This is a genomic window from Chlorogloeopsis sp. ULAP01 (genome assembly GCF_030381805.1).
Taxonomy (GTDB): Bacteria; Cyanobacteriota; Cyanobacteriia; order Cyanobacteriales; family Nostocaceae; genus Chlorogloeopsis.
In genome coordinates this window covers 288,356-519,041 of record NZ_JAUDRH010000003.1, presented here as the reverse complement: position 1 = coordinate 519,041, position 230,686 = coordinate 288,356, and the positions used below count along the sequence as shown (strand labels likewise).

The window sequence follows — 230,686 nt, the reverse complement described above, 5'->3', positions numbered from 1 at the left end:
TCTATGAAGCAGCAGCAATTGACGGTTCTGATGGTGTCCGTAAACACTGGGACATCACCGTACCTTTAATGAAACCATATCTCGCTCTGGTAGCAGTTATTTCTGCGATATCAGCGACTAAAGTTTTTGAAGAAGTGTATATTATGACACAAGGTGGGCCACGCAACAGCTCAAAAACAATAGTCTACTATTTGTACGAACAAGCATTCAATAACTTGGAAATTAGCTATGCCTGTACTATTGGGCTGGTGTTATTTTTGATAATTTTAGGGTTATCAGTTCTGCGATTATCGGTTAGTGGTGTGAATACTTAGCTTTTTTAAACGCAGAGGTACGCGGAGTCAGCGCGGAGGGGCGCAGAGCCTTTATGAATTTAATTCGTTATGAACTTGTGAAATACTGTAGTTAGTCAGACATCTATATGATTTAATCACACAAGGAATCACCTAGCTTCAGCGTCTCTAACCCCCTATTCACAGGTGAGTTTTATTTGACTAATCTAATTTTGTAAGAAAGCAGGCGATCGCTTCTTACACTATACACTGTTAAGATAAAAGTGCTTTTTATCATACGTGTTTAAAGTTTTTTACTACTATAGTTAGAAAACTTCAGTATTATTTCCGTATAGTTATTCCAAAATTTAAATAACAAGTCTATTTCTTTACCAATTTAAGTAAATATCACAGGCTAGGAACTGTTAAATTAAATTCATGCTGATATTTTCAGAGATGCATATATATTAGCAGCATTTCCAGCATCTACCTTTACAAGTGAAATTTCAAGGAAGTATTAAACTCAAAAATTTTAGTTTTATTGTCAAAACAGATGTTAACTAATCTTGATTTAATTCGAGAATTTATTAAGCTATCTATTCAGCGCAAAGAAGTATTATTGGCCAATCAAATTTTAAAAGCTGAAACAGTTTACAGCAGTAACAATTTGGCGGCAAAAGCAGAAGGAACGATTGTTACCACAAAGTTTGATGATGCATCTACGTCATTCTTAATTAAAGCTAATTCAACTCACTGGGAATTAATAAATCAGGTATTAGCCGAATATAACTTTATTCTCACAGGCAATATAGATCATCGTGGTTTTTATCAGTATCAATACTGCCAAGCACCAGAAGGCTATCAAATGCATTGCAGCAAGGCGGTTGTTTTATGGCGATCTTGGTGGAAACATCGCAAGTATGTTTTGGGTAGAGGAATTCCCTTAGAACTTCTCATCCGCATACGCCATGCCAAACGACATACGTGGTATCCTATCAAAGATTTAATTATTAGTGATGGAGTTCTTTACATCAAAACCTTAGGAAGTGAGATTGCAGTTCACTCAGACGATCTAATCACCTGGTTGAGCAAAGTTGAAGATCCTTCTCAAACTCAAGCCTAATTTTCCATATCAGATCTCCTGGAAGCGGAAAAAACTCAACCCTTTAACTAAGTAGCCCTGGCTGATCTGCGTACACCAATAACGAATGAAAAAACTTTCTTCCCTTCTGCCTTCCGCCGTCTGCCCTCTGCCTTCTACTTAAAACCTATCTTCATACTCTAGTACTGCTCGATTGTCACCAGATAAATCAGTAGAAGTACGTAGGCGTAATTCAGGATTGAGGCGGTAGTTAATGCCAAATTGAGGAGGTTTATCACTTGTCAAAATTTTAAGCGCAGAAACAGAAAAACTACGGGAAACATCAACCCCAGCTTCCATCGCCAAATCCACCGAAGAAGTATTTTTCTTGGTTGTGTTTGTGTCATCAAAAGTGATAGTGGGAAACAGACGTAGTTCGCTCAAACCAAAAGCATTGCCAATTTGGTTAAATGTTCGCTGAAGATTCAAAGCCGAACCAGCTAAGTTGACAAGTCCTAGTGTAGTATCACCGCGTCCAAATGTTTCCACAAAACTACCTCCAAGCAAGGCTACTATTTCTGTTTGACTGCGAGAAGGATTGCTTGTTAATTCTAAATGTTGGTTGAGTTGACTAGCTGGCCCATCAATTATAGCTTCTACACGAACCGTATTTACAGGATCAAAAGTTGTAATAATCCCATCGTTAATTTCTGAAGATACAGATGAACTAGTAACTTGTAAAGGATTTGCGTCTAAAACACTGGCAATTAAGCGAATATCCAAGTCAGGATTTTGATTGCCTCTAAAAGTAGCTGTATGCTCATAACCACGAGCAAGATTAAATTGGGTAGTAAATAAATTTACATCTCCATTGCGCAATCTAATCGTTCCTTCAGGTTCTGGTTTATTTAGGGAGCCATTAACGCTGAGAGAGCCAGTAGCTTGAAAACTGAGAATCGGTGGCAGGGCTATTTCTACATTCTTGCCCAGTAAGATTTGTAAATCGTCTAAACGTGTCGCTGCATTTCCACCATTAGATTTCTCTTGCTTGATTGCTTTTAAAAGCGCACTTTCTTCATTATTATTGGCATTAGCAACAGCGTTTGCAGATTCTGTCAGTAAAACTTGACCGTCAGATAACTTGAGATTACCACCAATAGCCGGATTTAGAGCAGAACCAGTAATCAGCAAGTCTCCGCTCACGCCTCCTTCATACCTGCCCTTCAGATTCACTGCTAACTGATTCAGGGAAACATTGAGAGGATTGTCTATTGACTGTTGTGAGTTACTGAAAACGGGTATCTCCCCTTGAGCAATGATGTTACCTTTGCTAAATTTGCCTTGAAGACTTTCTACTTTGATCCGGTCAAAATTAAACTCTAATTTTCCTGTTACATCTGTGAGCTTTTCTGGCAGAGCCTGAGCCGCAAAAGTAGCTCCCTTAACAGTAGCAATACCCTTTAGCACTGGCTGTTCTGTTGTTCCGCTTACTGTCAAGTTTACATCTCCCTCGCCTTTCTCAAACGCGACTTGGTCAGTTAATAAGTTTAATACTGCCAATCCTTCATTTTGAACTTTGACATCCAAACTGACTTGATTGTGATCTGGCATGACAGAAGCAAAAGGCAATTTGTAGGGAAGGCTACCAGTGATAGTAACTGGTTCCGAGCCAGAAACCATCACATTACTACCAAAATTTAAGCGCCCATTGTTATAGCTAAAGCTAGCATTTGCTGACTCTATTCCCTTCTGGTTCAGGGTTCCATCTGTGATGTACAATTCTCCTCTGGCTTGGGGATTGGCTGTACTACCTGCTAATGTTGCTGTGGCGTTGATATTACCTGTTAAACCAACAGGCAGTTTGACATAATTATTCAGTAGTTGGAGAGGAAGATTTGTGACTCGCAGTTGTCCAGATTGTTCTGTACCGCCAATATTACCAGTAAAGGCTATTAGCCTGTTATTTGATTCGAGACGCAAAGGTAGTAATGTCAGTACACCATTTTCAAAACTGCCTTGGGCGATCACCTGATCTGCTGTGTAAAGTCGCTCTGGTTCGTCTTCTCGTCCCCAAACAAAATTTTGACCTTTGAAGTTAAACTTTACTGTCATTTTGTTAGCAGTGGCTGTATCAACGGCAACTTCACCATTGAAACTTCCTTTTAAATCTGCTAAATCTGGTACGAAAGAAGCATCGCGACGTTGTTGTTGCTGCTGTGCTAACAATGCCTCAATTTCTGAAAAACGCTGGATTTGAGTTAGTAAGGGTTGATTTGCTAAACCAACTGACACTGTTTTCAAGTCACTGGCGCTGCCATAGCTTGGTGTAGTGACACCACGTTGAAAGTCTTTGATATCGAATAACTGCAATACTGTTAAAACGTCTTGGATTTGACCTTGGCTAACTGTTAATTTACCTTGAATTTGGGGTTTTGCAGCTGTTGGTGCAAAAGTACCAACCATAGCGTAACGGCTATTTCCTCTAATAAAGGCACTATCGCGCAGAGTTACCTTGCCATCTTCATAACGAAATTGAGCTGACAAGCGATCGCCACTGATGCGAGCTAGTTGTGGTTGAGCGATCGCAATATCTCCTGCCGTTGCCCAAGTTTTTTGATTAATTTGTAGATTTCCCGATAACAACCCTGCAACCTTACCAGCACCCAAAAAAGTGGTAGCAGGCACATCTACATTCAAAACTGTCAAGGGAAAATTTTCTAGTTTAGCCACCAAATTATCGCCCTGTACTGTTCCAGTTGCAGAAGCTTCCTGCCATTTCACAGCAAAAGCAGTGGGACGATTATTTGCATCTAAGTTGAAGGCAAGTTTATCACGCGTACCTGAGACATTCAAATTTAAACCTTGTCCCTGCACAGACTGAATATTTCCAGTTAATACTGGCTCAAAAGCAAATTTATTTACTGCTAAATTCCTCAGTGCAAGTGTTCCTAATAAATTGGGTGTAGACAGTTTTCCAGTAATTTGCCCGCTAAAATCAGCTTTACCTGCTAAATCAACTGCATTAGGTAACTTGATAGGTAATTTATTTAAATTGTAATTTTTTGCTTGGATATTAAGAGCTAAACCAGTAATTTCCGGTGCAATGCTCGAATTGGCTTTGGTTAATATATAGCCATTAGCGTTTAAATCACGAGCTGTTGCTCGTTGAATCAGCAGCTTTTCTCCATCCCAGCCAATTTCTGCTGTTAGTTGTTCTTCAATACCAGCGATACCCTGAGAAAACTGTAACTGACCGATCGCCCGCAAATTCTGTAGAGAGGCAAATATTTGTGTCTCTAAATTTCCGGCAACTTGGATTTTGCCGCCCAATTTACCTTGCAACTGCTCGGAGAACTGATTTAATTTTACACCATTAGCATTAACTACAGCTTGATAGCGACCGTTTGCCAATTGGATGTTTGTAGCAGTAATTGTGCCATCAGCTACATTCAACTGAGCTTGTCCTTTCGCTTGAATAGCTTGTGGCTGGAATGATTCCAAAGAACCTGCGATATTTAACTGACCTTTTAGTTTTCCTTGAAATTGCTGAGGCAATTGTGCTAATTGTTGCATATGTACGTTATTTGCTTGCAACTGGGCTTGATAAATACCATCAGCCAATTGAATATTTGAAGCGGTAATCGTGCCACCACTTACCGCTAAACTTGCTGAACCACTGCCTTGTAAAGTTTTAAGGTTGAAAGCATCTGTATTACCTGAGATTTGAAGCTTACCCGCCAATGTCCCCTGTAATGCTGGGGGAGACTTTTTCAACAGACGCCCCAGCCGCACGCCGTTTGCTACAAGTTGAGCAGAAAAGCTTTTTTCTCCCAGTTGAATTTTAGAAACTGCTACCGTACCATCTGCAACTTGAACTTTAGCGTTTTGAGTGTCAATGCTGGCAATTTTGAAGGGAGCGGAGGTGCCTGAGAGGATGAGACGACCGTTCAAGTTAGCATGATTGAGAGATACATTTTGCAGTTGGCTAGGGTTGATGAAGCGTTCTAGTTGTATCTTGGAAGCATCAGCTACAGCTTGCCAGCGCTCTTGATTCCAGTTGCCAGCAGCCACCAACTTGCCACCACCTACGCTCACAGCCACATTGCGGAAAGATAAACTACGATCATCCTTCACAACCACTTCACCAGTTGTGGGATACTGGGCTTGATTAGCTCGAAATTGCACCACTGTTTGGACGTTATCAGTAGTACCAGTCAGTTTAGCTGTAGCGGAGACAGTGCCTATTTGGAACGGAGTTTTGGAGTTGTAAAGGGAGGCGATCACATCTCCCGGAATATTCTTTGCCGTTAAATTAAAATTTAATTGAGGAGTTGTGCCAAGCTCAACTGTACCAGTACCCCCAATCTCACCACCGAGTTTTGTCTGTCCTTGAATATCTTTAAATGTAATTACAGCTGCTGTCGGCGAATATTCAAACTTACCCTTGACGCTATTAAAGTCAACTTTGTCGATGCGAGCAGGCTTGCTCGTGGTCACTGTACCTGAAAGAATAGGATTGGTGGGTTCTCCAACCAACTGCAAATCTGCTTTTACCTCCCCAGCTACAGGTACGGGCAGTTTCAGCTTGAGAGTTTCTTGAGCAGCCTCTGTACTGACTGCATTGACACGCCCTGCCAGCTTGTAACCAGTTCTAGTGTCGATCATGCCATTAGTTACCAGTGGTACTTTACCGTAACTTGTGACAATATTATCTAGCTTGACTTCCGTCTCTTGAAAGCGAAGTGTTCCTTGTGAATTTATAAATGGTTGTGGTACACGAGGAACTTGAGCCTGAACATTTTGCAAACCAACACTACCAAATAATAAAGGCGGTTGATTTTGCCTCAATTCGGCTTGCATATGCAAGTCGCCATTTACCTTGCCAGCCTGAAATGCCAGTGGTAATTTAATCAGGCGAGTAACATCAGAGGCTAGCAAGTCTTGCCCCCGCACTTTTAAATTAGTTGCCAGTGTCTTCGGGCGGATATTTCCTTGCAAAGAAAGGTTACCACCAGTATTTGCCTTCCCTACTAAATCAAACTTGATCAATTCATTACTTTCTAATAATTGAGCAGTTCCATTTATTTGCGAAAATGCCACTGCCGAGAAAAAACCAGGAGGAAATACAGATTGGATTGTAGGGGAAGGTGTTTCTGGTTTGTTTTCTTGTGCTTTTCCAACTTTAAAATTTTTCTCTTGTTCTCTTCTCCATTGCTCATTTGGTACTAATGTCAACTGAGCATCGCGAAATCGGAGTTTATCTAACTCTGTTTGAATCAGTCCGCCTTTAGCTGGCTTTGCTAAAGTAGTAGTAGTCCAGCGTCCTTCTTCATCCTGCTCAATATAAACGTTCGGATTAACCAAAGTAACATCTAGCTTCAGATTGTGGGTAAAAAGTAACCGCAATGGATTAAAACCCACTTCTACAGTACCGACTGCAACATAGTCTGGATCTGTAGGTGTTGCCGGAATAGCTGAAGCCCCAAACTTTACTCCAGAGAGCGAAAATTCTTTCACTTCCCCCAGTTTGACAGGACGATTAAGTGTATTCGTCAGGCTTTTTTCTGCTAATGGTGTTAAATCTTTGTGAACAAAACTCCATAATCGCCAAGCACCCCCTACAAGTCCAAGTAGTAAAATTCCACCTAAACCAATGCCGCCACGGTTTAACATCAATAACCATAGACGCTTATTGGTGAGGGTTTGGGCTTGACACTTGGGATTTAGAGATTTACTCATTTGGTTTTACCGTTTACTAGTTGAGTTTGGCAAGCACACTAGTAGAATTCACTGACGCTATTAGCTGGCTACAGCTACGCCATTACCAGCATACAAACCTAATTTGGATTTGGACTTGGAGATTAATGACGAGCTAAAGTAGATTTTGTCTATGGTAGCTATAGCCTTGATTACCAATATCCAAAAAAATACGGCTGGGTTGTAAGTATCTTACTGATAAATCTAGAATTCTTTGCTCATTGTTTGATATTTTTATTTGTAAGCGATCGCTTCATATTACTTTAAAATCTGAGATTGTTAAAAACTGCTGACGAGCCTAAAAATCAGAAGATTCTGACTCCTGACTTCTGTTATGTGCTCAACAAGCATAAAAGGAATATAAACTTATCAACCTAATCTAATCTCTAAAATCCAAAATCGGTATACCGAGTAATACTGGAGAGGGTAAAAAAATTAAGACATCACCCAATGTATAAAGTTTACAAGGGCCAATGACAATAACCTCAAAAGCAAAAGGGTACTGAGGAAGGAACAGATGAGGGAGATAGGGAAGATGGGGAGGATGGGGAAGAGTTTACTCTTATCACTTCCTCCACTCCTTTTCCCTTGTCTCCACCTTTATCCTTCTCCTTGTCCAAGTCTTACCTTATGCCACGGTGCTCCTTGTTCGCCCGCAGGTGGCGAACTCACGCCTCCTCTGCCTCCAGCATAGCTGCCTTATTTTCACCCACCGCGATCGCGCTGTAGATCGTAAATAACCTTCTCGGCATACCAATCTATCGATTTGCCTGGATATTTTTGTTTTGCCTGGGTTAAAAGACGTGTTGCAGCATCTCTATCGTCATGCAGCAGGTTGATAAGTTTCTTTTGCAGTTTGCGGCTAGCCTGCTCAAGCCTAATGGTAGAAGTTTGTTGCTCTGCCAATGAAAAATTCTGTTGGCGGCGATTCCCTTTTTTACTCAACACAATGCCAGTGGCAACACCAGTTGCCACAACTGTTACTAACATGAGTGTGGAATTACTGCCTCGTCTTTCAGGTTCGTTAATCTGATTATTTACGGAACTAGCAACAGCAAGTTGTGAGATTGGTTGCTGAATTTGTGGTGCAATGTCGGTTGCAACCCCAGCTGCAAGAAGACTAGCTGCAACACTAGTAGTCAACATTTTGACAGTATCTCTAGATTTAGGAATAGAAAAAGCGTGAGACATCTTAAGTAACAAATAAACGAAAGACTAGTATCAGTTCTATACTTCTAGTTTGGTTAATAACTATGACAAAAGTGTGTCAATCTAGCTGGATGCAATGAATGCGATCGCTTTATACCAGAGAACTAGATACTAGGGCATTCTAAGTGCGACATGACAACGCTCCGTAAGAAATTAATCTAGTTGATAGTAATACTCACAAGCTGAGTTTTGAAAATATATCAATAATGACTTTTATTATCTTTTTCTTATTTTATTAGTTGCAACTCATAATCATTATGGCTATGATATAGCTAAGAGGATAATTTATTGTTCAGATCAAAGCCTGTTAACCTTCAGCACTTATAAAGCTGATCTAAATAGTTTTTGCTCACTCACATACATAGGAGAGACACATGGCTCATACATTAGCGCCATTGCCTTATGACTATGCTGCATTGGAGCCGTATATAGATGCTCAAACTATGCAGTTGCACCACGACAAACATCATGCTGCCTATGTCAATAACTTGAATGCAGCTTTAGAAAAGTATCCAGACTTGATGAGTAAATCCGTTGAGGAGTTAATCATCAATTTAGAGCAAATACCATCAGAAATTCGCACAGTTGTGCGGAACAATGCAGGGGGACATTTTAACCACACCCTGTTTTGGAAAAGTATGAGTCCAAATGGTAGCAAAACACCAACTGGAGCCATTACTGAGGCAATTGAAGTAACTTTCAGCAGTTTTGACAACTTCAAGCAGCAGTTTAACGAAGCTGGAATGAAGCAATTTGGTAGTGGCTGGGTATGGTTGACTTTTAACTCTTCTGGCAGACTCGAAATTGTCACTACTCCTAATCAAGATAGTCCCCTCACCAGTCGGCTTTACCCATTGTTAGGTAATGATGTGTGGGAACACGCTTATTACCTCAAGTATCAAAACCGTAGAAAAGACTATCTAGATGCTTGGTGGAACGTAGTAGACTGGGATGAGGTCAATCGTAGGTTTGAAACAGCAAGGCAGTAAGGGACTTTCAATTGAAAAATCTCCAATTTGTAGCGTGCGTTAGGAAGATAATCCGTAACGCACTATCAAACCTCGAATCATTGTGGGTTACGCTATCGCTAACCCACCCTACATTTATTAGGTAATTTATTTTTTGATAATTTCTAAAACCAAGTTATCTAAGAAAATAGTATAACTATGAAATCAGAGATTTATTCCCTGACTTTAGTTAAATCACTCACTTTTGGCGGCGAGAATATTTCTTTTTAATGCGTTGTACTTGCTGCTGAAACTCCACGCCTTTTTCAGGATTTACCATTGCCACAAAATTAGCGAAGCCGCTAATGGCAGCAATCAAATTAGTAGAATTTCCCCAATGTTTGCCTTCTATACCGTCTTTTTCAATTTGATATAAAGTAGCACGGAACTGCTTTAATATCTTTTTGGAAATATTGAGTTTATTGTTCACCACTACTCCCGTAACTTCCTGCTGACGGGATTTGCGGAGAATTCTAGTTTTGTCCTGATTAATGGTAAAACCTTCATAAGTAACTATTGACTCTGTGCGTTTTAGAAGATTGCAGATATGACGTAAGCTATCGTCAGAGGCAGAAAAGGTGATGTCGTCGGCGTAGCGGGTGTAAGTAAAACCCAAACTTTCCGCCATTGTTGTTAATTTTCTGTCTAAGCGGCGACAAAGAAGATTGGTAATTACTGGGCTGGCTGGCGAACCTTGGGGAAGATGTCTTTCTGCCAGTGCTACATAATATGTCTTGCCATCTAACTCCAATTCCTCAACTTCGGCAGCTGTACAGAGCAAACCAAATATTGTTGCTGCGGCTTCCGAGTAACCAAAGGATAGAAAAAGCCCTTTGACACGCTTGTAAGAAATTGTAGGGAAAAAATCCTTGAGATCAAAGTTGATAATGACATCAGCGCCAACATGGGGAGTAGCATTGGTAACAATAGAACGTTGGATACGAAAGCCATGTGCAGCGTCGTGAACTTCCAATTTTTGGAGAAGATTCTCTAAAATCCAGTGCTGTGACTGTTTTAAATGAGGCATCGGTGCTGAGATCAACCGCTCTCCACCAGTTTTTTTCGGGATTTTAAAACGGATGTAATGGGATACAGTAGATGTTTTGCGATCAAAAGCCAAAAATCTGAGTTTACCAACACTAATTTCCATTGCTGCCGCAATTTCTTCTGCGGTGTTGCACAGTGGTAAACCTAGCGATCGCAACTTTTCCTCATTGCCTTGGCTGTAATTTAATCCAGCAGATACACCCTCACCAAGATAAATAATCTCTTGTTGTTTTTTCTGTTTCCAAGCCTGGCTATTTTCTTGGCGTTCTCTTTCTCGGCGTTCTTTTGTTTGTTGCTGCTTGCGTCGCGATTCTTCCAAACGCTGTTTCAACATCTGCTTACGCAGTGCTTTTTCATTCTGGAGGCGGCTACTTTCCTGGCGTAGCTTTTCTAGTTCCCTTCTAATTTCTCCAGCGCGGCGAATTTCATCTGCTGGATCTTGCGGTATGCTACCTTGAGCAGGCCAAAAACCATAGCGGATCATCTCTTCGAGGATGAATTCCTCTCTGCCCATCTTGCGGATGCGATCGTATAGTTCCTCACGGGTGCGGGGTTGATCAGTCATAGTTTTTGGAGTGAGGGAGTGAGTAGGGATATTACCTAATTGAATGATAAATTTTTCATTGGCAACAGATTTGTCCAGTTTATTCGTGATTTTTGAAGTTGGGTAGATTAGTCATTGGTCATTGGTTAGTGGTTAGTGGTTAATAGGTTGCTTGTCTCCCCATCTCCCCTTGTCCCCGCGTCTCCGTGTCCCCTTATCCCCGCGTCTCCCCCCTCCTCCCTAACGATTTTGTTGCAACTCTTAATGTTTTATCCCTCTGTTCGTACCCTGCACCTTGGTAGACTGATTTTTAATACACAAATATATTATTCTGGTCTGTTGCGCCACTTGAAAGCAAAAACCTTGGCTTTCTAGGGCATTCAACAATAAAAAGTCATTCATGGCAATTGCGACATGGTAGATTCCCTAAAAAAACCAGGTTTTGAAGAATTGCGTCCGGGAATTAAAGTTCCGGCAAAAGATACCCTGTTAACACCCCGTTTTTACACTACTGATTTTGATGCGATGGCGCGGATGGATATCTCCGTCAATGAAGACGAGTTAAGAGCTATCCTGGAAGAATTTCGTGCTGATTACAACCGCCATCACTTTGTTCGGGATGCCGAGTTTGAACAATCCTGGGATCATATTGACGGGGAAACTCGCCAATTATTTGTTGAATTTCTAGAGCGTTCGTGTACGGCTGAGTTTTCTGGCTTTTTGCTTTACAAAGAACTTAGCCGCCGTCTCAAAGACAAAAGCCCAGTTTTGGCAGAATGTTTTAGCCTGATGTCACGGGATGAAGCGCGTCATGCCGGCTTTTTAAACAAAGCAATGGCAGATTTTAATCTGTCTTTGGATTTGGGCTTTTTAACCAAGAGCAAAAATTACACCTACTTTGAGCCGAAATTCATTTTCTACGCTACCTACCTTTCGGAAAAGATAGGTTATTGGCGCTATATCACGATTTTCCGTCACCTGGAAGCACATCCAGAAGACAGAATTTATCCTATCTTCCGTTGGTTTGAAAACTGGTGTCAGGATGAAAACCGTCACGGAGATTTCTTTGATGCTGTAATGAAATCTCAGCCGCAAATGCTCAATGACTGGAAGGCGCGGCTATGGTGTCGCTTCTTCTTGCTGTCAGTGTTTGCGACGATGTATCTCAATGACATCCAGCGCTACGACTTCTATGCCTCGATTGGATTGGATGCAAGAGAATACGACAAACACGTGATTGAAAAGACAAATGAAACTGCTGGGCGGGTGTTCCCGGTAATGCTGGATGTAGAAAACCCAGAGTTTTATGAGCGGTTGGAGATTTGTGTCAAGAATAACGAAAAGTTGACAGCGATCGCTTGCTCTAATACTCCTAAATTCTTCCAATTCTTCCAGAAACTGCCTTATTACATTTCCAATGGTTGGCAGATGCTGCGGCTGTACTTGATGAAACCTATTAATGCTGCTGCCGTCGAAGGAACTGTACGCTAAGTTCTCCAGGTTTTGCTAAAAATTAAGTGGTTCTGCTGAGGGTAGAACCACTTTTTTTTACGAACCGCCGAGACATAAGGACACCCAGGAATGAAAGGCAAGTTGTCAATTTTATGCTTTGGATTAGGTATTAATTTACTTTTGATGACTGCCCCTAGTCGATGCGAAACTCCAAAATCCCAAGCTCAAGATTTAGATTTAAGTCCAGAAGTAATCAAAAATAGTCCTGTTTTACAAAGATGGCGGCGTCAAATACCAAATGTATTGGAAGATATACGTAATGAACCTAGTTTTCGGACTAGAGTTAGGCTAGGTTATTCTTACTTTCCTTCTAGTGGGAATGCAAGTGGAATAAATTTTGGTGTAGAGGATATATTTATCGGTCGTAGTGGCTTAACAATCAGTGGTGAATATCAGGCAGCATTCAATGATAAACGTGAAACATATGGTACAGATTTATATTATTATTTGCGTCCACTAGGCAGCTATGTTAACTTTGCACCACTGGTAGGATATCGGTATTTACAAACTGACGATTATTCAACAGACGGGGTAAATGTGGGTGTGAAATTAATGTTGATACTGTCTCGTGGTGGTGCAGCCGATATTTCTCTCACTCAAAGTTGGGTTTCTCCCGGTAGTAGCCAAGAAGTCGGTTTCACAACTTTGTCGTTGGGTTATGCCCTCACTTCCCATCTGCGTTTATCTACAGATATTCAGCAACAAAACTCTCGTGGCGATAAAGATAGTCGGGTGGGTGTAGTTTTGGAATGGATGCCGTAGATTAGGGACTAGGGATTAGGGGCTATGAAGAGGACAAGGCGCAGGAAAGACAAGGAGACAAGAGAGCCAGTGCGCCCTTGCGGAGCCAGTGCGTTGCGGAGCCAGTGCGGTGAAGCAGCCCCCGTCTTGGCGGTTCCCGGCGATGGGGGACTGCTGAACCCGGAGGGTGGACGGGTTCCCCGGCATAAAGGAGCCAGCGCGCCCTTGCGGGTTAAGCGCGTTGTAGCGACTGGCGTCACCTGGCGTCGGGTTAAGCGCGTTGTAGCACCTGGCGTCGGGTTAAGAGCGTTGTGGCACCTGGCATAGGCAAGAACGTCAATCACAATTCCCTTTATCCTCGTGTCCTCTTTACCTAATCTCCGTACTCTACGAGATGCCGCTTGCGCGTCTACGCATAGCGTCTCCCTTAGGAGAATTCCCGATACCCAGTCACCAGTACCCAATCCCCAATTCTAGGATTTGTAACGTTTGAGGTTTTTTACTGGGGGGCCGTGTAATACTTTACCATCACAGCTAAAACGCCCTCCGTGACAAGGACAATCCCAGCTTTTCTCTGCATTGTTCCAATTAACAATACAGCCTAAATGGGTACAAGTTGCTGATACTGCATGAATTTTTCCTTCTTCGTCTCGGTAGGCAGCAATTTTGTGACCATTAATAGTGAGTAACTTTCCTTCACCTGGAGCAACATCAGCCAAAGAAGAACGCTCAAGTCCTTTGAGGCGATCGCCTACCCAATGAAATCCTACTTCTAGATTGTTCTTGAGAGATTCGACAGTTACAAACGGAGTAGCACGGGTAGAGTTGTAGAGCTTGAGCCAAGGATTATCAACTCCCAAAACTAAATCAGAAAGCAGCATTCCTGCCAGTGTGCCTTTGCTCATACCCCAAAGACTAAAACCAGTTGCCACGTATAAATGATTGTTAAAGGGAGTTACTTTACCAATATAGGGCAGCTGATCGAAGGAAACCATATCCTGTGTAGACCAACGGTACTCAAATTGTTCTACTCCAAAACGGGAACGAGCGTAAGCTTCTAACTGGAGGTAACGCTCCTCTGTATTAGTAACAGTACCAACTTTATGTCCTCCACCACCTATCAATAACAGCAATCCTCCATCTGGAGCAGGAGTTGTTCGAATCGACTGATAATCATTACCTGTACCAATGTACATTCCTTCCGGAGCCTGATTTGGATCAATGCGGGCAGCAATAATATAGGAACGTTTGGGATAATTTTTAGCAAAAAATAATCCTTGATCTAAAATAGGCGCATTGGTAGCAATAATTACATCTTTTGCTTTGATAACTCCAGTAGCTGTTATTACCTGACAAGGAGTTCCTTCTTCGACGTTCCGTACACGCGTATTTTCAAACACATAACTGCCATTACCATCAATGAGCTTGGCAAGATGTAGCAAATATTTACGAGCATGAAATTGAGCTTGATTGTCAAATTTTACTGCTCCTGCGATCGCAAATGGCAAAGAAGTTTCTGTTACAAACGAAGCAGGTAATCCTAACTTAACTGCTGCTTCAACTTCTGAGCGCACATCATCTAATGTTTCTGTTGTTTCTGCAAATGTATAAGCACTTGTGCGACTGAAATCGCAATCAATATTTTCTTCTTCTACAAACTGTGCAACTCTTTCGATTGCAATTTGATTAGAATCTGCATAAATCTGCGCCTTTTCTTCACCAGCTTCCTTAATTAACTGAGCATAAATTAGCTGATGAAGTGAAGTTACCTTAGCTGTTGTATGCCCACTGACACCTGTTGCAATTTGCTGGGCATCAAGCACTGCAACAGTCTTTCCAGCGCGTTTGAGGAGTATCGCAGCCGTAATTCCGGCAATTCCTCCTCCTACAATTGCGACATCAACTGATATCTCATTTGTCAGAGATGGAAAATTTGATGTGTGAGGAGTTGAAGCAATCCAATAAGAGATTGCTTTTCCGGGGAGTTGAGACATGGTATTTTATAAGACAGCTGTGCTAATACCATTTTTATATTCCAAATCTTATAAAATCTTCATCTTCCAAGGGTTGAAGTGCAAGCTTCTACGTTTTTATATCGAAAGATATATAGCAAATTAATTTGATTTGGTGGTATGGCGAACCTGAAGAACGAGTTTAGTCTTTACCTAATAAATATAAATGTTTGTAGTTATTAACAAAACAATTCACAAACAAATTAAATAATTCACTCTCACTCTTGTGATTAGTTCCAAAAAGATTAGTATTTTCCTTTTTTCTACTTATTCTCATGCAGTGCGTGATAGCTAACGCTTAAAACATCCTTTTATCCTATAGGCTATAAGGCTCATTCACAAAGATAGCCTGTCTACGCGAGTTATATAAAAAAGGTGTAAAACAATCGGATGTGGTATAAATAAGTGCATTAGAGCTACCAGTTTTTCTAAAATACAAAGCTATTTAACACCCTCAACACCACTTATCTTCAAAACATCACTGATGGTGGCACAGTAATTAGGTAATCCAAAGCTGGCGGGATTGATGACACTTTGATAGGTAAAATGTCGATAGTTCATGCAAAATCTATCCCAAGCTGCCATGCGGATATTAAATACGGCAATGATTAAATTTGCTAACGATAAAGACAAAGGTATACGAAAATAAACTCTTTTACCGAGATAAGCGCAAACTTCTTCAACCGCTTGATTGACTGTTAACTGCGCTTGCCCTAAAACCAACTTGCGTGGTTCATTTTCTTTGGGAGGATTGTCAATTAAATATCGCACAACAGTAGCAATATCTCTGCCGTGAATAAAGTGAAAACTACCGTCTGCTTGCAAAAAGCGAATTATGTTTATGTATTTTGCGATTTCGGGAATGCCTGAGGTGGAGTGGGAATAGGGTTTATTGCTGTCACCACCCAAGACTAAAGTGGGGAAAACTTCAGTCACTTTAGGTGCGATCGCTAATTTTGATAAGCGCATCAAACACTCATACTTCGAACTAATATAATCTGTTCCGATTTCTCCTGCTTCTTTGAGTGGTTGACTGTTATAGTCTAAGACACTAGCGGTAGAAAAATAAATAACTTGTTCGCACCGATCCGGATCTAGATAACTTAATAACTCTAATGTTTTAATGACGTTAATATCAAATGTAGCTGCACCACCCCATGCTGTTGCTGTTAGTACAGCAACGTCTATTGTTTTCAACAAGTCGGCAAACTTGTCAATTTCCTGCATATCACCTTGCAAGATGGTAATACCAGGACGTACTTGAGTATCAACTTGTAGTTTTTGAGGATTTCTAACCAGTAAATATAACTCGTGATTCGTTTCTTGAATCAAAGCTTCACTGATGTAGTGTCCAATACAGCCACTAGCACCAGTGACTAAAATGCGTTTTTGGTTCATAAATAGTTAGGGGTTAGTGGTTAATAGCTAATAGCTAATAGCTAATGGCAATTAACAATTAACAATTAGCAATTAACACAATCAACAACCAACAACTTAAATAAGTAGGCATAATCAACTGGCGTCACCAGAACGGATAAAAGTACTTTCTTTCCTTGTGCCTACCTACGCAAGCCGCTTGCGCATCTACTGCCTTCTGCCTTCTACTTAACTCATCAAACAACTGCGGCATTTAGTCCTTTAGCGGTTTCAAAGAAGAAAGCGACATTTTCTTCTGGAGTTTCTGGGAGAACACCATGTCCAAGATTGAGAATGTATCCTCTATTACCAGCTTTGCGAACTGTATCTAGAATGCGATCGCGAATAAATTCTTTGGAACCGAAGAGTACACCAGGATCGAGATTTCCTTGCACTTTCACGTTTTTGCCCAATCTTGCTCGTGCATCTGCCATATCGACTGTCCAGTCTATAGTAAGCACATCTGCACCTGATTGTGCCATTCTTTCCAGCAAACCTGCGCTACCGCTAACTAGCAAAATTAAGGGTGTATCGGGATGAGTGGCTTTGACTTGTTCAAACACCCGCTTTTGATAGGGCAGAGCAAAAATCTCATAATCTTGAGGACTCAACTGCCCTGCCCAAGAGTCAAACATTTGTACAACTTGAGCGCCACAGTCAATTTGGTAGCGGACGTAAATAGCGATCGCATCTGCTAGTTTGGTTAACAATTGATGCAGTATTGCTGGCTGCGAAAACGCCATATTTTTGATCACAGAATAGGTTTTAGAACCTTTTCCTTCTACAGCATAAGCTGCTAATGTCCACGGCGCACCTACAAATCCCAATACCGTTGATTTGTTGCCTACTTCTTGGCGTAAAGCCTGCAAAATGGTTTTGATAAACGGCAAAGATTCTTCTGGTTCAAAGGTACGCAGATTCTCAATTTGTTCCTGCGTGCGGATGGGAGAATAAATTATTGGCCCCTTGCCTTCAGCAATGTCCATATCAATGCCTAAACCAGGTAGTGGCGTAACGATGTCAGAAAATAAAATCACACCGTCTGGTTGGAAAGCTCTCCACGGCTGCAAGGAAACTTCAATCGCAACTTCTGGTATTTCTGAGCGTTCGCGAAAAGAAGGGTATTTCTCCCTTAAATCTCGATAAGCTTTCATATATCGTCCTGCTTGCCGCATCATCCATACAGGCGGACGATCTACAACTTCACCACGAGCTGCCCTCAGGAGTAGGGGATCTGTTGAGGAAATACCCATTTAACAATTCATCCTAAACTCTTTTTTATGTCATTGTTTAGCTTATCATTCCAGCTTTGCCCTTTTTCAGGCAGATGACCGAAACGATGCGATCGTTAAAAGTTTGTTTATTAAAGCGGTTTTCTGTAAGGTGGGCATTGCTTACCAATATCTCAAATGTTTACCACATGGGGTTTGACAGGCAATGCTCCGAAGTTCCCTACGGCGCGGGAAACCCGCCGTAGGGACTTCTCTCCACCTACGATTTGTGCTGTTCCCCCAACCCTATTTTCAGATGAGTTAATTTTTGCAGTTCAATCGATACACATCCATTTCAACATTGTGAAATATAGTTTTTCTTTCGTATCTCATCCCTAACTTTTCAAGTACTCTCACTGATGCTGTATTTGCTCGTTCCACAATACCCAGAATATATGGAAACTTGAGTTGCTCAAATCCGTATTGAATGGCTGCCGATGCTGCTTCTGTTGCTAACCCCTTGCCCCAGAAATTTGGCTCTAGTCGATATCCAATCTCTGTTTCATCCTTATTATCAATCTGCTCTACGGCTATTCCGCAGTAACCAATTAACTCGTTACTCTCTTTCAGAATGACAGCCCACTTTCCAAATCCGAATTTTTTGTATGAGGTAATGAAGCTTTCAATTTTTTCTTGAGTTTGTGATGCTGAAAGAATGCCAGTTAGAGAAAATTTCATTACCTGTGGATTTACAAGTATTGGTGCAAGCGGCTGCCAGTCTGCTGGTTGAAATTCTCTCAGAACAAGTCGTTGTGTCTCTAACCACATTTATCAAACACGCTTTGTGTGTAGTGGTGTCTCTATACAAAAATAGTGCATTCATAATAGCGATCGCTATTTTTTCTATGCATCTAAATTGTAGACGCACCACTACGACAAACTTAATAAATCTCTGCGTTTAAAAAGATTTAGCTATGCTCCTTCTCGCAGCTTATCCAGTACACTCCTATCTTCTAATGTCGAAGTATCGCCTGACACTTCTTGTCCTGATGCCAAATTCCGCAGTAAGCGCCGCATAATCTTACCTGATCGCGTTTTCGGTAAAGCATCGGTAAAACGAATTTCACCGGGGCGAGCGATCGCACCTATCTCGTTGGCAACGTGTTGTTTCAGTTCTTTGCTCAATTCTTCAGTAGGATTTTGACCACCTTCTAACGTCACAAAAGCTACGATATCTTCACCTTTCACTTCATCCGGCTTACCTACTACAGCCGCTTCAGCTACTGCTGGATGGGAAACTAAAGCTGATTCCACTTCCATCGTACCCAGGCGGTGACCAGCAACATTAATTACATCATCTACACGGCCCATGACCCAGAAGTAACCATCTTCATCTTGTCTGGCACCATCACCAGCAAAGTAGACATACTGCCCATCTTTGGGCGGAATGTGTTCCCAGTAGGTGCGGCGGAAGCGTTCTGGATCGCCGTAGATTGTTCGCATCATACCAGGCCAAGGATGGCGAACGATTAGATAACCGCCTTCATTATCGCCGACAGGGTTGCCTTCTAAGTCCACTACATCAGCAAAGATACCAGGGAAAGGACGAGTTGCCGAACCAGGTTTGGTAGGAATTGCCCCTGGGAGTGGAGTAATCATGATACCGCCGGTTTCTGTTTGCCACCAAGTATCGACAATTGGACAACGTTCGCCACCAATCACCCTGTAATACCACATCCAAGCTTCTGGGTTAATCGGCTCACCTACTGTTCCTAGCAAACGTAAAGAAGACAAATTTCGCGCTTTGGGATGGTGTTCGCCCATTTTAATAAAAGCACGAATGGCAGTAGGTGCAGTATAAAAAATTGTCACGCCATACTTTTCAATCACATCCCAAAAACAACCAGGATTGGAAGCACGCGGCGCACCTTCGTACATTACCGTTGTTGCACCGTTAGAAAGGGGGCCATACACGATATAGCTGTGTCCTGTAATCCAGCCTACATCGGCAGTACACCAGTACACGTCTGTATCTTGGAGGTCAAAAATCCATTTAGTGGTCATGTGAGTATATAAGTTATAACCACCAGTTGTATGGACAACACCTTTAGGTTTGCCAGTGCTACCAGAAGTGTAGAGAATAAACAGCATATCTTCACTGTCCATTGATTCGGCAGGGCAATCTGCGGAAACTCCCTTTTGCAAATCGTGCCACCAGTGATCGCGTCCTGGTTCCATGTGGGTTTTTTGTTTGGTACGCTGAACCACTAGGACGTTTTGTACGGTTGGCACTGCACCATCATCTAAAGCTTTGTCTACTTGTTCTTTAAGAGGCACGATCGCATCTTTGCGCCAACCACCGTCAGCAGTGATAACTAATTTTGCTTGGGCATCGATGAGTCGATCTCGTAAAGCTTCGGCACTGAAACCACCAAAAACCACGCTATGAGGAGCGCCAATTCTGGCACAAGCAAGCATGGCAATAGCTGCTTCCGGAATCATCGGCATATAAATACCGACGCGATCGCCCTTTTTCACTCCTAGTTGTTTGAGTACATTGGCGAACTGACAGACTTCTCGATGTAGTTGGGCATAGGTGAGAGTGCGGGAGTCTCCTGGTTCTCCCTCCCAAATAATTGCAGCTTTATTTTTGCGCCATGTCGATAGGTGTCTGTCAAGACAGTTGTAAGAAATATTAATCTTGCCATCGACAAACCATTTTGCAAAGGGAGGTTGCCAGTCTAACACCTTGTCCCATTTTTGGAACCAATGCAACTCCTTTTGTGCTAGTTCTGCCCAGAATTGTTCTGGGTTGGCTTTAGCTTGGTTGTAAAGATGTTGGTAATCTTCCAGGCTTTTGATATGAGCGTTTTGAGAAAATTCTGGAGAGGGAGAAAATAAGCGTTTTTCTTGCAGGATTGATTCTATCGTTGGTTGAGACATAATCATTTTAATTGGTGTTGTTACTGGAAACTATTCTGTACGCAGATTTACCAGAAGTGTTTATATTCACTCTAGTTTTTAGTTTTTCGTTAAGAAGGGCAACAATTGCAAGGTTACTGAGTACAGATTCTTCAGCTCATACCATCAAAGCGGCTTATACCATTTTGGATAATGGAATTGGAAATCATCTTCTGTGTCAGGGTTAGGTGAATCAATCTGTCGCAATCATTGTTCAGATTGGTATTATATATTGCAAGATGAAAGTGGTATGCACTAAACTACCGTCATTCGTGCCACTAACTGTAGAAGCTAGTAATCTATCTTTAAACGACGTTCATCGACTTTAGAACGAGGCTATTTTTGGGAAAAATAAGATAGCCAATAATATAAAAAATTACAAATTAAATGGGTGAAATTAAGGAACTGTGGTGTCCACCTATTGAGCAGCTCGTTTGCGAGATTAAAGCTGTTAATCGGGCATGGAAGGCAGCTAGCGAACTATTTGGAGAAGGCTGTCCTTTATCTACTTCATCACGAGATTTGAAAACTTGTTTACAGGTGCGTTTGTTGCGATGTTATGCACCCAAGCAGGTTTATTTGGCTATCGACAAACGAGCAGATGGAGAAAAATTATACAGCTTATATCTCCGAGAACCTATAGAAAACTGGCGAGATGCAGATCATTTGCCAGTACGAGTAGCCAAAGAAGTTCTTAAGCATGAAGACAGTAAAAGGGACTAGGGACTGGGTACTCGTGACTGGGAATTGGGTGGAAAGCGGAAAAATTATGGAAGGGGCTTTAAACCCCTCCCAAATTTTGCAACCTCCCCCAGTACCCAGTACCGGGAGCGGCGTTCCTCCCCCACCTAAAGGTGGGCGATCAGTGGGGGACTCCTCGCCGCTACCTGTTGAAAAATTTGAAAAATGCGATCGCTAGTTAATATCAGGGGTGCAGTGTGGGATTAGCAAAAATTTGGGATATCGTTTGGCAGAACGAGCCATTTCATTGGGCAACTGCCGCAGTATTGATTGTTGCAGTCACAGTAGAACTGTACACGCTATTGGACTATTGGTATTCAGAGTGCGGCACAACAGAAGCTGGAATTACATTTTTGAGGAAATTGCACAGGAGGAATACAAATGCTCAATTTCCCCAACCTCCAAAGCAGATTAGCCTCTGGTTAAAAGAGTATTTAGGAACTGATGATTCAAGCCGACTTCGGCAATTAAATAGCAAGTTTGTACTTATAGAATATCCAGAAGTTTTAGCACGTCCAGTACCTCGTAGTTCACTACGCTTTGTCGCAACCTTATGCACTGCTATTGGTGTTTTGGGAACATTTTACGGTATTCAGGAAGGACTGCAAGGAATAAATCTGGATACAACAAGCTTTGAGCAGCTATTGCCTGCCATCAAGCAGCTACTAGCGGGAATGAAAACAGCTTTCTCCACTTCTTTGATGGGGCTTGGTTCTGGTAGCTTGTTTACCTTAGTTTTATTCGTGTGCGATTCACTACGGCAGAAACGACGTAATAGTTTACGTAAACGTTTGAATGCGATCGCTTTTTTTAAGACTGCCGACAACGAGATTAGTAAAGCAGCAGCAGAATTTAAGCGTGTAGCAGAAAACTTGAGCAACTTAAATCTACCTAGTGCTGAAGCGATTGGTCAAGCTGTAGGTAAAAGCATAGCAGAGAAATTTGTTGGGCTAAACCAACTTTCGTCTGAAGCAATTAGTTTAGCCGTAGGTGAGCAGATGCGATCGGTTATCCTACCAGGGCTAAAAACTATTTTTCAAGAGCAGAAAAAGCTGCGAGAACTCCAAGAAAATCAAAGGCAAAAAGTATTAGAAAACCTGATTAAAGATTTACGAGTTGAGGTACTCGAACCAATTGCTAATAGATTAGACAAAAGTGCAGAGTTAACACAACAAGCTTCCGAAGCTGTGCAGACTCTTCATAGGGAATTAGGCGGTATTTCCCAAAGTTTGGCAAAGTCCATTGACACAATTCAAAACTTTCAACAACAGACTTTAGGACAACTCGAAAGATTTGCTCAGAATTTAGGGCAAACGCTGAATCATTTTCAAACCGATACAAGAGGTGTTTTAGAACAAACAGCACAGCAAATAAATAGTGCAGTTGAACAAAGTATTCAGGGAATGACAGCCCAGCGTACAGCTTTTGAAGCAAGTGCAAATCAAGCGGCAATTACTTTTCAAGGAATTCGAGCAGAACTTGAAACAGCACTGAAACTACAGGCAGAAATACAACAGCAAATGCTTGAAGATACTAAGACTGGGATTATTAAAATTCTGAATCAAGCAAATGCAGATTTTGAACATCAAACTCACATTCTAAAAACTATTGGCAATCAAGCTTCTGGACTGATGAACGAGGCTAGCGAACATCTTCTTAATACCTTAGAAAACATCGACACAACACTAATTAACACCCGTCAAACAGTTGAGCAGGATTTGACAAAATTCCGAGAAGAATATCAAGCCAATCTTCAAAATTTCTTTGAACAACAAAATCACTTACTGGAGGGTACATTAGGCAAACAACGAAATGGGTTAGCTGAAGTAGTGACAAACCTCGATAACGTTTTTCAACAAGAATATCACAGACGTAACCAGTTAGCTCAAGAAATAGACCAAAGCATGACTACAATTAGTCAGACTACTGAAAGAGTTAGTGAACTCGCCACTGCTGTCGGACTAAATTCCAGCCAGAGGCTATTACAACTGCAAGAACTTGCTCGTAATATCGGTGAGCAAGTGCAGGGTGTAAGACAAGAATACAGTAAGCTAACAACAACTTTCCAAGAATCTTTAACAGCTTGGACAAATCACTTTGAAAACTCCCAAAACAACTTTTTCAAAGAAGCTGATACTGCTATGGCTAAGGTTTGCGGCAATTTACTACAGACAGCAGAAGTTTTGGTGGCAGCTAGAAATAACGGTGACATCAGTAATGGAAAAAAGTATCATGAATGATTTCATCAGAGACAAAATTGAATCAGAAATTACCGATGATGATGATGCAAACACTTATCTGTCTATTGGCGATTTGATGTCTGGTTTATTGATGTTTTTTGTACTACTTTTTATTACTGTAATCCTCCAAAGAGACGAACCAAAACGGGTAGTCATAGGCAATGTTGTCGGACAGATTAAAAGCAACAATATTGACGTCAAAGTCAATCCAGAAAGCGGAGATGTGAGCATTAGAGAAGCAATTCTTTTTTCTAAAGGTAGTGCCGAACTCAAACCAGAGGGCAAGGAATTTCTACGCCGTTTTATTCCTATTTATAGCAGTGTAATTTTCTCCAAACCTGAATTTGAAAAGGAAATTAGCCGCGTAGTTATAGAAGGACATACTAGTTCAGAAGGAGATTATAAAACCAATCTAGAACTAAGCTTACAACGTTCAGCATCAGTTACTAGATATATCTTTTATGAAATAAGTTTTCCTACCAAAACCCGTTTAAGTCAAAAAATTTTAGCAGCCGGGCGTGGCGAAATAGAAGCAGAACAGCGCTTTGATAACCCTAGCGATCGCAAAGTACTTTTCCGCTTTCAGTTTCGTAGCAATGATTTAACTGGAAAAACTCATTCAAATCTGTCTTTATAAGAGAAAAAGTGATGAACTTTCAGTTTCATACTCCTTTTTTGTCTAATTCTAATCAGTATCATCCTGATAATCTGATTACTCTTACTAGCAATCTACCAGATCCAACAATATCTGTACGAACTGTTGATGAAGTTCTAAAAGCAATTGAACAAGGTAAAGTGATGTAAACGAGTTGGAATGGGTTTGCTGTATCCATGCCAAAGCATAGTGGGATGATGAACACCCTCACTGCTGCTGGGAAACATCACAAATTGCTATCGGATATGAGCTTAAAGGAGATGTGGATTTACTAGAAGATGATGGTAGCGAACTTACAGAAGTCTGCATATTCGGTTTTAGTGAGTGGCTGGTAGTGGAATTTTTTCGCGGAATAGGCAGTGAGATGCGCTTGTTTCCTAATAATGACAGAAATCAGCAGATTCTTTTTGGTGAATCTAAGCTAACTGTCAAGCAAATTCGTTGTCTCGATGGTGATAAGCACGATCATATGTATCTTTGGCAGCCTAATTGCCGCAATTGGCTTGAGAAAAAGGGTATTTACCCAAATCTAGGTACAGAATCATCCAGAAACCCAACTCAAGATAAATTACTTGAACGCAAAAGGAAACTTCAGCAGTGGCAAACTGAAATCGCAAAGTTGGAACAAGAAGCAAAAGCTTACTGTAACAAAATTGGTTTCTTCATCTCATGTCAGAATTAAACTTTATTTATACAGAATGTTCAATTCGGTGATTCCAAGTTATGAAGGCAATTTCCCAGTTACTAGAAGTTAGGCGATCGCCTCTAGGAATTTACAACTACAAAAAAAACCGCAATAATTCAATATATAACTAGCTATAAATTAAGTAGCTTTCATGAACTGCTTACAGTAATAACGAATGAAAAAACTTTCTTCCCTACCTGCGCTCTTGCGCGGAACGACTTCTGCCCTCTGCCTTTTGCCATCTGCCTTCTAATTAGATTAATTTCTGTTACAGAAGCGCTGCAATATCACTATTCTTAATCTTCATCAAGTTATAAGTCCGTTTATTAAGTTTTTAATAACACTTATGTCAGGTTGTACGTTAATGCCGGAACTTTGAAATTAAATTGTGTATCCTGAAAACAACTGATGATGATTATATGGAGGTCTGATGACTCCCACGATTATGCGTCAACTTTGGTCTATTGTTGAAACGACTCAAACAAAGACGCTGTTGCAATTGGATGATGCTAGCTTAGTACAGTGGTTAGTTAAACAAACTACAAAACAAGCTTCACTGGATTGCCAAGAAACCGATTTTCTCTGTATTTACATTCAATCTCGGTTATCCCTCATCCGTGATCTTGCTCATGAACGCCAGTACTCATGACAACAAAACATATAGGCGATCAATTCTTAGTCAATAGTTTACAGTCCAAGCACAAAACTATTGACTATTAACCATAGATTATTGTCTTAAAGGTAAATAACCTTCTATTAAACAATCTGCACCCACCACACGCACCTGTACACCTTCCAAAGACAAAGCCTCAGTCATAGTGGTAAAACCCAACTCTCCTACAGGCGTAGGAGCATTACTGCCACCAATAATTTTTGGAGCAATGAATGCTAAAACTTTTTGCACTGCTCCTTGAGCGATCGCACTAGCTGCTAAGGTACCACCACACTCCCACAGCACACTACAAAAACCTCGCTCATACAAATAAGCCATTGCTCTATCTGGTGTGAGTGGCGAAAATTCTACTACCTCTACTCCTTGTTTAAGCAATAGTTCCCGAAAAGCAGGATTCGCTCCTACTTCTGTCAACACTAAAGTCGGAGCCTCTTTTGTTTGCCATAGGTTAGCTTGTTCTGGCAATTTCAAGCTACGGCTCATCACCACTCGTAGTGGATTATGTGCTTCCTGCTGATGGCTTGTTAAACGCGGATTATCAAGTCTAACTGTATTTCCACCGACAATTACAGCATCGCAAGCAGCCCGCAATTGATGCACAACTCCACGGGCTTGCTGATTAGTTACCCAAGCACTATGACCATTAGTAGTAGCAATTTTGCCATCTAAGGTCATAGCATATTTCAAAATTCCCAACGGTCGTTTATAGAGAATACGATGGATAAAACCTTCATTCAGCTTGCGACAGTCTGCTTCTTCGACTCCGACTAATACTTCTATTCCAGCTGCACGTAAGCGGGTAATACCTCCACCAGCTACCAGTGGATTGGGATCAACCATACCCACTACTACTTTTGCTACCCCAGCAGCAATCAAAGCTTCCGAACATGGAGGAGTACGCCCATAATGATTGCAAGGTTCGAGATTTACATAGACAGTTGCCCCACAAGCATTTGTACCTGCTGCTTTGAGAGCAAAAACTTCTGCATGCGGCTCACCCGCACGAGGATGAAATCCTTCCCCAACAATTTCTCCATCTTTGACAACAACTGCCCCTACCAATGGATTTGGGGAAGTACGCCCTAAAGCACGACGAGCAAGTTCTAAACATCGCTGCATCATCGCTCGATCAAAGTCGCTTCCCACCTTCTGTTGTTGTTGCGAATCCGATTTCGCTGTCGAACTCACTAAAAGTGAATTGGATAGGGATATATCTGCTTGAGCAACCACTGGAGAATTATCCATAATTTTTAGCGATACAGGGATTAAGGATTAGGAAATAGTTGGTTGTGAATTGCTAATTGTTAATGGCTCATAGTTATTAGCTATCAGCTACTAACCATTAACATCTAGCTCCCAGTTTTTTAAATCTAGCCTTAATCCATCTTGCCAAAGGTTGCCAAAATTCCAGAAAAAATTAGTACTGATTCTATTCTGTACTCTCCATCATCGTAAGCTAAAATTTATAGTATAAAAATACACTCATTAATCAAACTCTTAACAACTAGTTTAAGATTGTTGCTGTGCTAATTTCAGCCGTTGCCACCAACGATTGAGGGGAAAATAAACCACAGGAGCCCAGAGACTACTGACAATAGCAGAAGCAAGAGCAACCTTTTGATAGTAAGTCCAAATATGTACTGAATTGCGATCGCCCATCAATACCAATTGGCAGGCAAAGATAGTTTCTGCCAGTACTGCCATTCCAAAGACAATTAAAGCAATCGAAATAAAGTCTTCTTGAATAAAACGCTGCTTTTGTAGCAAAGCTGTGAGAAAACCCACCATTCCAAGACTTAAGACATGAGTAGGATCGGGTGATGTCATTGCATCTTGAAGTAATCCCAAAACTATACCTGCTAATGCTCCTTGAATAATTGTACGCTTAACACTCCAAGCCACTACCCAAATTAATAGCCAGTTCGGCCCTATTCCCAATAATTCCATACCAATAAAGCGGGTGGGTAGCATCAGCAAGCACAAGAGTGCAGATCCAAAAATCACAATCCAATTTACCAGCTGTCGGAGGTTGGGATGCCAACGAGATAGGGGTTTAATGGAAATTATTGATTTTTGCGATCGCCTAGCACTTCCTTTGGAGAATCGCAATTTTGGCTTTTTCTGCCTGCTACCTCGAAATGCAGGAATTTTCATTAAATTTCTATGTATAAATTACAAAACATATAGACAAAAATCTTCTTCTGCCTTCTTACCTGAAAATAGGGAACAGGTGACAGGTTACAAAGAAGAGAAATTTCATACTTTGTTGTGAACTATAGTTCATAGGAATGTGACTTGAAAGCAGTTTAACTGGTGGTGCTGCCACCGTTGTGAATGGAACAAAAGAGTCAAATCCTATTTCTTCCTTCTGCCCTCTAACTTCTAATTAAATTTTCGTGACTGTTGATTCGCTGATGAAGAACCCTCCAGATGTTCGCTTTCCGGCTTCGGGTATACACTTACCCAATCTAAAGAACGTATCGACGGAAACAGTTCCACTTTTGCTACAGATGCCGGAAGTTTCTTAACATCTAAAGACTTTATTCGTCCTACTGGCAATCCAGATGGAAACTTTTGACTATAAGTAGATGTCACAATTACATCTCCGGGTTTAGCATTTGGAACTTTCTCATAAAACTCTAGTACTGCATCTGCCGACAAATCACCCCGCAAAACTCCCTTAGCTCCGGTGCGGCTAACATTTACACCAACTTTACTCTTGAGATCGCTGATTAATAGTATGCGGCTAGTATGGGGAGTCACAGTCTCTACCAAACCTACCAACCCACCTTCAGCCTTCACAATGAAGCCTTCTTGAATTCCGGCTTGACTACCACGATTGAGGATTACTTGTTGCCACCAGTTGTCGGCACTACGCCCTACCACCCTTGCTGGAACAGGGCGCGATGAAAGAGGTTCTTTCTCGATATATTTCAATAATTCTTTAAGCTTTTTATTTTGATTTTCTAACTCTACTATCCGGGTTTCTAGTTCCACAACTCTGGCATTCTTAATCCGTTCTTCTGGTGGTTGTCCAGGCTGCAAAATTTGAAACTGACGGCTAAAACCTTGATAAATTTCCAGTAACAATCCTCCTTGGGTGTGTCGAACTAACCAAGCACCACCGAGCAATAAAGCGATTAGTCCAACTTGTAACCCTTTATGTTCCCACCATCGACCACGTAATGTAAACATATATACCCTTATATTTTTATTTTAGTTAAAAATATTGGATTCTATAAAGAATCCAATATTTGAAAGTACTTATGATGACTACATATTGCGGGAACGAGCACTGAAAACTCGTTCTAGCTGCTTGAAATTTTCTAACACACGACCTGTACCTAAAACCACACAACATAGTGGATCAGCTGCAACGTGTGTTACAATTCCTGTTTCATGACTAATTAACGTATCTACTCCTTTAAGCAATGCACCGCCACCAGCGAGCATGATACCTCGGTCAATAATATCTGCTGCCAATTCTGGTGGTGTACGTTCCAAAGTTCGCTTTACCGCATCAATAATTACTGATAGCGGTTCTGCCATACTTTCGCGAATTTCTGGCCCTTTAATGGTGACAGTTCGTGGTAAACCAGAAAGTAAATGTAAGCCTCTGACTTCCATCATCGCATCATCATCATCATGAGTTGGATAGGCAGAACCGAGGCGAATCTTAATATCTTCAGCAGTACGTTCTCCAATCACCAGGTTATGAACTTTCTTCAAGTACTGCACAATTGAGTCTGTCAGTTCATCTCCAGCCACGCGTACTGATTCGCTAAGTACTGTACCTTGGAGACTCAGTACCGCTACTTCTGTAGTACCACCGCCAATATCAACAATCATGTTGCCAGTGGGGTCAGCTACAGGTAAACCCGCGCCAATTGCTGCTGCCACAGGCTCATCAATTAAAAAAACTTCTCTAGCACCTGCTTGAGTGGCAGCATCCATCACAGCCCGCCGTTCTACCCCTGTTACTCCACTCGGAATACCAATCACAATCCGGGGCATCACCAGCGATTTACCCTCATTGACACGCTGAATAAAGCTTTTGAGCATAATCTCGGCTGTATCGAAATCTGCGATTACACCATCGCGCAAGGGGCGGAGGGCAATCACATTTTCCGGTGTTCGACCGAGCATTTTTTTGGCTTCTTCTCCTACCGCCAGTGCTATCTTTTCATTTTGATCGATGGCAACTACCGATGGTTCTTGGAGAACAATGCCTTTACCAGATACATAAACGAGGGTATTAGCGGTACCGAGGTCGATACCCATATCTCGCGATAAGGAAAACTTACTGAAAAGGCCCACGCGTCTTATTGCCCCCTATTTTCGATACTTTTGACTATTACCGTGAGACAGAATCGTGCAGGATTCTATTACTTTTTTTGACCTGAGTCTAGCAAAGTACGTGATTCTACTAAATTCATTTAGGAATCTTAGTCCAATCCCAGGCTTATACCTTTTTATATTCTTTAACTACTGGAGTATATCCGTATGGTTTTGTATTTGTGAAAGAGTAAATTTTACCATTTCCATACGTAATTATAATTGTTTATTATTTAACAGTCAGTCTCTAAGTTGAAAATAGGGACTAGGGGAGCCAACACCGTGCGGAGGCTCCGCTCCGTTAAGGCGACTGGCGTGCTAGGGGAGCCAGCGCGTTGCTTTGGTTCCCAAAGTTGTAGCGACTGGCGTGCTAGGGACTAGAGAAAAGAGATTTTCATACCCTAGTTGTGTGATTTATCACATGAGCGTCTAGCTTGAGAATTCGCTATGATGAAATTCAGAATAAATAAGTACGTCTGTACTGAAAGGTAACGCACATGAGCATTAATATTGTCACCTTGATTGGTCGTGTAGGTACCGACCCCGATATAAAGTATTTTGAATCTGGAAGTGTAAAGTGTAAGTTAACACTAGCAGTCAACCGCCGAACTAGAGATGGCGATCATACTGATTGGTTCAATTTGGAATTATGGGGAAAAACTGCACAGGTAGCGGGTGATTATGTGCGCAAAGGCAAACAAATTGCCGTCAAAGGTTCTTTGAAGTTTGAATCTTGGAACGATCGCAACACAGGTGCGCTCCGTTCTACACCAGTAATTCTGGTAGATCAACTCGAACTACTCGGTTCTAAGCGGGATACAGAAGCAGAGACAATGGATAGTAATCCGGAACATTTTTAGAAACTGGGTACTGGGTACTGGTGATAGGGGATTGGGTATTGGGCTTTGAGTTTAAAGTAAAAAGTAAAAAGGTAAAAGATTCTTTTCTTTTTTGCCTTTTATCTTTTATCTTCTGTTCCCTAGTCCCTAGTCCCCAGTCCCTAGTTAATAACTAATTTGCAACGTCACTGATGCTTCTACCTGTTGTTCGCCACCTTCTACAGGAGTAGAGGCATCCTGTGCTAACTTACCAGCTTCAGCACGCAATAGGGGACGTGGCGGTGGTGGTGGCGCACTTGCTCCATTGATTTGAATACTAACTACTTCTTTGCGTTGAAAACCCAAGGTACCAAAAACCGCATCAGCTTGCTGTTGCGCTTCTTGGGTAGCTTCTTTGAGTGCTTGTTTTTGAGCTTGAGCGATCGCTTCGTCAGTGGCAACAAAACTAATGCTGCTAATTTGCGTTGCACCTGCTTTGACGGCTTCATCTAATAAAGTGCCAGCTTGCTCGGTGGCAATGCGAAAACTCACGGTATTAGTAGCAACGTAACCAGTCAGGCGCTGCACATTATCTTTGTAGCTATAAACTGGATTAAGAGTGATGCCAGTGGTTTGCAATTTCTGCACGTTACGACTTTTCAGCAGTGCCACCACGGCTTTTGATCTGCGCGCAGTTTCCTGCTGTGCCTCTTGCGCTGTTTTAGTTTGAACCTCCACACCCAAAACAACTTGAGCTAGTGTTGCAGGTATTGATTCTACTCCACGACCAGTGACTGTTAAAGTTCTAAACATTTTCTCTTTCTCTTGCGCCCAGATAGGTTGGGCAAAAGTAACATATACAAGCAAAGCCAAAGGTACAGTTTTCCAAAGGTTCCTAGTCAATAACCGAGAACCCGATAGAGTAGATTTATTCATTTGAGATATCACTCCTCGAAAAAATAATTATTTGGTTGTTAATTGCTAATTGTTAATTGTTCATTGCCATTAGCCATTAGCTATTAACCACTAACCAATGTACGAGCAGGTTTTTACCAAAATCTCTCTGATTGACGAAATATTTACATCTGCGCCTACACTGTAATGTGTTTCTACTTTGGCACTTAAATATCAAGTAGCTAGAACGGTTACATTTTTAGAAACCTAGAAAATTACACCCAAACTTTTGGAGATGCTTTCATGGCGTATTGGTTGCTGAAAACTGAACCACACGAGTATTCCTATTCAGACTTAGAACGTGATGGTACTACAGTTTGGAATGGAGTGAACAACAACCTAGCCCTCAAGCATCTACGTACAATGACGATTGGCGATCTGGTACTAATTTATCACACAGGCAATGAACGACAAGTTATGGGCTTGGCAGAGGTAATAAGTCAACCTTACCCCGATCCAGCATTGAACGACGCCAAGCGAGTAGTTGTAGATTTGCGAGTAGTGCGAAAAGTACCTCAACCTGTTACCCTGACTCAAATTAAACAAGATACCAGCTTTGAAAACTTTGACTTGTTGCGTTTGCCTAGATTATCTGTAGTCCCAGTATCAGAGTTTCACTGGCAACGCCTTCTACAATTATCAGATAACTAGTAACTCAAGAGTTATTAGTTTGAGACACATGACAAAAGACAGATATTTGCTGGACAAATGACAAAAGACAAAAAGCCGAAGCTCAACAGCTTGTAAATTAGAAGGAATGATTTCTATAGAATCAATGCAGTTTTTAGGTGCAACTAACTTTTCTTTACCTTTGTTGGCAACGACAGCCGAAACAGCAGATAGTTCGCTGGTAGTGGCAGCAGTGCTGCTGAGTTTAGTCGTAGTTTATTTGGCTAGCAAACTCGGAGGAGAACTATCAAACCGCTTTGGTTTGCCGCCTGTATTAGGTGAATTAGTAGGTGGTGTAGTTGTCGGTGTATCTGTCTTACATTTGTTGGTGTTTCCTGAAGCAGGGGCAGATAGTTCTAGTTCTTTAATTATTTCTTTTTTGGAAACTACTGCCGGTTTAAGTCCTGATGCAGCCGATGCCGTGTTTGCAGCCCAATCGGAGGTAATTTCCGTTTTGGCAGAACTGGGTGTAATCATCCTGCTGTTTGAAATTGGTTTAGAGTCGAACTTAAAAGATTTGATGGAGGTGGGCATCCAAGCCGCCATTGTGGCAGTGGTTGGGGTGGTTGTACCCTTTACTGCTGGCACAGCAGGATTAATGATTTTGTTTGGTATCCCAGCAGTGCCGGCGATTTTTGCTGGGGCGGCGTTAACTGCCACAAGTATTGGTATCACTTCTAAGGTGCTATCAGAACTGGGACGTTTAAATTCCAAAGAAGGGCAAATTATTCTTGGTGCTGCGGTTATTGATGACGTATTGGGAATTATCGTTCTAGCAGTAGTAGCAAGCTTGGCTAAAGATGGCACAGTAGATGTAGGCAAAGTTGTTTATTTGATGATCAGCGCCAGTGCTTTTCTTGTGGGTGCGATCGCACTGGGTAATATTTTCAATAAGAGCTTTGTCGCGATCGTTAATAAATTGAAAACACGGGGTGAACTGATCATACCAGCATTCATTTTTGCCTTTGTTATGGCATATATTGCCGCCGTAATTCAGCTAGAAGCGATTTTAGGGGCTTTTGCAGCAGGTTTAGTTCTCGAAGAAACAGATAAGCGCAAAGAACTACAAAAGCAGATTATTCCCATTGCCGATATGCTGGTGCCGATTTTCTTTGTCACTGTTGGAGCCAAAACTGACTTGGGTGTTTTAAATCCAGCAATTCCCAGCAACCGAGAAGGTTTAATCATGGCTGGTTTCCTCATTGGAGTAGCAATCTTCGGTAAAGTTGTCACAGGGTTAAGCGTATTTGGTCAATCCCAAATTAATCGTTTGGCAATTGGTGTGGGAATGATTCCACGGGGTGAAGTCGGATTGGTATTTCTTGGTATAGGATCAAACATAGGCATTCTCTCAAAACCACTGGAGGCAGCCATTATCATGATGGTTATCCTCACAACGTTTTTAGCCCCTCCTTGGTTGCGGTTTGTGTTTCCTGAACCAACAACTGCGCTTGCAGACTCAGACCAATTAGTCTTAAATAGTTCCTCTCAAACTGCCTTAGCCATAGAATCACCTGGTACAAATATGTCAACATCAGATGATGGCAAGGCTTCTGAACCTAGCCCCAATTCTTCGGAGGGCAATAAATAAATAGAATCTCTGAGTACAGACGCACTTAAGTGCGTTTGTACTTGAACGATAATTAAAGCTATGAGTAACTTCTACTATGAAACTGTTGAGAATCTTGCGATAGTATTCGGAAACTTCTATCCTTCGTACTCCGTCGCCTGTAATTGGATCTTTTGAGGAGATTTTCTTAATTACTACCAATATTACTAATGTTATTTGTTCCCATACCTAATTTATTTCCTCAGTTCTGATTTAGCGATTTTTCAAGCGCTTGAAAATTAGTCTTTACAAGTTTTAGCTCATCAGTTAACAAATGCTCAATTTAATCACTAATTGAATCAAAAACTAACAGTCAAAAAATCAAAGGATTATTTGCAAAATAAAGTATATTTTGATGTATTTGACTGCTATTGTTAATTTTGGTTATTTTTTGTTGGTGTAATCTAATGCTCATTGCAAACTAAATTCCCATACCTTTGTGGCAAAGTGAGCGGTAGAATCAATGCTAAAATTGCACACCATTGGCTTTAACTTTAATATGGTCGCAAAATTAACCATACAACAACAAAAGTTATGCCAATGCCAGCGACAAATTAGCTTAAATTACTCATTAAAGCGAAAAGTTGATGGTGACTACCTGAGGATTTACCAACACTTGTGATAAATTAACTGCTCCCTTAAATGCGACTCAGGAGAAAGCACTGTGAAAATACACTGGTTGATACCTGGTACTGTTTTAAGTATCTCCCTGTTATCGTCGCCTGCTGATGCAGCGAACCTGCAATCTTGGCGTTTTGATGCCGATCGAAATCAGTTGGAAATTAACACTGATGGGGCTGTTCAACCCACCGCACAATTGATTTTCAATCCGACACGCTTGGTGATTGATTTGCCAGGGATTAAGTTTGGACGTCCACAGCTTGTCCAAAATGTCGGTGGCGCAATTCGCGCTGTCCGAGTTGGACAATTTGACCCCCAAATCACGCGGGTTGTAGTCGAACTCAATCCCGGTTATACTCTTGACCCCCAAAAGGTAAAATTTGAGGGTATCAGTGCCAGTCGTTGGCGAGTGCAATTACCAAAGCCAGAACGTGAAGCAGCAGCACCACTAGCAAACAGAAATCTTTACAGTGTAGTAACTACAGAATCTCCCAATCCATCTGGGGAAAAGGAGACGATCGCCAAAACAACAGAAGCTGCAACTCAAATTGAAAACTTCCTAGCTACAGGAGATGGGTTTTTTATCCGTACTAGTGGCAGTGGTAAACCAGGAGTCAAAGTCAAACGCAGCGATGATCGCACCAATATTTACCTAGACATTTCTGATGCGGCTTTGTCACCAAATCTGGCGCGACGCGAGCTGCCAATTAATCGCTATGGTGTCAGTGATGTTCAACTTACACAGTTGGATACTTCAAAACCCACTGTTCGCCTAACAATGCGGGTAAATAGAAATAGCCCTGATTGGCGAGTCATACCTAGCGGTAGTAATGGTTTGGTAGTATTACCTCGTGGTGGAGTTAGTAGATTGCCTGCCAGTAGCACTTCTCGCCTTCCCAGACAAGAAGAGCAATCAAACTCTACCCCAACTAATCCATCTCCTCGCTCTTTGGAAACAGACTCGCCAGCCACTATTGAATCTGTGGAGTTGACTGGCAATGGTACACAGTTACTAATTAAAGGCGATCGCTCTTTATCTGCTACCAGTGGCTGGGATAGATCCTCGCTCATGTACCGGATCACTGTTAATAATGCTCGCCTCGCTTCTACAGTCAAAGGCCCTACATTAAACGACAGTAGCCCACTGCTGCGAATACGCCTGCGACAGCAAAATCCCAACACTGTCGCTATTTTTATTCAGCCTGCGGCAGGAGTGCAAATTAGGCAACTCAACCGACTCAACAGCCCTCTTTTGGCTTTAGAATTACAACGTTCATCAGGACGAATTCTACCTCCGATTGGCCGCTCACCTAGTCGGGTTACACCTCCGGTTGCTTTACCTCCCCTACCAAAACCCAATCCACGACCAATGTCAGAGGGTCAAGTTCCACCAAAACCCCGCCCTGCTGCACCCCCACGCCGAGCTGTCAATGGGCGAGTGGTAGTCCTGATTGATCCGGGGCATGGCGGTAAAGACGCAGGTGCGATCGGTATTGGGGGAACGCGAGAAAAAGATATCATCCTACCGATTAGTAAAAAGCTGGCGCAAATCTTACAACAAAATGGCGTGCAAGTTGTACTCACACGGAATTCTGACTATTTCGTCACCTTACCGGGAAGAGTCGCGATGGCAGAGCGCGCCAATGCTGATGTCTTTGTTAGTATACACGCCAATTCCGTGGGTTTAGGTCGTCCGGATGTGAATGGTTTGGAAACGTATTATTACGATACAGGTAATAGGCTAGCTCGCATTGTCCACAATAGCATTCTTAGAAGTGTCAATATCAGAGATCGGGGAGTCCGCAAAGCCAGATTCTATGTCCTCCGGAAAAGTTCTATGCCTTCCATTCTTGTAGAGACTGGCTATTTGACAGGACGAGAGGATATTACCAGGCTGCGAGCTACTTGGTACCAAAATCAAATGGCAGAAGCGATCGCTCGTGGTATTCTCCAATATCTCAAACAAAGATGATTCAACATATACTTTAAATTTCAGTGTTTATGCCGAAGCAACGCTACTTTTCTAGCAATTAAATATTGGTATTTACAATTCTTGCCTTGATGTTAATACACACATTTCCAAAAATTACGCAACATAAAACATTTCTTGCCACCTTAAATATCGTTGACGGAATTGACTGTTGTTGTTAATTTTGGTTATCTCTAGGAGTTAAATCCTGTACAAATTAACCATAATGTGCATATAAAGCTTTGTTGTTTCAGCCACTTTTGTACAATCCCGCTCGACTTGGATATTTGTTGTATCAGTTGTCGGAAACAGCAGACACAAGCTGAAACACCCAAGCCACATATAGTACTTATGTTGAATACCTAAGTCCTAATCACTTGGTGAGTATAACTTACTATTTATAGCGGCTCTATTTTTTCTGTCATCACGGCAGCAAAAAATCTGATTGTCATGCTAGAATTTGACGCCATTAGCTGTAACTTTATTAAGTACTACTTTCATGCTTGAATAAAGCATCAATCGATGTATGCGTATGCGGCATCAAAGCTAGGGTTTCAGTGGTAACGGTGTGAGGAATTGTCAAAGCTTTGATTAATTAACGATTCTCATAAATGTGAATCAGGAGAAAACATTGTGAAATTACACTGGTTGATACCTGGTACTGTTTTAAGTATCTCCCTGTTATCGTCGCCTGCTGATGCAGCGAACCTGCAATCTTGGCGTTTTGATGCCGATCAAAATCAGTTGGAAATTAACACTGATGGGGCTGTTCAACCCACCGCACAATTGATTTTCAATCCGACGCGCTTGGTGATTGATTTGCCAGGGATTAAGTTTGGACGTCCACAGCTTGTCCAAAATGTCGGTGGCGCAATTCGCGCTGTCCGAATTGGACAATTTGACCCCCAAATCACGCGGGTTGTAGTCGAACTCAATCCCGGTTATACTCTTGACCCCCAAAAGGTAAAATTTGAGGGCATCAGTGCCAGTCGTTGGCGAGTGCAATTACCAAAGCCAGAACGTGAAGCAGTTAGACAAGTACAATTACCAAAGCCAGAACTTGAGCCAATTGCTGCTGCACCTACCAGAAACCTTTACAGTGTGGTAACCGCAGACGCTTCAAATACCACTGTCAAAAAAGCAACAGTTGCTAGTGCTATTACCGGAGCGACACAAATAGAAAATTTACGGATAACTGGAGATGGGTTTTTCATCCGCACCAGTGGTGTTGTTCCTAAAGTGCAAGTAAATCGCACCCCAGAAAATAATATTAATATTGATATCCCTGGCGCAACTTTATCACCACGCCTAACTCAACGGGATGTAAGTGTAAATCGCTACGGTGTTAACAATATTCAATTCACAGAATTGGAAACAACACCACCAACAGTCCGCATGACAATGCAACTGAACAAAAATAGTCCGGATTGGCGGGCAAGTACAAGCGCTATTGGCGGTTTAATAGTTTTACCAAATACTAATCCAGTAAGATTGTCCAGAGATAATAATTCTCGCTCCACACCCAATACTAATCCAGTGAGATTGTCTAGGGATAATAGTTCTCGCCCCACCTCAGATAGTAACCCCATCCCTACAGCAACCACTGAGATGACAACAATTGAGGGTGTGGAACTGAGTGCTACTGGCAGACAATTAATTATTAAAGGCGATCGCAATATCTCAGCTAACGGTGGTTGGGATCGAACCTCTGGTCTTTTTCGCATCATTATTCCCAATGCTAAACTAGCTGCGCCTGTGAGAGGCCCTGTAATGGACGCTAATAGTCCTGTTCTGCGAGTACGCTTGCAACAAAAAGACGATCATACTGTTTATGTCTACGTCCAACCAGCAGCAGGAGTACAAATCGGGGAAGTTAACCAAGTTGGCGATCGGTTTGTAGCGCTTGATTTACAACGTAATCGGGCAGTCACACCCCCTACCGCTTTTCCACCCCTACCACAACCTAATCCTCAACCACTCTCAGGAAATAGCACAGATAATCCCGATGCAGTCGCACAGCCACAACCACCTCGTCCAGCACCCAGAGGACGAGTTGTTGTTGTTATTGATCCTGGGCATGGCGGCAAAGATTCCGGTGCGCCTGGATTAGGTGGGTTGCTGGAAAAAGATGTTGTTCTGCCTATCAGTAAAAGAATAGCAGCTGTTCTAGAACAAAATGGCATTCAAACTGTCTTGACACGCAATTCTGACTTTTTCGTAGAACTGCAAGGACGAGTGGATATAGCAGAGCGTGCTAATGCAACTTTGTTTGTCAGCGTTCATGGAAATGCCATTGATAACCGTCCTGATGTCAATGGACTCGAAGTTTATTATTACGACAGTGGCTACCGTTTGGCTGAGGTAGTTCGCACTACTATTCTCCAAAATATCCCTACTCTTAAAGACCGAGGAACGCGAAAAGCCAGATTTTACGTCCTCAGGAAGAGTTCTATGCCCTCAATTTTAGTGGAAACAGGTTACATGACTGGTCGAGAGGATAATCCTCGCTTAGGAAACCCAGAATATCAAAATCGAATGGCAGAAGCAATAGCCCATGGTATTATTAAATACTTACAACAAAGATAAAAGTCTAGTAAAAATTACTAAATAAGGGAGACGGCGAGTAGTTGGTAGGGGCGGGTTTAGAAGATAATTTATCGGTTTGAACCGAAAGTTAATTAACAAAACCCGCCCGTACAGTAGTTGGTTGTTTACCACTATCTACTAATTATTAACCCATATCCCTACAAAATCCTGTATCTTAAATCAAAACTCTCACCTCAAAAGCTGCCTGTGATTCCAACCTCTATATTTGAAGGCAATTTATACGATTTTTCCCAACAACCCCAACGTGCTCCAATTGGCATTTTTGATAGCGGTGTGGGTGGGTTAACAGTATTACGACAACTGTATCGACAACTTTCAAATGAATCAGTCATTTACTTTGGAGATACAGCCAGACTTCCCTACGGAATTCGTTCGCAAGCGGAAATTATACAGTTTGTTCGTGAAATCCTGAACTGGATGCAACAGCAAAAGGTCAAAATGGTTATTATGGCTTGCAACACTAGTTCTGCTCTTGCTCTAGAAACAGTGCGTCACGAATTTACCATCCCAATTCTGGGACTGATTCTACCAGGAGCAAGGGCAGCAGTTGAGCAAGGAAAGCGTATAGGCATCATTGCTACTCCAGCAACAGCTAAAAGCAATGCCTACAAGCGTGCTATTGTTGAAATAAATTCAGAAGTGCAAGTTTGGCAAGTCGGCTGTCCAGAATTTGTGCCGCTAATTGAGCAAAACCGTATTCACGATCCTTACACTACTGAGGTAGCACGTTCCTACCTAGAGCCTTTACTAGATCAGCAAATAGACACTCTAGTCTATGGTTGTACCCATTATCCCCATCTGGCTCCAGTATTGCGATCGCTTCTTCCCACTTCTGTCAAACTAGTTGATCCAGCCGTTCATGTGGTGGCTGCGTGTAGCCAAGAATTAGACTTACTTGGGTTAAGAAATACTCACCCACCTTTGCCTACCCGCTTCTTCGTCAGTGGCTGTCCCCAACAGTTTGCTCAAACTTCAACCCAGTGGCTCGGCTGTACTCCGATGGTTGAGGTAGCCTGTTTCTCTGATGCTGCAATTTCCAGTAATTAGTCACTAACCTAAATTTATGTCAAAAGTTCCCAGTCATTAAACTAGGAACTCTTGACGATTGACTGTTATCTAGCGTACACTACTGATTTCAGTTACCTTTGGCTGTACTGATGCTTCCTGGCTATAGTTTTCATTAGCAGACAAACCAGCACTGGCAGAAGTACTTTTTTTTCCTGCTCGCTTCGCTAGTGCGATTAATAAATAGACTGTCAACAAATATCCAGAAGCCAACATAAAAATCATCATAGGCATCTTCCCGCAAATCATTTTGTACCAGTGCCTCTATGAAAAGGAATATAAATTGAATAAAATTAGCAAGAATTCAGCAACTAAATGAGTGACTTAGTTGCTTGAAATTTACATACCAAGCTAGCGGTAGAATTTTAATTTTCTCCGCTCAACATATTATGGTTTCCTATGATTTTTGTCAGACTACGCATACCACAGCAATTAGATAACTTTAAAGAAATCTTTCTGCTGCTTTAACAGTCTACTTAGTCTGCTTCAATGAAGGCGTACTTCTTGGATAGGAGCAACACTGACACGCAAAAGCGCTGAAGATGTTGAATTACTTTGCTTCCTCTAAGGGAAACCTACAGCTCCTAACCATAAAGATTCAAAACCACAGAATCAACCAATAAAATTATTTTCTTGGTTTTACCTGCGACTATTTTATTTAGGTTCACAAACCAGATAAGCAAAAACACTTAGTGCTTTCTTCTTTTTCTGGAGGTGAATACCGAAAAATTTAAAATCCCTCAATTTTAGGTTAACACAACAGCCCTGATTTTTCAGGTGACTTTTCTAGGAAATTAAAAAATTTCTGAACAAATACGTACATAAACTATGAATTTTAATTTATTGACAAAAATTTTATGTAACGGCATGGGGGGAATTAATCATAAGTATTTCTATGATGGTGACTAGTTTTACTAATGAAGTTTCTGAATAAATGATTTTTTGTGAAAAAATCTCTCTCTAAAGCACAAAAATTGTGGCTACGTAATTTTACTTGTATAAAATACTAAAAATTTACACTAATAAAATGATTTTAAAATTTTGATAAAAGTTTTCCCATTCTCCAAAGTTTACCGTCTGAGAACCTAGTTCATTTTTGGGTAATATGGGGAGCGAATTTAAATTCCCCACTGTTCTTACTGTCTTGGTAAATCTAACTTTAGATAGAGAATGGTGTAATTGTGTTGTGTTTTGTAGGCGATCGCGAGATAGAAACACAAGTATTGCTTAACGAAAACTTTGCGCTAGCACAGGGTTATCTTAGAATAATTATAGGATATGTAAACTTTCGTAACTTAAGCCATAGTCCGCCCATCCATGACCCCAGCTACCTCCCTCTTTTACCCAGTGGAAGCAGACCTGCAAATACTAGCAGATAACCTCAAACAGCTAGTTGGGAATCGTCACCCCATCCTCTGTGCAGCAGCCGAACACCTATTCGGAGCTGGGGGAAAACGTATCAGGCCAGCAATTGTCCTTTTGATATCACGGGCAACGATGCTGAATCAAGACATTACACCACGTCATCGTCGTTTAGCCGAAATTACAGAATTGATTCACACCGCAAGCTTAGTACACGACGATGTGATTGATGAATCACAAATGCGGCGTGGGGTAGCCACAGTCAATAGTTTATTTAATAACAAAGTTGCTGTATTGGCAGGTGATTTTTTCTTTGCCCAAGCTTCCTGGTACTTAGCCAATTTGGACAATTTGGAAGTCGTGAAATTACTGTCAGAGGTGATTATGGATTATGCCGTCGGTGAGACGCAGCAGGCACTAAATCACTTTCATACAAGTATTTCCATCGAGACTTACCTGAAAAAAAGTTATTACAAGAGCGCTTCAATTATTGCTAACAGTTCCAAAGCTACTGGTGTTCTCAGCGAAGTTTCCCCAGAAACAGCCGAACACTTATACGATTATGGGCGCCATCTTGGTTTAGCGTTTCAAATTGTTGATGACATTTTAGATTTTACGAGTTCTACAGATACTCTGGGTAAACCAGCAGGTTCTGATCTCAAAAGCGGTAATTTGACAGCACCCGTATTATTTGCTCTAGAAGAAAAACCTTACTTGGAAGTACTGATTGAACGAAAGTTTGCTCAAGACGGTGACTTAGAACAAGCAATGGCACTGATTTATGACAGCCAGGGAATCCAAAGAGCACGAGATTTGGCATCTCACCATGCCAAGTTAGCAGTTGAACATATTGGGGTGCTTTCACCTTCAGAATCACGTCAAGCATTGATTAACATGGCTGACTATGTGCTGAGTCGGCTTTATTAGAGACTAGGGACTAGGGACTAGGAATGAAAATATTTTTATACCAGCATTTAGTCCCTAAACTCTAATTAATCAAGCGATATCGGGAGGTACTTGAGTACGGCTGCGATTAGGTTGCAGTAATTGTTTCACTAGATTTTGCAAGTCAACGCGCTTGATTTCGATTTCGCTTGTATTTGTTTTAGACGTGCTAGTACTACGGTCAAATTTAGTATTTAAAAAAACTATACTATCTACGGGTTCTAACGCCATTAATTGAAACAAAATGTGGGTGACAGGCATAGGGGTAGCCATTACCTGAGGGTCAAGCCCAGCACCATAAGAAGCGGGAATATCCTGTAAGGTAGAAAAAGCATATACGACCCGCTTTTGTTGTTGTGGATTTCCACGGTTGCTCAAGGTAGTTACAACCCACTCCTGATCCAGGTTTTGGAGAATATAGTAGTTAGAGTGGCTTAACTGTTGAGCGATCGCACTGAGAGCGGGAGCGATAGCCGCAACCAGTTTTGGTGTTCTACCATCTTTTGGTGCATTTTCAATCAACAATTGAATTTGTGCTTCTAAATTCATAATTACCTGTAACGGCTTTTCGGTATTGGCAATAACTTCAATGGCTGTGCCAACAATCAAACAATAATTGGGAATCGTAAATCCAGCCACATCCTTAAGTTAGGATTACCTGCGTTTAGCTTACACGCAAAGCTCCTAACCCAATACTCCTAGCCATACAGGTTGTAAATGCTTAATTTTAGGGACACTTTAAACACGAGATGATAAAATCAGCCGCAACCACAACTATTCAGGGAGAAGTTTCTATTGGCGTGGAGGCGATATTTCCATTCCTATTTCAAGAACTTCAGCAGTCAACCAAAGCTTCTCAACAGAACTGTCGCGCAGTAGCGATGCGGATTGCAGCTGAAGTCTACCGGATTTGCCATGAAAGCAAACGCATTCAGGCTTCCGGTTCTGTAGAAAACTCAGCAATGGCTCTAGCTAAACATCGCCTGCAACAGTGTCTGAGGTACTATCAGTTGGGTTCAAATCGGGGTAGGGTTGAATTACACAGTACATTAAGTGCAATTATTTATCGCTACATCAATCCGCCCCAACGACAATTGAGCTATCAGGGGCGACTGACAGTTATTGAAGATTTTCTACAAAGTTTTTATCTAGAGGCATTAAATGCTTTTCGGCGAGAGAATCAACTAGAGGCGAGCTATCGTCCTCAGACACTGCTGGAACTCGCAGAGTACATGGCATTTACCGAGCGCTACGGCAAGCGACGAATTCCCCTGCCAGGGCGTCAGCAGCAATTAATCATCCTCCGAGCACAAACGTTCTCACAACAGCAACCCCCAGAAACTTGTGTAGACATAGAGCAAGCCGCAGAAGGTAGTGGAAATGAAGCCGATGGCTCTTGGGAAGATCCAGCAGTACAGCAATTACGAACTGCAATGGCGACACAACCAGAACCAGAAGCTCAAGAAGAGACATTGCGATCGGTTGTGATCACAGAATTAATGAATTATCTGGAAGAACGGCAACAGAATGATTGTGCTGATTATTTCGCCCTCCGACTTCAAGATTTATCAGCCCAGGAAATCGAGACTATCTTGGGTTTAACCCCCCGTCAAAGAGATTATCTACAGCAACGCTTTAAATATCATTTAATTCGATTTGCTTTATTGCATCGTTGGGAATTAGTTCACGAGTGGTTGGAAGCAGATTTGCACACCAACTTGGGTTTAACTCCCCAACAATGGCAGGTATATACTGAACAACTTGACGAAAAGCAGCGGTGTTTATTAGAACTGAAGCAACAGGGACAACCTGATGAAAGAATCGCTAAAACTCTAGGATTGTCAATGGCACAACTTCAGAAACGCTGGTTTAAAATTCTTGAACAAGCTTGGGAAATTCGTAACTCCCTAGTATCCGGATCGGGTGCTTCTACTAATGAATAGTGACTCAGAATCCTTACAAAACTATTTTTTATCTTGGTTATTGACAGATTCTGACAACCCAAGAGATTTTAATAAAGTAGAACGTAAGGACACCCACGGAGCGGAAAACCCTCTCCAGAGAGCTACTGCATTTCCAAGTAGTTCTCAAGAGTCGGAATTAAAGCTCCAGAACTTTCGATTGGGAGAAATTCCTACTGTGCAAGAACGTTTTCAAGCTGTTCTCAAACGTCGGCTCCAAAGTCAAACTGAGAGCCAACCACCTTTATTTCCTTGGGAAACTCAAATCACGGACTATCCGGAGTATTTAGACGAGCCAGCTGTTGTATTAGTTCCTACTTGGGGGTGGGCAGCACAACAGTCGAATCTCGATCTGCCAATACTTCTACCGGATAGTATTTTCCGGCAATTGCTTGATAAATGTCAAGCATTGATAACATCTTCGTCGCTGTTAGGGCCAAAATTAATTCAGGCTGTAGAAAACTTTTTCCCTAACGAATTCCAAACATTAAACAATTTGGCTGGAGTGGTGCTAACAGGTGCGACTCGTAGTAAAAAAATCAAGTTGCCATCATTGGCAGGCGACTATGCGGATTTACAGCCACGCCAGCAGATGTTGTTGTCATTGTTGGCAGCAAAACAACTGCTAGAGAGTCTGACTCTGTATGTTTCAAACACTGAACCTTTAGTCAGACAATGGCTAACTAGCTTAGGTGTTTTAAACTTGAGTGTAGAATACCAACTTCAAGGTCAAGTAGGTACACTCAGGGTTCAAGGTGATTTACCCTCCAAAGGGTCAATAAAAATTCAAGGAAATGGCTCGCAAATTAAAGCACAGAGTTCAACTCCAGGTTGCTTGAGTGTCGAACTAGGTGGCGTGCAGCTCAACCAAACTTACACTCTGACAATAGAGTTGAAAGAAATAGATCAACAGCCATTGTCGTTTGTGATTATTCCCACCTCGTAGCCGAAAAGTGCCATCGCTAGCACTAAAACTGAATTTAAAGCTATTGTTGTGAGATTTAGTATCATCCTGGTTCTAAAACCAAGTTAATTTTTTAAGAAACAGTTATTAGGGCGTCTACAAGCAGCTGCAATGAAAAAGCAACTTTTGATGCGAGGGAGTACGGTGTATCTCACTCGCATTGTGCTAGTACTGTATCAGTAGTGTTGACACAGTTACTGTGCTCAATATCACCATCAGTTGCTTTTTAATCACAATGTTTAACTTTTCCAGGATGAGTTCGCTTTGGCGTCTACCTTTTGGTAATAAATGGCGGCAAACAATGTCGCAGTCGCCTTTGGCAGATGTTGAAGATTCAATTACCTTCAGGGTGCTAGTGCTAGCGTTGGTAATTATGGGTGTTGTGGCAACGGATATTGCCGCAGAGACTAAATTCACTTTGTGGGCATTACCCTTGAGTTTAGTGGGTGGAATTTGGAGCTATTACCGTCGCTGCGATCGCAATATTTCGGTCAAATTCTGCATTGCCATTGGAATGTTAGTGGCACTAGGTGCTTTTTTGGGGCGATTGGTGGGAGAATCAAATGATACGCGACTGGCTTTGGCAGAATTATTAATCCAACTGCAAGTACTGCACTGTTTTGATATGCCCCGTCGCAAAGACTTGGGTTATTCAATTGTGATCGGGCTAATTCTATTAGGGGTGGCAGCTTCGCTCAGTCAGACTTTAGCGTTTGCTCCCATACTGCTATTATTTTTAGCGATCGCCCTGCCGACTTTAGTGCTAGATTATCGTTCCCGGCTCGGTTTAGAGAATTTAAAGACTGAGCATGAACACTTCCAACAGAGGAATTCCCAAAAATCCGGGAATTCCTCTTTTAATTTTAGATTTCTAATTTTGAATTTTTTGATAGTTGTTGGACTCGGTTTAGCAATTTTTGCTGTTTTACCCCGCTTGCCTGGTTATCAGTTGCGGATGTTTCCAGTCAGTTCTGCGATTAACGTCAAAGGTAATTTTACAGGGCGTAGCATTATCAATCCCGGTTATGTGCGCCAAGGGAAAAATCAGAATCAAGGCAATGGTGGTAACGGCACAGAAAACGGCAATGGTGGTGGCAAACCGGGACAAGTAGATGATAGTTTTTATTACGGTTTTAATAGTCAGATGAACCAAAACCTGCGGGGTGAGATGAAACCCAAGGTAGTGATGCGGGTGCGATCGCAGGTAGAAGGTTTTTGGCGAGTACTAGCATTTGATCGTTACACAGGTAAGGGATGGGAGATTTCGCGCAATGAGCAAGTCAAACGCATCAAGCGATCACCTTGGAGTTATCAAATTTTTCTCAATCTACTAACCAGTATTGCTAAAACCAAAGAAGTAGTGCAAACTTATACGGTGGTGTCAGATTTGCCTAACTTGATTCCAGCAATGGCATATCCCAAAGAAATTTACTTTCCGACACCAATCATTGCAGTAGATCCAGAAGATGGGTTGCGAGCACCTGTAGGATTATCAGAAGGCATGACTTACACTGTCATTTCCCAAGTGCCGTACCGTGATCGGACTTTGCTAGGAAAAGCCTCGACTAAATATCCACAAAGTTTTAAAGATTACTATTTACAAATACCCTCAGAAATCGCCGAAAAAGTACGCAAACGTACAGAAGAAATATTAGCTAACTACAATCAACAAAAGGTAAGTCAGTCAAATAAATCGCTAGATTCTACCTATGAAAAGGTTCTTTATTTGGCTCAGTACTTAAAGCAAAACTATCAAATTCCAGACAATCCTTTAGACTTACCTTATTTAGCAGAAAACGAAGACTTAGTAGAAGCTTTTTTGTTTAAGCACAAAGGTGGTTATCCTGACCATTTTTCCACAGTGCTGACGGTGATGCTGCGTTCTATTGGTATTCCCGCTAGGTTAGTAGCCGGGTTTGCATCTGGAGAGTTTAACGCGTTTACCGGGATGTATGTCGTCCGCAACACCGATGCTTATGCAATGACAGAAGTGTATTTTCCTAAATACGGCTGGTTTGCTTTTGATCCTATTCCCAATCATCCTTTAATTCCTCCATCTATAGAAGAAATTCAGACTTTTAGTGTTTTGCGTCAATTTTGGAATTGGATTGCTGGGTGGTTACCATCTCCGGTAACAGGATTACTTAACAATATATTTAGGATAATATTCACCTGGATCAGCAAAGTTTTTTATTGGTTTGTATCACTATTCTTCAAAGGTTGGCTGGGAATTTTCACGGGTTTAATCTTGGCGACAATCATATCTTTTTTAGGTTGGCTGGCTTGGAGTCTGTGGCGAGAATGCTTCCATCGCCTTGCCTTGAGAAAATTACCGCCAATGGAAAACCTTTATCAACAAATGCTGTTGTGGGCAAATAAAAAAGGTTTAAGCAAGCATCCTGCACAAACACCGCTTGAGTATGCCAAAGTTTCATATCAACATCACTCAGTAGAAACAGCTGAGGTAATAGATGACATCTGCCAAGCCTACGTTAGCTGGCGTTATGGTGGTTATAACCCTGATTTGCACAGACTGCGACAAAGATGGCAACAAGTCAACTCGCGCAGCGACAAGTGATATTATCTCCGTCAAAATGCCCATCATAAAATAACCTCACCCCAGCCTGCTCTTTACCAAAAAGAGGGCTGGAGTGAGTTAGCGTATAAACAAATCGATTAATGCCTTGAACTAGAGAACAATTGATTGCAGGAAAGCACTACAGCCGATTGAATCTTCACAATTAGACTGATGAAATTATTTTCTCTTTTAATGTGACCATAAATCAGCGTTTTTGTGAAGTAATTATATATTCTCTAAATGTCTAATATTAATTTATTTGTATTGTACTTGTTAGGAAACTAATTAAATAGTTCAAGTTGAAGCATTGAATTTGTAAAACCTTTTAAATAGCTTGAATGGTCTTATTTTACCTATATCTTGAGTATGATTTTTAGATGAATTATCTGAGAAATAGCTAAAAAAAGCGTTTCTTATTTAAAAACAAAAGCTAAGGTGAAAATAGACGTTGTAAGTGCAATTTTTTGGGGATAACATGGAAATTAGTTATTTATAAGCTTCTCACACCGCATTTGGTGTCAGTTTTTTATGGACATTCAGTTAATCAACATCGGTTTCGGCAACATTGTTTCTGCTAACCGAGTAGTTGCCATTGTCAGTCCAGAGTCTGCCCCGATTAAGCGGATTATTACAGATGCACGAGATCGAGGCCAACTTATTGACGCAACTTACGGTCGCCGTACCAGGGCTGTAATTATTACTGATTCCAGCCATGTTATTCTTTCGGCGATTCAGCCAGAAACGGTAGCGAATCGGTTTGTAATTTCCCGCGATCATCATGTGGTAGATAATTAAATTAAGGTGGGTTAAACACTTACCTCTATTGGTGCGGTATCAGCAGTAACATGTGAATTAGACAAGTTTTTGTCACTCATGCTACAAAAACCATTAGTCAACAGTCTCTTGCCAACTCCAATAGACTAATGACCAATGAATAGTTTTATTGATTAATTCACAGGTTAAGCGGATGATGCAAGTTTTATTCTCTAAGAGTGGTGCTAATACCAAAGAATGCCCTTCCTCTGGCAAGCTAATTGTCTTGACAGGGCCTAGTGGTGTAGGTAAAGGTACTTTAATGCGATCGCTTCTGCAGCGTCATCCAGAACTGTATTATTCTGTTTCTGCTACCACTCGTTCTCCTCGTTCGGGAGAAGTAGATGGCAAGGATTACTACTTTATTAGCCGCAGCAAATTTGAACAATTAGTAGCGGCTGGTAAATTTTTGGAATGGGCAGAATTCGCTGGTAACTATTACGGTACTCCCAGCGAACCAGTGATTGACCAAATTTGTTCTGGCAAATTGGTTGTTTTAGAAATTGAGCTAGAAGGTGCACGACAAATTCGTCGCTCCTTTCCTAGCGCTCTTAGTATATTTATTCTGCCGCCGTCTTTTAATGAATTAGAGAAACGGATACGCAGTCGGGGACAAGATTCACAAGAAGCGATCGCCCGCCGTTTACACCGTGCTCAAGAAGAAATCAATGCTGCCAATGAATTTGATATTCAAATCGTTAATGACGATTTTGAAACAGCTCTCAATTCTATAGAAGCAGTTTTGTTTGGTTAGTTATTTACTGCTAAAGAATCACCTGATTCTTTTTATGAAAAACTCAAAAAGGACACAAAGAAAAAGCAATGCCTGATCTCTGTGTCCTTTAGTTTTTGTTAGTAGGGGCGGGTTTATTATAGATACTTTATTCTCACAAAGAGAATGTGGTTAAAACCTGCCCGTACAGTAATTGGTGATTTACCACTATCTACTAACAAATCACTAAATTAACCAAACAAACCTTGAATTAGTCCCAAATTGGTAGTTAAAAAGTAGGCTGTTACTGCACCGCCAATACCACCAATTAAGAAAGCACTAGCAAAACCATTCCAGCCTTCATTGGATTGGAAAGCTTCAGGAGGATTCGGTATAGTTACACTCTTAACTGGCTGAGGAGGATTGCTATTAGCATAAAGAGATAAGGCACCAGTCAAAATCACAATTAAGCCCAAAGCTCCAAGTAAGCCAGCTAAGTTAGCATTAACCGTGTTCCGCAGCGGGCCTAATTTAGCAAAGGGGCCAAAAATCCAGTAACCATGAGCCATGCCTATTTCTAAACCCCTTCTAAAGGTAGTAATTCCAGGGCGATAGGCTGGTAAGTTACCAATGAACCACTTCACAAAGGGAGAAGAATTAATTGGTGTTTCTAGGTTCCCAACTTGTGGATCGCGGAATGCTGGAAAAACTACTTCCCTATTTCTGGGATCGCTTGGAGAATTTTTTGATGCATCAACTGCTTGCGCCATATTTGATTTTCGCCTCTAAATAATATGGTGGCAACATTTTATATTAATAATAATCCTAGTTTGATATGTTATTTGAACGTTAAGTTTAGAAAAATTAATTTAGTTATCTATATTTATTTTTAAGGATGTGAAAAGTTTATGCTGTTTCCAGCATTACAAGATTAAAAAAGAAAATTTTTTACTACCTATTGTGAATTAATTCTTTTTAAATACTGCTGTTATATAATTATATAGTTAGTAGTTAATAGTTAGTAGCTGATTGCTATTAGTTTTGACAACCATCCACTAACCCTCCGGGTACTCTACCTTGAAGCCCTTCGGGTACTCTACGAGAAGCCGCCTTCGGCGTCTACGCCAGTCACCTGTGGAGGAGGACAGTCCGTTGCCAACAGAAGCGCCGTACGGGGGTTTCCCCCGTTGGGGCGACTTCGGAGGGTTCCCCCCGTTGTAGGAACTGTCCGTTGGAAACCCTCCCGCGGTGCTGGCTCACCACTAACCACTCATCATTATCTCAACTATGAAAAACCGTTAGCAATTTATGGTAACGGATGGAAAAGCAGGTCAGGAAAAAAGCGATTAAATTCAATTAAAATTCCTGCTGTAATGAACAGCCAGATTGTTGTGATTACTGGTGCTGTACTCAGAAACTTTAAGAAAGGACTTTGGTTACTCATGAATTAATCTCCAATTAGTGAATAAGTACAGCTAAACTAACGTGGTGAAACAGGAATTTCTTCATCTTTTGCTGTTAATTCACCAGAAAGCAACTCTTTAATTGCTGCTGCTGGCCAAGCAAATCCGGATAGCATAATTGGCAATGCCAAAGGAACTTCGATTTGGATTTCTTTTTGTTCGACATCGCCTCCTTGTTTCTTGATTGTTTGTAGATAAGCGCGACCTACCCAACCAATCCAGCCTGCAATATACAAAAATAGAATGCTGGGGATCAAAAAGTCGCCAGCACGATCCAGACGACCATCAACAATCAAGTGAGGTAAACCTTCTGGGCCACATAAAGCCTGAGAATAACGCTCAAATCGCTTTTGACCAGATTGTGGATCGGCTGTAGTATTGCGAGCAACTTGTGCTCGCTGTTGGAAAGCAGGAGATTCACTACAAGGAACGAGATCTGCCCCTAGTGCTTTCGCAGACGGAGCAAAGTTAAACCAAAGAAAAATCGCTAAAATCAAAGCAAACAAGCGTCGCATGGAATTGTTTCCTTTTCTGACGAAACAAATATATTTCTTGTACAAAACGAAGCGGCTTGTACAATTTTGATTTGCAGAACTATCAAGTCATTATAGTTTCATAAAATATCGGTAAAAGCTGAGATTACCTTTATTTTATGTTTATGGGATTTATACCCAATGGCTGAACCATGACAGCCTTTTTCTAACTGCGGTGAGCAAGAATTGTGTCCATTTCTAACTCACTTTTTGGGCAGCATCTTTAATTTTAAAGACTAATAGAAATACAAAGTTTCCATTTTGTCTTTTTGTGAGTTTGTGGAGGGGAATCCACAATTAAAACAGGATCAACTAGGCTTTTGACAGAAGTTAATCTGATCAATATGCCTGTATTTCCTGTTATTTTGTCGGGTTTTGAGTCTAAGGCAATCATACTCTTGCCTGTGAACCGAGTAAAGTTGAAGTAAATAAAAGTTAAAGTTTCTCAAACTAGTCTTTATTAGGCGTAACTGTGTAATGACAACCGTTTTAGCAATCGAAACCAGCTGTGATGAAACTGCTGTCGCAATTGTTAGCAATCGTCTACTGAGAAGTAGTATCATTGCCTCTCAGATTTCTGTTCATAGTCGGTATGGGGGGGTAGTGCCGGAAGTAGCTTCAAGGCAGCATTTAGAAACAATTAATGAAGCGATCGCTCAAGCAATGGAACAAGCCCAACTTGGCTGGGAGGAAATTGATGGAATCGCTGCCACCTGTGCGCCTGGGCTAGTGGGGGCATTGCTGGTTGGCTTAACTGCTGCCAAGACTCTAGCCATGCTGTACAATAAGCCATTTTTAGGCGTTCATCACCTAGAAGGACATATTTACGCGACTTATCTGAGCGAGCCTGCACTCAATCCTCCTTTTCTGAGCTTACTTGTTTCCGGTGGACACACAAGCTTGATCTACGTTAATGATTGTGGTGATTACAAAACTCTGGGTGAAACCCGTGATGATGCTGCTGGTGAGGCTTTTGATAAAGTAGCGCGTCTATTGCAATTGGGGTATCCAGGTGGCCCTATTATTGATCGTTTAGCGCAACAGGGAAATCCCCAGGCATTTAGCTTGCCGGAAGGAAAAGTTTCCTTACCTAGTGGCGGGTATCATCCCTATGATGCAAGTTTTAGTGGTTTAAAAACAGCTGTATTGCGGTTGGTACAGCAGTTGGAAAAACAGCAGAAACCTGTACCAGTAAAGGATGTGGCAGCTAGTTTTCAGGATACAGTAGCCCGATCACTTACCAAACGAGCGATCGCCTGTGCTCTCAACTACGGTTTGGATACTATTGCTGTTGGTGGTGGTGTAGCAGCCAACAGTGGTTTAAGACAACACTTGCAAACAGCAGCAGCAGCCCACAACTTGCGCGTATTATTTCCCCCCTTAAAATTTTGTACTGACAACGCCGCCATGATTGGGTGTGCTGCGGCCGATCATCTTAACCGAGGACACATATCTCCTTTGACACTCAGCGTCCAATCTCGACTGGGGCTGACAGATGTGATGCAGTTATATCAACAAAAGAACTTAGAACACACAACTTAAGTAGTTTAGAATATCAATTCATTCTGCATTCTTATTAGGTATAAATATTTTCTCCTTGTCCTTTTCTCTCCCACTCTCCACCGCAGTCTCCTCGTCAACTTTCTCACTGTCTCCTTCTACTTGAGTTTGCACAGCAACAATAGAAACAATATGAGCTGCAACCACATCCGGTTGCTCTAACATTGCTAAATGTCCACAATTAGGAATTTCAATAACATTGTCACCACAGTATTGAAATAACTGATGAAAACTAGCTAAGTGACGGACATACTTTGGTTCCATCACCTTATCTTCAGTACCGGCTAAGAAGTAAACTGGCTGCTTCAGTTGGGATACAAGTTGAGGTAAGCGGTTAATTTCTTCTTCGGTTGTGGAGTCTAGCAGTGTTCCCAGGGCTGCTTCTGGGTTGGCTACAACAAAATCGATTACCCGTTGACGCGCCCAATGACGTTCCAAAGGACGCGCCACACTTACCCTGCTAAAGAGCAAATCAATCAAAGGTAGTTGCCAGAGCCAGCGAGGACGAATCTGCAAAAATCGTTGTCCAGCCGAGCGAAATTGCTCAAAAGCTTCTTTAAGATAAATACCACCACCTGCGTTGACACAGATTACTCCCTGGACGCGATCAGGGTTTTGAGCAGCTTCCCAAAGAGCGATCGTCCCTCCCAAGGAGTGACCAACGAGCCAAGCACTGGTAATATGAAGCTGTTCTAACAAAATTGCTAAATCCCGTGCATAAGCAGCTGGCGTATAAAGAGAATCAAAGGGATCAACAAAATCACTGCCATCATTGGAACTCAGGTAGAAAGAAGTTCCTTCACGAGTAATATCTGTTTTCCCGTTGGGCTGAGACTCACCAAAACCTCTTAAATCATAAGATAAACATTGAAAAGTAGCAGACAGACGGGAAATTAAGGGTTGCCAGTATCCACGGCTGTTGAGCCAACCATGAATAAACACTAGAGTATGAGGGCAGGACGTAGGAGCTGTAAGTTCGTATGCGTGTGGAACGCCCAAGATTTCGATGGTAGCCATACTTCTATCGTACCCTTAAGAGCGAGTGCGATTGAAGAAAGTAAGTGGTAGTACTCTGTCAACCAAGAATTGGCGAGTTGAGGTAGACGCACCACAGAACACAAGACACGGGGAGATGGGAACAGAACTACTAATTACTGTACGGGAGGCAGCGCGCCCTTGCGGAGCCAGTGCGGTGGTGAGCCAGCGCGCCCTTGCGGCTTTGCCGACTTGTAGCGACTGGCGTAGACACGAAGTGGATAAGCGAAAGTAAGGGTTCCCCGGCATAAAGGAGCCAGTGCGCCCTTGCGGGTTAAGCGCGTTGTAGACGCCCAGAGGGCGGCTTCCCGCAGGGTAGCACCTGGCGTCACCTGGCGTCGGGTTAAGCGCGTCGAGTGCGACTGCCGTGCGGGTTTAAAAGATAATTTATCAGTTTGAACGCCAAGATAATCAGCAAAACCCACCCCCACTAACTAATGACTAATTACTAATAACTATTGACTCACTTGCCTAACAATCTTTGCTTTACCCCTTCAGCAATTTTGTGACCTAGATATTCTGGAATCAGACTTTCATTTGGCCCTAACAAATAAAGTATTAGGCGTGTGCGTCCACGCCAAACTAGCAAATTGGCATTCACGACCAAAAGGTCTTCTTGCCAGATAGCATACATCACCTTGTAAAAGAGTCCCGGTTGGTTATCAGCTTCAATTACTAAAGCAGGAAGATGAAAGACCGGATCGACGTAAAATTCTGTTTGTACTTGCTCTAGACCTGTATCAAGATTGAATTCTACCGCTAGCATCTCTTCTACTTCAAATCGTCCTGCTAAAGCTTCTCGAATCGCCCGACAGACATTTTCTGAAGTTTTCTCGCTCAGAACTTTGCTGCCACGAGAAACGAGGAGCTTGATAAATACCAACATCGGCGGTTTAATCTGACCATATAAACTCAAACCGTGAATCGTTAGTCCGTAAGCTGCCAGCACACCAAAAATATCGCTGAGGAGAAACGACTGATTGCGGTAAGCAAAATGTAAAGCACTTTTACTACCTTCTTGTTTGAGCTCGATCACGGCACGTCTAGATTTATATAGGCGATAGGCTAACCGCAAATTTTGCAGTTGAATCTCACTGCTGACAAATTGTTCATAAAACTGAGGGAAAGCGCGGTTAAAGCGCTTTAGGAGTTCTAATGTAGAAGATTTTAAACCAGAAGCCATCTTTGGGTGTAAGCCTTACTTGCTGTCATCAAACCGAAAGCGTTCATAGCTGTTATATACAATTGTGTAATGTACAATTTTGTCTTGGATTGTGATCCCTTTGGTTAATTTCTCCTAGCATTTACTACAAAATGCTAAAGTTGAAAATGATTGGTGTGAAATCAGCGCTTTCTGAAATACAGACCATTGCAAATTCCAACAACACTTAATTTAAAGATAGAAGTGTTAGGGAGCAAAAATGGGTAGTTCAGTAAAACGTTAATCAACACTCTTTCATTAGAAACCAATTCAGTTATACTACCCGAACCACGCTGGCATGGGTTTTTGGAAAACTTGGTTTAGTACTTCTGAACCGTTCACGACAACAAAAACAACTCCTTTTGAAGAGCATACAGTAGAAGCTGCGAGCAACTCTGGTGCCACTAGCGTTAGTGGAGCTCCTTCGCAGGAGGCTCGCATTGTTTTTAGCACAGAACGAGATATTGATTTATACGAACTTGAAGAACTCTGTGATGCCGTTGGTTGGTCGCGTCGTCCTTTAAGAAAAGTAAAAAAAGCTATTGAGCATAGTTTTCTCGTTGCCTCAATGTGGCAAGTGCGAGGAAATCAAAGGCGGCTCATTGGTTTTGCCCGTGCTACCTCAGATCATGCGTTTAACGCTACTATCTGGGATGTGGTAGTTCATCCAGACTTCCAAGGCCAAGGGCTGGGTAAAGCGTTGATGAAATATGTGCTTAAGAAACTTAGGGGTGAAGAAATTAGTAATGTTACTCTGTTTGCCGATCCCCATGTTGTAGACTTTTATCGAAGTTTGGGTTTCATGTCTGATCCAGAAGGCATTAAAGGAATGTTCTGGTATCCCCAATAACTTCTACATAACAGCAGCTATTGGTGTCATCAGTTTCAATCACGCTTGCAGAGATTTTGAAGTACGAAATTTTTAGCACAGGCTTTACATAGTGATAGTGGTTGACAGACAATCAACTTGCTTATACTCTTTAAAAGAGTGCATATCTTCTGCTGTGCAGTTTCTCTGATAACTGGCTGCTAATGCCAAATCTGTTGTAGAATAGTGAAACCGGGATGTAGCGCAGCTTGGTAGCGCGCCTGCTTTGGGAGCAGGATGCCGCAGGTTCAAATCCTGTCATCCCGACTTAAATAAAATAATTTTTTACAACTCTAGAACTGGTTATCAGTTCTGGAGTTTTTTATATTCTCTAAGGAAAAAACAAAACTTGACTATATTTTAATTTTGGATGGCTGAAAAAAATATAAGTAATTTATAATTCCTAGAAGATGCGTATTTTTACTTCACGTATTTTTGGCTAATTTTAAAAAAGTCTATTAAATTAACAAAAATAAAAACTAAATTTTTATAGCTTTGATAATCTTACGTCAGATTTAACACATGAGTTGATTATGATGGATGGAACTATTTACTATCCTGTAGAGTCAACGATGCCAAGTAAAAGCAATAAAATGGCATTTGTCATCTCCAGTAGCGGAAAATTTCTCTTCGCCTGGAAGCAAAATACAACAAGCATCTATCTACAGGATTTTGAAGTCAATCTCAAGGTGAATTGACAAATCCAAGCACAATCAACTAGCGATCGGGATATCATAACTGAAACTAGTTGGTGCTGTGCCAATTTTATTGTTCATGTGACTTGATTGAAGTATTGATGCTAGGAGAAGTCATGAATTCATTGGTTCGCTGGGGTACAACATTAGGTTTGGTGGGGAGTACTCTGCTGTCAACTTTTTTAAGCGGAAATGCCCCAGTACTAGCATTATCAGAGCAAAAAATAAAACAAATACTGGATCAAGTACCAGTATTTTTAATCACAAATCCTCAAGGGTTGCCACTCAGCCGCCCCTTAGAAGGACAAAATGCCCAAAAAGGCAGTTCGGTGACAGGTGTTTATATGAGCCAGCAAGAAGCTCAAACTTTTGTCAACCAGCTACGGAATGCTCCAGAAAAAGACCCAAAACAAGCAGAAATGCTAAAAAGTTTACAGGTAACAGCAGTGCCGTTAGGAGTAATTTATCAGCAATTACAAAAAACTAAAAATCAGCCAAATCGCCTATTCTTTGCTTTCAAACCCGTAGATCGGGAAATTCAAGGAGCAATGGAATTATTGCGGCAAAGCGGTCAAGATATAAAACAGTTTAGGAGCGTACCTATTTTTCTTGTGAGATTCGCACCAGATAAAGGGTATGTCCCAATTGAATTGGGTTCTGATAAAAAGGAATATATTCCTCTGTTTACAAGCAAGCAAGACGCCGACAACTTGTTGAAGCAGGTGAAGCAAAAGTTTCCTAAAGCCGATATCCAAGTAGTGGATGTTGATGGAATTATAAAAACCTTACAGGAGAAAAACGACAAGTGGCTGGAGCAAGTAGTATTTTTCCCGTCTCCAGAGGCTAGACAGTATATCCAGTCACTTCCTAAAAATAGTGCTTCTAACCAAGCACCACCTGCTCAACCGAAAAAATAACTACACTCAGTTATCAGTAAACAGTGAACAGTTTTAAAAATCAGAGTAATGAATAGAAAAAAGCAAATTTATTTTCCTGGTTCAAATTCCCTACACTTTAGCTAGGGTTGATTAACTGATAACTGATCACTGATAACTGTTAATGTATGGCAGAAAAACAGCCAAAAGATACTTCTGGTTTGCAAGTTTGGCAGTGGCGCACAAAAGCGATTCAATCGGCGATCGCTGCTGATGTGCCACCTGCTGAAGTAGATTGGCTGTTGCAAGAGGTTGCTGGTTTAGATAGTTTGGCACTACGTTTAGAGTTGTTTAAAGACTGGCCGCAAATTAAGCTGCGGCTGCCTTTAGAAGAATTAGAGGTGCTGTGGCAAAAACGCCTGCATGAGCGTCTACCAGTACAATACATTACAGGAGTGACACCTTGGCGACAGTTTAAAGTTGTAGTGTCTCCTGCGGTTTTAATTCCTAGACCAGAAACAGAGTGTTTAATTGATTTAGCAGTTGCTACTGTTTGTAAGAGCCAGGAAAATTTGTGTCTAGAACAAGGACATTGGGCAGACTTAGGAACGGGCAGTGGAGCGATCGCTCTTGGGCTTGCAGATGTCTTTAGGAAAGCGACAATCCACGCTGTTGACTGCTCTGGAGAAGCTCTTTTGCTTGCTCAACAAAATGCTCAAAATTATGGTTTTGGCGATCGCATACACTTTTATCATGGTTATTGGTGGGAACCACTGGAATCTTTAAAAGGACAATTCAGTGGTATGGTGTCAAACCCTCCTTATATTCCCACCACACTCGTATCTGAGTTACAACCAGAAGTGATGAATCATGAGCCAAAACTGGCATTAGATGGAGGCATTGATGGTTTGGCTTGTATACGTCATTTAATCGAAACTTCTTATACTTACTTACATCCGGGTGGGGTGTGGCTGGTAGAGATGATGGCAGGGCAAGCGGATGTAGTACGAGAAATGGTGCAAAACCAAGGTAGCTATGGCGATATTGAGATTCACACCGATTTAGCAGGGATCGAACGCTTCGCTGTTGCCAAGAAATTATGAATGATGAATTATCAAGAAGCGCCCACAGGTTGGCAGCCTGGGGCTACACAAACAAAGCCCACCTTCGTAGGCTGAAATCCTTACAGGCTGCCTCCGCAGCCTTTGTTAGTATAGCGACACCCTTTTAGGGTGTTGGATTTTGGTAAAGGTATTGATGAAGTATAAATAAGTTTTATATTTTAGATTTTATTATTCATAATTTGTCAGATGACGCAAGTTTCTCTAGATGCACTCGTAGCTGCGGCACGAGCAGGTAAATTAGTGAGCTTTCCCACAGATACCGTTCCTGCGCTGGCAGCCATACCAGAGCAGGGGGAATTAATTTTTACCGCCAAGCGACGTAGTCCGGATAAACCTTTAATATTGATGGCGGCTAGAGCAGAAGAGCTTTGGGCTTTTGTCAACGGTAATGCTGATGAGTATCAAATTTGGCAGCAAACAGCAAATAAATACTGGCCAGGAGCGCTAACTCTAGTTTTACCTGCCTCCGCTTTAGTACCAAAAGCGATGAATCCTATCGATCCAACTACAATTGGCATTCGTGTACCTAATTGTGCGATCGCTCAAAAAATTTTGGCACAAACAGGGCCACTTGCCACTACTAGTGCTAATCTATCAGGTCAGCCAGCTTTAAGAACAATGGCAGAAATCGAAGCTCAATTTCCCGAAGTCCTGACATTATCTGCAAATGAGTGCGAAAATGAAATACCGAGAAATGGAGTACCTTCTACTGTTGCTAAATGGACTGGGAAAGATTGGCAAATTTTACGGCAAGGTGGAATTAAGTTAGTTTGAGATCTGGCTTGAAAATAAGGCAAAGGGCAGTAGACGCAAAGCGCCGTATCCGTTGGTAGGAAAGACAGTTTTCATTTCCTAGTTGTGTGATTTTTCATATGATCCTCTAGCTTACTGATGCTTTAGCTGGTTTGTAAAATCAACAAAATACCTGTTCTATTAAAACTACTCCGGAACTTTACTCTACGCCTTGGTGGTCAATTAAAAAGTTAATATTTTTGCTAAATAAATTATGGACTGGAGTAATTGGATCTATTTGGGAGCAGGATTATTATTAGGAATGGGTGTGAATGGGTTACTGCTGCGGACAAAAAAGTCATCTAGTTCTCTAGTATTGCCAGTAGAACAGCAAAATATAGCAAAACTCCAAGAACAACTCAAGCAAACTCAACTGGCTTATCATATGGCACAAGAAATGAGCCAGTTTAAAGCGGGATTTTTAGCACGGACTACCCATGTATTGCGATCGCCCATTAATGGTTTAATTGGGTTACATCAGTTAATTTTATCCAATTTGTGTGAAAACCCAGAAGAAGAGCGAGAATTTATCCACCAAGCTCAGGAAAGGGCATTAAAGCTCTTAAAATTAATCGATGAAATTTTAAATATTGCTAGGTTAGAACACGGTACAAGTAAATTAGATTTGCAATCGCAGTCGCTAGCTGAACTCTTACAGGAAGTTTACGATTTAACTTATATGCTAGCGGAAAATCGCAATTTTCCCTTTAAGGTATTATTACCTGATCCAGAAATTCAAATTTTTATAGATTTTCGCTGGTGCAGACAAGCACTACTATATTTAATCGAAGCTGTCATTGCTCAAACGGAGGAAGGCAGCATTTATATTTCTTCTCAAGTTGCAAGTGCAAATAATTTGGTTCACATCTGGTTGGATGTACCTTTCTATGCTGTTTCTCAAAGTGAGTCAATAGATTTAATTAAATCAGAACACCTACCATCTGAAAGTAACGAAGAAAACCCAAAATTTTTAGCAGGTATGAACTTATTGCTTGCTCAAGTCTTATTGGAAGTAATGGGGAGCAAGTTGGAAATTATTCCTTTTCCTGATGCTCAAGCAACAACTGAAGATATGATTAGGTTGCAACTTTCTATTCCCCTCGTTACTAAAGGTGTAGAGGCGCAGAATTACTAATTTTATTTTCCTGATTAACTCTCCAAAAAATACTTTCTCCCCTTCCACTCTTATCCCCTTGCTTCATTAGCTAGACATAATTAAAAGTAAAATGCAGATGGTTAGAAACTAAGCAGAATAAGCTTTTTCCTACTGCCTACTGCCTCTGGGCAGTCGCACTCGACGCGCTTAACCCGCAAGGGCGCGCTGCTCTCTGCCCTCTGCCTTCTAATTTAATGATTTGATGTTTCTTGAAGCTGTATTTCTCCAGGTGTAAGGCAACCAAGGTGAGATTGATTTTGCAACACCATCGTAGTTGTAGTATTGTGTTGAAAGCCTATTTTTTCATAAAACTGCTGTTGGTGAGTGGTCATTAGGTAAACACGTTCTACCCGGTTGATGCGAGGATGGCTTAATATTGTTTCTACAAGCTTACTTCCAAGCTTATTACCACGGTAGTCAGGATGAATGACAACATCCCAAATAGTGGCACGATAAATACCATCAGAAGTTGCTCTAGCAAAGCCAATTAGTTTTTGTCCATGCCAAAGAGTAATGACGGGATCACTATTGGCAATGGCTGTGCGCAAGTCTTCGATACTGCGCCCTTTTGCCCAAAAAGCTGCTAAGTTCAATAACTGTTGGAGCTGGCATAGATCTATTTTTGATTTGCGATCGCTAAACTGAATCTGAGCAGAATTCATAAATCGCACCACATTTATGCAGTATCTAAGATGACTTCCGCTTTGCAAGATACAGCCTTTATGCTTGGATAGCAACTAGTTTGCGAGAGAATAATTCAAGATTTAATGACAAATCCACTTCCAGAGAGGATGACTCGGCCCTTGCTGCCGTATTCGATATACTTGTTGTTCAAGACGTTGCTTTTCTTGCTGTGGTAAACCCAGTAAGATATTCCGGCTTTGCCAAATTAAAATAGCAACTGTCATACCAATACAAAAAGCTAGACCAATGGTAGCAATGGGATGGTAGGCAAGCCCGTATCTGACTGCTACCCAGGTAAAGTATTGCCGCCACAACGCTATTTCTTCACGTAGATGCCATAATGACACAGGGGCAATAGTAAGCCAAAGAATGCCGACAAACAACCATCTGCCGTAGACGGTTAGTCTGTGTAGCCTTTCGACTTGTTTGGTAAAAGATAAATTACAGTTTTCTGTGTCTAAAAAATTTTCCGGTTGCTCCATATGCACTTAAGTAGCGAGCGGTAGTTAGTTGTACTTTTAAACAACTAAAAACCAACAACTAATAACTAAACTATTAGCTATTGATCGGCAGAGGCATCCATAGACTCGGCTGTTATCATTCCAACTGATTCACCTTTGCGTTCTCGCCACCAAGCCAAAAGAGTACTAGCGACAAAAATACTAGAATATGCGCCTGCTACAAAACCAATAATCAAGGCTAAAGCGAAGTTTTTGAGGGTTTCTCCACCAAATAGAAAGATGGCAAATAAGGTTAGTAAAGTAGTTAATGTCGTATTGATTGACCTTGTCAATGTTTGATTGACGGCATCATCTACGATATCAGCGATCGGGCGATTGGGAGTTAATTTCAGCGTTTCCCGAATGCGATCATAAATCACCACAGTATCATTCACTGAGAAACCTGTAATTGTAAGTAAGGCAACGACAAATAGGCTGTCTACTTCTATGCCTAGCACTAAGCCCAAAATTGAGAAAACTCCTGCCGTAACCAATACATCATGAAACAGGGCAATAATGGCGAAGACGGCATAGTCAAGCTGGAAGCGGAAAGTCAAATAGATAATGATGCCAATAAACGAAACAATCAGGGCAATGACACCACTTCTAAAAAGTTCCCGTCCAATTGTAGGGCCAACTGTGTCAATTTGGCTTTTTTGTGGGTCAAAGGTGCCTATTTTTTCACCAATTGCGTTTTGCAGCCTAGTACGCTGCTCAACATCCAATGTCTTGGTACGAATTAATACACCGTTGTCTTTGCCAGTTTCTTTGTCTGCAACAATTTGGATACTGCTGTCACCCAAACCTTGTTCTTTTGCTACTTCTCGAACAACGTTGATGTCAATAGGCTGATCGCAGTTACCTGGTTTGTTGCAATCTCGTTCAAATTGCAAGCGCGTACCACCCACAAAATCCAGACTAGGACGTAGGGGAGCGCGAATATCGGGATTTTGCCAAGAAATCACCATTGAGATGATGCCTGCGAGAATAATGGCGGCGGAAACAGCCCACCATAGCGATCGCGATTTATTAATACTTAGTTTCATCGAGCCACCTCTGCCTTATTGGAGGCTGGCAGATTAGGACAATATAACTCAGGCTTGCGTAAGGATGGTAATGATATTGCTAAAAACATTAATGTTCGACTACAGGTAATTGCTGTAAACATACTTACTGCCACACCTAAAGCTAAGGTTACAGCAAAGCCTTTTACCAAACCGGATCCCAACCAGAACAAAGCTGCACAAGCAATCCAAGTCGTGACATTACTATCTAAAATACTGGAAAAAGCACGGTAAAAGCCTGACTCTACAGAACGATAAAGGCTTTTACCGGCTCGTAATTCTTCCCTTGTGCGCTCAAAAATGAGTACGTTAGCATCGACTGCCATACCAATACTGAGAATAAAACCTGCAATTCCTGGTAGTGTGAGAGTGACGCCCAATAAAATAAAACAAGCCCAACAAAGTAGAGCATAGATGACAAGGGACACATCCGCAATTAGTCCCGGCAGTCTGTAATATAAGACCATGAATATTAATACTAAAACCAGCCCTCCAACGCCTGCCCAAATACTGCTGAAAATGCTATCTTGACCCAAGGTTGCACCAACTGTACGAATTTCGCCAATCTCAACTGGTACAGGTAAAGAGCCTCCTTTGAGCTTGATTCCTAATTCGTTTGCATCTTGTGGTGTAAAGTTGCCAGTAATCACAGCAGCACCACCAGTAATGCCTGTATTGGCAAATTCCGGGCCAACAGAAGGATAACTAATCAGTTCATTATCAAGAAAAATGCCGATAGTGCGACCAGTACCTGCCAAATTTTTAGTTAATTGGGCAAATAGTTCACCGCCTTGTTGATTGAAGCGAATTGCAACATTCCAGTTGTTACCTTGGGTAGGTTCGCCGTAGGCATCTTGAAGAAATTTACCAGTGAGTGGAGGGTTGGTACTTTCAAATAACTCGGCGATCGCTTCGCTATTATTTTTTAGTGCTTCTTGATTTTTTTGAATTGCGGCGGTGTCATTGGAACTGATTAACTCTTTTTGCTTTAATCTCAGTTCTGCTCGCGATGCATTTAAAGCAAATAATTGGGCTTCTGTATTTGGCTTTTGTTGGCGAAACTCCAACTGCGCCGTACCCCCCAAAATTCTTTCTGCTTGCTGTGGATCGTTAACTCCCGGTAGCTGCACTAGAATTTTGTCTTCTCCAACTGTTTGAATTACTGGTTCGGATACACCTAGACTGTTAATGCGGCCTTCAACTACTGTTTTAACAGCTTCCAATTCTCGTTCCCCAATGCTGGGAATTTCTGGTGTCGTCTTCACCTCAATTGTCAGCTGTGAGCCTCCCCGTAAGTCTAATCCTAGTGGCACGGGGATAGTGGCAATTACCCCAATAGCGGCAATTACCAAAACTAAAATTAAAGCTAATAGCGATCGCTGTCTTTGCATACCATCACTCACTGCGACAAACGCTATAATAACGCTCTTTGATGAGTTATGAGTGAAGAGTTAAGTTATTTTAGGGACTAGGGATTAGGAAAGAAGCACCAGGAACAGAGGAGTTTCAGGAACAGGAAACAGGTGCAGCAGGGGGAAAAAGTGGAGAATCGTTATTCACGTTTACTCCCCCAGCTTTCCCACCTTCCCTATCTCTCCTTGTCCCCGTGTCACCTTGTCCTCTTCTTCCCAGTACCCAATCACCAATCCCCCTTCGGGTTCGCCAGTCGCTACAACGGAGGGAACCTCCGCAACGCGCTGGACTCACCAATCCCTAATACTAAACTCGTAAAGCAACCATTTTTTCCACAGCTTCGACAATTTGCTCTGGTTGGACAATTGTCAATCTTTCCAAAGTCCCGTTGTAAGGAGTGGGAATATCTTGAGAAGAAAGCCGTAGTACTGGCGCATCCAATTCATCAAAGAAGCGATCGTTGATTGAGGCAATGATTTCTGCTGCAACGCCCCCTGTTCTCATGCACTCTTCAACAATTATCACCCGATGGGTTTTTCTCACAGATGCCCCAATGGTTTCCATGTCAAGGGGTTTAAGAGATATTAAATCAATTACTTCTGGATCGTAGCCTTCTTTTTCCAAAGTTTTTACGGCTTGCATGACATGATGACGCATCCTAGAGTAGGTAAGGATTGTCACATCTTGACCGCGACGCACGATTTCTGCTTTATCTAGGGGTAGTAAATATTCTTCTTCTGGTAGATTTTCTTTTAAGTTATAAAGCAGGACGTGTTCAAAGAACAACACTGGGTTATCATCGCGAATAGCGGCTTTGAGTAGTCCTTTGGCGTTATAAGGTGTAGAGCAAGCAACAATCTTCAAGCCAGGCACAGCTTGGAAGTAAGCTTCTAGGCGTTGGGAGTGTTCTGCTCCTAGTTGTCGTCCCACGCCACCAGGCCCACGAATTACCATCGGTATCTTATAGTTACCACCGGAAGTATAGCGTAACATCCCGGCATTGTTAGCTATTTGGTTAAAGGCAAGAAGCAAAAAGCCCATGTTCATGCCTTCGATGATCGGCCGCAACCCTGTCATTGCTGCTCCTACAGCTAAACCAGTAAAGCTATTTTCGGCAATAGGAGTGTCTAAAACTCGCAGTTCGCCATATTTTTGATATAAGTCTTTGGTAACTTTGTAGGAACCACCGTAGTGTCCTACATCTTCACCAAGTACGAATACTGTTGAATCATGCGCCATTTCTTCATCAATGGCTTGCTGTAGGGCGTTGAATAATAATGTTTCTGCCATTAGACCTCTAATGCGATGATTGTTTTAGAATCTTATCGCGCTTGTGCTATGAATTACGGTGAGCGATCGCACGAGTTGCTCGTCAAATAACGAACATCTGTACTTAAATACTGCACTATCCTAAGTTTGCCTATAAATTGACACTAAGAAACGGATTGTTGCATGACAACTTTGCCCGATGAAAAACTCCGTCATCTAACTTCTTGTCAATTAAGAACAACAAACATCTGCAAAGCACTCTTCTATCCTTTTCCCAGACTGTTTCTTAAGCCAATCTCATTCACTTTTTTATTCCAGCCAGCTATCAAAAGAAGCTTGTCCTTCTTTTGATAGCTGGATATGCATGATAAATATTCTGATGAGTTACTTTAACCAAAGTTCTCCATCAGTGGTACTATGCGATATTACAAGATTATGTTAATTGTAGCTTTACTATTCAAAAATTTAACTGTCTCTCTGCACACAGGAGATTATAACTTTTGTTATTAAGCTATTCTTCTAAAAAGCTACAGTCTTAACTCAGCCGCAGGAGTATCAGGCAAACTAGAAACTTGATTTACCTGATTTGCAGGAAATCTCCTTGGCCTTCCTGGTTTGCGTTTGTGCCGCTGATTAATTGATTTTTCACTAGCTGCTGCCAGTTCTTCAGGCGTGCATTTAAACAGTCGCAACGCTTCTAAATACTTTTTTGGTGTCATTGTGGGTTCGGTACGTCCCGCTTCCCAGTTGCGAACACTTGTTTCACTGATTGCAAGCCTGAAGGCAACTTCTGCACGACTAAGTCCCGCACGTTCTCTCAGGACTTGCATATCCATATCTCAATGCTCCTTTCACATTTATTTGAATACATTTATTAAATCAATTGACGTAAAAATGACAACTGAAAATATATTATTAACTATATTATTCTATAAGCGATCGCCGTACTTTCTGACAAACAGATAAACGAATGATAATAGGCACAATCTCGGAGATTTTTATCTAAAAAGGCGGCTCTGAACTAATATCGGCAAAGTAAAGACTTTCGATAGTGAGTGCCAGTGAGAGAATAAACCTAGTTTGAACGCGCACCTAATGTAGTTAAAGAGCGATCGCAAATAACCCCAAGCCACAATCTGTTTGATTCGCCACACTAGTAAATTTATTGTGTTTTGGGTGTTTCGCAAAATATCCCTGTGATTGCCGAAGAAAATCTCTGGTAATTTTGATGCCGAGTAGGGCGATCGCGAATAACCTACTTGCAATTACACAGTCCAATCCTCTATCACTAGTCCGGGTACTTTGTTGAAGTCGTTAATGTTCCTAGTCAACAACACCAAGTTTCGCGAGAGGGCGATCGCTGCAATTCGTAAATCCATTGTTGATACGCGAACTTTTTGTATGCGTAGCCTATCGAAAACTGCGCTCGCTCCAGCGTCGAAGGGTAAAACTGGAGCAATTGAAAAACCCTGAAAGATTTCTAGCAATAAGGTATATCCACGAATGATATTAGCAGTTGTGCGGGCATGATTGATAAAGTTATGAGCACCAAGAATCTGTTCGTGGAAACTGATAACAGAGAAAGCAAAATCTGTGGGTGGATATTGAGTAATTCGAGAAATTAAGTTTGCGAACTCTGAACCTGAGCGTCTTTGTAGGAAACTAATATGGTCAGTGTCGAGCAAGTATCTCACGCTTGTTCGTCACTCTCATCAATCGGTTTGTCAGCTTGGCGGAAGGAACGCCCATATTCTAACGCTTCTAGAAAAGCTGCTTGATCAGAGATAGAGCCAATGATTTTGTCGAGCCAGTTGCTGGAGGTAGAGTTGCGATCAGATTTGCGTTTAAGATCGGCTACCTCCTGCTCAAGGATTGCTAAACGGCGTTCGAGAGTTACTTCATCTAGCATAAATTTTTCCTTATAAAAGTACCTGACTGCTAGGCTTACTGAGGTTGCACCCTGTTTCATTTTAACTGAGCACTCGTCTGTCCATTCTATGGTGTGTTAGACAAGTGCGATCGCACCCCTTATCTCCGCTCTCAAGGATGAAAGCCTATAAGGTTTTCGAGAGTTGATTCATCTCGCATATTTTTTAAATTTACGTTTCAATCGATGCAACGCCATGATGGACGTGTACACTAAATCCATCAGCAAATTGAATAGCAGCTTCTTCTTCACTATGAAGCTGATTTTCTTCATCAAAAGACAGCTTGATCGGGCGATCGCAAATAAAACAAGTCTTTTCATGCGTAAAAATCCATCCACATTCTCGAATCACAGCTTGAAAAGCTTCCCATTTTTTCTGATTGTGTGACAGATTCAAAGTAGAAAAGCAAAAGTCGAGCCAACTTGCACTACAGGCGCAAGACTGCGATTTAAAAGATGGAATAGACATAAGTAACCAGTCCATACCCTGTTTTGATAATACAAATTCAATTTGTCGATCGCTCTGCATCCAATATTGCTCATACAATTGCGAGCTAGTTTTATTTGGCAAGTAATTATTTAGTAACCAATCTAGAACTTTTTCTGTCTTCCAACGCGATCGATCTGGAAAACCCAGTAAATTGCCTTCCGCAGCTACTCCCCTTTCAACACGAGCTATTTCATATATGGCTTCAACAATTTCCTCTGGTTGAGATCCTTCGGGAATTGAGCTAGCAATCTTTTGCTTGAGGAACTTGTCAACAGGTTGAAGCAACTGTTTACTTAGCTGGTTAAGCAGTTGGTTTCTTTGGCGTGAAAGTATTCTTCCTGACGTAAATGTCCACTTTGCAGCCAACAGGAGCCATTTTTGCCATGACATTTCACGCAATGGAATTTTTGAGACTGTTGTTCTGTTACTTCTACGGAGGAGGATATTTTAGAGAGCGCATTTTGAGGGCTACTACAAAACTCAAGCTTTGGCTGGCGTTTACCGATCGCAGCATAAGCAGTTTTGATTGCTGTCGCTGCTCTGTGTTGATTAATAAGTTCAGTAGAAAGTGCAATTTCTAGCCACTTTTCTTTGTATAAGGGGATGGAGGCTTGTTGCTCTGGTGTAAAAAACTCTATTTGAACCATACAACATCCTTAGAATACATATCTCTGTCGTTGTCTTAAAATCTCGATCCATATTTAAATTGCCCAAAAAATTAAGTTGAAATTACCTTTTTTATAGCGATCGTCGAACAGCCACTAAATTTACAGTTAGATTTAGCCATTACTTCCCCAGCAAACAATAATCTCACGCCCAGACACCAGACACATAAAAACTCTGCGTCTCTGCGCCTCTGCGTGAGATCTAGAAACAACTTACCCAGACAGAGTTTATTGCCTTAAAAACAAAGCCACTGATTACCCCAACCACCGCGCTGCATCTTTGGCGTGATATGTTAAAATCAAATCAGCACCAGCGCGTTTAAAGCTGGTTAAAGTTTCCATAACTACGCGCTCTTCATCAACCCAGCCATTAAGGGCAGCAGCTTTCACCATAGAATATTCGCCGGAAACATTGTAAGCAGCAACGGGTAAATTGCAAGCTTCTTTGACGCGCCAGATGATATCCATATAAGCCAAAGCAGGCTTAACCATGAGCATATCAGCGCCTTCGGCAATATCTAGTTCAATTTCTTTGATAGCTTCGCGAGCATTGCCTGGATCCATTTGATAGGTGCGGCGATCGCCAAATTGCGGTGCTGATTCGGCAGCATCCCTAAACGGGCCGTAGTAAGCCGAAGCATATTTAGCAGCATAGGATAAAATTGGCGTATCTTGGAATCCCGCTTCATCCAAACCACTGCGAATTGCCTGGACAAATCCATCCATCATTCCGGATGGTGCGATGATATCTGCTCCAGCTTGAGCTTGAGAGACGGCGGTTTTTTTAAGTAAATCTAAAGTAGGATCGTTCAAAACTCGTCCTGTCAAATCGCCAACTTGCAGGTAACCACAGTGACCGTGACTGGTGTACTCACAAAGGCAGGTGTCAGCAATGACGATGAGATCGGGAACTGCTTGCTTAACGGCGGTAGCGGCTTTTTGGACAATACCGCAATCATGCCAAGCGCCAGTAGCATCAACATCTTTGTCTGTGGGAATACCAAAAAGAATAATTGCAGGAATTCCCAAGTCGTAAACTTCCTTGGCTTCTTCAACAATCTTGTCTACCGACAGTTGAAAGACGCCAGGCATGGATTTAACTTCATTGGCAATTCCATCGCCAGGCACGGCAAACAGAGGGTAAATTAGATCGCTGGTTGTTAGTACAGTTTCACGTACCATCCGGCGCAATTGAGGATGGGTTCTTAGGCGGCGAGGTCGATGTTGGGGAAACATAAATTTTTATAAACAAAAACTCAAATGGACAAATGACAAAGCGTCACAAATTTAGGACTAAACTTTCCTCAAGTAGAACAAACTGCAAACAGCGCTTAACTGTCCTCTGCCCTACTGCTGATCACGCTGTGGGGCAATTTTGTATTTTACAGCTTGCTTGCCATCTCTCTTGTGAAGGGCATAAAAAAACAATATTAGAAATTCCATCACATAACAGATGGATTTCATCAAAAAATCAGTATTAAGCTATGAAGTTAGTGTGAGGTCAAATAGTAATTGGTAATCAAAGAATCATCTATTACCCATTACACATTTGTAAGTACCAGCGATCTAGCAATCGCCTTTTTAATTGTCTGTTCGTAGTTGAAACTTTTTACTTAGTTTCAAATCAAATTTGTGCTAAATCAGACGGAAAATAAATGGATAGCGAAAAGGCTTTTCGGCATCGGTGAGAACGTGGAAAAGCGCCCAAATTGTTAGTCCCCAATGGAGTAAAAACCCAAGAAATGCCAAAGGAACAAGTAAACCAAATGATAACCAAACTAGTACGCCAATAATTGCTCCATAAAACCAGACATTAAAGTGAAAATTAATTGCTTCTTTGGCATTCTCTTTAACAACAGGATCATTTGATACAAATAGTACAAAAATGGGTAAACCAATAGATATGAAGGTTGTACTCAAAAAAATTGCTCCGTGAGACAATGCCGATAACAGCTTTCGCTTTTCTGCGTCGTACATTGTTTTTACCTCGCGCATTCGGGTTGTAGTTATATTAAGACCCTATCATGAGCATCATTGTCTTAAGATCAAAACACTCGCTAAATTTGAAAAAAGTTAAGTTAAGTTAAGTTACAATTCGACATAGTTATGACAACTGAGCTTCAATCGGAACTGCAAAAAGCAGTTGAACGTCGGCGCAATTTTGCAATTATCTCTCACCCAGATGCTGGTAAAACAACGCTGACAGAAAAGTTACTGTTATACGGAGGTGCTATTCACGAAGCTGGAGCAGTGAAAGCAAGACGAGCACAGCGTAAGGCTACCTCTGACTGGATGGCAATGGAACAACAACGGGGTATTTCAATTACCTCCACGGTGTTACAGTTTGAATATCAAGGCTGCCAGATTAATTTATTAGATACTCCCGGACACCAAGATTTCAGTGAAGATACTTATCGGACTTTAGCGGCGGCAGATAATGCAGTCATGCTAATTGACGCTGCCAAAGGTTTGGAACCCCAAACACGGAAGTTGTTTGAGGTGTGTAAGATGCGGGGTATCCCAATTTTTACGTTTGTTAATAAGCTTGATCGTCCGGGAAGAGAGCCTTTAGAACTTTTGGATGAAATTGAGCAAGAATTAGGGCTGCAAACCTATGCTGTCAATTGGCCGATTGGCATGGGCGATCGCTTTAAGGGCATCTTTGATCGCACGCAACGGCAAATTCATTTGTTTGAAAGAAGCGCTCACGGCAGTAAGGAGGCACGAAATACAGTAGTTGATTTGGGCGATTCTAGAATTGAGCAACTCTTAGAGCAAGATTTATACTACCAGTTAAAAAATGATTTGGAACTGTTAGAAGGAGTGGGGCCAGAGCTTGATTTAGAGTTGGTACATCAAGGCAAAATGACACCAGTCTTCTTTGGTAGTGCCATGACTAACTTTGGGGTAGAGTTATTCCTTAACTACTTCCTCGAATATGCCCTTAAACCTGGTCTTCATAACAGTAGTGTTGGTGAGGTAGCCCCCACTTACCCGGAGTTTTCTGGGTTTGTTTTCAAACTTCAAGCCAACATGGATCCTAAGCACCGCGATCGCGTGGCATTTATCCGTGTCTGTACGGGTAGATTTGAAAAAGATATGACGGTAAATCACGCCCGCACAGGCAAAACTGTCCGCCTGTCTCGCCCACAAAAACTCTTTGCCCAAGAACGAGAATCAATAGATGTGGCTTATGCAGGCGATGTGATCGGTTTAAATAACCCTGGAGTTTTTGCGATTGGTGATACAATTTATACAGGGCAAAAAATAGAGTATGAGGGTATTCCTTATTTTTCTCCAGAGTTATTTGCGATTCTTCGCAACCCTAACCCTTCCAAGTTTAAGCAATTCCAAAAAGGTGTTTCTGAATTGCGCGAAGAGGGAGCAGTACAAATTATGTACTCGGTGGATGAATCCAAGCGCGATCCCATTTTGGCAGCAGTAGGACAGTTGCAATTTGAAGTGGTGCAATTCCGCTTACAAAATGAATATGGAGTGGAAACTCTACTAGAATCATTGCCCTACAGTGTTGCTCGTTGGGTTGAGGGCGGCTGGGAAGCTCTCACAAAAGTAGAGCGCTTATTTAATACAACCATAGTGAAAGACAGTATGGGACGTCCAGTTCTACTGTTCCGCAACGAATGGAACTGCCATCAATTGCAGGAAGATCATCCAGATTTAAAATTAAGCGCGATCGCCCCAGTAATTTCTGCGCAACAGCCAGTTGAAGGCTAAAGTGAATGGTTAGTAGATGGTAGGAGCGGGTTTGTTTAGATATATTCGTCATCCTGAAGATTATTCTTAAAACCCGCCCGTAAAGTGGTTAGTAGTTGATAGATATTAGCTTATTACTCTTCTACTTTCCATTCCTTCACTCTCCTTTACATTTTTAAAGCCTTATAAGAAGGCAGGAGGCAGAGAGCAGCGCGCCCTTGCGAGTTAAGCGCGTCGAGTGCGACTGCCCAGAGGCAGTAGAGGCGCAAGCGGCTTACGTAGGTAGGCAGAAGGGAAGCATTTTACGTTTAATAATGTCCACCTACTTACCAAACACTTAAATATAAAAGTTATTTAAATGTAATAGAACAAATAAGACTATGCCTTCACATCCTAAACCATCTTTGAAGGCTGGTTTAACCGCCCTCAAGCAAGAAGACTACCAAAAAGCAAAAGCAATACTAGAAGAAGTTGCTGCAACAGCGAGTGACCGCACTGAGGTTGTACAAGCGCAAATCGGCTTAGTCGTACTTTATTCCCGTACTAGTGAGGAACCAAAAGCGATCGCCTTATGTAAGGTTCTATCTAAAAATGAGCGTCTCCAAGTCAAAGAGTGGGCAGAAAGTACTTTAGCGCAATTAAAAAAACGTTATCAGAAATCTAATGCTTCAACAAAAGATGTCACTGGATTTGTTCCTTTTGAGAATTCGCCACCTACTCTAACCACAAGCAATTCTGAGCTAATAAAAGAGGACAACCAGACAAGGGGACAACCAGACAAGGGGAATGAAAAGGACGCGCAGACACAAAGACACAAAGACGTGGGGAATGTAAATGAAAATCTCTCCCCCTCCCCCACTCCCCCACTCTCCCAATCCCCCCCTCCTACCCCTGCTGCCTCTAGTAGTTCTTCTGCAATTGTTAAGCTGGAAAAACCCAAGCCACCCATCCTTTATTGGCGATATGCAGGACGTGCCAAAGTCTGGCAACCCCTGCCCAAACGAGGTTTAAAGCTATTACGTCTACTGGAGTTAGGAACATTTATTGCCTTATTTTGGGTGATCCGGACGCTGCTAATGTGGGCAATGAAATTTATCAATGATGTTTTAATTAGGCTGCCTTTCGTTGAGCCAATACAGTTTTTATATCGCAATCCGACTTCTTTACTGCTGATTTTACTTTTACTTTTAATCTGCGTATCTCCGTGGTTATTGGATTGGTTGCTGATTGAATTTTACGGTCAAAAACCACTAGAGAAAGACACTTTAAATCGTTATAGTAAAGAGGCAGTGCGGGTATTACAACGTTACTGCCAACAACGAGGATGGCAGACACCAAAACTACGTGTTTTGCCAATAGCAGCACCAATTGCCTTTACATATGGTCATTTGTCCCGCAAAGCCCGGATTGTAGTTAGTCAAGGATTGTTGGAGCGACTAGCTGAAGATGAAATCGCCACAATCTATGCAAGTCAATTGGGACATATTGCTCATAGAGATTGTACGATTATGTCGCTGGTGTTGCTGGTGACAATTCCAATTTACCTACTCTATCAACAGATTGCTAAGTGGGGTAATGGAGCTTCACAAGTATGGCGTACAGTTTTTGGGGTACTGGCAAGTATTGTCTATGGTTTTTGGTGTTTGTTCGTAGGAACTGGTTTGTGGTTATCTCAAGTGCGGCTTTACTACAGCGATCGCATTGGTGCAGAAGTCACGGGTAATCCGAATGGACTTGTTCGCGCTCTACTTAAGATTGCTATTGGCATTGCTGATGATGTGCAACAACAGGAACACACCAGTTGGCAGTTAGAAAGTTTAAATATAGTTATACCAGTAGGCTACAAGCAGAGTCTTTGTTTGGGTAGTGTTGCCCCCTACACCACCTTTGAATCTTTCTTGATGTGGGATTGCCTTAATCCTTACCGTTGGTGGTTTGTAATTAATAATACTCATCCTTTAATAGGCGATCGCCTCCGACGCTTATGTAGAATTGCTCGTCATTGGCACATAGCCCCTGAACTGTATCTAGAAAGTCAACAGCCCTTGAGTATCAAGCGTCAATCTTTTTTATTACAAATCGCTCCCTTTCTAGGAACTGCCCTGGGTGTTGTGTGTGCAGTTCTGATTTGGGTAGTTTGGCAAACCGCCTTTGCACTCAAACTGCTAAACCTAAAGTGGATCTACGATGATTGGCACTATGTGATAGGTTGCATGGTGATTGGGTTTAGCATTGGTATCTTACTAAGAATTAATTCTTTGTTCCCAGACATTAAACTTACCAGCGTACAAACTGATGAACATTTGTCTGAACTATTAACTAACCCAACAGCCCTCCCTATTGATAGTGTAAGCGTACGTTTGGTTGGTAAGTTGTTAGGTCGTCAAGGTATTAGCAACTATCTTGGGCAAGATTTAATCTTGCAATCTTCTACAGGATTAATCAAATTACACCAAGCTTCATGGCTAACAAAATCTGTTCAAGCTCAAGATTTAATTGGTCGGCAAATAATAGTTATAGGCTGGTTGCGGCGAGGAGCAACACCCTGGATTGATATCCAAACCTTGGAAACTCAAAGTAGAAAAACTGCTCCTAGCTATCATCCTATTTGGTCTATTGCCTTAGCAGTCGCCTTAGAGGTTTGGGGAGCATACATTCTTCTGACTGGTTAGTGAAATACTTAGACAGAATTAATTACACACATTATTTTCCCCAGCCCTGTTTCCTATGCATTGGACTTTTGAACCTGGGTAATAGCAGTTTGTAAACAAAAGTTGCAGTTAGTGAAAATAACTGTTACATTTATTTACATAAAATCTAGCAACCAATATAACTCAGCTACCCAGCTTAGTTGTTTGTCTTGGCTGCTTGCGCTTATCGACCCCCTTTTTCCTCCCAACACAGCAGCAAGTTAACCAGCCATCGGCTGGTTTTTGTTTCCAAAGATATCAAATTTTAGAAAAAAAGTATTTTATGTTACGATGCATTCATATAAAAGTCGGAAATGTGTGTCCTGAACTAGCTACGTAGAAAATACCGTGATAATGTAAGAAATGGTGTTTAATTATTTTAAAAGAATTAAAGGCATTTCCTGTGGTCGGCAATAAGCTGTAAGATTCATAATTTCTTAGAATAAAGGTGTTATTAGCGCAGTGTACGCTTTTGTATTAAACAAGCTTGATTTTGGTAAAAAACTGTATTGTATAGGTTAAAAGTTTTGAGTAAAAAAACTAGCTTGCGATAGTGACGTGCAATAGCATCCATCAAAAGCTAAAGCCAGGTTGCTGTTTTTTGCCTAATCTTTATTAAATCCACTCTGGAGGTCTAGTTCATGTCTGTTCGCCTGTATATAGGCAATTTGCCTAAAGAAGAAATAGAACGTCAAGAATTACAAGCAGTTTTTGCAGAAGAAGGTGATAATGTCACCACGAAATTAATCAAAGACCGTAAAACCGGCAAATGTCGCGGCTTCGGTTTTCTGACTGTAAATAATGACGAACAAGCAGACCATATTATTGAAAAATACAATGGTCATTTGTTCAAAGACTCTGCCATCAAAATAGAAAAGGCACTACCTCGGACAAAGGGAGAAGAGAATGAAGAAAATCCAACTCCCAAACCAGTAGTAAATACTGGTGGAAATGCTGGTTCTAGCCCCACGAAAGAAAATAAGAAATCTAAGAAGTCTCGGCGTGGTGGTGGTAGCAAAGAAAGCACCTCAACTGACACAGAAGCTATTCGTCCAGATCCCCGTTGGGCTTCTGAGTTGGAAAAGCTCAAGCAAATGCTCGCTGCTCAAACTACCAGTTAATTTAGATAACTTCGTGGGAAATGTGGAAACCTTGTGGCTTGAGCCGCAAGGAAGAAACATGGTTCAGGCACTTAAAAGTGCCTTCAGCATCTACAATCAAATTTTCATCATTTATCCTCTAGTTACTTAGCTAAAGGATATCTCTAGCCATTTTTGTAAGTGCGATCGCAACTGTTGGGTGAAGTGCGCACGTTGGTCAAATTTTTCTGTATGAATAGGCTTACGTTGTTCATCTAACATCCAGCCATAGTCGCTACTTAGACGCAGCTTATTTTGCCAGTCTGAGATGGAAACGATCAACCCAGGTGCTGGGCTGTGGTCTATGTTTTGTACCTTGAATACATAATTAAAGGTATTCTGTTTGCCAGGAGCGACTGTTGAGGGTTTACCGCATTCAGCCAACAGTCGCGATCGCACCTGTTCTACCAAACCAGGTTGATCTAATTCTTCTAGTGTCCGAACGGCTAAGGTAAGGGCAAAGTAAAACTCTTCAACAGGAATAAATTGTAGTTCCATAGGTATAGCTGTTACTGCCAGATAAAAATTAAAGACTATGAGGCAGTAATTTTACTTCCAAAGCATTGCTTGTGATTTTGTATCTTTTCCAGCATACCAGCTTGTCAATTCGGCTTCGGCAAACCCAACCATTTATTTTCGCTGCATGGATTGCTAAGTGGGGGTTGAATGAATAGTTGCGTATTACTGAAAATATATCGTTGTTGTGAATTACTGCGTCTTTCAAGTACACTTTCTCCCCATTTTCTATGTCTATAGATACAAAATCGGAATAAGGTTATGAAATTATCATAACTATATGCCATTCTAATCAAACTATGGTGAATGATAAAATTTTTACTACGGCTAAGTTTGCGTTAAAGATAACACGAACAAGATAAGATTTTACGTGTAAATCGAAAATAAATTTGTGATTTTTTATACTATTGTTTTCAACTATCATGACTACGTAAGTATTTCAAAATCAACGTAGCTTTTTTGGTTAGATTTATGCAAGGAAGTCATCCTATAAGACAAATGTAAACTAGATTCACTTGGTATATTAAATAACTTTAGACCAAATATTTAAACTTTATTTAAGCTATAAGCTATATTAATAAATAGTGTTAAATATCTCAAAGCAAGTAAATTAAAATACAAAAGATAAATCAATAATTTTACTGGTTAGATATAAAGATTACAATAGTATATAAAAATATTAAATATAAATACTTAGAGAAATAGAGTACTTCTACTAGTAGATGTATAAAAATGTTTGACGTATTAAATTAAAATAAATATTGCTTAAACTTTCCACATGATTGAGGTTGGGTAAGGCTAGTCAAAACCGTAATTTACTTTAAACCTCGTTCAATATAAAAACCAACAAACTATGAACTCTAGAACTGAACAACGTATCGCCTTGATTTCAGTCCATGGCGATCCAGCGATTGAAATTGGTAAAGAGGAAGCTGGAGGTCAAAACGTTTATGTTCGGCACGTAGGCGAAGCGCTAGCCCAATTGGGATGGCAAGTCGATATGTTTACCCGTAAAATCAGCGAAGAACAACAAACAATTGTTCAACATAGTGCCAATTGTCGGACTATACGTTTGCAAGCCGGTTCTGTGGAATTTGTTCCCAGAGACAATCTATTTGGATATTTGCCAGAATTTGTGAAAAATTTTTTGGCACTCCAAAAGGAAAATGGTTTTACATATCCATTAATTCACACAAACTACTGGCTTTCTAGCTGGGTAGGAATGCAGCTAAAGAAAATTCAAGGCAGTAAACAGGTTCATACGTATCATTCTTTAGGGGCAGTTAAGTACAATACCATTAAGACAATTCCTCTAATTGCCAGTACACGGCTAGCAGTAGAAAAAGAAGTTTTGGAGACAGCCGAACGGATTGTGGCTACAAGTCCACAAGAAAAAGAACATATGCGATCGCTTGTCTCCGCAAAAGGCAATGTTGATATAATTCCCTGCGGTACTGACATTCGTCGATTTGGTTGTATTGATCGTCAAGCTGCAAGAGCAGAACTAGGGTTTGACAGCGAAGACAAAATTGTATTGTACGTGGGACGGTTTGATCCGCGCAAAGGTATAGAAACCTTGGTGCGTGCTGTGGGACAGTCACAGTTTCGCAATCATAAAAACCTGAAACTCATTATCGGTGGTGGTAGCGTACCAGGTCAAAGCGATGGCATTGAACGCGAACGAATTGAGGAAATCATTGCCGAATTAGGCATCCAAGATTTTACTACCCTGCCTGGGCGTCTCAGCCAGGAAATCTTGCCAAGTTATTATGCTGCTGCTGATGTTTGTGTTGTCCCCAGTCACTACGAACCCTTCGGGCTAGTGGCAATTGAAGCGATGGCAAGCTATACACCAGTAGTAGCAAGTGATGTCGGTGGACTTCAGTTCACTGTTGTTCCCGAAGCAACTGGTTTACTTGCACCACCACAAGATGTAGATGCCTTTGCTACTGCGATTGATAGAATTCTTGGCAATCCAGAGTGGCGGGATAAATTAGGCAAAGGTGGTAGACAACGGGTAGAAAGCAAGTTTAGTTGGGATGGTGTAGCAAGTCAGCTTGGTAATCTGTATACTGAGCTTTTACAGACAAAAGTGGAAGAAAAAGAAGCGGTATTACTAAGTTCATAACCCTCTTTGATTTAGAGGTAATAGGGAATTGGTAATGGCTAACAGGTAAATATATAAATGATGTCAATACCAATTACCTATTATGTAAGACTAACTCTCACCTGATGCTTCCTGTATCAAATTGAGAGTTAGTTTTTTGCTTGCTCCTAGTCCCTAGTCATTAGTCCCCAATCCCCTTTACGATTAGATAGGATGGGCTTCTGTTGACCATCGAACGTTTTTACATCAACGGCAATCGTTGTGCAAACATTTGACTTTACTACGCTCACAGCTGTTTGTAGTGATATCCGTGCGAATTGGTTACCCTCGCGCTTGGAACAGGTTTACCAGCGCGATCGCTACACGATTTCTATAGCGCTACGTACCCTCAAAGGACGGGGTTGGCTAGAAATTTCCTGGCACCCCCAAGCAGCCCGCCTGCATATCGGCGATCCACCGCCGCGACTACCAGATACCTTCACCTTCAGCCAACAACTAGTTCACCAATTGAATGGTTTGGCATTAGTAACAGTTGAAGCGATCGCTCCTTGGGAGAGAGCAATTGATTTGCAATTTGCCCGTCGCCCTGGAGAAAACGCGCTGTATCACCTCTACGTGGAAATCATGGGCAAATACAGCAACGTTATTCTTACCGATGCCAGCAATACCATCATCACCCCTGCCCGCCAAGTTAATCAACAAAAATCCAGCGTTCGTCCTATTCTTACCGGACAACCTTATGAAACACCACCTAGCCTGACTGGTGCTATACCTAGTTTGAGCGAATCCCAACAACGCTGGCAAGAACGAGTAAGTCTCATACCGGGAACTATTAAACGACAGTTGCTGAAAAATTATCGCGGTGTTTCTCCTGCACTGGTAGAGTCAATGCTGTTGGTAGCTGATATAGATCCAGAAACCACCACCGATGCCCTGAAATCTGACGACTGGCAAAGATTATTTACGCGTTGGCAAGAATGGCTGCAAGCCTTAGCGAATGAAAAGTTTCAACCAGCATGGACTAGTTTTGGATACACAGTACTTGGTTGGGATGTAATTGAGCCTGCAACAGATATTCAGGAGCTAATCAATCGCTACTATACAGATTGGCTCAATCAACAAACTTTTTCGCAACTGCGGCATCAGTTGAGTCAGAAACTGAGTAATGTTTTAGAAAAACTGCGATTGAAAGCGCAAACTTTTGAGCAACGCTTGCAGGAATCTGATCGCGCTGACGAGTATCGCACCAAAGCAGATTTATTGATGGCGCATTTACAAGACTGGCAGGTGGGGATGAAAGAAATTAGCCTCCCTGATTTTGAGACTGGCAAGAGTGTAAAAATTGCCCTCGAACCAGATAAAAATGCCGTGCAAAATGCTCAAAATCTTTACAAGCAGCACCAAAAACTCAAACGCGCTCGTTTAGCTGTAGAACCCTTACTTAAAGAAGTGAATGCCGAAATCGAGTATTTAGAACAAGTAGAAGCTGCGATCGCTCAAATAGAGAACTACCAAACAACAGAAGATTTACAAACCTTAGAAGAAATCCGCGAGGAGCTAATTCAGCAACGGTATTTAGAAGATCCAGAATATCGCAGCCGCAACGGTAGCGAAACCAGTAACAATTTTTATCGTTATCGCACTCCTGGCGGTTTTGAGGTATTAATTGGTCGTAATAATCGCCAGAACGATCAATTAACATTTCGGGTTGCAGGTGATTACGATTTGTGGTTTCACGCTCAAGAAATTCCAGGTAGTCATGTTCTGCTGCGGCTACAACCTGGTGCTGTTCCAGAAGAAATTGATTTGCAATTTACCGCTAATCTTGCTGCCTACTACAGTCGCGCTCGTCAAAGTGACCAAGTACCAATAATTTACACCCAACCCAAACACGTTTACAAACCCAAAGGAGCTAAACCGGGAATTGCCATTTACAAACAAGAACGAATTATTTGGGGACAACCGCAATTAGTAAAAGGGGCTAGGGATTAGGAACAAAGAGGAGGAACAGGGAAGAGAATTCTTCTCCGTGTCTCCTTGTCTCCCCATCCTCTTTATCCTTGCTGCTAGCTGTCGAATTTTTCTGTATTCTGTACCTATATCTAGATCTATTTATAAAGACTGGTATATGGCGCTAAATTTTGGTAGACGTCAATTTCTTTTGTATGGTTCAGCTACAGTTAGCACGAGTTTACTACTGAAAGCTTGCAGTAGTGGTCAAACTCCAAAACTGACAATGAATGGCAGAAGTTTGAAAATAGCGATCGCTCTTCCTGGTGTAATTAGCGATCAAGCTTGGAATCAATCTGGTTACGAAGGCGTACAGTTGGCAAAACAAAAGCTGGATGCCCAAACAACTTATGTAGAACAAGTTGCACAAGCAGATCAAGCTGAAGTGCTATCTGATTTTGCCCGCAAGGGTTACAATGTGGTATTTGCCCACGGCGGACAATTTGATGCGGCTATTCAACAAGTTGCACCACAATTTCCCTCCACGTTTTTTGTAGCTATCAATGGTGCAGTTAAAGGTGAAAATATCGCTGCTTTGCGAATAGATCACCTGCAAGCTAGCTACTTGTGTGGCATTATTGGTGCATCAATGTCAAAATCCAACAGACTAGCTTACATTGCCGGACAAAAATTTGAAGCTACGGAGCAAGAATTACGTGGCTTTGAGTTAGGAGCAAAAACGGTGAAGCCAAATATTAAAATTACGTCTTCCTTCACAGGAGATTGGAATGATGTTGCTAAAAGCAAAGAAGCCACACTCGCCTTAATTTCTTCTGGTGCTGATGTAATTTACCAATGGTTAGATAGCGCTTCTCCCGCAGTATTACAAGCAGCAAGTGATAAAAAAGTCTACGCTTTTGGTAATACCAAAGACCAATTAGAAATTGCTCCAAAAGCAGTTTTAACAAGTGCGGTTAAAAGAATGGATTTAGCCATTGCTTATCTAGCAGAATTAGCAAATAAAAATGAATTGAAAGGTCAAATATATACCATTGGTTTAGAAAGACCAGATATCTTGACTTTAGGAAAATTTGGTGACATGGTTCCAGAATTAGTACAAAAAGAAGCATTGAGTACAAAACAAGATATTGTTGCTAAAAAGATTACTTTTGAAAATTGCAAAGAGGGTGGTCAAAATACACGTTGTGTTAAAAGAATAACCGCTTAATCTTCTCATGCTTACGTTTGCACGAGAAATTCTTCTTAGCAAATTCTCTATGGAAATCTCTGCGTTACTCCGCGCTTCCTCTGCGCTCCTCTGCGTTTAAAAAACAATAATATGACATATTTACGCCTAGAAGGAATTACCAAGCGCTTTGGCTCGTTTATCGCCAATGAGGATATCAGCCTGAGTGTTGAAGCGGGAAAAATCCACGCAATTTTAGGTGAAAATGGCGCAGGTAAAACCACTTTAATGAATATTATTAGTGGAATTTATCAACCCGATTTTGGTCAAATTTATCTAGAGGAGAAATTAGTCAAAATCATATCTCCCCAAGAGGCAATTAAACTAGGTATAGGCATGATTCACCAACACTTCATGCTTGTACCTCAATTGACAGTAACAGAAAATATTATTTTAGGTAAACAGAAAGATTGGCATCTGAATCTACATAACAAACATCATGAGATAGCATCTTTATCTCAAGCTTACAAACTAGAAGTTGAACCTACTGCCAAAGTAGAAAACTTACCAGTTGGAATGCAACAGCGAGTAGAAATTCTTAAAGCCCTTTACCGCAAAGCTAAGTTATTAATTCTAGATGAACCAACGGCTGTTTTAACACCATTGGAAGTCGAGTCTTTGTTTGCAATTCTCCGCCAATTAGCAACTGCTGGAAACACAATTATTTTTATCAGTCATAAGTTAGAAGAAGTAATGAACCTATGCGATACAGTAACGGTGTTGCGGCGAGGGCGTATGGTAGCAACAAAAACAACTCAAGAAACAACGCCTCAACAATTGGCAAACTTGATGGTAGGGCGCGAAGTTTCTTTAGAGCTGCATAAATCTCCAGTATTACTAGGAAAGACAGTATTGTCAGTACAGAAATTGCAAGTAGCAGATGAGCGAGGTGCGATCGCTGTTCGGGATGTAACTTTTGAACTGCGGGCGGGAGAAATTTTGGGCATTGCTGGTGTGGATGGTAACGGGCAGCGAGAATTAGCTGATGCTGTGGCAGGAATGCGAAATATTAAGCGGGGGAAAATTGAGTTTAGGCAAAACACGGGGAAGGGTGGCGTAGCTGGAGTGGGGTACATTCCGGAAGATAGGCAGAAAACTGGTTTAGTATTGCAATTTAGTATTGCCCAAAATCTAATTTTAAAGGCTTTTAAGAAAGTACCGTTTTGCCGCCGTTTTTTGCTGCAACAGGATGCGATCGCCAACAATGCCAAGTCTGCAATGCAAGAGTTTGATATCCGGGCGGTGGGGATTGATGTCAAGGTAAATCAACTGTCAGGAGGAAATCAACAAAAGGTGGTTTTGGCACGAGAATTGAGCGGAGAACCCGCGTTAATTGTGGCGATGCAACCCACACGAGGATTAGATGTAGGGGCAACAGAAGCAGTACAGCGCCGATTGTTGGCAGAACGCGATCGCGGTGCAGCAATTTTGTATATTTCGACAGAGTTAGAGGAAGTGATGGCAATGAGCGATCGGATTGCCGTAATGTACAGAGGTGAGTTTGTGGGTGTGTTGGATGCCCAGAGGGCGACAGTGGAGGAGATTGGTTTATTGATGGGGGGAGGGATAAAAAGACGCTCTGACGCGGGGACACGGTGACACGGGGAGGAAAAGCTGAATCCAAAATATAAATGAAGCAGAAATGAGAACCTTACACACCAAAATTGATGCTGGAGTAAAAGCAGCTATTGCCGCAGCGATTGAAAGACATCGCAAATTAGGTGAGTCGATTAGTATTATGCAAGATGGGAAAGTAGTTACTTTAACTTCGGAAGAGATACCTGATATTCAATTGCCAACAAACTTTAGTGCTTCAACTGATAGCTAACAATTAGCTTTATATTCATTCTTCGCTTTCAAAATTCACATTCTCATAAAGGAGTTCAATCGCACAACTAAATTCAATGCTTTCTATCGTGATGATATCTCCTTCTGTATAAGGATCATAAAGCCACATTCTGCCTTCTCCACGACGGTAAGATTCGACTCCAATTTTTTCAGAATCAATAATAATGTAGTCTTGTAAAGTAGAAATTGTACGATAGTAGGCAAATTTTTCACCTCTATCTTTGGCTTCTGTACCAGGAGAAAGAACTTCGATGATTAGTTTAGGATATTGAATAAATTTACGAGCATTCAAGTCCAGCGAATCGCAACTAACAATAACATCTGGGTAGTAATATGGGCTATTAGGACTAACCTGTAATTTTACATCTGCTACATTGATACGACAGCCTCTAGGACGTAGATGGGGATACAATACCCTGTAGATGTTAAGGGCAATATCATTATGGGGAATTGTACCCCCAGTCATTGCAAAGACTTTGCCGTTGACGTATTCATAACGACAGTCTTGTAATACTTCCCATTCGAGGTATTCCTCGATAGTCATTCTTTGAAGTTGGGGGTTGGCTATCATTACGTTTAACAGGGTAGAGTATTTGACTGAGATTTTACTTTCTGCTTGCAATTAAGCTTTGATTTGAGCAAACTCAAATGATAACACTAGAAATATCAGCAACCTGCTAATATTAAGTACAAAATTAATATCGATTATATAAACATATGTCTATTATTAATCTGTCATGAAACCTTTGGACAAAGACTACATTTACTTTTCCTCAGAAAGCCGTCGAAAAATTTGACACTTGTAAATGGTTATAGCTGATCGCATTCAACGCATTAGTCTATCAATTTTCTCGCCTGTTATTGCTATAACATCTGCTCTCTTTGTCGGCGCAATTCTGATGTTAATTGCAGGTGCAAACCCGATTGCTGCATATATCGCCCTATTTCAGGAATCTCTCTCTACATATTTTGGATTTGGCAATACCCTGACTAAAATGGCACCCCTATTGTTAACTAGTTTAGGGGTGTTGGTAGCTTTACGTGCAGGGCAATTTAATATCGGTGGAGAGGGGCAAATTTATCTGGGTGCTTTGGGAAGTACTTTGGTAGGTTTATATGTGCAAGGTTTACCGGGAATAATTCACGTACCACTGGCATTGTTGGCTGGTTTTCTCTTTGGTGCGATTTGGGGCTGGATCCCGGGTTATCTCAAAGCTATACGCGGGGTGAATGAGGTAATTACGACATTACTGCTAAATTATATTGCAGTGAATTTGATTAGTTACTTGGTGCAAAACCCACTGCAAGCACCAGATGCACCTAGCCCTTATTCACCATTAATTGCCAAATCTGCACAATTGCCGATTGTTTTACCAGGAAGTCTCGCTCATGGGGGAATTTTGCTGGCTTTAATTGCAGCAGGGATTTTGTGGGTGTTATTAGTACGATCGCCTGTTGGTTATCAAATCACCGCCGTCGGATTTAACCTGATCGCTTCCCATTACGCTGGTATTTCTGTAGAACGCACAATTATTTTGGTGATGGCGCTAGCGGGTGGATTAGCAGGGTTAGCGGGTGCTTGTGAGGTAATGGGGTTGAAATATCGCCTGTTTGAACAAGTTTCCCCTGGTTACGGATTTGATGCGATCGCGATCGCCTTCCTCAGTCGTGGTAGTGTTTTAGGTGTAGTTCTCACTTCTTTATTTTTTGGTGCCTTGCGTAGTGGTGCGAATGTAATGCAGCGCAGTGCAGGTGTTCCCGTCACTATAGTTTATGCCATTCAAGGTTTGAGCGTATTGTTTATTGCTATCAGTCTGGCAGTGGAAAGACAAATAAAAAGTGACTCAAGCTCAAGATGATAAAGTTGCCCAGGCAGTGCGATCGTATTTAGCCACACACCCTTATTTGACAGAGCAAAGACGGTGCAGAAGATTCTGCGCACATCAAGGCGTTGATGCCAAGCACTTCCCGGTTGCCAACCAAACCAATCTCAACTGTAGAGCCATCACTCATTGTAATGGTGATTGAGATAAGGCTATCAATAGGAAAATAAAGAGTCTGGATAGTCTCACCAGGGATATGGAGAACCTCACCCTGATGCAGTGAGATCAACTTCAAGTTTGGGGCAAGCTTCTCGTATATTTCACGAGAGAGAGCAGCAAGTAAGCGGTTTTCAACAGCCATGCCTAAATTGATAACCTGTACACACGTTATTTCTTCTCAATTATGTGAATCAGCACTAAAGGCATCAACGAGCAAAATGGATAAGCCAAAAGAATAATGCCAGAAAGCTTTTGTAATAAAAAAATGTGTGTATAGATACCAAGGCAACAGAGGGCTGATAAGCTACCTGCTAAATTAATCTAAATTAATTGTTGGGCAAAAACAGTCGTGTTTATTGTGCAGATACCAATTGAAATTCTCTAGTGAAGTAGGCAACAGTTGCAATTAACTCGTCAATGTCAAAAGGTTTGGATAAATACTTGCAAAAGCCAGCCGATAGGGCATTGGCATAATCTTCTCCCGTATCGTATACCGTCAGAGCGATCGCTGGAATTTCGATTTGTTGTGCTTCCTCAAGAGCTTTCACCTTGCGCATCAGCGAGTAGCCATCTTCATTAGGCAAGCCAATTTCGCTAATGAGAAGATCTACTTTAACCTGTTTGAGTATTTCTAAAGCCTCATGAGCTGACGTTGCGGTAATTGTCTCAATGCCATACGCTTCAAATACCATTGTCAGCAAAAGTCTACAATCAAAGTTACTATCAACAACAAGTACTCGCAGACCATTGAGTGGTAAAGATTTATAAAAGTCCATTCAGAAATACTTTGTTTGAATGTAAAAAGCGTTAATAAATTTAAGCAGACAACATTTAATTGCGGTTTAGCGTAACAACCAATACTATCAATTATTCAGTAGCTAATCAGGCTTTTTAGACAAGAGACTAGAAAATTTTTGGACGTATACCATTCAAAACCATTCTTTTAAGATAATTCCTACCCTCGTAGAGTTCAGTACGGTTTCGTACCTAGAAAGCTGCTATTGACAGATACAACTTATGGAAGGGTGAAAATCACCTAAAAGACATAAAAACAAAAGGAGTACTAAATAATACCGAGCAGTATTTTCTTTCTACTTGCAGATGGAGGAATCAAATTTCTGCTAACAATACCTTATTCATTAGGTAGATGCAGGAGTGAGTTTTGAAAACATTTTCTATGAACGCAACATCTGAGTTTCATCACTTTCAAGGAAGTTCTTTTTCCGATTTGTTTGCTCAAGACACCACAGATAAACGTTATGCGTTCATCTTAAATTATCCTGCAACTGCCAGTTGGGCGGCTTACCCCAACACAAAAAAATACTTTCTTCAAGACGGTAGTAGTGAAGCTACTAAAACCCCCTTTGACAAAGTTTGCCAAAAGGAACCTTGGAAAAATCTGGCTGTGTTAGGCGACACCCTGCCAGGAATTGTCATTATTACGCCACAAAAATTGCTAATTGACTACTGGCAGGAGCATTTTGGCTTTAGCTACTCCAATATGGAGAAGATAGACTGTTCGACTTATTTAGATGAACTTAGCCACAGCGATCGCTTTGATAAACTCATCACTCTATTTCCCTTCGATCATCTCAAACCCAAAAAACACGCGATCGCCACAGATACTCACTACCACTTACTCAGCAAAGTGACGCTAGCCGAACTAGGAGTACAATGTCCGAAATATCAGAGCTACAATCTACACACTGTCAGTCTCAAAGACATTCAGTTACCAGAACAATTCCCCTACTTAATCAAAACATCCCACGGACTCTCAGGAGAAGGCACCTATATTATCAACAGCAATAGTGATTTGAACTACTGCTTTGAAGAACTGAGGAAATATTTCGATATTAAGTTACTGGATGTGATTATTGTCTCGGAGTTCGTCAAGAATGTCGTACAAAACTACTGCGTACAGTTCTATGTCAACAAGGCGGGAAATATAACGCTCATCGGCACTACAAGCCAACTTGTCACCTCGGAAGGCAATTATTTAGGGGGACTAATTCACTACCGCGAAACTGACATGAGCAAATTCTTTGAGATGATTACCGCTATTGGTAAATACGCTCACCAGCAGGGATATTTTGGCGTGATTGGCTTTGACGTGTTGGAAGATAAAGAGGGACAGCTTTATGCTATTGATGCCAATTTCCGAGTTAATGGCTCAACGCCACTTTGCTTGCAGCGCCATACTCTTCTGAGGCTGGGCAAGGAGGTAGCTAAATATTCCACTGACTACCGCATGGATGGGACATTAGATTCTATTTTAGTAACCTTGAAACCAGAACTAGAGCGTAAAGATTTTATCATTTTGTCGGCTTTGGAAAAGGTTAAATACGGAAAAATCTACACTGAAATTTCTGGAATTGTGGCTGGAGAGACGTTGGAAGAAATGCAATATATTGAGCAAAACTTAAAAAATCAGGGATTGCACTGGATTGGGTAATGCCTTATTTATGTTTTAAAGCTCCAAAACTACTGGGCGTAACCTTCCCTCTACCTCCACACTGGGAAAATTTGGATCAAAAGTCAAATTCTCCAACTTCCCATTGTCAAGAATCACAAAAGTATCCTCAATCTTTGCACCAGGTAAACTTGGATTCCAAGCAACAGCCATGTTTTCTGCCAAAGTATCAGTAGTAGTGGGATTGGCTATAATTTCTCGCGACAGATATCCTGTGGTTCCCCCCTGATGATGTTCGCGGATCGCATGAGGAAATCCATGCTGTTGATAAGCTTGAGCTAAAGTTTCATAAACTGTATTTAGAGATGTTCCGGGCTTACACAAGTTCAATGCTTGGGCTTCTATTTCGCGAACATGACGGTGTTGTTTAGCTTTTTCATCGGCAAGCTTACCAAAACTGACAAATCGTGTCAGATTGGCATACAAACCATATCTTCTAGCACAAAACACCATCATCGCTTGCTGTCCAATTTCTTCCCCTGTGGGTGTAGCATGACGGTATAGTGGTAAACGTCTGTTGCCAGCAACCAGTATTAGCGCTGGATGTAGCCCCTTTGCCCACAATGCCTCTGCACCTGCACCTGCCAATTGATATTCCTTCCAAGTCGGTTTGGCAGCTTTGAGCACTTCTGTCATTGCTTCGCTTGCTTGCTGCCCCACTTGACGATACTGCTCTAATTCGCTTGGCATCATTACCTGTTTATATTGTTTTAAAGATGGAGGCAATCGCTTCTCAACATGAGGAATGGGGCGATCGCTCAAAATCTTTCCTCCACTAGTAGCATCACGAACAAAAGCTTCACGAACGGCAACATCCGCCCAAGGGTTAACATTTAGCTTAAAATTAGTTGGTAATTCTTCATCCACAAGACGCTGTGCTTCTATTTCATCTGTTAATACCCAAGCATCCTGTAACGTTACCAAAACTTCTGCTATTCCAGTTTCAATAGTAAGTAGCACAGTATTAGAAGCGCCTGCTGTTACCCAGGCAAACCAGTCTGTACCTCGTAGACGCACACCTACTGCTTCCGTCTCAGTAAGAGTTTGGCGGATTAATTCTAGTTTGGTAGAGACTTCTGGATTTAAAGAATTCATATTATTTTGTATTGATAGATAATATATTTAACTGCTTTAAGCTCATTTAGTTCCTTTGCTAACTTACCCATTGAGTTGAGGAGAGATTACTGCGCACAGGAAAAATTGTCATCAATAGTAACCTCTGTCTGATGAAATATCCTAAAGTTAAATTTGCTTGTGAGGAGGATTACAAAATTTTGGCATCACACAGAGCAATCTATTTAATCATTCCTTGAATCTGAACTTGCTGAGACAAGCTAGTCAAGCAAGGATGATATAACTCATAATTAACCTTTAGATGGAAGCAAGAGTGTAATAAAATTCGTGATCTTTAAAGAAAGGCAACATTGTATAAAAGACTCAAACATCAGAGCTTCTCGCATTTTCTTAGCTTGAAGCTCTTTTTTTGAAATTTTATCCTCATATTTTGATGAAGATAAATCTAAGGAGAATATATGTATTATTTAATTTTTCACAAACCGATGATAATTACTGGTTCAGAGACACTCTAATCAACTGATAAGCACCGTTGTTTCCTAAACTTTGATAATTAGATGGTTGCAAGCCCATTTCTGGAAACTTTTTCGGTTGCGCTAAAACTAATACAGAATCAGCCTGTGCTTTGTTTGTAGCATCTTTCCTAACATAGTCTCCTGCTGCCGCACTCATTTTGATGTAATTTACTTGACGCTGCGTGTAAAAAACAACAGTAGGCTTTTTGAAGCCTACCATGATTAATTCTTCCCCTGGTTTATGCGCTTGCACTGCGATCGCTGATAATTCTCGTAAAGGTAGCTGACGCTCTTGATCTATCAAAAATAAAGCCGGAGTGAGGACAAAAATCATAAACGCTGTAAATCCCAACAAATTCACTCCCATTACAGCAAACCAACGGCGACGCAATATTAAAACTGCCAATATTACCGCACATACTAACCAGATAATACCTCCCAGCACAGATAAACCAGACTGTTGCAGGAGCTCGCGGAATTGAGGTGCAGCCGGATCGGTGCCTATCAATTGAGGTACGTAAAATAGTGCAACTCCTACTGCCGATACGAATACAACATTTACCCAACTACTCCAGGAAAGAAAAGAGGTGGAGAGTTTTCTGGTGTCTTTGAGTAAGTCACCCCAAATTAGCGCCACGAGGATGGCTGCTGCTGGCATCAGGGGTAAAACATAGCTAGGAAGTTTAGTAACAGCGATCGTGAAAAAGCCAAAAATACTAACAAACCAGAAAAAGGCAAACAAACCAAATTGTTGCGATCGCTCTTGAGAGCGCCAGTGCTTTGGCTGCCAAAATTTCACTCGTGCTATTGCTAGTGGCAGGTAAACTGAGTAGGGGGCAAAACCCAGTAATACCACCACGAAATAAAAATACCACGGAGCGGCATGACCGTTAACTACTTCTGTAAATCGTTCAATATTGTGGTAGCCAAAAAAAGAATTGATATAATTCCAACCATTACGCCAAATAACCAACACGTACCAGGGCAGCGATAAAGCAGCAATTATCAGCATACCCACCAGAAGACGCATTTCCCGCATCACCTCAAATAGCTTGCCCAAGTACAGTAAAAATGCGCCAATAATCAACCCTGGCAAGACAATCCCCACCGGGCCTTTTGTTAAAATGGCACCAGCAATCAGTATGTAAAAAGCCAAGTACCAATTATTGGGGATTAGGGATTGGGTACTGGGTACTGGGTATTGGGTATTGTGTATTTCCCTATCCCCTATCCCCTGTCCCCTATTCCCTCTTGCATATCCCAAAAAAAAGCAAAATAATGCCGATGTTATACAGCCAGTCAACAGCATATCTGAGACACCCGTTCTTGCCCAAATAATCATTTCGGGGCTGAGTGCCAGTATGGCTGCTGCTAAAGAGGCTGTTACCCAACGTCTGGTAGGGCGAGAAACTTGTTCTAAAACATCTTCTGTTGCTAGCTGCCACTGTACGGTGTAAAAAGTGAGGCTGATTACCACCATTGCTGCGAGCGCTGACGGTAGACGCACTGCCCACTCATTTACTCCAAAAATGGCATAGGCGATCGCTTGACACCAATAAATCAAAGCAGGTTTATCAAAACGAGTTTTTCCATTAAAAAATGGCGTAATCCAATCACCAGTCAGGTACATTTGGCGCGAAGCTTCTGCAAACAATGGCTCGGTTTCATCAATTAAGCCAATGCTTCCTAAGTGCCAAAAGAAAGCCACCCCACCAATCACAATCAACCATAAAATTGACAAAGCCACAGCAAGGGCTGGGCGCTTGCCAATATTATTTAATAACTGGTTAAAAGCGCGAATTGTCATTAGTTAACAGTTAACATTCACTAGTCAATAGTCGTTGGTTACTAATTTTTTGTTCTTTGTAAATCTTTGGTTATGATATTTGATTATGTTTATACAAGCTCACAGTCAAAATTTTGCTAAAAACTAGGAACCATTATCTAATAACTAATGGTGATTGACTATTGAATTAAGGACTCAAAATTAATTCCCATTCTTGCTTTTGTGGATTCCACACAGGAGTCGATGTTTCCCCGACAACATATGGTCCCCAGTAGCGACGGGAACCATCTTGTGCAAAAGCGACTAAAATATCTCCCTTGTGCAATTTTAAGTTCTCGTTTGGCAAGGACAAAATTAGCCCCTTCTCACTACCTTCTCCAGGAGCAAAATCCCAATGTGCTGGCAGACTAGAATTAGCTTGCTCAGAAGAACTTTTCAGTTGCGATCGCCTTGCTAGCAAAGCCAGACGCACGGGCTGCTCAGTTTGATTGCTCATTCGTAAAGTTCCTTGTCCAACTCCTTTACTTGCCGAACTTTGATGATAGGCAAATAAAGAATTTTTAGATGTGGATGCTGTAGTGCTTAAAGTAGAAGCGATAGCACTTTCAGACTGATTTTTTTCACTGGAATCAACAGCAGACGCATTTGATTGTGTTGTCTCAGATTCAAAAGAGACTTTAACCTCATAGCATCCTGCAAGCAACAGCAAACCTGAACAAGCAGCTGTGAGTACAGCGCGATAGTACGATGGTAATTTCATATTGATAATTATTTAAAAATAAGTACTTTCTCTAGGCTCATTTAAATAGCAGCCCATTACTACAACGGACAATCAAACTAGCTTGCCCACTGTAGACTCTTCTAGAATTGGGGGTGATATGTATCATTTGTGTCAATTTGGGCATCCACTTTGAAAGTAGCTCAAGATCAAAATCTCTTGATGCTTAACCTCTCGGTGCTTGCTCAAGACAATAGAGCGTGTAAACTTTTATTTACACTCCCAATTTAAGAGAAACCCAAATAATTTTCACACAACTTTATGTTAAACCTATAATATCCTCAACATGGGGTTATTTCATAAGATTTTGACTAAAACCTTTTTAAAGTAGGGTACATAGATGGAGAGGTGTAGAAGTCTATTATTTACCTGACACCCTTCGACTGCTGATGTGTTCGCAATCTCTTAAGTAATGCAAAACACTCGTCTTAACAATCTATCTAATGTCATTGCTAACCGTTTGCGGCTATGGCTTTTTAATCCTTGGCGACGGGTAGCTGTTATTTTAATAAGTTTTTTATCCGGTTTTTTTCTGGGATCGGCGATTTCGAGTACAGCCGGTCAAACAGCTCAATGGGACGTGGTTGCGGCTGCCATTTTAGTGGTAATGACGGAAATCGCTAGCAGAATATTTTATAATCGCGGTATAATAGCACGACAAGCATTCTGGGTACAATCAGTAAATTCTCTGAAAGTTGGTCTTACCTATAGTATGTTTTTGGAAGCTTTCAAGCTGGGATCGTGAGAGAAGAGGGCAAAAGGGGACAAGGAGATAAGGGGATTAATAAGCTACTAACTACTAACCACTGACGGGCGGGTTTAGAAGATAAATAGTCGATTTGAAAACAAAGATCATACATAAAACCAACCCCTACAAATGACCAATGACTAATAACTAATGACTAGTTACGAAGCTTTTGGCATTGCACCAGAAAATGTAAATGAGGTTATACAAACGCATCTGCTCAATTCTGTTTATCCTGATGTCAGCAAATTTTGTCAATCTCACTTACATCTGCAACCGAGCGTGATGTCAAAATTTTTACAGAATTTGTGGCTACCTTTGGCGATCAAACTGGCATGGCAGCGACAACAAATAGGGCATACTTTTATACAAGGTGTTTTAGGAGGACAAGGCACAGGCAAAACGACTATGTGCAAAGTTCTCTCACTGATTCTCCAACATTTAGGGTATCATACCCTGAGTTTATCCTTAGATGACTTGTACAAAACTTACAGCGATCGCTTGCTCCTCAAACAGCAAGATCCGCGATTAATTTGGCGTGGCCCACCCGGAACGCATGATATCGAGTTAGGCTTAACTGTATTGGATAAAATTCGTCAGGGTGATTTGCCAGTAACAGTTCCCCGCTTTGATAAATCAGCATACAACGGGGAAGGCGATCGCACTACTCCAGAAATTGTGACAAATGTAGATATTGTGCTGTTTGAAGGCTGGTTTGTAGGTGTGCAACCAATCGATGCGATCGCCTTTGATCATCCACCACCGCCAATTCTTACAGCCGAGGATAAAGCATTTGCCCGTGATATGAATAATAAACTTTACGACTATCTACCATTATGGAAAAGATTGGATAGCTTAATCGTCTTGCATCCAAAAGATTATCGCTTGTCGCTAGAGTGGCGTAAACAAGCAGAAAAAAAAATGATGGCTGCTGGCAATTTGGGAATGAGCGATTTAGAAATTGAGCAATTCGTCAATTATTTTTGGCGTTCTGTTCACCCAGAATTATTTATCAAGCCATTGCTCAAATGTCCAAAAGTAGTAGATTTGGTAATTGAGATTAATTCAGATCATTCTTTTGGTAGAGTTTATCAACCTAGTGATAATTAAAATCTTAAAAAACTAAATAGCCAATTGGGTGATTATGACAAGCACATATTTTGGTAGATTGGTAGATGACGCTTCATGCTAAGATAATCCCCTTGGCTTTTAAAGCAGCAACTCTTCCGCCTAAATATGGTTCAGTATACTCTCGCTCAAAGCCCAGAAATTATTATTACCGTTCCTGGTAGAGATTCAGCCAAAGCCCGTGAGAAAGCAATGGATCAATTGATGCAACTCATGGACGAAGGTAAGTTATCCACGGAATTGGAAGAAGGATTTAGTCCCCAGCAGTTAATTGAGGTGAAGGAAGTACCAATGGATACTACCAGTGGCGAGGACGAAATTACGCAAGCCGTTCAGATTCTGAACAACCTAGCCACACTCAAGCTAAAAGTTCAAGAGACACGTACCGAAGCTTTGGAAATTCGCAAACAGGTTGATATCCTCTTTTCAGAAAAGTCTGTCACTGAAGAGGAAATTGCTCGCCTGAAGGAAGGTTTTAAAGTTCTCAAGAATTTCGCCCAAGCAAATTTACGTTACCAAGAAGCAAAAGCTAAAGCAGAGCAAGCTCGCCAAATACTTGATAGCGCTTTGAAATCACCTGAAAAGTAGCTGTTGGTGATTGGAAAGTTAGTACGCCAAAGTTTTACCACTCAATGTGCGGGAAAAGTTTGTAGATTCACATCTTGCACCTGTTGTTTGATTGCGATTTTGTAAGGTGGAGAGAAGTCCTGAAGTGAGGCAGTGCGCCCTTGCGGAGCCAGTGCGTTGGCTCACCACCGCACTGGCTCCCCTTGATAAGGGGAGGGTTAGGGAGGGGTGTACCTCATGTACTTGCAAAACGCTGTATATCTGTAAGCGCAGGTATGTCTTCTAAACAAGCTAGGCGAATACGTATACCCATCAGGTTGTTACCTAACTTGAGTCTGTATGTAGGACTTTGCAAGATGTTTACTGGGGCGCTAGGATTCGAACCTAGGGATGGCGGGACCAAAACCCGCTGCCTTACCGCTTGGCTACGCCCCAAAGCGTTTCCACTCTTGTTAATATAGCAGCAACTCCTGGGGTAATGTCAAGTACTTAAATATCTTAAATCTTGGATCAAACTATTACCTAGTTAGCGATCGCAACCATTTGGTAAGGAAAATTAATCAGAATTATGTAGCAAAAACAATCCCGACATCTTTTGTCGGGTATGTTTGACTGGTATTTTTACTCGTGTTAGCATCAAGCGACAGTTGACGGACATCCAGGGAGAGCTAGTTCATGACTCAGGCAATCAACACCCAAACCAAAGCTACTTTTAAAGCATTGAAATGTAAGGAATGTGGTGCGGAATACGAACTCCAAGCCAGCCACGTGTGCGAATTATGCTTTGGCCCTTTGGAAGTAGCTTATGATTACAGCGCCCTTCGTCGTTCTGTTACCCGCGAAAGTATTCAGGCGGGGCCAAATTCCATGTGGCGCTATCGAAAGTTTTTGCCTGTGAATAGCGAAAATCCCATTGATGTGGGAACTGGTATGACTCCTTTGGTTCGTTCCCAGCGCTTGGCTCGTCGCTTGGGTTTAAACAAGCTTTACATCAAAAATGATGCTGTCAATATGCCCACCCTCAGCTTCAAAGACAGAGTCGTATCCGTTGCTCTGACACGGGCGCGGGAGTTGGGTTTTACTACTGTTTCCTGTGCTAGCACTGGTAATTTAGCAAATTCTACTGCCGCCATTGCTGCTCATGCTGGATTAGACTGCTGCGTGTTTATTCCTGCTGATTTAGAAGCTGGTAAGGTACTCGGTAGCCTCATCTACAGTCCAACTTTAATGGCGGTGAAGGGCAATTACGATCAAGTCAACCGCCTCTGCTCAGAAGTTGCGAATACACATGGTTGGGGTTTTGTCAATATAAATTTGCGCCCCTACTATTCTGAAGGTTCTAAAACCTTAGGCTTTGAAGTTGCCGAACAACTGGGATGGCAGTTGCCTGATCATATTGTTGCACCTTTGGCATCAGGTTCGCTGTTTACAAAAATTTACAAAGGCTTCAACGAATTTGTAGAATCTGGTTTAGTAGAAGGGAAGTCAGTTAAGTTCAGTGGAGCGCAAGCAGAAGGTTGCTCTCCCATCGCTCAAGCATATAAAGAAGGACGCGACTTTATTAAACCAGTGAAGCCAAATACGATTGCGAAATCGATCGCGATTGGGAATCCAGCAGATGGCGTTTATGCTGTGGAGATAGCTAAGAAAACTGGTGGCAGTATTGAGGCAGTGAATGATGCTGAAATTATAGAAGGCATTAAGTTGCTAGCAGAAACCGAAGGTATCTTTACTGAAACAGCTGGTGGTACAACCATTGCTGTGTTAAAGAAATTGGTAGAAGCTGGCAAAATAGATCCAGATGAAACTACTGTGGTCTACATTACTGGGAACGGTTTGAAAACCCAAGAAGCTGTACATGGTTATATTGGAGAACCTCTGACAATAGAAGCAAAACTTGATAGTTTTGAACAAGCCCTTGAGCGTTCTCGGACACTCGAACGTTTAGAATGGCAACAGGTTCTCGTTTAGTTAATAGCTAATGGCTAACTGCAATCGACAACCACCAACTGACAACTCAATTTATATGGCTGTAAAAGTTTTAGTTCCTACTGCTCTTCAAAAATTTACTAACAACCAAGCTACTTTGGAATGTAGCGGCAATAATATTGCTGAACTGTTGGATTCCCTAGAAAAAGCTTGTCCTGGTATCAAATCGCGCTTGTGCGATGAGGCGGGGGAGCCGCGACGATTTTTAAATTTGTATGTTAATAGCGAAGACATTCGCTTTCTAGATGGAACCGCAACACCTTTAAAAGATGGCGATGAAGTAAGTATTGTCCCTGCTGTAGCTGGTGGTTGAGCGAAAAGTTATGAGTTATGAGTTGGCAATGAAACTTTATTGCTCATAACTCTTGATTTTTCTTGTTGCGTTGGCAATCAATAATTAGCAATTAATTGGTTTAGTCTTTCTTGCCAATGTTCATTATTATTAATAGTCAAGATAATTCTTTTATATGATTCATTTTGCAGTTCAATAATTAAATAATCTTTATCTCTATTTACGTACCAAAACTCTTTGCCTCGGTTCGTATAATAAGTACCAGCTTTAATAAATCCTGGGATAAAGCTACCAGGAGCACGCAGTTCTTTCCAACTACTTTGAGGTTCGGCTGTTGTAACTTGGGCAATATTGGCAAGTGGGATATTCCAGCTTTTTCCCCAACAGACAGCTAGGAGTTGTTCTGTAAATGTAAATTCTATATTTAGTTTATTTTCATTGATGTATAAATCCATAGTCTATTAAAAGACTTATTTGAGTTCAAGCCTACTTATAATAACTCATAATTTTGATTATGAGCCTCAAAACCCTCGTTACCAGGTTCAACCTGGTAACGAGATCTAGAACGAGAACTGGAGCTTGTGACTCTCTCAATCGGATAGTGCGAGATATCAGTATATATAGACTGGCTTGACTATGTCAAAATGAAAATGACTGATACCTCAAGTATCTTAAGGTGAGCGATCGCTCCTCTAGCTAGACAAAGGATTGACCTGAGTAATGGCAGAAGAAACCAATCACAATGAAGCGGGAGAGGTGGCTCCCAGCACTGTTGACAAGCAAGCTCCCACCGTCGCTGAAGAACGTGCTCCTAGCAGCGACTCACCCGAAGCGACAGACATTCCTACTTCCAACGCACCAGATCCCAAAGCAGCAAATCCAGAAACTAACCCAAATGCTGCCGGAACAAAAACTGCACCACCCAAGCGAGAAAAACCCGCCGCAGTTAAGGCAGCAGGAGACAAACCAGCAGCAGCTAAGGCAGCAAAAAAGGAAAAAGCACCAGGCGTTGAGGATAAGCCATTTACAGAGTTTATCCAACAAGACTACTTGCCAGCTTTGCAAAAGGCGATCGCCCAACAAGGTGTTAAAGATTTACAGTTGTCTTTTGTTAAACAAAAGATTCCTATTAAAGGAATGGAACAATCCGGTGAGTGTTGGCAAATAGTCGGCAACTATCCGGATGGTGTGCGGCACTTTAACGTCTATTTTCCTGATGAAACTATTCAAGGGAAAAAAGCGTTTTCTTGCTATGAGGGTAAACAACCCAGTACTTTAGAATCATTCTTAATTGATGAGCGCAAAATTACCCTAGATTTATTAATCTGGGGATTAATGCAGCGCTTAGATGGTCAAAAGTGGCTAGGAAGGAATTAAAATCAATTAGCCTAACCAAGTTCATGGAAATGGTAGGTAACAGCTCCGGTAATGGGGTCGTTATCTATCCTGACATAACCTGACCTTAACAGCTCCCGCAAAGCAGCTTCTACCTCAGTAAAACTGGCTCCAGTTGCTTTTACGCCCTGAGTTACAGTCAGCATAGCGCCTCTTTTTTCTGCTGCTTCAATTAGCTTGACTATAAGCTGATTACCCTTGGGATGATATACTTCTGAAGCAACGACTGGTTGGTGTAAAGCCACACCCAAAGGAGACAAGCCTGCTTTTAACCTCAGTCTAAGTTCATGTTCGTCTACCATTTTCGGGATGAAGAACAGATCTGCAAACTGGCCGATACCAAATACACCATAGGTTACTAACCATAATAAACCCGTCCCAATCTTGCCATTGTATAAACGGTGCAATCCACCCAAGCCGAAAAACCAGGCTGCATTCAAGATGTAGGAGACAAGCAGGCGTTCTTGATGATCTTTATTATTATTTTCAGCTTTCATCTTGTTTTCAACCCCTCGACTTGCTGATCTCGCTTTTTTAGACAGTTTTTTTATGACTTTTTGTTTCTTGAGAGAATATTTAATTTAATCAACCACCTTGTCAAAAATTGAATAGCTGATAATCCTAAGATAACTAACTTCTGGGAATATTTCAGGATTTGGAGTGGCAAAAAATACATATATTACATTTTGTTTCATTTGCATAGAAAGCCTAAATCAGAGCGATCGCCTAGCATACACAGAGAGGGCAAAAATACTCCAGATTTTTACTGGCAGCCTAGACGCACGTAGCGAGGCTTGTTGCTGTTGCAGCCATCCTGAATAAAGTGCTGATCTGGTGTCTGTTCCCTTTGAGAAAGACTAGCTGTTATACCAGGTTGGCAGGCGGAGTCTTGTTTCAAAATTCTGGAATAGGCTATTAATCAATGCTTTTAATCCAAAATCCACGCATTGGTATTAATTATTAGTCGCTCCTGACACAGAAAAAATAATTTCCTCTAAAGTTCGCAGTAATTCTTGCTCGTTATAAGGTTTGGAGAAGTAAGCTCTAGCACCCAATTGCATAGCTAGTTGCCGATGCTTGTCGCTGCTGCGCGAAGTTAGCATGGCAACTGGTATGTATTTTAATTCATCGTTTGATTGGACACGCCCTAAAAAGCCATAACCATCTACGCGAGGCATTTCGATATCACAAATCACAGCATTAATCTTCAAGCCATTTTCTAGCTTATCTAAGGCATCTTGCCCGTCTTTAGCTTGCTCGACTTGATAGCCTCCTTTTTCTAAAGTCAGAGATAAAAAACGCCGAACATTAATTGAGTCATCAACAATTAAGATAGTACCTTTTGATTCTTGTGGTGCTGCTGTTGGCTGCTCGTCAGCAGAATTGAGAAAAACTGTTTTTAATTTTGTTGGTGGTAATTGATTGCTTCTAGTACGCTCATTAGTGGCATGAGTATGTAGTAACTCATTTATATTCATTAAGGCGACGACTCTACCATCACTGAGAATCGTACAATTGCTAAAGCCAGCAGGTAGAGGAATATTACCCTCAACTTGGCGGATTGCAACTTCCACTTCACCCCAACAACGCTCTATTTGTACTGCCACTGGTTGATTACTATCTCCAACGATGAGTACGCTGGTAGCGTTAATTGCTGGAGGAGTTTCAAGGCTGGGATGATCGTAGCGGGGACAATTAAATTGCAAGTAACGATTGAGGCGAATTAATGGCACTATGCTTCCTTGCCAGTTGATCGCTTCGCCGTTTGCCATTGACAACACATACTCGTTTTCTAGTAAAAATATTTCCAAAATGGCGTCTGTGGGGAAAGCCAACAGCATCTGATTGCTTTCTACCAATAGCACTCGTGCCACTGAGATGGTAAACGGCACTGACAGGATAAAAGTAGTTCCTACTCCCGCAGCAGTATCAATGTTTATATCTCCTTGGATTTGTTTGAGGTTACTGTGAACTACATCCATGCCGACACCGCGCCCGGATAATGTTGTAACTTGGTCAGAGGTAGTAAATCCTGGCTCAAAAATCAGGGATAATAATTCTTCGTCGCTTGCTTGTGCCATAAGAGTTGCATCTAATCCCATCGCTAGGGCGCGATCGCGAATTTTTTCTAAACAAATGCCGCGTCCATCATCTCTGACAGTAATAATTGTGCGATTACCTTGGTGAAGTGCTGTAATTTCAATCAATCCTTGTTCTGACTTACCACAGGCACGGCGCGTTGCAGCATCTTCGATCCCGTGATCGAAGGCATTTCGCATCAAATGCATTAACGGCTCATTCAAAGCTTCCAAGATACCGCGTTCAATTAAGGTGTTAGCACCATCGATTTTGAGATGTACATTTTTGCCGTACTCCACACACAATTCGCGTAAAGCCCTGGGAAAGCGATCAACAATATCGGATAGTGGGCGCATCCGTATCTGTGTAAGTTTTCTTTGTAATTGCTTTGATGTTTTATTTTGCTTTCTCGCAATCTGATCTGTATCTTCGAGACTGAGTTGAATATCGGCTGTGACTTCTTGCACCTGCACAATGGTTTCCATAACTTCCTGAGACAGCAGGTTTAATTCGTTATGGCGATCCATTTCTAAGACATTAAACCGACTTTCTCTGTCTTGTGTCTGCGAAGAATTGCCACCATCTGCCAACGTCCACGATGAAGCATCAGATGGCATGATAACTTGAGTAGCTATTCTGTCATAGGCTGTACGTAATTCTTGATTTTCTCGCTCCAGCACTTGTACTCTTTGATTTAGAGTACGAACCAACTTGCGCAATCTTTCTAAGTGCAAGTTCAACCCATTGCGCTGTATAATGAGTTCGGAGAATAGATCATTAATCTGCTCTAGCTGTTTACTCGGAACTCTGACTGTATTTTCCGAATTATCACGGTCTTTATTAGTATTATTTATTTCTCGTTTATGTTCAACTAATTTGTAATCTGTGCTGGAAATGTTAGCAGCAAAATCAGCCTCAGAATTGCTATGATTGGTAAATTTTGCCACTAACGCATCAAACTCTGTGGTGATAATTTCTTCTTCTACCCAAGCTTGTGCTGTAAATTCTGGTTGCAGGAAATCGTTCGCTGCTTCTATTGGTTGTGTTTCATCTGTTGACGATTGTTCTGCTACACAGACAAAATCATCTAGCTCTATTTGTGTTGGCAAGCAAGAGCATTGATTAGCAAGTACTAATGCTTGCGATCGCCTCCACATTAAAAGTGCAGCACGGGCAATTTCGACAATTTGGGAAGGATGAGCAGTTTCTAAGCGATTCGTGACTGATTCACACAACTGCATAAAAGCTTCTATTTGCAGCATTTCGCCCAAACCACCCAACTCTGCTGCCATACTCACAACTTCTTCTTTGAGAGTAGACTGTTCACCTTCTGCCAGCATAGCTTCTAAACGCTGCAAACACCCCTCTACCTCAGTTTCAAATAGTAGAGGGATAATATTTTGTCCATCATCTTCTGGTGACAGCATACTCGTAGCATCCTCAGGAATGGGATCGCCCAAACGCTGATGTAGATCTGCAAAAACTGGATAACAAAAGGTGGTTAACCACTGCCCGTCTATAGCATTGCCCTGGGAGTGCAATTCCACAATTTGACGCAACCAATCAACTCCAGACAGCAGTAAACTTTGTAATTCTGTGTCAAGCTCTAGAGAATTTTTTTGAGTCTTTAAGACTTTAAAGGAATCTTCGAGACGATGTGCTAAATCAGCGATTTCGTGGAATCCCATCATCGCTGCGCCACCTTTAATGGAATGAGTAGCTCGAAGCGCGGCATTGATTTTTTCCGGAGCAATGCGGTTGTTGCTCTCAATTTCCAGTAATATTCCTTCTAAAGTATTTAAGTAATCTGTTGCTTCCTCCAGAAACTGCATCTGGATTTCAAATTCTTTGTACTGTGACATGATTTTTGTTCTTGAGTAAAAGGCAGGAGGGCAGAGAGCAGCGCGTTGCGCGGGTTCCCCGCATTGTAGCGACTGCGGAGAGGCAGATGGCAGAAGGAAGAAGAAAACACAACTAACAGACTTTAAATGTGCCGACGGTTTCTTGTAATTGTTGGGAAATATGCACAGTTTCTTGGAGAGCTTCAGAAACTTGCAAAGAAGAGTCACTAGTACGCTTGGAAATAGCGGCGATTTGTTTCATTAGTTCACTGACAGTTTGCGATGTTTCCACTCCAGAAACTGTAGCAACAGAAATTGATTGCACCAAGTCGTCGATTTGCTGTGAAACTTCTAATATTTGGCTGAGGCTGCTTTTAGCGGCTTCGACAACAGAAGTGCCTGCCATTACTTGGGTTGTTCCTACTTCCATAGCTTGAACCACTTCGCTGGTTTCGCGCTGGATAGTATCGACAATTTGTTCAATTTCTTTGGTTGCTGCTGCCGATCGCGTTGCCAACTCGCCTACTTCTTCTGCAACAACAACAAATCCTTGGGCTTCTTCACCTGCACGTGCTGCTTCAATACCGGCATTGATTGCTAACAAGTTAGTTTGCATGGAAATCTGGTTAATTAATGCCACCACACGGCTAATTTGTTGCGTAGATTCTCCCAAACGTTTGACTTTCTTGGTGGTTTCACTAACGGTTTCCCGCAGGTGTAATATATTTTGTACTGTCAAATCCATTGCTTGTCCGCTTTTTGTGGCTGTTTGAGCAGCATTTTCGACAATTACGGCAGCTTGCTGGGCGTTTTGGGCTGCTGCTTGAATCGCTTGCGTCATTTGCTCGACAGCATCAAGAGTACGATCAACTTCTACAGCTTGTGTTTGTGCTTCTTGGGCTAGTTGACGAATGGCTCCAGAGTTAGCACCGATCGCCTGATTAACTTGAGTGGCAGTCAATTTGACTTGTATGACAATCTCGCGCAAACTTTCTACTATGGAATTGAAAAAGTCAGCAACGGTGCCGATTTCACCAGCGCTAACTTCAGCCCGTACGCTCAAATCGCCACTGGCTGCATCTTCTGCATATTTGAGCAGGTTTAGTAGTTGTGTATGCAGGGCTTGTTTGTCTTCTCGTTCTTTGGTAGAAGATGTTTGGGCGATCGCTCTTACTTGCTCTATTTCTTCTAGTAGCCCTGCCTGCTCAAGAGCATAGCTAATTTCTATTGCTAGGTGTTTAAATAAATCAATTTCTGTCTTTTGCCAATATCGGGGATGAGCGCACTGATGGGCAATTATTAAAGCGATCGGCTTTTGCTGATAAACAATCGGTGCAATCAAGCTGGCTTTGACAGCAAATTTTTCTAAAATTTTGATGTCAGCGTCGATATCCTGCAAATTTGGCTCTTGATAAATATCAGCGATCGCCTGCACTTGAATATTTTGAGAAATATCTAAATGACGTTCCCAAAAACAAGTATCATCAATTGGTACTCCCAAAATTTTTGGATAAATTGCATTCACAGATTCATAAATTATTTCACCATTCTCGGTATCAGAACTTAATTCGTAAATAAGTACTCGATCTGCTTTTAGTGCTTGTCGAACCTCTCTCGCTGCTGTTTTACAAATATCCTCTGTTTTTAGGTGAGAGCGAATACGTAAGGTAATATCTGTCAGTAATTGTGTTTGTTCGATATCTTTTTCTTGCTCTTTGAGTAGGGTTTCTAGTTGCGCTGCCATGTGATTAATATTTGCATTTAAAATCCCTAGCTCATCTTTTTCGTTTGAGGTGATATGGCGATTTTGTTCACCTTGACTAAATTGAGCTACCTTTGCTGTTGCCTTCAATATTGGTTCTGTAAAACGTTTGGCAAACCAGGCTGCGATCGCCGCCGTAATTAATGCTGTCAGTGCCGTAGCACTTGCAATCTTCCAAAACAGTTGTCTTCGGGGTGCAAATACAGTTGCTGCATCAGCCGAAAGCATAACTCCCCAGCTAAGATTGGGTATACCTGGTAATTGTTCTAAGCGAGTAAAAGAAATTAGGTTTTCAGACTTAGTTTGAGGATTAAAAGCTGTCTGAGTAACTACCTTTCCGGCTGTATCTAGTTTGTCAAAAATCGGAAATTCCTTTTGAATATTTTTATCTACTTCTGCCTGCTTTGAAGCTGCAAAAATTTTACTTACATCATTAATTAAGTAGTAATTTAAATTATTTCTTTTCTTGACTTGTTCTGTTAATTCTTCTATATTCTTTACAGGCATCTGTGCTACTATCACGCCAATAGTTTCATCCGTAAACTTATGTTTGACAGGTGCAACAATATAAATATTGTTTGCTGTTGGTTGGGCGATCGCTACTACATCATCTTTTAAAACACTTTGAAAATAGGATTGATTTTGAGGACTTTGTAGAGATTTTCCTGAAGATTGAGCTACTAATTTACCTTCACGGTTAAAAATATAAATATTGCTGTAGAATTTATAATTTTCTACTAATTTATCCAGCAAAGCTTGTTTTTCTCTTTCAGATCTAAATGATAAATTACCTAGAATTGGTAGATTAGATAGTAGCTGAATATCTCCATGTCGTTCAAACATGAAACGATTAATCTTATCTGTTAAGGTATTGAGTTCTGTTTCTTGAGCCTTGCTAATGTTGTTGGTGAGAGATTGACTAGTAAATTGATATATAAGTACCCCCAGCCCCAAAATCGGTAACGTACTAATAGCGATCGCAAACAGGGTTACTTTCTTATTCAAGCTCAGTCGCTGACAAGCCGCAATACCCCGATGCAAAGAAGAATTTCGAGTAGTTGCATCCTGAATACGCAAACTAGGAAGTGGTAACATACTATCTTTCACCTGTAGTGGTGAAATCATCGGTTCTTGCTTTTGCACATTATTATTTTTAGCTGCATCTGCTTTATTAAACATAAAGAAATTCCTATAAATAGCTGGCTCTTAATCCTCAAAATTCCCTTTTCTAGTAGCAATTCCTAATTACTCCGTAAAACAGAAGATTGCGCAATTGCCTGTGCATCTAATACCAAAAATATTTCTTGTTGTTGAACAATGCACCCACATAAATAAGGAACTAGACTTGAGGCTACTTGCCCAATGGGAGAGCAAATCTCTTCAGGTTGGAATTTTGTTGTACCTTTTACCTCTTGCACAACTAAACCCAAAATCACTGATTCGACTCGAATAATAATAATGTTGTACTGCCGAAACTGGTGATCCAAAGATTCTAGATTGAACATCCTTGGCAAATCGATGAGCCAGACTATACGGCTTCGCCAATTCATTAATCCTAGTATGCATGCGGGCATATTTGGCATCGAGGTTACAGATTCAACAGGTACAACAATTGCTTCTTGCGTATATTTAACTGACAAAACACCAGCAACCTGTTGATTGAGTTGAAACTTAAGATAGCCATCTCCTATGTTGCGATTGTTTGACTGTAAAGCTAATGTAAGTTTTGAACTACTCATTGATTAAATTCACTACAGATTTAATAGTATGCAAAAGCTGATCGCGAGTGTAAGGTTTAGTGATATAGGCATCAGCACCTTGTCTTCTTGCCCACAAACGATCTATTTCCTGATTTTTAAAACTACAAATTACAATTGGTACTTTTTGAGTTAACGGATTTTTTTTCAAGGAACGACACAACTCAAAACCGCTCATTTCTGGCATCACTACATCAGTAACAATCGCATCTAGTTGTTGTGACACAGCTTTTTCTAAAGCTTCTTTTGCTCCAGCAGCTTTAATGACGTTATAACCACTCTCTTTTAAATAGTGGCTAATTAGTTCTAACTCACTCGGAGAATCTTCCACAACCAAAATAGTACTAAGCAAAGTCAGGCTCACTTTTAAATCTCCTCAAATAACTAAATTTGGTTGGCTTTGATATTTGCTATTAATTAAGGTGTTTAAATACCATTTTTAACAAATCTGGCTGTGTAAAAGGCTTGGTTAAATAGCCTGATGCTCTTACCATTGTTGCCTTAGCTCTATCTATAAATCCTGTTCTACCAGTTACCATAATTATTGGTGTATTCTTAAAACTTGAATGCCGTCTTAACAAAGAACATAGCTCGTAACCATCTAAATTTGGCATTTCTACATCTAGTAAAATTAAGTCAGGTTTGCTGCGGAGAATTTGCATTAGAGCCTTCACTGGATCGTTAATCATCACTACAGCAAATGTATTTTCGTCTAAAAAACTCCTGATAGAATGCAAGACAGTGAGACTGTCATCAATACAAGCAACTTTATAGAGATTTTTGCTAGTAGGTGGTTGGGATAATTGGCGATCGCTATCTTCTAGATAGTCAAAATCTGTCGTTGTCGCTAACTGTGGCTCAGATGTAATTTGGGATTTTGTCTCAGTATGAAAAGATTTTATTTGCGCAGGCAAAACTTGTGACTTGTTCTGAATAGGAAAGGTTAACTCTCGCTCTTGTCGAACTTGTAGTTGTTTTTGACAATGTTCTACTAGTGATCGCAAATCCAAACAACAAAACTTTGGTAGTTCATCTATGGGTGTTTCGTGATGAAATTCATAGCTTCCTTGTTTTAATGCCAAAAATGATAGCAACACCTCTTTTGCTAATTCATCTATCAAGATTGCTGCTTGGGGAGGAGTGATATAATCCTGATTTACTAACCAACATATAGCTAGATAATCTGGCTGTGATATCGACTGATTTTCACTTTTAGTATCAAATGTGAGTCGCATCTGTACACGATTTGCACTCGAAAGAGTCGGAATTTGTTGACTTAATAGTTGTAAGTGATGATCCAATCGCTCAAACAGTTTATCCGAATAGGAAGCGTATGTAAGTTTTCCTTCTTCTAAATAAATAGACCAATAAGCTTCTTCAGTAAATATACTTAAATAGCCTGTAGCTCGCCTGCTAGTTAGTTGTGCTAACAGAGATAGGGGATGCAGTTTTTGGAAAAACCTGTAGCTACCTATAGGACTTGTGCTCATTTTGCTTGTGTCTGTTGCTCAATTGGATAAGTCTAAGCTGTGTTTGTGCAGAACTTTCCCACAATAGAATTCGATTAAATTAATTTTGTTTGTATTTTTAAATACAAATAGTGATTATTCTCTATGTGACTAAACTCAAACGTAGTAAGTAGTAATTTGATATCAAGGCAAGAAAATTTCAGTGAACTGGTAAGTAGCAGTTATTTTACTTACGTTGCACCGAAATTGACAAATATTCTCTGAGAAAAGGTGATAAAAAATGTAAAAACTAAATTATGTTATTCACTTTGTAGTAAAAAATTATAATTGCAACGGTAATAATACTGAAATTAATTATATTTGAGATAGGTGCGATCGCATTCTCTTCAATCAAGCGAGCGAGCGCAATTTTTTGCCACATCTCTAGATTAAGTATTAGATGTAGAATTATTTAGCGTTTCGTGTAATTACTGCTTAAAACTATTGAATGATTATTGTTACATTAGAGGAGATTACTCAGTTTCGCAGCCAGTTGGCGAACAGTCCAGAGGCTTGAGTAGCATTGGATGATATAGAAGAGTGTGAGGGAAATCTTGAAGAAGCAGCAAAGTTAATTGCTGTTAAAACAACTGACGCAAAATTCGGCTTAAAAGCAGAAGCAGATTCAAATTATTTAGAGAAATTAGCCCAAAAACTCAGCACAATCATCTGTCAGGAAGAATTTAACGAATTGATCATAGGAGTATTTACAGCTGCGATCGCCACGCTAGCAGCAAGTGGTAATCTTCCTGTATGTAGCCTTGGCAACTCCAATAGTAATTTATGTTGCCAAAATAGGCGTTAAAAAAGCAATTAAATGTTTGCCACAAACAAAATCCTTCAAGCGTCACTTGCTTTTCAAACGAGAAGCGATCGCAAACAAATACTTTGCTTTAACTCATGCGGATGAAAGGACTTGAACCTTCACACCTTGCGGTACTAGAACCTAAATCTAGCGCGTCTGCCAATTCCGCCACATCCGCGTCACGATCTATAAGCTTATCATAACAAATCTTCTTTGGCAATAAGTAGGGAATAGGGAACAGGAAAATGTTTATTAGTCATTGGTTATTGGTTGGCAGTTCTCTCCCCAGCCTCCCCATCCCCGCGTTCCCCTGCCCTTATCCTCTTCAAGCGCCCCTAGCCCTTCACATTACTGCCACACGAGGCAAGCGATGCTTAAATCCGCACAGAATTTCCCAAGAAATAGTATTTAGTTCATTTGCCCAATCGTCAGCAGAAATTTGTTGTTTTCCTTCTTGTCCCAATAAAGTTACTATTTCACCTTCTTGTAAATCTGGTATGGCACTAACATCTATCATTAGCTGATCCATTGTAATAGCACCGAGCTGCGCTACCTTTTGACCGCGCACTATGGCTTGCATTTTATTAGAAAGATTGCGCGGCACGCCATCAGCATAACCAATTCCAACTACAGCAATGCGGAGTTCATGGGGAGCAACAAATTGATGTCCGTAGCTTACACCAGTTCCAGCAGCAATAGTTTTGACTTGCGTAACTCTTGCCCTAACTTGTAAAACTGGTTGGAGATCAATACGCGATCGCAAATAATCTGCTGGATAAAGTCCGTAGACAGCTAAACCCACCCGCACCATATCGTAGTGTAATGCCTTATCGCTGAGGGCAGCTGCTGAATTTGCCAAGTGCAGACAAGGAGGTTTTATGCCTAATGCTTTGATTTGGGCGATCGCTTGTCGAAATCTTTGATGCTGTAGCTTCATCACAGCCCGATCAGGACTATCTGCTGTTGCCAGATGGGAATAAATACTAGCTATCTTCAGATGCGGTAATCGCTGCACTAGCTGTACAAACTCTGCTGCTTGTTGCCAATTCGTTCCCAAGCGCGACATTCCCGTATCTAATTTGATGTGTACAGGTACGGCAGAGCTGTAGTTAATCGCTTCTAGGATGTCAGAAAAAATCAAGGCTTGCTTGGGGCTGCATATTGTCGGCTGAAGTTTCCAGTGGGCGATCGCATGAATTTGTTCTGGGGTATGAGTCGCGCCTAAAATCAAAATTGGAGCTTTAATACCAGCTTCTCGTAATTGAATTCCTTCTGGAACTGTAGCCACACCGAGCCAACTTGCCCCTGACTGTAATGCGGTTTGAGCAACTGTAACAGATCCATGTCCATAGGCATCGGCTTTCACTACAGCCATGAGTTGGGTACGCGATGATAGGAACCGCCGTAGTTGCTGTACATTATGCGATAACGCTGCCAAATCTATTTCCACCCAAGCACGTTGCGAAAACCAAGCATATGTGTCGCACTGTTGAGCAGCCACACCCGAACTTTGCTCATGACTTAGCATTTGATTTACTCCTTCACACCACCGATTAGCTTCCAGATTATTTACTTATTCGTGCCACTATCAGCTACTCTGGATAGATTAATCAGGAAGTTTAACCTTCTTGTTGGAGTTGGCACAAGAGCATGGGGTGACATTTATCAACACAAAGCGGCGATCAGTTCCTTTGTTTCCCCATCTCCACCTTCCCCTTCCTCTTCATGCGTCCTAGTCCCTTTCACACACAGAAAAGTACTTACAAGTCGCCATCTCATAGCTCTACTTCCCAATTTCAGCTGAAGTATAATTTATTTTCATAGCCTAAGCAGGTTACATTTGTGTTAATATATGTAAAATAAAAGGCCTGAGCGATTATCAATGGGGAAGGTTTTAGTCTTAAACGCCTCTTACGAACCGCTCAATATTACGAGCTGGCGTCGCGCTGCAGTTTTGTTAATTAAAGGCAAAGCAGAGCGCGTAGAACATAACGGTAAATTTCTTTACGCTGAATTTCCGCTTCCAACTGTAATTCGGTTACGCCATTATGTGCGGGTGCCTTATAAAGAGATTCCTCTGACGCGTCGAAATATATTGCACCGAGACGGGCATACTTGCCAATACTGCGGTTACACGGGAGATGAGTTGACTTTAGACCATGTCATACCGCGATCGCGTGGAGGAGGAGATAGTTGGGAGAACATTGTAACAGCCTGTGTCCGCTGCAATGTCAAAAAAGGCAGCCGTACACCCCACGAAGCACATATGCTCTTACGTCATTCTCCCCGCCGACCTTATAGCAGTCTCTACTTTGAGGTCAGCAAACATCTAAAAAGTGGTATGCATGAAGAGTGGCAGAAATATGTTATAGGACTTTGATATTTATAAAATTCAATGACATAGGTAGCAAATTCCAAATCTTGCTACTGTACCATTGCAAGATGTAGGATTTAGCATAATTAGCAGCTGTTGTGAAAGATTTACTCCATGCTATGACGGCTGGAGTATAAACTCGCAAAAATCACAGCAATTTTTAAGCAGTCTCACCATTATACCACACAGTAATGGATTGAGAAGTATGTATAATTAAATTTTCTCAATTTTAGAGACGGCAAAATAATAGAGTGTTTCCTTGGAAATATTGAAGAACATATTCCTTGACAAAAAATACACCTACATATACATTTCCACGCTTCTATATTTTTGCAAAGATCTAAGGTGTGTGGCGAAATCAGAATCAGTGAATCGCTGGTTGTATTTTTTCTATTTGAATCCACAAAGCCTCACACAGATAATACATTTATCATATGCAGTTTAATTCTTCCCTTACTCAGCTTGAGAGATTACCGTTGACAACAGATCTGACTCCAGAACCGACTCCAGATGATGGGGGAATAGACAGAGAAGCCCTTGAAGCTCCCTTTGCCAAACAGTCTGTTGGAACTTTTACAGGTGAAGGAAGTAATGGTCAGCGCACCAATTCTGTAGCAATACAAAAGTCAGAGGAATTGCGCCAAACCATGCTCTCCCATCGGCAAGAGCGCCAGATTTTGATTCTACAAGATTTTCCAGACCCGGATGCTCTTTCCTCAGCTTGGGCATACCAATTAATTGCTCAACAGTACGATATCAAATGCGAGATTATTTATGCTGGTACACTCAGTCACCAAGAAAATATTGCCTTGGTGAAGCTAACTGGTTTACCTGCCCAACGTTGCCCACTACAAAACCTCAAAAGTAAAGATTTGTCCTCATATCAAGGTTTTGTCTTAATTGATAATCAAGGAACTACCTCTCAACTAGTACCAGTAGTAGAGCAGGCAGGAATTCCATTAGTGGCAGTTATTGACCATCACAGTTCCCAAGGAGATCTAAAATCAGAGTTTGTAGATATCCGTCCGGGTGTACGAGCAACAGCAACAATTTTTACTCAATATTTGCAGACAGGATTGCTGCCTTTAGATAGCACCATCAATCAACACGTCAAGTGCGCTACTGCTTTGATGCATGGTTTGCGCTCTGATACAAATCTTCTGATGCAAGCAAAAGAAGAAGATTTTCTAGCAGCAGCCTACCTGAGTCGGTTTTACGACGTTCAACTACTTAACGCCATACTCCAGGCAAACCGTTCCAAACGGGTAATGGATGTAATTGAGCGATCGCTAAAGAACCGCATCGTGCAAAATAACTTTTCCATTGCTGGTGTTGGCTATTTGCGCTACGACGATCGAGATGCCATCCCTCAAGCAGCAGATTTTCTTGTTACAGAAGAAAACGTCCATACTGCTGTAGTTTACGGTATCGTTCACGACGAAGATGACGAATTTGAAGTAGTCATAGGTTCCTTAAGAACTACTAAACTTACCCTCGATCCGGACGAGTTTATCAAAGAAGCTTTTGGACAAGACAGTAGCGGACGCTTTTTCGGTGGCGGACGTACAAGTGCTGGTGGTTTTGAAATTCCGATGGGTTTCTTATCAGGCGGTAACGAGAATTCCGCTTATGCAAAAATGAAATGGGAAGTCTTCGATGCTCAAATTAAGCAAAAACTTTTAAGATTGGTTAACCCCAGAGACAACCCGATTCAATCAGAGTAAAAGGTACAGGGGACAGAGAACAGGGAACAGGGGAATTTCATAAATCCATAACCCATAATCTGTAACCTGTAGGCTGTAACCCATAACCTATAACCTGTAACCTAAAGTGGAACTGTATTTAATCCGTCACGGCATTGCCGAAGAGGCAACCAAGGATATCACAGATGAACAAAGGCAACTAACTAAGGAGGGACGGCAAAAAACCGAAAAAGTTGCCCAACGATTGAAAAAATTAGGTTTTAGCTTTGATGTAATTGCCACCAGTCCTTTAGTCAGAGCACGACAAACAGCAGATATCCTCATAGTAGCCGGATTGAGTTCTCAAATAGAGGAATGTACTCATCTTGCTCCTGGTGGTGCTATAAATAGTTGGCTTGAAGATTGGTTTAAACCCAAGAATTTTGCGCCTAATAGCCAACTAGCATTGGTAGGACACGAGCCTTGTTTGAGTAATTGGGCAGAAATTCTCCTTTGGGGAGAAGTAAAGGAACGTTTCGTGCTAAAAAAAGCGGGTATGATCGGGTTAAGGGTACCAGAAACAGGCTCTGTTTTGGGTAGTTGTCAGATGTTTTGGTTGACACCACCCAAGTACTTGCTTTAACAGTTTTTCCACAATTCAATCAAGAATTTGTGTGATAACGGATACTGTTATGGCGACAATAATTTCTGGTAAGTTAGCCTGAACAAATCTTTAAAAATCAGATGGTGTTGCCATGATGGTGTGCGAATACAAGCCTGGTTTGGAAGGCATTCCTGCCGCCCAATCCGGTATCAGCTATGTCGATGGGCAAAAAGGATTATTAGAGTATCGTGGCATCCGGATTGAAGAACTAGCAGAAAAAAGCACATTTCTGGAAACTGCTTATCTTTTAATTTGGGGTGAGTTGCCTACAGCAGAAGAATTAGCAGCGTTTGAGGATGAAATTCTTCATCACAGGCGAATCAAGTACCGGATTCGTGACATGATGAAATCTTTTCCAGAAAGTGGTCACCCTATGGATGCCCTACAAGCCTCTGCTGCGGCTTTAGGATTGTTTTATTCGCGCCGCGACTTAGATAATCCCGTTTATATCCGGGATGCAGTAGTTCGCTTGTTAGCAACTATTCCCACAATGGTTGCAGCATTCCAATTGATGCGAAAAGGCAACGATCCTGTACGTCCCAATGACGATTTAGATTATGCTGCTAACTTTCTTTATATGCTCAATGAGAAAGAACCCGATCCTTTGGCGGCAAGGATTTTTGATGTCTGCTTGATATTACACGCAGAACATACAATGAATGCTTCTACCTTTAGTGCCAGGGTAACAGCTTCTACTCTGACCGATCCATATGCTGTAGTGGCGAGTGCAGTTGGTACCTTAGGAGGGCCACTGCATGGAGGAGCTAACGAAGAAGTAATCTTGATGTTGGAAGAAATTGGCTCTGTCGAGAATGTGCGTCCCTATCTAGAAGATCGCTTACAACGTAAAGCCAAGATTATGGGCTTCGGACATCGTGTCTATAAAGTCAAAGATCCGCGAGCGACAATTTTGCAAAACTTAGCAGAAAAACTGTTTGCAAAATTTGGACATGACAAATACTATGACATCGCTATTGAGTTGGAACGGGTTGTAGAGGAAAAACTCGGTCAAAAAGGCATTTATCCTAACGTTGACTTTTATTCCGGTTTAGTGTATAGAAAGCTGGGCATTCCCACAGACTTATTTACACCAATATTTGCGATCGCCCGTGTCGCAGGTTGGCTGGCACACTGGAAAGAACAGCTAGAAGAAAACCGGATTTTCCGTCCTACTCAGGTTTACAACGGTCGGCACGGTATTGCTTACGCTCCCATCGACCAACGTTAGGGTTATGGGCTAGAGGCGCTTAGGCTAGAAAGAGGGGGAGAGCAAGAGATGAGGGAGATAGGGAAGATGGGGAAGAATTTACTCTTATCACTTCCTCACCTCCCCAAACTTCCTCAAATCCTTTTCCCCTTCCGTGTCTCCTTTACCCGTTACCCAATCCCCGATCCCTAGTCCCCAATCCCTCTGTTAGCAAATCTCAATTCATACCATAAGTAGAAATTCTCATCAAACTCATAGGGGCATAAGCCATCCAACGATATACTAAGCATGGGGAATTGCAAAAAATCTTAAATTTTGCCTGGTATGGGCAGAAATAATTGATGGGTAAATTTACAGTTATTAACAAGTTGTAGATAGTTGTAAACAACCATGAAAAGCAAAAGATGAAGGATGAAATCAACCATGAAGGGTGAGATCAAAGATGAAGGAGCAAGAATGTAGACACTTGTGAGGGCAGCTTGTTACTAGCAAGAACTCAATAAACAGTAATACATTCATACTTCACAATTCATACTTCATAACTTCAAACTTCTGTCTTGAGTTGACTTCAAGAGCAACAAACATGAATTCAGGAATTGATCTGCAAGGAACTTTTATTGAGTCCCTCATGGATTTGGGACTGCCAGGTGACTTAGCCAAAGCGATTTGGATGCCACTGCCAATGATCCTAATGATTATTGGTGCGACGGTGGGAGTACTAACTTGTGTATGGCTAGAACGGAAGATTTCGGCAGCAGCACAGCAGCGGATTGGTCCTGAATACATTGGCCCTTTGGGTTTGCTGGCTCCTGTGGCAGACGGTCTAAAGCTGGTTTTTAAAGAAGATATCGTGCCAGCCAAATCTGACCCCTTATTGTTTACCCTTGGCCCCATCATTGTTGTATTACCAGTGTTTCTGTCTTATTTAATCGTGCCATTTGGACAGAATTTGGTAATTACGAATGTTGGCATGGGCGTATTTTTGTGGATTGCATTGTCTAGCATTCAGCCAATTGGCTTGTTAATGGCAGGCTACGCATCCAATAACAAATACTCCTTATTGGGTGGCTTGCGGGCAGCAGCACAATCCATTAGCTATGAAATTCCTTTGGCGCTAGCGGTACTAGCGATCGCTATGATGTCCAATAGTCTTAGCACCGTTGATATTGTCGATCAGCAATCAGGCTACGGCATCTTGGGGTGGAACATTTGGCGACAACCAGTAGGGTTTCTCATTTTTTGGATCTCTGCCCTTGCCGAATGTGAACGACTACCCTTTGACTTACCAGAAGCAGAAGAGGAACTGGTGGCAGGTTACCAGACTGAATATTCTGGCATGAAATTCGCTCTGTTCTACCTAAGTTCCTACGTCAACTTAGTACTTTCAGCATTACTGGTATCAGTTTTATACTTAGGCGGTTGGGATTTTCCAATTCCCATTGACGTTTTAGCTAACTGGTTTGGAGTCAGTGAAGCCAATCCAGTTCTGCAAATTATCACCGCCTCATTGGGCATCACCATGACCGTACTGAAAGCCTATCTGCTAGTATTTGTAGCAATTTTATTGCGCTGGACGGTTCCCCGCGTTCGGATCGACCAATTGCTAGATTTAGGATGGAAGTTCTTATTACCAGTTGGGTTGGTGAATTTACTATTAACCGCAGCCTTGAAATTGGCTTTTCCCGTCGCCTTTGGTGGTTAATAGTTAATAGCTAATTGCTAATAGTGTTTTTGCTGTTTTAGCAATTAGCTATCAGCAATTTTTAGTTAAAGAGAGAGACACGATGCTAAAGTTCTTCAAACAAGTTGGTGATTATGCTAAGGAAGCGGTGCAAGCCAGCCGCTATATAGGTCAGGGACTTTCTGTGACTTTTGATCATATGCGGCGGCGTCCGGTAACTGTACAATACCCTTACGAGAAACTAATTCCTGGCGAAAGATTTCGCGGTAGGATTCACTTTGAGTATGATAAGTGCATCGCCTGCGAAGTCTGTGTCAGGGTTTGTCCGATCAACCTGCCTGTAGTAGATTGGGAATTTGATAAAACCAGTAAAAAGAAAAAGCTCAAACACTACAGTATCGACTTTGGCGTTTGTATCTTCTGCGGCAACTGTGTGGAATATTGCCCAACTAACTGTTTGTCAATGACAGAAGAATATGAGCTTTCCACCTATGATCGCCACGAATTGAACTACGATAACGTGGCGTTGGGTCGTTTACCTTACAAAGTTACAAATGACCCAATGGTGACACCTTTGCGCGAATTGGTATACCTGCCTAAAGGTATTATGGATCCCCACGATTTACCAGCTGATGCGCCTCGTCCAGGTGCTCGTCCAGAAGATCTGGTGGAGAAAAGCTAATAGTTAATAGCTAATAGAACACTGGCAATGACACAATTAGCTATTAGCAATCTAGCAATTAACAGATAGCAAAGGAAAAAAACAGTGAATTTAGCCGAAGGAGTACAGGTTGTTTCGTTTGGTGTATTGGCTGTAATGATGATCGGATCGGCACTAGGTGTGGTGCTGTTCTCTAATGTCGTTCATTCTGCCTTTTTGCTGGCTGGTGTTTTTGCCAGCATTTCTGGGATGTATCTCCTATTGAATGCTGATTTTGTAGCAGCCGCACAACTGTTAATTTATGTTGGCGCGGTGAACGTGCTGATATTGTTTGCCATTATGTTGGTAAATAAACGGCAGGATTTTTCTCCCTTTCCCACTGCTTGGGTGCGTAAAGCCCTCACAGCTGTGGTGAGTTTAGGATTATTTGCGCTGCTGAGTACAATGGTGTTGGCAACGCCTTGGTCTCGTTCTACTGCTATTCCTGTAGGAGATCCGATTGTTGTGATTGGGCAGCATTTCTTCAGTGACTTTTTGCTGCCTTTTGAAGTTGCTTCCGTTCTGTTATTAATGGCAATGGTGGGTGCAATTATTCTGGCACGTCGCGAATATCTACCAGAAGCGGCTCCATCCGAACTGCCGCAAACTGTTTTGACATTACCAGAACGCCCCAGAGAACTAATATCGGCAGGAAGCGACAACGAATAATAGTTAATGGTCAATGGTTAATGGCAATGAACAATTAATGATTAACTATTAGCAACAAGCATCTTTCAGGGAAAAATTCAGTAGGGATACAGTTATTATGCAGCTTGAGTACTTTTTATTACTAGCAGCCGCTTTGTTCTGCATTGGCATCTATGGCTTGATTACCAGCCGCAATGCTGTGCGAGTATTAATGTCAATTGAGTTGCTGCTTAATGCTGTGAATTTGAACTTAATGGCTTTTTCCAACTTCCTGGATTCAACAGCGATCAAAGGTCAGGTTTTCACTGTATTTGTGATCACCGTAGCGGCAGCTGAAGCGGCGGTGGGTTTGGCGATCGTGCTAGCAATCTATCGTAACCGCGATACTGTCGATATGGAGCAGTTTAATCTCCTCAAATGGTAACACTGTGGATCTCAAGCAGGTAATTATTGCTTACAAAGCAAGAGACGCTCAAAGCAAACGCTGGGCAGAAACTTGTGCGAAACAACTAGAGAATCGCCAATGCCAGGTTCTAATGGGGCCAAGCGGGCCAAAAGATAACCCTTATCCAGTGTTTTTGGCTTCGGCAGGGCAACCAATAGATCTGGCTTTGGTGCTTGGTGGTGATGGCACTGTTTTAACTGGTGCAAGACATTTAGCCCCAGCTGGCATCCCCATTCTAGGAGTGAATGTAGGAGGACACCTGGGGTTTTTAACTGAATCAGTGGATGAGTTTCAAGATACAGAAAAAGTTTGGGATAGACTTTTGGAGGATCGCTACGCTATCCAAAGGCGGATGATGGTGCAAGCTGGGGTGTATGAAGGGCATGGTAGTAATTTAGAACCCGTGAGCGAACGCTATCTCGCTTTGAATGAAATGTGTGTTAAACCCGCTTCTGCCGATCGCATGATTACCTCAATTCTAGAAATGGAAATTGATGGCGAGGTAGTCGATCAATACGTAGGAGACGGGTTAATAGTCGCGACTCCCACTGGTTCTACTGGCTACACGGTTTCTGCTAATGGCCCAATTATACATGATGGTATGGAAGCCATTACCATTACTCCCATTTGTCCGATGAGTCTTTCTAACCGCCCCGTCGTTTTACCCCCTGGCTCAGTTGTAAGTATTTGGCCTTTGGGAGATTACGATTTGAGTACAAAATTGTGGATGGATGGGGTATTAGCTACTTCAATTTGGCCTGGACATCGCGTTGATGTGCGCATGGCAGAATGTCGGGCTAAGTTTATTATTTTGCGGGAAAATAATTCGTATTATCAGACACTGCGGGAGAAGTTATTGTGGGCAGGGACAAGGGTTCGCTACAGTAGTACTAATCATGCGAATTGATGAATATGAGCAATTTCTTGCTCTGATGCCCAACCGTAGCTTTTAATACCAAATCTAAATCTAAAACCCTCTTCTACTCTACAGACTGTAAGCCTACACAGCAGTGTTTTTTTAGCGTGCGTTAGGACGATAGTCCGTAACGCACCATCAACTCTCCCAAAAATGGTGGTTTATGCTTCGCTAACCTAATCTACATTTATTGAATAATTTAATCTTTATTTACCTTAATTTCTACTAGTTTAGTACACTCCACCTATGGCTTCCTGCCCTAAACCAGTTAAGATATAAATTTTTTATTCTGGCTTTTGACGCCATTGTCCATCTTCACCTTTTTCGTAATCTCTTTTTACTGCACTCCAGGCAACACGGAAAGCACTTTCTTCAGAATTGTATTCTTTTTCAGCACTATTAAAAGCAGCTAGAAAAATTTCTTGAGCGTGCTTGGGTAGATGTTCTTTGATAGAATCTGGTAAATCACTGATATTTTGATAGGGCATAGTTCTAGCAATTTTAAATGTTAAAAAAACTCAATTATCACTTATAAGCTAATCATCCTAAAAATTCACTTCTACTACGTTATCTATAACTATTCACCTAATAAATATTCCAATTCAGCTTTTAACGCTATAACATCTGCAACTCTTGCCACTAGTAAATTTTCTTTACCAGCATCATTTAAACGTACTTTCCAATAACGAATACTATCTGAGTTATTCATCCAAAAATCTATGACTGTACCCACAACTTCATCTTTGTCCCAACCCCATTTTTGCGGTACTGGTTCCACAGATTCTATCAATGCATCTAAAGTACACATATGTGTTGCTATGTATTCTACTCCTTTATATTGTGGTTTTTGTAATGTTTTTTGTTGGTGATTAAAAAAGTTTAAAACTGGAGAGACTCCTACAATATCAAAAGTATATTTCATGTTCACATCCTTATTATTAATCTGTAATTTTTAATTTATTAATGATAGAATTTCACATTAAAATTACATCCATAAAAAGTATTATTGCAGTCTATATCATCAGTAGTAATTTTAGGGAAGTCTTAGCACTGAAGTAGTATGAGTGCTAATATTTGTGCCATCAAAATTTAGCAGTAATGAGCATTGAGTGCTAATGTTTATACAGGTATTTATCTTAAAAATATGAAATTTTTTTTGTTTTTGAAAAGGGGTAGAGATGATTTTTAATATTTTGTTAAAATCATCATTTACAGCTTTTCAAGGTGAAATAGCGGCTTTATCTGCTGCCTGTTTGTGGGCGATCGCATCTGTAGTGTATGGGCGTTTAGGAGAGCGCATCCCACCATTACAACTGAATTTGATTAAAGGTATAGTTGCGATCGCTCTGCTTCTGGTGACGATCGCAATCAGGGGCGAATTATTACCCAATATTGCTCCTGTGTCTCTTTCTCTACTGTTATTTAGCGGCATTATCGGCATTGGCTTAGGAGATACAGCTTTCTTTGCCACTATCAATACAATAGGCGCGCGTCGTGCCTTGCTGATGGGAACTCTTGCGCCACCCATAGCAGCGATCGCGAGCGAAATTTTCCTTCAAGAACGGCTAAATCTCAGTGCTTGGTACGGTATTTTACTCACAATTGCAGGAGTTGCTTGGGTAGTGACAGAACGTACTCCCGATCTGGGCGATCGCATGACAACACATCTAGGGCGCGGAATTGGCTTAGGTGTGTTAACAGCAATAACAAATGCCACAGGAACTGTTTTCTCTCGTGCAGCATTCGCTGATACCAACATTAGTCCTTTATGGGCTGCTTTATTGCGATTGAGTGCAGGAGTATTGATTTTGCTGATTTGGATATCTTTTTTGGGGCGTCAGAATAGGAGATTGCTCTACCCTGAGTGGAAATCATCACAAGTCATATTTGGAATTTTTTTTGCAGCTTTTTGCGGAACTTATTTAGGAATTTGGTTACAGCAAACAGCTTTGAAATTCACTGCTGCGGGAGTTGCTTCAACTCTGCTGCAAACTAGCCCAGTATTTATTATCCCGATCGCTATGTGGTTGGGTGAGAAAATTACCTGGAGAGCGATCGCAGGTGTCGCAATGGCGATCGCTGGAACAGGATTGCTATTTTATTTTAAGTAAAAGGGATTGGGGACTGGGGATTGGGGATTGGGAATTGGATTTTAACCCTCGTTACCAGGTTCAATCTGGTAACGAGAACTATGTCTTCATCTGTTGTTTTAACCCAGAAAGTCATAAGCGGGCAATCCGGTAATCTCAGTTGGCAGAGCAAACAAATCACCAGAGTAAAAACTTTTTTGGATCTCCTCTTCGCTGAGTCCGACTGAAGCAGTGGTGATGTAAAGTGTCTGCAAGTCTTCACCACCAAAAGTACAACAACTAGGACGCTGTACAGGTAGGGGTATCCGCCCCATCTCTTCACCTTCGGGGTTAAAGCGAATTACGCACCACCCATCCCACATTGCCGCCCAGATATGCCCCTCACTATCAACCGTTAGCCCATCAGGATAAAAAGATTCATTCGTTAAATCCACAAAAATGCGGCGATCGCGAATATTACCTGTTTCAGCATCAAAATTGTAAGCATAAATTTTTTGTTGGTCAGAATCAGCCAAGTAAAATGTATTTTGATCGGGACTCCAGCCTAATCCATTAGAGATTGTCAGCCCTGTTTCCATCACATGCAATGAACCATCAGGATCGTAACGATAAAGGCTACCTTGAGTTTTACCAGGACACATGGAACCAAACCAAAATCTGCCTTGAGGATCACATTTACCATCATTTAAGCGATTATCAGGCATATCTGCTTCTACTTGGATAATAGGCGTTACCTCACCTGATTGGGTGTTGAGAAATGCCAAACCATGCCGCAGTGCAATAATTAACCGATTCGCACCCGCGAGAGCAACTGAGCCAACTACATCTCCAACATCAAAAAATACATTCTGTGCAGTCACAGAATTAAACTGGTTAACTCGATGGTTGTAAATATCAACCCAATAAAGCAACTTGTTGGTTGAATCCCAAACAGGACATTCTCCCAAACGAGCACGCGCTGTCAAAATATTGTTGAGTTTATACTGAGGTGAATTGATCACAGACATAAGCTAAACCAAAAAACTGACAAAGCGATCGCCTTATTTAGCTTAATTCCATACAAAGTGTAAATTCAATACAAACCCTGGCAATACATCTTCGTCCTGATAGGGTTAATGGTTGCTCCAAGACTTCTGTTTCTCGTCCAATACGATATATTAACGCCTGAAACTTTTGTAGGAAAGCATCAGTTAGGTGGAGCAATATGTATATATATTAACGAAATTGGGTATCAGCCTCAGGAAGAGTGCTGATACTCATCAGCAGCTACAGTTAACAAGTAACCATTAGCTATTTACTTGTAAAATCTCTTCATCTACAGAAAAATCAATTTCTGTCTTGTCTCTTCCTGATGCCAGATAATCATTCTGGAACGAGTCTTCTAATCCAGAAATCAAATCGTACTCAGGCTGCCAATTCAATTGTGTCATTGCTTTATTTACTGAAGCAAAGAAATGCTGCATCCTTAGGGGAAAAGCTTTGCGCTTACCGAAATCAAATTTTTTCGGATCATAATGCACGATTTTAATTTCATCCGGAGATTTGTCAGCAGCAACAGCACAAGCACGTGCTAAACCATCAAACGTAACAAAGCGATCGCCAGAGACATTGTAAACCTGCTGAATCGATTGAGAACTATCTAAAACTTTTGTCATTGCCCCTGCCAAATCTTTGACGTGTCCTAACTGGGTAATATGCAGTCCATTGCCAGGAATAGGAACGGGGCGATCGCGCACAATCCGATCAAAAAACCAAGCTTCTAAATCATTGTAGTTCTGGGGGCCATAGATATAAGTCGGGCGAATAGAAGTAAAAGGAATTTCCACTTCCTTTAGATAAGCTTCTGTTTCATGTTTACCCCGATGACGGCTTTTAGGATCAACTGGATCGCCTTCAACATGAGGTAACTGGTCTGATTTGAGGTATACTCCAGCAGAACTCATATATATAAAATGCTGCACACGGTCTTGAAAAATTTCTACCAGTGGTTGAGTATCACTGAGTTCCCGCCCGTTGTTATCAAAAATAGCATCAAAATTTTCTCTAGCAAGTTTTTCTTTGAGATGAGTAGCGTCTGTGCGATCGCCTGTAATTTGTTCTACACCCTCAACTGGTGCAGGACGATTGCCGCGATTGAACAACACCACCTCATGTCCTTTTTGTACTAGCAGTTGAGTCAAATAGACACCTATGAAACGAGTGCCACCCATAATCAGAATTCGCATAAATCCCCAATTCCTATCTCGTTCATCAGGGACAGGGGACAGGGGACAGGGGACAGGTGACAGGGAGCAGGAGACTAGGAATTAAAAATCCTAATACCCAATCACCAATACCCAATCCCCGATACCTAATCCCTAATCTGAGATTATCAGGTTGCGACATTTGTGGAACTTATTTTGGAGGAGTTACGTCTTTTAACTGATATGGGGCATTTCCCATTTTTTGATTACAAAGGGAAACTTTTCAGTTAATCTCATTATTTATCTAATTTTTTAAACCACTTATCAAAAGTTAGCTGTGCCCTTGAAATATGCTTTAGTGCATGAGTGGCTGACACCTAAAGCCACTGGCGGTTCAGAACAAGTTGTACGGGAAATCCTCAATCACGTAGATGCGGACTTATATGCCCTCATCGATTTTGAATCCAGCAACCCAGAAAGTTATCTATACAAGCGTCAAATTGGTACGACGTTTCTCCAGCATTGTCCCTTCGCCCGCAAAGGAGTACAAAATTATTTACCTCTTTTACCCTTTGCCATTGAACAACTCGATTTGCGGGAATATGACGTCATTCTCTCTTCCTCTCACGCCGTCGCTAAAGGTATTCTGACTACTCCCAATCAGTTACATATTTGTTACTGCCACAGTCCCATGCGCTATGCTTGGGACTTGACTTTTGATTATCTGCGCCACAGCAAACTAGGCAGTGGTATACCTGGTTGGATTACGCGGTATTTATTGCACCATTTGCGTTTGTGGGATGTAATTAGCGCCAATCGTGTTGATTACTTTATTGCTAACTCTCAGCACACGGCTCGTAGGATTTGGCGCTGTTACCGCCGAGAAGCAACTGTTATTTATCCGCCTGTTGATATCGAGAGTTTTCCTTTTATTCCTGAAAAAGAGGATTTTTATCTGACTGTTTCCCGGTTAGTAAGTTACAAACAAGTATCTTTAATAATTCGGGCTTTTAACCAAATGCAAAAAAAACTAGTAGTAATTGGCACAGGAGCAGAAATGACAAAAATCCGTGAGATAGCAAACTCTAATATACAAATACTGGGATGGCAACCCGATGCGGTTGTTAAAAAATATATGGCTCATGCCAAAGGATTTGTGTATGCGGCTTGTGAAGATTTTGGTATTGCCTTAGTAGAAGCCCAAGCTTGTGGCACACCTGTAATTGCTTATGGTATCGGCGGTGCCAAAGAAACAGTGCGAGACATTCGTGATTGGAAAGAAACAGGAACAGGTGTTTTGTTTGAGAAACAGACAGAAGCAGCTTTGGTAGAAGCCACAGAAATCTTTGAAGCTTATCAAGGTAAATTCAATCCAGAGTATGCGCGATCGCACGCTAATCAGTTTTCTCGCCAAATTTTTTCCCAGCGTTATCTAGAATTTTTACACAAATGTATTGAACAGAAAACCTTGAGTAGCATACAAAGTTAATTTTTAGTGCAGGGTTTTGCAAAAAAGCTCCCAGAAACACCTGCTTTTGGCTTTAAGATTGGGACTATGTGTGGTGTGGATTATTAAGGATTATGATGACTGCCCAGAGCTCACTCCTCTCCGGCAAGCGATCGCGTAGCACATCTGGCACGGGGCGCTCTTTTTCAAACAGTGTTACCCCGTCCGAAGTACTGACGCAACCCAACGAAACGAGGTTGACGTCAATTGGGCGATCGCGTACGTTCTTAAAACGCGGTCAACCCAGAAAGACGCGTAAAGTTAAGCTCAAAGGTTTTTCCCTTCAGGCTTTAAACGGAGAGTTTGGTAAACGCCTGTTCGATATAATTTTTTCGCTCTCTGTGCTGATTTTGTTTTCCCCCGTCTACTTAATATTGGCCTCGTTGATTGCTCTCAGTTCAAACGGCCCTATTTTTTATGTCCAAGAACGGGTTGGTAAAAACTACAAGTCATTTAACTGTATCAAGTTCCGCACAATGGTGAGCAATGCCGACGAAATCCTCATGCAAATGATGGATACATCACCTGAGTTGCGCAAAGAATTTGAAAGCAGTTTTAAACTCAAGCACGATCCTCGGATTACAAAAATTGGAAAATTTTTGCGAATTACTAGCCTAGACGAATTTCCCCAGTTCTGGAATGTCTTAAAAGGGGACATGAGTGTTGTTGGACCTAGACCTCTAGTATCGGAAGAATTACCAAAGTACGGTTGTCATATCGATGAGATTTTAACAATCCGGCCTGGCATCACTGGATTATGGCAAGTTTCTGGTCGCAATGACATTCCCTATCCCCGACGGGTTCAAATAGACCTGCATTATGTCAAATTCAGGAATTTGTGGCTCGATTTATGGATTATTTTGAAAACTGTCCGTGTAGTCGTTCTGCCCAAAGATAACGGAGCTTACTGAAAGATTAGCACTACAATGATTTTCTGGGGCAGTCAATAACCCCAGAAGTCAACTCTTCACACATTGATTAATCTCTCACTGCGAAATTTTAGATAGTCAAAATTTCAGAATTTATCTATCTGATAGACTTTAAGCTTTTTCCCATTTCTGGTGTTTTATTTGCTACCAAAACTACTTAAATTTAATTTATTCTTAATGAAATCTTTCAATATATAAATTATTAGTAAAGAGTAAAACTACTATCTGCTGGATATCAACAATTTTTTGCCGATTTGCTAGGTAATAACCTTAAAGTTATTTTAAAATCAGCGTATTTACTGAGTTAAAGTGGCTAAGAAACAAGCGAAATTCGTAGGTTTCCCATTGGGCAACAAAGTAATTACTTGCTAGTTTGTACGAAGTCGCTTGTATAAATATCATCAAAAGGATAAGGGCAATTGAGCATGACGCAACCGAAGCGAGCTTTAATTACTGGTATTACCGGTCAAGATGGCTCCTATTTGAGCGAGTTTTTACTTGAACAAGGTTACGAAGTTCATGGTATTATTCGCCGGACTTCAACATTCAACACAGACCGTATCGATCACATTTACGAAGATCCTCACAAAGAGGGAGTGCGACTGTTTCTTCACTATGGTGACTTGACTGACGGCACTACACTACGTCGCATCTTAGAAGAAGTGCAGCCAACCGAAATTTATAACTTGGGTGCGCAATCCCACGTTAGGGTAAGTTTTGATTCACCCGAATACACAGCAGACGCAGTTGGAATGGGAACGCTGCGTTTGTTGGAAGCGATCCGTGATTATCAGCATCGTACCGGGATTCAAGTGCGGTTCTACCAAGCTGGTTCTTCAGAAATGTTTGGTTTGGTACAAGAGGTACCTCAAAAAGAAACAACACCCTTTTATCCTCGTAGTCCTTATGCTTGCGCTAAAGTTTACGCTCACTGGCAAACGGTAAACTATCGGGAATCTTACGGCTTGTTCGCTTGCAATGGCATACTTTTTAACCATGAATCTCCACGTCGGGGTGAAACATTTGTGACGCGTAAGATCACAATGGCAGTCGCTCGGATTTTTGGTGGTAGACAGAAAAAGCTTTATATGGGCAATTTAGATGCCAAACGTGATTGGGGTTACGCCAAGGATTACGTTAGGGCAATGTGGATGATGCTACAACAAGATGAGCCTGAAGACTACGTGATTGCCACTGGTGAAACTCACTCAGTCCGAGAATTTCTAGAACTTGCATTTAGTTATGTAAATCTTGATTGGCAAGAGTTTGTGGAGTTCGATCCACGCTATCTCCGCCCAGCAGAAGTAGAGTTGTTAATTGGTGATTCTGCAAAAGCACGGCAAAAATTGGGTTGGAAACCTTCGGTAACATTTGAAGAACTAGTCGCCTTAATGGTAGAAGCAGACTTACAAGCCTTGGGGTTGACTTCTCCCAATGGCAATGTAGTCAAAGCAATTAAAGACAATGCGATGATTCGGCAAGAGTTGGGCGTGCTGCACTTGTAAAAAACACGAGCAAAATATCAAATAATGAAGGCCTTAGAACTTAATAATAAAAGGATTCTAGTCACCGGAGGCTCTGGTTTTCTTGGACGTCAGGTGATAGATTGTCTCGTGAAAGCAGGAGCAAATCGGGAGAAAATCACGGTGCCGCGATCGCGCGATTGCGATTTGCGTTTGATGGAAAACTGCCAACGTGCAGTTGATCAGCAAGATATTGTCATTCACCTTGCAGCCCACGTTGGTGGTATCGGTCTCAACCGCGAAAAACCCGCCGAATTGTTCTACGATAACTTGATGATGGGAACTCAGCTGATTCATGCTGCCTATCAAGCGGTCGTAGAAAAATTTATCTGTATAGGCACTATTTGTGCTTATCCCAAATTTACTCCGGTACCATTTAACGAAGACAACCTATGGAATGGCTATCCAGAGGAAACTAACGCCCCCTATGGAGTAGCAAAAAAAGCTTTGTTAGTACAGTTGCAAGCTTACCGCCAACAGTACGGCTTTAACGGTATTTATCTTTTACCTGTAAATTTATACGGGCCAGAAGATAATTTTGATCCTAGAAGTTCTCATGTGATTCCGGCCTTAATTCGCAAAGTTCACGACGCCCAGATTAAGGGAGAGAAGAAAATTTCTGTTTGGGGTGATGGTAGCCCTACCCGTGAGTTTCTCTATTCTGAGGATGCGGCACGGGGAATTGTGATGGGTACTCAATTTTATAACGAACCCGAACCAGTTAATTTGGGAACAGGTTATGAAATCTCGATCCGCGATTTGATTAATCTGATTTGTGAATTGATGGAATTTGATGGCGAAATTGTTTGGGAAACTGACAAGCCCAACGGACAACCACGCCGTTGCTTGAATACACAAAGGGCAGAGAAAGCCTTTGGTTTTACTGCTCAAGTGGACTTGAAAAAAGGGTTGAAGAATACGATTGACTGGTGGCGGCAAAATGCTGCTTAAGTTTAATATGTCAAATTAAATTAGGCATAATATAACCACGAAGGCACCAAGATACACATAAATGTTTCTTTGGTGTCTTTGTTTCTTCTTGGTTAATTTTCTATGCATAATTGAATGGAAAAAACACAACTACGGCGATCGCTGTTAAAAAAACGTCAATTAATGTCAGTTACAGAATACAAACAAAAGAGCGATCGCATTTGCACCCACCTGCTCACATCAACCTTATTTACTCAAGCAAAAACAATCCTGGCTTATTTCAGCTTTCGCCAAGAACCTGATTTGAGCTTTTTGTTTGGCAATAATAAAATCTGGGGGTTTCCTCGCTGCGTTGGCGATTACCTATACTGGCACATTTGGACACCAAAGGACTCTTTACAAATTGGAGCTTACGGCATTAGCGAACCCCATCCTCATGCCCCAACAATAGATTCTACTGAAGTAGATTTAATTCTCGTGCCTTGTGTTGCTTGCGACTATCAAGGTTATCGCTTGGGTTACGGTGGGGGATATTACGATCGCTTGTTGGCGGTACCTGAGTGGGCTAATAAAACTACTATTGGCATTGTTTTTGATTTTGCTTATTTACCTCAATTACCGATTGAATCTTGGGATAAACCTTTAGGTGCTGTTTGTACAGAAACTGGATTAAAGTATATCCATTTTGATGCTGTGAAATCTTAACTGAACTGGATTAGATGAGATTAATTCTGTAAGTTAAGCTTTTAGACTGCCTGACAAACTCGCTGTCTAATCGGCAATTGCATTATAAACTCTGTTCCTTTGCCAGGGGTAGAAAAACATTCTAATTGACCACCATGTTTTTCAGTAATAATTTGATAGCTAATCGCCATGCCCATTCCTGTTCCCTTACCTACGGGTTTGGTGGTGAAGAAAGGATCAAAAATACGATTTTTAACCTGCTCTGGCATTCCCGATCCGTTGTCGGCGATCGCAATTTCTACAGACTGTGAGTCAATGACTGAAGTACGGATAGTTATCTGACTTGGAGTTTCCTCTATTTCCTGGTGGGTGCGCTTGGCATTTACCTCATCGAGGGCATCGATTGCATTCACCAGAATATTCATCAACACTTGATTGAGTTGTCCGGGATAGCATTCTACTTGGGGTAAGTTGGCATAATCTCGAATCACTTCTATTGCCGGACGTTCTGATTTTTCTTTGAGACGGTGTGCCAAAATCAACAGCGTGCTTTCAATCCCCTCATGAATGTCAACTGTTTTAAATTCCGCTTCATCCATGCGGGAAAAGTTACGCAACGATAAGACTATCGTCCGAATTCGATTAGTCCCGATTTTCATCGAAGACAGCATTTTCTTTAAATCACCAATCAGAAACTCCAAATCGATTTCGTCGGCTAGCGCTTGAATTTCTGGATCATTGCTGGGGTGGCGTTGCTGGTATAGCTGGATCATCCGCAGCAAATCTTGAGTGTATTCATTCAGGTGAGTAATATTGCCGTGAATAAAGTTCACCGGATTATTGATTTCATGGGCTACACCTGCTACTAGTTGACCCAAACTTGACATTTTTTCGCTTTGAACAACTTGTGCTTGGGTGCGTTGCAACTCACTTAAGGCGGTTTTGAGTTCGCTAGTGCGTTCTTCTACCCGATCTTCTAGTTCTGCTTTACTGTTCTCTAAGGCAGTAAAGGATTCGCGCAATTGCCCTGCCATGTGATTAAAGGAGTGGGCAAGTGTGTTTAATTCTTGGACACTGCTGTTGTCTAGTGTCTGCTCTAAATTGCCGGATGCCATTGCCTGACTTGCTAGATTTATTCGCAAAATCGGCTGTGTAATCCAACGGGAGGTGAAATAGCCCATCAGTGTTGCCACAGCCAATGCCCCTATACAGAGCAAAATGGTAGTGCGGGTATTGGCGTTGATTTGTGCCATAAAAGCGTGTTCCGGCACGCTAACCACCACTAGCCAATCCAGTCCATATTGATCACGCCAAGGGGTAACATAAACAAAATGTGTTTCTCCTTGCCAGTTCAGTTGCAATTTTCTGGGTTTAGTAATGGACTGGAACCCCTTTAAGGATTGCTGGAGTTGTTTAGCAATGCCCTGAACTGTTGGATCAGAACTGTCTGTGGCTTTCAACCGCTCAATATTATTTTTGACCAAAGTAAAGGGTTGTTGAGTGCTAGAGTTGGCTATTAGCATCCCATTCCGCTCCAGAATAAAAACCTGTCCATTGCGGCTGACATCCAAACGTCTTAAAAACTCACTTAGCTTCAACAGATGGATATCTGCGCCAACCATCCCCAGCAATCGATTTTGTGCATCATAGATGGGTCGGCCGGCAGAGGCAACTATGTATGGATGATTGGGATAATTCCAGGTGTAAATCCGCGACCAGATAGCTCTACCTGCTTTGACAGGTTCTGTATACCAGGACATACTGAAGTTGTCCCAATCATAAATAGTAATAACACGGGTACGATTGCCCTGTTCATCAGTAGCGTAGGTGTAGCAATTGTTTGGAGGTTTGGCACCCCAATCATCGATCGTGACAGTTTTACCGTCATAGCGTCCTGCTCCAGCCCCTTCACCTGTTGTCAGTCCAATACCGATGTAAGACAAGTCATACGCCTGCATCTGTTTCCAGAAATACTTGCCGATGGTTTTGCGATCGCGCACATCCAATAATCCCATCTGTATCGCATCAGCATTAATTTGGTTCACCCTATGGGGGATAGACAAATAGGAATTTAGGTGTTGATCTACTATGCTACTCGTTCGATTCATTAACTGATCTGCCAAGTTGTTCACAGCTTTGTGTCCATTTTTAAAGGACAGGTAGCCGACTAAACCCACTGCTCCAAAGATTTGTAAGACAAATGGAACAACAAGAACAAGCTGTAATGGGAAAGCTTTGACTTTGCTGGAGTGAAGCCTCTTCATCAGTCTGTTTTTCTCAAACGTTTTTTCTGAGTAAGTGGTTCGCCTGTTAGTGAATAGGCAAAACTTTATACTCGTAAACTTAGTATTCCCACAGAAGTTATACAATCAACATCAATATGGTTCTGTATGGTTCTGTTGAGCATTTGGATAGTATGAAAAAATTTATGGTCAAGGCAGGTGGCAAGACATATTAGAGAAAAGATATACTCGTTTAATAAAAAATATTCAATAAAACATATCTATTTTATCTATGCAAGAAAGCACTTCGTCTCAATTGATTGCGTGGTTTTTTACTTTAATTTTTATCAGCATTGTATTGATAATATTCTATCCACCTTTCGTTCGTTCAAATGTAGAAAATTTTGAACAAACTTCTACGAAACTTATATTTCAAATTAGATTTGTCTTTTTGAGAGTTTTTAGTTTATTTTTTGCTGCTTTTCCATTTGTAATCGCAATTATAAATATAATTGCTATTTTTATATTTCCGTTTGCAACAACCTTGAGTTGTAATCGTTTTGTTGCACAGACTTATAATTTAGCAACAAATCATAATAAAGGTACTGTGATTTGTGATGTAGTGGAAATAAACTTGATTGATAGAAAGAGTAGAAAAATAATTTCTGGTTTAAAGAATGCGGTGATTGATAAAGTCGAGATTAATAAAAATGGTAAAAATATTGATAATTACCAATTGTTTTTTATTACAAATATTGGGACAACTGCCTTTGAAACATTTTCGTATTCCGGTAAAGATAAATATCACTATAAAAAATTACAGAATATAGCATCTTCTATTAATCAATTTTTAGAAAAGCCTTTGGAAAACTCTTTGAAGTTGAAAAATGAGCAAGAAGGGTTTTTGGTATTTTCTTTTGGTATGGCGTCTTTTTTTACTTTATTCACTTTTCTTATACTAGTAGCTGTTCCATATAATACCTATACTTTCGATAAAGAAGTAAATAGCCTAACTATAACTCGCCAAAGATGGTTTTGGTTTTCTAAACAAATTACTCAACATCCATTAAGTGATATTGTAGGTATATTTTTATTATTTAATCTCATATTAAAATCAGGAAATAAACTGCTACTAAATGAGTGTGATGCAGGTTTTAGCCATGAAGAAAGACAACTTATCGTTAATAGTATTGAGGTATTTATTAACTCTAAGTGATACCTTGTGATGCCTTTCTCTTTTTCTTAAAAATATATAATTTACAGCTATTTTCAGATTAATAGACCACATGATACTGTAAGGGCGGCTTTAGCAGTTATCCTTTCGGCTTAAGCTAGAGATTAAAACAAAACCCGCCCCTACGAAAAATTGTGGTTGAAATAATTAAAATTTGCTGTAAAAACACACAAAATGCAGAGTAAGAGAAAGAGTATATTAGCTATTTAATAAAAATTAAGTCTAGCAGACGGCTGCTAGACTTAAGGCAATTCATGGCATACTCGCAATTAAAATGATAAATTGCGATCTGCAAAAATTGATTGATGGGAGTAATTACAATTAAGGGTGGACATCGTACACAGGGAACTAACTTGCCTACGTACATCCTAGTGTTTACAAGAAACTTGCAGTTGAGAATTCTGCATGATTACACAAGCACTCTCTTAACAAAAATCAGAACAGTGCAAATCTGATGTTACGCTTGATAATCTTTCTTGTTGAATGTTTTAGGGAAGCAAAGTATCACTGCGTTAGACTCAGGCAGGAGGCACAAGCCATAGTCCGTAATTTTGGAGTATTAACGTGTGCCTGTCGTTAATTTTACTTGCTATCAATTATTAGATTACCAGCTTGACACTAAAAATCAATCTAATTCTTAAGAAAATATTACAAAAAACACAAATATGTTCAGGATATGGTGCAAAAGCCAAGTCTCGGCTGTTTTAGAACTCAACCAGATACAAACTTGGCAATCCAAAATTGGTATAAGCTACAGATTTATGATGAGTGAACTGAGCGCAGCTTTTGTAGAGGTTTAGTATGAATTCTTCGAGTGGCAATTCACAGTTCAAAATTCTGGGGGTGTATGGATTTTTGGCAGCGATCGCAGCTGCGACACTCTTCCCCCTACTTTGGCTTGTGAGTACGGCGTTGAAATCTCCAACTGAAAATATTTTTCAGTCGCCGCCGCAGTTATTGCCAGCTCAACCGACTTTTGAGAACTTTGTTATGGTGTGGCAAACCAATCCTTTTGGACAGTACCTGTTCAATAGTACCCTGGTGGCGTTGCTAACTGTAGGCTTAAATTTACTGTTTTGTGCTTTAGCTGCTTATCCCTTGGCAAGGCTATCTTTTGTGGGAAGAGACTGGATTTTTATTGCGATCATCTCTACAATCATGATTCCTTTTCAGATTGTGATGATTCCTTTATACATTTTGACAGTCCAGCTAGGTTTGAGAAATACTTATTTGGGCGTGATTTTTCCTGGTTTAGCTTCTGCCTTTGGTATTTTTCTATTGCGGCAGGCTTTTATGAGTGTTCCCAAAGAGATGGAAGAAGCAGCACGTATGGATGGCTGCTCGGAGTTAGGCTTGTGGTGGTATGTTATGTTGCCAGCAATTCGTCCAGCACTGGTTACCCTGGCAATTTTTGTTTTTATTGGTTCATGGAGTGACTTTCTTTGGCCTTTAATTGTCATTCAAGATGAAAATTTATATACCCTTCCTTTGGGAGTTGCAAAGCTAGCAGGTACATTTTCTCTAGACTGGCGCTTGGTAGCTGCTGGATCTGTAATTTCTATCGCTCCGGTACTGTTATTATTCTTATTTTTACAACGTTATATTGTACCTACAGAAACTGGTAGCGGGGTGAAAGGATAAGTATTTGGTGACAAGATAAAATACGTACTATTACTGTTGAATTTTTAGAAAAATTTTTATGTAATTAAAAATTCAACAGTCTTTATTAAAAAAAACAATAAATGATGAAAATTCTTAATTATATATACTTATAAAATCAAAAATTATTGGTTCGTTGTAACTAGATAATAGTGAAATAAAAAACAATGAACAACTAAGTAGAAGGAAAAATCAATATAGTCTTATAAAGAAGCGAGAAATCTTATAACTCTATCCTATTCTGGGTTATAACCTCTGGCTTCTGCTTAAGTCTTCACGAAAAATCTTTATTTCCATCTACTTTTATATATTTAATTAAGATGACTGTAATATTTATTAAGTATGAAAAATATTATGCCAAGATAGGCAGATATATAACTGTGTTTGTCGCAATTAAAATATATCAAAACTATGCGCTATCCACAGCCAATCCAAAGGAGCAAAATTTATCTTTTGATTCTTGCCATAGTTGCTTTTGGCACTTCATCGTTCACTTTTATACTGCTTTACAGTTCCCAGCTTGCAGCAAATAGTTCAACCTCTACTTCCAGCCACCCAACATCAATTCCTTGGATTGAGAGTAAGTTAGAATGCGAACATACGAATAGAACTTGGCATGATGGGAAATGTTGGGATGACGAACATAGCCAAATGTTTTAAGTAGAAGGCAGTCGCTATGAAAAAACTTGATCACCAAATATGAACAAGGGTTCTTTCCCCTACACCCCTCTTTCAAGTCAGGAGTCAGAAGGGAAGAAAGTTTGAAAATGTGGCTTTGAGTGCACTTTTTCAGTCAAGTTTCAGATTCCATTGCAGATGTTTGTGAGTGTTGCGATCGCATCCAATTAACTGGAGCTTCGAGATAGTCAGGTAAAATAGTTGTGCGATCGCCTATTGCAAATTTAATTTGCTGTGATTGCAAATTTTTAGCACCTTTCAAGATAGCCCCTTGCAGTTTAACATCATCAAGATTTGCGCCAAATAAGTTGGCTCCCATCAGATTTGTACCGCAGAGATTAGCTTCGTGAAAAATTGCCTGTTGGAGATTGGCTCCCATCAAATTTGCTCCCAACAAATCGGCTTCTCTGAGGCTAGCTTTATCCAAGTTCGCAAAAAATATCTCTGTCTGTTGGAGTTTAGCAGCATTTAAGTTTGCTTGTTGCAAATCAGCGCCATTGAGGTTAGCACCTTTGAGGTTAGCACCAATTAGACCAGTTAGCTGTAGTTTAGCTTTACCCAGTTTTGCTCCTTGTAAGTTAGCAAGAAATAACTTTGCTTTGGAGAGATTGGCAACTTTTAGATTTGCTCCTTGCAAATTAGCTTTGTAAAGATTTGCTCCCGAAAGATTAGCTGCACGCAAACTTGCCCCAGATAAATTAGCAGAACGTAAGTTCGCTTCAGCTAAGTTGGCTCGATTTAAGTTCGCCCCACTGAAGTTAGCTGCTTGTAGATTGCATGATCGTAAATTAGCTTCGTAGAGAATTGTCCCGCAGAGTCTGGCATTCTCAAGATTAGACTCAAACAAGTCAGCTCCTCGCAATTGTGCTCTTGTCAAGTCAGCTCCACGTAAATCAAGGCTTTGTAGTTTAGCATTCGTTAGATCTACTTGCCTGATCACCGCATTCCGTAAATCTAGTTTCTGATTTTCTCGATCTTGCTCTACATTACGTCTACCAATCACAGTCATTGCTGCTTGGATATCAGTAGAAGTTCTCGGTATTTTTGCTAGTTCCTCTCTAATACCAGCTTTCTCTCGCACAAATGCAGAGATAATTTCCATAATTGTCCAATATTCTTTTGGAGAATCTTGAGCAACCTGTTCTAAGACATAAATTGCCCCTGTTCGTGTTGCCACATCCTCATGCCCTAACTGAGTAATTGCAGTCATCAGGCGCTCTGCGATTAATTGCTCTTGTGCTAGCTGTAGATTTTTTATATTAATTTCATGATTTTTCTCAGTAGCGATCGCACTATTTTGAATCGCTTCCGCACGCTTTGCTGCATAGTAGGCATTAACCATAACTGCTAATCCGAGAAAAAATATGGCTGTTGTAGTTAATGCTTGATTTTTGTTTGCTATTTTTTGTTCAGTTGACAATTCCTCAACTTGCGAATCAACAAAGATGATCGCAGCCGATGACAGACTCAATAGTATTGTTATTGCTATCAAACAACTTTTCAGTGTGTCTGTCTTTTTGGCAGACATAAAAATAGTATTCCTCATTACAAATAAGGAGTGGAGGGAAGTATAAAGAGCAAGATTATAGCATTTATCCAAAAATGAAACTATATATCAAAAAATACAATTGAGGATTTAACTATGATTAAAAATATCTGCTCAATAGATATTTGTATCCCTTAAATTTGTGCCAGCGAGATTTGCTCTATCAAGGTTTGTGCCATGAAGATTAGCTAGAAACAGGTTTGCCTCTGTAAGGTTGGCACCAGTCAAATTTGCTGCACGTAAATTTGCTGCATTCAAAATCGCCCTAGAGAGATTAGCACCACTTAGATTAGCACCAGATAAATTAGCTGCACTCAGAACTGATTCCTGCAAGTTTGCATCAACAAGATTAGCTTCAGATAGGTTAGCTTGATAGAGATTTACACCTTTTAGATTAGCGTTGTGAAGATTTACTCCCCGTATATCCGTGTAGCTTAAATCAATTTGCTGACTTTTTGGATCTTTTGTGGCATCTCTCCTACCAATAACACTCAAAGCGGCTTGAATATCTGCACGAATTTTTGATGATGGGTTACTCTCTATTTCTACTTTGTCAAGAAAGATGGTATTGTTTCGTACAAAAACAGATAGATTTTTTATAACTTCCCAATAGTACTGTAGATAATCCTGAGAAATTTTTTCTAAGGTATCAATTGCAGCCAAGCTGGTTTCTATGTTCTCATTACCTAAATTTTGTAGTGTGATCGCCAATTTTTTTTTAACTAACTTCGGTGAAGATATTGGTTTACTTAGCCAATTAGTAAGTTTACAAGAGAATAATTTCTCTAACAAAATCTTATCTCCACTAGCTTAATTGTTATCTGTCCTAGCAGTATTGATGGCGATCGCATCCAAAAGTACATATATGATAATTTTTGATACTTGAATTTTCAAAGGATTATTATCGTCTTAATATATAGTACCAATTTCAGATCAGAAAGAGCTATCCCACCAAGGTATCTAGGAGTAGACTGTCTTCATATCTCCAAGTAGATGAGCTTGCAGGATGAAGACGACTTTCTCGTTACTCCTCTATATTAGAACTGATTCACTTCGGAGGTTAGCTTGTGTTTGAGCAACAGTTTCTACGTCTGGATGGCTTCACCAAAGCAGAACGGATTAAGACGACAGCTCATGTAAGTGAGGCAATTAACCAAGTAGGAGCTTGGATTACTGACTTTCACCTGTACTCAAACATCTTAATCTGCATCAATTTTCAAGTGCCGAGTGCCAACTTGGATAGACTCGCTGCCTCTCTACAACAGACAGATTTGCATTTGAGTCAACAGAGCCTAGAGCAACTCATACCTACTAATAACTCGACGCTGAAACATAAAGAATTAGTAGGGACATTACAAATCACATTTGTACACAACGAACCCGACTTGCTCCGAGAGGTGCCTGCGGTTCCAGGATAAGAGCCAGAGTGAAGCATCTAAAATATTGACGAGACATTGAACTTAACATTCAGAAGTTAGAATATTATTGATTCTGGTTTCTACCTTAACAGCATTATAGATAACTAAATCAATGGTAGTAGCTCGGACAGAAGTATTTGCCAAATATTAATATGCAGCAAAATTTACAGCCTATTATTCAAGATTTAGTGCTGATTGGTGGTGGTCATACTCATGCAATAGTGCTGCGAATGTTTGGTATGAAACCTTTACCGGGAGTGCGAATAACTTTAATTACTGAAAGCTATGATACACCCTACTCTGGGATGTTACCAGGACACATTGCTGGATTCTATAACCATGATGAATGCCACATTGACTTGCAACCTTTAGCAAGATTTGCTCAAGCACAGTTGTATATAGATCGAGTCATAGGTTTAGATTTAGAAAATAACAAAGTAATTTGCGCTCATCGTCCGGCAGTAACTTTTGATTTACTGTCAATTGATATTGGTAGCACTCCAGCGACGATATCCGTACCAGGAGCAGCAGAATATACAGTTCCGGCAAAACCAGTATCGAAATTATTGAAACACTGGTATCAAATTGTCGAAAATGTTGCACAAAAACCGCAGGAATCGCTAACTATCGGAATCGTGGGTGGAGGTGCTGGTGGTGTGGAATTAGCACTATCGATGCAGGCTCATTTAGAGATAGAAAAAAGGACGCGGGGATTGACTGATGAAACTTTGATTCCCAATCTCAAGATCCATTTGTTTCAGCGAAATGCTGAATTAATGCCCAATTATCATCACTCAGTACAGCATTTGGTGAACCAACTTTTGACTAATCGTGGTATTCGGGTGCATTTAGGGGAAAGTGTATGTCAAGTCGAACCGAATAAAGTTATATGTGAATCTGGCTTGACTGTGGAATGCAGTCACATTTTCTGGGTGACAGCGGCATCTGCGCCCTCATGGTTAAAAGCTGCGGGATTAGCGACTGATGAGCAAGGCTTTATTTTAGTCAACGATAGATTACAATCTTTGTCTCACCCGCAGGTATTTGCTGCTGGAGATATCGCCACAATGGTAAATTATCCTCGTCCGAAAGCCGGAGTATTTGCTGTTCGGCAAGGTAAACCTTTGTTTAAGAACTTAAGGCGAATTTTGTTAGGAAAACCCCTCAAACCCTACAAACCACAGAAACAATATTTAAGTTTAATTGGTACAGGCAATGGAGAAGCGATCGCCACACGCGGTTCTTTTACCTTGCCACCTCATAAACTCTTGTGGCACTGGAAAGATTGGATTGATCGCCGCTTTATGGAAAGATTTAGTAAGGGACTAGGGACTAGGGACTGGGGACTAGGAGAAGGATTCTTCCTACAGTTCCCCTCTCTAACTCCCCCACAGCCCCACTCTCCCTTTCCTCTTCTGTACCCAATACCTAATCCCCAATCCCCAATCCCCAATGGGATGCGCTGTGCTGGCTGTGGTTCTAAAGTCGGTAGTACAGTTCTAGAGAAAGTTCTCTACCAAATTAAGCTAGAACAACCGATTGGGGAAGAAAGACAGGATATTATCATTGGTTTGGATGCACCAGATGATGCGGCGGTGGTGCAAGTGCCAGCCGATCAATTAATGGTACAGACGATAGATTATTTTCGCACTTTGATTAATGATCCTTATGTTTTTGGGCAAATTAGTGCTAATCATTGCTTGAGCGATATTTTTGCAATGGGGGCAACTCCTCAAAGTGCATTAGCGATCGCCACCATTCCCTACGCTGCACCTGCCAAAGTCGAAGAAACACTTTACCAAATATTATCCGGTGCAGTAAAAGTGCTAAATCAAGCACAAGCACCTCTGATTGGTGGACATACTACTGAAGGTACAGAACTGGCATTTGGCTTAACCTGTAATGGTTTGGCTTACCCTGACAAACTTTTGCGTAAAGGCGGAATGCAGGCAGGGCAAGTGTTAATTTTAACTAAAGCGCTGGGGACGGGGACGTTATTTGCTGCTGATATGCACCGTCAAGCCAAAGGGTGTTGGATTGATGCTGCCGTGGAATCAATGTTGTTGTCAAATCAAGTAGTAGCTACGTGTTTAATGAAATATGGAGCCACTGCTTGTACTGATATTACAGGTTTTGGCTTGCTCGGACACTTAATGGAAATGGTGCAAGCTTCTGGTGTGGCTGTAGAGTTGCAATTGGAAACCATTCCAGTTTTACCAGGCGCACGAGAAACTTTACAAAAAGGAATTTTTAGCTCAATTCATCCCGAAAATTTACGCGCCTCACGTGACATTGCCAACTTTGAGCAATGGGAAGATCACCCTAATTATCCTTTACTATTCGATCCGCAAACCTCTGGTGGTTTATTAGCATCCATTCCTGAGGAGCAAGCTGATAGCTGTGTGGCTGAACTGAAAGCCTTGGGGTATGAGTCAAGTTGTGCGATCGCCCGAATCACAAAACATATTACAGGTACACAGCCCATTACTCTCATTCACTATTCCTCTCTAATACAAAATCTATGAGCTATAAACCCGCTTTGTAGGGTACGCTGTGTTAATAAACACCTAAAATATATGTATTAAATTTTGCTCTAATTTTAAGCTAGCCATTATTATGTTTAATATTATACAATACAAGCAAGTAATTCTTACAAGTTTTGCTAGATATTTGTCAATATAAAGCGAAAATTTTCAATATAAAAGCAATATTGCATACTTAAGTATTATAAATATTATTGCTTAAGTAGTGTATAGGTGTAATTGTATATAAATATTGTGTTAGTACAATCACTTATAATCGCTGCATTTGAAAATTGCTGTAATTACTTAGATGAATACATAAATTATTATGAGAAACAAAATAATTGCTTTTGCCATTGGATTAACCATGTTGCTGACAGCTAACCGTGCAATGGCTTTGGATGGAGGATTAATTCTTTATGATGGCGCATCAGGCGTGACGCCCGATCAATACAATGCACCATTAAGTTGGCTAATTTTTGGTTCTCCGAATGGGGGTACCCAAAGTATCAACAGTGGTGTAACAAATTTGAATACCAGTGCGAGTAACAATAATGCTATATATGGTGGTTATAGCAACTATAATGTTGCAGTTTCTCCAAGTGCTACGTCTCCGTTTTTTAATATCACTCCTACTACCTTCGTTAACTCATCATTTCCCTCGCTAGATCGAAATGCTGGTTATAAGCTGAGTTTTACTGTGAGGATTAATTCCCAAGTAGATACTCAAGATCCAAGTCATCCTCGCGCCGGCTTCAGCGTCATAGTTCTCAGTAGTGATAAGCAAGGAATAGAAATAGGTTTTAGAACTAGTGATATTTTCTCTCAGGCTAATGCAAGTTTTGATGCTGTTGGTGAACAAGTAAGTAACGTTTCTAGTTTGCTATCAAGCTTAAGTACTTATGATTTGAATATTTCTGGTAACTCCTATACGCTCAGTAGTGGTGCTACTACTCTCTTGAATGGTTCGTTACGTGACTACACCACAGCTACCGGATTTGGAAGTGATGTTTACAGAACTTCTAACTTTCTTTTTCTCGGAGATGATACCACATCTGCACGAGCTAACATCGACCTTCAAGCTGTAAGTTTTACTACTAACACTGCTGCTGTACCCTTCGATTTTTCTACTACACCTGGTACTTTAGCCTTAGTTGTAGGAGGTACTGTAAAACTTTTGCTGAAAAAGAAAAAGTCATGAAAGTATCTATCAAGCTGATGAGTTCTGTAATCTACAGGTACGTGAGCTATAGCAGTGCGATCGCTTTTTATTTTTAAGAATCTCGCTCTAATAATTGCTGAATCTCTGCTCGCAAGGCAGCAATCTCATCATGTAGTGCCGTAATTGATTTTACACCAGCTACTTCCGCTTGGTCATCGTCTGCATCCCGACCGATAAAAAACGTCGCTAGAGTTGCTGTTACATAGCCAAAGATAGCAAAAGCATACAACGCCAGAAAAAAACACAGTACCCTACCTTCTGGTGTTTTCGGCCAATACTCCGAACCCATTGTTGTCATTAGCATTGCTGTCCACCACAGGGCAGTACCATAATTATTCAATCCAGAACCATCGGGAAGCTGATTTTCAAATGCATACATCCCCGCAGATCCAACCAGCGTGACAATTACCGTTAAAACTACCACGTAGCCAAATCCACGACGGTTAAAAGTGGCACTCAATGCCCGCATACCTCTATTGGTACTTGTCATTACCCGCAGCAACCGCAATCCTTGCACCGCTCTTACTGTTTGTAGCGTTTGCAGCACCTTAACTATACGGAAAATACGTAAAGCGGGTAAGAACAGAGAAACAACAGTGATCCAATTACGTTTGAGATAGGGGAGCTTGCGGGGTGATAATGTCATCTCCAGCAAAAAATCAAAAATGAAAATTATCCAAATCGTGGTGCTAAACACTTCCAGCAAAGGATTTAGTCCCCAGATTAACTCCATCACGAATAGTCCTAGCCATACAAAGGCAAGTACTAACATTGGAATTTCCAGCCATTCTTCTAGTTGCTGAAGGATTTCATTACGCTCTTTTTCTAAAGCTTGTTTGTGAGATGGAATGAAGCTACTCATAGTTACTTGCTTGCGGGCGGCTCAAGTACGATCGCATCTACCAGAGGTATAACATCAAAGTTTTGTTGTTGTAGACGGCTTTGAATAGCTTGGGTAAGGCGAGAGCGAATTTCTTCAGCAGATACACTCACATTCTGACGGCGTTGGACGTAAACTGTAGTCAATAAAGTATTTTGTCCTGGGATTTGAGAACGGGTAAAGCGAGCATTTGTCTCAACCAAATCAACTAAAGGGTTTTGACTGACTACCTCTTCAATTTGAGCATCGGCTCGTTGAGCAAGAGTAGAGCGCTGTAAATCTGGGGGACTGTTAAATTGCCAAGTTAATAAAGCTGTCAAACCTAGCAAAGTCAATGCTAATGTGACAGGAAACAACCAGCTTTTGCCGCGTGTATAACGTACTCCCCGCGCAGACAAACCAAAAAACCGGAACAGCAATGCAGCTGTCAAATTAATTCCTACTAGTTGCAGCAGCAACAGGAACAAACCACTAATTACTAAATCCCATCGAGCAATCGCACTGCCCATCCCCACTATTCCTGCTGGAGGAGCCAAAGAAGCAGCCACAAGCATACCAGTAGCGGCACCAGATACCAGGCTACTGCGCTCTGATTGCACCAAATTCAGCGCCCCTGCTGCCCCGGCGGCTAAGGGTAATAAAACTGCCACTGAGGAAATTTGACTGCGTTCAATCATGAGGCTAGTGGCAATCTTTTGCTGTAAAATTAAACTAAGGATACCTGCAACTATAATTGTCACTGCCAGTGCTGCAAAATAACGCACAAGGCTGCGCCACAGTAGTTGGCGATCGCCTCTTGCTGTAGCAATCGCCAAATTCATTGCTGGGCCTGCAAATGGGGCGATTAGCATTGCTGCTGTGAGTAGGTAAGTTGTGTCAGTATACAAACCAATCCAGACAACAAAACCCGCCATTGCTGCATATCCGAGAAAGCCCCGCCAAGAGCCAACACTCTGCAAGCCACTCAAAAATATCTCAATTGGGCTACGTTCTTCTACATTTGTGACTTGCTGCGGAGCTTCTGAAACTGGAGGGTGCAGAGGCATGACGCCAGTAGGTAGCAATGTGAAGTTTACTTTCGGTAGTTCTTCTAGTTTTGCCACCAGCTTTTCTACTTGGCGATTGGAAACGTAAACCAGCACTACGTCTATTGGTTCATCACTGTTTGTTGCCTCAAATTTAGCAAGGTTTGCCCCGTTTAGAGACTTAGCAATATTAAGGACTTTGTTTCCTTCTCCTTGAGGAACTTGAATAATTAATTGCCGCATATTACCCTCCTGTCGCTAAACATCTCGCATTGCAGGAGAGTTGCGTCTCTAGCTAGAGGTATATTTGACAATGCTATTATTGCAATCTAGGCACCAAAAGAATTGGGCTTAGTTTACTAATTTTGGAAGCAGGCTGGCGATCGCAAGAATCAAACTTCATCTTCAGGTTTTTGGCTTTGTCTTTAACAACCGCTGCCACTTTCATTTGATTGTCGCCAGTTGCTTCACCGAAAATCGGTTACATACTAAGCTTGCATTTATGTATTAAAGATTAAAAACAGATAATTTGGCGTTGATGATAATTTAATTACCATCACATCTGAGCTTGAATTACATTCTCCCGAATCGGTTCTTTCCCATCGGTGCCAATGATAAATCTTTTGGAATCGATAATGTAGTTGTGTTGAGCATCAGAACCAGAAAAGCGATCGCCTCTACGAGTTGCCGCCATTCTTTTATATCCTGAACCATCGTGATAAGTGATAATCATTTGAAAGCTAGCTTCCCCAGGGCAAATAGTTACTAGGTGTTTTGCAGTTTTAAACTGGGCTTCTGGTGTTTTTAGTCCACAAACTCCATATGCTTTTGCTTTTGGGGTGACGAATCCAGTTACCATTAATAAAGTTGAACAGAATATACCTGTAGTTTTAATTATCTTGTTCATGGAATTCCCTACTTTTCCTGTGACTTGATTGTGAGAAAAAAGATTTACGAACGTTTTCAATCTCCCATGTTTACCCTATTAATCTCAAGTGCAGATAAATCAGTTAAGCGACTTGAATTCAAATAAGCTTGAAACGCTCCCAAATTGATGACTAGGAATAATTAATAGATTTATGAAATGAATCTAGAGTCATTTACCACCAAAATACTATGAAAATTTATTCTCATAGTTAGATTGACAAATATCCTTGATTCCTCATCTAAAATTGTTTGTTTAAAATTAAAGTTTTTTTAATTTCTTGCAGTTAAAAATATCACTTAAATCATTTAAGATTTTCTTACTCTCAAGAAATATCACTTAAATCATTTAATAAAAAATAATATACATATAATTTTTTATATAAATATCTTTAAGTATTACTACTTAAAGATATAAATTATTAGTGTAGAAACACTTCAAACAGGTTTCTCTACCAAGCTTTCAAATTACGCCAAAATATTTTTATACCATAGTTAAGCAAAGGCAAATCTCAAAATATACATTTTTATACTTAGTCATAAAAAATACTTTACTAGAAATATTTTATCCCAAAATCATATTTAGGATTACCTACTTATTACAGATGAAAGAAGACAAAACTAAATTAAAACGAAAACGGGGAGTAGTTTTAACTGTTGCCGGATTGAGGAGATTGCAAGCCGCAATTTTAGAAGAAGAGAGAAGAGAAAGAGGAGGGAAACGTTTTACCCAAGCAGAATTAAGCGATCGCATTGGAGTCTCAACCTCTAGCCTGAGTCGTTTATGGTCTTTAAGTTCTAGGATAGATCCACGTACCCTGCGAATATGTTTTAGTGCTTTTGATTTACACCTGGATAAGAAAGATTACACCTTCTTCGATTCCAATGATATTAATTGTCTGGATGAAAACACTCAAGAAGATGAAGTGATCAATCGAGATTTCTGCAAAAATGTTGGTAATGCGGATTTCTTGCCAAATAGTGGATTGTTCCTACAACAGCAAATGCCTCAACTGGTTTCCACACTTGTTTGTGCAGAGAAATTTTCAAGTGAAGTTGCACTCAAGGAGCGATCGCTCAACCATAGCTATCAATCAAAATTTACTGCATATTATAAATATCCTAGTGGCCCTTTACCTTTAGATTCCAAATTATATATCTCTCGTCCTCGATTGGAAGAACTAGCATATCAAGAAATTATGCAACCCGGATGCGTAATTCGTATTGAGGGTTGTCGAGAAATGGGCAAAACTTCTTTGATGTTAAGAGTATTAGCTCATGCTATAACGTTAGGTTATGAAACTGTAAAATTAAATCTGAATCAAGTTGATATTGATGTTCTGCAAAAGCCGCACTTATTCATGAAATGGTTAGCTGCAAGTATTTCTCGTCAACTAGGCATAGAATTTAATGTCGAGAAACACTGGGATGAAGAAATTGGTAGTAAACTAAGCTGCACCATTTACCTAAAAGAATGTTTGCTTGCTCCTTTAGAAAAACCCTTATTATTGGTATTGGATGAAGTCCAGCATATTTTTGAGTATCCTGATTTAGCTAGAGAATTTTTACCTCTGTTACGCTCATGGCAAGAGGAAGCACAACAAGATCAAGTATGGCAAAAGTTGCGACTAGTGATTGTTTATTCAACAGATGTTTCTCTTCCTCTTAATATTAATCAATCGCCATTTAACCTTGGACTACCGTTGAAATTATCGGAATTTACTTATGAGCAAGCAATGGAATTAGTAGAACGGTATGGTATTGATTGGAGACACAGTAACCAAGTGCAACAGCTAATGAAACTGATAGGAGGACATCCAGCATTAATTAATATTGCTCTTTATCAACTTTGCTGTCAACAATTAACATTAGAGGAAATTTTCAAAATAGCAAGTGTACAAAAGCGTTGTCACTGCCAATTTTTTTCCTGAGAATTTTTGCAGCAAACTAGCGATCGCCAAAATCAAACTCCTTTCCTTGAGTCTGATGGTGTAGTACTCGTCGATTTTGGTAATAACTGGATATTATTGAAGTCTATGAGAGTACTAGTCTGCTGCCCTGCTTGAAAGTTGCGAAGCACCTGCCGCTTTAGTAGATAATAATCACCAATTTGCTGGTAAGTATCTTCCGATTCCTGTTCTCCCAACACTTGTTTAGTTTGAGGCTGTCGAAATATGGTTCGGTAACGGGTTGCTAGATAGCCTTTAGGGGAGACTAACGAATCCAACAAGTTAACGGTAACAAATGTATTTCCCAAAGTACGATTAACTTGAGTAATCTGGTTTTTGAATACCTTGTAATGGGCGTCTGTTGACTCTCCCTTTTCAAAAATCTCTACAACACCTGTATTATCAGTTTTACCCAGTTCATAAGTATGGTTTTTGTGTGCCACCTCAAAAGGAATCCGACGACGGTGGATTGCAACCATGCGTAATTGCCCCTCAACAGTCTGACGTACTTGTGCAGAATTAATGCCAGTTACTTCGACACTCAAGTCTGGTTTCACACGAATGTAGCCATTGTATTCTTCATTTCCTTGTTTGATTTTGACTTCAGCCGTATATCCTGGAAATTTTTCATCCCAGGTGTAGCGATTTAGGTAGGCAGCCCGAAATATGTCGCGAGCTGAGACAGTTTGAGTCTGGGTTGAGGTGTTTTTATCTGCGAGGAGGAGGCGAATACTTCTGGGTGGCAGATTTTGAGCGATCGCTTCTTGGGCTAGTTGGGTTAACGCCAACAGAGTTAGAACTAAACTCAAAGCACACCAGCGAGTCAGGTGTTTTTGTGATTGTTTCATCTCTCAAACTCACAACGACTACTAAAATTAATCTCGCTTGATCGTACCTTGTCTTTGTACGTCTAATTTGTATGTCTAAATGCGATCATCATCAGTTTAATTTTAATTACATAGTTTTAAATTCCGTTAAACATTCAGTTTACACCCAAAATATAGGTCAACAATTGGTGATATTACCAAAGCACAACAGAGGTGGAAACTGATAATTAATAAAGGAACTAACGACTTGACTGTCTATTAACCTCACACCAATCAAAATATAAAAATGAGTATGATTATTACCGACTACAACCTCATGGAAGTTATCTATGAAAGTACTAGTACCTGTGTTTATCGTGGCTTGAGAAAGTCTGATCAAATATCAGTAATTATTAAAACTCTTAAAGCTGAGTATCCCACTATAGAACACCTTGCTCAACTACGACACGAATATAAAATCCTTCAATCCCTGGATATAGAAGGGATTGTAAAACCTCTAGCTTTAGAAAACTATCAAAATGGTTTGGCATTAATTTTGTCAGATTTTGACGGAGAATCACTAAAAACTTTTATCACTAATTACAAATTAGAATTAAGACAGTTTTTGCAAATAGCTATTCAATTGTCTACAACACTTGCTCAATTACATCAAAATAATATTATTCATAAAGATATTAAGCCTCATAATATTTTAATCGCTCCGCAAACAGGTGAAGTTAAAATTATAGATTTTAGTATTTCATCGTGTCTATCCAGGGAAAATTTAACTGTCAGCAATCCAAATTTACTTGAAGGCACCCTTGCCTATATGTCACCAGAACAAACTGGAAGGATGAACCGCTCGATTGACTATCGAACTGACTTTTATTCTCTAGGTGTCACCTTTTATGAAATGTTAACGGGGCAGTTACCTTTTCAAACTACTGATCCCTTAGAATTAACTCACTGCCATATTGCAAAAATACCTTTATCACCTCAACAAATCAATCCAGAGATTCCCGAAGCGGTTGCTGGTATTGTCATGAAATTATTAGCTAAGACTGCTGAGGAAAGATATCAAAGTGCTTTAGGAATAAAAGCTGATTTAGAAGTATGTCTTAAAAAACTGCAAGCAACGGAGAAAATTGAAGATTTTATTGTTGGGCAGTTAGATTTATACAGTCAATTTCTGATCCCACAAAAACTTTATGGCCGCGAGCAAGAAGTTGCAACTTTAATGGATGCCTTTGAGCGAGTGGCAAATCCCTCTACTTCCCCTGGTAACAAGGAAGGATTAAAAGGATTAAAGGGGATAGAAATGATGTTAGTCAGTGGTTATTCAGGAATTGGTAAATCCTCTTTAGTGAATGAAGTTCATAAACCCATAGTGCAACAAAGAGGATATTTTATTTCTGGTAAATTTGACCAATTTAAGCGAAATATTCCCTATGCTTCTTTGATTCAAGCTTTTCAGGAATTAATGCGGCAATTGTTAACAGAAAGCCATAAAAAAATAGCACTATGGAAAGCAAAAATTTTAGAAGCTCTTGGTACTAATGGTCAGATTATTATTGATGTTATTCCTGAAGTCGAACTGATTATTGGACATCAGCCAGTTGTTCCTCAATTGGGGCTAACTGAATCCCAAAATAGATTTAATCGTGTATTTAAACAATTCATTCATGTATTTTGTCAAAAGGAACATCCATTAGTAATATTCTTGGATGACTTACAGTGGGCAGATTCTGCCTCTTTAAAATTACTTCCACTGCTACTAAATGATCCAAGTAGTCAATATTTATTCTTAATTGGGGCTTATAGAGATAATGAAGTTTATACCAGCCATCCATTAATATTAACTTTAGAAGAAATTCAAAAATCAGGTGCAATTGTTAACAATATTGTTCTCCATCCTTTGCAATTAGCTGATGTAAATAAACTAGTTAGTGATACTCTCCGCAATAGCCAAGAAAATTCACAACTACTAGCCGAGTTAGTGTTTAACAAAACTCAGGGCAATCCCTTCTTCTTAACTCAACTACTCAAATCTCTGTATCAAGAAAAACTATTGGTATTTGATTTTAGTGAAGGTTGCTGGCAATGGGATATTGAACTACTTCAAGATATTGATATAACTGATAATGTTGTTGAGTTGATGGTAAATCAAATTCAAAAGCTAGCGCCAACAACACAAAATGTCTTGAAGTTAGCAGCTTGTATTGGAGATAAATTTACTTTAGATGTTCTGAGTATTGTTAATCAAAAATCCTTGTCGGAAACAGCAACAGATTTATGGGAATCTCTACAGGATAGTTTAATTATACCCTTAAGTCAGTCCTACAAAATTCCTTTAGTGATTACTAGCCAGCAAAGCGAATTACTAACAACTGAGCAAGAGCAAATCACTATTGCCTACAAGTTTTTACATGACCGAGTACAGCAAGCAGCCTATTCTCTGATTGCAGATTCACAAAAAAAAGAAACTCACCTCAAAATTGGTCAACTATTACTACAAAATACCACGCTTGAAGAACGACAAGAAAAGATTTTTGCTTTAGTCAACCAGCTGAATTATGGTATTGACTTACTTATTTCTGAGTCAGAAAAATATGAACTGGCTGAACTGAATCTGATTGCAGCTAAGAAAGCGAATCAAGCAACAGCATATGAGTCTGCTATCCGCTATATCAAGCTTGGTTTGAAGTTATTAGCAGTAAACAGTTGGCAGAATCAGTACGAGCTAACCTTGGCACTGTATGAGTCGGCAGTAGAAACAGCGTACCTGAACGGTGATTTTGAGCAGATGGAAAGCTGGGCTGAAGTTGTTTTGCAACAGGCAAAAATCCCGATTGACAAAATGAAAGTCTACGAAGTTAAAATTCAAGCCTGCATGGCGCAAGTCAGACAACTGGAAGCGATCGCAATTGGATTGCAAGCACTGGCACAGCTAGGGTTAAGATTCCCAGAGTCGCCTACCGCTTCAGATATCCAACAAACACTCAATCAAACAGCAGCAAATTTGGCTGGGAAGAATATAGAAGACTTAATTAATCTCCCATTCATGACGCAGGAAGATAAATTGACAGCTACACGGATGCTAACGAGTATGGGTTCTCCTACCTATCAAGCTGCACCTATGCTGTTTCCACTAGTTATATGCGAACAGGTAAATTTATCTATTCAATATGGAAATTCACCCTTCTCAGCTTATGGTTATGTTTGTTATGGCGTAATTTTAAATGGCATAGTTCAAGATATTGAATCGGCTTATAAATTTGGTAAGTTGGCTTTAAATCTTGTAGAACAATTTAACGCTTTAGAACTTAAAACAAGTGTATTTTTTGTAGCGGGAGCATGTACAATTCACGGTAAAGTTCATGCTAAAGAAACTTTACCACTATTGCAGGATGGTTACTCCTATGGAATAGAAAACGGACATTTTGAATATGGTGGTTACGCAGCCATGCAAAAATGCCAATATTCTTATTACATAGGTAAAGAGCTAACAATCCTTGAAAAAGAAATGACAACAATTAGTAATACCTTAGCCCAACTCAAGCAAGCAAACGCCTTGAGTTGGAATCAGATATTTCAACAGTCAGTTCTGAACTTACTAGAACCTTCTGAAAATTTGTGGTGTTTAATTGGTGAAGTATACAACGAGGAAAAATATTTACCACTGCTTAAAGAGGCTAATGACAGAACTGGGCTCCACTATTTTTATCTAAATAAGCTTATTCTTTGTTATTTATTTGGAGAGTACGAGCAAGCCTCAGAAAATGGAGTTCAAGCAGAACAGTATTTAGATGGAGTCAAAGCATTTCTTGCTGTACCAGTGTTCCATTTCTACGATTCCTTAGCACAACTTGTAATCTATCCATCAGCGTCACCTTTACACCAAGAATATCTCTTAAATAAAGTCATTAGCAATCAGGAAAAAATGCAAATCTGGGCTTACCATGCTCCAATGAATTTTCAGCATAAATATGACTTGGTAGAGGCAGAAAAAGCACGGATTTTGGGACAATTTGATTGTGCGATCGCACTTTACGATCTAGCGATCGCTGGTGCTAGGAAGCAAGGATACATTCAAGAAGAAGCACTCTCCAACGAATTAGCAGCAAAGTTTTATTTTGAGCGTAGGAGAGAAAAAGTAGCTCAAACTTATTTAACTGATGCTTACTACAGCTATATTAGCTGGGGAGCAACAGCAAAAATTAGAGATTTAGAAGCAAAATATCCTCAAATTTTCTCTCGGATCTGGGAGCGAAACAACCAAGGCTTAGAGACAAATTTGACAATTGGCTCTACAACTACAGATATTCCTGTAGTTTTCGATTTAGCTTCAGTTATGAAAGCTTCACAAGCTCTTTCTGGCGAAATTGTTTTAGAAAAACTGCTGACTAAATTGATGCAAATTGTGATGGAAAATGCTGGTGCCGAAACAGGATTTTTAATCTTAGAAAAGGCAGATAGATTACTCATAGAAGCATCAGCAAGTGTCCGGCAAAATGAAATCAAAGTGCAAGAATCTCTACCTGTAGATTCGAGTCAACAGCTACCAATATCTATTATTAATTATGTGCGTCGTACTCATGAGAATGTTGTACTAAACGATGCCACTTGCGAAGCAGTATTTATAACAGATAGTTATATTCTCAACCACAAGCCAAAATCTATTTTATGTACGCCAATTGTTAATCAAGGTAAGTTGATTGGCATTCTTTACTTAGAAAATAAATTGACTGCTGGAGCTTTTACACCAGAGCGGTTAGAAATATTGCAAGTTTTATCATCTCAAGCAGCAATATCAATTGAAAATGCCCGCCTTTATCATGATTTAGAGGAATATAACCGGACACTAGAAGCAAAAGTACAACAGCGAACCCTAGAATTACAAGATAAAAATTTACAACTTCAACAGGAAATTTGTGAGCGCCAACGAGCACAAGAAGCAGCTGCCGCCGCTAATCATGCCAAAAGCGAATTCCTCGCTAACATGAGCCATGAACTTCGTACCCCGCTCAATGGTATTTTGGGTTATGCTCAAATCTTTCAGAAAGATAAAAATTTATCCGCGCGGCAAAAGAATGGAGTAAATATTATTTATCAATGTGGTGAGCATTTACTCACACTTATTAATGATATTTTAGATATTTCTAAAATCGAAGCTCGGAAAATGGAACTTTATCCCAAAGAGATTCATTTTTCAGAATTTCTGGAGACTATCATCGAAATTTGTCGCATTCGTGCTGAACAAAAAGGAGTTTCTTTAATTTATAAAGCGCTATCTCCACTGCCAAGAATAATTCGAGCTGATGAAAAACGGTTGCGCCAAGTTTTGATTAATTTACTTAGCAATGCAGTCAAATTTACAGAAAAAGGTAGTATAACGTTCAAAGTGGGTTATGTAATCGGGAATGGGGATTGGGGACTGGAGACGGGGGAAAGTTTTTCCCAACACCAAATCCCCAAAATTCGATTTCAAGTAGAAGATACAGGAATAGGCATTGCACCAGAACAATTAGAAGAGATTTTTTTGCCATTCCAGCAGGTGGGTGAGGATATTCGTAAAACTGAAGGAACAGGATTGGGATTGGCAATTAGCCGTCAATTAGTTCAGATGATGGGTGGCGAACTGAAGGTGAAGAGTATTTTGGATAAAGGGAGTGTTTTTTGGCTAGATTTGGATTTACCAGAAATTTTCCAAAATACTGATGAAAAGAGCATTAATGAACATAAAATCATCAGTTTTGTTGGTTCTAAACGCAAAGTTTTAGTAGTAGATGATAAATGGGCAAATCGCTCTATTTTAGTCAATATATTACAACCCTTGGGGTTTGATGTCATAGAAGCAATAGACGGTTTAGACTGTCTCAAAAAAGCAGTTGAATTTAAGCCTGATGTGATTTTTATGGACTTGGTAATGGCTGGAATGGACGGTTTTGAAGCAACTCGCCGTCTGAGAAAGTTGCCAGAACAAAAACAAGTGCTAGTGATTGCAGTCTCCGCAAGCGTTTTTGATTTTGATCAAACGCAGAGTCGAGAAGTCGGTTGTGATGATTTTCTCGCTAAACCAATTCGGATAGCAGATTTGTTAGAAAAATTACGGATTCACTTAGGATTGGAATGGGTGTATGAAGAACCAGAGCAAGTTAGAAGGATAAAAAATGAAAACCAAAGTTTACTTTATCCCTCCAATTTGACGCCTGCAACTCCTATTATGGCTCCACCAGCACAAGAGCTTCAGATTTTGCTAGATTTAGCAATGAGAGGTGACTTAAGGGGTATTGCCCAACAAGCTATAAAATTGGAGGAATTAGATGAAAAATTGATTCCTTTTGCTACTCATTTGCGTCAACTTGCAAAAGCTTTTAAAGGGAAACAAATTTTAGAGTTTCTCAAAAAATTTTAATGAGGTTTTATGAATATTGATTTAAATAAAAAAGGCGTTATTTTAATTGTTGATGACATTCCTAGTAATTTAGAAATTTTATTTGATTTGTTAGCCGATGCTGGATTTACAGTCTTAATTGCTGAAGATGGTGAAAGTGCGATCGCTAGAGCAGAATATGCTCCACCAGATTTGATTTTGTTAGACGTACTCATGCCGGAAATCGACGGTTTTGAAACGTGCCGTCGTTTGAAAGCTAATGAACGAACAAAAGATATTCCGATAATTTTTATGACTGCACTTGCTGAAACAGTCGATAAGGTGAAAGGCTTAAGTCTAGGTGCAGTTGATTATATTACTAAACCGCTTCAACACGAAGAAGTTTTAGCGCGGATCGAACTCCATCTCAAGTTGCGGAATTTGACGAAGACACTCCAGGAGCAAAATTTACAAATCAAAGAACAAGCTGCTTTGCTTGATATCACCACAGATGCCATTATCGTCAAAGACTTAGACAACCAAATTTCTTTTTGGAACAAAGGGGCTGAAAGTTTGTATGGATGGAAGCCGCAAGAAGCAATAGGCAAGATGGTGGATCAGCTTCTGTATCGAGCACAAACAACACCTCAACTCCAAAATATCTACAAAAGTCTAGCTGAAAGTGGTTCTTGGCAGGGTGAATTACAGCAAGTCACAAAACAAGGGCAAGGGATTACTGTTGCCAGTCGCTGGACTTTAATGTGTGATCAAGATGGCAAACCAAAATCTATTTTAACGGTAAATACCGACATCACAGAAAAAAAACAACTAGAAAGTCAATTTCTACGCGCTCAAAGATTAGAGAGTATTGGTACGCTTGCCGGCGGTATTGCTCACGATCTAAATAATATACTGACTCCAATTCTGACAGCAGCACAATTATTGCAGCTAAAATTCTCCAACACCGATGAGCGAACTCAGCAGATGCTGAAGACAATAGAAACTAACGCTAAACGTGGAGCCGCTTTAGTTAAACAAGTGCTGCAATTTGCACGCGGAGTTGAAGGTAAGCGGATGATTGTGCAAGTTGGGCATTTGTTCTCAGAAATTAGGCAGATTGTTCAAGAGACATTTCCGAAATCAATTGAACTCTCTACAGATATCCAGCCAGAGCTTTGGGCTGTGATTGGAGATGCAACACACTTGCATCAGGTGTTGATGAATTTAGTTGTCAACGCTCGCGATGCCATGCCCAACGGTGGCACCCTTAGTATTTCTGCGGAAAATATATATATAGATGAACACTATGCCCGTATGAACTTAGATGCTAGTGTTGGGCCTCACATTCAGATTACAATCGCAGATACCGGAGCAGGGATGCCTCCAGAAATAGTAGATAGAATCTTCGAGCCGTTTTTTACCACCAAAGAAGTTGGCAAAGGAACAGGGTTGGGACTCTCAACTGTTAGAGGTATCATTAAAAGTCACGGTGGTTTTGTCATCGTACATAGCAAGGTTGGCAAAGGAACTGAATTTAAAGTCTTCTTGCCAGCAGTGGAAGCAACAGCAACACTCTTAGGAGAAGACTTAGAACTACTCAAAGGCAACAGAGAATTGGTTCTAGTTGTGGATGACGAAGCTCAAATTCTAGAGACAACAAAAATCTCGTTAGAAACTTACAATTACAAGGTACTTACAGCCAGTGATGGGATTGAGGCGATCGCTCTGTATGCTCAGTACCAAGATGAAATCAGCTTAGTTTTAGTAGATATGATGATGCCATCAATGGATGGTGCAACTACCATTCGCGCCTTGCAAAAAATTAATCCGCTTGTCAAAATAATTGCCGTTAGCGGTTTAGCACCCAGTGATAGACTTGCAGGGTTTGCAGCCGTTAAATCATTTATCGCGAAACCCTACACAACTAGAGAATTATTACAAAATTTACACAATATTCTTTGCCAGGAATCAAAAAGCCCAGAGAGTGAAACAAACTGGCAGAGATGGAATAGTGTAAGGATATAATACCATTTCACGTTAATCACGATGCACATACATCATGTACAGACGTGTCATGGCACGTCTGGTGAGAGGAAATTGGTATGAGCAAAATTCACATCCTGTCAAAACCGAAGATTTAATGTAATAAAATTTACAAAAATCCTTCTTTCTCAGCAAAATTACGCAGGCGCGGCAGACATTGACGTTGATAAAAACTGCTTAAAGTAGAAACAGATAAACCAAATTGCGCCGATAACTCCTTCCAACTTACTTCTGGTGGTAAACGTTTTAAAATTAACACCTGACAATTCACTTCTGGATGCCCTTGAATGTGGATGTTACGCAGCTCTCCGTCAATATCTTCTTCTACCCAAAACCTCACAGTTTCTAAAATGGGAGGTAGATCCGGTGGAGCAGCCAAGTTTTCTTCCAGATAATAAATTTGAGTGCGATCGCTAAAAATGAATTGACTAACATTAAGATATGCTTTTTTAGTCTTGTCCTCCTGCTGCTGACGGTAAAAATCTTGTAATCTCCATCTCAGATAAGTATTCAGCCAAGTGATTACAGAACCACGTGTGGCGTCATATGCTCCACAAACATTTGAGCAGAAATACAACCAAGTTTGTTGTAGTGCATCTTGATAATATGGAGTATTTTCCTTCCAGAGTTTGTTTGCAGCCAAACGAATGATTTGGGTAAGCCGCTTCTGACGCTGTGGATTTCCGGCTGGATATTCACAAGCCTCTTTTACTAAGCGACGTAATTGTTCCTCCAAGTGATGCATAACAGTTTTAGCAAACAAAGCAAGCTTTTCTTAGTATTGCGTAGAATTGCTCGCCAAGAAAGAAGGAGACGCGGGGATAAAAAGACACGGAGACACGGTGAGACAGCGCTCTTGGTAGGGTTTCCAACGGACTGTCCTCCTCCGCAGGCGACTGCGTACACGCGAAGCGGGTTCTCGTTAGAGTACCCGAAGGGAGATAATACCTCTGCTTCTACTCAATCTAGTTACTAGGTTCAACCTGGTAACTAGGTTTTCAAATTCAAAATCTAAATCTAAAATCCAAAATTTATATGACACCTCAAATCAACATAAATTGGACTGAGGGAGCGTCACAACGCTTTCAGCAAGTTAAATATTTTTTTCACGATAAATTAAATTCTGTAACTGATTCCGCCCAGCAAGTTGGCGAGTCGTGGAAACAAACAGCAACACAAGCAACCGATCGCGCAATTAATACAGTTACTACTAATTTTGAACAAGCTAAAAATTCTCTGGAACAAACATTGCAAACTGCCGAACAAATTCCCAGTTCAACATCGACAGCAATTCAAACTGCAATTTCTGCTTCTACGGGCGATTGGCTGAAGGAACACCCTGGTATTCTCCGACTTTTAGAAATCTTGGGTTGGGCAACTAATCATCCAATTATTAGTTTAATTATTCTGCTATTTGCTATATCTATAATTTGGAGTATCATCAAAGCAATTGTACGCTTGATTGAAACAGCTAGTTGGTCAATTGTGCAAGTTCCTTTCAAATTAATTTTAGCTGTCATTAAACTTAGCTTTTTATCATTTACTAAAATTGGTAGTTTTACTATTCAAAAAATAACAAGCGATCGCACAACGGATAAATTACCGATGTTACCACCAGCTGATGCTCAACTACTTCACAATAACAAACAGCAAAGACTGGCAGAAATTCAACAACGATTAGCCCAAATTCAACAAGAGCAACATGAACTTTTGCAAGAAGCAGCAGAAATTTTGGCATCAGACACAATTAATATTAGAAGCACACAAAACCTCCCTATAGTTGATGAGAAGGTTCTGCTTGACACAAATTTTAGAGATAGCCAGTAACAAGAACCCCAACTTCTTGAAGAAGTCAGGGAGCTTTATTTGTGCGATCGCGCATTCAGAATGCGCGATTTACCGAAATGAGGAAGTATTTAAGCCAAAAGAGAACGCAGTTAACCTTTTTGGTTACTCAATCTACTAAAATCAAACAGCAATCAGTTAAGATGGGATTTCAAAAAATAAATTATTCAATAAATGTAGGATGTGTTACGCTACACTAACATACCATCTCCAGAGCTTGGTGTGTTACGGGCTTCGTCCTAACACAACGGCAGTTTTGCGCTCAGCAAATCTACACCGCAAACTGCCTCCCCTACAAATACTTTAGATTTTTTCGATAATCAAATCGGATTCCTATAATATTTACTTTATAAATAACCTCTTAATCTGAATTAAAATATAAAATTTGCTGCCGCAATCGCTGCTACTGGAATCAAAATATTATCAACTTCTTTGGGGCTAAGTCCTTCAACAAGTGTAGCAATCAACGCAATTATCAAAATCCGGTTAATATTTAATTCACTAGGTATAATTAGCCAAACAAAAAATATACTGGCGACGAAAGCAGCAATAAACATCGCTAGGCTTCCTTCCACAGTTTTATTGCTCAAGATTTGGTATTTCCATCTGCCGTATCGAGAACCGATAATTGGTGCAAAACCATCACCCCAACCGAGACTCGCCATTGCTACAATTCCTGGAAAAGCTTTATACCAAAGTGTACCGCAAATAGTTGCTACAATTACGAAATAGAGCGGGCCTTTAAGAAGTTCGCGGCGATCGCCCGTGCGAGTCATTGTTTTCACAGCTTCATCATCAGGACTAGCAAAAAATCCTTTTTGGAGCAGAAGAATAAACCAGACTACGAAAATCGTAACATTTAAATATTTAGACCAATGTAAATCGTTATAAAGTGGTAAAAATACAATAATTGAACCAGCACCAATGTGTGTAATTTTGCGGCTGATATCCTGCGGTAAACCAAAACGTGTAACGCAGAAATTCATCAGTGCTACTAGCCCGAAAACATAAATAAAAGTCAGCAGTGTGACAAGTAAATTGCCCACCAATGGGCTAAAACTTGAGGTAAAAAATAACATACTCCCAGTACCACAGCGTCAAATTTATCTCTCAATTAGGGTAGCTGTCTTGGGGTGCTGAGTCTATAACTTGAGAAAAAATACCACGTGCTGGGTTTGCTTTTAGTCAAGCACTTAACGTACCACCAAACAGTTTGGTGCGTTAGGCTAAAGCCATAACACACCCTACTTAATATTTGCTCGTGCCTAAGTTGTAATGAACTGACAAAGAAACAGTTTTTAATCAATTTTTTTCATATCTTCTCCCTTACAAAAAAACTGCTGCAAAATCTCTGCTGGTTTTCTATCCCAAGTGTCGATATGTTCGTATATTAAACCATCTTTATTGAGTTTATATGTGGAATATCCATTGAAAAAAATACGTGCTTTCCAGGGCAGACGTAACACACCACGTACCGTCCAGTTTGCCAAAATTGTATCTTCGGCTGACTGATGCACATCATGTAAATCAAAGTAAATTTTCGTAAAAAACAATCGCGCGTGAAATCGCAAAGTCCAAAAGATAATGCGATAGTTGAGTTTTCCTTTAAATGTATTGACTGGATCTCGAAAATATATATCTTTTGTATAAATATTGTAGGAAATATCTTTTTCAAAAAGTGTGGGTAAATCTTGTTTAAGAGTATTGATTACCCGTTCCACTTGTAATTGATAATCCACGCCTATTTCCCTCTAAAAAATATTTCTGAAAATCCTCAGCCCGCGTTGCAAAATTGAATCAGAGACTATTTGAGGTGTACTAGCTTGATTCAAATCTGCTAGAGATGGAAAAGTAGCTGATTGAGCATAAGGGCCTTTTCGCAACAATTTTGCTAGCGCGTTATTATTTTCTCGCAGCCCTTCATAAAAGAAGAATACTTCACCTCGAATACCACAAGCACGATTATACTTAATTGCCTGCAACAAGTGTTCTGGACTTATGCAGTAGGAACCTATTTTCATCAGAATTCCTGGTGTTAACTTTGGTCGTATCTGAGCGAATAACTGCTCGTTTAATATCTTGTTAAGTTCATTTTTGTAGCTGAGAAAATCACGGCGATAAATTTGGGGATGGAACATATCTACTAAACCTCTTCCCATCCATGTTCGAGAATCTTGCAAATACTCTTGGTATCCCCAATCTGGCAAATTAGGAGTCATGGATATTAATAAATTGGGGTTTACAGCTTTAACTGATTGGTAGACGCTGGCTAAAAATTCCGTGAGAAGATTAGCACGCCACTGTAACCATTGAGGATCTTTGGAATTTTGCGGGGGATTTTTACCAAATTGCTGGCGGTAGCGTTCCACTGTTGTGCGATCATAACCACCTTCACAAGGTAGTGCAGGTAAGCGATCATCCCCTTGGATGCCGTCAACCTGGTAGTTTTGCACGACTTCCAAGATTAAATTCAACATGAAATTCTGCACTTCGGGGTTGAGAGAGTTCAACCACTCAAAGCCATTTTTCTCTAATAGATTACCATGACAGTCACGGGCAGCCCACTCTGGTTTTTTCGCTAACAACTCTCCGCCGTTCATCTTGTAGGAACTGGCAAATCCATATTCAAACCAAGGGATGACTTTGAGATTAACTCGATGCGCTTGGGCAATAATTTCCGCTAGAGGATCGCGCCCGGCAGATAAAGGCTCAATTTCAATTCCAAATGTCTGTCGCATGACTCGACTGGGATAAAGTGTTGCTCCTCTACCCCAGACAACGGGGAAGACAACATTAAATCCAGTTTCGGCAAGAAAATCCATCGCTTCAGCAATACGCTGCTGTGAACGGAGAACTTTACTGTCGGTGGTTGTGAGCCAAACGCCCCGTGTTTCGATTATTGTCATGTGTAAATAGCAGAAAACTTTGTAAGTAAAAGGCAGGAGGCAGACGGCAGAAGGAAAAAGCTTATCCTATCTAGTTTCTGGCGATAAGCATTTTACGTTTAGTTATGTACACCTACTTAACTGGTGGCAAACTGACGGTAGCGCGCCTGAACTACCATATAAACGCCATAAGCAATCAAGCCTAAAGCTACAATACCTAAAAGCCAGGGGCCATAAGGTTGCTCGGCTAGCGTCTGTAGTGCTCGATCTAAACCTCCAGCTTCACTAGCATCTGATTTAGTTGCTGCTTGAATTAAAAACCAACCAATAATGCAGAATACAACACCTCTTGCTGCTGCACCAAATTTGCAAATAAACATTACCCAAGTTCGTTCTTTTTTGCTTAATTCTGATAAATTAAGTTCTTTACGAATTTTATTACTAAAAGCTTTATAAAACTGATAAAAACCTAGACCAATTATAAATGCCCCAATAACTCCAATTAACCATTGACCAAAGGGTTGAGAAAGTACGCGTGCTGTCCAATCTTGGGTAGAGTTGCTATTTTCATTACCTCCAGTGCCAAGAGCAAGTTTTATCGCCGTGAAGGCTATCCCAGCGTATATAAAACCATTAATGGCATAACCAGCTCGCTGTGCCAAACCTTTGGCATCCGTGCCTTTATTGTCTGGATCTTTTATCGCCTCTACAAAACGCCAAATAACATATCCAATTAAGCCAATTGCTACTAATGCTAGTAAAAATTGACCAAATGGTTGATTGACAATTTCTCGAAGGGCGCCTTGAGGATCGGTAGTTTTACCGCCACTTCCCGTTGCCGCCTGTAATGCCAGTATTCCAATAATACCGTAAACTACTCCTTTAGATATATAACCAAATTTAGCGAGTCGCTCTATCCAAGCTGAGGGTTGATGTATTAGTTGTTGTGCCATATTATTCTTATTTTGTTATTATGTATACCTTTAGCAATAATCACCGACAAATTTCATCTTTCTCAGGGATAATTGCGTGATTAAATCTAAAAAAAGGAGAAATTTTAGAAATTTTTATAAAAAATATATTGTGTATTAGACAATAAAACTAAACTTTTGTATGCCTAAAATCTTCAACTTCAATTATTATGAAGTACTAAGAGTTCATGATTATTTATCTAGTAGGGTAGATAAATTATGTCTGTACAAGTGACTTGGAAGCACGATTATATCATTACCAATGGAGTGAAACTGCATTACGTCACTCAGGGAGAAGGGCCATTAATGCTGATGTTGCATGGTTTTCCTGAATTTTGGTATTCGTGGCGGCATCAAATTCCTGAATTTGCCAAATATTTTAAGGTTGTTGCTGTTGATTTGCGTGGCTACAACGATAGCGATAAACCAAAAGAACAATCTGCTTACGTAATGGATGAATTTATTAAAGATGTTGAGGGATTAATTAGAGCATTAGGATACGAAAAGTGTGTTTTGGTTGGGCATGATTGGGGAGGAGCGATCGCTTGGTGTTTTGCTTACGCTCATCCAGAAATGGTAGAGAAATTAATTGTTCTCAATATTCCTCACCCTGCCAAATTTAGTGAAGGGATGCGAAATCCTCAACAATTGCTCAAAAGCTCTTATATGTTTTTATTTCAACTACCTTGGCTACCAGAATTACTCATACAATCGGCAGACTACCAAGCAATTGAAACTGCCTTTAAAGGTATGGCAGTCAACAAAAGTACTTTCACCCAAGCAGATATTGACACTTACAAAGATGCAGCAGCCAAACGCGGTGCTTTAACAGCAATGTTGAACTATTACCGCAATGTTTTTCAACAGAAAATACTCAATCCGAATTGGGGCATTCTAGAAGTACCAACGTTAATGATTTGGGGAGAGAAAGATACTGCGCTAGGAAAAGAACTCAGTTACGGTACGGAATCCTATGTGAGAGACTTACAAATTAGGTATATTCCCAACTGTAGCCATTGGGTACAGCAGGAAAAACCTGAATTAGTTAATGAATATATGCGTGAGTTTTTAGGGCTTTAAACAATGTCTATGGCTCCTTGGCGAAGTGCGATCGCCCGCGCTCTCCATCAAAATCGCAGCCTTGTTTATGCCCGCTATTTACAGCTAGCAACAGTAAGGGCAAATGGGCATCCAGCTAATCGTACTGTAGTGTTTCGCGGCTTTCTAGAAGATACCAACAAGCTCAAATTTATCACCGATGCCCGCAGCGAAAAAGCCGAGCAAATTCAACAACAACCTTGGGCTGAAGTTTGCTGGTACTTCCCCAACACACGCGAGCAATTCCGCATTACTGGCTGCTTAACTCTAGTAGGAAGCGATAATTCTCAGCCAACGCTGCAAGAAGCTCGCAAGAAAACCTGGCAAAAACTAAGTGATGCAGCACGTTTACAATTTGCTTGGCCTTATCCTGGTAAACCAAGAATAGAGGAGCAAGCTGCCTTTGCACCACCTCCACCAGATCCTATGCAGCCATTGTCAATTTTTTGCTTGTTGTTGCTTGAGCCAATACAAGTAGATCATTTAGAATTGCGTGGAGAGCCGCAAAACCGTTGTCTCTATTGCTATGATGACCAAAAAGGATGGTCGATTGAAGCTATTAATCCTTGATGCATTGAGGCAGGGAATAGAGAACGGGGAACAGGGAGATTTTTCTCACCATCTCCTACAGCCCCATTCTCCACGTCTTTCTTAAATCCCAGCTCCATCGAGAAATTGCTGAATTGCCTTATCTCGCATATTGCAAGCAGGAGCATTTTTTTGTGTGTCACCTTCGTTGCAATTCAATATACCCACCAAAACAGGAGTTGCTGTTGTTGGCTGCCGCTCTTGTAAGGTTTGTACTTGTTGTTCTAGCAATTCTAAGCGATCAACTAAAGCGCGAATTACTTCCGCTTCTGAATCTGGTAAGTTATTGTGTTCTAGGGGGGCAACCCGCACTCCAGAACGATAAATAATACGACCGGGTATGCCTACTACAGTGCAATTAGAAGGTACATCCCTGAGAACGACAGAGCCAGCGCCAATGCGGACATTGTTGCCAATTTGAATATTACCCAGCACTTTTGCTCCTGCACCCACTACAACATTTTCACCTAAAGTAGGGTGCCGTTTTCCGCTTTCTTTACCAGTACCACCGAGGGTGACACCTTGATAAATCAGGGCATAATCTCCGATGATCGCTGTTTCACCAATCACTACTCCCATCCCATGGTCGATAAAGACGCTCTTACCAATCGTAGCGCCAGGGTGGATTTCAATTCCTGTTAAGAACCTAGCGATATGGGAAATCAGGCGAGGGATAAAGGGAATGCCTATATTGTAGAGCCAGTGAGACAGCCGATGAAACAGCAGAGCTTGCAAACCGGGGTAGCAAAATAATACTTCTAGCCAGTTACGAGCAGCTGGATCACGTTCAAATATAATGCGAAAGTCAGCAATAAGTGTAGACAGCACGCTTCTTGTACCCTCGTTGTGCCAAACAAGCTACACTCTATCTTAACGTTATCGGTGCAACCTCTAGCTATTGTTATAAATAGTAGTTGGTAGCTCTTGGTGAACTGCGTACTCAAGAGGACGCGGGAAGGGAAAGACAAGGGGACACAGGGAGTAGACAAACAACCATTAACTAAATATAGGGGCGGGTTTATTTAGATATTTTGTTATTCTAGAGAGATCGTTGTTAAAATCCGTCCCTACCTATGACCAATGACTAACTACTTTTCCTGTACAGAAAGCGTATAGTCTCGCTTGAGTTCAGGATTAAAGGTTGCCACCCAAATATGATAGGTTCCTGCTTTCCAGTCAGTATCTTCTATGCTGGCATCTTTACTTTTGCCAGTGTCATCACCGCAGCGAATTGTTTTTTTATCTGGCCCCTGGACAAGTATGGTGGTATCGTAGCCACCACTATTAACTTGTATTTTTAGATGAGAAAAGCTTTTTTTTAGAACTAAGATGTGGTCTGGAGTAGGATCGGCAAAACCAATACAGGCATTCTTATGGCGATCGCGGTTGCTAATAGCTGATAGAGAATAAGAGCCGCCTGTATAGCCTGTCATTGTCCCTTTTGTTTGCTCAAAACCTGGTAACAACGTTAACGTACCAAAATTAGCTGTGTTTGCTATTGCAGGTATAGGTACAACAGTCGCCAATATAGATAAAATTAAGCCCCTACCGAAAAGCAGTCGGGGGCAACGTTTGGTCATAGCAATCTTTTATAAATAATTTTAATTGTAATTTTATATACATATAGTATCAGAAAAATTTGCTATTTTTGTTGATTCTGTGACACATTGAGATGTGCCACAATTGCAGATTATTTAAGTTAGCAAGAGTGCAGAGGAGAAAATAGACTATATTTCCTCCTCTTTTGTTACTTTTATTCTCACAATCGGTCAAACTGTAAAAACACACCGCCTTTGAACAATTCCGTATTGTCACCGTAACTACTTACCGTGAGCGATCGCAAGTTTTGGAAAAACGGCTTTCCTACTATTTCCAAGATTTTAAGAATTGGCAGTTGACTTTCTAATATTTCTCGGCTTTTTGTCCAGTCGAGATAGATGTAGCCTTGAGTTGGTTGGGGAATGGCAGCGATACTATTTTGAAAAGTCCGATTTTTAATTAAAGAATTGTTTTTGGCATTGAGGACTTCATCGATTGTCTCTAGGTTAGAAGCAAAAATTTCGTAATTACCCTGAGTTGTATGGATTCCGTAAACTTTTGTCTCAACAGTGTATTTGCTTTTGTCTTGAGCATCACCAACTTTCGCAGCTTTGAGTTGCGTCCACGCCGAAATTTTTTGCTTGTCTAAGTCAAAAGTATTCAGTGATAGCCCATTTGAGGAAGCGATCGCATCCAGATGGGAAATACCTGCGGGTGCAGCCTCGGTTTTTTCTGCCACAAAAATCCAGTCGGAATTTGTTTGTTCTGGGCGGGGTAATAATCCAATCGCATATTCTCCTTGTACCCAGCTAAAAATATCTTCTTTTAAGTTGATATTCCAGCGTTTTTGTGCATCGTTGAGGGGTTGTACCAATCGAGATAAACTTTCTTTTCCTGATCCAGATATGGCAGTTGCCACTTGTTGCCAGAGTTGGGCTAAGTTGCTATTATCCAAACTACTCAAATTCTCTCCGGCAATTGCTAACCCTGCTGAAGCCGGAATATACTGTAATGCGCCACTAGCTTTAGATAATGGCTGTGGTGGAGGTAAAGTTTCTCCTTGTCCCAAAAAAGTAGTTTCTGCAACTAATTCCTTATTATTAGGCAAAACCAGAGAAATGACTTCGCTATCATAGGTTGCTATTTCTGGCAGTTTTAACCCTTGCCATTGTGCTATTAGAGGAAGATTCAAGAAAGCTACTGCTAGCGCTCCTTTGGGCAGTTGTTTAATAGCCTGCTGATATTGGTGAGAATTTGTCAAATTCAACTCAGCAGCCTGAACATTATTAATAGCCTCTCGTAGCACTTTGGGATCGTTCGCAAACAAGACAAAGCGATCTCCTACTGCTGCCCCAGCCAGTACCTTATCTGGCTGAGATTCATCAGCAAGCAGCTTCACACCTTCATATTGTTCCACTGTTAAACTTGTCCCAGCTATTGCCCGTTTGGAAAATAACAGATCAACAAACTCACGGCTTTTTTCTGGTTTATTAGTTGCTAGCGCCATCAAATAACCTGGCTGGAGTCCGTTCTCTGGATCGCGATCAATGTCTGGGGTAGTAACAGCCAAAGTAATTTCATTCCCTAACCAAGGCTGAATATCTTGTTTGTAATCTATACCAGTATTGGCGAGTAAGCTGCTTTTAAGCTTGGAAATTTCTCCATTACGTTCAAAAGACTGTAATTTATCTGGATTTACTAGCATCGATAGCATTACTGGCGCTTGTTTAGACACAAAAATTGTGGCTCCAGGCTGCGTGGTAGTTCCACCTCCAAGAGGATTGTTACCAAATGAGTTGGTACAACCAGTCATACCAATTGATAGCAGCATAGTTAAACTAGCTGCTAAAAAACGAAATAATAAACCTTGCTTCATAATTTTTTTCACATAAACTACCTGGGTAGTGCTTACACCCAAAAATATTAAACCGCCTTCTTCTACACCAAAAGCAGTTTTTATGCGAAATCTTTAGTCACTTTAGAAAATAGAGCAAATTTATCCCAATGGCACTGATGTATATGCTCATGTCAACGTGAAGATTTTCTGCGAACATAAATAATATCTAGGAAATCTCTAAGATTGTTTACAAAAGCTTCATGACAGGTAAATCTTTTGGTCAACCCATTACCCAAATTAGTGTAGAAGAACTTGCTCAACGTTTATTAGCAGGCGAGGCGAGCCTTCAGTTAGTAGACGTGCGCGAACCACAAGAAGTAGCGATCGCTTCTCTTGAGGGCTTTGTCAATCTTCCTCTCAGTCAATTTGCTGACTGGGCAGATCAAGTCCAAACCCGTTTCGATCCTCACGCTGAAACTTTTGTACTCTGTCATCACGGCATTCGTTCTGCTCAGATGTGTCAGTGGCTTATTGCTCAAGGTTTTACAAATGTTAAAAATATTGCTGGTGGTATTGATGCATATTCAAACTTAGTCGATCCTTCTATTCCTCAGTATTAATCGGTAATGACGAAACCAGCTTTATTTTGCTATTCTGGACTTAAGACAATATTAATTCTAGATTCTAAGCGGAAATACTTAGCAGCATCTGGTTTGTAAATATTTAGTCGATTCGCTGTTGAATCTACTTTTGCGAGAATCCGGCAAACTAATCACTAAAACCCTGTCAAATCCGCGCTCTCATATAAACATACGTAAATTGCAAATACTGTAACTTCTTAATTTGGAGAACATTTTTTGCTAGAGGTAAAACAGTAACTTTGTTTTTACGTATTCCAAGATACCTTCTGAATTTGATATCTTGCTTAACTAATTATTAATGGTTATTGCAACATCTGATAAATTTTTCATTTTTCAAAAATTGATTTAAATTTAGCTTCGATAAATACTCGCCATGCAAGTCCAGCTAACAAATCGACAACAACACATACTCTGGGCAACAGTACGTCATTATATCGCCACGGCAGAACCTGTTGGTTCCAAAGCTTTAGTTGAGGAATATAACTTGGGTGTTAGTTCAGCAACGATTCGCAACGTGATGGGTATGTTAGAAAAAGTTGGACTACTTTATCAGCCCCACACTTCTGCGGGCAGAGTACCTTCCGACTCTGGCTATCGCATTTACGTTGACAAGCTGATTACACCTTCTGATACTTTAGCGCGGCAGGTAGAAGATGCACTGCAACATCGCCTCAAGTGGGAAGATTGGAGTTTGGAAGCTTTATTGCAAGGAGCAGCTCAAATCTTAGCAACCTTGAGTGGTTGCATTAGCTTGATTACCATGCCGCAGAATGTAAGCGCCCAACTGCGACATCTACAATTGGTGCAAATTGAATCGGGCAAGGTAATGTTGATTGTGGTAACGGATAGTTACGAAACCCATTCGGCATTAATGGATTTGCCACCAAAACGACAAGAAAGACAACTCGATCTGGAGGTAATAGATCGGGAGTTGCAAATTGTTTCCAACTTTCTAAATAATCATTTGCGGGGGCGTAGTCTCCTAGAATTAGCTAACTTAGACTGGAGTCAGTTGGATCGGGAGTTTCAGCACTACGGCGAATACTTAAAAGAGTCACTAGCAGAATTTAGTCGTCGGAGTTTAACACCAAATACCACACAAATAATGGTTCGCGGTGTCTCAGAAGTGCTGCGGCAGCCAGAATTTTCGCACCTCCAACAAGTGCAAGCAATTATCCAGCTATTAGAAGAAGAACAAGAACAATTGTGGCAATTAATAGTTGACGAGCCAGAGGTAGAGGAAGTTGGTAAATCACGAGTGACAGTTCGGATTGGTTCAGAAAATCCTCTCGAACCCATACGTACTTGTAGCTTAATTTCTTCTACCTATCGTCGTGGTTCAGTGCCTGTAGGTAGTGTAGGCGTTTTGGGGCCAACACGCTTAGATTATGAAGGAGCGATCGCAGTCGTAGCCGCAGCTGCTGATTACCTATCGGAAGCGTTGAGCCAATAATCTTGTATCCCTAAACTCCGTACTATTGCCTTTGATGATCGAGCTTTGACTAAATTTTAGAGACTATATTATACCAATTCGTAATATCCTCCAGGAAGCCGTCCAACGTACTGCGCTTCTTTATGCCAGGGGAACTCGTCAATTATAACTTTAGTATGAATTATTTATTTTGCCAGCTTCAGTAAAATAAATCTTCATGCAACAAAAAACTGTATTTTGGTTAATCTGGCTAGGATTGATTATCTATGCCTTTGTGTTTGCCCCTCCCAATCAACCTGACACATTCGAGTTGATTAAAAATCTTTCCACAGGGCGATGGCAAGGCATTAATCCGCTTGTTATCTCACTGTTCAACATTATGGGCGTTTGGCCTTTAATTTACAGTGCAGTCATTTTTATAGATGGGAAAGGACAAAAAATTCCCGCTTGGCCTTTCGCTGTTCTCTCTTTTGCAGTCGGAGCCTTTGCCCTGCTACCGTACTTAGCTCTACGGGAACCAAATACACAGTTTTCTGGCCAAAAGAATACTTTTTTAAAGCTACTAGATTCTCGCTGGACTGGTGTGGTTCTGACTATAGGCGCGGCTATTTTAGTTGGCTATGGATTAGGGCAAGGAGATTGGAATAATTTTGTACAGCAGTGGCAAACCAGCCGCTTCATTCATGTGATGAGCTTGGATTTTTGTCTACTTTGCGCTTTATTTCCCGCATTATTGGGAGATGATATGGTGCGTCGTGGATTGAAAAATCCTCAAATATTTTGGTTGGTAGCGCTCATTCCACTATTTAGCCCGTTGATGTATCTGTGTATACGTCCACCTTTACCAGAAGCGAGTTCAGAGCTATTACCCAGTTAGAACCCACTGTATAAACTCAGAATTATGACTAGAAGAATAACACTTTGGTCGTTGTGGGCTGGATTTATTGCTTATATTTTGTGGCTAGCTCCACCTTTTCATTTAGAAGCCACAGTTATACTACTAAAAAATATCTTCACCCTGAATTGGACAGAAGTAAATCCTGTCATTCTATCGTTATTTTCTCTGATTGGTATTTGGCTATTTATTTATAGCGCCCTTCTGTTTTTTGATGGTAGGATGCAAAAGACTCCTTTTTGGCCTTTTGCTTTAGCAACAGTAGGAGCAGGAGTAATTGGTTTGCTGCCTTACTTGGCATCTCGCGAACCAAATCAAGAATTTTCTGGACAAAAAGATGCTTTTTTACAGTTGTTAGATTCTCGCTTTTTCGGTGTAATCCAAAGTTTAACCACTATTGGCTTATTTGCCTATGCTATGATGTTTGGCGATTGGGCAGGTTACTGGCAGCAGTTTTTGGGCGATCGCTTCATTCATGGCATGAGTTTGGCATTTTGCTTGTTCTGCCTGTTATTCCCAACTGTTTTGGGTGATGATATGGCACGGCGCGGCTTGAATAACCCCCAAATATTCTGGGCTATAGCGTTTTTACCATTATTTGGCCCTTTAATCTATCTTTGCCTGCGCCCTCCATTACCGGAACCCAGCATTCACCTCAAGCAACCAGAAAATGCCTATTAGAATAAGAAATTAAAAAGCAAAATAATAGTGAAATTGTGCCTATAACTTTGATGCAAAAAAAACCAATTGTAATTGCACATCGAGGCGCAAGCGGTTACCGCCCAGAACATACACTAGCTGCTTATGAATTAGCGATTGAGATGGGTGCTGATTTCATTGAACCAGACTTAGTTATCACCAAGGATGGTATTTTAATTGCTCGTCATGAAAATGAAATTTCTGAAACAACAGATGTTGCTGTTCGCCCAGAATTTTTAAGTCGTAAAGCTCTCAAGATTATCGATGGGGAAGCCAAAATAGGCTGGTTTACTGAAGATTTTACTCTAGCAGAAATTAAAACAATAAGAGCTAAAGAACGAATTCCCCAATTGCGTCCTCAAAATACAAAGTTTGATGGAATTTTAGAAATTCCTACCTTGCAGGAAGTTATTGATTTAGTAAAGCGTAAAAGTATAGAAACAGGACGCATCATTGGAATTTATCCAGAAACTAAGCACCCAACTTACTTTCAATTGATTGGCTTGTCGCTAGAAGATATTCTAATCGAAACTTTGCAAGCTAATGGTTATGAGGGAAATAATGCACCTATTTTTATTCAGTCTTTTGAAGTGACTAATCTTAAATACTTGTCTACAAAAACTGATTTACCACTAGTACAACTGCTTAATCTTAATGCTAAACCTTATGATTTTATAGTGAACAGCGATACTCAAACCTACATAGATTTGGTAAAAATAGAAGAATTAAAGAAAATTTCAAGTTATGCTCAAGCTATTGGTATTCATAAAAACTTACTTGTGCCTAGAGATGATAACGGTAAATTGTTATCACCAACATCTTTAGTCAGTGATGCTCATGCAGCTAATTTGCTAATTCATGCCTGGACTTTCCGTAACGAAGATTGCTTTTTGCCACAGGATTTACAAGGAAACCCTCAAGGAGAGTATGAACTGTTTTTTAATTTAGGAATTGATGGTGTATTCAGCGATTATCCTGATACGGCTATTTCTGTTTATCTAAGTATGAAATAGAGTTTTTATTTATTTGTTCTGATTTTTTAATACCAAAGCCTAAATGATAATTTTAAGTCGGTGGAATTTGAATTAAAAATTCTGTACCTTCTGGCAAGGAAATATACTGCAATTTTCCACCATGATTCTCAGTAATAATTTGATAACTAATTGAAAGTCCTAATCCATTTCCTGCTTCCTGAGGTTGAAGAGAGAAAAAAGGTTGAAATATTTGACTCGGTACTAAATCTTTCATCCCTAAACCATTATTTGCAATCTTAATTGTCACTTGCTGTTTATCTATAGTAGTAGTTATACGAATCTCAGGATAAATACTTTTTGTGTTGTCTTCTACACATATCGATTCATCCAAAGACTCGATCGCATTTATAAGTAGATTCATAAATACTTGATTTAGTTGTCCTGGATAACATTCTACTTTTGGTAAATTACCATATTCTTTGATAACTTGAATGGCAGGGCGTTTAGGCTTTGCTTTCAAGCGATGCTGTAAAATCATCAGAGTTACTTCTAATCCTTCATGAATATCAACAACTTTTTTTCGCTCTCCATCCGCTCGTGAAAAGTTTTGTAGAGATTGCATCGTGCTACGGATACTATCCGTTCCTACCTTCATTGAAGAAATTAGCTTCGGTAAATCTTCTAAGATATGAACTAGATCCATTATCTCTATTTTTTCTTCAATATCGCTTCCTGGGTAGGGGAATTTTTTTTGATAAAGATAAATTAATTTAACAAGTTCTTCAACATAGTTGCTAGCATGATACAAATTAGTGGAAATCAGTCCAATAGGATTGTTGACTTCATGAGCAATACCAGTAACCACCTGCCCTAAGGAGGAAATTTTTTCACTTTGAACTAGTTGTAACTGAGTTTTTTTAAGTTGCTCTAAAGCTAGAGAAAGTTCAGCAGTTCTTTCTTGTACTCTTTTTTCTAGTTGCTGCTTTTGTTCATCTAACTCTAAATTCAATCTTCGCATTTTTAAATGTAATTTAACTCTGGCTAATACTTCTTCTTGCTGAAAGGGTTTAAGAATATAATCAACAGCACCTAGCGTTAAACCTTTGATTTTTTCTTCTATTTCTGAAAGTGATGTAATAAAAATAATTGGAATATCTCTGGTTGATAAATCTGTTTGTAGAAGGCGACAAGTTTCAAAACCATCTAATTTTGGCATCATCACATCTAATAAAATCAAGTCTGGTGGATTATTTTTTACGTTTTCAATTCCGTTGATGCCGTTTCTCTCAGCCAAAACTTTATAGCCTGCATTAGTCAAAGTCGTATATAAAACTTCTATATTGGTGGGACTATCATCAATGACTAAAATAGTCTCATAAGAATTTTTTTCTACTTCTTTAATGGCTGAACTCATGTCTTTTTGATTTTTGTACTGTTCTTGCTTATATATTTCCCAAATTGCAATTCAAAATTGAGATCATTTGTTTCAAGCTGTCTTCCTTGTAAGAGTCAATCTCCCCTCTAACAGCCCAAAGGCAGCAGCCCACCACTTTCGTACCTTCGTTACCAAATTCTGGCTGTTGTTGAGAATGGTGCAAGACTTTCATTGATTTCATCACATAACAAAGTATGAAAATCTTTATTCCTACTTGCGCGACAGCAAATAAGCGTAAGTAGACGTAAAGCGGCTAATGCCACGGCAGGTGCTACAACGGAGCGGAGCAACTCCTGCTCCGCCTCCGGGGAGCCTCCAAGGGCGCACTGCCTCCTCTGCCTTCTGCTTTATTTTCTAGACAGATATTTAGTTATGCTCTATTTCTGAATGCTACCTCAGTGGGATTGTGGTTGTTGGCAGCATCAAGATTTGATATAAGCTGTCTACAATTGGTAGAGTAATCTAAGTCTAAGGAATAGAAAAATGAGAGTTTGGCTGGCTTGCTTTTTAGTGTTGTTTGCTTTAGCGCAACTGTTTGATTGGATAGAAGAATTGAAGCTACCCTTACCTATTTATATATTAGGTGGTGCTTTTTTAGCTGTTGCATCCAACTACGATAAGCTTTTTGGCGCTTATTTCGGTGATATTACTGATGCAAGCATAGAAGCGCAACTAGAACACCAGCAATTAAACTTATCACCTCAATCCACTGCTTCTGTTTCTTTACCAGAACCTGAAGTAAAAGAGTAACTTACTTGATGGGTAATAGCAGGCAGTTTTAACAAGTATCTATCCAATTACAAAATCTTCTATACCTAATATATTGACTAGGACTTGCTGAAGCTAAAGATTTTTTGTAAGTATATTTACGGAATTAATGCAACTTTTATCTGAAAGTAATCTGAAATATTACAAACTAAATACAACAACTAATAATTAAAATTCTTTGAATGGAGAAAATTATTGAGAAAGGGAATCGTCTAAATAAACGTTTCGTAAGTTGTAAAGTACTGTCGCTAGGATCCTGAAAACAAAGAAAAAGTCAAGGAGATAGCCCCCTGACTAGATTTCAATTATGTTCTACAACACACAACCACACATAACTAGTGAGGTCTACAACTATGTTAAATAAATCATATGCCTTTAGTCCATCAATTTATGCTTTAATTTTTGCAACCTCGAAAAGAGCGATTGCACAAACGCCTAAAATAGTTACATGGAAGTAGAAGATTTGCTATTTAATTCTTAGCTTCAGCAGATTCATATCTCTCAAATGAGATAATATTGACTTTATTTAAGCAAATTCATGTAAATCTGGAGCAAAACGGGTTTTAACTAAGATAGAGGCTTTATTATGCAAATTTCCTCTGTTTTGCGAGGATTTAATCTTATGATCCAGGAATAACTCTGTCAGAAGCTTAATGTTATGGGTATTTAAGCTCTAATATTAGTTTAGATAGCTATAATCACTGAACATTAAGTAACTCAGAACTTTGATTGTTATATTAATTCACGTTTTCAATGTTCAGTAGTTTGCCTATTTGATACTTATCAATAGCTGCGAGTAGGGTACAAACCTCCAAATTTCTTTATGGAACAAATCTAAAATTATTCAATCGATTTGAAGTATATATAAGTTATATTATAAATTTTATAGTTATAAAAAAGTAAAAAATTAATATAAAGATTTTTTGGTAGGAATTATTATACACAGACATTATATATATTAAAGAAAAGAGTAAAAATCACTATCACCACTTAATTTAATCCAAAAGAGAAAGTCCAATAGGTTAGAAAAATTAGACCACAATTGAGAATTGGGTGTAACTCTACATAGACCAAAAATCTCGCTATAATAGCGCTCTCCAAACAAGAGATTATAGTCTTGGTTATTAGTAACTGTTGACGATTATCTGTATAGATAGAATGTTGTGTTGCTCGCTTTCTGTATACTTTAATGGTGGAAGACAATGGCAAGCAACACACGGTGAGAGTGAGTGAGGCAGCACTACCAGGAACCTTATGACCTTTAATAGAATGGATACAAACCAGAGCTAAAAAGTAACCAAGATGCTTTTTTAGAGTAGTTCCCAGGTTTCTCCCTTGTAACCATATTGAAAAATTTCTGGGTGCAAAATTTCTGCTAACATCTCTAAAGATTCTACCAGCCGCGGCCCTGGGCGGTTGAAGTAGGAATTGCCATCAGTAATGTAGACTCTACCAGTTTGGTTGGCGCGGAGTTTTTGCCATTCTGGATTTTTAGTTAACAACTCAGCTTCTTGGCGAGTGCGATCTAAATCAAAGCCACAGGGCATGAATACGATAATATCTGGATTACCAGTGATCAGATTTTCCCATGTTAATTGTGGAGAAGGCTGACCTGTTATGCTAAATAATGGTTTTCCTCCTCCCAAAGTAACTAATTCAGGAATCCAGTTGGCGGCTGCCATCAAAGGATCAATCCATTCAATACAAGCGACAGTCGGTAGCTTTTCTGATTGGGAAAGCCCTTGGGTTTTCTGAGCGACAATTTTCACACGAGCTTCCAAGTTTTCTAGCACTTTTATGGAGTCTACTTGGAATACATTAGCTACTCTTTCAATATCAGCCCAAACCTCATTAAGAAGATTTGGTTTTAAAGAAATAATTTCGGGTGCGGTGTGAGTGAGTGAAGCTACAGCTTTTTCTACATCCAAAACACTAACAGCACAAACTTCACACTGATCTTGAGTGACGATATGAGTAGGCTGTAATTTTTCTAAGACGTCTGTTTTAATTTCGTAGATACTTAGAGCATTTTGAAGCAGATTGCTAACTTCATCATGAATTTTGCTGCTAGATGCCTCCGTATTTAGCCTGGGTTGGGTACAAATTGGACGATCTTGAATTTCTGGAGGATAGTCGCACTCATGCGATCGCCCAACAATAGCATCAGTCAATCCTAGTACAGCTAAAATTTCTGTTCCACTGGGAATTAGGGAGACAATTCTCAAGTTACCATCGGTCATTACTCCATCTCCACAACAGTTGCAACTATTTTTATTGTTGCAAATTCAAGTTGCTTGGGTATCTGCCTGTAGGTGAGAGGAGAGTTTTACCACAGGATTAGGATAGGAAATTAAGACTTACGCACAAAGGTGATTTTTTATTTGAGGCTGCCTGTCATGGGTAATACGGTTCATTTCGCGGTAGCCGTCACATCCTCAAAGGTACGGCTATACGTAGACATTTATAGAGCAGCTATCCGCAGAGTGTGAAGTTTATCAAAAGCAGGCTTTTCTGTAATTACAGGCTTTATGGCATAGCTCAATCATCAACAATGTTATGTTATGGGGTACTGGAGCATATATGATTATGAGTGTTTTTATACTCTGATAAGTGTTTATAAAGTTGAAATAAATTCTTCGATTTCGTGTATAAATTACTTTATTGTCAGTCTTTTTACTGAAAATTAAGGTTAACAGACTTACCAAAAATGGTGGAGTGTAAGGAAAGCGAGCAAACTGCGAAAGCAGTGGCTGAAAGCCAAGAAATTATGAACATCGGCGAAGAAGTTCAACCCTTTAAAGGTTGGGAGGAATCGCCGCCCGTTGATTTAGGGCAAGGGGTAATGGGCAACTCTCGATTCTCTATGCCCACAAAACTTCAGTCAATAGATGAGCTTAGTTTGAAAGGACTTGCATTGTCTGCCTCAAAAAATATTGAATCTCGATTTCATTGTCTATCACAGACAACTGTTGAATGCTTGATTATAGACGACAATGGAATTATTTTAGACGCCAATCTAATAGTTACAAAAATGACTGGTGATGAAATTACAAAGCTTACTAGTAAAAAAAGCTTTGATTTGCTAACAGCAACATCACCACAGTTAATCAGAAAACATATTCTTTTCGGGTACGAAAAACCGTATCAAGTAATTGTAGTTAAAAAAGACGGTTCTACTGTTGCGGTGGAAATGCAAAGCAAAATCATTCCTTACCAAGGGCAAAACATACAGGTATTAGCAATTAGAGATATTACAGAACGCAAGCAAAAAGAAGAGATTTTGCAAAGAAGGGAAAATTTTCTACGAAAACAGAACCAAATTCTAGTACAGATAGCCAAAAGCAAGACATTGCAGCAAGGTAATCTACACATAGCATTGAGGGAAATAACAGAAGCCACAGCCCAAACTGTAGAGGTTAAACGAGTCAGTGTATGGTTATATAATTCAGAGCGCTCAAAAATAGAATGTGTCGATTTGTACGATGCTACAACACACTGTCATAGCTCTGGCATGACGTTTTGGAAAGCCAATTTTCCTGTGTTTTTTCAGGCTTTAGAGCAAGAACGTAGTATTGCTGCACACGATGCCTTTGATGACAACAGAACCCAAGAACTATCTGAGCCTTATCTTTTTGTATTTGGCATTGCATCTTTGTTGGTTGCACCTATTTGGTTGGGAGGTGTTTTAGTAGGGGCGGTGTGTCACGAACACATCGGTTATATTCGCCAATGGACATTGGAGGAAGAGAACTTCGCTGGCACAATTGCAGATTTTATTGGATTAGCAATAGAAGCGAGCGAACGCAATACAGCACAAGAAACACTACGATATAGTGAGGCACAATTTCGGGCAATTTTTGAGTGTTCGTCTGTCGGTATCGGATTGGTAGATATGAAAGCACAGATTGTAGATACCAATCCAGCGCTGTGTAAAATACTGGGCTACAGTCGGGAAAAATTATGCGGTAGTAGCTTTGCAGATTATATTGTCAAGCAAGAGGGAGATTTAGAACTTTATCAACAACTAATGTTGGGAATTCGCGATCGCCTGGAAATGGAGAGGCGCTTTGTGCATCAAGATGGTAGATTAGTTTGGACTCAGTTGAGTGTTTCTTTAATTTCCAGTCCAAATGGCGAACCTCAATATTTTCTCACCATGATTGAGGATATTACCGAGCGCAAACAAACAGAGTTAAAACTATGTGAAAGTAAAGAAGCAGCAGAAGCTGGAAGTCGAGCAAAAAGTGAATTTTTGGCAACTATGAGTCATGAGTTGCGAACACCTCTGAATGCAATTATGGGTTTGTCTCAGCTGCTGCAACAAGAAATGGCTGGTTGTCTTAACGACAAGCAGAAAGAGTACATTAATTGTATTTACAGTAGTGGCGAACACTTACTAGCACTGATTAACGATATTCTCGATTTGTCAAAAGTGGAAGCTGGCAAAGAAGAACTGTTACTATCTGAGTTGCCAGTACAAGAATTGTGTGCTCATGTTGTGTCTACTGTACGCGATCGCGCTGAAAAAAAGGGATTGCAACTAATAACTGAAATTGATAAACAAGCAGATATTTGCATTGCCGATGAACGACGCATCAAGCAAATGCTGCTCAATCTATTTACAAATGCAATTAAATTTACTCCTGCGGGTAGAGTATCTTTAGAAGTTAGAAAAATATCTTTAGGTATAACTTTTACCGTATCAGATACAGGCATAGGTATTGCTCCTAGCCATTTCAAGTTTCTGTTTGAACCGTTTAAACAGCTTGATAGCAGACTTAGCCGTCAGTACGAAGGCACAGGATTGGGTTTAGCTTTGACGCGTAAATTAGCCCGTTTGCACGGTGGCGATGTGACAGTAGAGTCAACTTTGGGAAAGGGGAGTAGGTTTACAATATTTTTGCCCAATCAACTTCATCAAGAAAGTGAGGAGACAGGGATGTTAACATCTGCGCACACCAATTGATGCGCGGCTTTTAGAGAGGCGATCGCACACTGCTTTTCCTGAAGGAGTCGATTTATAATTACAACTACAGATGGACACAGATGACACCGATAAAATCTGTGTTTATCGGTGTTAATCTATGGTCGATTTGTTAGAAAATCATGAGTGCAAGAGATTTAATCGCGAAAGACGCAACTCTATTTAATAACCACTAACAATTCAAATATTTCTTCATTTTCACATGACGAATTCCAGCTTCTTCAAATACTTCTCCTTCTTCTTGAAAACCTAGTTGTTGATGCAAACCCTTTACATACTCTTGAGCATGAATTACAACTTCTGGAATATTTTTACTAGCTATTACTAAAAGTGCTTTTTCCATAATTTTCTTGCCAAAACCTTGTCCTCTAGCTATTGGCAAAACGGCTAATCTTTCTATCTTTGCAGTCTGAGCATTCAAGTATCTAATCCTAGCAGTTCCTACTACTTCGTCATTTAAATAAGCAATTAATTGCTCAGAAATTTCATCATCACCATCAAAATCCAAATCTGAATCTACTCCTTGCCCCTCTTGAAAAACTATCCTTCTAATTTCCTCACTTTTCGGAAAATCTTCCTGATAATCAGCCAATTTAATAATTAAATCACTCATCAAAATTTCTTATGCCAATTCTCTATAAACTTGCACTGAATGAGTACCAATTTCTTCCTTTGTGTTCTACCCTTACGGGTAGACACGTAGACGGACGTAGTCCGGCTTCTCGTAGAGTAGTGGCTTCTGTAGACGGGCTTTGCCCGGCTTCCCGTAGGGTAAGTAGCCGCTCCGCGTCTAATGTGCTCTTTGTGGTTAGTTTTTTAATATTAAGTACATCTTTCGCATTTTGATAGTTCATTTATAAAATAAGGTGGGCATTGCCCACCTATCAAACCTAGATTATTCTGCCCCTTCAATCGGAGCAAAACCTTGTCGTTGAATATTTTCCGTTACAGTACGCGGTTCTAGAAATTGTAGCAAGTAGTCGGGGCCTCCTGCTTTGGAACCAACTCCAGAAAGCTTGAAACCACCAAAAGGTTGACGTGCAACTATAGCGCCCGTAATTGTACGGTTAATGTACAAGTTTCCAACCTCAAAGTCTTCCTGCGCTTTTTGGATGTGTGAAGGAGTTCTAGAGTAAAGCCCTCCTGTTAAAGCATAATTAGTATCATTGGCAATTGAGAGCGCTTCTTGGAAATTTTTTGCCTTAATTACTGCCACAACAGGGCCAAAAATTTCTTGTTGGGCAATAATAGCATTTGGTGATACATCTTTAAAGATGACAGGGCCGATAAAATACCCATGATCTGGTGCTGGCAATTCTAAAACTACTTTTGCTTCTGCCTTGCCCTTTTGTATATACTCACGGATGCGATCGCGAGCATTAGCATCAATCACAGGTCCCACAGTAGTGCCAGGTAACTCTGCTGCTCCTATGTTAAGTGATTTTGTCGCTTCTACAAACCGTTGCACAAAGGTATCATAAATCGGTTCTAGAACTACTACTCGCGAACAAGCAGAACATTTTTGCCCACTGTAACCAAAAGCTGATTGCACGACACCCACGACAGCTTGGTCTAAGTCGGCACTTTCATCTACTATAATCGTATTCTTGCCGCCCATTTCGGCAATCACTCGCTTCATGTGCCGTTGCAGAGGTTTGAGAGTTGCTGCTTCAGCGTAAATTTTACAACCAACCTCTTGGGAGCCAGTAAAGACAATCATATGAGTATCAGGATGACTCACCAGATATGCACCAACTTGGGAACCCTTACCAGGAACGTATTGAAATACACCTTGTGGAATTCCAGCTTCTACTAAGATTTCTGTGAGTTTGGCTGCAATGACTGAAGATGTTTCCGCCGGTTTGAGTAGAGTACAATTACCAGCAACTAAAGCTGCAACTGTCATTCCTGTTGCGATCGCTAGCGGAAAATTCCAAGGAGAAATTACCACAGCAATGCCACGCGGTTGGTAGATATAACGATTTATCTCGCCAGCTACGTCGTAATTATAACCTTGGTCGAGCCTTTCCATCTCAGTGGCGTAATAGCGGCAGAAATCTATCGCCTCAGAAACTTCTGCATCTGCTTCCCGCACTGGTTTCCCGACTTCTAAAACGATCCAGGCACTTAATTCGGCGCGGCGTTGTTCCATTAAATCGGCGGCTTTTCGCAAAATACCAGCGCGTTGGCTAACGGGTGTTTTACGCCAACTCGGAAATGCGGCTTTGGCAGCTTGCATCGCTTCTTCTGCTTGTTCAACAGAGATAAGTCCAACTTTACCAATTACTTCACTGAAATTGGAGGGGTTAAGAGAATCAATAATTTCTTGAGTTTGGATGTACTTACCATTTAGTAGGGGGAGATAGGTTCTACCAAATTGCTGACGAACATTTTGGAAAGCTTGTTGAGATTTCTTTTTCGCTTCCGCTTCAGCATAATCTGTATCTGCCGCACCAATGAAGGAGGAGGAGTGGGAGATGGGAGAAGTGGGAGAAGGGGAGACTTTTCCATCCCCTTGTCCCCTTGTCTCCTTGTCCCCTTGTCCTATAGTAGGAGGTGCGAGTAGTTCTTCAATGGGACGATTTTCTAAATTTTGGCGCAAGAAGGAACTATTCGCGGTATTCTCTAACAAGCGACGAATCAGGTAAGCCATCCCTGGTAAGAGTTCGCCATAGGGACAGTAAACACGAACACGATAACCTCGATCTACTAGGGCTTTAGCTAGTTTATCGCCCATTCCGTAGAGGACTTGCATTTCAAAGCAACGATTGGGAACTTTTAGGGTTTGGGCGATCGCGATCGCATGGGCTTGCGATCGCACATTATGGCTACCAATGGCAGAGTATACATATGAATGATTCTCTAACAATAATTGAGTAATCTTCTCAAAATTTACGTCTGTCGCTGCTTTGTCATTGTAAACTGGCTGTGGCCAATGTTTTTGCGCTGCTTTGATGGTTTCCTGATCCCAATACGCGCCTTTTACCAAGCGAATAGTAATCGGATAACCACGCTGATTTGCCCAATTTATTAATTCTCGCGCATCTTGTTCGCTGTCGCGCAGATATGCCTGAATAGTCATGCCGATATCTGTACGTGTGCGAAACTCTTCTTCCATTAAGAGTTTTTTCAGGATGCTGAAAGTGATATCTTTATAGGCATACTGCTCCATATCAAAGTGAACAGCAACGCCTAATTCTTGAGCACGTCGCAGAAGGATGCGGATACGCGAGCTTACCCTTTCTTCACTTCCTTGGGCATCCAACGGATCGAATTGAGAATAAAACGCCGTTAATTTTACAGAAACCTGAACTTTTGGGAGCGCTTCGCCGTTTGCTTCATCGATTAGCGGTACATTTGTCCAATTTTGTGATGCTTCTTGTAATTGTTGCATCAAATCTACATAGCGTTCTAAATAAGATTGAGCTTCTGCTTCGGTAATTACTGCTTCACCTAATAAATCTACAGTGAAAGCCATTTTTTCCTTACGCAGTCGTTCTATTGTCTTTAGCGCCTGTTTAATATTTTCTCCAGCAATATATTTATGAGCTAATGTTTCAACTGCTGTGGCAACGGTGGTAGCAGCGACTTGCCCCGGCATAGAATCAGGGTTAGCAAAGTTTAGCATCCCCTTCAAAGCTGCGGGTAATTCTACCGATTCGTCACCTAAATATTCTTGTAAATGAGCGGCAATTTCTGGCTTACTGCGTAAAGCAGGTAAAGTATCAATAAAGCGAAATAGCTGCACTCGCAACCCAGGATTGCTCATTGCCCAAGCCAGTAATTTATCATCCCAGCGCATCTGATCGCGCAATGCCGAGAAGAAATTACGGTTTTCCTGTGTCGCAGCAAGCAACTGTCTAGCAATTTCTTGGGTTCTTGCTTCGTAGGTGCTTGTTTGTACTTGTAAAACCACAGATGACAAACTCCTTATTTAAAGTCGGGCTTTATTCACAAAACCCCTATATTCTATTGTCGCTCTTTGATGCAAGCTGCCACCACATCCAGATTTTCTGGATATTACACAAATCTTAATCCTTAGCTTGCTTCCAAGTCAGACGATGATGTGATAAATCACACAACTAGTGCATGAACATCTCTTTCCTCTAGCCCCTATTGTCTAGTCAGAATTTATCGCGTTTATACAACCTCAGTTCAATATAATGCTACTTTCGTCGGTATTAGCTGTGAAGTGAATCTGTAATTTTGCCAACAGAATCCGAAAAACTACAAGTTGAATTTGAAGGTAAAAGTACTTAAACTTTAGCCACTATTATGAACAAAGTTAATCAGAAAGCAAAGCGATCGCTTTCGATTGTTTTGACTACAACTTGTGGAGTAGCTTCACTATTGACTGCAATATTTAATACAACTTATTCTGCTTTTGCCTCAGAATTTATTGCTACTAAAAGTTTAGCTGCGAAAAATGACATCATTGCAAATGCATATACTTGCCCACAGTATGCAGGAGGAGGAAAATTAGACGCCTATATTGAAACTCCTAATTTTAATATTTATATTTGCAAAAAGCTGGGCAAACTTTTTTATATAGGTACTTCTAAGCGAAGTGGTAAAGGCACCCGTCCCCTGCTAACTTATGTAGAAGAAGGAACAGGATATGTTGCTAAAAATGGCAACTATGAATATGTTGTCAACGGTGCCGTACTCGAAATTCTCAAAAATGGTAAAGTTGTGCAAACAGATCCTGTAATTAAATATATAAGTGGTTATACAAATTAATGATTGTTTACCAATATGAGGAAACGCGATCGCTACCAGTTTGTCTTCTCGCTTGTGTTTGTGAAAAACTAATCTCCCGCACACAGGATAATAGCGAAGATAGCAAGTATAATACCGATGCCATGCCGTAAAGTCATAGGTTCTTTGAGGATAAAAAACGCCAAAATAACGGTGATTGCAGGATATAAAGATGTTAAAGGTAAAACAATAGAACTGGAACCTTTACTCACAGCAACCAAGTAGAAAAGTGTTGCTAATGTTCCTGTAACACCCGTTATAACTGCATAGAAAACGCCGCGAATGTCTCCTCGCCACTCTAAATTGTTCACAGTTATAAATACTAAACCAACAAAAATTGCACCAAGAATGTCATAAATTAATGCACTTTTGGGGTTAATGTAATTAGTTGCCAACTTACTGAAGAATCCCCAGCAACCATACAAAAACAGTGATACGAGTGCATATGTAAACCAAGACACAATTATCATACGTATGATTTTATTTTTAGCTCTACTTTATCCCTTTTCTAGCAACGTGATCGCTAATCCTATACCGATTCAAAAAATGTTTGCAACACATCCTGATATAGAGACGTGCCATAGTACGTCTCTACAATGTCTCTTTGTCACATTTTTTTTAAAATTGGTATTAGAAAAGACTACTCAATTACTCAATACTATACTGATGGTGAATTGCCTTGAGAACTTGCAGTAATTCAATTGAAAAATCAGGACGAGTTATATCTAGTTTTAGCAATAGTTGATAAATAGGGGGATTTCCTCGCTGGATAGAGACAAACTGATAATCTATGCCATTAGTAGTCAACCCCAAACTGATGGTCAATTTTCTAGACTTTTATATGTATAAGCCAGTAATTGGGGTAAACACTCTAAGGGCTTAACACTGTTATTTTTAGCTTTACTCAGTTCCACATATTTCAATGTGCTAACCATAAAGCAGCGTTACGCACATAGGTTTTAATATCTTCCAAGGCACGTCGTTCCTGTTTCATACCATTTCCTGGTGCTTCATCTACAAAGGTAGGACAGCCTTTATCTGTGTCCCAATTGTAATCAACAAAATGGTGAAAACTGGAATGAGCTAAGACACGTCCGAGCATCTGATCTTGGCTATCTTTATAGTGTTCTATTGCCACTATTAAATTAAAATCACGACCGGTAACCAAACTTTTACCTAATGCTATTACTCGTGCATTTGGATTATTGACATTTACTCCAATCCCACCTTCATGGGGATGGGCGGGAAAAAATTCAATATCTTGCAATAACTCGTGAATAGGTGCAACAGGCATAATTTTTTGATAATCGCCGTTAGCACCAGAATGATAATTTGGCCAAGATATATAAGTAGTATAAGGGTCATCGCGATCGCATCGAGATTGATCTGGATCGGGATTTTTGGAGTTGAAGTAGTGAACATCGCCGATATCAATCAAACCGCACATCGAACATCCCATGTCTTGATGATCGCGTGTTGCCAAGATACCGCCACCACGTTGCCGAAAGGCATTAATTCCCGCACGATCCTTTTCAGTTAAGCCCTCACCAACATCTAAAGCAAATAACCATAGTTGCTCGAAGTCAGATTGATCAAGAGTGCTTAAAAGTGGATCATCTCCTTCGTCATTTGTTTGGCGATCGCGTGCTGTCACTTCAAATAAAGGGTTTTCAGCTTCATCTGTTAAAGAAGCTAAATAATCCTTTAACATCGAAAAGCGCCAGATACTCCAGTCATCCTCGGTTGTAGGGATAGTTGTTTGCAACAAAATGCGAGTTGATTGCGACATAGCACCTCTGCTCCTTAATTTTCGAGCAAATTTTTTCATGCCAAGATTGAGTATAGCGATCGCTTCACTCCAATTTTTATATCATGTCTATTTAAAGACTGATCATATAGGCTGACGCGGAGAAATTTTAATAATAACTGACGAGCCACACTTAATTAGGACTTACGCAAAATCCCTCTAAAATCCTCTTGACTCCGTGTCACGGACACTTGCTACAACGGAGTGGAGCAGGAGTTGCTCCGCCTCCGGGGAACCTCCAAGGGCGCAGTGTTCTCCTACAAATCTCTTAACCCGCAAGGGCGCACTGGCTTCTCTGCGGTTTGTTATTATTTCATAACTCGTGCGTGAGTCCTGTTAATTTTAAAATTGTCTAAAGGCAGCAGTTAAAAGGCAGACAGCAAAACCTTCCCCTTCTGCCCTCTGCCTTATTTTTAGCTTCTATTTGGTGATTCCTCTGGCACAACACTTACTACAAGCTTGCGATTGTTACGCAAAATAGTGAGTTGCGATCGCACTCCCACACGTTCTGGCGTTAATAGCTTCTGTAATTCCTCCATATTTTGAAGGGCTAAACCATTAAAACCAACAATCACATCCCCTTGTTGCAAACCAGCTTTTTCGGCGGGGCTATTGGGCTCAACGTACATCACAAAAATTCCAGTATCCACAGCTAATTCATGGTATAACATGATGCGGCGAGAAATTTGCACATTTTGTCCACCAATACCAATGTAACCGCGCCGGACTTGACCGTATTTCATCAAGACAGGGATAACCATCTTGGCAGTGTGAATCGGTACGGCAAAGCAGATACCTTGTGCTGCCATCACTATTGCAGTATTAATACCGATAACTTCTGCATGAGAAGTTACTAAAGGGCCACCGGAGTTACCTGGATTCAATGCCGCATCGGTTTGGATAATGTTCTCAATTAGCTTACCAGAATGGGATTTAAAAGAGCGCCCCAAGGCACTGATTACTCCTGTTGTCACCGTGGTTTGGAAGCCTAAAGGATGTCCGATCGCGATCGCTAACTGCCCAACTCGCAATGATTGCGAATCACCCAAACGTGCTGCTACCAAGTTGGGCGCATAAATTCTAATTACAGCTATATCAGTATCCGGATCGTCGCCGATGATTTCGGCGTCGTAACTGCGTCCATCAGAAAGAGTTACCTGAATTTTGGATGCATCATGGACGACATGACTGTTAGTTAGGATATAACCATCTTGTGTGAAGATAAAACCAGAACCATTACCGCGTACTTCTTGAGCGAAGGGTTGATAATTGCGGCTACTTCCTGTTAGCCATCTTCGCACATCAATGTTCACAACTGTAGGGCTGACTTTCTCCACTACATTGATAACGGCTTGGGAATAAGCATCAAGCAGTTGTTCATCAGTTCTTGAGTTGTTTTGGGGTATTCTTGCATCCCTGGGAGCGAAATCATCTTTTGATACCCATCCCAGATTTCTTCTCATGTCTGCCATTCCTATCGTTATTACGGCCACTGTGAAACAGCAAGATGGGAAGATTGAAAGTTAGAAAGTTGGGAAGAAAAATATTTTCTTTTCTCCTCTGCACCGTTGTTATCTTACCCTGCTTGTCTACCTTCTTCCTGCGAACTTCTCATCTTATAATTCCAATCCTGCCAAAAAAGCCATGGCAATGCCAACAAGGCACTCAAAAGGGTGATATTTCCGCTCCACTGCGTTGTTATACTGCGTCTGTGTGCTATGCTTTGTGCAATTTATTTAGCGTTTTATTAAACGTCTCAACGTCTGTTGTTAAACCAATTGATTGAAGATTTTCTAGTGATCGCTTCCGACTCTGCTCAGAAAAAGAATAGCACGCATCCTTGATTAGTACCGGAACATAGCCAAGATCTGCCGCATGACGCACAGTAGGTTCGATACCAAACTCTAGCACTGCACCAATAATCGCAACCGCTTCAATGCGGGCATCGCGTAAAGCTAAATCGAGGTATGAGCCAACAAAGGCTGACATGGTGAGTTTATCAAATGCAACTTCCGATGAGAGCGGTGATAATTCAGGAACAATTGCATGAGAGGTTGAATCGGGCAAGAAGTTAGGCTGAACCTCTGCAACATTCGTAACTTGCTGCAATGCCATAGCGCTTTTCAGTTGCGAAACCCCTGCTACTTGCTTGGGCAATGTGGTGTGACGTGAGAAGAAAACTCGCATTTGATGAGTTCGGGCTGCATCAACGACGTTCTTTACCTGTTGAATAAACGCTGCACCATCGGGCAACTGTTGTGCGATACCTACCTGCATATCGTAAACCAGAAGCGCCATTTTCTGAGGATGGCAAACATCCTCTAGTATCGTGGGAATATTAAGTCCAAAGGCAGTTTGCATGATTAACTCCCTGAAAAGAAATCTTGGGCGCGGGTTTGAGCATAGTATTGAGCAAACGCTTCGTAAGTTGTGGCTGAATGGTGTGTGAGATCTGGAATCGCCTGAGTCACTGCCGTACCTGCACCCTGTTTCCAACAAGTAAATAATTCCAATTCGGCATCTAAATACCACTCTGGCTCTCCATTTGTCAGCCGTGCGGCTTTGAGATCTGCGGGGGGAAGATCGACATAACTCACCGCTCTACCTAGTGCTTTGGCAAAAATAGCAGCGATTTCATCAAATGTAATCGCTTTTCCTCCAGTCAGAACATAGCTTTTATTTTCATTTCCTGTTTCGGCTAGACAAATTGCAGCCACCTCAGCCACATCCCGCGCATCAACGTGAGAGATTTTGGTGTTGCCAACGCAATTGTAAAAGGCTCCATTCTGGGCAATCGTTTGAGTAAACCAGCGCATATTTTGCATCAGCATATTGGGGCGCAGATGCGTCCAACTCATGCCAGAATCTTCAAGATGTTCTTCGATCTGTCGATGCCACGTCTGGAACGTACTTGGCAACTCACCCGCGCCCATGACAGATAGTTTCACAACGTGTCGAACTCCTGCTTTTTGAGCTGCATCAATAAAATTTGATTCCAAATCAACTTGATGGGGATGATTGGGCATGACAAGAAATGCCTTTTCGATTCCTTGGAGTGCTGCATCCAGAGTATCCGGTTGACTGAAATCTCCCAGCGCCAGTTCGATGCCTTGTGCTTCAAGCTGGGAAGCTTTATGGCGATCGCGCACTAACGCTCGGAGCGGCAATTTCTGCTGAACGAGATGGTTGACAACTTCGCCACCAATATTTCCAGTTGCCCCAGTGATGAGAATAGTCATAAATGGTTCTCTAGTAAAAGCAGCTTTAATACCTAGCTTTTAAACTTAGACACTGTACCTCATTTACTCGCAAACTGCTGTATATTTAATACTCTGATAATATTACTGCTATTGTTACTATCAATTCTCTTTGGAAATTAAGAGACGCCCAATAGTCCACAAATGTCTGATTACCAACAATCTCCCTGATTATTTCGCTCTTAAGATTATAGAGATTGTCCATTCCAACAAATGCGATCGCCAACACGTAAATTTATCAGTGACTTCTAAAAACTCTCAATGAGAGTTTGGAGGAACTGAAGGTGTTGGTTGTTTTTGTTTAGTAATTATTCCAACCTACAACCAACTACCAATTATCAATTATCTGCCCAAATACCGCAGAGCCGTTTGCATAGCATCAGCTATATCTACATCACCATCGCCATCGGCATCAAGAAAGGAATTTAACACAGAATTGCCGCCAGTTTGAGGATTTTGGGCATTTGCACCAGTTCGCAAAAAATTTAGTACTAAGGGAACCAACAACGGCAGTAATTGTTGAATCATACTTGCATTCATCCCCGTACGTTGGGCGATCGCTTGTGCCACTTGCTGTTGCATCATCGGCGAGAATAAGCTGGCTACGGCTTGGGGATTAGGGGAGGTGCCGCTATATTGATTGACTACAGCTTGTGCTTCTTGATTGCCATAGTTAGCTTGCTTTTCTCGTAAAGCCGATCGCACGTAACCACCCAAAATACCCAAAGCAGATTGCATGGTAGATGGATTTGTACCAGTATTATTACTCAATTGCTGTACAGTATTGAGAATATCCCCCAGCTGACTGGTACTGCCTTGCTGATTGGGATTGTCAATTGCATTGATAATTTGCTCAAAAAGCTTCATAAGCTTGTTTCTCCCTTTTTACTCATGCCAACAAAACCAAATTTTTAGTGCTGGCTAATACGGCTATAAAAAAAATAAGGTGTTTTATTCAAATAATGCCTCTAGCAATTGGTAGAGCGATCGCGTCAACACAAGTTTTTCTCTAACTCTGTTGAAAAACACTGGAACTATTAAGATTAGAAGCATGTGCGTAAATAGTTCCACTAGCATTTGCCACCATGCCTCTGTCGCGCATCATCACACTCATCGTTGGGCTGATCGTCATTTTAGGACTCAGTCTATGGTTGATTGATTCCCTAACTCGGCTTTATGGGCAGTTAACCTGGAGTTCTCCGTTGTTGGGGAATTTATTGCTGTTTTTGCTAATTGTCCTGATTGGAGCATTAATAGCCACCTTTATTTATTACTTTGTGATTATTCGGGAAGGCGAGCAGCGTTCCCGACGCCGAAACAGAAGAATTAGGCAAGTGCAAATTCCTGCTGCTAAATCAGAAGCAGCTTCTTCTACCTTAGAAGCTGTAAGGCAACAGGTATCGCAAATTCAAGATGAAGTGACACGCCAAGCATTACTAAGTAAATCGCGAGAAATTGAAGCGAACTTGGCACGTGGTGAAATTCAAGTCGTCGTATTTGGCACAGGCAGTGCTGGCAAAACCTCCTTGGTAAATGCGATTATGGGACGCATGGTGGGCAGAGTAGATGCGCCGATGGGAACAACCCAGGCAGGTGAAACTTATTGTCTGCGGTTGAAAGGTTTAGAACGGAAAATTTTAATTACCGATACGCCGGGGATTTTAGAAGCGGGGGTAGCGGGAACCGAGAGAGAACAACTAGCAAGAGAACTGGCAACAGAAGCAGATTTGCTGTTGTTTGTGGTGGATAATGACTTACGGCGATCGGAGTATGAACCATTGCGAGCATTGGCAGAAATCGGCAAGCGTTCTGTACTGATCCTAAATAAGACTGATTTATATACAGAAGAAGATAAAGAAGTAATCTTGGCACGATTGCGACAACGGGTGCGGGGATTTATTGCTCCTGGTGATGTGGTAGCGATCGCTGCTAATCCCCAATCTGCACAATTAGAAAATGGGGAAATCTTCCAGCCTGAGCCAGAAATTTTACCATTACTCCGACGGATGGCAGCAATTTTGCGAGCAGAAGGTGAAGATTTAGTCGCAGATAATATTCTTCTGCAATCCCTACGCTTAGGAGAAGAAGCGCGGAAACTCATCGATGCTCAACGTCGCCGTCAAGCTGACAAAATTGTAGACAGGTATCAATGGATCGGTGCTGGTGTGGTGTCAGTGACTCCATTACCAGTAGTAGATTTGCTAGCAACTGCTGCTGTCAATGCCCAAATGGTAGTGGAACTTGGCAGAGTCTACGGTTGTGAACTAAATATGGAACGCGGGCGCGAACTAGCGCTTTCTCTGGCAAAAACAATTGCTGGTTTAGGAATTGTTAAAGGTGCAATTCAGTTACTTTCTACCGCTTTGCAATTGAATGTCGGTACTTTTGTTATTGGCAGGGCAATCCAAGGTGTAACAGCAGCATATCTGACACGCATTGCCGGAAAAAGTTTTATTGAGTATTTTCGTAACGATCAAGATTGGGGCGATGGTGGCATGACAGAAGTTGTTCAGCGTCAGTTTCAGCTCAATCGCCGCGACGAATTTATTAAGGCATTTGTTCAGGAAGCGATCGCACGGGTAGTAAAGCCCATAACACAGAGAGCCGAAATAGTTGAACAAGAGCGACAAAACAGATTAGAAACTGGGGATTAAATCCTAAGATTTTTTAAGAGGCTATCCAGCAAGTGGGCGATCGCTCATCTAGAGATTTAAGCTTACAAAATTAAATGATAAGTATCTTTGCCTGTCTCTGGAAGGACAATCAATTGTTGATTCATCAGATCTGGTTGCAATCCTAATTCTTCCAGAGGAATTAAGAGCGAATCTGTTCTTTAGGAATAAATCCTCGTTCTGCCAACATTTCATCAACCAAATTTGAGACGGTGATCAGTAGAACAAGGTAAATAATTAAAGGTTTGTAGTGTGGACTTTAGTCCTCCAATAAGGACTGAAGTCCACACTACGAACTGGATGCCAACATTTTTACATTACTTCACTTAGTTTGGTTTTTTCAAGTCGTTCTACTTAGTAGTGGTAACAACTCCCATTTCCTGAGTACGTGTTGTGGTCATAGTAAACTCCTGAGCAATGGAAATTTTATAATTTGAGACTTGCACTAACTTCTTCGTCCATCAATAAATAGATTTCTGGACTGCACAGCTACTGTAAGCTAAAGCTTACTGAATATATATTTCAGTCAGTTAAAACTGACTTTAGGGCGAGGTGCAAGATTTGAGCAATGCGATCGCGCCCTTGAATTTTAGCCATTAAGACTTGCATCTTGGGTTAGTGGCTTCCTAGATTTTTTGTAACAATACTTAATATTTAAATCTAAAACTTAGATTAAAAAGTTACAAACATTGTTGCCATTCTTCAGTAATATTGCCACTATTAAAACTTGTGAATTAGCTGTAAAAAACAGAACTTAATCTCAGTACTCTGGGATTAAGATAAAGATGTAAAGTGGAAAAACCTATGTAAATAGGCTTGAATCTATACATTAAAGATGCGTAGTGATAGCTAATCACTGCCAAATATTTACAGACTTCACACAAAAACTGATACAAGTTTGTGAGCGTGAGCATTGCTGTTATACAGAAATGTCGCAATCACTAGACTTTTTGCAAATATACAAAAGCTGCCCGGATATTAATGTCCGAAGTGGGAAAGCTCACTGTAGTTAAAAGCGACTAATCTTTCTCATGCTTGTAGTCGATTTTAATCAGTGTAGAGATGCTATCAAGCGTTTCTCTACAGCAGCAGCTAAAAGTACCTAACACAAATGTAGCTTTTACGAAATTTTGCAAAAAACCTTCTCGATTTTTGTCTTTGACTGTTGGAAAAACAAAACTCATGCTTAACGCAACATCAAAAAAGTTATCTCAGCTCGCTGCCACCGCAGCCCTTGGCGCTACTATGCTTAGTGCTGTGGGAACTGCCCCCGCAAATGCTGCAAGCATCACAGCATTCAACATCTCTGGGCAGTTTGCTCCCGAAGCTGTCACAGGTTCAGTTGGATTACCTACGCTCTTGGGAGGTGGTTCTTTTAAAGGAACTTATGAAGTAGATACGGATAAACTACCAGATAATGGCCCCGGAGTGTTTTTGCAGAACTGGGAAGTGAGTTTATTTGACTCTTCTAATAATTTTGTGAAAAAATTCTCCAAATCGATTCCTAACAACTCCGCTTTCGTACAAACAAATGCACTTCGCTTTACAGAAGCCGATTTTACTCCTCCTCCATCATTCTCAGTTCTTTCTGTAATCTTTCCACCAGGATTTAAAGGAGAGGGTAAGATCCAGGGTGGGTTCCAAGATTACAACCCATTTGACGGTTCTTTTGGAAGTATTGCTATTGTCTCTGGTAAAAGTGAGCCTGTACCTGAACCCTTTACTATTGCCGGTACAGCAGTTGCTGGTGCTATGGGGTTGTGGATGAAGCGTAAGCAGCAAAAAGCTTCCTAAACAAGATAGTTTTCAAATATGTCAGCATTGAACTCACGTTGTTAGATGCCGATATCTACAAAGGGGTTCTCAGTAAACAAAAGAGAACCCTTTTATTTTTTTGGTAGACAAAGGTGATATCATGTCCATTCAAAGACTTATTATTAGCGTCCAAAAGACGTGCCAGAGGTATCACTTCCGTACGCCCTTAGTGTTCCCGTAAGTACCCTAAGGGGGACACCCAGAAGGAGAGACGCAGAGAGATTTTAATCGTAAGTGATTAGCCGGACTTGATTTGATACGAAATCAACTAGTTCAACATTTTTTTGCATAGCCCGTATAGGCAGGCTTTATACACTACGGTAGACACGTCGATGCAGAGCGCCTTCTCGTAGAGTAGTGGATAAACGAAAGTAGCCGCCAGAGGGCGTCTAAGTGTAGCTTCAAACTTCTAACTATTAAGGTACAATAAAGGCTTTGTCAATATCAACTAAGCAATCAAGTGCTTTCTACTACTTGTTACATAACAATTCCGGAAGTAGCAGATATTATCCGAAAAAATAAATAACAAGTATGCAATTAAGCAGCGATTATGACTAATCACATGATTGGTAAAGTTCTGCAAGGACGTTACCAAATTGTGCAAACCCTTGATGCAGGTGTTTTTGGGCAAACATACATTGCTATAGATCTCGTACATGAACAACATAAATGTGTAATCAAGCAGCTTAAGGTTTCGAGTTCTCAACCTGAGTACTTACAAACTCAGAGGTTATACTTTCTCAGTGAAACTGAAACTCTCAAGCATCTGGGAAAACACAAGCAAATTCCCAAACTGATTACCTGCTTTCAGGAAAAACAGCGTTTTTACCTAGTACAAGAGTTTATTGAAGGACACGCTCTAACGGCAGAATTACCAATTCACCAACGTCTGGGTTATTCCTGGAGTGAAAGTGAAGTTATTGAATTATTACAAGATGTGCTAGGTATTCTGCAATTCGTTCATTCTCAAGGAGTTATTCACTGCGACATTAAGCCAGATAATTTAATTAGGCGTGCTTGTGATGGCAAGTTAGTTTTAATCGACTTTGGTTCTATCCAGACGATTGATTGTGGCTCAGATGCAGTATTGCCTATTGATAAATTTCCCGTTACCTCATTAGGGTATATTCCGCCAGAACAATTTATTGGTCAAACACAACCTAACAGTGATATTTATGCTTTGGGTATGATTGCAATCCAAGCTTTGACGGGGCTTTCTCCATTGCAATTAAAAACAGATCCTCGTAGCAACGAAATGATTTGGCGTTCTGAGCAGATTTCAGTTAGCGATCGCCTCGCTGCCATCCTCAGTCAAATGATCCGCCACAATTACCAAGCTCGTTTTCAATCAACAACTGAAGTACTACAAGCACTCAAACAAATATCAACAGGTAATGGGCAGAGTACTGTATTGCCGAACCCAGCCAAAACCGAAAATGATAAAAATTGTAAATCCTCCAAATCATCTCTACTAACGGGTATGAAAGTTGGATTAGTCGTAAATTCGTTGGCTATGGGTTTTGGGGTATATGCTTTAGTCAATAATTCTCCTGTTCACTCAGAAACAGATACTTTATATGAAGCAACAAAAGCATATCAAGCAGGAGATTTAGAGGAAGCGATCGCTCTAGCGAAAAAGATTCCTTCAAGCAGTAATGTCTATCCAGAGGCTCAAGCCACCATCGAAAAATGGCAAAACCAGTGGCAAACGGCTGCTGAAAATTATTTAACAGCTGAAAAAGCTTTGCATGAAGGAAGATGGGTAGATGCACTGAATGCGGCATCTCAAGTTCCTGATAATTTGTATTGGCAAACAAAAACAGACAAAATAGTTGATCAAGCAAAAGTTAAAATCGAGGCACAAACCCATAAATTATTAACAAAAGCTTACCAAAAAGCATCAGTCAAAGATTTTAATACCGCTTTAACTTACTTACGCCAAGTTCCTCAAGAATCCTCTGCTAACACCTTAGTACAACAGAAGTTAGCTGAGTATAACCAAAAACAACAAGTGAGGGCAGTTTTCTTACTACAACAAGCATATCGTCAAGCAGCAGTAAGCAAATTTGAAGCTGCGATCAAATATCTTCAACAAATTCCCAAAAATACGTCGGTGTATGCAACCGCTCAACTTAAGTTAATTGAGTATACTCACAAGCAACACCTCCAAGCTGAAGCTCAAAAGCTAGCTCAATCAAAAATACTTAGCACCGATAAAATTAAGGAGGTAGTTAATCGCAGTCGTACAAACACAAATCTACAATCTTTCGATCCTGAAAGCGAATTGCAAGAGGTAAATACTCAACTACAAACACGTTTATAACTTGCCGATTATTTCGTCTCCATCCAGTTTTCACCTGCGCGCACATCTACTACTAAAGGTACGCGCAACTGTACAGCATTTTCCATCACCGACTTGATTTGTGGTTGTAATTCTTCCCACTCATCAGGAGGAACTTCAAACACCAATTCATCATGAACTTGTAACAATAACCGCGCCTGATAATTTTGCAGAATTTCATGCAGCCTGATCATAGCAATTTTAATAATATCGGCGCTAGAGCCTTGAATTGGGGCATTGGCAGCAGAGCGCAATAAACCCGCATCGTAGGCACCTAAATTCTTTAATTTACTCAAATCAATATCTTCTGGTTTACTGCCTTTTAAATTACGCAGGCTATTACTGGTAAACTCAAAATAACGCCGACGTCCGAGAATTGTTTCTACATAACCTTGAGCGATCGCTTGTTTTTTCAATCCTTCTAAATATTCAAAAATCTGAGAATAACGTTTACTAAATCGCTGAATAAATTCGTTAGCCAGTGCTTTATCCACACCAGTAGAACGCGAAAATTTTAATGAACCCATGCCATAAATCACACCAAAGTTAATAGTTTTTGCTATCCGGCGTTCTTCTGAAGTTATATCTTCTTTTTCAAACATCAGTCGTGCCGTTACTGTGTGAATATCTTCATTCTTTTGATAAGCCTCGATTAATACTGGTTCTTGACTCAAATGTGCCAGTATTCTTAATTCAATTTGCGAATAATCAGCAGCCACCATCAACCACCCTGGCTCTGGGATAAATGCCTTACGAATTTGACGACTAAAAGCAGTACGAATCGGGATATTTTGTAAATTAGGATTAGAAGAAGATAATCTGCCAGTCGATGTAGTTGTTTGATTAAAATCTGTATGTACTCGCTGAGTATCAGGACGCACCAATGATGGCAATGCATCAACATAAGTAGACTTCAATTTAGCCAAAGTGCGATACTCAATAATGGCATCAATAATACCAGTTGTATCAACTTCTCTTAATTTTTCCAGTGTAGCTGCGTCGGTAGAATATCCCGTTTGTATTTTTCGAGAATGTTTGGTACTTAGCTTTAATTTCTCAAACAATATCTGACTCAATTGTTTAGGAGAACCCAAATTGAATTTTTCTGCTGCAATATCATAAGCTTGCTGTTCTAACTTCGCTAAATCTCTTTCTATCTGCTGCGAAAGTTCTTGCAAATACTCTGTATTGATGCGGATTCCCTGATATTCCATATCCGCCAAAACAGGCTCTAGTGGTTGTTCTACTTCCACTAATAACTTATGTAAAGCTGGAACTTTCTCTAGTTCTGCACGTAATTTCGGCACTAATTGAAATGTCGCATAAACATCCATACCGCAGTAGTCAGCAACAGTTGGAATATCTATGTCAGCGATTGTTTTATTTTTAGGTACTAAATCTACATAGCTTTTTGCTGTCAATCCCAAATATTTTTGAGCTAAATCACTCAAATTGTGGCTACCATCAGGATTAAGAAGATAACTTGCAAGCATGGGATCAAATACTACCCTTGCTAAGTTAATTCCTTGACAGTGCAGAATCAAGCGGTCAAACTTGGCATTTTGCAAAGCTTTGGGATAATTAGCATTTTCGAGAATTGAACGTAGTGCTTGTAGCACAATATCTTGAGCTAGATTTTCGCCAGTCTTATGCCCTATAGGAATGTAAGCTACTTCATCTGGCTGGGTTCCCCAACAGCAGCCAATCCCTACTAACTCAGCATCCCGTGGTTCTAAATCGCTAGTTTCAGTATCCCAAGCAACAGGTACATTAGGGTTAGTAAATTGCTGTAATTGATTTATTAATTCAGTTAATTTGGCTTTTGTATCAATAATACGTGGTTTGATAGCGGCACTAGATTGTGGTTGTTGTTGAGCTAATGCTGTATCACCAGCACTAAAAAACCACAAATCATTATCTTGATTTTCTTCTTGAATCTCGGTTATCTCTTCTGTTGTGGGAGAAAATATTTGTGCAACAGTGCCACCAAATTTTTGTTGTAGTTCGTTAATCTTACCTAAAAAAATCTTAAATTCTAGCTTTTCTAAAATAGGTGCTAAAACACTGCTATCAAACCCTTTTAATCGACACTCTTCTAAATTCACTTCTAGAGGAACATCAAGTACAATTGCCGCCAAATACTTTGACTTTTCGGCATCTTGTTTACCGACTTCTAATTTTTGCTTAATTGCACCTTTAATTTCAGGTAAAGAAGCATATATTTTCTCTAGAGAACCATAGGTATTAAGTAGCTGTACAGCAGTTTTTTCGCCTATCCCCTTCACACCGGGAATATTATCTGACTTATCACCACAAAGGGCTTTAAAATCGACAATTTGTGAAGGTAAAACGCCGAGTTTTTCTTGTACTTGCTCTCGTCCAAACTCAGTAATACCATTTGTAGTTGTGGAACGCTTCAGAGCTTCCGGACTAAAATACAGAACACTAATTTCTTTCTCAGAATCGATAAGTTGAAATAAGTCGCGATCACCTGTCAGAATCTTAACCTTATAACCAGCAACAGTAGCTTTTTGTGCTAAAGTCCCCAATATATCATCTGCTTCATAGCCAGGAGCTGTCAGAATTTTCAGATTCAGCCCATCCAACAACTCGTGGAGATTTTTTAAATCAGGAATAAAGTCTTCTGGCGTGCCAGGGCGATCGGCTTTATAGGTATCGTCAGCTTCGTGGCGAAAGGTAGGCAAACCCAAATCAAACGCCACTGCTATTGCTTGTGGCTGTTGGTTTGCCATTACCTCCAAAAGAGATTTCAGAAAGCCGTAACATACACTAGTAGGAATCCCCGTCTTAGTTCTCAGCCCGCCGTCTCTTCCTTTAGCAAAAGCGTAGTAAGAACGAAACGCTAGAGAGTGTCCATCAATCAGGATGAACGTGGGGCGTGTTGGGTTGGAAAAAGCGGAAGCCAAGTGGTTTGGAGGTGTTGTTTGGGACATAGCCTTATTGTAACCAGCTGCTTCCGTCGTGTCAGAGTTAATTTGAGGTTACGATGATTTTTCTACTTGATTTTGACGACGACGACGTAGTTTTAGCATACCTAATGCTCCCACACCCAACACTGATAAAGTGACTGTCGGTTCAGGAACAGATGTTAATGCTTTAACGTTATCGGCACCAATATCAAGAACGACAATAACATCATTAAAGTCACGATCAGAAGCTTCATTTGTTCTGCCAGTCTTCGGATCTTTTCCTGTAGCACCCAAAGCGCCATACAGATCCTCAAAACCCATCAAAATGTAATTACCGACAGCATAGGCAACCACGTGCTGCAATCCATCTGCATTTGAGGAAGTTTTAGTCCCAAAAATATTGGCAGAGTTACCACGATTTAATCCATCAGCTCTTAACCAAAAATCCAATAGAGTGCCTCCTGCAACATTGCCAAGATTGACTCCATCGCCAAGCTTTAATGTATCACCACCCCAGTTACCCACACACCCAGAGCCACTACAAGCAATGTCATTAAATACTAGCCCAGATTTGTTTGTATTCCCCGTTGCTTGATAAGCTAATTGGTTTCTATAACCAGCACCTTCGTTAATGAAATAAACATTAACATCATGACTGTATTTCATGAATAACTTACTAGGATCTAATTGAAATTGTCCGCTATTTGGCAGGGCAACTCTTTCTGCTTGCACATATTGCTGGAAAGGAGTGTCATTAAAACCAGTGACTTGTTTGCCTTGTATTGTTGGTTGCTGCCATGAATTATCCCATGTAAAACCAGCAGCAGATGCAGAGTTTACTTGAAACAAAAATCCAGTTAAAGCAGTAGTTGCAAAAATTAATCCTGTCAAAGTTTTTTTCAACATATAATTGCTTTCTTATCTGTACTAAAAATCTGAAAACTTGATTAAGCAATGAGGCTTAATTAATTTAATTGATATCTTAGTTTTTGGAGAATTGTCTATATTCAAAATCCGTTTTGGTGGACTCTTTAATATTTATGTAGTTGTTCAGTAATTACTTGGATTTAGTAAAAAATATTTATACGTTAATTTTCTAGTTTATAATTATCATTAATTTGTCAAGAGTAATAACTACGACAAAATATAAGTCATCTTTTTTAGTTAGATACCCAAGAACTTAAAATTCACAATAAAGTATAAAAATTTCTCTTCTCTGTTCCTTGTAACGCTACCCTACTCTCTGTTAAAGAGCTTCTCCCAAAATCTTCCTTCAGCTACCCTACGGGTTCTCCGTTGGGCGTAGCCCTTCTCGTAGAGTGGGAGTACGGGAGTTCGTAGACTCTTACGGGGAACTCTTCGGGTACTCTACGAGTTCTTCGTTGGGCGTAGCCCTTCTCGTAGAGTGGGAGTAAGCAGTTGCTACCTTTGGCAGCTACCCGACGCACTGCTCACCGATCTACGCTTACAAGACGGGGCTGATCTAACCTGTTCGCTATTTTCTCATGAGGTTAATTCACCAGACTCTACTCCTATTTTCTTGTCTAACCTGATAACCTCTTAGCTGGAACTTTATAGTACTAACAACTAAATTTATGCAGAAAGCATCTGCCCCTCACTTAGAATCAGTTGGTATTGCAGATATTGCTGCACAATCTACAGACATTAAATTACTTGTTTTAGATATAGATGGAACTATTGCTGGGCAATCGAACACCATCACCGAACCCGTCAAGCAAGCAATTAGTGCGGTGCAAGCCCAAGGAGTTAAAGTAGCCATCGCGACAGGCAGAATGTATCGCTCTGCCTTGCGTTTCCATCAAGAAATTAACTCTATTTTGCCTTTAATAGCCTATCAAGGAGCGTGGATTCAAGACCCAGTCTCTCAAACAATGCATCGACATTTACCTGTTTCTAGGGAAATTGCCGAGCAGCTATTGGATTATTTTGAACAACCAGAACTACGATCGCTGTTGTCTGTTCACTTTTATATCAATGATCAACTCTACGTCCGAGAAGTCACACCAGAAACTCAAATTTATGCAGAACGTTCTGGTATTATCCCCATTTCCGTAGGTGACTTACGCCAAGTCTTGAGCAACGAACCTACAAAAATTTTGGCTTTATGTGATGACACAGATATTATTGACAACTTACTAGGCTCTTTGGCTAGTCAATATACCCCTGCTGAACTGTATCTCACCAAATCTGTTGCTACATTCTTTGAAGCAACTAACCCTTTCGCTAACAAAGGAGCAGCAGTCCGCTACTTAGCTGAAGAACAACTGGGGCTACAATCTCACAATGTTATGACTATTGGTGATAATTTTAATGATGTGGAAATGCTCAATTACGCTGGCATAGGTATTGCAATGGGCAATGCGCCACCACAGGTACAAGCGATCGCCAATTGGATTGCACCTAATGTTGAAGAAAACGGGGTAGCAGTGGCGATTAAAAAATTACTGCTTTAATAAGGAGTAGCAGTAAACAAGCTTACTTTAAAACTTGTATCACAATTTATTCAGACTACTCAGTCCTGCTTTAAACAGATGCAGGACTTTTTTATTATTTACACTCTTTCAAAATAGAAAAAGATGGCGAAAAGCGTATCGCTCATCTAAAAATCAGAAAGGGTACCGACGACTGGCCGTGTTTCGTCTCGGTACCCTCGCTGGTTCGCTCCTCACACACCAGATAATATATCCTAAGTGATTCAACCAGTCAATACTTGTTACAAAAATTTTGATTGATTTCAGTGATATACATTGGAATTTATTGTTTTATGAAAAGCACTTAAAACTTTTGCTAACAGTTTAAGTAGTTTTGTACTTCACGCCATCTTCATAACTCAGAAGGGGCAAAAGCACTCAGCTTATCTTCCAACATAAATTTCAAAACCCATTGAGTAGCTACGATTAACCCATGCCTAACTTGAGCTAATTCTGGTGAAGTCGTTTTAACCTCACCCCAAATGCGGCAATTGCACCAGAAACTTTCAAAAGCTTGGCTCAGAGAAAGCGCTGCTTTTTCCCACTTCACCCCAGCCTCAGTAGATGAACATTCTAATTCATCCATCACTTTCACCAATTCGTTCATCAGACGAAATTCAGCAGGATGATTGAACCGTAGTTTTTGCTGTGTATCCAGCCAAGGTATTACATTAGTGGAAATAAACAACTCTTCTTGCTGAACTAGTCGCATTAAAGAGCAGCAGCGTGCATGAGCATACTGAATCGGAAATAGAGAAGAAGACAATTGAACGTCGCGATACTCTGACACAAGAACACTTTCTTTGTTCGTACCCCCTTTTTCCTCTCCAAGAGATACAAGTTTTTTTAACCAAGCAGCTAGAGCTAGATGAGCTAATTCTAAATGAATCCAGCCAGGCGGGATAATTTTAACTCTGAAAACGTCGCTAGTCTCTATCAATAAATGAGAGGCGATCGCATTGGCAATTTCCATCGCAGGTAGATTCTCATATTTCGATAACCTAAGTGCTATACCTGTGATGTACAAAACTCGTTCATTATCTCTTCCTTTAGAAAGAGGAATTTTTTTATCTATTATGCATATATTTTTGTGACTATTAGTATAAATACTCAACACAGTCATCAAATAACAATGCACTAACTGTTTAATTGATGTGTATTTGCTAACTTGTAGCATTTAATACGTATTAGATACGGTAAACTTAAAATATTTGAGAAATGTTAATTTTATGTCATCTGTCTTAGGATAGAACTTTAATTTAGAGAAAGAAAAATTAGAATTGTGCAAATTTTTTTTGAAACAGAGTAAATTTTACTACAATCATTGTACAGTAATAAGTATACAAAAGATGTAGAAGCTCAGTTTCTACCTTTTAGATGGCTGGCACTGTTAGGTGTTAAGCCTGACTAGCCAACAAGAAGACACTCCTTGCACCTTTTTATGACGTCTTTGTCTTCAGCCGAACGCTCTTTGTTACCTATGCAATCTCCATCCTCTTTTTCTGAGGCATCACGGCCTTTTTTAACTTGGCAACGGATTCTTGATTGGGCTCAGGAACACTATCGCTGCCGCACCTTTAGCAAAGATGAGCGCATTCCAGCCCGACCTGGATTGCTGTATTTGGTGCAAAGGGGTGCGATCCGTATGGTAGGAACCGCCCAAGTGAGTGCTACAGCCAGTCAGTTAACGTCTCGACGCATTAATAGAACTCCAGAAGAAGCTTTCTTGGGGTTTGTTGGTGCAGGACAGCCGTTTGAAATTGTTGCTCAATCACCATTCACGCTCCAGGCTTACGCACACGTTGACCAAACTATGGTGTTGTGGATGTACTGGCACGATTTAGATAACTGGCCTCACTTCCGCCGTGAAGTGATGGATGCCTTCAGGTTACAGCACCAGCGAAAGTTGCTGTGGCTGAGTGCTTTAGGACAACGCCGTACAATTGACCGACTTCTAGGATTCCTCACATTATTGATTGAGGAATATGGAGAGCCGGCAATGAGCGAAACCGATCCTGAAGTTATTCGTGGTTATTGTTTACCTTTCCCTCTTACTCATGCCCAAATTGGCAGTGCCATTGGTTCGACTCGTGTTACTGTCACCCGTTTGATGGGCAAGTTGCGTCAACGCGGCTTGATTTTAACTCAAGGGGATAATCTTATCTGCTTGCCAGCAGAGTCGATTAATAGAGCCAGCTAAAGTGCGATCGCGCAATCTCCAATGAGAAGCTGCCTTGCCATAGGAATAGCACCAACACGCTAACTTGAGGGGAAGGCGCTACTCTTCAAAAGAGAAGACACTGAGATGAATCTTGTTGTTCTCATAAAAAATGCAAGATTCTACAGGTGTGTACAAAAGCAATGCACTACTCTAGCTAAATGCTCATGACAGGTGTCAGCGTACTTTGACAAAACCCAGCTTGGGAGATAAGTTCTTGTCCCTGTTCGGTCAGCACTAAGTTGGCATAAGCACTACCCGCCTGCTCATCAGTTTGAGCATTCTGTTTGACCACCACAAACAGATTGCGGGTGTCGGGTAATTTCCTGACTGGAAGGCCTCAATGTTCAATTTGTTCCGATTACCAAGGCATTCTGAAGGGAGAACAAATAGCTCTTGGTATGGAGAAATATATCGCCCTTGTGTTCGCCCCAACGGCAAGGGCTTGATTGAACATTGGGGAACAACTTCTAGGGCAGAAACATAGTATATGCCGCCGAGATTAGTCGCCAGTTTGTTGTAGAGCTTGAGTAATGGTAGAAATAAGCTCTAAATGTTAGATATAAAAGTTAACTCCCAAAATATCTTGGGAATAAAGTTTAGCTGTGCCGCCATCACTCAGGCGACGAGAATATGCATTTAGAATTTTTAATGGCTTTAATTTTTCATAGCTGAAAGTTGCACTGGTACAAAGTCAAATCCAGTACCAGAACGAGAAGAATTTTTGCTCACAATTTTTACTAGTTGAACAGCGGCATTGCGATCACCTGAAGGCAAAAACCGAACTGAACCAGAAGCACCTGTGGGAGAAAATTCAGGTGTCGATAAAGCTTGCTGTACACCAATGCGTGTTGGATTGCTTTTTAATCCCTCAATTAAAGCTTTTGCGGCATCATATGCTAAAGCAGTTCGCCAATTTACATCAGCACCCCACAACTGTCGAGACTGACGGGGAAAATCTGAATTGTGCATACCATCAATATGCCAAGGAACAGCCAACACCATCTCTACTGCTTGTTCTCGCCCAATTTCTAAAGTTTTAGACGTATAAACGTCATCTCCTCCCAATAGCTTTAACCGTTTTTGGTTAACCTGCACTACTTGCAGTGCTTTATCTAAAGTGTTGGTATTAGCGGCTAGCATTAAAACTTCTGCACCTTGCTTAATCGCTTGTTCCACACTTTTAGCAGCACTAAAATTTGATTGAGACAAGTCAAATTCAGTTGATACTTGTCCCCCCTCTAGGGAAACTGATGAAACAAACTCAGACTTTAAGGATTGACTATAGTTACTTTGAGAATTGAAGAAAACGGCTACATTTTTTTTTTGTAAATTTTCGATTGTATACCGAGCTAAAGCCCTCGCTGCCATAAAATCACTGGGTACTGTGCGAAAAATGTAGCGGCTGAAGTTAGAAATTTTTACGGAAGTGCTGACAGGGGAAATAGCGACAAGCTCTCCTGATGTATAAATAGTGCCTGCGGCTAGAGTGACATCGCTAGCATACGGACCTACTACACCCAATACTTGTGGATTATTGACTAAGACTTTTGCAATTTGTTTGGCAATTTCTGGATGATTATCGTCGTTTGCTATTCCGACCTTTAGTGGTACTCCTTTGATTCCTCCAGCAGTATTAATTTCGTTTTGGGCTTGGGCAACACCACGTAAAATTTCTAAAGAACTATTCAGGTCAGTGCCAAGGGGTACAGATGCAACTATTGTATAGTTTTTTCCTACGCCTATGCGGGCGTTGTTTAGAAATATCAGTGCCTCTGGATCGTTTTTTTGAAGTTGCAGCGCTGCTTGTAGGTTGGAAATAGCCTTCTCATAACTACCAGATGCTAGCGCCGCTATACTCTCTTTTTTGATTGGAGAAATTTCCCTTGGAGTTAAAAATTTTTCACCAAAACTAATCCGTTCTGAAATCGCTTGGTTACTGGATTGGAGTAAATTATTACCTGGAGAGCTTTGTGGCAAGATTTTGTCTTTTAACCACCAAAAACCACCGCCCACTAATCCTAGTGTAATTAACACAGATAAAGCTAAAACAGCAGTTTCGTTTTTTTGGGACATAGAAGGATATTCAATACTTCACTCTATTTAAAATATTAAAGATAATAATTTGTAAATCAGACGAAAGATAGCTGTGACTGCAATTGCAACTAAGCCAGCCATAACAGATAAAATAATTATTTGTTGAATGCTAAGTCCTGCTTGCAACAAAGGAACGAAAAAAATAATTGCCAAAGTGATAGCAGGAATAATGAACAAATCCCATTTTTCGATCCACCGTCGCGTCTGAGCAAAAATTAGTATGCCTAAGATTAAAGCGGAAGCAGCGAGCGTAATTTCTGGGGATTTCAACAAACTATAAAGGGCGATCGCAATTAATCCACCCTCAAACCCACTAAATCCTGCACCTGTTAAAAATTCCCAGATAGAAAATGGGGCAACGGAGGAAGTTCTAGGCAATTGCTGTTTGTGTGGAATTGGATTTGGTACAGGGTGCAGAGGCGATAATTGGTGAAGTTGAGGGGAGTTGATTTGGGTAGGTACAATCTGCTGTGGAGGTGCATTCAGGGCATCTACAACTTCTTGAGTTGACTGAAAGCGTTGATTGACAGCAGGTAAAAGCATTTTGTCAAGAATATTAGCAAGATGAGAGCTAACTTTAGTCTGATTGTGCCATTTCCACTGGTTGCTATAAACATCAAATAGCTGAGTTATATCCTTTTCACCCGTAAGCAAAGTCACGACGGTTACGGCTAAAGCGTATAAATCTGTAGATGGAAATACTTGTCCTCCAGACATTTGTTCTGGCGGTGCAAAGCCCAAAGAATAGATTCCTGTTGAAGAAGTTGTAACCCCAGGAGGAGCATTGGCTACCTGCTTAACTGCGCCAAAATCTAACAAGTAAAGTTTGCCGTTGCGATGGCGCATAATGTTAGAAGGTTTGATATCTCTGTGAATAATGCCTTTGTGATGAACAAACTGCAATACTTGCAGAATTTCTCGCAGTACTTCTAATACTTCTGGCTCAGAAAATTTGCCTTTTTGCGCTAATTCCTCATCCAGATTTTGTCCATCAATGTATTCTTGGACAAGATAAAAAAATTGGTCTTGCTTCCCTGGCTGTAAGAAACTAGGAACTATCACCGGAAAGAAAGCATATAAATCTGGAATTCGCTCATGTTGAGTGCCTATCTCTTCTAAAACTACTGCTTCTCTCTCAAACAAATCTTGGGCTAATTGCAGTTGAGTAGTGGTTAAATTGCCTGCTGGTTGAAATTGCTTCACTACACACTGACGCATCCCAGGAGTGTAGCGATCGCGTGCCAAAAAAGCTGCCCCAAATCCTCCTTTACCTAATAACTTTGTAGGCAAATAGCGACTAACCAAAATCAAGGGCATACCACAAGCTGTGCAGTATTTTTGCTGCACTGTTCTTAAGGTGGAATGATCATCTAAATCTTGAAAATAGTTTTGCGGACGGGGACAACCGGGACGAGTGCAATAAATTTCCATACGTGTCAATTGTCATCAGTCATTAGTCATTAATCACCAGCCATTACTGAATGACAAAGGACAAATGACAAATGACGAATGACTAAATTTTAACTCTCATCAGAGTGAGATGTGTCCGTATCTAAAGTTGTATTGATTGCCATACTTCTGTGATGGTGTGACGATTTTAACACATCAAGATTCCACCCAGGGGCAGCAAACTGAGGCAGGATTTCTTTGCTAAAAGCTTCTGCTGCCTTGGATCTATAGCGATTGGGATTAAAAATTAGCCACAGTGTTCGCTTGACGATCACACCTTCAATGGGAGTGCAGTGTAGAACTCCCATTTGTAATTCTTTAGCGATCGCTGAAGTAGAAACAAAAGCGGCTCCCAAACCAGATTGCACAGCATTTTTAATAGCTTCTATAGAATTGAGTTCCATTTCCACTTTCAAACGCCGTGTATCAATATCATGTCGTGCTAAAACCTGATCGATCACCTTACGGATTGTCGATTGGGAATCGAGAGCTATGAATTGTAATTTATATAGGTCTTCTTTTTGAATGGTTTCGAGTTTTGTAAAAGGATGAAAGACAGGTAAAATCAGCGCCAACTCATCCTCAGAGTAAGGAATGATTTCTAATGATTCTGCCAACTCACCAGGAATTTCACCACCGATGATTGCCAGATCAACTTGTCCATTCACGACACTCCAGGCTGTTCGGCGAGTAGAGTGGACATGTAATTGCACCGCCACATCTGCATATTTTTGTCGAAACAACCCAATCATCCGGGGTAAGAGATAAGTACCGGTAGTTTGAGAAGCCCCAACAATTAAAGTACCACCTTGAAGATTTTGTAGATCCTCGATCGCACGGCAGGTTTCCTGACACAGACTGAGGATTTTTTCTCCATAACTTAGGAGTAGATGTCCTGCCTCGGTTAATTGTGCGCGGCGTCCTCCACGATCAAATAAGGGAACATCGAGTTGCCGTTCAAGGTTTTGTACTTGTAAGCTAACGGCAGGTTGGGAGACGTAGAGGCTATCAGCAGCACGCTTAAAGCTCCCTTCTGCGGCGATCGCTTTTAGAATACGTAACTGATCTAATGTGAAAGGAAGGTCAGACATAAGGCTCAACCCACAAACAAGAAAGGAGCAGCATTGGCAATAATCCTGCAATTCATAGTATTCTGGCTAGGCGTAATTTATTGCATCTTAAACTTGGAGGCTTTATCCGCAAAAGACAGTAACACAACATCTTGACTAAAGTCCCCCTTTGAACACTTTGTGGTATTGATTGTACTGAATTAAGCTTGCTTTAAGTTACTTCACTTATGTTTATGATGCTGCCACCTTGGTTAACCACCAGCCATTTCATCATCTTGGGATTACAATTAGGTTTTGCAATTGCCCATAGTGGAGGAGCTGCTTTGCGGCCTTGGGCAGAAAAACATATAGGCCCACGCCTCTATCGCATTATGTTTGCGTTGATTAGCCTGCCTTTAGCTGTAATCTTAATCATTTACTTTTTTAACCACCGTTATGATGGTTTGCAACTTTGGCAGATTCAAAGTTTACCTGGGGTAAAGGCATTAGTCTGGATTTTATCAGCAATATCTTTTTTATTTTTATATCCTGCTACTTTCAATCTACTAGAAATTGCTGCCATCACCAAGCCACAAGTTCATCTCTATGAAACAGGAATTATTCGCATTACCCGCCATCCTCAAATGGTTGGACAGATAATTTGGTGTGTAGCCCATACTCTCTGGTTGGGTACTACATTTACCCTTGTGACTTCCGCAGGATTAATTTTGCACCACTTGTTTGGTGTTTGGCATGGCGATCGCCGCTTAGGTTGGCGCTATGGTAAGGCCTTTGCCACTCTCAAAGAGCGCACGAGTATTATTCCTTTTGCTGCTATTTTAGATGGGCGTCAACATCTGGAGTGGCAAGAATTTTTGCGCCCTGCCTATTTGGGAGTAGCTATCTTTGTATTACTTCTGTGGTGGTCTCATCCACTATTGTTGACGGCAACTAGTAGGGTACAATGGTAATCCAGGTTGAAACAAAACTGACAGCAGCATTAGGATAGAAACCAGATGAGCATTTTGACTCACCAGTTACTACCAATTCAATGTAGGATAAATTGAAGTAGCTGTCAGGGAAGGTAGAACTAGTAAATTTTAGACTTTAATATTGATGGCTGCTTGTCAACTGTCAACATTCTCAGTAAGAGGAACGGAACGCTCAATTTTCCCTCTCTAGACCAGCAAACAGGAGTTAAAAACCTTAAAATTCTATTACGGTTGATGCACTAGCTTTTGCGTCAGCATCAATTATGAGCAAAATAAAATCAAGGCTGAAATTTTTGTACATCTGTAATTATGCCCTGAAAGCGTTTATTGACAGTTAGTAGCTTACCCTATTACTGTTAATCGCTATTTGGATATGAAAACCCTATAATTTTAGAGGCATCATGGTGTTGTCGGTTAGTGAGCGGACGTTTACTCAAGAAGTTTTAGAATCTCCGATTCCTGTTTTGGTAAATTTTGAAGCTCCTTGGTGTGGCTTGTGTCGCATCATTCACCCCTTGTTATTACAATTTAAAGCCCAATGCGGCGAGCAAATTAAATTAGTCGGTATTAACGCTGATGACAATTTCAAGTTGTCCACTACATATCGACTAAAATCCTTACCAACCTTGTTGTTGATTGAAAATGGTATTGTTAGGCAACGTCTGGAAGGTTTTCGAGGGCGTGAAGATTTACTTCAGGCTTTAGAAGAAATAAAACTTAGCTACGGCAAGCATCCTAAAGTTCACAAAAGCACTCAAACAGCAGAATTGGGGATTGTTTAGCATAAAAATAGTTATTTGTCAAGAGTCAATGGTTAACAGTAAAAAAAATTTATGCTCTCAACTTTTGACTCATGACTGCCAAAAAATGCCAAAAATATAAAACCATGTTTAATTACCTCACCCAATCAGTATCGGGTGGGGTATTTTATCGTGAAGGGTGTGTGTCACAATTATTAACAGATCCGACAAGTTGATCAACGCAAGGCTGAAGTATGAAGGTTAAAGTATGAAACAATGTCTAAATCCTGGTTCCTGTAGAAGCTTGTACTTTACTCACACAAAACATTTCGCCCACAACAAGGGGTGTTAAAGTGCCAAAAGCAGGCAGTCTCAAAAACCGTGCGAAATTTGCACATTCTTTCATCCTTAAATCCTTTGGCCTTCATCCTTTTTCATGAAGAATTCTAAAAGTAGGCGTCAGTGATGGAAGTAATCTATCAATATGCCTGGCTGATTCCGGTATTACCTCTTTTAGGGGCAATGTTGGTTGGGCTGGGATTAATCTCTCTCAATCAGGTGACGAACCGTTTACGACAGCTTAACGCCGTGTTGATTATCTCCCTCATGGGAGCGGCGATGGGGCTGTCGTTCGCCATATTATGGAGTCAACTGCATGGACACGCCCCTTATCTTCGCACCCTAGAATGGGCGGCCGCGGGCAATTTTCACCTGAGCATGGGCTACACTATTGACCACCTGACAGCCTTGATGCTGGTGATTGTGACGACAGTAGCTTTCTTAGTCATGGTTTACACTGACGGCTACATGGCGCACGACCCTGGCTATGTCAGGTTCTATGCCTATCTCAGCTTGTTTGGCTCTTCAATGTTGGGTCTGGTGGTAAGTCCCAACTTGGTGCAGATTTACATCTTCTGGGAACTGGTAGGTATGTGTTCTTATCTACTAGTTGGTTTCTGGTATGATCGCAAATCGGCAGCAGATGCAGCCCAAAAAGCGTTTGTTACCAACCGCGTTGGCGACTTTGGTCTGCTTTTGGGGATTCTGGGGTTATTCTGGGCAACAGGAAGTTTTGATTTTCAGATCATGGGCGATCGCCTTGCCCAACTCGTGCATACAGGTGCTATCAGCAATCTGCTGGCAGCTTTGCTTGCAATTTTAGTCTTCTTGGGGCCAGTAGCTAAATCAGCCCAATTTCCCCTCCACGTCTGGCTACCAGATGCTATGGAAGGCCCTACACCTATCTCAGCCTTGATTCACGCGGCAACGATGGTGGCAGCAGGCGTCTTCCTGATTGCCCGGATGTACCCGGTGTTTGAACACGTCCCGGCGGCAATGAATACAATTGCCTACACCGGAGCGTTTACAGCTTTTTTGGGGGCAACAATTGCCATTACTCAAAATGACATCAAAAAGGGTTTAGCTTACTCCACCATTTCCCAACTTGGTTACATGGTGATGGCAATGGGAGTAGGGGCTTACTCGGCTGGTCTTTTCCACCTCATGACCCACGCCTACTTTAAGGCGATGCTATTTTTGGGTTCAGGTTCAGTGATTCACGGCATGGAAGCAGTCGTCGGTCATGACCCTGACTTGGCACAGGATATGCGGTTGATGGGTGGACTGCGCAAGTTTATGCCAATTACGGCACTAACTTTCTTCATCGGTTGCGTGGCAATTTCTGGTATCCCGCCTTTTGCTGGGTTCTGGTCAAAAGATGAAATTCTCAGCGCCGCCTTTGCCTCTAACCCACTGCTATGGGGTGTTGGCTGGCTCACAGCCGGGATTACTGCCTTCTATATGTTCCGGATGTATTTCACCACTTTTGAAGGTCAATTCCGGGGCAATAAAAGCCAGTTGTGGGATAAACTCAAGTCTCCTGTCGGCATGGCGATTGTTACGGGTTTTGAAAGAACTCCTGCTTTTGGCCCCGGTGCGATGACCAAAGGAGAACTAGAAGCCCACGAAGAACACCATCACGACGACCACGGACACGGTCATAGTGAATACCCACACGAGTCACCTTGGACGATGACCCTGCCATTGGTGGTGCTGGCAATTCCTTCAGTCTTGATTGGTTTGGTGGGGACACCCTTTGCTAACTACTTTGAGGAGTTTATTTATTCCCCTAACGAAACCCTTGAAGAAGTGGTGGCAAAAGCCGCAGAAGTTGACCTGCATGAGTTTTACATTATGGCGGGTGGTTCAGTGGGAATTTCCCTAATTGGAATTACCGTCGCTTCTTTAATGTATTTGTGGGGTAAGATTAACCCAGTGGCGATCGCGGCCCAAATCAAACCACTTTATGAGTTATCTCTCAATAAGTGGTATTTCGATGACATTTACCACCGCGTATTTGTTCTTGGCTCTCGTCGTTTAGCTAGACAAGTAATGGAAGTTGACTACCGCGTTGTCGATGGTGCCGTCAACCTTACAGGCTTTTTCACTCTTGTTAGCGGCGAAGGCTTAAAATACTTTGAAAACGGTCGCGCTCAATTCTACGCTTTAATTGTGTTTGCGGCAGTCTTGGGCTTGGTGATTGTCTTTGGTGTAACTTAAATTAACCAAAGGTGTAAGTAATCACTGTTGCTATCTCATGAGTTATTTATTGCTCAATAAGTTTGTGCCATGAGGATGAGGGCAGGTAAATGTATTTACCTGTCTTTATCTTTTTTGATTTTTGTTAAATCAACCTAACAAATGAAGGCCTGATTGCGAAAAAACTGCTAGTTAATAGCTAGTAGCCTAAGCCCTTACATTACGAACAACTTCGATGAATACAGCTAATTTTCCTTGGCTGACCACGATTATTCTGTTACCCGTAGTAGCATCGCTGCTGATTCCCATCATCCCAGATAAAGACGGCAAAACAGTTCGCTGGTATGCCTTGATCGTTGGGTTGATCGATTTTGCCTTGATTGTTACTGCTTTTTATTTTGGGTATGACTTCTCTAATCCTAATTTGCAGTTATTTGAGAGTTATGCCTGGGTTCCCCAGCTGGATTTGAATTGGTCAGTAGGGGCAGATGGCTTGTCAATGCCCCTAATTATTTTGACTGGATTCATTACCACATTGGCGGCTTTGGCGGCTTGGCCTGTGACACTAAAGCCCAAGTTATTTTACTTTTTGCTTTTGGCGATGTATGGCGGACAAATTGCTGTATTCGCCGTCCAGGATATGCTGTTGTTTTTCCTGGTGTGGGAACTGGAATTGATTCCGGTTTACTTGCTATTAGCTATTTGGGGAGGAAAAAAACGGCAATACGCAGCGACTAAGTTTATTTTGTACACTGCCGGCGGTTCCTTGTTTATTTTGGTAGCTGGCTTGGCGATGGCATTTTATGGTGATACGGTCACATTTGATATGCGATCGCTCGCTGCAAAAAATTACGCCTTAAACCTTCAACTTTGGCTGTATGGTGCCTTTTTGATTGCCTATGCTGTCAAGTTGCCGATCTTCCCACTTCATACCTGGCTACCAGATGCCCATGGTGAAGCCACAGCCCCGGTACATATGTTACTGGCTGGTATTCTCCTGAAAATGGGTGGTTACGCCTTAATTCGGATGAATGCTCAGATGCTTCCCGATGCCCACGCTTATTTTGCTCCTGTGTTGGTGATATTGGGGGTAGTTAACATTATCTACGCAGCCCTCACATCCTTTGCCCAGCGCAACCTGAAGCGGAAAATTGCTTACTCTTCCATTTCCCATATGGGCTTTGTAACAATTGGTATTGCTTCCTTTACCGATTTGGGCCTGAATGGGGCAATGCTGCAAATGGTATCCCACGGGTTGATTGGGGCAAGTTTATTCTTTTTGGTAGGAGCAACTTATGATCGCACCCACACCCTAATGTTGGACGAGATGGGTGGTGTCGGCAAGAAGATGGGCAAGATTTTTGCTATGTGGACGACTTGTTCCTTAGCGTCTTTGGCATTACCGGGAATGAGTGGTTTCGTGGCAGAGTTAATGGTATTCGTAGGCTTTGCTACTAGCGATGCCTATAACCCGACTTTCAAAGTTATTGTCGTGTTCTTGATGGCAGTTGGGGTAATTTTAACTCCGGTTTACCTGCTGTCAATGCTGCGGGAAATTTTCTACGGCGAAGAGAACAAAGAATTAGTTTCTCACCAGAAACTCATCGATGCCGAACCCCGTGAAATCTTCATCATTGCCTGCTTGTTAGTGCCAATTATTGGGATTGGTTTATATCCCAAGATTTTGACTCAGGTATACGATGCTTCTACAGTACAGCTAACTGAAAGATTGCGAAATTCTGTACCGTCATTAGCTCAACAAAAAGTGCCTGCGGTATCGCTAAGTGCGCCTGCTATTGGTGAAGGCACAAGGTAAAAGTAAAAGACAAAAGATAAATAGATGACTTTTACTTTTCTTAATATTTTACAAGGGTGGGTTTTTGCCTGCCCTTTTTTGTGTGCGATCGCTCCTCAATTTATTTCATGCTGATTGACGAGGATCGTCTACGGGTGGATGCCAACCAGCTTCTACCCAAAACCTACGAGCATATTGAATTGCTCCCTCGTCATGCCTTTCATCATTCATGTCTAGGCGATCGCACGTAGCACGACCTATGGAAGTAACTGCACAAATCTTCAAACTATCTACTGTCCAGATAAAATGCTTAGACCACAGCTGCTGACGGGGATTAAATAAAGGTACTATTTCCTGAGTTTGAGGGTCTGTTCCCTTTGTAAAGTTGTAGCGACGCTCGTTGCAGCGATGACAAGCCAGAGCTAAATTTTCAACATCATCAGAACCGCCTAAAGACTGAGGCTGGATGTGACTTAGGTATTCTGGGGAGTGGCAATACTCGCAGAGGAATCTGGCTCGTTGTCGTACAAGTTTTCGAGTTGAGTTGGACACCATTTAGCTTGGGCTGCAAGTTGGGCATTGATGAAAGTAAAAATTCGCGATAATTCAGAGATTCCATCCAGTTCAGCCCGCTCTTCTTTGGTGAGTAAATCTTGCTTGTTCTTTCCCAGAAGCTCTTCAAACCGAGACTGCAATTCATCTGTAAATTTGAAGATATAGAAATCTCCAAACTGGCTCATCCTGACTCCAGAGCGCATGAAGAATGAAGGTTGAACCATTTCTTGAGCAATCATGGTGTTCTTTTCATGCCTTTAGTATCACGATAATAACAAATATCAGCAAAACTCATTAGAGCATGTTTGAGATACCTTCATCGAACTTTTAAAGATAAGCTGCAAAAAGTGGTTACTAATTTGTTCATCAGGGAACTCTATATATAAGACTACTCAGCAGTAGCAGAGAAAATCTGTAGTTAACAATTTTTAAGCAGTAAATAAATATCAGGAGTATTCATGATTCCACTAATTTTAGGAGCTATTGCCTTAGCTACTGGCGTTGTTGGTGCAGGAGCAGGAGCGGTAGGATTTTCCGATATGAATGAGACAAAGGAAATTGGGAAACGCGCTCAAAAGCGACACGAGAATGTAGTCAGCGACTTAAAAGAATACTGGGAAGGCACTAATAACCTGGCAGAAGAGTATGGTCACTTCCAGCTTGATGTGATGATGTATACAATTGGACGTTTTGTTGACTTTATTGAGCGCAACATAGGTAAGACTAAACAAAGTGACAAAGAGTTTTTAGAAGGTTTGGATGGAATATCAGTTCAACAAATAAAGGAGTATAAAACTGCCGCACTACAAGCTGAACAATTCTTCAAAGGAGGCGTTAAGGCTATTGGAGCAGCAGCAGCAGGTTATGGTGGGGCAATGAGTCTTGCTACCTCTGTGGGAGTTGCTAGCACTGGAGCAGCTATATCAGGGCTTAGTGGTGCAGCTGCGTGGAATGCCACTCTCGCATGGTTGGGTGGTGGCGCATTAGTTGCTAATGGGGGTGGTATGGCGCTTGGTTCTCTCGTATTAGGTGGTATAACTGTTGGCCCAGCTTTACTTATTGGTGGCTTTGTACTTGCTGGTGAGGGTGAGAAAGCTTTGACAAAAGCACGGGAGTATGAAGCAGAAGTTAATACAGCAATTGCTAAGATGAACGCTGCTAAAGACTTTATGCAGCAAGTAAGAAGACGGATTGACGAGTTAATAAATCTGCTCGAATCCCTCAATCACTGTGCTGTTTTGGGTCTCAACGAACTAGAATCATTGCCATCATTTGATAAAAACCTTGATGCCAGCAAGTTTCAACAAGTCGCACTTCTGGTGAAAGCACTTGCAGAAATTATGAAAACTCCTGTTTTAGATGGTGAAGGACAGATGAATGCTGCTACTGCCACTATCCAAGCTAAATACCGTTCCTTGGGAGGTAATTAAGCGTGTCTGTACAGAAAATAACCACTTTTGTAGTCGAAAAAATAAATCCTGCTGAATGCTTGCAACAGATGGTTTCAGCCTACACCGATTACCTCAAGATAGCTGAACAAGAACAGACAAAGCGACGCGAAATAGAGGCTTGGGAGAAAGAAATAATCACCAGAATTAACGCCCAGCAAGAGTTGTTGATGGCGTACCTCGATCGCTCCTTTGATGAACGTGCAGAAAATTTTCGCGCTTTATTTGCTGTAGTTGATAGTGCGATCGCATCCGGTAATAATGAGCAACTCGCTCTTACTTTAAATTCAATTACAGAAATGGCGAAATCAAGCCCATTCAAAGAGCTTGCTAATCTAGCATCTGTCCGGGCTGCATTGGACGATCCAAACCACGAATGGACTTTTTGATTTTATAACAATAAACCCCAGAAGCCTGAAAAGATAGGGGCGAATATAATTCGTTACTACATAAGCAAAGCCCACGTAGGTAGGCTAAGTTAAATTAATCTTTTGAACCTTTGCCTTGTAGGTTTTGTTTGTATCGCTGCGATTTCCAATCGCCAAGTCTGAATAAAATTTGACATTTCAGACTTTATAACCTAAAGAAATTTATAGTACAATTGTACCAAATAAATATATTTGCTTTCAACCTCTATCAACTCAAATTTCTGTTACTAAGTGATGGGGTAGTTATCATTACGGGAATCATGAGTATATGATGACTCGTGCTGATGAAGAGGTTTAAAGCTGAGTATCAAAAAAATAAACAGATAGGAGCATAAATAGGGAATATGGAAATTAAATTGGGGTTTGGACAAATTCCAAAAAGTCAGTACATTTTTGTCAATCGAGAATCCGATTACTGTTGGTATATGCTCTCCGAAGATAAAAGACAAATACCAATTTATGATAAAGCTTTAACTGGGGTGATTACAGGGATAGAAGTTAACAAAAAAGTTGAAACTTCATTTGGAGAAGCTGAAAAAACAGATTTATCTATTTTGGCAGATAAACCTTATATTATCCGCTCAGGAAGTGATTCTTACTTTTCTAAAAGTTTGTTACTGTCGTTGGATTCCCTTACTTTTGAACAATTGCGTAAACCAATTACTATCACTGTCAGTCCTGGCGAGAGAACTATAGTATTTTGTACAATTTACGATCCAGAAAATTACCGAGCTATAGATATTAATTGGGACGGACACAAAGAGCTTAATTGGCATTCTTTAGGGGAAAAAGTAAGTCTAAAAATTAATCATATTCATAACTCAAGTCAAAAGCATACAGAAATTTCTGAGCATTCAACAATAGCTCAACTGCGTGAGATGATGATGGTCAAAATTGACACATACTTGACAGAATTAGGCTGGACGAAAGAAGAAGGAAAGCAGTATTTGCAGCAGAAGTATGGCAAGCGATCGCGTCATCACCTTACAGAGACAGAACTACTGGATTTTATGATGGTAATTTTTGAGACTTTACGCTCTCAGGCGATCGCTCCTCCCAAAGCCAGCTAATTTATAGCAGATTTACTTACTGGGCGCGGCAAAATTTGCGATTATTATCATGTTCTGGATATTGCCAAGAATAAGCAAAATGGCTGACTCCTCGTAGTCGTGGTGCAAATTGGCGAAGTGCTTGTATTTGCGTTTCTAGGGAGGGACGACCATTTACAGGTTTACCCCAAGCACCGGCGATAGCTGGAATTACCTGGGTATTAGAATTTGCTGTACCTAATACCTGTTTGACTTGTGCAACAATACAACTAACATTACCGCAATTAGCATAAGACATTGGATGCCACTCCAATTTACTTGAAAATCTATCCCAAGGTTGCAAGCGAGAATCAAACCCTCGTCCAACATTTTGGTTGGCATCAGGAAAAAATACTACTCCGGCAGGAATACCTAACTGTTGAGCCGGATAGGCTGCTAGGTTTACAAAATCTAGAATACCTTGCATGGCATGAGCAACTGAAAGCTGCCACAACTCCATTTGTAATTGTGGCTGTCTTTGCTCTGGAGGTAGAATTGACTTTTGCTCTATCGGTGGGTTGCGTCCTTGCCATAGGGGTTCACCTTCTTGAGGATAAAGTTTATCAACTTCAGCAATGTCCCCAGCCGTGACGTATCCCTTACTCAAAAAGCGGCGGATAAATTCTTGTCCTTTATTATTCTGCGCTCTTTGAAATAAGGCTTGTTGGGTAGCTTCACTATACAGCCACAAATCTGTAACTTTGGTGGCGATAGAATTACTTCCTGCCTGGCGAGGATAGCGTATGTAGTCAAATAGTATTCCGTCCGGACGACGACGTATCACCTCTTGTACCATTTGATAATAGTCGCGTTTCGCTTGCAAGTTGTAGGGATCTATGAAGACTTGCGAGTTATTATCTACAACATATAAGCTTGTTTGACCTTTACCATTGCGAGCGATCGCTGCTTCGCGATCGCCGCGTTGGGCATAGGTATAACCGAAATTTGTTGTAAACATCCAAGCATAGACTTTAAGTCCTCGTTCTCGCCCTTTTTGGATTGCGGTTAAAAGTAGATCGGTTTGTTCTGCTCCTGGAGTACGAACTACAGAAGGCCAAACTGTGGGGTTATTAGCTGCTGGCAGTAGAACTTGCCCGTCGTAAAAAGCTTCCAAGTAAACTTGGTTATAGCCCCTGTTCACAATCCGATCCATGATGTGTTCGACTTCTCCTGGGCGAACATCACAAGGGTACAAACGCAACCAAACTGCTTGGACATGAGGCCAATTCCGATTGCGACATTCTTGCAAAGTTTGTGCATGTTGTCGTAGCAGTTGCTGATATTTATTTTTAGCTTCTTGATTGTCTTTTAGTGCTGCTAAACGTAAGTTTTCTTTTTCTCGCGCTTCTGCTGTCGATAACTGGCAAAATTGGTTTACTTGTGCCTGTACAGGTTGAATTCTCAAGTAGGGAATTAGCAAAGCACTACTGAGAATGGCAGCACCTAGACGTAGCCAAAAGAACATTGGTTTTGCAACATTCAAGGAACACTTGGACATACGTAAAACTAGAATTACAAATCAATATCTACTCCAACTCCTATGATTGAGACGGAGGTGCATAAAAATTTCAAATTGAGTGGTAGGCAGCTTAAAACCTACTTTTACAAAGACTTCCAATCTCCTATTTCTGTTGCCGCTTTTTACTATTTATTTCATTTGTAGGTGATGAATATACAATATTTCTACGTGTTAATTTTTAAGTTGCTTAACAGTAATAATACGTAAAAATATTTTCAAAATAGTTATGACATTATATTTAATAATGATAACTATAAGAAATACCAGTAAATAATCAATAGGCAAAAGTCCATAGTCTAAATCCAGGGATGTTCGACTATGGACTTTTAAATTTGCGTATAGAATAACTAAGCGCCACGCATTAGTGCTGCCTCAACTTGCTTGAATTCTTGCTCTAACCTATCCTTGAGCTTCCGTGGAACAGGACGATTGGGATAGGAACTGTAATGTCCGGCAAGAGAGTTTAGGGCTGTTCGCATGGTTGTAAAGGAATTTAGTCCAGCAACAGAACTGTCTCTTTGATAGCGAGCTGCAAAAGTGTTAATTTTTTGACGCGCTTCTGCTTGTGCTGATGATTGTTCTGGTGAATTGTCTGGTAAATCTAGGGTATGCCTCAAAGTACTAACTACACTTAAGGTATCTTGGCGATAATCACCACTCAAACCATCCGGGCTCCCGGAACAACCCATTAAGCCGATCGCTACAACTAAGACTAGGGCAAGCAGACGTGACCAATAGCGCTTCATAAGCATTATGTAAAACAATACGTAAATCAACGTCCATCCTATCTTGGATTGGTATCATGGGGATCATTCTGGAGGAGGTAGAGTTCCCCCTCCGAGTCTACGCTAGTTCACACTAAATGACACCAGTCGCTACAACGCACTGCCTCCTTTATGCCGGGGAAGCCGTCTACTCTCAAGGAGTGACAGAGGAGTTGGAGTCAAGCCTTTTTATACTCTCACTAAGCAGTTACTTGCTCTTGTTTAGATTGATTTTGCAACCAAGCATACAGTCTATTCAATGCGTTGACATATGCCTGTGCTGACGCCACGATGATATCAGTGTTTGCAGCGTGACCGGAAAATACTCTATCCTCGTGTTTTAAACGGATAGTTACTTCCCCGATCGCATCAATTCCAGCTGTTACTGACTGTACAGAAAACTCAATCAACTGGTTGGGTACATTGACAACGCGGTTAATAGCTTTGTATACAGCATCTACTGGCCCGGTGCCAATAGCAGCATCCATTAATTCTTCGCCTTCTGGAGTGCGCAGAGTTACTGTGGCGGTAGGCTTGGCGTTGCTACCACAAGAAACTTGTACCAACTCTACCTTAAATAGATCGGGAGCTTGTTGGATTTCGTCGTTAACAATTGCTTCTAAATCCCAATCTGTAATTTCTTTCTTTTTATCCGCTATTTCTTTGAACCTGACAAATGCTTGATTTAATTCAGTTTCTGTCAGTTCATAGCCCAATTCGCGCAAGCGGGTACGGAAGGCATTTCTACCGGAGTGTTTGCCTAAAACAATTTGGTTTTCTGTCAAACCGATTAATCGGGCGTCCATAATTTCATAGGTGAGCTTGTTTTTGAGCACACCATCTTGGTGAATTCCCGACTCGTGGGCAAAGGCATTGGCACCAACAATGGCTTTATTTGGTTGTACTAACATTCCTGTCAAATTGGAAACCAAACGGGAAGTTCTATAAATTTGCTTAGTATCGATATTGGTTAAAGGCTCTTCTGAATCAACAGGGCGTCCTAAGAAGGGATTAAAATATTGACGCCGCACGTACAAAGCCATTACTAATTCTTCTAGTGCTGCGTTTCCTGCTCGCTCACCAATACCGTTGATAGTGCATTCTAACTGTCTGGCACCATTTTTCACTGCTTCTAAGAAGTTAGCAACTGCCATGCCTAAATCATTATGCCCGTGAACGGAAATAATTGCTTGATTGATGTTAGGAACGTTTTCTTTGATTCCTTTAATCAGCGCTCCAAATTCACTAGGAGTAGTGTAACCAACCGTATCGGGAATATTAACTGTTGTGGCTCCAGCAGAAATTGCTTGCTCTAAAACTTCGTAGAGAAATTCTGGATCGGATCGCCCGGCATCTTCAGGCGAAAATTCCACATCATCAGTGAATTGTTTCGCATAAGCTACCATTTCTTGGGCGATCGCCAATACTTCTTGCCTGTTTTTTTTCAGCTTGTATTTGAGATGAATATCTGAAGTAGCAATAAAAGTGTGAATTCGTCCTTTTGCTGCTGGTTTTATAGCTTGAGCAGCAGCTTGAATATCTTCTTGCCGCGCTCTTGCTAAACTGCAAATTATCGGCCCATCTTCTATTCCTACAGTTTGAGCAATCTTGTGAACTGCTTCAAAATCACCTGGGCTGGCAAAGGCAAAACCTGCCTCAATTACATCTACACCTAAACGTGCTAATTGTTTGGCGATTGTTAACTTTTCATCAATATTCAGAGTCGCTCCTGGACATTGTTCGCCATCTCTGAGTGTAGTATCAAAAATGATGATATGTTCTGGTTTAGTTTTCATTTGCTGCTCTTTAGTTTAGTTTTTATTTATCGCTTAAAATACTTAAAGCTAACTTTTTACTTTTAAAAATCTAAATAACTGCCAAGATGATTATGCATCTGTTTTTTCTATTTGATCTCGAATATCATTTAAATCTATATATCTGTCCGTAGCATTACGCAATTCCCTTGCTATCATTCCTTCTGTTGATACTACTGTAATATGAGTATTTTTTGAACGTAATAATTCTATGGCTCTTTCAAAATCTCCATCACCACTAAATAAAACAACTCGGTCGTATTGATCTACTGTATTAAACATATCTACAACTATTTCAATATCTAAATTAGCTTTTTGTGAGTAACGACCAGATGCATCATCATAGTATTCTTTAAGAATTTTCGTTCTAACTGTATATCCAAGACTAATTAGAGCGTCTCTGAAACCTCGCTGATCTTGTGGGTCTTTTAAACCAGTGTACCAAAATGCATTAATTAAGGTTGTTTCCGACTGTTCGTGTTTGAAGTATTCTAATACTCGTCGTGGATCAAAAAACCAACCATTTTTTTGTTGAGCATAGAACATATTATTTCCGTCTACAAAAATAGACAGACGATTCATCGAGGAACCCATAGAAATTTACACCTAATAGATAGATAAAGAAGAATTAAGAGTGAACAATAGATTATAGCAATTATAAAATAGTAAATTTGCCATTACCTATAAATTCTGTTGTCATATATAGCTTTTATATAACCTCTTGTGAAAGTAGAAACTAGACTTAAACATTGGTGTTAACCTTTATTTGGTGTTTTACTTTTTCACACTTAGCGTGATTGGTTGCACCCTGTGATCAAAATCTACCAATAAAATTGACTGAGTAAAAGCTTTTAACAGCTGTATACCAATCAAGTTTACTCCTAAAATGGTATGGAATAAGCTTCAAGTAAAATTTAAGGCTGGGAATATTCCTCTGGAGAGGCAAAGTATTGTACAAGATGGATATGAAGTTTATATGTATAACCTGTAGGAAATTTACCCAAATAAATTTTGGGGTGTACTGATTGGCTGTGGTAACAGCTTAATCTTGGTAGTAACATCTCGCTGCAACTCATCTGTCTTTGCAAAAATACTCGTAGAAGCTAAGTTAAGTAAGAAGATAGGTAATGACTATATGGCACAATAGAGCTTTTAAAAGCCGAAATAACGCAATTTTGCTAAATAATAAAGGATAGTTTACAAATGTATAAGATTTCATTTAAGTCCGATTCAACTTTATTGCTCTAAAAGAGTGGGTAAATAAATAAAAGCATAGTATGTAAATGATTAGGAATACGATATGGCAGAAGAACCTAGATATACATTAACCAAAAAAGATGTCTCTACTGCCAATCAATTTTCTAGTAAACCAACAAAAGCGACTTTGACAACATCGCTACGTCAGTCAAAGTTGATAGCACGTTTGGGCGATTTGCTCGCTGGAACTTCAGTTATAGGAGCTGCATTGCTTGGTGCCTATAGCTTTGGCTGGGTGCAATTAATTGAAAACCAAGTCTATTCTGGTTTTTTTACCCTGCGGGGTTCTGTCGCTCCTCCAGAGAATATTATAATTTTGGCAATTGACGAGCAGTCGATATCAGAGCCGGAATACCACTATCACAGAGATCCGCAAGCTCATGCCTACTTAGAGCCACTTAAAGCATTTCCTTTTCAACGTGCGGCATATGCTCAGGTAATTGAAAAATTGGTGCAGGCAGGGGCGCGCCATGTGGCGGTAGATGTTGTATTTGATGTACCAAGTAGCTACGGCGAAAAAGACGATCGCCAGTTGCAAAAAGTATTACAGCGTTATGGTAGTAAGGTTTCTTTAGCCGCACTATACGAAAATTTTGAAACGCATCAAGGTATCTTCTGGCAATTAACACAACCTCAGCAGCTATTTCGTACAGGTTCAGTGTCAATTGGCTCAGTTAATTTTCCCAAAGAGGTAGATAACAAAGTTCATCGATTAGCTAGCGAATTTCCGAAATTACTAGCTGAAAAACAGGGTTGGATGCCAATAGATAATATGCCTTCTTTTGACGAAATTGTTTTGAGGGCATCCCAAATTAATTATCCTCAATCAAAAGGCGATCGCATTTATTTTTATGGCAGTGCAGGTACATTTGAAACGATACCCTTTTGGCACGTATTCGATCCAGAAAACTGGAATACTTATTTACAACAAGGAAAAGTATTCAAAGACAAAATTGTACTAATTGGAGCAACAGCCCAGTTAACAAAGGATTACTATTCAGTGCCTGCTGCTTCTAGCTGGCTGTATCCAGAACAGATGTCGGGAGTAGAAATTCATGCCAATGCGATCGCTACTTTGATGACAGGTAAAAGTATTACCGAAGCAATTAAGAGTCCATTTTGGCGTGGTGTGTTTGTACTATGTTTAGTGGGCGGATGTAGTGTCATCGTAACTAAACGCAAGCGAGGTATAAGTAGATTTTTCTATAGCACTGTTTTGGCAATAAGCTGGTTAGTAATCAGTTATGCATTATTTATTTCTAGCCACATCATATTTCCTACTGCTGTTCCAGTGTTAGCGATCGCAGCACTTGGAGTCTCATATTTAGGAACAGAAATAGTTAGAGAAACTCTGAGAAAACAGCAATTACTGGCTATTTTCAACAAATATAAATCTTCTCCTGTTGTTCAAGAAATTATCAATCGAGATGAATTTCAAGACTTGCTTCAACAACTTGACATAGCATTATCAGGAAAAATTTTGGGCGGGCGCTACAAAATACTTAAAGTTCTTGGCGCAGGAGGATTTAGCGAAACCTATATTGCCGAAGATACCCAACTTCCAGGTAATCCTCTGTGCGTTGTTAAACAGCTAAAACCAGCTAGCTCTAAATTGGAGCAGTTGAAAATTGCCAGACGATTATTTTACTTAGAAGCCCAAACCCTGCAAAAACTGGGCATTCACAGTCAAATACCTCAACTTTTAGCTTATTTTGAAGAGGAAGAAGAATTTTATTTAGTTCAAGAATATATAATTGGTCATGCTCTTAGTCAAGAACTGCCATCAGGTAAAAGAATTTCAGAAACCGATGCGATCAAGATTTTGCAAGACTTATTGGCAACATTGGCATTTGTCCATCAACACGGCATCATTCACCGAGATATTAAACCCAGTAATATTATCCGACGAGACTCAGACGGTAAGTTAGTACTGATTGATTTTGGAGCTGTTAAAGAAGTAGTCATACAACAGCTAGAAACTCAACAGCAAACAGCATTTACTATTGGCATTGGCACCAAAGGTTATGCGCCAAGTGAGCAATGTTTTGGACGTCCACAATATAGTAGTGATATTTATGCAGTAGGGATGATTGCCATTAAAGCTTTGACTGGCATCTCTCCTCATGAGTTAGAAACAGATGCAAATGGTGAATTGAAATGGAGTGATAAAGTACATATCAGCCATGCTTTGGCTGAAATTATTTCTAAAATGGTGTTGGAAGATTTTCAACAGCGCTATCAATCTGCATTAGAGGTACTTGAGGCAATAAACAAATTCATTTCTTCTAAAGAGAGAGACTTTTTATTAAGAGACAAATCCTCACCAAATATTCTATTTTTAGAAGATGTTGACACTTCTACCACGCTTTGGGTAAAAACACCTGAAGATGATGACACTCAAAATTTAACCTCTTCTACATATTTATTACCAGAAAAAGAAGAAAATAAAGAATAAATTTTAGCAGTTCTTATGAGCTACTTGGCATTAAGCTAACAAATATTAAGTAGGAAGTTTGTGATTATTCTATCCTCCTGCGTTTGAGTTAGAAGTTTGGGCTTCAGGAGTCTCCTGTTTGGGAGAGTTATCTGTAGTTGAAGTCGATGGAGAAGTTTCTTGTTTGGGAGAGTTATCTGTAGTTGAAGTCGATGGAGAAGTTTCTTGCTTAGGAGAGTTATCTGTAGTTGAAGTCGATGGAGGAGTTTCTTGCTTAGGAGAGTTATCTGTAGTTGAAGTCGATGGAGGAGTTTCTTGCTTAGGAGAGTTATCTGTAGTTGAAGTCGATGGAGAAGTTTCTTGCTTAGGAGAGTTATCTGTAGTTGAAGTCGATGGAGAAGTACTTTGATTATTTGAGTTAGACGTACCCGTATTGTTGTTTTGGTTGTTGGAGTTAGAAGTACCTGAAGTAGTATTTTGATTATTCGAGTTGGAAGTATCTGTACTGTTTTGATTTTTGGGGTTATCTGCCGATGAATTTTGATTGTTAGAGTTATTGTTGGAATTATTAGTATTATTTGTTGTTTGTTTATTGCTGTTAGTAGTATGACTATCTTGTTGCTCAGTGGTATTTGATGAATCTTTTTTTGTTTCTTGAGAGGTATTTGCAGAAGAATTTTCGTTGACTTTAGGATTGTTAGATGAACTTGAGGGAGTAGTACTTAGCTTTATAAAAGATGGATTTTCCACTACTCCCTTACCGACAATTGGCAGTTGAGAAGATACAGCAGCAGCAGTTTCAACTTGTACTTTGGCGATCGCTGGATCTGGAGCAGGCGCACCACGTTGAGGCAAATCTAGTCCTCGAACTAAATCACTAGTATCATAAAAATTCCTCAAATCAAATTCGAATAAACCTTGTAATCTACCTTTAACTATTACTGCTAATTGTCCCGCTTTCAACTCCTGCCTTTGAGTAGCATCTTTGTTGAAAACTTCTATACCACTATTTGTCAATGCTGCTACTACTGTAGTGTCTTTTTTTTCGTCATAGCGCACAAACAATGCAGAACCTCGAATGGCTGCTGCTGCATTTGGTGTGTTTACACGTGTTACCCCTTTTTTTGGTGGGATGAGCAACAGTACAGTGCCATTTGATAATCTAAAATTACGTGTCTTAGGTATAAACCGAAATATTGCTTGTTCCCCTACTCTTGCCAAAGAGCCATCGTTGAATCGTAATTCTGCAAGAGAAAATCGCCCTGTATGCAAGCCATCCCCAGGATTCATGGCATCTAATTTACGTGCTGGGCGCTGGGATTGATTGTAGGGGATGAGCTGCACCCAGTTACGGAGGTTTAAAATCACAGCTCTAGTCAGTGGAGTAGAAGCACTTGCCCGTTCTGATAAAGGTACGACTAAAATCCCCCAGAAACTAATTACCATTAATGGGAATAACTTGCGAAACATTTTTACAGCCTTGGATAAACTCACTGACACCACGCTATTGCAAGACAGATTTTAATGTAAAAGATTTGAATCTGCTAATGGCTATGTCTATATTCTTGACACAATTTGCTTATGTTTAATTTCAACTTCAAACTGATTAAACACACTCACTTAGACGTCTAACTTGACGTTTAAGTATATTTAGTTAATGGTACAGACATGAAAAGTACACAACTATGAAGATGATAAAATTTTATTTTTACAACATTTTGATTTTTCCAAATTAACATAAATTTAATCTGTGAATAAATAAAATTGCTTGAGAGCTTAATGATTAATAATTTGGAACTTCTGAAAAAGCTCATCAGTCTAAGCTGACTAAAAAAAATTTGATATGCAATCCAAAGGCTGGAAAAACTTGTGGTCTCTAATATTGTTAATATCCGGTAGTACCAACTGGTGTTTTACCAATATTAATCGGACATGGGCTGTAAATTCAAACTATGAGAGTATTCAAGATAAATTTGGAGTGACAAACCCTTCTGTAAATGTCGAGGTAACTCATCAGCCATGTCAGCAACAAGAGCTAAAGGCTGTTCATGTCAAATTTCAGCGATCATGTTCGTTGCAGGCTACCAATCAGAACAGAAGCACCGATGATGAAGCTGCCTCTAAAAATGATGTACAAAATTTACGTTCTCAGATTCCACCTGCTCTGATACAGCCAAAATCACTAACCTCACAATCTACTCCTTTGCCAAAAGCTAATGTGGGGAATAACCAACCGACAAATGAACCACCACAGTTAGAAACACAGCCAACAGAGATTCCTCTGCCTTCTCCCACACAAATCGATGAAAAGTTAAAAACACCTGAGACAGTAGATAAAGAACAGAGACTGCAAAGACTACTGCAACGATTGCAAGAAAACAAGCAACCACCTTCGGAATCTATTTTTGAAGAAGAACTAGGTAAACTAAGACTTAGGGAAGTGCCACTTCCTTTGGAACAACCGCAGCCTTTACCAATAGAACAAATTGCAGTTCCATTTAAGCCAATAGGTTATTTACAGGCTTATGTAAGTTACTTTCAGACAAATAACATTTTTTCCTCAGCCGTAGATCCCACAGAAGATGCCTTAATTTTTTCTGGATTGACACTAGCTTCTATGCCGATACCCTTGGGAAGCAATACTTTCCTGAATGGCTCGATTGATGGTGGTATCTATCGTTACTTCAATCAAGGAAAATACAACTACAACCAAGTAAGATTTAATCTCAGTATTTATCAGCAACTGACAAGGCGAATGTACGGAGAATTTGGTTGGACTAATCAACAATTATTTTATGCCAGAGATGGAGATTTTTTTAAAGCAGGCGATCGCTTTTTAAATGAGAATTCGCTGCGTTTATCTTTGGGACGGCGAGATCCTTTAACATCAAGGTTGATGCTAGATAGCTTTTACGAATTTCGTGTCAGTTTTACCGATCCGCAAGAACAACGTAACCGAGTTAGTAATTTTTTGTGGGTTTCTTTAAATTACTACTTGCAAAGAGCTGTTCAAGTGGGGCTTAATTACCAATTTGGCTTGTCAAATTTTAGCCAGCGCGACAGAGAGGATCAGTATCATCGTTTATACAGTCACTTGAATTATAGAATATCAGATTACACTAATATTAATTTGCAAACTGGAGTAACATTAGGTGGCTCTACTGACCCTTTTATTGATTTTGATAGTTGGTTTTTGAGTGTGAATTACAATTTGCAATTAGGAAGATTTTGAAATTTGGTTAGTGGTTAGTGGTAAATAAACAACTACTATCTACTATCTAAATAACTAATCCAATCACTCCAGCTACCAGCATAAAGCTTGCCTGTGTGAATATTAGCCAGTTCTAAAGATAGTAAATTTACACAAGCAGTCACACCAGAACCACAGTACACTATAACTTCTTCGGCGTTGTCTAGCTTTGACCATCGGCGGTGTTGCTCTGAAGATGAGAGTAAGTACCCCGTAGAGTCTGTTACTTCTTGCCAGGGATAGTTTACTGCACCAGAAATATGGCCGGCAATTTTATCAATTTGTTCTCTAATACCTTGGTAGCGATCGCTTTCCCGCGAATCTACTAACACCACATTCGGCAAATCTTTCCGATTAATTACAACTTCTCGATCTACCATCATCTGCGCTTGAATCTGCGGGACAAAATCTCCTTTCTTAGATTCAGGGATAACATCTGTGACAGGATATCCGGCTTTTTGCCATTCGCTAAAGCCACCATCTAATACCGCCACTTGTTCATGTCCAAGATATCGCAATAACCACCACAGACGGGCTGCAAACGCAAGGCGAGAATCATCGTAAGCTACAACTAAAGTTTTTTGGAAATTCACCCCCATATTGGCTAATTTGTCAGCTAGCTTCTTGGGATTGGGTAAAGGATGTCTTCCTCCATGTTTTTCCACAGGACTAGAAAGATCCTCGTTTAAATCTAGATAGTAAGCTGTTTTGATATGGTTGATTTGGTAAAGTTGTTTTCCCTGTTGCGGATCGGCAAGAGAAAAACGACAATCCACTATAACGACTTCTGGATCTTCAAGGTGTTCCAACAGCCACTGATGAGAAACAACAGTCATAGTCATTAGTCATTAGTCATTTGTCAATGGTCATTTGTCATTTGTTAGTGGTAGGGGCAGGTTTAGAAGATAAATTATCAGTTTAAACGGCAAGATTATCAACAAAACCCACCCGTACAGTAGTTAGTAGTTGATGGTTTATTACTCCCCTGCTCCCCTGCTTCTTCCTAGTCCCTAGTCCCCAATCCCCAGTTCCTAGCCCTAGAATGTCAAACTTAAACGATTTTACACCTGAACTTACAGCTGATGGCTCCTTCACCTTCTTTTCTAAAGAGTTTAGTGAGTCTTTTCATAGCCATTATGGAGCGCGTCAGGAAAGTTTTTTTAAGTTTGTCGAGCCGACTCAATTAACTTTAAAAGCAAATAAATCAATGCTGCGGTTATTAGATGTTTGCTATGGACTAGGATACAATACGGCGGCTGCTTTGCAGTCTATTTGGGCTGTCAATCCTGATTGTTATGTAGAAATAATTGGTTTAGAACAGAATCCAGCTGTGCCACAAGCTGCGATCGCTCATCACTTATTTGATAATTGGAATTACGAGCATACCAAAATTCTCACTGGGCTGGCTTTCGAGCACCAAATTCAAACCTATTACCTGCGAGCTAGGCTACTGATTGGCGATGCCAGAATTACGATTGGGGAAGTTTACAACTCAGGTTTCCGAGCGGATGCAATTTTTCTTGATCCATTTTCACCACCTCAATGTCCGCAGCTATGGACTGTTGAATTTATCAAACAACTTGCTTTGTGTTTGCACGAAGATGCCTTACTCGCGACTTATTCCTGTGCTGCTGCTGTACGCACGGCACTTTTAGATGCTGGCTTACAAATAGGTTCTACCCCTCCAGTCGGGAGGCGATCGCCTGGTACTGTTGCAGCCCATTTAAGACGAGTGGGAAAAGAGGAGATAGGTGCAGGGGAAAAGGACACGGGGAATTTTTCTCTGTTTGCGTCATTACCACCGCTCTCTCAAGCCGAACAGGAACATTTGCTCACTCGTGCTGCCATTCCTTACCGCGATCCTCAATTGCAAGACTCTGCCGACGTTATACTCAAACGGCGACAACAAGAACAACAAGCTTCTTCTTTGGAACCTACATCTCGTTGGCGAAAACGTTGGCTCTCTAAAACTGAAGCATGAATAGTTTCAGTAGAATCTTCTTTGCCTGAAAGTCCCTGTTCAGGTCTTGTTCGTTCACAAATATCAAAATACTTTATGCCTGAACTAGCGTAGCTGATGTAATTTATTTTACTTGCTTTACAGTTGCTTCTTCCGATAGTATAAATACTATAACTGTGATATAAATTACTTGTGTACTCAGTAGTTTAGCCTTGGTATCTTATATATTGATTACTTTCTTTTATGCTCTTGCTGCCTTGGCAGCTAAGTAGATTATACTAGCTTGCTTTACCTTAAACTCCTGCTTTTAAATAAATTGAACGATGATACATTTTTCTATCCTTATTATACTTAATAAATTCCTGTGAAAACTCTGAATTACCCTTGACTAAAATGGTTCGTACTGAAATTATATTTAGAAAAATTTTTGGCGTTAATTATGTTCTAAATAAATAAAGAAAATGGCTGTTATTTTAACAATCAATTCTTCCTTGAACAGAAAAAGAGAATAAAGCTCCAAACTAAAATAACAGCAAAATACTAAAATGATTTTTTTTAAGCTAACTCTAGTAAATGGTCAGAAAAAGTGGAGTGCCTTGTGACTGAATGGACATCCAAGCATACAGGCTCTGTCGAATCGATTGTCAATGTCTCAAATCCTTTAAACACAGTTAATAGCAATAATTTAAACTATACTGTAGCCTCACCGAATACAGAAAATTATTCCTTATACTTATCTCAAAAAGACTTGAACGTTGAACATATAAACACTTTACCTGCTTGGAACAAATCTCAAGTTAATTTTGGTTATGATTCACTAGAATCGAGGCACCTACCAGGTAAAGCATCGATATTAAATCACTCAGACTCAGATGCGGCAAAGGTTTTGGTAGTTGACGATCATCCCGCCAGTCGGATGACTGCTGCTGCACTGTTGGCAATGGAAGGCTACGAAGTTATCGAGGCAGATAGTGGTTTTAGCGCTGTTGAATTGGTAACCCAAAAACAACCGGACTTGATTTTATTAGATGTAATGATGCCGGAAATGGATGGGTTTGAAGTTTGTCAGTTACTAAAGCAAGATGAACATACGCGGTTAATACCAATAATTTTTGTAACAGCATTAAATGATCGGCGATCACGTATTCGAGGAATAGAAGT

At 40.7% G+C, this 230,686-nt stretch carries 200 protein-coding genes, 3 tRNA genes and 1 pseudogene (2 of these 204 cut by a window edge); 103 read left to right on the top strand and 101 right to left on the bottom strand.

What is annotated here, in order from left to right; translation table 11 throughout:
- Window positions 1-314 carry the final stretch of a carbohydrate ABC transporter permease gene (locus QUB80_RS08515; RefSeq protein ID WP_289789065.1) on the top strand. The gene continues 577 nt to the left of window position 1, outside the view, so only the last 314 of its 891 coding nucleotides appear in the window; its start codon lies beyond the left edge, outside the window; it ends in the stop codon at window positions 312-314.
- A 511-nt stretch (window positions 315-825) separates the two neighbouring features.
- Complete coding sequence (locus QUB80_RS08510) at window positions 826-1,395, top strand: hypothetical protein (protein ID WP_289789064.1); 570 nt, start codon at window positions 826-828, stop codon at window positions 1,393-1,395.
- 138 nt (window positions 1,396-1,533) lie between these two features.
- On the opposite strand, the gene QUB80_RS08505 is transcribed toward QUB80_RS08510, so the two are convergent.
- Together QUB80_RS08505 and QUB80_RS08500 are read right to left on the bottom strand one after the other, a co-directional pair.
- A complete protein-coding gene (locus tag QUB80_RS08505; RefSeq protein ID WP_289789063.1) occupies window positions 1,534-7,092 on the bottom strand; it encodes a translocation/assembly module TamB domain-containing protein in 5,559 nt (1,852 codons plus the stop codon).
- A 723-nt stretch (window positions 7,093-7,815) separates the two neighbouring features.
- Entirely contained in the window at window positions 7,816-8,256 is a 441-nt protein-coding gene (locus QUB80_RS08500; protein ID WP_289789062.1) for a hypothetical protein, read from the bottom strand.
- Between the two features lie 437 nt (window positions 8,257-8,693).
- Here QUB80_RS08500 and QUB80_RS08495 point away from each other — a divergent pair, with 437 nt between their 5' ends.
- Complete coding sequence (locus QUB80_RS08495; RefSeq protein ID WP_289789061.1) at window positions 8,694-9,308, top strand: superoxide dismutase; 615 nt, start codon at window positions 8,694-8,696, stop codon at window positions 9,306-9,308.
- A gap of 217 nt (window positions 9,309-9,525) precedes the next feature.
- Here the strand turns inward: QUB80_RS08495 and QUB80_RS08490 are convergent, their stop codons facing one another.
- Complete coding sequence (locus QUB80_RS08490; RefSeq protein ID WP_289789060.1) at window positions 9,526-10,938, bottom strand: reverse transcriptase family protein; 1,413 nt, start codon at window positions 10,936-10,938, stop codon at window positions 9,526-9,528.
- A gap of 393 nt (window positions 10,939-11,331) precedes the next feature.
- Here QUB80_RS08490 and acsF point away from each other — a divergent pair, with 393 nt between their 5' ends.
- From acsF to QUB80_RS08475, 3 genes are all read left to right on the top strand, one after another.
- The gene (gene acsF / locus QUB80_RS08485; RefSeq protein WP_289789059.1) at window positions 11,332-12,408 is read left to right on the top strand and encodes a magnesium-protoporphyrin IX monomethyl ester (oxidative) cyclase; all 1,077 of its coding nucleotides are present in this window, start codon (window positions 11,332-11,334) and stop codon (window positions 12,406-12,408) included.
- A 90-nt stretch (window positions 12,409-12,498) separates the two neighbouring features.
- Window positions 12,499-13,191 carry a hypothetical protein gene (locus tag QUB80_RS08480; protein ID WP_289789058.1) on the top strand — a complete coding sequence of 231 codons (693 nt, stop codon included), beginning with the start codon at window positions 12,499-12,501 and terminating at the stop codon, window positions 13,189-13,191.
- A gap of 24 nt (window positions 13,192-13,215) precedes the next feature.
- Window positions 13,216-13,497, top strand: coding sequence for a hypothetical protein (locus QUB80_RS08475; protein ID WP_289789057.1), 282 nt, complete (start codon window positions 13,216-13,218; stop codon window positions 13,495-13,497).
- Between the two features lie 146 nt (window positions 13,498-13,643).
- Here QUB80_RS08475 and QUB80_RS08470 read toward each other — a convergent pair whose 3' ends face one another.
- From QUB80_RS08470 to acs, 5 genes are all read right to left on the bottom strand, one after another.
- Window positions 13,644-15,164: an FAD-dependent oxidoreductase gene (locus QUB80_RS08470; RefSeq protein ID WP_289789056.1), complete on the bottom strand. Its 1,521-nt coding sequence runs from the start codon at window positions 15,162-15,164 to the stop codon at window positions 13,644-13,646.
- Between the two features lie 459 nt (window positions 15,165-15,623).
- Window positions 15,624-16,580: an NAD-dependent epimerase/dehydratase family protein gene (locus tag QUB80_RS08465; protein ID WP_289789055.1), complete on the bottom strand. Its 957-nt coding sequence runs from the start codon at window positions 16,578-16,580 to the stop codon at window positions 15,624-15,626.
- Window positions 16,581-16,795: 215 nt separating this feature from the next.
- Window positions 16,796-17,851, bottom strand: coding sequence for a uroporphyrinogen decarboxylase (gene hemE / locus QUB80_RS08460; protein WP_289789054.1), 1,056 nt, complete (start codon window positions 17,849-17,851; stop codon window positions 16,796-16,798).
- 279 nt (window positions 17,852-18,130) lie between these two features.
- Window positions 18,131-18,637, bottom strand: coding sequence for a GNAT family N-acetyltransferase (locus tag QUB80_RS08455; RefSeq protein WP_289789053.1), 507 nt, complete (start codon window positions 18,635-18,637; stop codon window positions 18,131-18,133).
- Between the two features lie 144 nt (window positions 18,638-18,781).
- A complete protein-coding gene (acs, locus tag QUB80_RS08450; RefSeq protein WP_289789052.1) occupies window positions 18,782-20,752 on the bottom strand; it encodes an acetate--CoA ligase in 1,971 nt (656 codons plus the stop codon).
- A gap of 405 nt (window positions 20,753-21,157) precedes the next feature.
- Here acs and QUB80_RS08445 point away from each other — a divergent pair, with 405 nt between their 5' ends.
- The 7 genes from QUB80_RS08445 to QUB80_RS08415 all read left to right on the top strand — a co-directional run bounded on the left by QUB80_RS08445 (window position 21,158) and on the right by QUB80_RS08415 (window position 25,740).
- A complete protein-coding gene (locus QUB80_RS08445) occupies window positions 21,158-21,493 on the top strand; it encodes a hypothetical protein (RefSeq protein ID WP_289789051.1) in 336 nt (111 codons plus the stop codon).
- Between the two features lie 13 nt (window positions 21,494-21,506).
- Window positions 21,507-21,689 carry a hypothetical protein gene (locus QUB80_RS08440; RefSeq protein WP_289789050.1) on the top strand — a complete coding sequence of 61 codons (183 nt, stop codon included), beginning with the start codon at window positions 21,507-21,509 and terminating at the stop codon, window positions 21,687-21,689.
- Window positions 21,690-21,708: 19 nt separating this feature from the next.
- Window positions 21,709-23,751 (top strand): hypothetical protein, encoded by a 2,043-nt coding sequence (locus tag QUB80_RS08435; RefSeq protein WP_289789049.1) that lies wholly within the window; start codon window positions 21,709-21,711, stop codon window positions 23,749-23,751.
- On the top strand, window positions 23,744-24,388 hold the full coding sequence (locus tag QUB80_RS08430) for an OmpA/MotB family protein (RefSeq protein WP_289789048.1): 645 nt from the start codon (window positions 23,744-23,746) through the stop codon (window positions 24,386-24,388). The genes QUB80_RS08435 and QUB80_RS08430 overlap by 8 nt, the downstream gene beginning before the upstream one ends.
- A gap of 11 nt (window positions 24,389-24,399) precedes the next feature.
- Complete coding sequence (locus tag QUB80_RS08425) at window positions 24,400-24,555, top strand: hypothetical protein (RefSeq protein ID WP_289789047.1); 156 nt, start codon at window positions 24,400-24,402, stop codon at window positions 24,553-24,555.
- A 113-nt stretch (window positions 24,556-24,668) separates the two neighbouring features.
- Window positions 24,669-25,088 (top strand): hypothetical protein, encoded by a 420-nt coding sequence (locus QUB80_RS08420; RefSeq protein WP_289789046.1) that lies wholly within the window; start codon window positions 24,669-24,671, stop codon window positions 25,086-25,088.
- Between the two features lie 433 nt (window positions 25,089-25,521).
- On the top strand, window positions 25,522-25,740 hold the full coding sequence (locus QUB80_RS08415) for a hypothetical protein (protein ID WP_289789045.1): 219 nt from the start codon (window positions 25,522-25,524) through the stop codon (window positions 25,738-25,740).
- A gap of 78 nt (window positions 25,741-25,818) precedes the next feature.
- Here the strand turns inward: QUB80_RS08415 and ribD are convergent, their stop codons facing one another.
- From ribD to QUB80_RS08395, 4 genes are all read right to left on the bottom strand, one after another.
- Complete coding sequence (gene ribD, locus QUB80_RS08410) at window positions 25,819-27,009, bottom strand: bifunctional diaminohydroxyphosphoribosylaminopyrimidine deaminase/5-amino-6-(5-phosphoribosylamino)uracil reductase RibD (RefSeq protein WP_289789044.1); 1,191 nt, start codon at window positions 27,007-27,009, stop codon at window positions 25,819-25,821.
- A 264-nt stretch (window positions 27,010-27,273) separates the two neighbouring features.
- Window positions 27,274-27,918, bottom strand: coding sequence for a rod shape-determining protein MreD (mreD, locus tag QUB80_RS08405; protein WP_289789043.1), 645 nt, complete (start codon window positions 27,916-27,918; stop codon window positions 27,274-27,276).
- A gap of 228 nt (window positions 27,919-28,146) precedes the next feature.
- Window positions 28,147-28,959 (bottom strand): rod shape-determining protein MreC, encoded by an 813-nt coding sequence (gene mreC / locus QUB80_RS08400; protein WP_289789042.1) that lies wholly within the window; start codon window positions 28,957-28,959, stop codon window positions 28,147-28,149.
- Window positions 28,960-29,037: 78 nt separating this feature from the next.
- Window positions 29,038-30,045: a rod shape-determining protein gene (locus QUB80_RS08395; RefSeq protein ID WP_289789041.1), complete on the bottom strand. Its 1,008-nt coding sequence runs from the start codon at window positions 30,043-30,045 to the stop codon at window positions 29,038-29,040.
- Window positions 30,046-30,596: 551 nt separating this feature from the next.
- Between QUB80_RS08395 and QUB80_RS08390 the strand changes: the two genes are divergently transcribed.
- A complete protein-coding gene (locus QUB80_RS08390; RefSeq protein WP_289789040.1) occupies window positions 30,597-30,959 on the top strand; it encodes a single-stranded DNA-binding protein in 363 nt (120 codons plus the stop codon).
- Between the two features lie 144 nt (window positions 30,960-31,103).
- On the opposite strand, the gene QUB80_RS08385 is transcribed toward QUB80_RS08390, so the two are convergent.
- The gene (locus QUB80_RS08385) at window positions 31,104-31,853 is read right to left on the bottom strand and encodes an SIMPL domain-containing protein (RefSeq protein WP_289789039.1); all 750 of its coding nucleotides are present in this window, start codon (window positions 31,851-31,853) and stop codon (window positions 31,104-31,106) included.
- A 261-nt stretch (window positions 31,854-32,114) separates the two neighbouring features.
- Here QUB80_RS08385 and QUB80_RS08380 point away from each other — a divergent pair, with 261 nt between their 5' ends.
- The 5 genes from QUB80_RS08380 to murI all read left to right on the top strand — a co-directional run bounded on the left by QUB80_RS08380 (window position 32,115) and on the right by murI (window position 40,393).
- Window positions 32,115-32,522 (top strand): EVE domain-containing protein, encoded by a 408-nt coding sequence (locus tag QUB80_RS08380; RefSeq protein ID WP_289789038.1) that lies wholly within the window; start codon window positions 32,115-32,117, stop codon window positions 32,520-32,522.
- A gap of 106 nt (window positions 32,523-32,628) precedes the next feature.
- Window positions 32,629-34,131, top strand: coding sequence for a cation:proton antiporter (locus tag QUB80_RS08375; RefSeq protein ID WP_289789037.1), 1,503 nt, complete (start codon window positions 32,629-32,631; stop codon window positions 34,129-34,131).
- Window positions 34,132-34,813: 682 nt separating this feature from the next.
- Entirely contained in the window at window positions 34,814-36,742 is a 1,929-nt protein-coding gene (locus QUB80_RS08370; protein ID WP_289789036.1) for an N-acetylmuramoyl-L-alanine amidase, read from the top strand.
- A 630-nt stretch (window positions 36,743-37,372) separates the two neighbouring features.
- Window positions 37,373-39,325 (top strand): N-acetylmuramoyl-L-alanine amidase, encoded by a 1,953-nt coding sequence (locus QUB80_RS08365; RefSeq protein WP_289789035.1) that lies wholly within the window; start codon window positions 37,373-37,375, stop codon window positions 39,323-39,325.
- A 207-nt stretch (window positions 39,326-39,532) separates the two neighbouring features.
- Window positions 39,533-40,393, top strand: a complete 861-nt coding sequence (gene murI / locus QUB80_RS08360) for a glutamate racemase (protein ID WP_289789034.1) — start codon at window positions 39,533-39,535, stop codon at window positions 40,391-40,393.
- A gap of 69 nt (window positions 40,394-40,462) precedes the next feature.
- Here the strand turns inward: murI and QUB80_RS08355 are convergent, their stop codons facing one another.
- Window positions 40,463-40,639 (bottom strand): hypothetical protein, encoded by a 177-nt coding sequence (locus QUB80_RS08355; RefSeq protein ID WP_289789033.1) that lies wholly within the window; start codon window positions 40,637-40,639, stop codon window positions 40,463-40,465.
- Between the two features lie 1,089 nt (window positions 40,640-41,728).
- Between QUB80_RS08355 and sds the strand changes: the two genes are divergently transcribed.
- The gene (gene sds, locus QUB80_RS08350) at window positions 41,729-42,700 is read left to right on the top strand and encodes a solanesyl diphosphate synthase (protein WP_289789032.1); all 972 of its coding nucleotides are present in this window, start codon (window positions 41,729-41,731) and stop codon (window positions 42,698-42,700) included.
- A 69-nt stretch (window positions 42,701-42,769) separates the two neighbouring features.
- Here sds and QUB80_RS08345 read toward each other — a convergent pair whose 3' ends face one another.
- A complete protein-coding gene (locus QUB80_RS08345; protein WP_289789104.1) occupies window positions 42,770-43,267 on the bottom strand; it encodes a hypothetical protein in 498 nt (165 codons plus the stop codon).
- Window positions 43,268-43,470: 203 nt separating this feature from the next.
- On the opposite strand from QUB80_RS08345, the gene hetZ reads away from it, so the two are divergent.
- The 5 genes from hetZ to gmk all read left to right on the top strand — a co-directional run bounded on the left by hetZ (window position 43,471) and on the right by gmk (window position 49,788).
- Complete coding sequence (hetZ, locus tag QUB80_RS08340) at window positions 43,471-44,661, top strand: heterocyst differentiation protein HetZ (RefSeq protein WP_289789103.1); 1,191 nt, start codon at window positions 43,471-43,473, stop codon at window positions 44,659-44,661.
- A complete protein-coding gene (locus QUB80_RS08335; RefSeq protein WP_289789031.1) occupies window positions 44,654-45,625 on the top strand; it encodes a PatU in 972 nt (323 codons plus the stop codon). The genes hetZ and QUB80_RS08335 overlap by 8 nt, the downstream gene beginning before the upstream one ends.
- A gap of 271 nt (window positions 45,626-45,896) precedes the next feature.
- Window positions 45,897-48,221, top strand: coding sequence for a transglutaminase TgpA family protein (locus QUB80_RS08330; protein WP_289789102.1), 2,325 nt, complete (start codon window positions 45,897-45,899; stop codon window positions 48,219-48,221).
- A gap of 528 nt (window positions 48,222-48,749) precedes the next feature.
- Window positions 48,750-49,016, top strand: a complete 267-nt coding sequence (gene remA / locus QUB80_RS08325; protein WP_016879096.1) for an extracellular matrix/biofilm regulator RemA — start codon at window positions 48,750-48,752, stop codon at window positions 49,014-49,016.
- A 172-nt stretch (window positions 49,017-49,188) separates the two neighbouring features.
- The gene (gene gmk / locus QUB80_RS08320) at window positions 49,189-49,788 is read left to right on the top strand and encodes a guanylate kinase (protein WP_289789030.1); all 600 of its coding nucleotides are present in this window, start codon (window positions 49,189-49,191) and stop codon (window positions 49,786-49,788) included.
- A 209-nt stretch (window positions 49,789-49,997) separates the two neighbouring features.
- Here gmk and QUB80_RS08315 read toward each other — a convergent pair whose 3' ends face one another.
- The 4 genes from QUB80_RS08315 to QUB80_RS08300 all read right to left on the bottom strand — a co-directional run bounded on the left by QUB80_RS08315 (window position 49,998) and on the right by QUB80_RS08300 (window position 51,724).
- Window positions 49,998-50,516 (bottom strand): photosystem I reaction center protein subunit XI, encoded by a 519-nt coding sequence (locus tag QUB80_RS08315; RefSeq protein WP_289789029.1) that lies wholly within the window; start codon window positions 50,514-50,516, stop codon window positions 49,998-50,000.
- Window positions 50,517-50,842: 326 nt separating this feature from the next.
- Window positions 50,843-51,016 carry a hypothetical protein gene (locus tag QUB80_RS08310; protein ID WP_289789028.1) on the bottom strand — a complete coding sequence of 58 codons (174 nt, stop codon included), beginning with the start codon at window positions 51,014-51,016 and terminating at the stop codon, window positions 50,843-50,845.
- Window positions 51,017-51,052: 36 nt separating this feature from the next.
- Window positions 51,053-51,190, bottom strand: coding sequence for a photosystem I reaction center subunit IX (gene psaJ, locus QUB80_RS08305; protein ID WP_289789027.1), 138 nt, complete (start codon window positions 51,188-51,190; stop codon window positions 51,053-51,055).
- Between the two features lie 36 nt (window positions 51,191-51,226).
- Window positions 51,227-51,724, bottom strand: coding sequence for a photosystem I reaction center subunit III (locus QUB80_RS08300; protein ID WP_016879099.1), 498 nt, complete (start codon window positions 51,722-51,724; stop codon window positions 51,227-51,229).
- A 495-nt stretch (window positions 51,725-52,219) separates the two neighbouring features.
- On the opposite strand from QUB80_RS08300, the gene tsaD reads away from it, so the two are divergent.
- The gene (gene tsaD / locus QUB80_RS08295; RefSeq protein ID WP_289789026.1) at window positions 52,220-53,284 is read left to right on the top strand and encodes a tRNA (adenosine(37)-N6)-threonylcarbamoyltransferase complex transferase subunit TsaD; all 1,065 of its coding nucleotides are present in this window, start codon (window positions 52,220-52,222) and stop codon (window positions 53,282-53,284) included.
- An 18-nt stretch (window positions 53,285-53,302) separates the two neighbouring features.
- On the opposite strand, the gene QUB80_RS08290 is transcribed toward tsaD, so the two are convergent.
- Window positions 53,303-54,319, bottom strand: coding sequence for an alpha/beta fold hydrolase (locus QUB80_RS08290; protein ID WP_289789025.1), 1,017 nt, complete (start codon window positions 54,317-54,319; stop codon window positions 53,303-53,305).
- Between the two features lie 31 nt (window positions 54,320-54,350).
- On the opposite strand from QUB80_RS08290, the gene QUB80_RS08285 reads away from it, so the two are divergent.
- Complete coding sequence (locus tag QUB80_RS08285; protein WP_289789024.1) at window positions 54,351-54,572, top strand: hypothetical protein; 222 nt, start codon at window positions 54,351-54,353, stop codon at window positions 54,570-54,572.
- Window positions 54,573-54,604: 32 nt separating this feature from the next.
- Window positions 54,605-54,736: a hypothetical protein gene (locus tag QUB80_RS08280; protein WP_289789023.1), complete on the top strand. Its 132-nt coding sequence runs from the start codon at window positions 54,605-54,607 to the stop codon at window positions 54,734-54,736.
- A gap of 64 nt (window positions 54,737-54,800) precedes the next feature.
- On the opposite strand, the gene QUB80_RS08275 is transcribed toward QUB80_RS08280, so the two are convergent.
- A complete protein-coding gene (locus QUB80_RS08275; RefSeq protein ID WP_289789022.1) occupies window positions 54,801-55,520 on the bottom strand; it encodes a hypothetical protein in 720 nt (239 codons plus the stop codon).
- 316 nt (window positions 55,521-55,836) lie between these two features.
- Between QUB80_RS08275 and QUB80_RS08270 the strand changes: the two genes are divergently transcribed.
- The 7 genes from QUB80_RS08270 (at window position 55,837) to QUB80_RS08240 (ending at window position 61,027) form a co-directional block, all read left to right on the top strand.
- Window positions 55,837-56,388 carry a GNAT family N-acetyltransferase gene (locus QUB80_RS08270; RefSeq protein WP_289789021.1) on the top strand — a complete coding sequence of 184 codons (552 nt, stop codon included), beginning with the start codon at window positions 55,837-55,839 and terminating at the stop codon, window positions 56,386-56,388.
- Between the two features lie 211 nt (window positions 56,389-56,599).
- Window positions 56,600-56,673, top strand: a tRNA-Pro gene (locus tag QUB80_RS08265).
- Between the two features lie 266 nt (window positions 56,674-56,939).
- Entirely contained in the window at window positions 56,940-57,104 is a 165-nt protein-coding gene (locus QUB80_RS08260) for a hypothetical protein (protein WP_289789020.1), read from the top strand.
- 113 nt (window positions 57,105-57,217) lie between these two features.
- Window positions 57,218-58,018, top strand: a complete 801-nt coding sequence (locus QUB80_RS08255) for a Tic22 family protein (RefSeq protein WP_289789019.1) — start codon at window positions 57,218-57,220, stop codon at window positions 58,016-58,018.
- 146 nt (window positions 58,019-58,164) lie between these two features.
- Complete coding sequence (gene prmC / locus QUB80_RS08250; protein WP_289789018.1) at window positions 58,165-59,079, top strand: peptide chain release factor N(5)-glutamine methyltransferase; 915 nt, start codon at window positions 58,165-58,167, stop codon at window positions 59,077-59,079.
- A 207-nt stretch (window positions 59,080-59,286) separates the two neighbouring features.
- Window positions 59,287-59,874: an L-threonylcarbamoyladenylate synthase gene (locus tag QUB80_RS08245; RefSeq protein ID WP_289789017.1), complete on the top strand. Its 588-nt coding sequence runs from the start codon at window positions 59,287-59,289 to the stop codon at window positions 59,872-59,874.
- Between the two features lie 232 nt (window positions 59,875-60,106).
- Window positions 60,107-61,027 (top strand): sensor histidine kinase, encoded by a 921-nt coding sequence (locus tag QUB80_RS08240; protein ID WP_289789016.1) that lies wholly within the window; start codon window positions 60,107-60,109, stop codon window positions 61,025-61,027.
- Window positions 61,028-61,239: 212 nt separating this feature from the next.
- On the opposite strand, the gene QUB80_RS08235 is transcribed toward QUB80_RS08240, so the two are convergent.
- The 14 genes from QUB80_RS08235 to QUB80_RS08170 form a co-directional block, all read right to left on the bottom strand.
- Window positions 61,240-61,710 (bottom strand): GNAT family N-acetyltransferase, encoded by a 471-nt coding sequence (locus QUB80_RS08235; protein ID WP_289789015.1) that lies wholly within the window; start codon window positions 61,708-61,710, stop codon window positions 61,240-61,242.
- A 102-nt stretch (window positions 61,711-61,812) separates the two neighbouring features.
- The gene (locus tag QUB80_RS08230) at window positions 61,813-62,214 is read right to left on the bottom strand and encodes a hypothetical protein (RefSeq protein ID WP_289789014.1); all 402 of its coding nucleotides are present in this window, start codon (window positions 62,212-62,214) and stop codon (window positions 61,813-61,815) included.
- 77 nt (window positions 62,215-62,291) lie between these two features.
- On the bottom strand, window positions 62,292-63,278 hold the full coding sequence (gene secF / locus QUB80_RS08225; protein WP_289789013.1) for a protein translocase subunit SecF: 987 nt from the start codon (window positions 63,276-63,278) through the stop codon (window positions 62,292-62,294).
- Complete coding sequence (gene secD, locus QUB80_RS08220; protein WP_289789101.1) at window positions 63,275-64,687, bottom strand: protein translocase subunit SecD; 1,413 nt, start codon at window positions 64,685-64,687, stop codon at window positions 63,275-63,277. The genes secF and secD overlap by 4 nt, the downstream gene beginning before the upstream one ends.
- A gap of 115 nt (window positions 64,688-64,802) precedes the next feature.
- Window positions 64,803-65,003, bottom strand: a complete 201-nt coding sequence (locus tag QUB80_RS08215; protein WP_289789012.1) for a hypothetical protein — start codon at window positions 65,001-65,003, stop codon at window positions 64,803-64,805.
- A gap of 12 nt (window positions 65,004-65,015) precedes the next feature.
- Entirely contained in the window at window positions 65,016-65,999 is a 984-nt protein-coding gene (locus tag QUB80_RS08210; protein WP_289789011.1) for an alpha-ketoacid dehydrogenase subunit beta, read from the bottom strand.
- 506 nt (window positions 66,000-66,505) lie between these two features.
- Window positions 66,506-66,814: a helix-turn-helix domain-containing protein gene (locus QUB80_RS08205; protein ID WP_289789010.1), complete on the bottom strand. Its 309-nt coding sequence runs from the start codon at window positions 66,812-66,814 to the stop codon at window positions 66,506-66,508.
- A 265-nt stretch (window positions 66,815-67,079) separates the two neighbouring features.
- Window positions 67,080-67,256 (bottom strand): hypothetical protein, encoded by a 177-nt coding sequence (locus QUB80_RS08200; RefSeq protein ID WP_289789009.1) that lies wholly within the window; start codon window positions 67,254-67,256, stop codon window positions 67,080-67,082.
- Window positions 67,244-67,672: a type II toxin-antitoxin system VapC family toxin gene (locus tag QUB80_RS08195; RefSeq protein WP_289789008.1), complete on the bottom strand. Its 429-nt coding sequence runs from the start codon at window positions 67,670-67,672 to the stop codon at window positions 67,244-67,246. The genes QUB80_RS08200 and QUB80_RS08195 overlap by 13 nt, the downstream gene beginning before the upstream one ends.
- Window positions 67,669-67,887 carry a transferase hexapeptide repeat containing protein gene (locus QUB80_RS08190; protein WP_289789007.1) on the bottom strand — a complete coding sequence of 73 codons (219 nt, stop codon included), beginning with the start codon at window positions 67,885-67,887 and terminating at the stop codon, window positions 67,669-67,671. Before QUB80_RS08190 ends, QUB80_RS08195 begins: the two co-directional genes overlap by 4 nt.
- 190 nt (window positions 67,888-68,077) lie before the next feature.
- Complete coding sequence (locus QUB80_RS08185) at window positions 68,078-68,680, bottom strand: DUF6745 domain-containing protein (protein ID WP_289789006.1); 603 nt, start codon at window positions 68,678-68,680, stop codon at window positions 68,078-68,080.
- Between the two features lie 8 nt (window positions 68,681-68,688).
- Window positions 68,689-69,042, bottom strand: coding sequence for a hypothetical protein (locus QUB80_RS08180; RefSeq protein ID WP_289789005.1), 354 nt, complete (start codon window positions 69,040-69,042; stop codon window positions 68,689-68,691).
- Between the two features lie 273 nt (window positions 69,043-69,315).
- Entirely contained in the window at window positions 69,316-70,296 is a 981-nt protein-coding gene (gene hemB / locus QUB80_RS08175; RefSeq protein ID WP_289789004.1) for a porphobilinogen synthase, read from the bottom strand.
- Between the two features lie 399 nt (window positions 70,297-70,695).
- Entirely contained in the window at window positions 70,696-71,037 is a 342-nt protein-coding gene (locus QUB80_RS08170) for a DUF4870 domain-containing protein (protein WP_016879117.1), read from the bottom strand.
- A gap of 129 nt (window positions 71,038-71,166) precedes the next feature.
- On the opposite strand from QUB80_RS08170, the gene prfC reads away from it, so the two are divergent.
- From prfC to QUB80_RS08155, 3 genes are all read left to right on the top strand, one after another.
- Window positions 71,167-72,795: a peptide chain release factor 3 gene (prfC, locus tag QUB80_RS08165; RefSeq protein WP_289789003.1), complete on the top strand. Its 1,629-nt coding sequence runs from the start codon at window positions 71,167-71,169 to the stop codon at window positions 72,793-72,795.
- Between the two features lie 359 nt (window positions 72,796-73,154).
- The gene (locus QUB80_RS08160) at window positions 73,155-75,446 is read left to right on the top strand and encodes a M48 family metallopeptidase (protein WP_289789002.1); all 2,292 of its coding nucleotides are present in this window, start codon (window positions 73,155-73,157) and stop codon (window positions 75,444-75,446) included.
- A 659-nt stretch (window positions 75,447-76,105) separates the two neighbouring features.
- On the top strand, window positions 76,106-76,585 hold the full coding sequence (locus QUB80_RS08155; RefSeq protein ID WP_289789001.1) for an RNA recognition motif domain-containing protein: 480 nt from the start codon (window positions 76,106-76,108) through the stop codon (window positions 76,583-76,585).
- Window positions 76,586-76,711: 126 nt separating this feature from the next.
- On the opposite strand, the gene QUB80_RS08150 is transcribed toward QUB80_RS08155, so the two are convergent.
- Complete coding sequence (locus tag QUB80_RS08150) at window positions 76,712-77,101, bottom strand: hypothetical protein (RefSeq protein WP_289789000.1); 390 nt, start codon at window positions 77,099-77,101, stop codon at window positions 76,712-76,714.
- Window positions 77,102-77,972: 871 nt separating this feature from the next.
- Here QUB80_RS08150 and QUB80_RS08145 point away from each other — a divergent pair.
- The 5 genes from QUB80_RS08145 (at window position 77,973) to QUB80_RS08125 (ending at window position 84,250) form a co-directional block, all read left to right on the top strand.
- Window positions 77,973-79,247, top strand: coding sequence for a glycosyltransferase family 4 protein (locus QUB80_RS08145; protein WP_289788999.1), 1,275 nt, complete (start codon window positions 77,973-77,975; stop codon window positions 79,245-79,247).
- A 240-nt stretch (window positions 79,248-79,487) separates the two neighbouring features.
- Complete coding sequence (locus tag QUB80_RS08140) at window positions 79,488-81,218, top strand: Rqc2 family fibronectin-binding protein (protein ID WP_289788998.1); 1,731 nt, start codon at window positions 79,488-79,490, stop codon at window positions 81,216-81,218.
- 136 nt (window positions 81,219-81,354) lie between these two features.
- Entirely contained in the window at window positions 81,355-82,404 is a 1,050-nt protein-coding gene (locus QUB80_RS08135) for a BMP family protein (RefSeq protein WP_289788997.1), read from the top strand.
- 111 nt (window positions 82,405-82,515) lie between these two features.
- Complete coding sequence (locus QUB80_RS08130) at window positions 82,516-84,021, top strand: ABC transporter ATP-binding protein (RefSeq protein WP_289788996.1); 1,506 nt, start codon at window positions 82,516-82,518, stop codon at window positions 84,019-84,021.
- Window positions 84,022-84,064: 43 nt separating this feature from the next.
- Complete coding sequence (locus tag QUB80_RS08125; RefSeq protein ID WP_289788995.1) at window positions 84,065-84,250, top strand: hypothetical protein; 186 nt, start codon at window positions 84,065-84,067, stop codon at window positions 84,248-84,250.
- 15 nt (window positions 84,251-84,265) lie between these two features.
- Here the strand turns inward: QUB80_RS08125 and QUB80_RS08120 are convergent, their stop codons facing one another.
- Window positions 84,266-84,841 carry a Uma2 family endonuclease gene (locus QUB80_RS08120; protein ID WP_289788994.1) on the bottom strand — a complete coding sequence of 192 codons (576 nt, stop codon included), beginning with the start codon at window positions 84,839-84,841 and terminating at the stop codon, window positions 84,266-84,268.
- A gap of 235 nt (window positions 84,842-85,076) precedes the next feature.
- On the opposite strand from QUB80_RS08120, the gene QUB80_RS08115 reads away from it, so the two are divergent.
- Window positions 85,077-86,129: an ABC transporter permease gene (locus QUB80_RS08115; RefSeq protein ID WP_289788993.1), complete on the top strand. Its 1,053-nt coding sequence runs from the start codon at window positions 85,077-85,079 to the stop codon at window positions 86,127-86,129.
- Window positions 86,130-86,157: 28 nt separating this feature from the next.
- Here QUB80_RS08115 and QUB80_RS08110 read toward each other — a convergent pair whose 3' ends face one another.
- Window positions 86,158-86,454, bottom strand: a complete 297-nt coding sequence (locus QUB80_RS08110; protein ID WP_289788992.1) for a cyclic nucleotide-binding domain-containing protein — start codon at window positions 86,452-86,454, stop codon at window positions 86,158-86,160.
- 211 nt (window positions 86,455-86,665) lie between these two features.
- On the bottom strand, window positions 86,666-87,088 hold the full coding sequence (locus QUB80_RS08105) for a response regulator (protein WP_276748565.1): 423 nt from the start codon (window positions 87,086-87,088) through the stop codon (window positions 86,666-86,668).
- A 401-nt stretch (window positions 87,089-87,489) separates the two neighbouring features.
- On the opposite strand from QUB80_RS08105, the gene QUB80_RS08100 reads away from it, so the two are divergent.
- Entirely contained in the window at window positions 87,490-88,764 is a 1,275-nt protein-coding gene (locus QUB80_RS08100) for an ATP-grasp domain-containing protein (protein ID WP_289788991.1), read from the top strand.
- A gap of 15 nt (window positions 88,765-88,779) precedes the next feature.
- Here QUB80_RS08100 and QUB80_RS08095 read toward each other — a convergent pair whose 3' ends face one another.
- The 3 genes from QUB80_RS08095 to QUB80_RS08085 form a co-directional block, all read right to left on the bottom strand.
- The gene (locus QUB80_RS08095) at window positions 88,780-89,877 is read right to left on the bottom strand and encodes a M24 family metallopeptidase (protein WP_289788990.1); all 1,098 of its coding nucleotides are present in this window, start codon (window positions 89,875-89,877) and stop codon (window positions 88,780-88,782) included.
- Between the two features lie 471 nt (window positions 89,878-90,348).
- Window positions 90,349-92,178 (bottom strand): ArnT family glycosyltransferase, encoded by a 1,830-nt coding sequence (locus tag QUB80_RS08090; protein ID WP_289788989.1) that lies wholly within the window; start codon window positions 92,176-92,178, stop codon window positions 90,349-90,351.
- Window positions 92,179-92,344: 166 nt separating this feature from the next.
- A complete protein-coding gene (locus tag QUB80_RS08085) occupies window positions 92,345-92,917 on the bottom strand; it encodes a hypothetical protein (protein ID WP_289788988.1) in 573 nt (190 codons plus the stop codon).
- 430 nt (window positions 92,918-93,347) lie between these two features.
- Here QUB80_RS08085 and QUB80_RS08080 point away from each other — a divergent pair, with 430 nt between their 5' ends.
- The 3 genes from QUB80_RS08080 (at window position 93,348) to QUB80_RS08070 (ending at window position 95,396) form a co-directional block, all read left to right on the top strand.
- A complete protein-coding gene (locus QUB80_RS08080) occupies window positions 93,348-93,680 on the top strand; it encodes a DUF565 domain-containing protein (protein ID WP_289788987.1) in 333 nt (110 codons plus the stop codon).
- Window positions 93,681-93,833: 153 nt separating this feature from the next.
- Window positions 93,834-94,790 (top strand): glycerate kinase, encoded by a 957-nt coding sequence (locus QUB80_RS08075; RefSeq protein ID WP_289788986.1) that lies wholly within the window; start codon window positions 93,834-93,836, stop codon window positions 94,788-94,790.
- Window positions 94,791-94,916: 126 nt separating this feature from the next.
- Entirely contained in the window at window positions 94,917-95,396 is a 480-nt protein-coding gene (locus QUB80_RS08070; protein WP_289788985.1) for a hypothetical protein, read from the top strand.
- Window positions 95,397-95,414: 18 nt separating this feature from the next.
- On the opposite strand, the gene QUB80_RS08065 is transcribed toward QUB80_RS08070, so the two are convergent.
- Both QUB80_RS08065 and QUB80_RS08060 read right to left on the bottom strand, forming a co-directional pair.
- Window positions 95,415-95,564, bottom strand: a complete 150-nt coding sequence (locus QUB80_RS08065; RefSeq protein WP_289788984.1) for a hypothetical protein — start codon at window positions 95,562-95,564, stop codon at window positions 95,415-95,417.
- A 174-nt stretch (window positions 95,565-95,738) separates the two neighbouring features.
- Window positions 95,739-95,810: transfer RNA gene (locus QUB80_RS08060), tRNA-Gln, on the bottom strand.
- A gap of 240 nt (window positions 95,811-96,050) precedes the next feature.
- Between QUB80_RS08060 and thrC the strand changes: the two genes are divergently transcribed.
- Window positions 96,051-97,346, top strand: coding sequence for a threonine synthase (gene thrC, locus QUB80_RS08055; protein WP_289788983.1), 1,296 nt, complete (start codon window positions 96,051-96,053; stop codon window positions 97,344-97,346).
- A 55-nt stretch (window positions 97,347-97,401) separates the two neighbouring features.
- Complete coding sequence (locus tag QUB80_RS08050) at window positions 97,402-97,677, top strand: MoaD/ThiS family protein (RefSeq protein ID WP_289789100.1); 276 nt, start codon at window positions 97,402-97,404, stop codon at window positions 97,675-97,677.
- Between the two features lie 77 nt (window positions 97,678-97,754).
- Here QUB80_RS08050 and QUB80_RS08045 read toward each other — a convergent pair whose 3' ends face one another.
- The gene (locus QUB80_RS08045) at window positions 97,755-98,111 is read right to left on the bottom strand and encodes a hypothetical protein (RefSeq protein ID WP_277127656.1); all 357 of its coding nucleotides are present in this window, start codon (window positions 98,109-98,111) and stop codon (window positions 97,755-97,757) included.
- 265 nt (window positions 98,112-98,376) lie between these two features.
- On the opposite strand from QUB80_RS08045, the gene QUB80_RS08040 reads away from it, so the two are divergent.
- Window positions 98,377-99,033 carry a DUF2996 domain-containing protein gene (locus QUB80_RS08040; protein WP_289788982.1) on the top strand — a complete coding sequence of 219 codons (657 nt, stop codon included), beginning with the start codon at window positions 98,377-98,379 and terminating at the stop codon, window positions 99,031-99,033.
- Window positions 99,034-99,044: 11 nt separating this feature from the next.
- Here QUB80_RS08040 and QUB80_RS08035 read toward each other — a convergent pair whose 3' ends face one another.
- The 7 genes from QUB80_RS08035 to QUB80_RS08005 form a co-directional block, all read right to left on the bottom strand.
- Window positions 99,045-99,548, bottom strand: a complete 504-nt coding sequence (locus QUB80_RS08035; protein ID WP_289788981.1) for a TM2 domain-containing protein — start codon at window positions 99,546-99,548, stop codon at window positions 99,045-99,047.
- 266 nt (window positions 99,549-99,814) lie between these two features.
- Window positions 99,815-99,949, bottom strand: coding sequence for a hypothetical protein (locus tag QUB80_RS08030; RefSeq protein ID WP_289788980.1), 135 nt, complete (start codon window positions 99,947-99,949; stop codon window positions 99,815-99,817).
- Window positions 99,950-100,004: 55 nt separating this feature from the next.
- Entirely contained in the window at window positions 100,005-102,992 is a 2,988-nt protein-coding gene (locus QUB80_RS08025; protein ID WP_289788979.1) for a hybrid sensor histidine kinase/response regulator, read from the bottom strand.
- Between the two features lie 112 nt (window positions 102,993-103,104).
- Window positions 103,105-105,912, bottom strand: a complete 2,808-nt coding sequence (locus QUB80_RS08020) for a methyl-accepting chemotaxis protein (protein ID WP_289788978.1) — start codon at window positions 105,910-105,912, stop codon at window positions 103,105-103,107.
- A gap of 62 nt (window positions 105,913-105,974) precedes the next feature.
- A complete protein-coding gene (locus QUB80_RS08015) occupies window positions 105,975-106,472 on the bottom strand; it encodes a chemotaxis protein CheW (RefSeq protein ID WP_289788977.1) in 498 nt (165 codons plus the stop codon).
- Complete coding sequence (locus QUB80_RS08010; RefSeq protein ID WP_289788976.1) at window positions 106,465-106,854, bottom strand: response regulator; 390 nt, start codon at window positions 106,852-106,854, stop codon at window positions 106,465-106,467. The genes QUB80_RS08015 and QUB80_RS08010 overlap by 8 nt, the downstream gene beginning before the upstream one ends.
- 49 nt (window positions 106,855-106,903) lie before the next feature.
- On the bottom strand, window positions 106,904-107,980 hold the full coding sequence (locus tag QUB80_RS08005; RefSeq protein WP_289788975.1) for a response regulator: 1,077 nt from the start codon (window positions 107,978-107,980) through the stop codon (window positions 106,904-106,906).
- Window positions 107,981-108,521: 541 nt separating this feature from the next.
- On the opposite strand from QUB80_RS08005, the gene QUB80_RS08000 reads away from it, so the two are divergent.
- Window positions 108,522-108,803: a hypothetical protein gene (locus QUB80_RS08000; protein ID WP_289788974.1), complete on the top strand. Its 282-nt coding sequence runs from the start codon at window positions 108,522-108,524 to the stop codon at window positions 108,801-108,803.
- 96 nt (window positions 108,804-108,899) lie between these two features.
- On the opposite strand, the gene QUB80_RS07995 is transcribed toward QUB80_RS08000, so the two are convergent.
- Window positions 108,900-108,981: transfer RNA gene (locus QUB80_RS07995), tRNA-Leu, on the bottom strand.
- A gap of 165 nt (window positions 108,982-109,146) precedes the next feature.
- A complete protein-coding gene (alr, locus tag QUB80_RS07990) occupies window positions 109,147-110,331 on the bottom strand; it encodes an alanine racemase (protein ID WP_289788973.1) in 1,185 nt (394 codons plus the stop codon).
- 354 nt (window positions 110,332-110,685) lie between these two features.
- Between alr and QUB80_RS07985 the strand changes: the two genes are divergently transcribed.
- The 9 genes from QUB80_RS07985 to QUB80_RS07945 all read left to right on the top strand — a co-directional run bounded on the left by QUB80_RS07985 (window position 110,686) and on the right by QUB80_RS07945 (window position 119,111).
- The gene (locus QUB80_RS07985; RefSeq protein WP_016878216.1) at window positions 110,686-111,183 is read left to right on the top strand and encodes an HNH endonuclease; all 498 of its coding nucleotides are present in this window, start codon (window positions 110,686-110,688) and stop codon (window positions 111,181-111,183) included.
- Between the two features lie 428 nt (window positions 111,184-111,611).
- On the top strand, window positions 111,612-112,901 hold the full coding sequence (locus tag QUB80_RS07980) for a DHH family phosphoesterase (protein WP_289788972.1): 1,290 nt from the start codon (window positions 111,612-111,614) through the stop codon (window positions 112,899-112,901).
- A 106-nt stretch (window positions 112,902-113,007) separates the two neighbouring features.
- The gene (gene sixA, locus QUB80_RS07975) at window positions 113,008-113,502 is read left to right on the top strand and encodes a phosphohistidine phosphatase SixA (RefSeq protein ID WP_289788971.1); all 495 of its coding nucleotides are present in this window, start codon (window positions 113,008-113,010) and stop codon (window positions 113,500-113,502) included.
- A 112-nt stretch (window positions 113,503-113,614) separates the two neighbouring features.
- Window positions 113,615-114,751: a citrate synthase gene (locus QUB80_RS07970; RefSeq protein WP_289788970.1), complete on the top strand. Its 1,137-nt coding sequence runs from the start codon at window positions 113,615-113,617 to the stop codon at window positions 114,749-114,751.
- 562 nt (window positions 114,752-115,313) lie between these two features.
- Window positions 115,314-116,432, top strand: a complete 1,119-nt coding sequence (gene nuoH, locus QUB80_RS07965) for an NADH-quinone oxidoreductase subunit NuoH (protein WP_289788969.1) — start codon at window positions 115,314-115,316, stop codon at window positions 116,430-116,432.
- Window positions 116,433-116,514: 82 nt separating this feature from the next.
- Window positions 116,515-117,093: an NAD(P)H-quinone oxidoreductase subunit I gene (gene ndhI / locus QUB80_RS07960; protein WP_289788968.1), complete on the top strand. Its 579-nt coding sequence runs from the start codon at window positions 116,515-116,517 to the stop codon at window positions 117,091-117,093.
- An 84-nt stretch (window positions 117,094-117,177) separates the two neighbouring features.
- Window positions 117,178-117,780 (top strand): NADH-quinone oxidoreductase subunit J, encoded by a 603-nt coding sequence (locus QUB80_RS07955; RefSeq protein ID WP_289788967.1) that lies wholly within the window; start codon window positions 117,178-117,180, stop codon window positions 117,778-117,780.
- 97 nt (window positions 117,781-117,877) lie between these two features.
- Window positions 117,878-118,183 (top strand): NADH-quinone oxidoreductase subunit NuoK, encoded by a 306-nt coding sequence (gene nuoK / locus QUB80_RS07950; protein ID WP_016878223.1) that lies wholly within the window; start codon window positions 117,878-117,880, stop codon window positions 118,181-118,183.
- Window positions 118,184-118,187: 4 nt separating this feature from the next.
- Window positions 118,188-119,111, top strand: a complete 924-nt coding sequence (locus QUB80_RS07945; protein WP_289788966.1) for an NAD(+) kinase — start codon at window positions 118,188-118,190, stop codon at window positions 119,109-119,111.
- 293 nt (window positions 119,112-119,404) lie between these two features.
- Here QUB80_RS07945 and QUB80_RS07940 read toward each other — a convergent pair whose 3' ends face one another.
- Both QUB80_RS07940 and QUB80_RS07935 read right to left on the bottom strand, forming a co-directional pair.
- Window positions 119,405-119,608 (bottom strand): ChaB family protein, encoded by a 204-nt coding sequence (locus tag QUB80_RS07940; RefSeq protein WP_289788965.1) that lies wholly within the window; start codon window positions 119,606-119,608, stop codon window positions 119,405-119,407.
- A gap of 89 nt (window positions 119,609-119,697) precedes the next feature.
- A complete protein-coding gene (locus QUB80_RS07935; RefSeq protein ID WP_289788964.1) occupies window positions 119,698-120,042 on the bottom strand; it encodes a YlmC/YmxH family sporulation protein in 345 nt (114 codons plus the stop codon).
- A 256-nt stretch (window positions 120,043-120,298) separates the two neighbouring features.
- Between QUB80_RS07935 and QUB80_RS07930 the strand changes: the two genes are divergently transcribed.
- Window positions 120,299-121,231 (top strand): DMT family transporter, encoded by a 933-nt coding sequence (locus QUB80_RS07930; protein WP_289788963.1) that lies wholly within the window; start codon window positions 120,299-120,301, stop codon window positions 121,229-121,231.
- Between the two features lie 98 nt (window positions 121,232-121,329).
- On the opposite strand, the gene QUB80_RS07925 is transcribed toward QUB80_RS07930, so the two are convergent.
- Window positions 121,330-122,217, bottom strand: coding sequence for an SMP-30/gluconolactonase/LRE family protein (locus QUB80_RS07925; protein ID WP_289788962.1), 888 nt, complete (start codon window positions 122,215-122,217; stop codon window positions 121,330-121,332).
- Between the two features lie 279 nt (window positions 122,218-122,496).
- Window positions 122,497-123,435 (bottom strand): NAD-dependent epimerase/dehydratase family protein, encoded by a 939-nt coding sequence (locus tag QUB80_RS07920; RefSeq protein ID WP_289788961.1) that lies wholly within the window; start codon window positions 123,433-123,435, stop codon window positions 122,497-122,499.
- 295 nt (window positions 123,436-123,730) lie between these two features.
- Here QUB80_RS07920 and QUB80_RS07915 point away from each other — a divergent pair, with 295 nt between their 5' ends.
- From QUB80_RS07915 to QUB80_RS07895, 5 genes are all read left to right on the top strand, one after another.
- Window positions 123,731-124,882 (top strand): glycosyltransferase, encoded by a 1,152-nt coding sequence (locus QUB80_RS07915; RefSeq protein WP_289788960.1) that lies wholly within the window; start codon window positions 123,731-123,733, stop codon window positions 124,880-124,882.
- A 95-nt stretch (window positions 124,883-124,977) separates the two neighbouring features.
- Entirely contained in the window at window positions 124,978-125,811 is an 834-nt protein-coding gene (locus tag QUB80_RS07910) for an undecaprenyl-phosphate galactose phosphotransferase family protein (protein ID WP_289789099.1), read from the top strand.
- A 443-nt stretch (window positions 125,812-126,254) separates the two neighbouring features.
- Window positions 126,255-127,334: a GDP-mannose 4,6-dehydratase gene (gmd, locus tag QUB80_RS07905; RefSeq protein ID WP_289788959.1), complete on the top strand. Its 1,080-nt coding sequence runs from the start codon at window positions 126,255-126,257 to the stop codon at window positions 127,332-127,334.
- A 24-nt stretch (window positions 127,335-127,358) separates the two neighbouring features.
- Entirely contained in the window at window positions 127,359-128,303 is a 945-nt protein-coding gene (locus QUB80_RS07900) for a GDP-L-fucose synthase family protein (RefSeq protein ID WP_289788958.1), read from the top strand.
- 114 nt (window positions 128,304-128,417) lie between these two features.
- On the top strand, window positions 128,418-128,987 hold the full coding sequence (locus QUB80_RS07895) for a 5-formyltetrahydrofolate cyclo-ligase (RefSeq protein ID WP_289788957.1): 570 nt from the start codon (window positions 128,418-128,420) through the stop codon (window positions 128,985-128,987).
- A 41-nt stretch (window positions 128,988-129,028) separates the two neighbouring features.
- Here the strand turns inward: QUB80_RS07895 and QUB80_RS07890 are convergent, their stop codons facing one another.
- The gene (locus tag QUB80_RS07890; protein ID WP_289788956.1) at window positions 129,029-131,230 is read right to left on the bottom strand and encodes an ATP-binding protein; all 2,202 of its coding nucleotides are present in this window, start codon (window positions 131,228-131,230) and stop codon (window positions 129,029-129,031) included.
- Window positions 131,231-131,480: 250 nt separating this feature from the next.
- Between QUB80_RS07890 and QUB80_RS07885 the strand changes: the two genes are divergently transcribed.
- From QUB80_RS07885 to QUB80_RS07875, 3 genes are all read left to right on the top strand, one after another.
- Window positions 131,481-132,404, top strand: coding sequence for a hypothetical protein (locus tag QUB80_RS07885; protein WP_289788955.1), 924 nt, complete (start codon window positions 131,481-131,483; stop codon window positions 132,402-132,404).
- A gap of 819 nt (window positions 132,405-133,223) precedes the next feature.
- Complete coding sequence (locus tag QUB80_RS07880) at window positions 133,224-134,063, top strand: carbohydrate ABC transporter permease (RefSeq protein WP_289788954.1); 840 nt, start codon at window positions 133,224-133,226, stop codon at window positions 134,061-134,063.
- Between the two features lie 429 nt (window positions 134,064-134,492).
- Window positions 134,493-134,741 carry a hypothetical protein gene (locus tag QUB80_RS07875; RefSeq protein WP_289788953.1) on the top strand — a complete coding sequence of 83 codons (249 nt, stop codon included), beginning with the start codon at window positions 134,493-134,495 and terminating at the stop codon, window positions 134,739-134,741.
- Window positions 134,742-134,874: 133 nt separating this feature from the next.
- On the opposite strand, the gene QUB80_RS07870 is transcribed toward QUB80_RS07875, so the two are convergent.
- Together QUB80_RS07870 and QUB80_RS07865 are read right to left on the bottom strand one after the other, a co-directional pair.
- A complete protein-coding gene (locus tag QUB80_RS07870) occupies window positions 134,875-136,287 on the bottom strand; it encodes a pentapeptide repeat-containing protein (protein ID WP_289788952.1) in 1,413 nt (470 codons plus the stop codon).
- A gap of 132 nt (window positions 136,288-136,419) precedes the next feature.
- Window positions 136,420-137,097: a pentapeptide repeat-containing protein gene (locus QUB80_RS07865; protein WP_289788951.1), complete on the bottom strand. Its 678-nt coding sequence runs from the start codon at window positions 137,095-137,097 to the stop codon at window positions 136,420-136,422.
- Window positions 137,098-137,372: 275 nt separating this feature from the next.
- On the opposite strand from QUB80_RS07865, the gene QUB80_RS07860 reads away from it, so the two are divergent.
- From QUB80_RS07860 to QUB80_RS07850, 3 genes are all read left to right on the top strand, one after another.
- Complete coding sequence (locus QUB80_RS07860) at window positions 137,373-137,723, top strand: hypothetical protein (RefSeq protein WP_289788950.1); 351 nt, start codon at window positions 137,373-137,375, stop codon at window positions 137,721-137,723.
- A gap of 152 nt (window positions 137,724-137,875) precedes the next feature.
- On the top strand, window positions 137,876-140,248 hold the full coding sequence (gene selD / locus QUB80_RS07855) for a selenide, water dikinase SelD (protein ID WP_289788949.1): 2,373 nt from the start codon (window positions 137,876-137,878) through the stop codon (window positions 140,246-140,248).
- Between the two features lie 325 nt (window positions 140,249-140,573).
- Window positions 140,574-141,446 carry a choice-of-anchor Y domain-containing protein gene (locus QUB80_RS07850; protein WP_289788948.1) on the top strand — a complete coding sequence of 291 codons (873 nt, stop codon included), beginning with the start codon at window positions 140,574-140,576 and terminating at the stop codon, window positions 141,444-141,446.
- A gap of 73 nt (window positions 141,447-141,519) precedes the next feature.
- Here the strand turns inward: QUB80_RS07850 and QUB80_RS07845 are convergent, their stop codons facing one another.
- From QUB80_RS07845 to QUB80_RS07830, 4 genes are all read right to left on the bottom strand, one after another.
- On the bottom strand, window positions 141,520-142,329 hold the full coding sequence (locus QUB80_RS07845; RefSeq protein ID WP_289788947.1) for a potassium channel family protein: 810 nt from the start codon (window positions 142,327-142,329) through the stop codon (window positions 141,520-141,522).
- A 2-nt stretch (window positions 142,330-142,331) separates the two neighbouring features.
- Window positions 142,332-143,615: a TIGR00341 family protein gene (locus QUB80_RS07840; RefSeq protein WP_289788946.1), complete on the bottom strand. Its 1,284-nt coding sequence runs from the start codon at window positions 143,613-143,615 to the stop codon at window positions 142,332-142,334.
- Window positions 143,616-143,691: 76 nt separating this feature from the next.
- Window positions 143,692-143,814: a hypothetical protein gene (locus QUB80_RS07835; protein ID WP_289788945.1), complete on the bottom strand. Its 123-nt coding sequence runs from the start codon at window positions 143,812-143,814 to the stop codon at window positions 143,692-143,694.
- 114 nt (window positions 143,815-143,928) lie between these two features.
- The gene (locus QUB80_RS07830; protein ID WP_289788944.1) at window positions 143,929-144,279 is read right to left on the bottom strand and encodes a hypothetical protein; all 351 of its coding nucleotides are present in this window, start codon (window positions 144,277-144,279) and stop codon (window positions 143,929-143,931) included.
- Between the two features lie 622 nt (window positions 144,280-144,901).
- On the opposite strand from QUB80_RS07830, the gene QUB80_RS07825 reads away from it, so the two are divergent.
- Window positions 144,902-146,227 carry an AAA-like domain-containing protein gene (locus QUB80_RS07825; protein ID WP_289788943.1) on the top strand — a complete coding sequence of 442 codons (1,326 nt, stop codon included), beginning with the start codon at window positions 144,902-144,904 and terminating at the stop codon, window positions 146,225-146,227.
- Window positions 146,228-146,259: 32 nt separating this feature from the next.
- Here the strand turns inward: QUB80_RS07825 and QUB80_RS07820 are convergent, their stop codons facing one another.
- The gene (locus QUB80_RS07820) at window positions 146,260-147,093 is read right to left on the bottom strand and encodes a DUF3386 domain-containing protein (RefSeq protein ID WP_289788942.1); all 834 of its coding nucleotides are present in this window, start codon (window positions 147,091-147,093) and stop codon (window positions 146,260-146,262) included.
- 265 nt (window positions 147,094-147,358) lie between these two features.
- Between QUB80_RS07820 and QUB80_RS07815 the strand changes: the two genes are divergently transcribed.
- Window positions 147,359-153,466, top strand: a complete 6,108-nt coding sequence (locus tag QUB80_RS07815) for a hybrid sensor histidine kinase/response regulator (protein ID WP_289788941.1) — start codon at window positions 147,359-147,361, stop codon at window positions 153,464-153,466.
- Window positions 153,467-153,475: 9 nt separating this feature from the next.
- Entirely contained in the window at window positions 153,476-155,449 is a 1,974-nt protein-coding gene (locus QUB80_RS07810) for an ATP-binding response regulator (RefSeq protein WP_289788940.1), read from the top strand.
- A gap of 127 nt (window positions 155,450-155,576) precedes the next feature.
- Here QUB80_RS07810 and QUB80_RS07805 read toward each other — a convergent pair whose 3' ends face one another.
- Window positions 155,577-156,212 carry a sigma-70 family RNA polymerase sigma factor gene (locus tag QUB80_RS07805; RefSeq protein WP_289788939.1) on the bottom strand — a complete coding sequence of 212 codons (636 nt, stop codon included), beginning with the start codon at window positions 156,210-156,212 and terminating at the stop codon, window positions 155,577-155,579.
- A 290-nt stretch (window positions 156,213-156,502) separates the two neighbouring features.
- Here QUB80_RS07805 and QUB80_RS07800 point away from each other — a divergent pair, with 290 nt between their 5' ends.
- The gene (locus tag QUB80_RS07800) at window positions 156,503-157,294 is read left to right on the top strand and encodes a hypothetical protein (RefSeq protein WP_289788938.1); all 792 of its coding nucleotides are present in this window, start codon (window positions 156,503-156,505) and stop codon (window positions 157,292-157,294) included.
- A 389-nt stretch (window positions 157,295-157,683) separates the two neighbouring features.
- On the opposite strand, the gene QUB80_RS07795 is transcribed toward QUB80_RS07800, so the two are convergent.
- The 4 genes from QUB80_RS07795 to QUB80_RS07780 all read right to left on the bottom strand — a co-directional run bounded on the left by QUB80_RS07795 (window position 157,684) and on the right by QUB80_RS07780 (window position 161,150).
- Entirely contained in the window at window positions 157,684-158,391 is a 708-nt protein-coding gene (locus tag QUB80_RS07795) for a diacylglycerol/polyprenol kinase family protein (RefSeq protein ID WP_289788937.1), read from the bottom strand.
- A 219-nt stretch (window positions 158,392-158,610) separates the two neighbouring features.
- Entirely contained in the window at window positions 158,611-159,051 is a 441-nt protein-coding gene (locus tag QUB80_RS07790; RefSeq protein WP_289788936.1) for a C6orf136 family protein, read from the bottom strand.
- Window positions 159,052-159,063: 12 nt separating this feature from the next.
- The gene (locus QUB80_RS07785; protein WP_289788935.1) at window positions 159,064-160,218 is read right to left on the bottom strand and encodes a glycoside hydrolase family 10-like protein; all 1,155 of its coding nucleotides are present in this window, start codon (window positions 160,216-160,218) and stop codon (window positions 159,064-159,066) included.
- 116 nt (window positions 160,219-160,334) lie between these two features.
- Entirely contained in the window at window positions 160,335-161,150 is an 816-nt protein-coding gene (locus QUB80_RS07780; RefSeq protein ID WP_289788934.1) for a DUF1206 domain-containing protein, read from the bottom strand.
- A 237-nt stretch (window positions 161,151-161,387) separates the two neighbouring features.
- Here QUB80_RS07780 and QUB80_RS07775 point away from each other — a divergent pair, with 237 nt between their 5' ends.
- Both QUB80_RS07775 and QUB80_RS07770 read left to right on the top strand, forming a co-directional pair.
- Complete coding sequence (locus QUB80_RS07775) at window positions 161,388-162,248, top strand: alpha/beta fold hydrolase (protein ID WP_289788933.1); 861 nt, start codon at window positions 161,388-161,390, stop codon at window positions 162,246-162,248.
- A 3-nt stretch (window positions 162,249-162,251) separates the two neighbouring features.
- Window positions 162,252-162,836, top strand: a complete 585-nt coding sequence (locus QUB80_RS07770) for an Npun_F5749 family FMN-dependent PPOX-type flavoprotein (protein WP_289788932.1) — start codon at window positions 162,252-162,254, stop codon at window positions 162,834-162,836.
- Window positions 162,837-162,917: 81 nt separating this feature from the next.
- On the opposite strand, the gene cysE is transcribed toward QUB80_RS07770, so the two are convergent.
- From cysE to QUB80_RS07755, 3 genes are all read right to left on the bottom strand, one after another.
- On the bottom strand, window positions 162,918-163,682 hold the full coding sequence (gene cysE / locus QUB80_RS07765) for a serine O-acetyltransferase (protein ID WP_289788931.1): 765 nt from the start codon (window positions 163,680-163,682) through the stop codon (window positions 162,918-162,920).
- Between the two features lie 260 nt (window positions 163,683-163,942).
- Entirely contained in the window at window positions 163,943-164,434 is a 492-nt protein-coding gene (locus QUB80_RS07760) for a hypothetical protein (RefSeq protein WP_289788930.1), read from the bottom strand.
- 179 nt (window positions 164,435-164,613) lie between these two features.
- Window positions 164,614-166,269 (bottom strand): DUF3352 domain-containing protein, encoded by a 1,656-nt coding sequence (locus QUB80_RS07755; protein ID WP_289788929.1) that lies wholly within the window; start codon window positions 166,267-166,269, stop codon window positions 164,614-164,616.
- 221 nt (window positions 166,270-166,490) lie between these two features.
- Here QUB80_RS07755 and QUB80_RS07750 point away from each other — a divergent pair, with 221 nt between their 5' ends.
- The 5 genes from QUB80_RS07750 to QUB80_RS07730 all read left to right on the top strand — a co-directional run bounded on the left by QUB80_RS07750 (window position 166,491) and on the right by QUB80_RS07730 (window position 170,910).
- Window positions 166,491-166,850 (top strand): rhodanese-like domain-containing protein, encoded by a 360-nt coding sequence (locus QUB80_RS07750; protein ID WP_289788928.1) that lies wholly within the window; start codon window positions 166,491-166,493, stop codon window positions 166,848-166,850.
- A 394-nt stretch (window positions 166,851-167,244) separates the two neighbouring features.
- Window positions 167,245-168,324, top strand: coding sequence for a heat-inducible transcriptional repressor HrcA (hrcA, locus tag QUB80_RS07745; protein ID WP_289788927.1), 1,080 nt, complete (start codon window positions 167,245-167,247; stop codon window positions 168,322-168,324).
- 196 nt (window positions 168,325-168,520) lie between these two features.
- On the top strand, window positions 168,521-169,180 hold the full coding sequence (locus QUB80_RS07740; protein ID WP_289788926.1) for a DUF2834 domain-containing protein: 660 nt from the start codon (window positions 168,521-168,523) through the stop codon (window positions 169,178-169,180).
- Window positions 169,181-169,204: 24 nt separating this feature from the next.
- Window positions 169,205-169,879, top strand: coding sequence for a hypothetical protein (locus tag QUB80_RS07735; RefSeq protein ID WP_289788925.1), 675 nt, complete (start codon window positions 169,205-169,207; stop codon window positions 169,877-169,879).
- 50 nt (window positions 169,880-169,929) lie between these two features.
- The gene (locus QUB80_RS07730) at window positions 169,930-170,910 is read left to right on the top strand and encodes a glycerophosphodiester phosphodiesterase (protein ID WP_289788924.1); all 981 of its coding nucleotides are present in this window, start codon (window positions 169,930-169,932) and stop codon (window positions 170,908-170,910) included.
- Between the two features lie 52 nt (window positions 170,911-170,962).
- Here the strand turns inward: QUB80_RS07730 and QUB80_RS07725 are convergent, their stop codons facing one another.
- The gene (locus QUB80_RS07725; RefSeq protein WP_289788923.1) at window positions 170,963-172,285 is read right to left on the bottom strand and encodes a sensor histidine kinase; all 1,323 of its coding nucleotides are present in this window, start codon (window positions 172,283-172,285) and stop codon (window positions 170,963-170,965) included.
- Between the two features lie 504 nt (window positions 172,286-172,789).
- Here QUB80_RS07725 and QUB80_RS07720 point away from each other — a divergent pair.
- Window positions 172,790-173,056, top strand: a complete 267-nt coding sequence (locus tag QUB80_RS07720) for a hypothetical protein (RefSeq protein WP_289788922.1) — start codon at window positions 172,790-172,792, stop codon at window positions 173,054-173,056.
- 1,328 nt (window positions 173,057-174,384) lie between these two features.
- Here the strand turns inward: QUB80_RS07720 and QUB80_RS07715 are convergent.
- Window positions 174,385-175,314 carry a cobalamin-binding protein gene (locus QUB80_RS07715; RefSeq protein ID WP_289788921.1) on the bottom strand — a complete coding sequence of 310 codons (930 nt, stop codon included), beginning with the start codon at window positions 175,312-175,314 and terminating at the stop codon, window positions 174,385-174,387.
- 467 nt (window positions 175,315-175,781) lie between these two features.
- On the opposite strand from QUB80_RS07715, the gene QUB80_RS07710 reads away from it, so the two are divergent.
- Window positions 175,782-178,040 carry a PAS domain S-box protein gene (locus QUB80_RS07710; RefSeq protein WP_289788920.1) on the top strand — a complete coding sequence of 753 codons (2,259 nt, stop codon included), beginning with the start codon at window positions 175,782-175,784 and terminating at the stop codon, window positions 178,038-178,040.
- A 190-nt stretch (window positions 178,041-178,230) separates the two neighbouring features.
- Here the strand turns inward: QUB80_RS07710 and QUB80_RS07705 are convergent, their stop codons facing one another.
- From QUB80_RS07705 to pruA, 3 genes are read right to left on the bottom strand one after another with little or no spacing between them, the layout of a single operon-like run.
- On the bottom strand, window positions 178,231-178,671 hold the full coding sequence (locus tag QUB80_RS07705) for a GNAT family N-acetyltransferase (RefSeq protein ID WP_289788919.1): 441 nt from the start codon (window positions 178,669-178,671) through the stop codon (window positions 178,231-178,233).
- A gap of 22 nt (window positions 178,672-178,693) precedes the next feature.
- Complete coding sequence (locus QUB80_RS07700) at window positions 178,694-178,912, bottom strand: hypothetical protein (RefSeq protein WP_289788918.1); 219 nt, start codon at window positions 178,910-178,912, stop codon at window positions 178,694-178,696.
- Window positions 178,913-178,953: 41 nt separating this feature from the next.
- Entirely contained in the window at window positions 178,954-181,974 is a 3,021-nt protein-coding gene (gene pruA, locus QUB80_RS07695; protein WP_289788917.1) for an L-glutamate gamma-semialdehyde dehydrogenase, read from the bottom strand.
- Window positions 181,975-182,333: 359 nt separating this feature from the next.
- Here pruA and QUB80_RS07690 point away from each other — a divergent pair, with 359 nt between their 5' ends.
- Complete coding sequence (locus QUB80_RS07690) at window positions 182,334-182,798, top strand: hypothetical protein (RefSeq protein ID WP_289788916.1); 465 nt, start codon at window positions 182,334-182,336, stop codon at window positions 182,796-182,798.
- Window positions 182,799-182,866: 68 nt separating this feature from the next.
- Here QUB80_RS07690 and QUB80_RS07685 read toward each other — a convergent pair whose 3' ends face one another.
- The 7 genes from QUB80_RS07685 to QUB80_RS07655 form a co-directional block, all read right to left on the bottom strand.
- The gene (locus tag QUB80_RS07685) at window positions 182,867-183,286 is read right to left on the bottom strand and encodes an EamA family transporter (protein WP_289788915.1); all 420 of its coding nucleotides are present in this window, start codon (window positions 183,284-183,286) and stop codon (window positions 182,867-182,869) included.
- 178 nt (window positions 183,287-183,464) lie between these two features.
- Entirely contained in the window at window positions 183,465-183,641 is a 177-nt protein-coding gene (locus QUB80_RS07680; protein ID WP_289788914.1) for a hypothetical protein, read from the bottom strand.
- 94 nt (window positions 183,642-183,735) lie between these two features.
- Window positions 183,736-184,605, bottom strand: coding sequence for a hypothetical protein (locus QUB80_RS07675; RefSeq protein WP_289788913.1), 870 nt, complete (start codon window positions 184,603-184,605; stop codon window positions 183,736-183,738).
- 431 nt (window positions 184,606-185,036) lie between these two features.
- On the bottom strand, window positions 185,037-186,086 hold the full coding sequence (locus QUB80_RS07670; protein ID WP_289788912.1) for a S1C family serine protease: 1,050 nt from the start codon (window positions 186,084-186,086) through the stop codon (window positions 185,037-185,039).
- 253 nt (window positions 186,087-186,339) lie between these two features.
- The gene (locus QUB80_RS07665; protein ID WP_289788911.1) at window positions 186,340-186,984 is read right to left on the bottom strand and encodes a cysteine hydrolase family protein; all 645 of its coding nucleotides are present in this window, start codon (window positions 186,982-186,984) and stop codon (window positions 186,340-186,342) included.
- 2 nt (window positions 186,985-186,986) lie between these two features.
- A complete protein-coding gene (locus QUB80_RS07660) occupies window positions 186,987-187,862 on the bottom strand; it encodes an SDR family oxidoreductase (RefSeq protein ID WP_289788910.1) in 876 nt (291 codons plus the stop codon).
- Between the two features lie 360 nt (window positions 187,863-188,222).
- Window positions 188,223-188,747 carry a DUF937 domain-containing protein gene (locus QUB80_RS07655; protein ID WP_289788909.1) on the bottom strand — a complete coding sequence of 175 codons (525 nt, stop codon included), beginning with the start codon at window positions 188,745-188,747 and terminating at the stop codon, window positions 188,223-188,225.
- A gap of 218 nt (window positions 188,748-188,965) precedes the next feature.
- Here QUB80_RS07655 and QUB80_RS07650 point away from each other — a divergent pair, with 218 nt between their 5' ends.
- The 3 genes from QUB80_RS07650 to QUB80_RS07640 all read left to right on the top strand — a co-directional run bounded on the left by QUB80_RS07650 (window position 188,966) and on the right by QUB80_RS07640 (window position 194,690).
- Window positions 188,966-190,534, top strand: a complete 1,569-nt coding sequence (locus QUB80_RS07650) for a YcjF family protein (RefSeq protein ID WP_289788908.1) — start codon at window positions 188,966-188,968, stop codon at window positions 190,532-190,534.
- Window positions 190,535-191,734: 1,200 nt separating this feature from the next.
- Entirely contained in the window at window positions 191,735-192,346 is a 612-nt protein-coding gene (locus QUB80_RS07645) for a PEP-CTERM sorting domain-containing protein (protein WP_289788907.1), read from the top strand.
- A gap of 571 nt (window positions 192,347-192,917) precedes the next feature.
- A complete protein-coding gene (locus QUB80_RS07640) occupies window positions 192,918-194,690 on the top strand; it encodes a serine/threonine-protein kinase (RefSeq protein WP_289788906.1) in 1,773 nt (590 codons plus the stop codon).
- A gap of 8 nt (window positions 194,691-194,698) precedes the next feature.
- Here QUB80_RS07640 and polA read toward each other — a convergent pair whose 3' ends face one another.
- A complete protein-coding gene (gene polA, locus QUB80_RS07635) occupies window positions 194,699-197,662 on the bottom strand; it encodes a DNA polymerase I (protein ID WP_289788905.1) in 2,964 nt (987 codons plus the stop codon).
- A gap of 48 nt (window positions 197,663-197,710) precedes the next feature.
- Window positions 197,711-198,544, bottom strand: a complete 834-nt coding sequence (locus tag QUB80_RS07630; protein ID WP_289788904.1) for a DUF4114 domain-containing protein — start codon at window positions 198,542-198,544, stop codon at window positions 197,711-197,713.
- Between the two features lie 689 nt (window positions 198,545-199,233).
- On the opposite strand from QUB80_RS07630, the gene QUB80_RS07625 reads away from it, so the two are divergent.
- Entirely contained in the window at window positions 199,234-200,112 is an 879-nt protein-coding gene (locus QUB80_RS07625) for a Cof-type HAD-IIB family hydrolase (protein ID WP_289788903.1), read from the top strand.
- A 370-nt stretch (window positions 200,113-200,482) separates the two neighbouring features.
- Here QUB80_RS07625 and QUB80_RS07620 read toward each other — a convergent pair whose 3' ends face one another.
- Window positions 200,483-201,103 carry a DALR anticodon-binding domain-containing protein gene (locus QUB80_RS07620; protein WP_336622311.1) on the bottom strand — a complete coding sequence of 207 codons (621 nt, stop codon included), beginning with the start codon at window positions 201,101-201,103 and terminating at the stop codon, window positions 200,483-200,485.
- Window positions 201,104-201,571: 468 nt separating this feature from the next.
- On the opposite strand from QUB80_RS07620, the gene QUB80_RS07615 reads away from it, so the two are divergent.
- The gene (locus tag QUB80_RS07615) at window positions 201,572-202,330 is read left to right on the top strand and encodes a Crp/Fnr family transcriptional regulator (RefSeq protein WP_016874375.1); all 759 of its coding nucleotides are present in this window, start codon (window positions 201,572-201,574) and stop codon (window positions 202,328-202,330) included.
- Between the two features lie 175 nt (window positions 202,331-202,505).
- Here QUB80_RS07615 and QUB80_RS07610 read toward each other — a convergent pair.
- The 4 genes and pseudogenes from QUB80_RS07610 to QUB80_RS07595 all read right to left on the bottom strand — a co-directional run.
- Window positions 202,506-202,991, bottom strand: a pseudogene (locus QUB80_RS07610) (phosphate ABC transporter substrate-binding protein); the annotation flags it as partial.
- Between the two features lie 14 nt (window positions 202,992-203,005).
- Complete coding sequence (locus QUB80_RS07605; RefSeq protein WP_289788901.1) at window positions 203,006-204,424, bottom strand: ABC transporter substrate-binding protein; 1,419 nt, start codon at window positions 204,422-204,424, stop codon at window positions 203,006-203,008.
- Between the two features lie 27 nt (window positions 204,425-204,451).
- Window positions 204,452-205,876: a serine/threonine-protein kinase gene (locus tag QUB80_RS07600; protein WP_289789098.1), complete on the bottom strand. Its 1,425-nt coding sequence runs from the start codon at window positions 205,874-205,876 to the stop codon at window positions 204,452-204,454.
- A gap of 89 nt (window positions 205,877-205,965) precedes the next feature.
- Window positions 205,966-206,985 (bottom strand): LysR family transcriptional regulator, encoded by a 1,020-nt coding sequence (locus tag QUB80_RS07595; RefSeq protein WP_289788900.1) that lies wholly within the window; start codon window positions 206,983-206,985, stop codon window positions 205,966-205,968.
- Window positions 206,986-207,197: 212 nt separating this feature from the next.
- On the opposite strand from QUB80_RS07595, the gene QUB80_RS07590 reads away from it, so the two are divergent.
- From QUB80_RS07590 to ndhD1, 4 genes are all read left to right on the top strand, one after another.
- A complete protein-coding gene (locus QUB80_RS07590; RefSeq protein ID WP_289789097.1) occupies window positions 207,198-207,914 on the top strand; it encodes an NnrU family protein in 717 nt (238 codons plus the stop codon).
- Window positions 207,915-208,336: 422 nt separating this feature from the next.
- A complete protein-coding gene (locus tag QUB80_RS07585) occupies window positions 208,337-208,717 on the top strand; it encodes a thioredoxin family protein (RefSeq protein ID WP_289788899.1) in 381 nt (126 codons plus the stop codon).
- 423 nt (window positions 208,718-209,140) lie between these two features.
- Window positions 209,141-211,234, top strand: a complete 2,094-nt coding sequence (locus QUB80_RS07580) for an NAD(P)H-quinone oxidoreductase subunit 5 (RefSeq protein WP_289788898.1) — start codon at window positions 209,141-209,143, stop codon at window positions 211,232-211,234.
- A gap of 214 nt (window positions 211,235-211,448) precedes the next feature.
- Window positions 211,449-213,029, top strand: a complete 1,581-nt coding sequence (gene ndhD1 / locus QUB80_RS07575) for a photosynthetic/respiratory NAD(P)H-quinone oxidoreductase subunit D1 (protein WP_289788897.1) — start codon at window positions 211,449-211,451, stop codon at window positions 213,027-213,029.
- Window positions 213,030-213,134: 105 nt separating this feature from the next.
- Here the strand turns inward: ndhD1 and QUB80_RS07570 are convergent, their stop codons facing one another.
- The gene (locus QUB80_RS07570) at window positions 213,135-213,563 is read right to left on the bottom strand and encodes an HNH endonuclease (RefSeq protein WP_289788896.1); all 429 of its coding nucleotides are present in this window, start codon (window positions 213,561-213,563) and stop codon (window positions 213,135-213,137) included.
- A complete protein-coding gene (locus QUB80_RS07565; protein WP_289788895.1) occupies window positions 213,482-213,802 on the bottom strand; it encodes a hypothetical protein in 321 nt (106 codons plus the stop codon). Before QUB80_RS07565 ends, QUB80_RS07570 begins: the two co-directional genes overlap by 82 nt.
- A 219-nt stretch (window positions 213,803-214,021) precedes the next feature.
- On the opposite strand from QUB80_RS07565, the gene QUB80_RS07560 reads away from it, so the two are divergent.
- From QUB80_RS07560 to QUB80_RS07550, 3 genes are all read left to right on the top strand, one after another.
- Window positions 214,022-214,993 carry a hypothetical protein gene (locus QUB80_RS07560; RefSeq protein WP_289788894.1) on the top strand — a complete coding sequence of 324 codons (972 nt, stop codon included), beginning with the start codon at window positions 214,022-214,024 and terminating at the stop codon, window positions 214,991-214,993.
- A 2-nt stretch (window positions 214,994-214,995) separates the two neighbouring features.
- Window positions 214,996-215,400, top strand: coding sequence for a hypothetical protein (locus tag QUB80_RS07555; protein ID WP_289788893.1), 405 nt, complete (start codon window positions 214,996-214,998; stop codon window positions 215,398-215,400).
- A 383-nt stretch (window positions 215,401-215,783) separates the two neighbouring features.
- Window positions 215,784-216,509, top strand: coding sequence for a hypothetical protein (locus tag QUB80_RS07550; protein WP_289788892.1), 726 nt, complete (start codon window positions 215,784-215,786; stop codon window positions 216,507-216,509).
- Between the two features lie 16 nt (window positions 216,510-216,525).
- On the opposite strand, the gene QUB80_RS07545 is transcribed toward QUB80_RS07550, so the two are convergent.
- The 4 genes from QUB80_RS07545 to QUB80_RS07530 all read right to left on the bottom strand — a co-directional run bounded on the left by QUB80_RS07545 (window position 216,526) and on the right by QUB80_RS07530 (window position 221,218).
- Entirely contained in the window at window positions 216,526-217,992 is a 1,467-nt protein-coding gene (locus QUB80_RS07545) for a family 10 glycosylhydrolase (RefSeq protein WP_289788891.1), read from the bottom strand.
- A gap of 401 nt (window positions 217,993-218,393) precedes the next feature.
- Entirely contained in the window at window positions 218,394-218,792 is a 399-nt protein-coding gene (gene psb27 / locus QUB80_RS07540; RefSeq protein ID WP_289788890.1) for a photosystem II protein Psb27, read from the bottom strand.
- A gap of 218 nt (window positions 218,793-219,010) precedes the next feature.
- Window positions 219,011-220,606 carry a 2-isopropylmalate synthase gene (locus QUB80_RS07535; protein ID WP_289788889.1) on the bottom strand — a complete coding sequence of 532 codons (1,596 nt, stop codon included), beginning with the start codon at window positions 220,604-220,606 and terminating at the stop codon, window positions 219,011-219,013.
- Between the two features lie 90 nt (window positions 220,607-220,696).
- Window positions 220,697-221,218 (bottom strand): LabA-like NYN domain-containing protein, encoded by a 522-nt coding sequence (locus tag QUB80_RS07530; RefSeq protein WP_289788888.1) that lies wholly within the window; start codon window positions 221,216-221,218, stop codon window positions 220,697-220,699.
- 706 nt (window positions 221,219-221,924) lie between these two features.
- On the opposite strand from QUB80_RS07530, the gene QUB80_RS07525 reads away from it, so the two are divergent.
- Window positions 221,925-224,336, top strand: a complete 2,412-nt coding sequence (locus tag QUB80_RS07525) for a serine/threonine-protein kinase (RefSeq protein WP_289788887.1) — start codon at window positions 221,925-221,927, stop codon at window positions 224,334-224,336.
- A 69-nt stretch (window positions 224,337-224,405) separates the two neighbouring features.
- On the opposite strand, the gene QUB80_RS07520 is transcribed toward QUB80_RS07525, so the two are convergent.
- Window positions 224,406-225,785: a FecR domain-containing protein gene (locus tag QUB80_RS07520; protein ID WP_289788886.1), complete on the bottom strand. Its 1,380-nt coding sequence runs from the start codon at window positions 225,783-225,785 to the stop codon at window positions 224,406-224,408.
- Between the two features lie 373 nt (window positions 225,786-226,158).
- Here QUB80_RS07520 and QUB80_RS07515 point away from each other — a divergent pair, with 373 nt between their 5' ends.
- Window positions 226,159-227,547, top strand: coding sequence for a hypothetical protein (locus tag QUB80_RS07515; RefSeq protein WP_289788885.1), 1,389 nt, complete (start codon window positions 226,159-226,161; stop codon window positions 227,545-227,547).
- A gap of 35 nt (window positions 227,548-227,582) precedes the next feature.
- Here the strand turns inward: QUB80_RS07515 and QUB80_RS07510 are convergent, their stop codons facing one another.
- Window positions 227,583-228,407, bottom strand: coding sequence for a sulfurtransferase (locus tag QUB80_RS07510; protein WP_289788884.1), 825 nt, complete (start codon window positions 228,405-228,407; stop codon window positions 227,583-227,585).
- Window positions 228,408-228,607: 200 nt separating this feature from the next.
- Here QUB80_RS07510 and QUB80_RS07505 point away from each other — a divergent pair, with 200 nt between their 5' ends.
- Both QUB80_RS07505 and QUB80_RS07500 read left to right on the top strand, forming a co-directional pair.
- On the top strand, window positions 228,608-229,546 hold the full coding sequence (locus tag QUB80_RS07505; RefSeq protein ID WP_289788883.1) for a tRNA (5-methylaminomethyl-2-thiouridine)(34)-methyltransferase MnmD: 939 nt from the start codon (window positions 228,608-228,610) through the stop codon (window positions 229,544-229,546).
- 577 nt (window positions 229,547-230,123) lie between these two features.
- Window positions 230,124-230,686 carry the 5' end (the start) of a response regulator gene (locus QUB80_RS07500; RefSeq protein WP_289788882.1) on the top strand. Its footprint extends 679 nt past the window's final position, so only the first 563 of its 1,242 coding nucleotides appear in the window; the start codon lies at window positions 230,124-230,126; the stop codon falls past the right edge of the window.

Bases quoted from the DNA above. Each gene is read 5' to 3' on its own strand.
- mreD (WP_289789043.1), bottom strand. From the start codon at position 27,918: ATGAAAATTCCTGCATTTCGAGGTAGCAGGCAGAAAAAGCCAAAATTG.
- prmC (WP_289789018.1), top strand. From the start codon at position 58,165: ATGGCAGAAAAACAGCCAAAAGATACTTCTGGTTTGCAAGTTTGGCAG.
- QUB80_RS07585 (WP_289788899.1), top strand. From the start codon at position 208,337: ATGGTGTTGTCGGTTAGTGAGCGGACGTTTACTCAAGAAGTTTTAGAA.
- QUB80_RS07895 (WP_289788957.1), top strand. From the start codon at position 128,418: ATGGAAAAAACACAACTACGGCGATCGCTGTTAAAAAAACGTCAATTA.
- QUB80_RS07645 (WP_289788907.1), top strand. From the start codon at position 191,735: ATGCTTAACGCAACATCAAAAAAGTTATCTCAGCTCGCTGCCACCGCA.
- QUB80_RS08210 (WP_289789011.1), bottom strand. From the start codon at position 65,999: ATGGCAGAAACATTATTATTCAACGCCCTACAGCAAGCCATTGATGAA.
- hemB (WP_289789004.1), bottom strand. From the start codon at position 70,296: ATGTTTCCCCAACATCGACCTCGCCGCCTAAGAACCCATCCTCAATTG.
- QUB80_RS08315 (WP_289789029.1), bottom strand. From the start codon at position 50,516: ATGGCGCAAGCAGTTGATGCATCAAAAAATTCTCCAAGCGATCCCAGA.
- QUB80_RS07590 (WP_289789097.1), top strand. From the start codon at position 207,198: ATGATGCTGCCACCTTGGTTAACCACCAGCCATTTCATCATCTTGGGA.
- QUB80_RS07685 (WP_289788915.1), bottom strand. From the start codon at position 183,286: ATGATAATTGTGTCTTGGTTTACATATGCACTCGTATCACTGTTTTTG.
- QUB80_RS07880 (WP_289788954.1), top strand. From the start codon at position 133,224: ATGAATTCTTCGAGTGGCAATTCACAGTTCAAAATTCTGGGGGTGTAT.
- QUB80_RS07785 (WP_289788935.1), bottom strand. From the start codon at position 160,218: ATGACAATAATCGAAACACGGGGCGTTTGGCTCACAACCACCGACAGT.
- QUB80_RS07535 (WP_289788889.1), bottom strand. From the start codon at position 220,606: ATGAAAACTAAACCAGAACATATCATCATTTTTGATACTACACTCAGA.
- QUB80_RS08080 (WP_289788987.1), top strand. From the start codon at position 93,348: ATGCAAAACACTCGTCTTAACAATCTATCTAATGTCATTGCTAACCGT.
- QUB80_RS07875 (WP_289788953.1), top strand. From the start codon at position 134,493: ATGCGCTATCCACAGCCAATCCAAAGGAGCAAAATTTATCTTTTGATT.
- QUB80_RS07900 (WP_289788958.1), top strand. From the start codon at position 127,359: ATGAAGGCCTTAGAACTTAATAATAAAAGGATTCTAGTCACCGGAGGC.
- QUB80_RS07660 (WP_289788910.1), bottom strand. From the start codon at position 187,862: ATGACTATTCTCATCACTGGGGCAACTGGAAATATTGGTGGCGAAGTT.
- QUB80_RS07570 (WP_289788896.1), bottom strand. From the start codon at position 213,563: ATGGTGTCCAACTCAACTCGAAAACTTGTACGACAACGAGCCAGATTC.
- QUB80_RS07675 (WP_289788913.1), bottom strand. From the start codon at position 184,605: ATGTCGCAATCAACTCGCATTTTGTTGCAAACAACTATCCCTACAACC.
- QUB80_RS08335 (WP_289789031.1), top strand. From the start codon at position 44,654: ATGAATAGTGACTCAGAATCCTTACAAAACTATTTTTTATCTTGGTTA.
- QUB80_RS07515 (WP_289788885.1), top strand. From the start codon at position 226,159: ATGCAATCCAAAGGCTGGAAAAACTTGTGGTCTCTAATATTGTTAATA.
- remA (WP_016879096.1), top strand. From the start codon at position 48,750: ATGGACATTCAGTTAATCAACATCGGTTTCGGCAACATTGTTTCTGCT.
- QUB80_RS08180 (WP_289789005.1), bottom strand. From the start codon at position 69,042: ATGGTTCAAATAGAGTTTTTTACACCAGAGCAACAAGCCTCCATCCCC.
- QUB80_RS07925 (WP_289788962.1), bottom strand. From the start codon at position 122,217: ATGTCTGTGATCAATTCACCTCAGTATAAACTCAACAATATTTTGACA.
- QUB80_RS07550 (WP_289788892.1), top strand. From the start codon at position 215,784: ATGGAAATTAAATTGGGGTTTGGACAAATTCCAAAAAGTCAGTACATT.
- QUB80_RS08005 (WP_289788975.1), bottom strand. From the start codon at position 107,980: ATGAGCACAAGTCCTATAGGTAGCTACAGGTTTTTCCAAAAACTGCAT.
- QUB80_RS08480 (WP_289789058.1), top strand. From the start codon at position 12,499: ATGAAAGGCAAGTTGTCAATTTTATGCTTTGGATTAGGTATTAATTTA.
- QUB80_RS08355 (WP_289789033.1), bottom strand. From the start codon at position 40,639: ATGATGATTTTTATGTTGGCTTCTGGATATTTGTTGACAGTCTATTTA.
- QUB80_RS08505 (WP_289789063.1), bottom strand. From the start codon at position 7,092: ATGAGTAAATCTCTAAATCCCAAGTGTCAAGCCCAAACCCTCACCAAT.
- QUB80_RS07705 (WP_289788919.1), bottom strand. From the start codon at position 178,671: ATGAGTGATTTAATTATTAAATTGGCTGATTATCAGGAAGATTTTCCG.
- QUB80_RS08425 (WP_289789047.1), top strand. From the start codon at position 24,400: ATGAACTTTCAGTTTCATACTCCTTTTTTGTCTAATTCTAATCAGTAT.
- QUB80_RS08470 (WP_289789056.1), bottom strand. From the start codon at position 15,164: ATGTCTCAACTCCCCGGAAAAGCAATCTCTTATTGGATTGCTTCAACT.
- QUB80_RS07520 (WP_289788886.1), bottom strand. From the start codon at position 225,785: ATGTTTCGCAAGTTATTCCCATTAATGGTAATTAGTTTCTGGGGGATT.
- QUB80_RS08430 (WP_289789048.1), top strand. From the start codon at position 23,744: ATGAATGATTTCATCAGAGACAAAATTGAATCAGAAATTACCGATGAT.
- QUB80_RS08345 (WP_289789104.1), bottom strand. From the start codon at position 43,267: ATGAATTTAGAAGCACAAATTCAATTGTTGATTGAAAATGCACCAAAA.
- QUB80_RS07970 (WP_289788970.1), top strand. From the start codon at position 113,615: ATGATGGTGTGCGAATACAAGCCTGGTTTGGAAGGCATTCCTGCCGCC.
- secF (WP_289789013.1), bottom strand. From the start codon at position 63,278: ATGAAACTAAGTATTAATAAATCGCGATCGCTATGGTGGGCTGTTTCC.
- QUB80_RS08085 (WP_289788988.1), bottom strand. From the start codon at position 92,917: ATGAAATTACCATCGTACTATCGCGCTGTACTCACAGCTGCTTGTTCA.
- QUB80_RS08245 (WP_289789017.1), top strand. From the start codon at position 59,287: ATGACGCAAGTTTCTCTAGATGCACTCGTAGCTGCGGCACGAGCAGGT.
- QUB80_RS07870 (WP_289788952.1), bottom strand. From the start codon at position 136,287: ATGTCTGCCAAAAAGACAGACACACTGAAAAGTTGTTTGATAGCAATA.
- QUB80_RS08495 (WP_289789061.1), top strand. From the start codon at position 8,694: ATGGCTCATACATTAGCGCCATTGCCTTATGACTATGCTGCATTGGAG.
- nuoH (WP_289788969.1), top strand. From the start codon at position 115,314: ATGAATTCAGGAATTGATCTGCAAGGAACTTTTATTGAGTCCCTCATG.
- QUB80_RS07650 (WP_289788908.1), top strand. From the start codon at position 188,966: ATGCCTCTGTCGCGCATCATCACACTCATCGTTGGGCTGATCGTCATT.
- QUB80_RS07565 (WP_289788895.1), bottom strand. From the start codon at position 213,802: ATGATTGCTCAAGAAATGGTTCAACCTTCATTCTTCATGCGCTCTGGA.
- ndhI (WP_289788968.1), top strand. From the start codon at position 116,515: ATGCTAAAGTTCTTCAAACAAGTTGGTGATTATGCTAAGGAAGCGGTG.
- QUB80_RS07630 (WP_289788904.1), bottom strand. From the start codon at position 198,544: ATGTTGAAAAAAACTTTGACAGGATTAATTTTTGCAACTACTGCTTTA.
- QUB80_RS07940 (WP_289788965.1), bottom strand. From the start codon at position 119,608: ATGCCCTATCAAAATATCAGTGATTTACCAGATTCTATCAAAGAACAT.
- QUB80_RS07525 (WP_289788887.1), top strand. From the start codon at position 221,925: ATGGCAGAAGAACCTAGATATACATTAACCAAAAAAGATGTCTCTACT.
- QUB80_RS08230 (WP_289789014.1), bottom strand. From the start codon at position 62,214: ATGGAGCAACCGGAAAATTTTTTAGACACAGAAAACTGTAATTTATCT.
- QUB80_RS08150 (WP_289789000.1), bottom strand. From the start codon at position 77,101: ATGGAACTACAATTTATTCCTGTTGAAGAGTTTTACTTTGCCCTTACC.
- QUB80_RS08395 (WP_289789041.1), bottom strand. From the start codon at position 30,045: ATGGGTATCGACCTCGGTACCGCTAATACCCTCGTTTATGTATCTGGT.
- QUB80_RS08290 (WP_289789025.1), bottom strand. From the start codon at position 54,319: ATGGCTACCATCGAAATCTTGGGCGTTCCACACGCATACGAACTTACA.
- QUB80_RS07730 (WP_289788924.1), top strand. From the start codon at position 169,930: ATGCAAAAAAAACCAATTGTAATTGCACATCGAGGCGCAAGCGGTTAC.
- QUB80_RS07740 (WP_289788926.1), top strand. From the start codon at position 168,521: ATGCAACAAAAAACTGTATTTTGGTTAATCTGGCTAGGATTGATTATC.
- QUB80_RS07890 (WP_289788956.1), bottom strand. From the start codon at position 131,230: ATGAAGAGGCTTCACTCCAGCAAAGTCAAAGCTTTCCCATTACAGCTT.
- QUB80_RS07530 (WP_289788888.1), bottom strand. From the start codon at position 221,218: ATGGGTTCCTCGATGAATCGTCTGTCTATTTTTGTAGACGGAAATAAT.
- QUB80_RS07930 (WP_289788963.1), top strand. From the start codon at position 120,299: ATGATTTTTAATATTTTGTTAAAATCATCATTTACAGCTTTTCAAGGT.
- QUB80_RS08040 (WP_289788982.1), top strand. From the start codon at position 98,377: ATGGCAGAAGAAACCAATCACAATGAAGCGGGAGAGGTGGCTCCCAGC.
- QUB80_RS07725 (WP_289788923.1), bottom strand. From the start codon at position 172,285: ATGAGTTCAGCCATTAAAGAAGTAGAAAAAAATTCTTATGAGACTATT.
- QUB80_RS08445 (WP_289789051.1), top strand. From the start codon at position 21,158: ATGGGTGAAATTAAGGAACTGTGGTGTCCACCTATTGAGCAGCTCGTT.
- QUB80_RS07850 (WP_289788948.1), top strand. From the start codon at position 140,574: ATGAGAAACAAAATAATTGCTTTTGCCATTGGATTAACCATGTTGCTG.
- QUB80_RS07605 (WP_289788901.1), bottom strand. From the start codon at position 204,424: ATGTCCCAAAAAAACGAAACTGCTGTTTTAGCTTTATCTGTGTTAATT.
- QUB80_RS08255 (WP_289789019.1), top strand. From the start codon at position 57,218: ATGAATTCATTGGTTCGCTGGGGTACAACATTAGGTTTGGTGGGGAGT.
- gmk (WP_289789030.1), top strand. From the start codon at position 49,189: ATGATGCAAGTTTTATTCTCTAAGAGTGGTGCTAATACCAAAGAATGC.
- QUB80_RS07625 (WP_289788903.1), top strand. From the start codon at position 199,234: ATGCAGAAAGCATCTGCCCCTCACTTAGAATCAGTTGGTATTGCAGAT.
- QUB80_RS08075 (WP_289788986.1), top strand. From the start codon at position 93,834: ATGACTAGTTACGAAGCTTTTGGCATTGCACCAGAAAATGTAAATGAG.
- QUB80_RS07820 (WP_289788942.1), bottom strand. From the start codon at position 147,093: ATGAAACAATCACAAAAACACCTGACTCGCTGGTGTGCTTTGAGTTTA.
- thrC (WP_289788983.1), top strand. From the start codon at position 96,051: ATGACTCAGGCAATCAACACCCAAACCAAAGCTACTTTTAAAGCATTG.
- QUB80_RS08465 (WP_289789055.1), bottom strand. From the start codon at position 16,580: ATGAACCAAAAACGCATTTTAGTCACTGGTGCTAGTGGCTGTATTGGA.
- hrcA (WP_289788927.1), top strand. From the start codon at position 167,245: ATGCAAGTCCAGCTAACAAATCGACAACAACACATACTCTGGGCAACA.
- QUB80_RS08100 (WP_289788991.1), top strand. From the start codon at position 87,490: ATGAACGCAACATCTGAGTTTCATCACTTTCAAGGAAGTTCTTTTTCC.
- QUB80_RS08385 (WP_289789039.1), bottom strand. From the start codon at position 31,853: ATGAATAAATCTACTCTATCGGGTTCTCGGTTATTGACTAGGAACCTT.
- QUB80_RS08390 (WP_289789040.1), top strand. From the start codon at position 30,597: ATGAGCATTAATATTGTCACCTTGATTGGTCGTGTAGGTACCGACCCC.
- QUB80_RS07665 (WP_289788911.1), bottom strand. From the start codon at position 186,984: ATGCAAACTGCCTTTGGACTTAATATTCCCACGATACTAGAGGATGTT.
- QUB80_RS07600 (WP_289789098.1), bottom strand. From the start codon at position 205,876: ATGGAAATTTATTGCACTCGTCCCGGTTGTCCCCGTCCGCAAAACTAT.
- QUB80_RS07795 (WP_289788937.1), bottom strand. From the start codon at position 158,391: ATGTTATTTTTTACCTCAAGTTTTAGCCCATTGGTGGGCAATTTACTT.
- QUB80_RS08490 (WP_289789060.1), bottom strand. From the start codon at position 10,938: ATGACTGATCAACCCCGCACCCGTGAGGAACTATACGATCGCATCCGC.
- QUB80_RS08105 (WP_276748565.1), bottom strand. From the start codon at position 87,088: ATGGACTTTTATAAATCTTTACCACTCAATGGTCTGCGAGTACTTGTT.
- QUB80_RS07910 (WP_289789099.1), top strand. From the start codon at position 124,978: ATGACTGCCCAGAGCTCACTCCTCTCCGGCAAGCGATCGCGTAGCACA.
- QUB80_RS08475 (WP_289789057.1), top strand. From the start codon at position 13,216: ATGAAGAGGACAAGGCGCAGGAAAGACAAGGAGACAAGAGAGCCAGTG.
- QUB80_RS07640 (WP_289788906.1), top strand. From the start codon at position 192,918: ATGACTAATCACATGATTGGTAAAGTTCTGCAAGGACGTTACCAAATT.
- QUB80_RS07510 (WP_289788884.1), bottom strand. From the start codon at position 228,407: ATGACTATGACTGTTGTTTCTCATCAGTGGCTGTTGGAACACCTTGAA.
- QUB80_RS08130 (WP_289788996.1), top strand. From the start codon at position 82,516: ATGACATATTTACGCCTAGAAGGAATTACCAAGCGCTTTGGCTCGTTT.
- QUB80_RS07935 (WP_289788964.1), bottom strand. From the start codon at position 120,042: ATGAAATATACTTTTGATATTGTAGGAGTCTCTCCAGTTTTAAACTTT.
- QUB80_RS08125 (WP_289788995.1), top strand. From the start codon at position 84,065: ATGAGAACCTTACACACCAAAATTGATGCTGGAGTAAAAGCAGCTATT.
- QUB80_RS08275 (WP_289789022.1), bottom strand. From the start codon at position 55,520: ATGGCTTCTGGTTTAAAATCTTCTACATTAGAACTCCTAAAGCGCTTT.
- ribD (WP_289789044.1), bottom strand. From the start codon at position 27,009: ATGGATAATTCTCCAGTGGTTGCTCAAGCAGATATATCCCTATCCAAT.
- polA (WP_289788905.1), bottom strand. From the start codon at position 197,662: ATGTCCCAAACAACACCTCCAAACCACTTGGCTTCCGCTTTTTCCAAC.
- QUB80_RS08240 (WP_289789016.1), top strand. From the start codon at position 60,107: ATGGACTGGAGTAATTGGATCTATTTGGGAGCAGGATTATTATTAGGA.
- QUB80_RS07700 (WP_289788918.1), bottom strand. From the start codon at position 178,912: ATGAACTATCAAAATGCGAAAGATGTACTTAATATTAAAAAACTAACC.
- prfC (WP_289789003.1), top strand. From the start codon at position 71,167: ATGACAACTGAGCTTCAATCGGAACTGCAAAAAGCAGTTGAACGTCGG.
- QUB80_RS07545 (WP_289788891.1), bottom strand. From the start codon at position 217,992: ATGTTCTTTTGGCTACGTCTAGGTGCTGCCATTCTCAGTAGTGCTTTG.
- QUB80_RS08500 (WP_289789062.1), bottom strand. From the start codon at position 8,256: ATGTTGACTACTAGTGTTGCAGCTAGTCTTCTTGCAGCTGGGGTTGCA.
- QUB80_RS07920 (WP_289788961.1), bottom strand. From the start codon at position 123,435: ATGCGAATTCTGATTATGGGTGGCACTCGTTTCATAGGTGTCTATTTG.
- QUB80_RS07800 (WP_289788938.1), top strand. From the start codon at position 156,503: ATGACACCTCAAATCAACATAAATTGGACTGAGGGAGCGTCACAACGC.
- QUB80_RS08115 (WP_289788993.1), top strand. From the start codon at position 85,077: ATGGTTATAGCTGATCGCATTCAACGCATTAGTCTATCAATTTTCTCG.
- QUB80_RS07750 (WP_289788928.1), top strand. From the start codon at position 166,491: ATGACAGGTAAATCTTTTGGTCAACCCATTACCCAAATTAGTGTAGAA.
- QUB80_RS07805 (WP_289788939.1), bottom strand. From the start codon at position 156,212: ATGCATCACTTGGAGGAACAATTACGTCGCTTAGTAAAAGAGGCTTGT.
- QUB80_RS08375 (WP_289789037.1), top strand. From the start codon at position 32,629: ATGATTTCTATAGAATCAATGCAGTTTTTAGGTGCAACTAACTTTTCT.
- QUB80_RS08090 (WP_289788989.1), bottom strand. From the start codon at position 92,178: ATGACAATTCGCGCTTTTAACCAGTTATTAAATAATATTGGCAAGCGC.
- QUB80_RS08070 (WP_289788985.1), top strand. From the start codon at position 94,917: ATGGTTCAGTATACTCTCGCTCAAAGCCCAGAAATTATTATTACCGTT.
- QUB80_RS07775 (WP_289788933.1), top strand. From the start codon at position 161,388: ATGTCTGTACAAGTGACTTGGAAGCACGATTATATCATTACCAATGGA.
- tsaD (WP_289789026.1), top strand. From the start codon at position 52,220: ATGACAACCGTTTTAGCAATCGAAACCAGCTGTGATGAAACTGCTGTC.
- psaJ (WP_289789027.1), bottom strand. From the start codon at position 51,190: ATGAGTAACCAAAGTCCTTTCTTAAAGTTTCTGAGTACAGCACCAGTA.
- QUB80_RS08235 (WP_289789015.1), bottom strand. From the start codon at position 61,710: ATGAATTCTGCTCAGATTCAGTTTAGCGATCGCAAATCAAAAATAGAT.
- QUB80_RS08020 (WP_289788978.1), bottom strand. From the start codon at position 105,912: ATGTTTAATAAAGCAGATGCAGCTAAAAATAATAATGTGCAAAAGCAA.
- QUB80_RS08510 (WP_289789064.1), top strand. From the start codon at position 826: ATGTTAACTAATCTTGATTTAATTCGAGAATTTATTAAGCTATCTATT.
- QUB80_RS07840 (WP_289788946.1), bottom strand. From the start codon at position 143,615: ATGCGGCAATTAATTATTCAAGTTCCTCAAGGAGAAGGAAACAAAGTC.
- selD (WP_289788949.1), top strand. From the start codon at position 137,876: ATGCAGCAAAATTTACAGCCTATTATTCAAGATTTAGTGCTGATTGGT.
- QUB80_RS08170 (WP_016879117.1), bottom strand. From the start codon at position 71,037: ATGTACGACGCAGAAAAGCGAAAGCTGTTATCGGCATTGTCTCACGGA.
- QUB80_RS07780 (WP_289788934.1), bottom strand. From the start codon at position 161,150: ATGGCACAACAACTAATACATCAACCCTCAGCTTGGATAGAGCGACTC.
- QUB80_RS07830 (WP_289788944.1), bottom strand. From the start codon at position 144,279: ATGAACAAGATAATTAAAACTACAGGTATATTCTGTTCAACTTTATTA.
- QUB80_RS07595 (WP_289788900.1), bottom strand. From the start codon at position 206,985: ATGTCTGACCTTCCTTTCACATTAGATCAGTTACGTATTCTAAAAGCG.
- QUB80_RS07505 (WP_289788883.1), top strand. From the start codon at position 228,608: ATGTCAAACTTAAACGATTTTACACCTGAACTTACAGCTGATGGCTCC.
- QUB80_RS07715 (WP_289788921.1), bottom strand. From the start codon at position 175,314: ATGACCGATGGTAACTTGAGAATTGTCTCCCTAATTCCCAGTGGAACA.
- QUB80_RS07755 (WP_289788929.1), bottom strand. From the start codon at position 166,269: ATGAAGCAAGGTTTATTATTTCGTTTTTTAGCAGCTAGTTTAACTATG.
- acs (WP_289789052.1), bottom strand. From the start codon at position 20,752: ATGTCTCAACCAACGATAGAATCAATCCTGCAAGAAAAACGCTTATTT.
- hemE (WP_289789054.1), bottom strand. From the start codon at position 17,851: ATGGGTATTTCCTCAACAGATCCCCTACTCCTGAGGGCAGCTCGTGGT.
- acsF (WP_289789059.1), top strand. From the start codon at position 11,332: ATGGTAGATTCCCTAAAAAAACCAGGTTTTGAAGAATTGCGTCCGGGA.
- QUB80_RS07825 (WP_289788943.1), top strand. From the start codon at position 144,902: ATGAAAGAAGACAAAACTAAATTAAAACGAAAACGGGGAGTAGTTTTA.
- QUB80_RS08025 (WP_289788979.1), bottom strand. From the start codon at position 102,992: ATGTCACAGTACAAAGAATTTGAAATCCAGATGCAGTTTCTGGAGGAA.
- QUB80_RS08190 (WP_289789007.1), bottom strand. From the start codon at position 67,887: ATGCTAGATGAAGTAACTCTCGAACGCCGTTTAGCAATCCTTGAGCAG.
- psb27 (WP_289788890.1), bottom strand. From the start codon at position 218,792: ATGAAGCGCTATTGGTCACGTCTGCTTGCCCTAGTCTTAGTTGTAGCG.
- QUB80_RS08145 (WP_289788999.1), top strand. From the start codon at position 77,973: ATGAACTCTAGAACTGAACAACGTATCGCCTTGATTTCAGTCCATGGC.
- QUB80_RS08260 (WP_289789020.1), top strand. From the start codon at position 56,940: ATGATGGATGGAACTATTTACTATCCTGTAGAGTCAACGATGCCAAGT.
- QUB80_RS07735 (WP_289788925.1), top strand. From the start codon at position 169,205: ATGACTAGAAGAATAACACTTTGGTCGTTGTGGGCTGGATTTATTGCT.
- QUB80_RS08015 (WP_289788977.1), bottom strand. From the start codon at position 106,472: ATGAGTAGTTCAAAACTTACATTAGCTTTACAGTCAAACAATCGCAAC.
- QUB80_RS07770 (WP_289788932.1), top strand. From the start codon at position 162,252: ATGTCTATGGCTCCTTGGCGAAGTGCGATCGCCCGCGCTCTCCATCAA.
- secD (WP_289789101.1), bottom strand. From the start codon at position 64,687: ATGCAAAGACAGCGATCGCTATTAGCTTTAATTTTAGTTTTGGTAATT.
- QUB80_RS07710 (WP_289788920.1), top strand. From the start codon at position 175,782: ATGGTGGAGTGTAAGGAAAGCGAGCAAACTGCGAAAGCAGTGGCTGAA.
- QUB80_RS08455 (WP_289789053.1), bottom strand. From the start codon at position 18,637: ATGTGGTTAGAGACACAACGACTTGTTCTGAGAGAATTTCAACCAGCA.
- QUB80_RS07810 (WP_289788940.1), top strand. From the start codon at position 153,476: ATGAATATTGATTTAAATAAAAAAGGCGTTATTTTAATTGTTGATGAC.
- QUB80_RS08415 (WP_289789045.1), top strand. From the start codon at position 25,522: ATGACTCCCACGATTATGCGTCAACTTTGGTCTATTGTTGAAACGACT.
- gmd (WP_289788959.1), top strand. From the start codon at position 126,255: ATGACGCAACCGAAGCGAGCTTTAATTACTGGTATTACCGGTCAAGAT.
- QUB80_RS08380 (WP_289789038.1), top strand. From the start codon at position 32,115: ATGGCGTATTGGTTGCTGAAAACTGAACCACACGAGTATTCCTATTCA.
- QUB80_RS07670 (WP_289788912.1), bottom strand. From the start codon at position 186,086: ATGAGAAGAAATCTGGGATGGGTATCAAAAGATGATTTCGCTCCCAGG.
- QUB80_RS07560 (WP_289788894.1), top strand. From the start codon at position 214,022: ATGATTCCACTAATTTTAGGAGCTATTGCCTTAGCTACTGGCGTTGTT.
- QUB80_RS08155 (WP_289789001.1), top strand. From the start codon at position 76,106: ATGTCTGTTCGCCTGTATATAGGCAATTTGCCTAAAGAAGAAATAGAA.
- QUB80_RS07655 (WP_289788909.1), bottom strand. From the start codon at position 188,747: ATGAAGCTTTTTGAGCAAATTATCAATGCAATTGACAATCCCAATCAG.
- QUB80_RS07580 (WP_289788898.1), top strand. From the start codon at position 209,141: ATGGAAGTAATCTATCAATATGCCTGGCTGATTCCGGTATTACCTCTT.
- QUB80_RS08300 (WP_016879099.1), bottom strand. From the start codon at position 51,724: ATGCGACGCTTGTTTGCTTTGATTTTAGCGATTTTTCTTTGGTTTAAC.
- QUB80_RS07620 (WP_336622311.1), bottom strand. From the start codon at position 201,103: ATGGAAATTGCCAATGCGATCGCCTCTCATTTATTGATAGAGACTAGC.
- QUB80_RS07615 (WP_016874375.1), top strand. From the start codon at position 201,572: ATGACGTCTTTGTCTTCAGCCGAACGCTCTTTGTTACCTATGCAATCT.
- QUB80_RS07985 (WP_016878216.1), top strand. From the start codon at position 110,686: ATGGGGAAGGTTTTAGTCTTAAACGCCTCTTACGAACCGCTCAATATT.
- QUB80_RS07760 (WP_289788930.1), bottom strand. From the start codon at position 164,434: ATGACCAAACGTTGCCCCCGACTGCTTTTCGGTAGGGGCTTAATTTTA.
- alr (WP_289788973.1), bottom strand. From the start codon at position 110,331: ATGCTAAGTCATGAGCAAAGTTCGGGTGTGGCTGCTCAACAGTGCGAC.
- QUB80_RS08095 (WP_289788990.1), bottom strand. From the start codon at position 89,877: ATGAATTCTTTAAATCCAGAAGTCTCTACCAAACTAGAATTAATCCGC.
- QUB80_RS08035 (WP_289788981.1), bottom strand. From the start codon at position 99,548: ATGAAAGCTGAAAATAATAATAAAGATCATCAAGAACGCCTGCTTGTC.
- sds (WP_289789032.1), top strand. From the start codon at position 41,729: ATGACCCCAGCTACCTCCCTCTTTTACCCAGTGGAAGCAGACCTGCAA.
- QUB80_RS08205 (WP_289789010.1), bottom strand. From the start codon at position 66,814: ATGGATATGCAAGTCCTGAGAGAACGTGCGGGACTTAGTCGTGCAGAA.
- QUB80_RS08160 (WP_289789002.1), top strand. From the start codon at position 73,155: ATGCCTTCACATCCTAAACCATCTTTGAAGGCTGGTTTAACCGCCCTC.
- mreC (WP_289789042.1), bottom strand. From the start codon at position 28,959: ATGTTTACATTACGTGGTCGATGGTGGGAACATAAAGGGTTACAAGTT.
- QUB80_RS08110 (WP_289788992.1), bottom strand. From the start codon at position 86,454: ATGGCTGTTGAAAACCGCTTACTTGCTGCTCTCTCTCGTGAAATATAC.
- QUB80_RS07980 (WP_289788972.1), top strand. From the start codon at position 111,612: ATGCAGTTTAATTCTTCCCTTACTCAGCTTGAGAGATTACCGTTGACA.
- QUB80_RS07690 (WP_289788916.1), top strand. From the start codon at position 182,334: ATGAACAAAGTTAATCAGAAAGCAAAGCGATCGCTTTCGATTGTTTTG.
- QUB80_RS08270 (WP_289789021.1), top strand. From the start codon at position 55,837: ATGGGTTTTTGGAAAACTTGGTTTAGTACTTCTGAACCGTTCACGACA.
- QUB80_RS07845 (WP_289788947.1), bottom strand. From the start codon at position 142,329: ATGAGTAGCTTCATTCCATCTCACAAACAAGCTTTAGAAAAAGAGCGT.
- QUB80_RS08045 (WP_277127656.1), bottom strand. From the start codon at position 98,111: ATGGATTTATACATCAATGAAAATAAACTAAATATAGAATTTACATTT.
- QUB80_RS07885 (WP_289788955.1), top strand. From the start codon at position 131,481: ATGCAAGAAAGCACTTCGTCTCAATTGATTGCGTGGTTTTTTACTTTA.
- ndhD1 (WP_289788897.1), top strand. From the start codon at position 211,449: ATGAATACAGCTAATTTTCCTTGGCTGACCACGATTATTCTGTTACCC.
- QUB80_RS08120 (WP_289788994.1), bottom strand. From the start codon at position 84,841: ATGATAGCCAACCCCCAACTTCAAAGAATGACTATCGAGGAATACCTC.
- QUB80_RS07815 (WP_289788941.1), top strand. From the start codon at position 147,359: ATGAGTATGATTATTACCGACTACAACCTCATGGAAGTTATCTATGAA.
- QUB80_RS08135 (WP_289788997.1), top strand. From the start codon at position 81,355: ATGGCGCTAAATTTTGGTAGACGTCAATTTCTTTTGTATGGTTCAGCT.
- QUB80_RS07720 (WP_289788922.1), top strand. From the start codon at position 172,790: ATGAGAGTTTGGCTGGCTTGCTTTTTAGTGTTGTTTGCTTTAGCGCAA.
- nuoK (WP_016878223.1), top strand. From the start codon at position 117,878: ATGCAGCTTGAGTACTTTTTATTACTAGCAGCCGCTTTGTTCTGCATT.
- QUB80_RS08330 (WP_289789102.1), top strand. From the start codon at position 45,897: ATGAGTTCGCTTTGGCGTCTACCTTTTGGTAATAAATGGCGGCAAACA.
- QUB80_RS08050 (WP_289789100.1), top strand. From the start codon at position 97,402: ATGGCTGTAAAAGTTTTAGTTCCTACTGCTCTTCAAAAATTTACTAAC.